Source organism: Corynebacterium sp. J010B-136 (assembly GCF_002967075.1).
Classification (GTDB): Bacteria; Actinomycetota; Actinomycetes; order Mycobacteriales; family Mycobacteriaceae; genus Corynebacterium.
This window is the reverse complement of the sequence record NZ_PUGE01000001.1, coordinates 458,716-689,401: the sequence shown is the minus strand read 5'-3', so window position 1 is coordinate 689,401 and position 230,686 is coordinate 458,716. Positions and strand designations below refer to the sequence as shown.

At 54.8% G+C, this 230,686-nt stretch carries 202 protein-coding genes, 7 tRNA genes, 1 other RNA gene and 1 riboswitch (1 of these 211 cut by a window edge); of the genes, 127 read left to right on the top strand and 83 right to left on the bottom strand.

What is annotated here, in order from left to right; genetic code table 11:
• Positions 1 to 89: 89 nt before the first annotated feature.
• The gene (locus tag C5Y44_RS03115; protein WP_146108464.1) at positions 90 to 461 is read right to left on the bottom strand and encodes a hypothetical protein; all 372 of its coding nucleotides are present in this window, start codon (positions 459 to 461) and stop codon (positions 90 to 92) included.
• A 285-nt stretch (positions 462 to 746) separates the two neighbouring features.
• Between C5Y44_RS03115 and C5Y44_RS03110 the strand changes: the two genes are divergently transcribed.
• Positions 747 to 3,263, top strand: coding sequence for an MMPL family transporter (locus tag C5Y44_RS03110; protein ID WP_105323585.1), 2,517 nt, complete (start codon positions 747 to 749; stop codon positions 3,261 to 3,263).
• An 11-nt stretch (positions 3,264 to 3,274) separates the two neighbouring features.
• Positions 3,275 to 4,543 carry a tRNA guanosine(34) transglycosylase Tgt gene (gene tgt, locus C5Y44_RS03105; RefSeq protein WP_105323584.1) on the top strand — a complete coding sequence of 423 codons (1,269 nt, stop codon included), beginning with the start codon at positions 3,275 to 3,277 and terminating at the stop codon, positions 4,541 to 4,543.
• A 79-nt stretch (positions 4,544 to 4,622) separates the two neighbouring features.
• Here the strand turns inward: tgt and C5Y44_RS03100 are convergent, their stop codons facing one another.
• Positions 4,623 to 5,321, bottom strand: coding sequence for a queuosine precursor transporter (locus tag C5Y44_RS03100; RefSeq protein WP_105323677.1), 699 nt, complete (start codon positions 5,319 to 5,321; stop codon positions 4,623 to 4,625).
• A gap of 96 nt (positions 5,322 to 5,417) precedes the next feature.
• Here C5Y44_RS03100 and gluQRS point away from each other — a divergent pair, with 96 nt between their 5' ends.
• From gluQRS to C5Y44_RS03085, 3 genes are read left to right on the top strand one after another with little or no spacing between them, the layout of a single operon-like run.
• On the top strand, positions 5,418 to 6,392 hold the full coding sequence (gene gluQRS / locus C5Y44_RS03095; protein WP_105323583.1) for a tRNA glutamyl-Q(34) synthetase GluQRS: 975 nt from the start codon (positions 5,418 to 5,420) through the stop codon (positions 6,390 to 6,392).
• A gap of 13 nt (positions 6,393 to 6,405) precedes the next feature.
• Positions 6,406 to 7,968: a sodium:proton antiporter gene (locus C5Y44_RS03090; protein ID WP_105323582.1), complete on the top strand. Its 1,563-nt coding sequence runs from the start codon at positions 6,406 to 6,408 to the stop codon at positions 7,966 to 7,968.
• Between the two features lie 28 nt (positions 7,969 to 7,996).
• Positions 7,997 to 8,344 (top strand): hypothetical protein, encoded by a 348-nt coding sequence (locus C5Y44_RS03085; RefSeq protein ID WP_105323581.1) that lies wholly within the window; start codon positions 7,997 to 7,999, stop codon positions 8,342 to 8,344.
• Here C5Y44_RS03085 and ffs read toward each other — a convergent pair.
• Positions 8,339 to 8,436, bottom strand: an RNA gene (ffs, locus tag C5Y44_RS03080) — signal recognition particle sRNA small type. The genes C5Y44_RS03085 and ffs overlap by 6 nt on opposite strands.
• A gap of 205 nt (positions 8,437 to 8,641) precedes the next feature.
• Between ffs and C5Y44_RS03075 the strand changes: the two genes are divergently transcribed.
• The 6 genes from C5Y44_RS03075 (at position 8,642) to recR (ending at position 15,093) form a co-directional block, all read left to right on the top strand.
• Positions 8,642 to 8,730 (top strand) — tRNA-Ser (locus C5Y44_RS03075).
• A gap of 162 nt (positions 8,731 to 8,892) precedes the next feature.
• Complete coding sequence (locus C5Y44_RS03070; protein WP_105323580.1) at positions 8,893 to 10,164, top strand: aminotransferase class I/II-fold pyridoxal phosphate-dependent enzyme; 1,272 nt, start codon at positions 8,893 to 8,895, stop codon at positions 10,162 to 10,164.
• Positions 10,165 to 10,284: 120 nt separating this feature from the next.
• Positions 10,285 to 10,722: a suppressor of fused domain protein gene (locus C5Y44_RS03065; protein WP_105323579.1), complete on the top strand. Its 438-nt coding sequence runs from the start codon at positions 10,285 to 10,287 to the stop codon at positions 10,720 to 10,722.
• A gap of 30 nt (positions 10,723 to 10,752) precedes the next feature.
• Entirely contained in the window at positions 10,753 to 13,824 is a 3,072-nt protein-coding gene (locus tag C5Y44_RS03060) for a DNA polymerase III subunit gamma and tau (protein ID WP_105323578.1), read from the top strand.
• Positions 13,825 to 13,949: 125 nt separating this feature from the next.
• Positions 13,950 to 14,294 (top strand): YbaB/EbfC family nucleoid-associated protein, encoded by a 345-nt coding sequence (locus C5Y44_RS03055; protein ID WP_066792252.1) that lies wholly within the window; start codon positions 13,950 to 13,952, stop codon positions 14,292 to 14,294.
• A gap of 142 nt (positions 14,295 to 14,436) precedes the next feature.
• Entirely contained in the window at positions 14,437 to 15,093 is a 657-nt protein-coding gene (recR, locus tag C5Y44_RS03050) for a recombination mediator RecR (protein ID WP_066792253.1), read from the top strand.
• A 25-nt stretch (positions 15,094 to 15,118) separates the two neighbouring features.
• Here recR and C5Y44_RS03045 read toward each other — a convergent pair whose 3' ends face one another.
• From C5Y44_RS03045 to leuA, 5 genes are all read right to left on the bottom strand, one after another.
• Positions 15,119 to 17,002: an ABC transporter ATP-binding protein gene (locus C5Y44_RS03045; RefSeq protein ID WP_105323577.1), complete on the bottom strand. Its 1,884-nt coding sequence runs from the start codon at positions 17,000 to 17,002 to the stop codon at positions 15,119 to 15,121.
• Between the two features lie 44 nt (positions 17,003 to 17,046).
• Positions 17,047 to 17,805, bottom strand: coding sequence for a type 1 glutamine amidotransferase (locus C5Y44_RS03040; protein WP_105323576.1), 759 nt, complete (start codon positions 17,803 to 17,805; stop codon positions 17,047 to 17,049).
• Entirely contained in the window at positions 17,806 to 19,083 is a 1,278-nt protein-coding gene (locus tag C5Y44_RS03035) for a MurT ligase domain-containing protein (RefSeq protein WP_105323575.1), read from the bottom strand.
• Positions 19,084 to 19,141: 58 nt separating this feature from the next.
• Entirely contained in the window at positions 19,142 to 20,944 is a 1,803-nt protein-coding gene (locus tag C5Y44_RS03030; protein ID WP_199185963.1) for a DNA polymerase III subunit epsilon, read from the bottom strand.
• A 151-nt stretch (positions 20,945 to 21,095) separates the two neighbouring features.
• Positions 21,096 to 22,913: a 2-isopropylmalate synthase gene (leuA, locus tag C5Y44_RS03025; RefSeq protein ID WP_105323574.1), complete on the bottom strand. Its 1,818-nt coding sequence runs from the start codon at positions 22,911 to 22,913 to the stop codon at positions 21,096 to 21,098.
• A gap of 396 nt (positions 22,914 to 23,309) precedes the next feature.
• On the opposite strand from leuA, the gene C5Y44_RS03020 reads away from it, so the two are divergent.
• Positions 23,310 to 24,551 (top strand): hypothetical protein, encoded by a 1,242-nt coding sequence (locus C5Y44_RS03020; RefSeq protein ID WP_233189795.1) that lies wholly within the window; start codon positions 23,310 to 23,312, stop codon positions 24,549 to 24,551.
• Here the strand turns inward: C5Y44_RS03020 and C5Y44_RS03015 are convergent.
• On the bottom strand, positions 24,548 to 25,417 hold the full coding sequence (locus C5Y44_RS03015; RefSeq protein ID WP_105323573.1) for a DMT family transporter: 870 nt from the start codon (positions 25,415 to 25,417) through the stop codon (positions 24,548 to 24,550). The genes C5Y44_RS03020 and C5Y44_RS03015 overlap by 4 nt on opposite strands.
• A 347-nt stretch (positions 25,418 to 25,764) precedes the next feature.
• Here C5Y44_RS03015 and C5Y44_RS03010 point away from each other — a divergent pair, with 347 nt between their 5' ends.
• Both C5Y44_RS03010 and C5Y44_RS03005 read left to right on the top strand, forming a co-directional pair.
• Positions 25,765 to 27,030 carry an aspartate kinase gene (locus tag C5Y44_RS03010; protein WP_105323572.1) on the top strand — a complete coding sequence of 422 codons (1,266 nt, stop codon included), beginning with the start codon at positions 25,765 to 25,767 and terminating at the stop codon, positions 27,028 to 27,030.
• Between the two features lie 69 nt (positions 27,031 to 27,099).
• A complete protein-coding gene (locus tag C5Y44_RS03005; protein ID WP_105323571.1) occupies positions 27,100 to 28,131 on the top strand; it encodes an aspartate-semialdehyde dehydrogenase in 1,032 nt (343 codons plus the stop codon).
• A gap of 83 nt (positions 28,132 to 28,214) precedes the next feature.
• Here C5Y44_RS03005 and C5Y44_RS03000 read toward each other — a convergent pair whose 3' ends face one another.
• Together C5Y44_RS03000 and C5Y44_RS02995 are read right to left on the bottom strand one after the other, a co-directional pair.
• Positions 28,215 to 29,666, bottom strand: a complete 1,452-nt coding sequence (locus C5Y44_RS03000) for a hypothetical protein (protein WP_233189794.1) — start codon at positions 29,664 to 29,666, stop codon at positions 28,215 to 28,217.
• 313 nt (positions 29,667 to 29,979) lie between these two features.
• A complete protein-coding gene (locus C5Y44_RS02995; RefSeq protein WP_066840139.1) occupies positions 29,980 to 30,525 on the bottom strand; it encodes an RNA polymerase sigma factor in 546 nt (181 codons plus the stop codon).
• Positions 30,526 to 30,761: 236 nt separating this feature from the next.
• On the opposite strand from C5Y44_RS02995, the gene C5Y44_RS02990 reads away from it, so the two are divergent.
• Positions 30,762 to 32,297, top strand: coding sequence for a catalase (locus C5Y44_RS02990; RefSeq protein ID WP_066840138.1), 1,536 nt, complete (start codon positions 30,762 to 30,764; stop codon positions 32,295 to 32,297).
• 57 nt (positions 32,298 to 32,354) lie between these two features.
• Positions 32,355 to 33,833, top strand: coding sequence for a hypothetical protein (locus tag C5Y44_RS02985; RefSeq protein WP_105323674.1), 1,479 nt, complete (start codon positions 32,355 to 32,357; stop codon positions 33,831 to 33,833).
• On the opposite strand, the gene C5Y44_RS02980 is transcribed toward C5Y44_RS02985, so the two are convergent.
• Positions 33,834 to 34,112, bottom strand: coding sequence for a peptidase M23 (locus tag C5Y44_RS02980; protein WP_066840137.1), 279 nt, complete (start codon positions 34,110 to 34,112; stop codon positions 33,834 to 33,836).
• Between the two features lie 559 nt (positions 34,113 to 34,671).
• On the opposite strand from C5Y44_RS02980, the gene C5Y44_RS02975 reads away from it, so the two are divergent.
• Positions 34,672 to 36,036, top strand: coding sequence for a CitMHS family transporter (locus C5Y44_RS02975; RefSeq protein WP_105323570.1), 1,365 nt, complete (start codon positions 34,672 to 34,674; stop codon positions 36,034 to 36,036).
• On the opposite strand, the gene C5Y44_RS02970 is transcribed toward C5Y44_RS02975, so the two are convergent.
• Genes C5Y44_RS02970 through C5Y44_RS02950 form a run of 5 tightly spaced genes read right to left on the bottom strand, consistent with a single transcriptional unit; the run spans position 36,017 to position 40,288 of the window.
• Entirely contained in the window at positions 36,017 to 36,496 is a 480-nt protein-coding gene (locus C5Y44_RS02970; RefSeq protein ID WP_105323569.1) for a flavin reductase family protein, read from the bottom strand. The two genes, C5Y44_RS02975 and C5Y44_RS02970, sit on opposite strands and share 20 nt — an antisense overlap.
• A 16-nt stretch (positions 36,497 to 36,512) precedes the next feature.
• Positions 36,513 to 37,466, bottom strand: a complete 954-nt coding sequence (locus C5Y44_RS02965; protein ID WP_105323568.1) for an ABC transporter substrate-binding protein — start codon at positions 37,464 to 37,466, stop codon at positions 36,513 to 36,515.
• On the bottom strand, positions 37,463 to 38,227 hold the full coding sequence (locus C5Y44_RS02960; protein ID WP_105323567.1) for an ABC transporter ATP-binding protein: 765 nt from the start codon (positions 38,225 to 38,227) through the stop codon (positions 37,463 to 37,465). Before C5Y44_RS02960 ends, C5Y44_RS02965 begins: the two co-directional genes overlap by 4 nt.
• Before the next feature lie 39 nt (positions 38,228 to 38,266).
• Positions 38,267 to 39,076: an ABC transporter permease gene (locus C5Y44_RS02955; protein WP_105323566.1), complete on the bottom strand. Its 810-nt coding sequence runs from the start codon at positions 39,074 to 39,076 to the stop codon at positions 38,267 to 38,269.
• Between the two features lie 27 nt (positions 39,077 to 39,103).
• The gene (locus C5Y44_RS02950) at positions 39,104 to 40,288 is read right to left on the bottom strand and encodes an LLM class flavin-dependent oxidoreductase (protein ID WP_105323565.1); all 1,185 of its coding nucleotides are present in this window, start codon (positions 40,286 to 40,288) and stop codon (positions 39,104 to 39,106) included.
• Positions 40,289 to 40,503: 215 nt separating this feature from the next.
• On the opposite strand from C5Y44_RS02950, the gene C5Y44_RS02945 reads away from it, so the two are divergent.
• Positions 40,504 to 41,682, top strand: coding sequence for an ROK family transcriptional regulator (locus C5Y44_RS02945; protein ID WP_105323564.1), 1,179 nt, complete (start codon positions 40,504 to 40,506; stop codon positions 41,680 to 41,682).
• Positions 41,683 to 41,727: 45 nt separating this feature from the next.
• On the opposite strand, the gene C5Y44_RS02940 is transcribed toward C5Y44_RS02945, so the two are convergent.
• Both C5Y44_RS02940 and C5Y44_RS02935 read right to left on the bottom strand, forming a co-directional pair.
• Positions 41,728 to 41,804: transfer RNA gene (locus C5Y44_RS02940), tRNA-Pro, on the bottom strand.
• Between the two features lie 97 nt (positions 41,805 to 41,901).
• On the bottom strand, positions 41,902 to 42,798 hold the full coding sequence (locus C5Y44_RS02935; protein WP_105323563.1) for a metallophosphoesterase: 897 nt from the start codon (positions 42,796 to 42,798) through the stop codon (positions 41,902 to 41,904).
• Positions 42,799 to 42,830: 32 nt separating this feature from the next.
• Between C5Y44_RS02935 and C5Y44_RS02930 the strand changes: the two genes are divergently transcribed.
• Positions 42,831 to 43,283 (top strand): GatB/YqeY domain-containing protein, encoded by a 453-nt coding sequence (locus C5Y44_RS02930; RefSeq protein WP_105323562.1) that lies wholly within the window; start codon positions 42,831 to 42,833, stop codon positions 43,281 to 43,283.
• A gap of 74 nt (positions 43,284 to 43,357) precedes the next feature.
• Here C5Y44_RS02930 and C5Y44_RS02925 read toward each other — a convergent pair whose 3' ends face one another.
• Positions 43,358 to 45,793 (bottom strand): transglycosylase domain-containing protein, encoded by a 2,436-nt coding sequence (locus C5Y44_RS02925; RefSeq protein ID WP_369831062.1) that lies wholly within the window; start codon positions 45,791 to 45,793, stop codon positions 43,358 to 43,360.
• A 159-nt stretch (positions 45,794 to 45,952) separates the two neighbouring features.
• Here C5Y44_RS02925 and C5Y44_RS02920 point away from each other — a divergent pair, with 159 nt between their 5' ends.
• The 4 genes from C5Y44_RS02920 to C5Y44_RS02905 all read left to right on the top strand — a co-directional run bounded on the left by C5Y44_RS02920 (position 45,953) and on the right by C5Y44_RS02905 (position 47,900).
• A complete protein-coding gene (locus C5Y44_RS02920) occupies positions 45,953 to 46,282 on the top strand; it encodes a WhiB family transcriptional regulator (RefSeq protein ID WP_066792271.1) in 330 nt (109 codons plus the stop codon).
• Positions 46,283 to 46,436: 154 nt separating this feature from the next.
• A complete protein-coding gene (locus C5Y44_RS02915; RefSeq protein WP_003846100.1) occupies positions 46,437 to 46,592 on the top strand; it encodes a DUF4177 domain-containing protein in 156 nt (51 codons plus the stop codon).
• 3 nt (positions 46,593 to 46,595) lie between these two features.
• Positions 46,596 to 47,054 (top strand): RidA family protein, encoded by a 459-nt coding sequence (locus C5Y44_RS02910; RefSeq protein WP_066840128.1) that lies wholly within the window; start codon positions 46,596 to 46,598, stop codon positions 47,052 to 47,054.
• 18 nt (positions 47,055 to 47,072) lie between these two features.
• Positions 47,073 to 47,900 (top strand): MBL fold metallo-hydrolase, encoded by an 828-nt coding sequence (locus tag C5Y44_RS02905; protein ID WP_066792273.1) that lies wholly within the window; start codon positions 47,073 to 47,075, stop codon positions 47,898 to 47,900.
• A gap of 147 nt (positions 47,901 to 48,047) precedes the next feature.
• Here the strand turns inward: C5Y44_RS02905 and glxR are convergent, their stop codons facing one another.
• Entirely contained in the window at positions 48,048 to 48,731 is a 684-nt protein-coding gene (gene glxR, locus C5Y44_RS02900; protein ID WP_066792274.1) for a CRP-like cAMP-activated global transcriptional regulator GlxR, read from the bottom strand.
• 316 nt (positions 48,732 to 49,047) lie between these two features.
• Between glxR and nth the strand changes: the two genes are divergently transcribed.
• The 4 genes from nth to C5Y44_RS02880 are packed head-to-tail and all read left to right on the top strand — an operon-like array spanning position 49,048 to position 52,380.
• Positions 49,048 to 49,704, top strand: coding sequence for an endonuclease III (gene nth, locus C5Y44_RS02895; RefSeq protein WP_105323560.1), 657 nt, complete (start codon positions 49,048 to 49,050; stop codon positions 49,702 to 49,704).
• A gap of 44 nt (positions 49,705 to 49,748) precedes the next feature.
• Positions 49,749 to 50,402 (top strand): TlpA disulfide reductase family protein, encoded by a 654-nt coding sequence (locus C5Y44_RS02890; protein WP_105323559.1) that lies wholly within the window; start codon positions 49,749 to 49,751, stop codon positions 50,400 to 50,402.
• An 18-nt stretch (positions 50,403 to 50,420) separates the two neighbouring features.
• Positions 50,421 to 51,143 carry a CoA pyrophosphatase gene (locus C5Y44_RS02885; protein ID WP_105323558.1) on the top strand — a complete coding sequence of 241 codons (723 nt, stop codon included), beginning with the start codon at positions 50,421 to 50,423 and terminating at the stop codon, positions 51,141 to 51,143.
• A 43-nt stretch (positions 51,144 to 51,186) separates the two neighbouring features.
• Complete coding sequence (locus C5Y44_RS02880; protein ID WP_105323557.1) at positions 51,187 to 52,380, top strand: MarP family serine protease; 1,194 nt, start codon at positions 51,187 to 51,189, stop codon at positions 52,378 to 52,380.
• Between the two features lie 99 nt (positions 52,381 to 52,479).
• On the opposite strand, the gene C5Y44_RS02875 is transcribed toward C5Y44_RS02880, so the two are convergent.
• The 7 genes from C5Y44_RS02875 to C5Y44_RS02845 form a co-directional block, all read right to left on the bottom strand.
• Positions 52,480 to 54,183 carry an ABC transporter ATP-binding protein gene (locus C5Y44_RS02875; protein ID WP_105323556.1) on the bottom strand — a complete coding sequence of 568 codons (1,704 nt, stop codon included), beginning with the start codon at positions 54,181 to 54,183 and terminating at the stop codon, positions 52,480 to 52,482.
• 2 nt (positions 54,184 to 54,185) lie between these two features.
• Entirely contained in the window at positions 54,186 to 55,184 is a 999-nt protein-coding gene (locus tag C5Y44_RS02870) for an ABC transporter permease (protein ID WP_105323555.1), read from the bottom strand.
• A complete protein-coding gene (locus C5Y44_RS02865; protein ID WP_105323554.1) occupies positions 55,177 to 56,103 on the bottom strand; it encodes an ABC transporter permease in 927 nt (308 codons plus the stop codon). The genes C5Y44_RS02870 and C5Y44_RS02865 overlap by 8 nt, the downstream gene beginning before the upstream one ends.
• Positions 56,104 to 56,591: 488 nt before the next feature.
• Positions 56,592 to 58,202 carry an ABC transporter substrate-binding protein gene (locus C5Y44_RS02860; RefSeq protein WP_105323553.1) on the bottom strand — a complete coding sequence of 537 codons (1,611 nt, stop codon included), beginning with the start codon at positions 58,200 to 58,202 and terminating at the stop codon, positions 56,592 to 56,594.
• 206 nt (positions 58,203 to 58,408) lie between these two features.
• Positions 58,409 to 59,314, bottom strand: coding sequence for an alpha/beta fold hydrolase (locus C5Y44_RS02855; protein WP_105323552.1), 906 nt, complete (start codon positions 59,312 to 59,314; stop codon positions 58,409 to 58,411).
• Positions 59,315 to 59,420: 106 nt separating this feature from the next.
• Positions 59,421 to 59,927: a phage holin family protein gene (locus C5Y44_RS02850; protein WP_066792283.1), complete on the bottom strand. Its 507-nt coding sequence runs from the start codon at positions 59,925 to 59,927 to the stop codon at positions 59,421 to 59,423.
• Between the two features lie 261 nt (positions 59,928 to 60,188).
• Positions 60,189 to 61,064, bottom strand: coding sequence for an HAD family phosphatase (locus C5Y44_RS02845; protein WP_105323551.1), 876 nt, complete (start codon positions 61,062 to 61,064; stop codon positions 60,189 to 60,191).
• Positions 61,065 to 61,374: 310 nt separating this feature from the next.
• Here C5Y44_RS02845 and ssd point away from each other — a divergent pair, with 310 nt between their 5' ends.
• The 7 genes from ssd to C5Y44_RS02810 all read left to right on the top strand — a co-directional run bounded on the left by ssd (position 61,375) and on the right by C5Y44_RS02810 (position 66,118).
• The gene (gene ssd, locus C5Y44_RS02840; RefSeq protein ID WP_105323550.1) at positions 61,375 to 62,418 is read left to right on the top strand and encodes a septum site-determining protein Ssd; all 1,044 of its coding nucleotides are present in this window, start codon (positions 61,375 to 61,377) and stop codon (positions 62,416 to 62,418) included.
• Positions 62,418 to 63,707 (top strand): TadA family conjugal transfer-associated ATPase, encoded by a 1,290-nt coding sequence (locus tag C5Y44_RS02835; protein WP_233189793.1) that lies wholly within the window; start codon positions 62,418 to 62,420, stop codon positions 63,705 to 63,707. Before ssd ends, C5Y44_RS02835 begins: the two co-directional genes overlap by 1 nt.
• Positions 63,704 to 64,498 carry a type II secretion system F family protein gene (locus tag C5Y44_RS02830; protein ID WP_105323549.1) on the top strand — a complete coding sequence of 265 codons (795 nt, stop codon included), beginning with the start codon at positions 63,704 to 63,706 and terminating at the stop codon, positions 64,496 to 64,498. Before C5Y44_RS02835 ends, C5Y44_RS02830 begins: the two co-directional genes overlap by 4 nt.
• Before the next feature lie 29 nt (positions 64,499 to 64,527).
• Entirely contained in the window at positions 64,528 to 65,157 is a 630-nt protein-coding gene (locus C5Y44_RS02825; protein WP_105323548.1) for a type II secretion system F family protein, read from the top strand.
• Between the two features lie 64 nt (positions 65,158 to 65,221).
• Positions 65,222 to 65,443 (top strand): DUF4244 domain-containing protein, encoded by a 222-nt coding sequence (locus C5Y44_RS02820; protein ID WP_105323547.1) that lies wholly within the window; start codon positions 65,222 to 65,224, stop codon positions 65,441 to 65,443.
• Positions 65,444 to 65,474: 31 nt separating this feature from the next.
• Positions 65,475 to 65,789, top strand: a complete 315-nt coding sequence (locus C5Y44_RS02815) for a hypothetical protein (protein ID WP_105323546.1) — start codon at positions 65,475 to 65,477, stop codon at positions 65,787 to 65,789.
• 2 nt (positions 65,790 to 65,791) lie between these two features.
• Positions 65,792 to 66,118, top strand: coding sequence for an Rv3654c family TadE-like protein (locus C5Y44_RS02810; RefSeq protein WP_105323545.1), 327 nt, complete (start codon positions 65,792 to 65,794; stop codon positions 66,116 to 66,118).
• Here the strand turns inward: C5Y44_RS02810 and C5Y44_RS02805 are convergent.
• Complete coding sequence (locus C5Y44_RS02805; protein WP_105323544.1) at positions 66,115 to 68,457, bottom strand: DEAD/DEAH box helicase; 2,343 nt, start codon at positions 68,455 to 68,457, stop codon at positions 66,115 to 66,117. The genes C5Y44_RS02810 and C5Y44_RS02805 overlap by 4 nt on opposite strands.
• 252 nt (positions 68,458 to 68,709) lie before the next feature.
• On the opposite strand from C5Y44_RS02805, the gene C5Y44_RS02800 reads away from it, so the two are divergent.
• A complete protein-coding gene (locus C5Y44_RS02800; RefSeq protein ID WP_066792293.1) occupies positions 68,710 to 68,913 on the top strand; it encodes a cold-shock protein in 204 nt (67 codons plus the stop codon).
• 109 nt (positions 68,914 to 69,022) lie between these two features.
• Here C5Y44_RS02800 and C5Y44_RS02795 read toward each other — a convergent pair whose 3' ends face one another.
• The gene (locus C5Y44_RS02795; protein ID WP_105323543.1) at positions 69,023 to 69,463 is read right to left on the bottom strand and encodes a PACE efflux transporter; all 441 of its coding nucleotides are present in this window, start codon (positions 69,461 to 69,463) and stop codon (positions 69,023 to 69,025) included.
• Positions 69,464 to 69,574: 111 nt separating this feature from the next.
• Between C5Y44_RS02795 and C5Y44_RS02790 the strand changes: the two genes are divergently transcribed.
• On the top strand, positions 69,575 to 70,006 hold the full coding sequence (locus C5Y44_RS02790) for a MepB family protein (protein ID WP_105323542.1): 432 nt from the start codon (positions 69,575 to 69,577) through the stop codon (positions 70,004 to 70,006).
• A 39-nt stretch (positions 70,007 to 70,045) separates the two neighbouring features.
• On the opposite strand, the gene C5Y44_RS02785 is transcribed toward C5Y44_RS02790, so the two are convergent.
• Complete coding sequence (locus C5Y44_RS02785; protein ID WP_105323541.1) at positions 70,046 to 70,678, bottom strand: DedA family protein; 633 nt, start codon at positions 70,676 to 70,678, stop codon at positions 70,046 to 70,048.
• A gap of 432 nt (positions 70,679 to 71,110) precedes the next feature.
• On the opposite strand from C5Y44_RS02785, the gene topA reads away from it, so the two are divergent.
• Both topA and C5Y44_RS02775 read left to right on the top strand, forming a co-directional pair.
• Positions 71,111 to 74,095: a type I DNA topoisomerase gene (gene topA, locus C5Y44_RS02780; protein ID WP_105323540.1), complete on the top strand. Its 2,985-nt coding sequence runs from the start codon at positions 71,111 to 71,113 to the stop codon at positions 74,093 to 74,095.
• A 51-nt stretch (positions 74,096 to 74,146) separates the two neighbouring features.
• Complete coding sequence (locus C5Y44_RS02775) at positions 74,147 to 75,109, top strand: hypothetical protein (protein ID WP_105323539.1); 963 nt, start codon at positions 74,147 to 74,149, stop codon at positions 75,107 to 75,109.
• Between the two features lie 36 nt (positions 75,110 to 75,145).
• Here the strand turns inward: C5Y44_RS02775 and C5Y44_RS02770 are convergent, their stop codons facing one another.
• The 3 genes from C5Y44_RS02770 to C5Y44_RS02760 form a co-directional block, all read right to left on the bottom strand.
• Positions 75,146 to 76,417, bottom strand: coding sequence for a DUF418 domain-containing protein (locus tag C5Y44_RS02770; RefSeq protein ID WP_233189792.1), 1,272 nt, complete (start codon positions 76,415 to 76,417; stop codon positions 75,146 to 75,148).
• 45 nt (positions 76,418 to 76,462) lie between these two features.
• A complete protein-coding gene (locus tag C5Y44_RS02765; RefSeq protein WP_105323538.1) occupies positions 76,463 to 77,662 on the bottom strand; it encodes a DUF418 domain-containing protein in 1,200 nt (399 codons plus the stop codon).
• A gap of 79 nt (positions 77,663 to 77,741) precedes the next feature.
• A complete protein-coding gene (locus tag C5Y44_RS02760; protein ID WP_105323537.1) occupies positions 77,742 to 79,274 on the bottom strand; it encodes an adenylate/guanylate cyclase domain-containing protein in 1,533 nt (510 codons plus the stop codon).
• Positions 79,275 to 79,382: 108 nt separating this feature from the next.
• On the opposite strand from C5Y44_RS02760, the gene C5Y44_RS02755 reads away from it, so the two are divergent.
• Together C5Y44_RS02755 and C5Y44_RS02750 are read left to right on the top strand one after the other, a co-directional pair.
• Positions 79,383 to 80,630, top strand: a complete 1,248-nt coding sequence (locus C5Y44_RS02755) for a DNA polymerase III subunit delta' (RefSeq protein ID WP_105323536.1) — start codon at positions 79,383 to 79,385, stop codon at positions 80,628 to 80,630.
• 74 nt (positions 80,631 to 80,704) lie between these two features.
• Positions 80,705 to 80,780, top strand: a tRNA-Thr gene (locus C5Y44_RS02750).
• Between the two features lie 405 nt (positions 80,781 to 81,185).
• Here the strand turns inward: C5Y44_RS02750 and C5Y44_RS02745 are convergent.
• Positions 81,186 to 82,877: an AMP-binding protein gene (locus tag C5Y44_RS02745; RefSeq protein ID WP_199185962.1), complete on the bottom strand. Its 1,692-nt coding sequence runs from the start codon at positions 82,875 to 82,877 to the stop codon at positions 81,186 to 81,188.
• 245 nt (positions 82,878 to 83,122) lie between these two features.
• Between C5Y44_RS02745 and C5Y44_RS02740 the strand changes: the two genes are divergently transcribed.
• The 4 genes from C5Y44_RS02740 (at position 83,123) to C5Y44_RS02725 (ending at position 86,472) form a co-directional block, all read left to right on the top strand.
• Positions 83,123 to 83,890 carry a GDSL-type esterase/lipase family protein gene (locus tag C5Y44_RS02740; protein WP_105323534.1) on the top strand — a complete coding sequence of 256 codons (768 nt, stop codon included), beginning with the start codon at positions 83,123 to 83,125 and terminating at the stop codon, positions 83,888 to 83,890.
• Positions 83,891 to 83,992: 102 nt separating this feature from the next.
• Complete coding sequence (locus tag C5Y44_RS02735; protein WP_105323533.1) at positions 83,993 to 85,099, top strand: S-(hydroxymethyl)mycothiol dehydrogenase; 1,107 nt, start codon at positions 83,993 to 83,995, stop codon at positions 85,097 to 85,099.
• Between the two features lie 4 nt (positions 85,100 to 85,103).
• The gene (locus C5Y44_RS02730) at positions 85,104 to 85,775 is read left to right on the top strand and encodes an SDR family NAD(P)-dependent oxidoreductase (RefSeq protein ID WP_105323532.1); all 672 of its coding nucleotides are present in this window, start codon (positions 85,104 to 85,106) and stop codon (positions 85,773 to 85,775) included.
• Positions 85,776 to 85,851: 76 nt separating this feature from the next.
• Positions 85,852 to 86,472 carry an MBL fold metallo-hydrolase gene (locus C5Y44_RS02725; protein WP_105323531.1) on the top strand — a complete coding sequence of 207 codons (621 nt, stop codon included), beginning with the start codon at positions 85,852 to 85,854 and terminating at the stop codon, positions 86,470 to 86,472.
• A gap of 60 nt (positions 86,473 to 86,532) precedes the next feature.
• On the opposite strand, the gene rfbA is transcribed toward C5Y44_RS02725, so the two are convergent.
• From rfbA to C5Y44_RS02700, 5 genes are all read right to left on the bottom strand, one after another.
• The gene (gene rfbA, locus C5Y44_RS02720) at positions 86,533 to 87,399 is read right to left on the bottom strand and encodes a glucose-1-phosphate thymidylyltransferase RfbA (protein ID WP_105323530.1); all 867 of its coding nucleotides are present in this window, start codon (positions 87,397 to 87,399) and stop codon (positions 86,533 to 86,535) included.
• Positions 87,400 to 87,417: 18 nt separating this feature from the next.
• Positions 87,418 to 88,824, bottom strand: coding sequence for a bifunctional dTDP-4-dehydrorhamnose 3,5-epimerase family protein/NAD(P)-dependent oxidoreductase (locus C5Y44_RS02715; protein WP_105323529.1), 1,407 nt, complete (start codon positions 88,822 to 88,824; stop codon positions 87,418 to 87,420).
• Between the two features lie 45 nt (positions 88,825 to 88,869).
• Complete coding sequence (gene rfbB, locus C5Y44_RS02710) at positions 88,870 to 89,853, bottom strand: dTDP-glucose 4,6-dehydratase (RefSeq protein WP_105323671.1); 984 nt, start codon at positions 89,851 to 89,853, stop codon at positions 88,870 to 88,872.
• A gap of 117 nt (positions 89,854 to 89,970) precedes the next feature.
• Positions 89,971 to 91,323, bottom strand: coding sequence for a M1 family metallopeptidase (locus tag C5Y44_RS02705; RefSeq protein ID WP_105323528.1), 1,353 nt, complete (start codon positions 91,321 to 91,323; stop codon positions 89,971 to 89,973).
• A 54-nt stretch (positions 91,324 to 91,377) separates the two neighbouring features.
• Positions 91,378 to 92,454: an alpha/beta hydrolase family protein gene (locus tag C5Y44_RS02700; protein ID WP_105323527.1), complete on the bottom strand. Its 1,077-nt coding sequence runs from the start codon at positions 92,452 to 92,454 to the stop codon at positions 91,378 to 91,380.
• Between the two features lie 955 nt (positions 92,455 to 93,409).
• Between C5Y44_RS02700 and lpdA the strand changes: the two genes are divergently transcribed.
• The gene (gene lpdA, locus C5Y44_RS02695) at positions 93,410 to 94,822 is read left to right on the top strand and encodes a dihydrolipoyl dehydrogenase (RefSeq protein ID WP_105323526.1); all 1,413 of its coding nucleotides are present in this window, start codon (positions 93,410 to 93,412) and stop codon (positions 94,820 to 94,822) included.
• Positions 94,823 to 94,924: 102 nt separating this feature from the next.
• Here lpdA and ramB read toward each other — a convergent pair whose 3' ends face one another.
• Positions 94,925 to 96,334: an acetate metabolism transcriptional regulator RamB gene (gene ramB, locus C5Y44_RS02690; protein ID WP_105323525.1), complete on the bottom strand. Its 1,410-nt coding sequence runs from the start codon at positions 96,332 to 96,334 to the stop codon at positions 94,925 to 94,927.
• A 421-nt stretch (positions 96,335 to 96,755) separates the two neighbouring features.
• On the opposite strand from ramB, the gene C5Y44_RS02685 reads away from it, so the two are divergent.
• From C5Y44_RS02685 to C5Y44_RS02650, 8 genes are all read left to right on the top strand, one after another.
• A complete protein-coding gene (locus C5Y44_RS02685) occupies positions 96,756 to 97,511 on the top strand; it encodes a succinate dehydrogenase cytochrome b subunit (RefSeq protein ID WP_105323524.1) in 756 nt (251 codons plus the stop codon).
• Between the two features lie 34 nt (positions 97,512 to 97,545).
• Positions 97,546 to 99,561, top strand: coding sequence for a fumarate reductase/succinate dehydrogenase flavoprotein subunit (locus C5Y44_RS02680; protein WP_066792327.1), 2,016 nt, complete (start codon positions 97,546 to 97,548; stop codon positions 99,559 to 99,561).
• Positions 99,561 to 100,310 carry a succinate dehydrogenase/fumarate reductase iron-sulfur subunit gene (locus tag C5Y44_RS02675; protein ID WP_066792328.1) on the top strand — a complete coding sequence of 250 codons (750 nt, stop codon included), beginning with the start codon at positions 99,561 to 99,563 and terminating at the stop codon, positions 100,308 to 100,310. The genes C5Y44_RS02680 and C5Y44_RS02675 overlap by 1 nt, the downstream gene beginning before the upstream one ends.
• A gap of 60 nt (positions 100,311 to 100,370) precedes the next feature.
• On the top strand, positions 100,371 to 100,745 hold the full coding sequence (locus C5Y44_RS02670; protein ID WP_105323523.1) for a hypothetical protein: 375 nt from the start codon (positions 100,371 to 100,373) through the stop codon (positions 100,743 to 100,745).
• A gap of 121 nt (positions 100,746 to 100,866) precedes the next feature.
• Positions 100,867 to 102,264 carry a DUF445 domain-containing protein gene (locus tag C5Y44_RS02665; RefSeq protein WP_105323522.1) on the top strand — a complete coding sequence of 466 codons (1,398 nt, stop codon included), beginning with the start codon at positions 100,867 to 100,869 and terminating at the stop codon, positions 102,262 to 102,264.
• 86 nt (positions 102,265 to 102,350) lie between these two features.
• Positions 102,351 to 102,944: a CGLAU_01105 family protein gene (locus C5Y44_RS02660; RefSeq protein WP_105323521.1), complete on the top strand. Its 594-nt coding sequence runs from the start codon at positions 102,351 to 102,353 to the stop codon at positions 102,942 to 102,944.
• 141 nt (positions 102,945 to 103,085) lie between these two features.
• Complete coding sequence (locus C5Y44_RS02655; RefSeq protein WP_066792332.1) at positions 103,086 to 103,385, top strand: DUF2516 family protein; 300 nt, start codon at positions 103,086 to 103,088, stop codon at positions 103,383 to 103,385.
• 240 nt (positions 103,386 to 103,625) lie between these two features.
• Positions 103,626 to 104,003, top strand: a complete 378-nt coding sequence (locus tag C5Y44_RS02650) for a deoxyribose-phosphate aldolase (RefSeq protein ID WP_369831065.1) — start codon at positions 103,626 to 103,628, stop codon at positions 104,001 to 104,003.
• Here C5Y44_RS02650 and C5Y44_RS02645 read toward each other — a convergent pair.
• From C5Y44_RS02645 to C5Y44_RS02635, 3 genes are all read right to left on the bottom strand, one after another.
• Positions 104,000 to 104,809 (bottom strand): DUF2993 domain-containing protein, encoded by an 810-nt coding sequence (locus tag C5Y44_RS02645; RefSeq protein WP_105323519.1) that lies wholly within the window; start codon positions 104,807 to 104,809, stop codon positions 104,000 to 104,002. The genes C5Y44_RS02650 and C5Y44_RS02645 overlap by 4 nt on opposite strands.
• 69 nt (positions 104,810 to 104,878) lie before the next feature.
• Positions 104,879 to 105,691 (bottom strand): SAM-dependent methyltransferase, encoded by an 813-nt coding sequence (locus C5Y44_RS02640; RefSeq protein WP_075722280.1) that lies wholly within the window; start codon positions 105,689 to 105,691, stop codon positions 104,879 to 104,881.
• Positions 105,692 to 105,738: 47 nt separating this feature from the next.
• Positions 105,739 to 106,230 carry a DUF2505 domain-containing protein gene (locus tag C5Y44_RS02635; protein WP_105323518.1) on the bottom strand — a complete coding sequence of 164 codons (492 nt, stop codon included), beginning with the start codon at positions 106,228 to 106,230 and terminating at the stop codon, positions 105,739 to 105,741.
• A gap of 24 nt (positions 106,231 to 106,254) precedes the next feature.
• Between C5Y44_RS02635 and C5Y44_RS02630 the strand changes: the two genes are divergently transcribed.
• The 3 genes from C5Y44_RS02630 (at position 106,255) to C5Y44_RS02620 (ending at position 107,966) form a co-directional block, all read left to right on the top strand.
• Complete coding sequence (locus C5Y44_RS02630) at positions 106,255 to 107,367, top strand: UDP-N-acetylmuramate dehydrogenase (protein ID WP_369831061.1); 1,113 nt, start codon at positions 106,255 to 106,257, stop codon at positions 107,365 to 107,367.
• 69 nt (positions 107,368 to 107,436) lie between these two features.
• On the top strand, positions 107,437 to 107,688 hold the full coding sequence (locus C5Y44_RS02625; protein WP_105323516.1) for a type II toxin-antitoxin system prevent-host-death family antitoxin: 252 nt from the start codon (positions 107,437 to 107,439) through the stop codon (positions 107,686 to 107,688).
• An 11-nt stretch (positions 107,689 to 107,699) separates the two neighbouring features.
• The gene (locus C5Y44_RS02620; RefSeq protein ID WP_105323515.1) at positions 107,700 to 107,966 is read left to right on the top strand and encodes a type II toxin-antitoxin system RelE/ParE family toxin; all 267 of its coding nucleotides are present in this window, start codon (positions 107,700 to 107,702) and stop codon (positions 107,964 to 107,966) included.
• A gap of 54 nt (positions 107,967 to 108,020) precedes the next feature.
• Here the strand turns inward: C5Y44_RS02620 and C5Y44_RS02615 are convergent, their stop codons facing one another.
• The 8 genes from C5Y44_RS02615 to C5Y44_RS02580 all read right to left on the bottom strand — a co-directional run bounded on the left by C5Y44_RS02615 (position 108,021) and on the right by C5Y44_RS02580 (position 127,328).
• Positions 108,021 to 108,455, bottom strand: a complete 435-nt coding sequence (locus C5Y44_RS02615) for a hypothetical protein (protein ID WP_105323514.1) — start codon at positions 108,453 to 108,455, stop codon at positions 108,021 to 108,023.
• A 97-nt stretch (positions 108,456 to 108,552) separates the two neighbouring features.
• The gene (locus tag C5Y44_RS02610; protein WP_105323513.1) at positions 108,553 to 117,735 is read right to left on the bottom strand and encodes a type I polyketide synthase; all 9,183 of its coding nucleotides are present in this window, start codon (positions 117,733 to 117,735) and stop codon (positions 108,553 to 108,555) included.
• 493 nt (positions 117,736 to 118,228) lie between these two features.
• Positions 118,229 to 119,725: an amino acid permease gene (locus C5Y44_RS02605; protein WP_105323512.1), complete on the bottom strand. Its 1,497-nt coding sequence runs from the start codon at positions 119,723 to 119,725 to the stop codon at positions 118,229 to 118,231.
• A 53-nt stretch (positions 119,726 to 119,778) separates the two neighbouring features.
• Entirely contained in the window at positions 119,779 to 120,483 is a 705-nt protein-coding gene (locus C5Y44_RS02600; RefSeq protein WP_105323511.1) for a FadR/GntR family transcriptional regulator, read from the bottom strand.
• A 120-nt stretch (positions 120,484 to 120,603) separates the two neighbouring features.
• Positions 120,604 to 121,770 (bottom strand): ATP-binding protein, encoded by a 1,167-nt coding sequence (locus C5Y44_RS02595; protein WP_105323510.1) that lies wholly within the window; start codon positions 121,768 to 121,770, stop codon positions 120,604 to 120,606.
• Positions 121,771 to 121,788: 18 nt separating this feature from the next.
• Positions 121,789 to 123,492, bottom strand: coding sequence for a long-chain-fatty-acid--CoA ligase (locus tag C5Y44_RS02590; protein WP_105323509.1), 1,704 nt, complete (start codon positions 123,490 to 123,492; stop codon positions 121,789 to 121,791).
• A 169-nt stretch (positions 123,493 to 123,661) separates the two neighbouring features.
• Entirely contained in the window at positions 123,662 to 125,374 is a 1,713-nt protein-coding gene (locus tag C5Y44_RS02585; protein WP_105323508.1) for a long-chain-fatty-acid--CoA ligase, read from the bottom strand.
• Between the two features lie 238 nt (positions 125,375 to 125,612).
• Entirely contained in the window at positions 125,613 to 127,328 is a 1,716-nt protein-coding gene (locus C5Y44_RS02580; RefSeq protein ID WP_105323507.1) for a long-chain-fatty-acid--CoA ligase, read from the bottom strand.
• 321 nt (positions 127,329 to 127,649) lie between these two features.
• Between C5Y44_RS02580 and mshA the strand changes: the two genes are divergently transcribed.
• From mshA to C5Y44_RS02560, 4 genes are all read left to right on the top strand, one after another.
• Positions 127,650 to 128,918 (top strand): D-inositol-3-phosphate glycosyltransferase, encoded by a 1,269-nt coding sequence (gene mshA, locus C5Y44_RS02575; RefSeq protein WP_105323506.1) that lies wholly within the window; start codon positions 127,650 to 127,652, stop codon positions 128,916 to 128,918.
• An 89-nt stretch (positions 128,919 to 129,007) separates the two neighbouring features.
• Entirely contained in the window at positions 129,008 to 129,754 is a 747-nt protein-coding gene (locus C5Y44_RS02570) for a phosphoglyceromutase (RefSeq protein WP_105323670.1), read from the top strand.
• Positions 129,755 to 129,847: 93 nt separating this feature from the next.
• Positions 129,848 to 131,101 carry a cell wall metabolism sensor histidine kinase WalK gene (locus tag C5Y44_RS02565; RefSeq protein ID WP_105323505.1) on the top strand — a complete coding sequence of 418 codons (1,254 nt, stop codon included), beginning with the start codon at positions 129,848 to 129,850 and terminating at the stop codon, positions 131,099 to 131,101.
• Entirely contained in the window at positions 131,098 to 131,790 is a 693-nt protein-coding gene (locus C5Y44_RS02560) for a response regulator transcription factor (protein ID WP_105323504.1), read from the top strand. The genes C5Y44_RS02565 and C5Y44_RS02560 overlap by 4 nt, the downstream gene beginning before the upstream one ends.
• 41 nt (positions 131,791 to 131,831) lie before the next feature.
• Here C5Y44_RS02560 and C5Y44_RS02555 read toward each other — a convergent pair whose 3' ends face one another.
• Positions 131,832 to 132,764, bottom strand: coding sequence for a hypothetical protein (locus tag C5Y44_RS02555; protein WP_105323503.1), 933 nt, complete (start codon positions 132,762 to 132,764; stop codon positions 131,832 to 131,834).
• Positions 132,765 to 132,798: 34 nt separating this feature from the next.
• On the opposite strand from C5Y44_RS02555, the gene C5Y44_RS02550 reads away from it, so the two are divergent.
• The 5 genes from C5Y44_RS02550 to C5Y44_RS02530 all read left to right on the top strand — a co-directional run bounded on the left by C5Y44_RS02550 (position 132,799) and on the right by C5Y44_RS02530 (position 136,625).
• Positions 132,799 to 133,728: a Ppx/GppA phosphatase family protein gene (locus C5Y44_RS02550; protein WP_105323502.1), complete on the top strand. Its 930-nt coding sequence runs from the start codon at positions 132,799 to 132,801 to the stop codon at positions 133,726 to 133,728.
• Positions 133,729 to 133,732: 4 nt separating this feature from the next.
• Positions 133,733 to 134,923 (top strand): hypothetical protein, encoded by a 1,191-nt coding sequence (locus C5Y44_RS02545; RefSeq protein WP_105323501.1) that lies wholly within the window; start codon positions 133,733 to 133,735, stop codon positions 134,921 to 134,923.
• A gap of 84 nt (positions 134,924 to 135,007) precedes the next feature.
• Positions 135,008 to 135,805: a pyrroline-5-carboxylate reductase gene (gene proC / locus C5Y44_RS02540; protein ID WP_105323500.1), complete on the top strand. Its 798-nt coding sequence runs from the start codon at positions 135,008 to 135,010 to the stop codon at positions 135,803 to 135,805.
• A 263-nt stretch (positions 135,806 to 136,068) separates the two neighbouring features.
• Positions 136,069 to 136,260 carry a helix-turn-helix domain-containing protein gene (locus C5Y44_RS02535; RefSeq protein ID WP_006823560.1) on the top strand — a complete coding sequence of 64 codons (192 nt, stop codon included), beginning with the start codon at positions 136,069 to 136,071 and terminating at the stop codon, positions 136,258 to 136,260.
• A 263-nt stretch (positions 136,261 to 136,523) separates the two neighbouring features.
• Positions 136,524 to 136,625 carry a 30S ribosomal protein bS22 gene (locus tag C5Y44_RS02530; RefSeq protein WP_003855542.1) on the top strand — a complete coding sequence of 34 codons (102 nt, stop codon included), beginning with the start codon at positions 136,524 to 136,526 and terminating at the stop codon, positions 136,623 to 136,625.
• A gap of 119 nt (positions 136,626 to 136,744) precedes the next feature.
• Here the strand turns inward: C5Y44_RS02530 and C5Y44_RS02525 are convergent, their stop codons facing one another.
• The gene (locus tag C5Y44_RS02525; protein ID WP_105323499.1) at positions 136,745 to 137,806 is read right to left on the bottom strand and encodes an HAD-IB family hydrolase; all 1,062 of its coding nucleotides are present in this window, start codon (positions 137,804 to 137,806) and stop codon (positions 136,745 to 136,747) included.
• Positions 137,807 to 137,937: 131 nt separating this feature from the next.
• On the opposite strand from C5Y44_RS02525, the gene C5Y44_RS02520 reads away from it, so the two are divergent.
• The 9 genes from C5Y44_RS02520 to C5Y44_RS02480 all read left to right on the top strand — a co-directional run bounded on the left by C5Y44_RS02520 (position 137,938) and on the right by C5Y44_RS02480 (position 147,803).
• Entirely contained in the window at positions 137,938 to 138,153 is a 216-nt protein-coding gene (locus tag C5Y44_RS02520) for a glutaredoxin family protein (RefSeq protein ID WP_105323498.1), read from the top strand.
• Between the two features lie 226 nt (positions 138,154 to 138,379).
• Entirely contained in the window at positions 138,380 to 139,732 is a 1,353-nt protein-coding gene (locus tag C5Y44_RS02515; protein WP_105323497.1) for a glutamyl-tRNA reductase, read from the top strand.
• A 2-nt stretch (positions 139,733 to 139,734) separates the two neighbouring features.
• Positions 139,735 to 140,637 carry a hydroxymethylbilane synthase gene (hemC, locus tag C5Y44_RS02510; protein ID WP_369831060.1) on the top strand — a complete coding sequence of 301 codons (903 nt, stop codon included), beginning with the start codon at positions 139,735 to 139,737 and terminating at the stop codon, positions 140,635 to 140,637.
• Between the two features lie 297 nt (positions 140,638 to 140,934).
• Positions 140,935 to 142,659 carry a uroporphyrinogen-III synthase gene (locus tag C5Y44_RS02505; RefSeq protein ID WP_105323496.1) on the top strand — a complete coding sequence of 575 codons (1,725 nt, stop codon included), beginning with the start codon at positions 140,935 to 140,937 and terminating at the stop codon, positions 142,657 to 142,659.
• Between the two features lie 102 nt (positions 142,660 to 142,761).
• Positions 142,762 to 143,754 (top strand): porphobilinogen synthase, encoded by a 993-nt coding sequence (gene hemB / locus C5Y44_RS02500; protein ID WP_105323495.1) that lies wholly within the window; start codon positions 142,762 to 142,764, stop codon positions 143,752 to 143,754.
• 20 nt (positions 143,755 to 143,774) lie between these two features.
• Positions 143,775 to 144,704 carry a hypothetical protein gene (locus C5Y44_RS02495; protein WP_233189791.1) on the top strand — a complete coding sequence of 310 codons (930 nt, stop codon included), beginning with the start codon at positions 143,775 to 143,777 and terminating at the stop codon, positions 144,702 to 144,704.
• A gap of 73 nt (positions 144,705 to 144,777) precedes the next feature.
• Entirely contained in the window at positions 144,778 to 145,263 is a 486-nt protein-coding gene (locus tag C5Y44_RS02490; RefSeq protein WP_105323494.1) for a hypothetical protein, read from the top strand.
• Between the two features lie 59 nt (positions 145,264 to 145,322).
• Complete coding sequence (gene hemE, locus C5Y44_RS02485) at positions 145,323 to 146,381, top strand: uroporphyrinogen decarboxylase (RefSeq protein WP_105323493.1); 1,059 nt, start codon at positions 145,323 to 145,325, stop codon at positions 146,379 to 146,381.
• A complete protein-coding gene (locus tag C5Y44_RS02480; RefSeq protein WP_105323492.1) occupies positions 146,382 to 147,803 on the top strand; it encodes a protoporphyrinogen oxidase in 1,422 nt (473 codons plus the stop codon).
• 81 nt (positions 147,804 to 147,884) lie between these two features.
• Here C5Y44_RS02480 and C5Y44_RS02475 read toward each other — a convergent pair whose 3' ends face one another.
• The gene (locus tag C5Y44_RS02475) at positions 147,885 to 148,721 is read right to left on the bottom strand and encodes an NAD(P)-dependent oxidoreductase (RefSeq protein WP_105323491.1); all 837 of its coding nucleotides are present in this window, start codon (positions 148,719 to 148,721) and stop codon (positions 147,885 to 147,887) included.
• Positions 148,722 to 148,760: 39 nt separating this feature from the next.
• Here C5Y44_RS02475 and C5Y44_RS02470 point away from each other — a divergent pair, with 39 nt between their 5' ends.
• Positions 148,761 to 149,075, top strand: coding sequence for a multidrug efflux SMR transporter (locus C5Y44_RS02470; RefSeq protein ID WP_066792363.1), 315 nt, complete (start codon positions 148,761 to 148,763; stop codon positions 149,073 to 149,075).
• Here the strand turns inward: C5Y44_RS02470 and C5Y44_RS13435 are convergent.
• Complete coding sequence (locus tag C5Y44_RS13435) at positions 149,072 to 149,407, bottom strand: hypothetical protein (RefSeq protein ID WP_233189790.1); 336 nt, start codon at positions 149,405 to 149,407, stop codon at positions 149,072 to 149,074. The genes C5Y44_RS02470 and C5Y44_RS13435 overlap by 4 nt on opposite strands.
• Before the next feature lie 315 nt (positions 149,408 to 149,722).
• Here C5Y44_RS13435 and hemL point away from each other — a divergent pair, with 315 nt between their 5' ends.
• The 7 genes from hemL (at position 149,723) to C5Y44_RS02430 (ending at position 156,269) form a co-directional block, all read left to right on the top strand.
• Positions 149,723 to 151,057: a glutamate-1-semialdehyde 2,1-aminomutase gene (gene hemL / locus C5Y44_RS02460; RefSeq protein ID WP_369831059.1), complete on the top strand. Its 1,335-nt coding sequence runs from the start codon at positions 149,723 to 149,725 to the stop codon at positions 151,055 to 151,057.
• Positions 151,058 to 151,064: 7 nt separating this feature from the next.
• Entirely contained in the window at positions 151,065 to 151,673 is a 609-nt protein-coding gene (locus tag C5Y44_RS02455) for a histidine phosphatase family protein (RefSeq protein ID WP_105323668.1), read from the top strand.
• 36 nt (positions 151,674 to 151,709) lie between these two features.
• Entirely contained in the window at positions 151,710 to 152,324 is a 615-nt protein-coding gene (locus C5Y44_RS02450) for a TlpA disulfide reductase family protein (RefSeq protein ID WP_105323488.1), read from the top strand.
• A 39-nt stretch (positions 152,325 to 152,363) separates the two neighbouring features.
• Complete coding sequence (locus C5Y44_RS02445; protein ID WP_105323667.1) at positions 152,364 to 153,119, top strand: cytochrome c biogenesis CcdA family protein; 756 nt, start codon at positions 152,364 to 152,366, stop codon at positions 153,117 to 153,119.
• 28 nt (positions 153,120 to 153,147) lie between these two features.
• A complete protein-coding gene (locus C5Y44_RS02440) occupies positions 153,148 to 154,794 on the top strand; it encodes a cytochrome c biogenesis protein ResB (RefSeq protein ID WP_105323487.1) in 1,647 nt (548 codons plus the stop codon).
• Between the two features lie 132 nt (positions 154,795 to 154,926).
• Positions 154,927 to 156,003 carry a c-type cytochrome biogenesis protein CcsB gene (ccsB, locus tag C5Y44_RS02435; protein ID WP_105323486.1) on the top strand — a complete coding sequence of 359 codons (1,077 nt, stop codon included), beginning with the start codon at positions 154,927 to 154,929 and terminating at the stop codon, positions 156,001 to 156,003.
• Between the two features lie 5 nt (positions 156,004 to 156,008).
• Positions 156,009 to 156,269, top strand: a complete 261-nt coding sequence (locus tag C5Y44_RS02430; protein WP_105323485.1) for a helix-turn-helix domain-containing protein — start codon at positions 156,009 to 156,011, stop codon at positions 156,267 to 156,269.
• An 11-nt stretch (positions 156,270 to 156,280) separates the two neighbouring features.
• Here C5Y44_RS02430 and C5Y44_RS02425 read toward each other — a convergent pair whose 3' ends face one another.
• Positions 156,281 to 156,613 (bottom strand): hypothetical protein, encoded by a 333-nt coding sequence (locus C5Y44_RS02425; RefSeq protein WP_105323666.1) that lies wholly within the window; start codon positions 156,611 to 156,613, stop codon positions 156,281 to 156,283.
• 42 nt (positions 156,614 to 156,655) lie between these two features.
• Here C5Y44_RS02425 and C5Y44_RS02420 point away from each other — a divergent pair, with 42 nt between their 5' ends.
• Positions 156,656 to 156,988 (top strand): DUF4229 domain-containing protein, encoded by a 333-nt coding sequence (locus tag C5Y44_RS02420; protein WP_066792372.1) that lies wholly within the window; start codon positions 156,656 to 156,658, stop codon positions 156,986 to 156,988.
• Here C5Y44_RS02420 and C5Y44_RS02415 read toward each other — a convergent pair.
• From C5Y44_RS02415 to C5Y44_RS02405, 3 genes are read right to left on the bottom strand one after another with little or no spacing between them, the layout of a single operon-like run.
• A complete protein-coding gene (locus C5Y44_RS02415) occupies positions 156,985 to 158,376 on the bottom strand; it encodes an esterase family protein (RefSeq protein WP_105323484.1) in 1,392 nt (463 codons plus the stop codon). The two genes, C5Y44_RS02420 and C5Y44_RS02415, sit on opposite strands and share 4 nt — an antisense overlap.
• A 29-nt stretch (positions 158,377 to 158,405) precedes the next feature.
• Entirely contained in the window at positions 158,406 to 159,305 is a 900-nt protein-coding gene (locus C5Y44_RS02410) for an AEC family transporter (RefSeq protein ID WP_066840054.1), read from the bottom strand.
• A gap of 3 nt (positions 159,306 to 159,308) precedes the next feature.
• Positions 159,309 to 160,190, bottom strand: coding sequence for a 1,4-dihydroxy-2-naphthoate polyprenyltransferase (locus tag C5Y44_RS02405; protein WP_105323483.1), 882 nt, complete (start codon positions 160,188 to 160,190; stop codon positions 159,309 to 159,311).
• Between the two features lie 219 nt (positions 160,191 to 160,409).
• On the opposite strand from C5Y44_RS02405, the gene C5Y44_RS02400 reads away from it, so the two are divergent.
• Positions 160,410 to 161,591: an MFS transporter gene (locus C5Y44_RS02400; protein ID WP_105323482.1), complete on the top strand. Its 1,182-nt coding sequence runs from the start codon at positions 160,410 to 160,412 to the stop codon at positions 161,589 to 161,591.
• Between the two features lie 194 nt (positions 161,592 to 161,785).
• Positions 161,786 to 162,964, top strand: coding sequence for an NADP-dependent malic enzyme (locus C5Y44_RS02395; RefSeq protein ID WP_105323481.1), 1,179 nt, complete (start codon positions 161,786 to 161,788; stop codon positions 162,962 to 162,964).
• Positions 162,965 to 163,024: 60 nt separating this feature from the next.
• Here C5Y44_RS02395 and C5Y44_RS02390 read toward each other — a convergent pair whose 3' ends face one another.
• The gene (locus tag C5Y44_RS02390; RefSeq protein WP_105323480.1) at positions 163,025 to 163,981 is read right to left on the bottom strand and encodes a LysR family transcriptional regulator; all 957 of its coding nucleotides are present in this window, start codon (positions 163,979 to 163,981) and stop codon (positions 163,025 to 163,027) included.
• Between the two features lie 239 nt (positions 163,982 to 164,220).
• Here C5Y44_RS02390 and C5Y44_RS02385 point away from each other — a divergent pair, with 239 nt between their 5' ends.
• The 3 genes from C5Y44_RS02385 to C5Y44_RS02375 are packed head-to-tail and all read left to right on the top strand — an operon-like array spanning position 164,221 to position 168,410.
• A complete protein-coding gene (locus C5Y44_RS02385) occupies positions 164,221 to 165,315 on the top strand; it encodes a PrpF domain-containing protein (protein ID WP_105323479.1) in 1,095 nt (364 codons plus the stop codon).
• The gene (locus C5Y44_RS02380; protein ID WP_105323478.1) at positions 165,315 to 166,421 is read left to right on the top strand and encodes a hypothetical protein; all 1,107 of its coding nucleotides are present in this window, start codon (positions 165,315 to 165,317) and stop codon (positions 166,419 to 166,421) included. Before C5Y44_RS02385 ends, C5Y44_RS02380 begins: the two co-directional genes overlap by 1 nt.
• 12 nt (positions 166,422 to 166,433) lie before the next feature.
• Positions 166,434 to 168,410, top strand: coding sequence for a tripartite tricarboxylate transporter permease (locus C5Y44_RS02375; protein WP_105323477.1), 1,977 nt, complete (start codon positions 166,434 to 166,436; stop codon positions 168,408 to 168,410).
• A gap of 61 nt (positions 168,411 to 168,471) precedes the next feature.
• Here the strand turns inward: C5Y44_RS02375 and C5Y44_RS02370 are convergent, their stop codons facing one another.
• Genes C5Y44_RS02370 through C5Y44_RS02345 form a run of 6 tightly spaced genes read right to left on the bottom strand, consistent with a single transcriptional unit; the run spans position 168,472 to position 174,285 of the window.
• Positions 168,472 to 169,743, bottom strand: coding sequence for an alpha/beta fold hydrolase (locus tag C5Y44_RS02370; protein WP_233189789.1), 1,272 nt, complete (start codon positions 169,741 to 169,743; stop codon positions 168,472 to 168,474).
• A gap of 11 nt (positions 169,744 to 169,754) precedes the next feature.
• Positions 169,755 to 170,894 (bottom strand): o-succinylbenzoate--CoA ligase, encoded by a 1,140-nt coding sequence (gene menE / locus C5Y44_RS02365; RefSeq protein WP_105323475.1) that lies wholly within the window; start codon positions 170,892 to 170,894, stop codon positions 169,755 to 169,757.
• A 15-nt stretch (positions 170,895 to 170,909) separates the two neighbouring features.
• On the bottom strand, positions 170,910 to 171,752 hold the full coding sequence (locus C5Y44_RS02360; RefSeq protein WP_105323474.1) for a metal ABC transporter permease: 843 nt from the start codon (positions 171,750 to 171,752) through the stop codon (positions 170,910 to 170,912).
• On the bottom strand, positions 171,736 to 172,623 hold the full coding sequence (locus C5Y44_RS02355) for a metal ABC transporter permease (protein WP_105323473.1): 888 nt from the start codon (positions 172,621 to 172,623) through the stop codon (positions 171,736 to 171,738). The genes C5Y44_RS02360 and C5Y44_RS02355 overlap by 17 nt, the downstream gene beginning before the upstream one ends.
• Positions 172,624 to 172,633: 10 nt before the next feature.
• Positions 172,634 to 173,344, bottom strand: a complete 711-nt coding sequence (locus C5Y44_RS02350; RefSeq protein WP_105323472.1) for a metal ABC transporter ATP-binding protein — start codon at positions 173,342 to 173,344, stop codon at positions 172,634 to 172,636.
• A complete protein-coding gene (locus C5Y44_RS02345) occupies positions 173,341 to 174,285 on the bottom strand; it encodes a metal ABC transporter substrate-binding protein (RefSeq protein ID WP_369831058.1) in 945 nt (314 codons plus the stop codon). Before C5Y44_RS02345 ends, C5Y44_RS02350 begins: the two co-directional genes overlap by 4 nt.
• An 87-nt stretch (positions 174,286 to 174,372) precedes the next feature.
• Between C5Y44_RS02345 and C5Y44_RS02340 the strand changes: the two genes are divergently transcribed.
• Positions 174,373 to 175,047 (top strand): metal-dependent transcriptional regulator, encoded by a 675-nt coding sequence (locus C5Y44_RS02340; protein WP_105323470.1) that lies wholly within the window; start codon positions 174,373 to 174,375, stop codon positions 175,045 to 175,047.
• Between the two features lie 95 nt (positions 175,048 to 175,142).
• On the opposite strand, the gene C5Y44_RS02335 is transcribed toward C5Y44_RS02340, so the two are convergent.
• Both C5Y44_RS02335 and C5Y44_RS02330 read right to left on the bottom strand, forming a co-directional pair.
• Positions 175,143 to 175,604, bottom strand: coding sequence for a DoxX family protein (locus tag C5Y44_RS02335; protein ID WP_233189788.1), 462 nt, complete (start codon positions 175,602 to 175,604; stop codon positions 175,143 to 175,145).
• A gap of 187 nt (positions 175,605 to 175,791) precedes the next feature.
• Complete coding sequence (locus tag C5Y44_RS02330) at positions 175,792 to 176,739, bottom strand: 1,4-dihydroxy-2-naphthoyl-CoA synthase (protein ID WP_066792386.1); 948 nt, start codon at positions 176,737 to 176,739, stop codon at positions 175,792 to 175,794.
• A gap of 35 nt (positions 176,740 to 176,774) precedes the next feature.
• Between C5Y44_RS02330 and C5Y44_RS02325 the strand changes: the two genes are divergently transcribed.
• Positions 176,775 to 177,800, top strand: a complete 1,026-nt coding sequence (locus C5Y44_RS02325) for an o-succinylbenzoate synthase (protein WP_105323468.1) — start codon at positions 176,775 to 176,777, stop codon at positions 177,798 to 177,800.
• Positions 177,801 to 177,896: 96 nt separating this feature from the next.
• On the top strand, positions 177,897 to 179,813 hold the full coding sequence (locus C5Y44_RS02320) for a VWA domain-containing protein (RefSeq protein ID WP_105323467.1): 1,917 nt from the start codon (positions 177,897 to 177,899) through the stop codon (positions 179,811 to 179,813).
• 20 nt (positions 179,814 to 179,833) lie between these two features.
• Here the strand turns inward: C5Y44_RS02320 and C5Y44_RS02315 are convergent, their stop codons facing one another.
• Positions 179,834 to 180,490 carry a response regulator transcription factor gene (locus C5Y44_RS02315; protein WP_105323466.1) on the bottom strand — a complete coding sequence of 219 codons (657 nt, stop codon included), beginning with the start codon at positions 180,488 to 180,490 and terminating at the stop codon, positions 179,834 to 179,836.
• Positions 180,491 to 180,500: 10 nt separating this feature from the next.
• Positions 180,501 to 181,214 (bottom strand): sensor histidine kinase, encoded by a 714-nt coding sequence (locus C5Y44_RS02310; protein WP_105323465.1) that lies wholly within the window; start codon positions 181,212 to 181,214, stop codon positions 180,501 to 180,503.
• 85 nt (positions 181,215 to 181,299) lie between these two features.
• Here C5Y44_RS02310 and C5Y44_RS02305 point away from each other — a divergent pair, with 85 nt between their 5' ends.
• The 8 genes from C5Y44_RS02305 (at position 181,300) to C5Y44_RS02270 (ending at position 189,031) form a co-directional block, all read left to right on the top strand.
• On the top strand, positions 181,300 to 181,998 hold the full coding sequence (locus C5Y44_RS02305) for an ABC transporter ATP-binding protein (RefSeq protein ID WP_066840035.1): 699 nt from the start codon (positions 181,300 to 181,302) through the stop codon (positions 181,996 to 181,998).
• Complete coding sequence (locus tag C5Y44_RS02300; RefSeq protein ID WP_105323464.1) at positions 181,995 to 183,401, top strand: FtsX-like permease family protein; 1,407 nt, start codon at positions 181,995 to 181,997, stop codon at positions 183,399 to 183,401. Before C5Y44_RS02305 ends, C5Y44_RS02300 begins: the two co-directional genes overlap by 4 nt.
• A complete protein-coding gene (locus C5Y44_RS02295) occupies positions 183,394 to 184,362 on the top strand; it encodes a S41 family peptidase (RefSeq protein WP_105323463.1) in 969 nt (322 codons plus the stop codon). The genes C5Y44_RS02300 and C5Y44_RS02295 overlap by 8 nt, the downstream gene beginning before the upstream one ends.
• A gap of 11 nt (positions 184,363 to 184,373) precedes the next feature.
• A complete protein-coding gene (locus C5Y44_RS02290; RefSeq protein ID WP_105323462.1) occupies positions 184,374 to 184,832 on the top strand; it encodes a hypothetical protein in 459 nt (152 codons plus the stop codon).
• Between the two features lie 31 nt (positions 184,833 to 184,863).
• Positions 184,864 to 186,522 carry a 2-succinyl-5-enolpyruvyl-6-hydroxy-3-cyclohexene-1-carboxylic-acid synthase gene (gene menD, locus C5Y44_RS02285; RefSeq protein WP_105323461.1) on the top strand — a complete coding sequence of 553 codons (1,659 nt, stop codon included), beginning with the start codon at positions 184,864 to 184,866 and terminating at the stop codon, positions 186,520 to 186,522.
• 5 nt (positions 186,523 to 186,527) lie between these two features.
• Positions 186,528 to 186,977 carry a DUF3592 domain-containing protein gene (locus C5Y44_RS02280; RefSeq protein WP_105323460.1) on the top strand — a complete coding sequence of 150 codons (450 nt, stop codon included), beginning with the start codon at positions 186,528 to 186,530 and terminating at the stop codon, positions 186,975 to 186,977.
• 163 nt (positions 186,978 to 187,140) lie between these two features.
• Complete coding sequence (locus tag C5Y44_RS02275; protein ID WP_105323459.1) at positions 187,141 to 188,328, top strand: glycosyltransferase family 1 protein; 1,188 nt, start codon at positions 187,141 to 187,143, stop codon at positions 188,326 to 188,328.
• Between the two features lie 10 nt (positions 188,329 to 188,338).
• Positions 188,339 to 189,031: a demethylmenaquinone methyltransferase gene (locus C5Y44_RS02270; RefSeq protein WP_105323458.1), complete on the top strand. Its 693-nt coding sequence runs from the start codon at positions 188,339 to 188,341 to the stop codon at positions 189,029 to 189,031.
• Here C5Y44_RS02270 and C5Y44_RS02265 read toward each other — a convergent pair.
• Positions 189,028 to 190,242: a geranylgeranyl reductase family protein gene (locus C5Y44_RS02265; protein ID WP_105323457.1), complete on the bottom strand. Its 1,215-nt coding sequence runs from the start codon at positions 190,240 to 190,242 to the stop codon at positions 189,028 to 189,030. The two genes, C5Y44_RS02270 and C5Y44_RS02265, sit on opposite strands and share 4 nt — an antisense overlap.
• A 109-nt stretch (positions 190,243 to 190,351) precedes the next feature.
• Here C5Y44_RS02265 and C5Y44_RS02260 point away from each other — a divergent pair, with 109 nt between their 5' ends.
• The gene (locus C5Y44_RS02260) at positions 190,352 to 191,341 is read left to right on the top strand and encodes a polyprenyl synthetase family protein (protein WP_105323456.1); all 990 of its coding nucleotides are present in this window, start codon (positions 190,352 to 190,354) and stop codon (positions 191,339 to 191,341) included.
• An 84-nt stretch (positions 191,342 to 191,425) separates the two neighbouring features.
• Positions 191,426 to 191,511 (top strand) — tRNA-Tyr (locus tag C5Y44_RS02255).
• Between the two features lie 189 nt (positions 191,512 to 191,700).
• Here C5Y44_RS02255 and C5Y44_RS02250 read toward each other — a convergent pair.
• Both C5Y44_RS02250 and C5Y44_RS02245 read right to left on the bottom strand, forming a co-directional pair.
• Complete coding sequence (locus C5Y44_RS02250; protein WP_105323455.1) at positions 191,701 to 192,843, bottom strand: HNH endonuclease signature motif containing protein; 1,143 nt, start codon at positions 192,841 to 192,843, stop codon at positions 191,701 to 191,703.
• 189 nt (positions 192,844 to 193,032) lie between these two features.
• The gene (locus C5Y44_RS02245; RefSeq protein WP_199185960.1) at positions 193,033 to 194,607 is read right to left on the bottom strand and encodes a CitMHS family transporter; all 1,575 of its coding nucleotides are present in this window, start codon (positions 194,605 to 194,607) and stop codon (positions 193,033 to 193,035) included.
• Positions 194,608 to 194,835: 228 nt separating this feature from the next.
• Between C5Y44_RS02245 and C5Y44_RS02240 the strand changes: the two genes are divergently transcribed.
• The 13 genes from C5Y44_RS02240 to rplL all read left to right on the top strand — a co-directional run bounded on the left by C5Y44_RS02240 (position 194,836) and on the right by rplL (position 203,437).
• Entirely contained in the window at positions 194,836 to 196,503 is a 1,668-nt protein-coding gene (locus tag C5Y44_RS02240) for a sensor histidine kinase (protein ID WP_105323454.1), read from the top strand.
• Entirely contained in the window at positions 196,503 to 197,159 is a 657-nt protein-coding gene (locus tag C5Y44_RS02235) for a response regulator (protein WP_105323453.1), read from the top strand. The genes C5Y44_RS02240 and C5Y44_RS02235 overlap by 1 nt, the downstream gene beginning before the upstream one ends.
• A gap of 124 nt (positions 197,160 to 197,283) precedes the next feature.
• Positions 197,284 to 197,356, top strand: a tRNA-Thr gene (locus C5Y44_RS02230).
• A 48-nt stretch (positions 197,357 to 197,404) separates the two neighbouring features.
• Positions 197,405 to 197,476: transfer RNA gene (locus C5Y44_RS02225), tRNA-Met, on the top strand.
• Positions 197,477 to 197,576: 100 nt separating this feature from the next.
• Positions 197,577 to 197,652, top strand: a tRNA-Trp gene (locus C5Y44_RS02220).
• 149 nt (positions 197,653 to 197,801) lie between these two features.
• Positions 197,802 to 198,119 carry a preprotein translocase subunit SecE gene (secE, locus tag C5Y44_RS02215; RefSeq protein ID WP_105323452.1) on the top strand — a complete coding sequence of 106 codons (318 nt, stop codon included), beginning with the start codon at positions 197,802 to 197,804 and terminating at the stop codon, positions 198,117 to 198,119.
• Between the two features lie 109 nt (positions 198,120 to 198,228).
• Complete coding sequence (gene nusG, locus C5Y44_RS02210) at positions 198,229 to 199,107, top strand: transcription termination/antitermination protein NusG (protein WP_105323451.1); 879 nt, start codon at positions 198,229 to 198,231, stop codon at positions 199,105 to 199,107.
• Between the two features lie 163 nt (positions 199,108 to 199,270).
• Positions 199,271 to 199,717 (top strand): 50S ribosomal protein L11, encoded by a 447-nt coding sequence (gene rplK / locus C5Y44_RS02205; protein WP_066792407.1) that lies wholly within the window; start codon positions 199,271 to 199,273, stop codon positions 199,715 to 199,717.
• Between the two features lie 82 nt (positions 199,718 to 199,799).
• On the top strand, positions 199,800 to 200,504 hold the full coding sequence (gene rplA, locus C5Y44_RS02200; RefSeq protein WP_105323450.1) for a 50S ribosomal protein L1: 705 nt from the start codon (positions 199,800 to 199,802) through the stop codon (positions 200,502 to 200,504).
• A 131-nt stretch (positions 200,505 to 200,635) separates the two neighbouring features.
• Positions 200,636 to 201,586, top strand: coding sequence for an ABC transporter substrate-binding protein (locus tag C5Y44_RS02195; RefSeq protein WP_105323449.1), 951 nt, complete (start codon positions 200,636 to 200,638; stop codon positions 201,584 to 201,586).
• A 78-nt stretch (positions 201,587 to 201,664) separates the two neighbouring features.
• On the top strand, positions 201,665 to 202,231 hold the full coding sequence (locus C5Y44_RS02190) for a DUF1990 domain-containing protein (RefSeq protein ID WP_233189787.1): 567 nt from the start codon (positions 201,665 to 201,667) through the stop codon (positions 202,229 to 202,231).
• A gap of 227 nt (positions 202,232 to 202,458) precedes the next feature.
• Positions 202,459 to 202,974: a 50S ribosomal protein L10 gene (gene rplJ / locus C5Y44_RS02185; RefSeq protein WP_105323447.1), complete on the top strand. Its 516-nt coding sequence runs from the start codon at positions 202,459 to 202,461 to the stop codon at positions 202,972 to 202,974.
• A 76-nt stretch (positions 202,975 to 203,050) separates the two neighbouring features.
• Entirely contained in the window at positions 203,051 to 203,437 is a 387-nt protein-coding gene (rplL, locus tag C5Y44_RS02180) for a 50S ribosomal protein L7/L12 (protein ID WP_066840222.1), read from the top strand.
• A gap of 94 nt (positions 203,438 to 203,531) precedes the next feature.
• On the opposite strand, the gene C5Y44_RS02175 is transcribed toward rplL, so the two are convergent.
• Positions 203,532 to 204,107 carry a TetR/AcrR family transcriptional regulator gene (locus tag C5Y44_RS02175; RefSeq protein ID WP_105323446.1) on the bottom strand — a complete coding sequence of 192 codons (576 nt, stop codon included), beginning with the start codon at positions 204,105 to 204,107 and terminating at the stop codon, positions 203,532 to 203,534.
• A gap of 131 nt (positions 204,108 to 204,238) precedes the next feature.
• Between C5Y44_RS02175 and C5Y44_RS02170 the strand changes: the two genes are divergently transcribed.
• Complete coding sequence (locus tag C5Y44_RS02170; protein WP_105323445.1) at positions 204,239 to 204,625, top strand: DUF1304 domain-containing protein; 387 nt, start codon at positions 204,239 to 204,241, stop codon at positions 204,623 to 204,625.
• A 44-nt stretch (positions 204,626 to 204,669) separates the two neighbouring features.
• Complete coding sequence (locus C5Y44_RS02165; protein ID WP_105323444.1) at positions 204,670 to 205,680, top strand: NADP-dependent oxidoreductase; 1,011 nt, start codon at positions 204,670 to 204,672, stop codon at positions 205,678 to 205,680.
• Here the strand turns inward: C5Y44_RS02165 and C5Y44_RS02160 are convergent.
• Positions 205,677 to 206,633 carry a DUF3068 domain-containing protein gene (locus C5Y44_RS02160; RefSeq protein WP_105323443.1) on the bottom strand — a complete coding sequence of 319 codons (957 nt, stop codon included), beginning with the start codon at positions 206,631 to 206,633 and terminating at the stop codon, positions 205,677 to 205,679. The two genes, C5Y44_RS02165 and C5Y44_RS02160, sit on opposite strands and share 4 nt — an antisense overlap.
• 505 nt (positions 206,634 to 207,138) lie before the next feature.
• Between C5Y44_RS02160 and C5Y44_RS02155 the strand changes: the two genes are divergently transcribed.
• The 10 genes from C5Y44_RS02155 (at position 207,139) to tuf (ending at position 223,820) form a co-directional block, all read left to right on the top strand.
• The gene (locus tag C5Y44_RS02155) at positions 207,139 to 210,633 is read left to right on the top strand and encodes a DNA-directed RNA polymerase subunit beta (protein ID WP_105323442.1); all 3,495 of its coding nucleotides are present in this window, start codon (positions 207,139 to 207,141) and stop codon (positions 210,631 to 210,633) included.
• A 110-nt stretch (positions 210,634 to 210,743) separates the two neighbouring features.
• Positions 210,744 to 214,739, top strand: a complete 3,996-nt coding sequence (locus tag C5Y44_RS02150) for a DNA-directed RNA polymerase subunit beta' (protein ID WP_105323441.1) — start codon at positions 210,744 to 210,746, stop codon at positions 214,737 to 214,739.
• 134 nt (positions 214,740 to 214,873) lie between these two features.
• A riboswitch (TPP riboswitch) is annotated at positions 214,874 to 214,990 on the top strand.
• Positions 214,981 to 215,586 carry an ECF transporter S component gene (locus tag C5Y44_RS02145; protein WP_105323664.1) on the top strand — a complete coding sequence of 202 codons (606 nt, stop codon included), beginning with the start codon at positions 214,981 to 214,983 and terminating at the stop codon, positions 215,584 to 215,586. It overlaps the preceding riboswitch by 10 nt.
• Positions 215,586 to 216,959, top strand: coding sequence for an ABC transporter ATP-binding protein (locus tag C5Y44_RS02140; protein ID WP_105323440.1), 1,374 nt, complete (start codon positions 215,586 to 215,588; stop codon positions 216,957 to 216,959). The genes C5Y44_RS02145 and C5Y44_RS02140 overlap by 1 nt, the downstream gene beginning before the upstream one ends.
• Positions 216,952 to 217,719 (top strand): energy-coupling factor transporter transmembrane protein EcfT, encoded by a 768-nt coding sequence (locus tag C5Y44_RS02135; protein ID WP_105323439.1) that lies wholly within the window; start codon positions 216,952 to 216,954, stop codon positions 217,717 to 217,719. The genes C5Y44_RS02140 and C5Y44_RS02135 overlap by 8 nt, the downstream gene beginning before the upstream one ends.
• Positions 217,720 to 217,846: 127 nt before the next feature.
• Positions 217,847 to 218,593, top strand: coding sequence for an aminodeoxychorismate synthase (locus tag C5Y44_RS02130; RefSeq protein WP_233189786.1), 747 nt, complete (start codon positions 217,847 to 217,849; stop codon positions 218,591 to 218,593).
• 327 nt (positions 218,594 to 218,920) lie between these two features.
• Positions 218,921 to 219,292, top strand: a complete 372-nt coding sequence (gene rpsL / locus C5Y44_RS02125; protein WP_003848060.1) for a 30S ribosomal protein S12 — start codon at positions 218,921 to 218,923, stop codon at positions 219,290 to 219,292.
• 6 nt (positions 219,293 to 219,298) lie between these two features.
• Complete coding sequence (gene rpsG, locus C5Y44_RS02120) at positions 219,299 to 219,766, top strand: 30S ribosomal protein S7 (RefSeq protein ID WP_066792418.1); 468 nt, start codon at positions 219,299 to 219,301, stop codon at positions 219,764 to 219,766.
• Between the two features lie 348 nt (positions 219,767 to 220,114).
• Positions 220,115 to 222,244 (top strand): elongation factor G, encoded by a 2,130-nt coding sequence (gene fusA, locus C5Y44_RS02115; RefSeq protein ID WP_105323437.1) that lies wholly within the window; start codon positions 220,115 to 220,117, stop codon positions 222,242 to 222,244.
• 385 nt (positions 222,245 to 222,629) lie between these two features.
• Positions 222,630 to 223,820: an elongation factor Tu gene (tuf, locus tag C5Y44_RS02110; RefSeq protein WP_105323436.1), complete on the top strand. Its 1,191-nt coding sequence runs from the start codon at positions 222,630 to 222,632 to the stop codon at positions 223,818 to 223,820.
• Between the two features lie 217 nt (positions 223,821 to 224,037).
• Here the strand turns inward: tuf and ppc are convergent, their stop codons facing one another.
• Positions 224,038 to 226,800: a phosphoenolpyruvate carboxylase gene (gene ppc, locus C5Y44_RS02105; RefSeq protein ID WP_105323435.1), complete on the bottom strand. Its 2,763-nt coding sequence runs from the start codon at positions 226,798 to 226,800 to the stop codon at positions 224,038 to 224,040.
• A 151-nt stretch (positions 226,801 to 226,951) separates the two neighbouring features.
• Here ppc and C5Y44_RS02100 point away from each other — a divergent pair, with 151 nt between their 5' ends.
• Complete coding sequence (locus tag C5Y44_RS02100) at positions 226,952 to 227,632, top strand: hypothetical protein (protein WP_105323434.1); 681 nt, start codon at positions 226,952 to 226,954, stop codon at positions 227,630 to 227,632.
• On the opposite strand, the gene C5Y44_RS02095 is transcribed toward C5Y44_RS02100, so the two are convergent.
• The 6 genes in view from C5Y44_RS02095 to C5Y44_RS02070 are tightly spaced (at most 41 nt apart) and all read right to left on the bottom strand, a layout consistent with a single transcriptional unit that may run on beyond the window.
• A complete protein-coding gene (locus C5Y44_RS02095) occupies positions 227,625 to 228,182 on the bottom strand; it encodes a hypothetical protein (protein ID WP_066840234.1) in 558 nt (185 codons plus the stop codon). The genes C5Y44_RS02100 and C5Y44_RS02095 overlap by 8 nt on opposite strands.
• Positions 228,175 to 228,957 carry a DUF6286 domain-containing protein gene (locus tag C5Y44_RS02090; protein WP_105323433.1) on the bottom strand — a complete coding sequence of 261 codons (783 nt, stop codon included), beginning with the start codon at positions 228,955 to 228,957 and terminating at the stop codon, positions 228,175 to 228,177. The genes C5Y44_RS02095 and C5Y44_RS02090 overlap by 8 nt, the downstream gene beginning before the upstream one ends.
• Positions 228,954 to 229,838, bottom strand: coding sequence for an Asp23/Gls24 family envelope stress response protein (locus C5Y44_RS02085; protein ID WP_105323432.1), 885 nt, complete (start codon positions 229,836 to 229,838; stop codon positions 228,954 to 228,956). Before C5Y44_RS02085 ends, C5Y44_RS02090 begins: the two co-directional genes overlap by 4 nt.
• Positions 229,838 to 230,029 (bottom strand): hypothetical protein, encoded by a 192-nt coding sequence (locus C5Y44_RS02080; protein WP_066792426.1) that lies wholly within the window; start codon positions 230,027 to 230,029, stop codon positions 229,838 to 229,840. Before C5Y44_RS02080 ends, C5Y44_RS02085 begins: the two co-directional genes overlap by 1 nt.
• Before the next feature lie 39 nt (positions 230,030 to 230,068).
• Positions 230,069 to 230,419, bottom strand: coding sequence for a hypothetical protein (locus C5Y44_RS02075; RefSeq protein WP_199185959.1), 351 nt, complete (start codon positions 230,417 to 230,419; stop codon positions 230,069 to 230,071).
• A 41-nt stretch (positions 230,420 to 230,460) separates the two neighbouring features.
• Positions 230,461 to 230,686, bottom strand: partial view of an Asp23/Gls24 family envelope stress response protein gene (locus C5Y44_RS02070; protein WP_105323431.1) — the 3' portion only. The gene runs 332 nt beyond the window's last position; 226 of the gene's 558 nt are visible here — the last part of the coding sequence; its start codon lies beyond the right edge, outside the window; the stop codon is at positions 230,461 to 230,463.

Sequence of the window (230,686 nt, the reverse complement as noted above, 5' to 3'; positions counted from 1 at the left end):
ATGATTTACTGCAGCTATCTTGCTTTGTCAGTAAAGCGTAGCCCGCGAAATATCTCTTTGTATCACCAATGCAAAAAGTCATCTGAGTATTAACGGCCATCACTCAAGACAATTTGGGGAGTAATGAATTGAGCGTTGAAGCTCACCCGTTTATAAGTGGCTTTCGCTACAGCAGCATCCATGGCTTTGGCCGGCACTGCAGTGGCAACGGCAGATACGAAAACCACCGAAGCCACCTCTGAACCAGCACAGGAATCCTCCGAGCTATCTCCCGGTTCTTCGGAGTTGAGCAGTGAGCCTACGGAATCTGACTGAGATGATGACGCAGATGGAGAGAAGGGCGAAGAAAAGCCATCGGATGAATTTTCTGAGCTGAGTTCGCAGGCAATTGAAGATTCTGCGGGTCCTTTCGCACCGCTGCTGAAGTCGATCATGCGGATGTTTACCAACCTGTCGAGCATGTTGGAAAATATCTTCGGTGTTATCAGTGTGCTTGCGGGACCAGCACTGGCTGGCCACTACAGCATTGCAAAGTAATTCGAGGCCAGGTTTAAGATTGTTCAAGAATCTTTCGTGGTGAGAGATGGATATCGCGTAAGAATCGTTTGAGAATTCAAGCAACATATAGTTGTCGAAATTTCAATGAGAACAATCCCCGCCTAAACTAGGGGCACAAAGTCTATTTAAGGCCGACATGTGCCTTTGTGGGTTAAATTCTGTTGTCTGCTTGAAGGTAGTTTGTCACTGTGGCTAAGTTTCTTTTCCGCGTAGGTCGCTGGTCGTACCTCAACAAGTGGAAAGTCATCATTGCGTGGGTACTGTTGCTCGCCGGCGTCGGCGGTGCAGCAGCGGCGCTGATGAAGCCGATGACATCAGAGTTTTCAATTTCTGGGACCCCGGCGATTGAAGCAACCCAGCGCACCATGGAGCTATTTCCCGAAGGCGGAAACCCCGCGAATGCGGCCTCTGTGAACCTGGTGTTTAAAGTACCCGAGGGCGAAAAGCTCTCCGATCCGGCCAATGACGCCGCTATTGATGAAGTCATCTCCTATCTAGAAAACAACCTGGATATGGGCGATACCATGCGCTTTGGTAACCCGCTGGAAGTCTCACCCGCGCTGGAGCAAAGCGTCATTGATCAGTTCACGGAGATGGGCCTGCCGGAAGAGTCCGCACGTGAAGACGCTGCGAACCTCTCAATGGTTAATGATGATGAGACCATCGCGTACACCACCTTTGATTTTGATGCGGAAAGCCCTTATTCCGTCGAGCAATCCGATAAGGACATTGTCACCGATGCGATGAATATCGGCCGCGATCTGGGCCTACAGGTCGAAGCAGGTGGTGCGGGTTTCGGTGATGAAATCGCGGTGAATACCACCTCAGAAATCATCGGTATCGCCGTGGCTTTCTTGGTGTTGATTTTTACCTTCGGTTCCTTGGTCTCCGCCGGTATGCCGCTGATTTCCGCAGTGGTTGGTGTCGGCCTGGGCTCCTTGGGGCTATTTATTGCCACCCACTGGGTTGAACTCAACAACATTACTCCAGTCCTCGCGGTAATGATCGGCTTGGCGGTGGGCATTGACTACGCCTTGTTCATTCTGTCGCGCTACCGCTCAGAACGTGCCACAAAGGATGGCCCCGATGCCGCGGGTATGGCCGCAGGCACCGCCGGTTCATCGGTGGTCTTTGCTGGTGCCACGGTCTTTATTGCGCTATTCGCGCTCGTTGTAGCCAATATTGGCTTCCTCACCGCGATGGGTCTCGCTGCCGCCGCTACCGTGGCCATCGCAGTTATTGTGGCGCTCACCTTAATTCCAGCTTTGCTGGGTCTGTTGGGTGATAAAGCTTTCGCCGGACGCATCCCTGGCGTAGCTGGCAATCGCCGCCGCGCGAAGAAGCGCCAAGCCTCGAAGCATGCTGCCAAGTCGCAGCAGCTCGCCCAAGAGATGGGCGTCGGCGATGCTAACGGTGATTTTGATACATCGCGGGAGAGTGGAGCACCAGCGGATTCCTCCCGCGGCACTTTCCGTATGACACCGACGATGGGTAATCGCTGGGTGCGCCTAGTGCGCAAGATGCCCGGTGTCGTTATGGCCTTTGTGGTCTTGAGCCTCGGTGCACTATCTGCGCCGGTGCTGGATATGGAACTATCGCTGCCGGCGGATACCACCTCAAATCCAGATACCACGCAGCGCAAGGCAGCGGATCTGCTTTCTGATGGTTTCTACCCCGGCGTCAACGGCCCTTTCTTGGTCATCGTCGATGCGGAAAATATCAATGCCGATGCACCAGCTTTGCAGCCGTTGATGGATGCCCAAGGCGAGGATTCCACGCCGACTGAGCAAGCACAGCTGTCGTCGTACATGTACACCGCGGATGCACTCAAGCGCGTCGGTGGCGTGCGCCATGCACAGATTGTCGGTTTGAGTGAAGACGGCCAGGCAGCACAAATCATGGTCTCCCCGCAGACCTCACCTACCGACGCCGCCACTGTCGGCGTGGCTAGTGCCCTGCGCGATGCAACGGAGCGCATTGAAGATGCCACCGGCGCGGACTTGGGCATGACGGGGCTTACGGCAGTGCAGCTGGATATCACTGAACGACTCGAAGAAGCCATGCCGCTGTACCTGGCTATCGTTGTCGGCCTTGCGGTCTTGTTGCTGTTCTTGGTTTTCCGCTCACTTTTGGTGCCACTGGTTGCAGCGCTGGGCTTCTTGCTCTCCGTTGGCAGTGCCTTCGGTTTGACGGTGTTGGTGTGGCAGCAAGGCCTGTGGGATTTGGTGCCAGCACCAGGTCCGCTGATTTCCTTTATGCCGATCTTCCTTATTGGCGTGACCTTCGGTCTAGCCATGGACTATCAGGTCTTTTTGGTTACGCGCATGCGTGAGCACTACTCGCACACGGGCGGAAAACCATCGCCTGGTTCGCCGTATTCGGGCGTGGATGAATCCACGATCGTGGGCTTTACCCAAGGTGCGCGCGTGGTCACAGCCGCTGCGATCATTATGATTTCGGTGTTCGTGGCCTTTATCAACCAGCCACTGCCATTTATTCAGATCTTCGGTTTCGCGCTGGCGGTTTCAGTATTCTTCGATGCCTTCTTCATCCGCATGTCGCTGGTGCCAGCCACCATGTTCTTGATGGGCAAAGCTACCTGGTGGATGCCAAAGTGGCTGGATAAGATCATGCCGCCGCTGGATATTGAAGGCACGGCTTTGGAAAAAGAGTGGGAAGAGAAGGAACGCGCCCGCGCCGATTAGACTGGTTGGCTATGAGCCACGAGCACGCTGATGATCTTTCCTTTGATGTGACTACCCGCCTGGGCGATGGCAGCCCCGGCAAACACGGCCGCACCGGGGTTATTCATACCCCGCACGGCGATATTCAAACCCCTGCCTTCATTCCCGTTGCCACTAAGGCAACGGTGAAGACTTTGACTCCAGAGCAGATTAAAGCCACCGGCGCGCAGGCGATTTTGTCCAACGCTTATCACCTCTACCTGCAGCCAGGCCACGATATCGTGGATGAAGCAGGTGGCGTTGCAGCCTTTGAAAACTGGGATGGCCCGACTTATACCGATTCCGGCGGATTCCAGGTCATGAGCTTGGGCGTGGGTTTCAAGAAGGTCTTGGCCATGGACGTGGCAAAGCTGACTGAGGGCGATATTCGCGCGGCGAAGAAAGAGCGCCTTGCGCATGTCGATGAAGACGGCGTGGATTTCCGCTCTTTCATCGATGGTTCCAAGCACCGATTTACCCCAGAATTTTCCATGCAGATTCAGCACGGTCTGGGCGCTGACATCATGTTTGCTTTCGATGAATTAACCACGCTGGTTGATACCCGTCAGTACCAGGAAGAATCTGTAGAGCGCACCCATCGCTGGGCCAAGCGCTGTCTGGATGAACATGACCGGTTGACCAATGAGCGCACGCACCGCCCGAAGCAGTCCCTGTGGGGCGTAGTCCAAGGCGCGCAGTATGAAGACCTGCGCCGCCAGGCAACGCGCGGTCTGGTGCAGCTGTCAGAGCAGGCAGAAGCCGAAGGTAAGCGCGGTTTCGGCGGCTTCGGTCTGGGCGGTGCGCTAGAGAAAGAAAACCTCGGCACAATTGTGGGCTGGTGCTGCGATGAGCTGCCAGAAAACAAGCCTCGTCACCTACTCGGCATTTCTGAACCCGATGACATGTTCACCGCGATTGAGGCAGGTGCCGATACCTTTGATTGCGTCGCGCCAACTCGTCTGGGTCGCCGCGGCGGCGTGTATACGCTTGATGGTCGCATGAATTTGATGGGCGCTAAATTCAAGCGCGATTTCACCGGCATCGATGAAGAATTCGGTGGCTACGTCTCGGAGAACTACTCGCGTGCATATATTCACCACCTGCTCAAGGCGAAGGAATTCCTAGCGGGTACCTTGTGCACCATCCACAACCTGCAATTTATGATCACCCTGGTTGATAACATCCGTAAATCCATCGACGGCGGCTACTACGAGGCCTACCGCGATGAATTCATGGGACGGTACTACGCCAACAAGAAGTAGTCTGAGGCATGGAAAAGGCTTGGTGCGCAACTAAAATGTTGCTGCACCAAGCCTAATTCAATATCTAGCAGGTGTTATCTCATACTGGAACGTAATCTTCGCGCTTTTTCACCCAGGCGATAACGCGGGTGGTCACCGGCAAAAGCACAATTTCAATGAGCGTCTTCCAGAAGAAGCCTACGGCGACGTAGTTGATAAATCCGCTGAAGCTATCCACGCCTATAACGGATGCGGCGATGGCACAAAACAGCAGAGTGTCGCCAAATTCACCGACCACGGTCGAGGCAATCAAGCGGGTCTTCAAACCACCTTCGCCAGAACGCTTCTTCATCGCATTCATGATCCAGGCGTTGAGCAGCTGGCCCACCAGGTAGCCAGCCAATGAGGCCAGAACAATCTGCGGCACAAGCCCTAAGGTCGCAGCGAATGCTTCTTGGCCTTCATAGAAGCTAGCGGCAGGCAGCCAAATAGCGATGTAGAAGCACACCACGGCCAAGATCGCCATGCAAAAGCCGATGTAGATGGCGCGCCGGGTGGATTTAAAGCCGTAGCATTCGGCCAGCACGTCGCCGACGATATAAGCCAGAGGGAATAAGAAAAATGCGCCGTCTGTGATCAGAGGGCCAATCTCGACACCCTTGGTGGCGTTGATGTTGGAAATAAGGAAGACGACGACAAACACCGTGACCAACCACGGATACAGGGTGGACTGTACCGGGATGAATCGGATGCTCTCGCCGCCATTTTCTGCGGTTGCGGTTGCCGATTTACTTGTCATGAAATACATCTTCGCACCTGAAGTCGTAACCTGGAAATTATGCATTTTTCGCCACACAGCACGAACCCCGAAACAACGCAGGAAAAGCAAGCTAGCATGCAGCCAGGTCGCCATCGCAGCGAGCCGCACAGTAACACTCAGGGCGCAGGGCGTTATGCGCCGAGTCCGTCTGGGGATTTGCACTTTGGCAACCTGCGCACGGCCTTGTTGTCGTGGTTGTATGCGCGCAGCACCAACCGGCAATTTTTCATGCGGGTGGAAGATATTGACCAGCAGCGCTCGACGCCGGAGTCGGCACAGCGTCAGTTAGAAGATTTGGATCAGCTGGGGTTGGAATGGGACGGCGAGGTTATCTACCAGCAAGATCGTTACAGCAAATACGAGGAAGCTTTAGCGAAACTCCCACACTATGAGTGCTATTGTTCGCGCAAAGATATCCAGGAAGCCGCGCGAGCACCGCATGCCATTCCGGGGCAATATCCGGGTACATGCCGCGATTTAAGCGATGAGGAAAGAGAAGAAAAGAGAGCATTGCTTGCCGATGCCTCACGCCTCCCCGCCCTTCGTCTGCGCTCCGAGGTGGCCACGTTTACGGTCTTTGATGAATTAGCTGGCGAATACACCGGCGATGTTGATGACATGATTTTGCGCCGGGGCGGCAATGCCAATCAGATTGGTCCACTAGGCCCGGATTGGGCTTATAACCTAGCGGTCGTCGTCGACGATGCAGAGCAGGGTATTGACCAGGTGGTGCGCGGTGATGACTTGTTGTCATCAGCGCCCAGGCAGGCGTATCTCGCGCAACTTTTAGGCTATAACATCCCGCAGTATGTGCACGTTCCCTTGGTCTTAAATGACAAAGGCCAGCGCTTAGCCAAGCGCGATGGGGCAGTGACCTTGCGAGAGATGTTAAAAGCTACCGAGATTACATCCATTATTGAGCAGCTTGCGCAGTCTTTAGGTTATTTTGGAATTCATAGCGCTGATGAACTGCTGGAAGCATTCGATCCGCAAGAGTTTGCACAGCGAGACGCCGCACACCAGCCATTTACGTGGACTGCCAACACCTAAAGGACTCCAGCGCATGGATATTTTGATGGTCTTAACCGGGCTTTTAGCCGCGACGGTCTTTGCTGTCGCATTAGGTAATAAGACAGGTTTGCCCTGGCCAGCTTTGCTGACATTGTTGACCACCGCGGTGGTGTTCATCCCGGGGTTTTCAACCTTTACAGTGCCTTCGGAGTTGATTCTTCCTATCTTCTTGCCGCCGCTGTTGTGGGCGTTAGCCCGGCGGACTTCGTGGGGCGTGATTCGCGAACAATGGCGCACCATCTTGTTGTTGTCCGTGGTTTTGGTGGTCATTACTACCGCAGGCGTTGGTGCCGCAGCATATTTCTGGCTTCCCGGTATCGGGCTTGCCGGCGCGATTTTGATTGGCGCGGCAATCGCCCCACCGGATCCCGTTGCCGTGGAAGCCGTGGCTGAACCAGCAGGTATCCCACACCGCATCACGACTTCTTTGCAGACCGAGGGATTGTTTAATGACGCCGCATCGATTGTGCTTTTCCATCTAGCGCTGTTTGCGATTACCGAGGGCAATGACCTCTCAATTGCCAGCGGAGTATTGAACTTTGTGTACTCGTCAGTGGTCGCTGCCGTTTTGGGACTGGTTATTGGCCGGGCCGCGGCGTGGTTTATGAAGCATATCGATGATTCCACCGCGCGCAATGCACTGACCTGGGTGGTGCCATTTGGCACGTACATCACCGCAGAATATCTGGGAGCTTCCGGTGTCATCGCCGTTGTCATCGCCGCTATTGAATTAAGCTCCCGCGCACCGTTGATTGCACAAGACCGCTCATCGGGACAAAATTTCTGGGATTCCGCCGAGCTGCTTTTTACTGGCGTTGCCTTTGGCCTCATCGGTATGTCCGTGCGCGATGCCATTGATGAGGTCGGCTCTGACCTGTGGCATTCCGTCTTTGTAGGCATTGGACTATCGCTGGTTGCCATCGTCATTCGCGGCGTGTGGATGTATATCGTGTGCCTGATTAACCGCAAGACAGGGCAGCGGCGCAGCGCACCCACCCGCCTGCAAGAAGTTCTCTTGATGACTTGGTCGGGCATGCGCGGGCTGGTGACACTGGCACTGATTTTGTCTATTCCCACCGGCGCTTTGGCGTATCACCATGAACTCGCGGTTATTGCGCTCACGGTTTTGCTGATAACCATGGTGGTCCCGGGCATGTTGTTGCCGTGGCTGATGAACCAATTGTCTTTGCGCTCGCAAGCGGAATCCGCTGAAGACGCCATGCGCGCTGTTGTCTCTGAACGATCGCGACAAGCCGCGATGCGCAGCCTGCGCAACTATGCCGATACCCTCGACCCAGAAATCGCCGTCGCCGTGGATAACTGGTTTGAAGAAAACCTTGGTGCCGGCGACCTGTCTTCTGAAGAGCGCAGTGTACGTATGGAAAAGATTAAACGCGCCCGCACAGAGGCCGGCAAAGCCCGCGAAGTTGCGTTGCTTGCCTCGCAAGAAGAGCTACTGCACATGCGCAAGAACAGGGAATTTAACCCCGCCATCGTCGATGAAATCCTGGCGGAAGTCGACCGTGCACTGTTGACGGTCAACGACCGGAAGTAAGAAAAGATTTCTGGCTACACTGGCAGCTATGGATGGGCAGGGAATTTACGAATACGCCGAAGACGACACGAGCATGGACTACCTGTACGGGTTCTTTGACAAAGACCTGAAAGACCGCCTCGACACCGAACGTCAATTTATCCCCGAAGGTTTAGAAGACCTGATCGGGGACAATTCCCTGCTCGACTACGTCTGGCTGTGGATTAAAGATGCTGGCCCGCGCGGGTTCCGCCAGTATCTTTTCGATGGCGGCTTTGAAGAATCCGACGTTATCGAAGCTTTCTTGGCCAAGCGCCAAGAGTGGGGAATGAATACACCACCGCATCTGGAATGGCTCGAGCAAGACGAGTTCAATGCCGACACCCTAAAAACTTAAAGGGGACCCCGCGCACCCGACAGAGCCTGCTGACCCTTGCTGCATTCCTGCCCTGGGGGAGTTCACAGGATGACGCCACGCGGAATCCTGTCCTAGAGCCTAGCGCTTAAGCGACTGCATTACAAAATAAAGGGGTGCGTGTCGTCGCACGCACCGAGGCATATCCCGGGGGACGCCTTTGGGTACGCACACAGGAATTTGGATGACGCAGAAGTAAGTCTTTAATAATTTCTTTAGAAATGGGTTGTGACCTGCGGATTTTGTGTGGTGTTGTCCGTGCTGATAATGTTTCTTCTCGGAGGATTCGACTAGCGGCCTATGTCACACGCCTGGAACGCGTGCGGGGTTCACGCCCCTCGTGGGTTCAAATCCCACATCCTCCGCCAGTGAAAATCTCGGACTTCTGCACTAGATGCAGGGTCCGAGATTTTTTGTTTTGCCACTTGCCCGCAAATGCGGGGATGTGAAAACAGCGGCTGTATAAATTCGCTACTATTGGACTCCACATAGGGCCTTATACAGAACCGAAAGGTAGGCGAGCACGTCTCATGTCGCTGCTTGAACTTGACTCTGATCAGCTTAAAGAACTAGCTGACCGCACTCGTAAAAATTATGAAGAGCTCAAAGCAAAGGGCCTCAAGCTCGATCTGACGCGCGGCAAGCCTTCTGCCGAACAGCTGGACTTGGCAGATGATCTGCTGTCTTTGCCCGGTGTGGATAACTACACGGATAAAAACGGCACCGACCTGCGCAACTACGGCAACGGTGAAGGCATCGCTGATATCCGTGAACTCTGGGGTGAGCTGCTTGGCATTAACCCAGCGCAACTGTTGGCTGCGGATTCTTCCTCGCTGAATATCCAGTTCGATCTCATCTCTTGGTCCTGCGCATTCGGCAATAACGACTCCGAAAAACCATGGTTTGCAGACGAGCAGCGCAAGTGGATCTGCCCAGTGCCAGGCTACGACCGCCACCACACCATCTCTGAGCAGTTCGGTTTTGAAAATGTCACCGTGCCAATGCTCGAAGATGGCCCAGACGTAGATGCTATCGCTGAGCTGGCTAAAGATCCTTCGGTTAAGGGCATGTGGGCAGTACCGATGTTCTCTAACCCGACTGGGGTGACGTTTAGCAAGGAAAGCATCGAAAAGCTTGCGTCTATGGAAACGGCTTCCCCGGATTTCCGCATCATGTGGGATAACGCCTATGCCGTGCACACTTTGACTGATGAATTCCCTGAAATCATCGATGTGTTGGGTATTGCGGAAAAGGCCGGCAACCCGAACCGCTTCTGGGTTTTGTCCTCGACGTCGAAGATCACTTTCGCGGGCGCTGGCGTCGCGTTCTTCGGCTCTTCGCGCGAAAACCTGGACTGGTACATGTCCATCGCTAATTCGCGCGGCATTGGCCCCAATAAGCTCAACCAGCTGGCGCATGCGAACTACTTTGGCTCAGCTGAAGGAGTGCGTTCGGTAATGCGCAAGCATTCTGGCATCCTCGCGCCGAAGTTCACCGCTGTGCAGAGTATTTTGCAAGACCGTCTGGGTGAGTACGACGTTGCGCGATGGACCAAGCCTGAAGGTGGCTATTTCATCTCCGTCGACGTTATTGACGGCACCGCCACGCGCGTGTGGGAGCTGGCGAAGGAAGCCGGCATTGTGCTGACCAAGGCAGGCTCGGCGTTCCCAGGCAATGATGACCCGAATAACCGCAACATCCGCCTAGCGCCGTCGATGCCACCACAGGAAGAAGTAGAAGAAGCCATGGATGGCGTCGCAACGTGCATCCTGTTGGCTGCAATTGAGAAATTAGGTGCCTAAATTAACCGCGAGGAAACCGCTGTTTGGCTAGACGGAATCATCCCGGGCGACCTGGAGTTTAAAAAGGTCGACGGCTGGCATCTAGGTCTAGCCGCGCTTGACGATGCCCAAAGCCTTGCCGTGACCACCCAGTTCGCTGATGTGGATACTGGGTTGGTCAAACAAGGCACTGAGCTGCCCGTGCGCTGTGAGATCATCGCGGTGGCACGTGCACCGCAGGCTGCCGTTGCCGCAGCCGTGGTGGGCGTGGCGAAGAAGCTGCAAAAAGCCGGTGGTGAGATTGCCGCGCAGCCAGGTGTCTTAGTGCCCAATATTGAATCCGCCCTTGACGAAGCGTCCGATATTACGGTTTCCCACGGCATGTTGATTGCGCCTTATTTGTGGGGCGGGCCTTCACCGCAAGTGGAAGAGGAAGACCGCCTCACCCTCGGGCTGCAGCTGATCATGCTTACTCATGCCGAATATGCCTATGCTGTGGAAGAAGGCGTGGCCGCGATGCAGCAGGCAGTAGCGGAGTCCAACATTGACATCTTGGACTGGACACGCGCAGATTCTTAGCCCCATGTTGTAGAAGGTAGAATCACCACCGTGGCTTTATACCGGAAATATCGTCCAGCGACTTTTGCTGAAGTAGTTGGGCAGGAACAAGTAACCCAACCGCTCTCGGCAGCACTCGATGCAGGGCGCATTAACCACGCCTACCTATTTTCCGGTCCGCGCGGCTGTGGCAAAACCTCGTCTGCGCGCATTATGGCGCGTTCTTTAAACTGCGTGCAAGGCCCAACGTCTCAGCCCTGTGGCCAGTGCGCTAGCTGTATTTCATTGGCGCCTGGTGGGCCTGGCAACTTGGATGTCACGGAGCTGGATGCGGCCTCGCATAACTCCGTGGAAGATATGCGTGAGCTGCGTGAGCGCGCTTATTACGCACCAGCGGATTCCCGCTACCGCATCTTCATCATCGATGAGGCCCACATGGTTACTAACCAGGGCTTTAACGCGCTGTTGAAGATTGTGGAGGAGCCACCAGAGCACCTCATCTTCATTTTTGCGACCACGGAACCGGATAAGGTCATTGGCACCATCCGTTCGCGTACGCACCATTATCCTTTCCGCCTGCTTACTCCGCCGGCGATGAAAGGCCTGCTTGAGCGCACCGTGGCATCAGAGGGCGTCTTTGTGGAAGACTCCGTCTACCCAATGGTGATTTCCGCCGGTGGCGGTTCCCCGCGTGATACTTTGTCGATTTTGGATCAGCTCCTCGCTGGTGCAGGACCTAATGGTTTGACCTATGACATCGCGCGCCCGCTTCTGGGGGTTACCGATGAGACTTTGCTTGATGACACCATCGCAGCGCTGGCCCAGGGCGATAAGGCCGCGCTGTTTAAGCACGTCGATGCCATTATTGAAGCCGGTCACGAACCACGCCGCTTCGCCGTTGACCTTCTAGGTCGTCTGCGCGATTTGATGATCCTGCAGGCAGTTCCCGACGCCATTGCCGCCGGGCTTGTCGATGCCCCCGTTGACCGCGGCCAAATTCTCACCGAACAGGCTCAGCTATTTAACGGCGCGCAGCTGGCGCATTATGCTGCGACCGTCAATGACCAAATTGGCGCTCTGCGTGGTGCGACATCACCGCGCCTCCTGCTGGAGATTCTCTGCGCCCACTTAGTGATGGAACCGGCCTCAACGGATGTTTCTGTCGCGGGTTCTGCGCCTGCGCAGTCGGCTCCAGCTGGCTCCGGAGCGAGCGCCGGGACCAGCACGCCTACCGGTGGTGCGTCCACGGGCAATAGCCCTGCCGGCACTACACAAGGTGGCAGCGCTCAAGGCGGTAACGCTCCATCAGGAATGGCCGCTGCCCAACAGGCCGCCGCCGCGATTGCAGCCCGCCGCAACCAGCAGCGCGAACAAACTCAGCCACCGCAAAGCCAGCAACAGCCTCAAACGCAGAGGCCACCGCAGCAGGTTCAGCAAGCCCCGCAGCAACAGCCACAGCAGGAGCAGTGGACCCAGCAGCATACGCAGCCGGCACCCCCTCAGGAGACTCCTGCCGAGCAGGCACCTGCAGAGCAGACACCGGTTCAACAGCCAGCTGCTTCGCCTGCGTACGAAACCCGTCAGGCCGCAGAACAAGGCGCAGAGCCATCTGCACCGCAAGCACGACAAGAACCGCAGGCTCAGTGGGCTCCGCAGGAGTCTGCACAGCAGGATTCTGCGCCGCAGCAAGACATGCCGCAATCCCAGCCTGCTCCAGTGGAAACACCTGAGCCAGCTCCGTCACAGGAACCAGAGCAGTATCAACAGCCCGTTCATCAAGAAGCTGCTGAGTCTGAGCAGACCACCTCTGAGGTGACTGCACCTGAGGAGACTGCGTCTGAAGCAGGATCACCTGCTGCCGCAGCAAGCCCTGAGGATGTGGTGGAGCAACTGCGCAATAACTGGCAGCAACTGCGTGCGAGCGTATCCAAGCGCAATAAAATCGCGGGCATCATGCTCACCGAGGCACGTGTACTGGGCTTACGTGATAACACTTTGATCCTGGGGCACACCACGGGAGCATTGGCTGAACGGCTGAATGCACCAGCGAATAACAAAGATGTTGTCGCAGTCGTCGCTGAAGAAGCTGGATACCAGCTAGCTGTCCAGTGCATTGTGGGCACAGATCCTGCAGCTGCTGGATTTAGTGCGGCTCCACCGAAGCCGAAGACGTGGAACCCACGTTCTGCGAATAATGCAGCGCGCGAAACTGGTGATGACGATCAGGAGTCAGAGAGTCCTAGGGACTACAACACTCCCGCTTCTTCGCAGCCAGCGGATGAGTCTGTAGAAAACCAGGTACAACAGCCACGTCCAAATAATCCTCAGGAACCCGAGCCTTCCCAGCAAGAAACACCGCACTCCAATGGAGCTGAACAAGCTGCATCTGGGTGGGGAACCCCACGCGCGCTGGGCGGAAACATGGGTGGCGCACATGATTCTGCACAAGATGCTGCACAGACTTCGCAAGGAGCTTCGCAACCGGCGCAGCAATCCAACTTCGCGAAGCCAGCTCAACCTGAACAATCGCCACCAGTGATGAATCAGCCTCCCGCTGCCGCGCCTGCATTTACGCAGCCCGCTGCGAGCAAGCCTGTAGCACCAGCGCAGGAAGCATCGGGCCAGGTTGATTGGCGTGCACGCATTGCTCAAGCCAAGGCGCAGACGCAACAGCGTGAGCAGGAATTGAGAAATTCAGATACGTTCAGCGACGGTCGTCCTTTGCCACCTGATCCAGGGCCAGAGGCATACCCGGAGTATGAGTCGGTGCCGCCTGAAGATGCTTATCCACCAGCATCCAATGGTGCACCGCAGGGACAGACACCGCCGTATAACTCTGCTCGAAACCAGGGTGGATTTGGCGGTGGTGCGCCACAACAGCAGGCGAGCTCGCCGCAAAACGGAGCATCGCCAAGCAATGCACCGCAAGTACAGCCTCCAGCGCAACCACAAGGTGGGCAACAGCAGGCGCCAGCGGCTCAGCCGCAGGCTGCGTATTCTCGTGAAGCACAAGAAAACGAGATGATGGATGATGCTCGTGAGCAAGGCAATTTAGATAGGCGCAGTGCCACTGAAGTGGCCATGGAACTTCTCGAACGAGAACTCGGCGCTCGCAAGCTGTAGCAATGCCGGCAATCCGGCGTTGGCTGTTAGTGATCATGGCGGCTTTGCCGCGATGAAAAGGCGGGAAATCGGTACACTTAAATTCTAGAAATCCTTTAATTAAACGCACCGATGGAAGGTATGCAATGACTACTCCTGAAAACTCCACCCCAGACATGAACGACATCCTGGCGCAGGCTGCACGTGTGCAGGCTGAACTACAAAAGGCACAGGAAGAAATCCTTGCTACCAACGTTGAAGGCACCGCAGGCAACGGCATGGTTACCGTCACCATGACCGGTGGTGCAGAGCTAGTTGACTTGAAGATTGATAAGTCCGTCGTGGACCCAGAAGACGTAGAAACCCTGCAGGACCTCGTCTTCGGCGCATTTAAGGATGCTCACGAAAAGGCTGGACAGTTGGCACAAGAAAAGATTGGTCCGCTGTCCCAGGGCATGAACGATGGCGGAATGTCTGGCTTGTTCGGCTAAGCTGAACTAGTTTCCACTTATTTTAAGACCGCGTGCGTTTTACACCAGTGAAACGGGCGCGGTCTTTTAATGTTGCCGTAGCCGCCGCAGATGAAAGCGGCGAAAGTATACAGATGATCGTGATGAAAGGACGTAGTTAAGCGTGTTTGAAGGGCCGTTGCAAGACCTCATTGATGAGTTGTCGCGACTTCCTGGGGTAGGTCCAAAAAGCGCGCAGAGAATTGCGTTTCACGTTCTGACCATGGACCCAGAGGACATCGATAGGCTTACTAGTGCCTTGACATCCGTGCGGGATGGCGTGACCTTCTGCCGTATTTGCTGCAATATCTCGCGTGAATCAGTATGCCGCATCTGTGTGAATTCCCAGCGCGATAAAGGCACCATTTGCGTGGTCGAAGAACCTAAAGACATCCAGGTCATCGAGCGCACTGGCGAATATGAAGGCCGTTACCACGTACTTGGTGGCGCCTTAGATCCTTTGGCGAATGTGGGCCCGAAGGATTTGAATATCTCCCAGCTCCTGCAGCGTATCGGTGGGGTACTGCCGGACCGTGAGCTTGCGGATTCGACAAAAGAAAACCCGCAATACGATGAAACCCCGGAAATTACCGAGGTCATTTTAGCGACCGACCCGAATACTGAAGGTGAAGCTACCGCGGCGTATTTGGTGCGTTTGCTGCGTGATTTCCCGAACCTTAAAATCACCCGCTTGGCATCGGGTATGCCGTTGGGTGGGGACTTAGAGTTCGTGGACGAATTAACTCTCTCGCGCGCGTTGCAAGGGCGTTTAACCATCTAGCAGCAGGAAGCTTAAGCGATACGGCTTAGTCTTCCTGTTGGGAGTACAGGCGTGCGTAGGCGCCATCGAGAGCGAGTAGTTCCTCGTGCGTGCCGGACTCGATAATCCGACCGTGGTCGACGACAAAGATGCGGTCGGCGGCTTCGACGGTGGACAAGCGGTGTGCAATAGCAATCGTGGTGCGCCCTTCGGCGGCAGTATCAAGCGCATGTTGTACAGCGCGTTCGTTGACGGTATCGAGCGCACTGGTAGCCTCATCAAGAACTAAGACCCGCGGGTTTTTCAGCAGCACCCGTGCAATCGCGATACGTTGCTTTTCACCACCGGAAAGGCGGTAGCCGCGCTCGCCGACAATCGTTTCATAGCCGGTTTCAAAGCTCGTTATGGTCTCATGAATATTCGCCATGCGCGCGGCTTGTTCAATTTCTTCTTGACTCGCATCCGGTTTGCCATAGCGCAGATTATCCGCGATTGAGGCGTGGAATAGATACGGCTCTTGGGTGACCACACCAATCTGCGCCATGAGTTCTTCTTGCTTTAATGCGCGCACGTCATCGCCGCCATATAAGACCGTGCCTGAGCTCGCATCGTACAAACGCGGAATGAGATTACCGATGGTGGTCTTACCTGAGCCTGATGCACCCACGAAAGCCACGAACTGCCCCGGAGCGATATCAAAAGATACGCCATCAAGAGTGGGGCGGGACTCAGCGGATGAATCGTCATAGCGAAAGCCCACGTTGTCGAATTGGACGTGGCCAGCGCGACCTGGCAGATCCGAGGGTGACTTCGCATCGGGAGCATCCACAACAGCAGGCTGAAGATCCAAATATTCAAAAATGCGGGCAAAGAGTGCCGAGGAAGTCTGCAAGTCCAAGGCCACGCGCATCAGGCCCATCATGGGAAAGAGCAGGCGTGATTGCACGGTGGTAAAAGCCACGATGGTGCCGGCGGTGATGCCTGCTCCGCCAAAGGCAAAGCTACCGCTGCTACCAGCGGTCAACAGCCAGCCGGAGACCAGATAAACAATGGCCGGGACCGCCGACATAAATACCTGTATCACGGCGAAGAAGAGCTGGCCACTCATCGCTTGGCGCACTTGTAGCGAAATTTGGTGGCTGTTTTCTTGTGCGTAGCGTTCTACCTCCGCGCTTTGCCGCGAATAAGTCTTGGCCAACATGATGCCGGAGACCGATAGGGTCTCCTGGGTGATGGCTGACATTTCAGAGAGTGATTCTTGCGTTTGCCCCGCGATGCGTGCACGGATTTGACCGACGCGGCGTTGTCCCCAGACCAAAAACGGCAACACGATAAGCGCGATGATGGTCAGCTGCCAGCTCAACAACAGCATGGCGATAAAGGCGGAAATCACCGTGACGGTATTGCCAATGACACTGGAGACCGTATTCGAGAGCACCCCGGCGACGCCGCCGACGTCATTTTGCAGACGCGACTGGATGACACCGGTTTTGGTGCGGGTGAAAAACGCCAGTTCCATCGACTGCAGATGTGCAAAGAGGTTGATGCGCAAGTCACCCATCACGCGATTGCCCACACGTGCGGTGTAGTAGGTCTGTACCACTGAAATCAGCTGGATGACGACAAAAAGCGCCAGCATGGCGCCGACCAGTTTGAGCAAGACCGGCATATTAGGCCCACCAGTGTCAGGGAAAAGCCCGTCATCAAAGACCCGCTGAGTTAAAAGTGGTGGCAGAATGCTTAAACCAGCAGACAAAAACACCATGACAATGATGACGGAAATTTGCGCGCGATAAGGACAAAAGAGTCCAAAGATACGTGAGCCGAGATCCTTAATTTTTGGCGCTTGCCGGTTGATTTCCCGCTGGGCTTCATAATCAGCATTGGACACGCGCGCGCCCCGCGGTCCACCACCTCCACGCATACTCATTGCCAGCTAATATTACTCGCTTGGCAACTTGTGCGTGGACGAAATTAGCCGCGAAGGCGCTCCGCACGCAGCTTATCGATGGCCGGCAGATCCAACGGCTCCAGATCGCTGAGTTTTTGCCCAGTGGCTTTGGCTAAGAGCAGGTCGGCCAACTGCGGGTTGCGCGCTAGACAAGGCCCGTGCATGTAGGTAGCAATGACGCTGCCCTGTACGGCACCTTCGCCGTGGCGTTGGACTTGGCCATCACGAAGATCAAAGGTTGCAGCTTCATCCGAATTGCCGGTGCCGTGATCAATGGTGCCCAAAGGCTGCGCAGAAGAACCCAAAATGGTGGCACCCAAATGGTTTTCAAAACCGGTCAGCGGCTCGGTGAGCTCTTCAGTAAAACCAGCACCAGTAGGGGTGGTAGCTACTTCGCCGATGGCGCGCTCTGCCAGGGGAGTAGTGGTGGCATCGATAAGTCCTAAGCCATCGACGACCCGACCGGAGGCGCGGAAGGATTCGCCGAGCACCTGCAAACCTGCACAGACTGCGAAGATAGGGCGCTGCGCCTGGGCCGCGCGGCTAAGCCCCGGGTCGTTGAGCAAGTGCTCTGCCGCGAGAATCTGCGCGGTGTCTTCGCCGCCACCCACGGTGTATAAGTCCAAGGATTCAGGCACGGCATCGCCTAAGTTAATCCGGTGGATTTCTGCCTTCCAACCGCGCAGGCGAGCACGCTGGCGCAGCACGAGAGCATTGCCATCATCGCCGTAAGTGCCTAGGACATCAGGTAAAACGAGGCCAATATTGAGTTCGATAGACATTTAGGACTCCTTTTCTTGGCGCTCGAGGGCCTTTTTCAAATCGCGAAACGCGGTGTAATTCGCCAGAACTTCCACGCGTCCCGGTGGGCAGGCATCAATCGCTGCGACCGGATTCGGAATGAGTTCATGAGTGATGTCGGCATAGACCAAGCGCACTGCGAGGTCAGTGCCGCGTTCGCCGGCGGCTTTAACGGGGAGTTCTTCGAAGTCCTCGAATTTCACATCCCACAGCCAGGACATGTCCACGCCATCGGCCACTTGGCCATTCGTAGCGATAACGAGTCCATCGGCGGTGCGGTCAATCATTGATAAGGCTTCTTGCCAGCCGGCCGGGTTCTTCGCCAGCAGCAGGCGAATCTGGTGCTCGCCGCGCTGGATGGTGGAGTAGCGTCCGGCAACATCAACGACCTCTTCAGCAGCGCTAGTAGCGACCTCAAGGTCAACATCGAAAGCTTCCACTGCAGCGGCAATGGCTTGTGCGGCGTTGCCGCGGTTCGCCCGGCCCGGCAGCGCGAGGTTTAAATCAGTGTGGCCAGCTGGGGTGACCAGGCCACCTTCATCTACTGCCCAAGCTGGAGTGGGGCGGCGGAACTCGCGGCCATCGGCAAGCTTTTTCACCGCGTACCAATCATCGTCGGTGCGCACAATGTGTCCACCGGTGCGCGGGCAGCTGACAGAATCTCCCAGCCAACCAGCACCAGCGGAAACCCAAATGACATTCTTGGCGTCAAAAGCTACTGAGGTCATCAGCACGTCATCGCAGTTGGCGATAACCAGCATGTCCGGATTGGCCTCGACGGCGCCGCGCAATGCGCGTTCAATCTTGTTGATTTCACCCACGCGGTCGAGCTGATCGCGCGAGAGGTTCAACAACACCAGCGCCTGGGTGTTAAGCGCCTCGGCGACATGTGGGACGTGCAGCTCATCGACTTCCAACACGATATGCGAAGCGTCTTCAGCAGCCATGAGCGCGGAAACGATGCCTGCGTCCATATTGTCGCCGCCGTCATTGGTAGCGATGTCATATTTCTTACTCATCGCGGCAGCGAGCATGCGTGTGGTGGTGGATTTGCCGTTGGTACCGGTGACAATCACCGCGGGACGATCTCCTGCCAGTTGTTCCATGATGCCCGGATCGATGGCACGGGCTACTAGTCCGCCGATCATTCCTCCGGCGCCGCGGCCGGTTGCCCGGGAGGCAAAGGTGGCCAGGTGTGCTGCAGCCACAGCGGTTTTAGCGCGTAACTTCTTTATTTGTCGCGGCAGTTGAAAACTCATGGTTCTAGGCTAGTCGGATTCAGCGCCGCAACGTTATATTGCAGCGCTCGCGCCGGGGTTAAGACTGCTTTTTCTCCGCGCTTTTTGCGCCGGAGTCTGCTGCGCTGGTACCGGATCCGCGGTTGTCTTGGTTGCGTGACCGATTGCGGTTTCGCCCGCCACGTCCACCGCGACGCCGCCGACGGTTGGAGGACTTAGCGTTGCCTGACTGGTTGTTTCCACCATGGTTGTCACCGTCTTGGCTCTTGCCCGGCTGGGACTTTCCAGATTGGGCACCTTGCTCAGTCTGAGGCTGTGCCGAACCCTGCGTTGTGTCTTGGCCCTGGTTGTTATTGTGGCTATTGCCACCTTGGCTGTGGTTACCAGCGTGCGCTGCATTGGTGTTGCCGCTGCCGCTCCCGCTGCGACGGCGGCGACGTCGACGATTGCTGGACTTGCTACCGCCAGTATTCGACGAGCTAGCGCCAGTGGAGGCGTTGCTGCGGCGTGGAGCAGAGCTGGAATTTGGATTGCGGCGCTGCGGACGCGGAGCAGTGGCAGGTTTTTCTTCCACCTGCGGCTCTGGGCCGGCTTCTTCGATGCGCTTGAGCGCAGCCAAGAATGCCTCATCACCCATGAGCGGTATATCTTTGCGGTCGGCGTGCATTGCTTTGCCCACCAGGTCAGTGGTGATATTGCAGACGACGACGGAAGTTTCGCGCGAGAGCTTTTCGACGTAGTTAAGCTCTTCACGCACGCCGGCTTCAATGATGATGTCGGGATCCATCGCGATTTCAGGCGCAACGACAAATTCCATACCGCGCACCAACTCACGCCCAGGCACATAGGGGCCCGGATTGTGGTGCATGCGCGGGGCATCCATGGCATCGACGCGGATGTGCGAGCGTTGCAGGCCGAATTTATCGGCGCGCAACTCAGAAGGATCTAGACACACAACATCGCCGCGTTTTGCTTGCAGGCTGTGCAGTTGCCACAACAAATTCGTTTCCGCACGTGCGGTATCTTCCGCGGAGCGTTGGGCACGCTCGACAGTCGCGGTTGGTGGGGTAGTGGGAATGCCTGTGGCTAGAGCTACCGAGGCTAGGCGAAGATCCGTGAGCGGAAGCTCATGGCGGCGCGCGGTTGCCAAAGTATCAATGATGCCCTTGGGGCGGGGGATATGTCCGACCTTGATGCGTCGCGAGCGGCTGCGACCATTGCGGTTGCGCGAGCGGTTTTGACGCGCTGCTGCAGTCATGGCGCGGCGTGCTTCAGAGACCAAAAATCCCCAGGTCACCGTGGCATCGTGCACGATGATTGTACGGTCATCGATAATGCGATCGATGCGCTTTAAAGCCTTGCTGAAAGGAATACCCGCAGAGACTTCTTCATGGCTTAAACCATGCTGATGTTTGGGGCCGGGATCTGAGTCTGGGCAAAAGACCAGGAAAGTTGCTTCCCCGATTTCACCTTCAGCGTTATAGGTCACGGCGTCGAAAGAAATCAGTCGTGAGGTGGCAGGGTGAATCCCGGAGGCGCCTAAAGACACGGCGACATAGGGGAATTGTTGTACTGCCTCGCGCCGCGCTAATTCAGCTTCGCTGGGGCGACGTTCACCGTGTTGGCGAGCGCCGTGCTGGCGTTCGCCTTGCTGGCGCTCACTAGAGTTGTGCTCAGGGCTTTTGGCAGATGCTAAATCCTGCTCGGAGCTATCAGGTGCCGGAGTTGCAGGCGCAGGTGTTCCAGGTTGCGCAGCCGGCCATGAACCGGGCAGTGGGCGCGCTGATTCGGAAGATTCCGCAGCTTTGCGCGCGGAGGCAGCACGGCGCGACCTGGAGACCGTGTGGCGGCCGGTGCGCTGATTATCATTCGTGCTAGTCATCGCAATTAGTCTAGTTCACCCTTCTTAGTTGATGGAGTTCAGCCACCCTGTGGCGGAGGAATCTTCCACGTTTAAACCCCACCGCGAATAAAGCCCCAGAGTCCGAAGAAAGATTTCCGGAGACTCTGGGGCTATGAAATTTCTGAAGCGATTAGCTCAGCGCGCGGTTGACAGCAGAGGTCATAGCGCGCAGGGATGCACGAGTGGTGGAACCGGCAATGCCGACGCCCCACATCTTCATGCCGTTGACATCAGCGCCGATGTAACAAGCAGCTTCGGCGTCATCACCAGCGGTACGCGCGTGCTGGCTGTACTCCAGAACCTCGAAGTCGATGTCCAGCTTCTCCAGCGCATTGGCATAAGCGGCGATTGGGCCGTTACCGTGGCCCGAAATCTTAGATTCCTTGCCGTTGTAGATAACGGTGACATCAACCGTGGCGTCTTCACCTTCTGCCTCGGCGTTGTCGATATCGAAGGAAGTAACTTCCAGCGGAGTCGTGCGCTCCAGGTATTCCTGGTTGAAGATATCCCACATGTGCTTGGAGTTGACCTCGCCGCCCTCAGCATCAGTAATCGCCTGGACAACGTTGGAGAACTCTGGCTGCATCGCACGTGGCATCTTGATACCGTGGTCGGTCTTCATGATATAGGCAACGCCGCCCTTGCCGGACTGGGAGTTCACGCGAATAACGGCTTCGTAGTCGCGGCCAATATCCTTTGGATCGATAGGCAGGTAAGGAACCTCCCAGGTGGACTCACGCAGTTCCTCATAGGTGACATCGGTATTCGTTGCACCTGGACGAACAGCATCTGCCAGAGCATCCATGCCCTTGTTGATAGCGTCCTGGTGGGAACCGGAGAACGCGGTAAAGACCAAGTCGCCGCCGTATGGGTGGCGCTCTGGAACGCGCAGCTGGTTGCAGTACTCAACGGTGGAGCGGATGCTGGAGATATCCGTGAAGTCAATCTGCGGATCAACACCCTGGGTCATCATGTTCAGGCCCAAGGTCACCAGGTCGACGTTGCCGGTGCGCTCACCGTTGCCGAACAGGCAGCCCTCGATACGGTCAGCGCCTGCCATGTAGCCCAGCTCTGCTGCGGCAACGCCTTCACCGCGGTCATTGTGTGGGTGCAGGGACAAGATGATGGAATCACGCTTGGCAAAGTTGCGGTGCATCCACTCGATGGAGTCTGCGTAAACATTCGGAGTGATCATCTCTACTGTCGATGGCAGGTTGATGATCATTGGATTCTCAGGGGTAGCTTCCATGATGTCCACCACGGAGTTGCACACATCAACCGCGAAATCCAGCTCGGTACCGGTGAAGGATTCTGGGGAGTACTGCCAGCGCCAGTTGGTGTTGGGGTAATCCACAGCAATGGACTTGATCAGCTCTGCGGCATCAGTTGCCAGCTTCTTAATTGCTGCCTGATCCTTGCGGAAGACAACGCGGCGCTGCAGCTTGGAGGTGGAGTTGTAAAAGTGCACGATGACATTCTTTGCACCCTCACAAGCTTCAAAGGTGCGGCGAATCAGGTGTTCACGAGCCTGAACCAGAACCTGGATGGTGACATCTTCTGGAATCAGGTCTTGTTCAATAATTTCACGCACGAAGTTGAAGTCGGTCTGCGAAGCAGATGGGAAACCCACCTCAATTTCCTTGTAGCCCATCTTCACCAGCAGCTCGAACATGCGGTGCTTACGTGCAGGGGACATAGGGTCGATCAAAGCCTGGTTGCCATCACGCAGGTCAACGGCACACCACTGTGGAGCAACTTCAATCTTCTTATCCGGCCAGGTGCGATCCGGCAGGGTGATCTCTTCGACTTCCTCAGCGAAAGTCAGGTAACGGTCGACCGGCATAGCGGAGGCGCGCTGCTTATTCCATGCAGGCTGGCCTTCGCGGCGAGGACCAGATGGAGTAGTGATTTCGCGGGGAGCAGAAATGAATGAGTCTTTAGGAGACATGGGGATTAAATCCTTCTTTGTTTTAACCAGATGCGGACGACGGTGACGTAGTGAGAAACATGGTCAATGCCCATGATAGGAGGGCTTCATCTGTATTTTCCGTGTCGTACGACCGGCAGAACAAACTCCGCGACGGGGTGCCGGTCGTACTTGAAACGACTACTGGAACCCGCCGCGGCAAAGAAGGAGTTGCCGTGCCCGGAAAGTCATACGCGTTATCCTAGCGCATGATGTGACCTTCGGCATGTGAAATTTTCAGTGTTACCCCCTCCAGGTGTGCAGCAGCTTCTCACATCATGGGAAAACCATTTCGTGTCCTGGCTAAAGTTTTAGTGTTTCGGCGTCTTATAACGGGTGTGATTGCGTGATGGCGGGGGCAAGCTACGATCGAGTGCTATGAATGACCGGCCCACAGCTGCCCAGACCGCACACATTGATGCAGGCCCGGATACGAAGCCTGCATCAAAAGTGCTGCGAGTCTTAGCCCTGGACAAATGGCCGGGTGCGGCAGAGGGTGTATCGACAAGCTCTTTTGTGCGAAGTACTTCTGCCTGGGGCTGGCTCCTGGCCCTGATTATTGTCAGCGTGGGCACCATGGCGCGTTTGGCCGTGCTGGCGGTTTTAGCTGCGGTCAACGATGACAATGTGTGGGGACTATTAAATAAATGGGATGCGGCGCACTACGTTGATATTGCGCGCGCCGGGTATTTTTCCGGAACCATCGGAGGGGTTTCTGCCGAAGAAATTCGGCTGGCCTTCTTTCCGGCCTTTCCCATGATTATGCGGGTCATCTCCAACCTGACTGGTGTGGATTATGCCATTGCGGGGATGATCTTCAACTTCTTTGCCACGGTCTTTCTAGCGCGCGGCGTTATGGCTTTGACCGCGCGCTGGGGCTATGGAATTAAAGGGCAAAGTGCTGCGGCTGTGGTGGTGACCATGGCGCCGATGTCCATTGTTTTCAATATGCCTTATACCGAGGCGCTCTTTGGGGCGTTGGCCATCTGGGCGCTGGTGGCGTTGGTGGATAAACGCTGGTGGATGGCCGGGATGATTATCTGCGCGCTATCTTTCGTGCGCATTACTGCCATTGCCTTGGTGGCAGTATTTGCTCTCATGGTGCTGCTTCATGCCCGAAGCTCCTGGAAGGCTTGGCTGGCGCTGGTGATTTCTCCGCTACCGCTTATTGGCTATATCTGGTGGGCATCGCGGCAGCTGGAAGGGGTGGGCGGCTATTTTGGCACCCAAGAAAAACATTGGAATTCTGGCTTAGATTTTGGGCAGGCTACTGCGCGCTGGATTTTTGAAACCCTCACTTCCGCCGATAACACGGGCTATTTGCTCAGCACCATGGTTTTGCTTGGTGTGCCTTTTGCGCTGATCTTGGCATGGCGGCGCGTTGATATTGGCACCTGGTTATTTAGCCTGGCCCTGGCAGCGAATGTCATTTTATCTGATGGCGTGATGCATTCTCGCCCCCGCTTGTTGCTGCCTGCTGCCGTGCTTTTTATCCCGTGGGCACATGGTGCGCTCAAACACCTGCCGGGGTGGGTGGCCTGGACTTTGATCATTGGCTGGGCAGCATTTGGCACCTGGTTTTCGGCTTATATGCTGGCAGTATTTCCGTGGGCGATTTAGTTTGGCTGCGTAGACACTTTCACGCGTGGCAAGGTGCTCATCGGCTTTTGTGAGAGGACGATGGTGGCTATCACCATGGTCGCGACGGCCAGTGCCATAACCAGCCAGCCCAGTACGCTGCGAACCTGAAATTGCTCATGCAATACCGCATACCCTAAGGAAAATGCGATAAGCGGTTCGATGATTTTCATCGCTGGTAATGAGTGCTTGAGCGGTCCTGCGTGGAAAGAATATTGCTGCAGCACCGTGCCGGCACCGGCGGCAAAAATTAGAGCATATAAAGGCCAGGACTTCAGCAATTCACCTAACCCGGCTGCCGTGAAGGTATCCACCACGGCCTTCGATAACAGTGCGACGTAGCCATATAAAATCCCGCAGGCTACGCCTAGCAGCAGGGCACGCTGGGAACGGATGCGTGAAGCAGCCACGCCGAAAGCCGCCATCAGGGCAATGCCGAGGGCAAAAGCCGGTAACCAGCGCTCCAGCGGTGGGGAGGTAATTCCGCCAGTAGGCCGGCCAAAGACCAAAATTACCCCAACAGACAAGGTTAAAAGGCTGCACCAGAACAGCTCTTCCGAAGACATACGCCGGTTTTGATACCAGGCAGCCAGCGGCAGGGTAAACATCAAAGACAGCACCAAGATGGGCTGGACAATCAACAAGGTGCCAAAACCGAGCGCAATAAGTTGCAGGCCGTAGGCAATTACGGCGCTGGCAGTGCCGATCCACCACACTGGGTTGCGCATGGCAGTGCGCATAACACTGTGACGGGCGTTTTCAGCGATTCTTTGCCGGATGACGGTGCCCCAGGCAATAACTAGTGCAGATGCCAGGGCAAATGCGATTGCTACAAGGTTGGACAGCACGAGATATACCGTAGTGAAAAACTGGTGCATGCGGAAATGCACAGCCCAGTCGGAAGTAGCAGGTGTTGACGCAATGCTTGTCGATGCTCCCCTGGGATTTCCAAATACTGGAATTTTCATCCCAAAAACGCGGCTTGGGCTATGGCGAGGCAGTGAAAACCTGTACCATGAGAATTTGACTACTAAGTGATAGAAATTAAGCAGTAATTCGATGTCGCCGCTCATATTGCAGCTTCTGCATAGATTTTAGAAGTTGTGGAATGAAAAGAAATCCGTGGTGTATGGCGAACTACAGTAAAATATTCACTGGCAATTTATAAGGACTAGGCGAAAGGCGGCAATACGACGTGGCCCTCATCGTTCAAAAGTACGGAGGCTCCTCTTTGGAGTCCGCCGAACGTATTCGCGCAGTAGCAGAGCGAATTGTGGCAACGAAAAAAGCTGGCAACGACGTGGTTGTTGTCTGCTCCGCCATGGGTGATACGACCGATGAATTATTAGATCTAGCGGCGCAGGTAAACCCCGTGCCACCGCAACGTGAGATGGATATGCTGCTGACCGCTGGTGAGCGTATTTCTAATGCACTGGTGGCCATGGCGGTGGAATCCTTAGGCGCGACTGCACAATCTTTCACCGGTTCCCAAGCTGGTGTGCTGACCACGGAGCGTCACGGTAACGCACGCATCGTGGATGTTACCCCGGGGCGTTTGCAAGAAGCGCTGGATAAGGGCCGTATTTGTATTGTCGCTGGTTTCCAAGGTGTAAATAAAGACACCCGCGATGTCACTACCTTGGGTCGTGGTGGTTCTGATACCACGGCTGTCGCACTGGCTGCGGCGCTGAATGCCGATGTGTGTGAGATTTACTCCGACGTTGATGGTGTTTACACCGCGGATCCGCGAATTGTTCCTAATGCACGCAAGCTGGACAAGTTGTCTTTTGAAGAAATGTTGGAGCTGGCCGCAGTTGGTTCCAAGATTTTGGTTCTGCGCAGTGTGGAGTATGCGCGTGCGTTTAATGTTCCACTTCGAGTTCGTTCGTCTTATAGCAGTGATGCCGGCACGTTGATTGCCGGTTCAATGGAGGATATTCCCATGGAAGAAGCAGTATTAACTGGTGTAGCAACCGATAAGACCGAAGCTAAGGTCACCGTCTTGGGCATTCCGGATAAGCCGGGTGAGGCGGCAAAGGTCTTCCGCGCCGTAGCGGATGCAGAGATCAACATCGATATGGTCTTGCAGAACGTCTCTTCTTTGGAAGACGGCAAGACTGACATCACCTTTACCTGCCCACGCACCGATGGTCCACGTGCCATGGAGATTTTGTCCAAGATGAAAGAAGAATTCTCTTGGGGCAATGTGCTCTATGACGATCAGGTGGGCAAGGTCTCGCTGGTCGGCGCAGGTATGAAGTCGCACCCAGGCGTGACCGCTGATTTCACCGAAGCACTGCGTGATGTGAATGTGAATATAGAGCTGATTTCCACCTCTGAAATCCGCATTTCCGTTCTCGTACGTGAAGCTGATTTGGATCGTTCTGCACGCGCGTTGCACGAAACCTTCCAGCTGGGCGGCGAAGAAGAAGCGACAGTCTACGCAGGCACTGGCCGTTAAGGCCGGACGCTAGAAATCATTTAAACTTTCATTAAGTTTCACACTCATCAAGACAGGGTTGATTAAAAAATGACCACTTTGGCAGTTGTTGGAGCCACCGGACAGGTGGGCCAAGTTATGCGCGACCTCTTGGAAGAGCGTAACTTCCCAGCAGATAAGGTGCGCTTTTTCGCATCACCACGCTCGGCTGGTACTGAGCTGGAATTCCGCGGCGACAAGATTGTCGTAGAAGACCTCACTCAAATCACGGAAGAATCCGTCGCAGATGTTGATACCGCGCTGTTCTCCGCTGGTGGTTCTACCTCCAAGCAGTGGGCTCCGGTATTCGCTGCCGCTGGCGCAACCGTGGTGGATAACTCTTCGGCGTACCGCAAGGATCCTGAGGTTCCACTCGTAGTCGCGGAGGTAAACCCACACGCGGCGCAGAACCCTGCCAAGGGCATTATTGCTAACCCGAACTGCACCACCATGGCTGCGATGCCAGTGCTGAAGGTTCTGTCTAACCAAGCTGGTCTGAAGCGCCTGCACGTTTCTTCCTACCAAGCCGTCTCTGGCTCCGGCCTGGCCGGTGTGGAAGCACTGGCTAAGCAGGTTGACCAGATTGGTGAGCACAATGTGGATCTAGTGCGTACTGGCGCTGCGTTGGAAGTTGAAGATACCGCTCCTTATGTAGCTCCGATTGCGTACAACGCTCTGCCACTGGCTGGCAATATCGTTGACGATGGCTCCGGTGAAACCGATGAAGAGCAAAAGCTGCGCAATGAATCCCGCAAGATTCTTGAACTCCCAGAGCTCCGCGTTGCTGGTACTTGCGTGCGCGTGCCGGTATTTTCCGGTCACACCATGACCATCCACGCAGAATTCGAATCCAGCATCACCCCAGAACAAGCTACTGAGGCGCTGAGCACCGCTGCTGGTGTCAAGGTCGTTGACGTACCAACGCCACTCGATGCCACCGGTATCGACGACGTACTGGTTGGCCGTATCCGCCAGGACCAGTCCGCTGATGACAACAAGGGCCTAGTCCTGGTTGTCGCCGGCGATAACCTCCGTAAGGGCGCTGCACTTAACACCGTGCAGATTGCCGAACTGCTGGTTTAAGACAGCGCAGTAAAAAGCCACCTAGTTCTTTTTAAAGAAAGACTCTAGGTGGCTTTTTCGTACTTCAAACTCTTTAGAAGCGGTTAGCGTTGCGGGTTATCAGTGGTGCCGTCGAAATCGAGGTCCACATTGGCATCGTCAAGCGCTCCGGTATCAGCTGATGCCGGAACAGTTGCTGTTTGGGCCCCACCATTTGTGCCTTCGTCTGCAACAGCTCCAGCTGATTCAGGCTTGGTGTGCTGGACAAAGGTTACTGAGGGCGAGAAATCCTCGCGGTCGAATTCTTTGAGCTCTTTGTCGGCTTCGAGATCATCGAGTACATCGTTGGAAACAAACTTCACGAATTCGTGCATGCTCATATTGGATGAGCTAGCCAAGGCATTAAGCTCGCGGTCGTTTTTCAAAGTAAAACGCTTGCGTGGATCCAGCTTGCGGGCAACTAATTGACGCGCGCGCAGACGGCGATCCGTTTCAGATTTGACCGTGCTGCGGCTTCGCAGCCATGCAAAAGACATCACTGCTATCATGAAAATACCGATGTAGCCCAAGACTGGGTAGACATTGGCGATAAGGGCCTTGAAACCGACGAAAGACAAGAAGAAGCCAAGGACACACGCGACCACGTAGACGGTGTAGAACATATGCGGTTTATCACGGGTTAAGCGCTTGGCCATCGCGTAGAACATGCCAACCGCGGTGTTGAAAATCATGCCATAAATTGCCACGGTCATGACATAGCCCAGCGCAGGGTTGATGCTATTAATCAGCGCCAAGATTGGCATGTCGGTACCGTTTACTGCCGGTGCGACAAACAGCAGGGCTGTCACCAACATGGCTAGAAGCAGCAAAGTGATTAAACCACCGAGCACGCCGCCTAAACCTACGGCGCGATTATCCAGGAAGTTGCCGCCGATGACGATCGCCATGGATACCGCACACATCATGTTCATGCCGGTGTAGTTAATAGCTGAAAGCCACCAGAAAGGAAGGGGGCCGTCGACATTATTTAGGGCATAGTCATTCGCAGCGGCGAGATCTAAATCATTGATAAAGAGCGCGTAACTAGTAACGCCGAGGATCAATACGATGATGAAAGGGGTGATCGTACCAATAACGGTGGTGACCCTATCTACGTCTAATAAGCCCGTGGCGAGTACTAGAACCAACATGAGCAATGCGCCCACCCACAGCGGCAGACCTTCGAATTGCTGCGAGAGGTTAGAGCCGGCGCCGGCGAACATGACAAAACCAATACTGAACAGCGTAACCAGGGTGCCAATATCCAAAATCTTGGAAGTGATCGGCCCAGAAACGCTGCTATAGACGGCGGTGTGTTCGCGGGCGTGGAAATAGGAACCAAGCTGCAACACGGCGATGCCAGTAATTGTGGTCAGTGCTGCGGCGACAACAACGCCCCACAAGCCCATTTGACCGAAAGATACAAAATACTGCATCGCTTCCTGGCCGGAAGCAAAGCCAGCGCCCACAAGGACACCAACAAACGCCATGGAAATACCCACTGCGCGTTTAATCATAGGAAGACAACTCCAAATCGATTAACTTATCTCCCGCAAAACGCAGGAGCACGGCCCCAAGCGACCGCTGCGTTGAAATGCATGGCCGTTTGAAGCCGGAAATATGAAATAAAAAACGCGCTTCAGTAAACGAAGCGGTACAAGTCCTTAAATCTACCGCGTTTACGTGACGTGTGTCATGCTTGCCCGCGGCGGCTTTGGATATCTCACCCTGCTGTTGCAGGGATTGGTTGGCGAGCGCTGGGCAAACCCGTATGAGTTAAGTTTGTGTAACTTTTGCTGACCGGGGGCAAAAACTTATACGAATGGTGAATTAAGCCCCGTCGATGAGATCTTTGCGCGCGCGTGAAACACGCGAGCGAATCGTGCCAACGCGAACGCCAGCAATTTTGGCGGCTTCCTCGTAGGTATATCCCAACACTTGCGTCAGGATGAGCGCTTCGCGGCGGTCTTCCGGTAACGCGTCAATCAACGCGCGCGCATCGATCCATTCCGCCCAGGCAGTGGAATTTTCAGGCGAAGCCGCATCAGCGGTCGCATCTTCGTACTCGGTAGCTGATTTCCGAGGCCTGGCCATGTCATGGCGGATATTGTCTACCCACACACGCCGGGCTAAAGAAAGTAGCCACGTCCTAGCGGAAGACCGTGCTGCAAACCGGGGGAGGGCACCGATGACGCGCAGATAAGTTTCTTGGGTGAGGTCATCAGCGATTTCCGGCCCACCCAGGTGGGCTAAAAGACGCCACACGTCATCTTGGGTAGAGCGTATGAATTCAGTGAGCGCTTTGCGATCACCGCGACCGGCTTTTAAAGCCAGCTCGGTAACTCGCGCATCATCGCGCTCATGATTGGAATTCACCCATATCAATCTACCAGCCGCATTGGGGGTAATCCTTATGGTGGTGTGCCCGGCAAAAATGTGGCGAAAAATGCCACAGATTCTGGTTTATCTGCAGTGATACGGAGATCTTTTCAATCGTTAAGGTGAATATTGGGTAAAACGTATGAATCTCCAGTTATTGTTTGCCGAAGTTTATAAACGTGGGTAGAATCGAGGGCACCCAAGACAATCAACCCGACGATTTAGGAGCACATATGTCTGCTGCTGATGAAGTATTGAACAAGGGTGAGCGCGTAGCTGGCCAGGGCAATTCAACTAGCCCATCTGGACAGCCCGTTCCATCCGAGAACACCTCGATCACCGCTGGCCCACAGGGTCCAAACGTTCTCAATGATATTCACCTCATTGAGAAGCTGGCTCACTTCAACCGTGAGCGCGTCCCAGAGCGCACCCCTCACGCAAAGGGCCACGGCGCTTTCGGCGAACTGCACATCACCGAAGATGTTTCCGAGTTCACCAAGGCAAAGCTGTTCCAAAAGGGCACCGTCACCCCAATGATGGTTCGTTTCTCCACGGTTGCTGGTGAGCAGGGCTCCCCAGATACCTGGCGTGACGTTCACGGTTTCGCACTGCGCTTCTACACCGAAGACGGCAACTACGACATCGTGGGTAACAACACCCCAACCTTCTTCCTGCGCGACGGCATGAAGTTCCCAGATTTCATCCACTCCCAGAAGCGTCTCGGCCGCAACGGCCTGCGTGACGCAGACATGCAGTGGGATTTCTGGACTCGTACTCCTGAATCTGCACACCAGGTCACCTACTTGATGGGTGACCGCGGTACCCCTAAGACCTCCCGTCACCAGGACGGCTTCGGCTCCCACACCTTCCAGTGGGTAAACGAAGAGGGCAAGCCAGTTTGGATCAAGTACCACTTCAAGACCCGTCAGGGCTGGGAGACCTTCACCGATGCTGAGGCAGCGGAGATGGCTGGTAAGAACGCTGACTACCACCGTGAGGATCTGTACAACGCGATCGAGCAGGGCGACTACCCAATCTGGGACGTCAAGGTTCAGATCATGCCTTTCGAGGATGCAGAGAACTACCGCTGGAACCCATTCGATCTGACCAAGACCTGGTCCCAGAAGGATTACCCACTGCACGATGTGGGCTACTTCGTTCTGAACCGCAACCCACGCAACTTCTTCGCTCAAATCGAGCAGGTTGCTCTGGATCCATCCAACTTGGTTCCTGGCGTTGGCCTGTCCCCAGACCGCATGCTGCAGGCACGTGTCTTTGCTTACGCTGACCAGCAGCGTTACCGCATCGGTGCGAACTACAAGCAGCTGCCAGTTAACCAGCCACTGAACGCTGACAAGGTCAACACCTACGAGCACGAGGGCTCCATGGCCTTCCTGTTCAACAATGAGGATGACCCTGTTTACAGCCCGAACCGCTACGGCAAGGGTGCTGGCTACCTGGATGACGGCGAGACCTCTGCACAGCCTAACGGTCAAGCATCCGATCTCTATGTCAACCCAGACCCACACGGCACCGACTTGGTTCGTGCACCTTACGTCAAGCACCAAGACGATGATGACTTCATGCAGGCGGGCATCTTGTACCGCGAGGTCATGGATGACGGCGCTAAGGAGCGTTTGGCAGATAACATCACCAACGCAATGGCTGGTGTTTCTGAGCAGGTTGAGCAGCAGGTCTACGAGTATTGGACCAACGTTGATGAAAACCTCGGCGCTCGCGTTCGTGAGCTGTTTGCTTCCAAGAAGTAAGAGCACTTACGGTGCGCCTTGACCATTAAGGCGCTGGTGGTCGATAAGTTTTCATCTATGACTTCTCGTACCACCCGCGCATTATGGTCGTTGCTTTTGACCGTGCCCATTATTGTGGGCGCGGTTTTCGCGTTTTCTACGTCCTGGGAACCATCCCAGGCATGGTCAAGTGGGGATGACGCCACCGGCGCACCGGCGGACCAAGTAACGGCAGAAGATGTGGTCAATGCGCGCAGGGCAGCCGGGGAGGCACAGTCGCAGGCGGGATTTTTGGTCTCCGGAGCCGAGCAGCTTGCCGATGGCACCACGCAGCTTCGTGAAGGGGCCGATGAATTAGGGCCTGGCGTTGACCAGTTGGTTGAAGGTGCGCAGGCGCTCAGCAATGGCATGACCGAGCTTCAGGCCGGTACCGGACAGCTTGGCGATGGCGCATCGCAACTGGCGAACGCAGTTGATTCGGCCGTTAACCAAGTAATTGGTCTTGGAGCCGTACAAGGGCAGCTCCTAGAAGCTGTGGAGTCTGCTGAGCATGATCTCAAGGGCGTAGATTCTAAAGAGGCCAAAGAAGTGCGCGGGGCGATTGCTGACTTGAAGCGGCAATTGGAAGCCTTTGATGTTGAAGCAGAAGTCACTGATCCTCTAACGGAGCTGCAAAATGGCTCCCGTGAACTGGCTAATCAGCTTGATGTGCCAGGCTATGCCTATCACGATGGTATCTACTCGGCGACGCAAGGCAGCCAGGAACTACTGGCAGGATTACAAGAATTGCAGTCGGGTACCGGTGTTCTGACAGATGGTTCGCAAGAGCTTTCCGATGGCGCCGACCGCATCAAGTCCATGGCGGACTTAAATAAGAACAAGGCAGATGCCGTGCAGCGCGCGCTACCTGCCGTGCAGGCACCCGCGGCAGGCGAAGTCAGCGAAGAAATAGATCCGGAACTTGCTGCTGCGGAAGAAGACATCACTGGTGCTTTGAGTCCCGTTGTAGCGATGCTGCTTGCTGCCTTGGTCATGCTCGGTGGCGCGGCACTGGGCTGGGCATGGGCAAGCCGCATAGGACGACCAGTCGTCACCTTGATTATTGGCACGATTGGCCTGGTCGCGGCAGGCACAATGTTGTTGTGGATTCTGGCAAGCGTGATTACCCCAGTGGGTCTTATCCTGGGTGCCGGCTTGATAGCGCTGGCGTCTTTGACCTCAACGGTTATCACGCATGCGATCTTGGCGCGCATGAAAGTTACACCGGGACTCATCACGGCTGCGATTGCTGGCATCGTCCAGCTAGGGCTTGTCGGCTACGTTTGGAAGACCGCCACCACCGGTGAGATCGGCACCATCTGGCAAGTACTCGCCAACCTCACGCCGTTGAACTGGGCGACCACGGGTCTAATCTCTGCTGGAAATGAGGGCAGTGCGACCATGCTGTGGACCTCAGCCAGTGTGCTTGCTGCCGTGGTAATCCTCGGGTTTGTCGTTGTTGCAGTAACCCGCAAGCCAGCGCAGGTGTCGGAGGGAGGCGCAGCATCTGTTGCCTAATTAAGGCGCTTTGATGTGCTCGGGTTCTTCGTAGAACTCGGTCGGGATTGGCCGCGGAGTCGGCTCTTGCGCTCGGAATGCTTTTAGCACCGGGCGCCAATTTTTTGGATTAGTGTCATACTGCTCAATCTCGCCGGTCTCGCGGTTGACCAGAGTCGGCCCGATTGAGTTATCTGGACGGCTCGGGCTAAACAGCCAATGTGTGTCGGTCTCTGCTGCGCCTGCGAGTGGGCCGCGGTGCTGAAATACTTTTTCTACAGCTTCATCAAAGGTAATCATCGTTATCCACCTTAGTATGAGTTGGTGATGTGGCCTTGGCTAAATCTGTGGAAAGCATCGAAATAGCAGTAATTCAATAATAGGTTGCTGTGAACGGTGCTATAGGTTGGACTCGGCAAATTCACCAGTGCTAGTGTGGTCATTGCTCACGTAGTCCGCTTAGGGGGCGGACTGACGGTTTCTCCAATCCGTTGTGAGTGATAGGGAATAGGGCGGCGCCGCAGCTGTAGGGATGCGGCGCCGTTTCCTTGTTTTTCATCAGGATGGGCAGTGAAGCTTCGCTGTAAGGAAGCTAACAATCGGGGGCGAAAGGGCTAGGGCTTCCAGAACTGAATCGGTGCAGAAAATGTGCGCATGGCGGCCGCATGCTTATTTATGTACAGCAGTTTTGCTTTCTTACTCAAACGTTTAAAAGATAACCGAAACTGTCAAATCTCGGGGCGCGTGCTACACGCCCGCGTTATTTGTGACTCTATGCACGGGTTTAATATTTCATTTCTGCGCCCACAGTGCGTAAGTTAGCGCGGTGATAGTACCAGTAGTGTGAATGGAATTTTATATGCAAACGCCCTTGGGTCTGACCATCATGGGTCTTTTGATTATCGCTGTGACCGTCGGAATCTTAATCCGCGGAAAAGCCAACCCGATTATTCCTATGACGCTGGTCCCTGCGATCGGTGTCTTCCTTTTGGGTTATGGATTTGAGGACCTTGCAGACTTCTATGAAAGCGGTCTTGGGTCTGTGATGAGCGTCGTGGTGATGTTCATCTTTGCCATCATCTTCTTTGGGATATTGCAAGATATCGGGCTTTTCACTCCGGTGATTAAATCCCTCATCGTAGCCACGCGCGGCAATGTCATGCTGGTGACTTTAGGTACCGCTGCCATCGGTATCGTCGCACACCTCGATGGTTCTGGTTCCACCACGTTCCTGCTGACGATTCCAGCACTCTTGCCGCTGTACAAAGCCATGAATATGTCGCGCTACGTGCTGTTGACCATCGTGGCGATGGCCGCATCCGTGATGAATATGGTTCCGTGGGCAGGTCCTTTAGGGCGTGCCGGTACGGTTATTGCTCAAGACCCGAACGATATCTGGATGCACCTCATCCCTATTCAAGCTGTCGCAGCAGTGTTGGTCCTCGGCATCGCGGCGCTACTGGGCTGGTCAGAAAAGCGTCGCATCGCAAAGCTTCAAGCATCTGGTGAATTCCAAGGCACCACCGAAGTTGACGTCGCATCGTTGGCTGCTGATTTCCAAGCACGCCAGGAAAAGATGCAAGAGGAAGACGGCTACCACTTCCGCAAGGGCCGCGTTATCACCATTATCAACATCGTGGTGGCGCTTGCCGTGCTGGTGAGCTTGCTCTCCGGTCTGTTGCCACCAGCACCTGCCTTCCTCATCGCGACAACGATTGCCTTAGTCGTTAACTTCAAATCTGCCGGCGATCAGTCTGAAGCCCTCAAACGTCACGCGCCGAATGCATTGTCCATGGCTGGTGTTATCTTGGCGGCCGCAATGTTCTTGGGCGTGCTCAATGAATCGGGCATGCTGGAAGAAATCGCACTCATGTTGGTTTCCATTTTGCCGGCTGCCGTGGGACCTTACCTACACGTCATCGTTGGGCTGCTCGGTGTTCCACTAGACCTATTGACCTCAACTGACGCTTACTACTTCTCGGTGTTGCCGATTGTGCAAGAAACCGTGGCAGCTTATGATGTCACCGGCCTCGGTGCTGCTGCAGCACTGATTATCGGCAACGTCATCGGCACCTTCGTCTCGCCGTTCTCCCCAGCACTGTGGCTCGCGCTTGGACTGGCCGGCGCTCAGATGGGCAAATATCTCAAGCTCGCTTTCCCAATTGCGTGGGTACTGTCGGTAGCGATGGTGCTGGTGGCATTCTTTACCGGAATGCTGGTCTAAATTCGGAATTGTGAAAGACCAGTGGCGTTTGTTCGGCGTAGCTGGCAGCGTCGAGGACTTCGAGCACGGCGAGGGTGTGGTCGCCGGTGGTGATTTCCTCGACCAGGCGAGTGGTGAAGGTGGCGGTGGAGCCATCGATAAGCACGGCGGTGCCGTCCGCTGTCCACGAAACACCGTCGAAACGTTTATCAGCCGGGCCGGCGAGCTGACGGATAATGCCAGCATGCTCAGCCGCGAGAGCAGAAATCCCGATGGAACCAGCCTCGCGCAGGCGCGGCCACGTGGTGGAAGTGTCCTGAATGGACACGCCGACCAGCGGGGGATCGAGGCTAAGCCCGATGAAGGAGGCAACGATCATGGAGGTCGGTTGGGCATCGACAAGCCCTGCAACCGCGGTGATGGGGGTTGGAGCCTGCGCTAGAACTGGGCGAAGTGCGATGGGTGAAAAAGTGGTAGACATGATACTTCCTTAGGTGTTATTCGAAGCGGGCATCAATCTGGTCTGCGAAATTGAAGCTTTCGGGGAGGACTTCAGCGCGCTCAAATGCGCCGATGAGGTCATTTTGAGAGTCGATTACTGTTTGGTCGAGCGGGATTTGCAGGCGTGTGCTGCGGGTATTAATCTTCGCGGCTTCTGCATCCGTGCCGGTTTCCTGCGCGAAAATCTTCTCCCATTCCTCCGGGTTGTCTTTTGTCCACTGATAAGCACGCTCGATGCGCTCAAGTAGGTCATCGATGGCTTCGGCGCGGGGGTCATCGGCAAGCGCGGCGTCACTTGCGATACCAAAGCCGTAACCATTGGACACCCCTTCGGCGGTAACCAGCGGCACAGCCCCGCCGACTTCTGCGATGGCGGTGTACGGATCCCACACCGCCCAGGCATCCACCTGGCCGGACTCGAAAGCACTCTTCGAATCCGCGGGCTGCAGGAAGTTGATATCAACGTCTGAGACATCCACCCCGGCTTTCTCTAGCTGCAAGACCAAGTGGCCATGCGCACTGGAGCCACGCGCGACCGCAACACTTTTGCCCTTCAAATCCTGCACGGAAGAAATATCTGAATCTTGAGGGATAAGGATGGCATCGCCTTTAGCCTCATTGGAATAGGCCGAAACCACCTTGGTTTTGGTCAGCCCGCCAACAATCGGCGGCGTATTACCCGTGACTGCGAAATCAATCTGGCCAGCGTTCAGTGCTTCAATCTGCGGTGGGCCAGAGGTGAATGTAGACCACGTGATGTCATAAGGCAGGTCATCCAATTCGCCTGCGGCGGAAAGAATTTTCTCCGTGCCGGCGATTTGGTCGCCGACCTGCAGCGTGATGTTTTCTGCGTCAGAGGTAGAACCCCCGGCAGGTGAGCACGCAACCAACGACGTTGCGATAAGCCCTGCGATAGCGGTTACGGATAGTGGTTTATAAATCTTGTTCATGAGGTGACCTTCAAAAGACGGAGGAGTTCAGCGGTGTAGTGGGCAAATTGTGGATTGTTGCGTTCGCGTGGGGTGGGCAGCTCGATGTTGATTTCAGCGGAGATACGTCCGTCTTCGAGCAAAATCACGCGGTCGGCCAGAGCAACGGCTTCGGCGACATCGTGGGTGACAAGTAAGACACCGAAATTGCGCGATGCTGCGGTGTTGAGTAGCAGTTGCTGGGCAGTGATGCGAGTGAGAGCATCGAGCGCACCAAAGGGCTCATCCAGCAACAGCAATTCCGGGTTGCTAATTAATGCCCGTGCTAAAGACACCCGTTGCGATTGCCCGCCGCTTAGCGTCTCTGGCCAGGCGGACTCGAAGTCTTCCAGCCCAACTTCTTTGAGCAGGGCTGCGGCCTCATCGCGTGCTTGCTGTTTGGAAATTGCTGTCCGGTTGAGTCCTGCCGTGACATTGTCTATGACAGAAAGCCAGGGGAACAGGCGGGGTTCTTGGAACGCTACGGCTGGATAGCCTGCGACCTCCACCGAGCCGGAGTGCTCGGGGATAAGGCCCGCGAGAATCTTCAATATCGTGGACTTACCGGAACCAGAGCGGCCAATAAGTGCTACGACCTCGCCCTTATCGATGGAGAGATTGATATCTGTCAGGACCTCGCGGCTTCCGAAGGACTTGCTCAATCCGTGCACTGTGGCAGCTCGCGGTGTTTCTTCGAGTGCAGTGGTTGCAGTTTTGATGGGTTGTTGTAACTGAGTGGTCATGATGTTCTCCTTTTCTGGATGGAGTTGCTTTGTGGGTATTTAGTGGATTCGGTAGCGGAAGACGTGCTTTTCCCAACGGCGGATAAGAGCGTCCGTGAGAAGACCTAGGGTGGCGTAGATGATGAGCCCGAAGATGACGACGTCGGTGCGGTAGAAATCGCGGGCGTTGTTGATCATGAAACCCAAGCCCTGGTTGGCATTGACTTGTTCAGCGACAATCAAGGTCAGCCATGCGGAAGCTGATGCCTGGCGAAGTCCAACGAAAAGTGCTGGTGCAGCACTTGGCAGAATGACTGTGCGGAGACGTTGACTGAAGCTAAAGCCCAAGACGCGGGCAGTTTCTAGTAGTTTCGAGTCGGCCTGGCGGAAACCCGATGCGGTGTTGAGATACAGCGGGAAGAGCACGCCGAGTGCGATGAGAAGGACCTTGGGCAGCTCACCGATGCCGAACCAGATGATAAAGAGCGGAACCAGGCCTAAGTGGGGAAGCGCGCGGACTGCTTGGAGCAGGGGATCTAGAGCAGCGTCGAAGAAAGAAGAGACGCCGACGAGTAGGCCAAGCCCAATTCCGGCGATGGCGCCGATGAGAAAGCCAGTGATCACACGTTGAGTAGAAGTGGCCAGGGCGATGGCGAGCGTGCCATCAGTTAAGACTTCCCAGCCGGCGGCAAGAATTGTGGTGGGAGCAGGAAGGATTCTTTCTGGAATAAGTCCCAGTACGCTCAGCAGCTGCCATGCTAACACAGCGATGAGCGGGGAGAGAACCCGGATCGAAGCCTTTGGGATTGTGGGCACTTGCGGAAATCTAGGAACTCGAGTGCGGGTGACGGAGTCAGTTGAAGTTGTCATTGGTTATCCATTCGATCGTGAAGTTTGCTAGCGGACGGCGAGGGTCTGCGGGATAAACGGAGTGGCGTCAGTAGTGGACGTTGTTTCTGGACGGGAGTGATTTTTAACGTCAATCCCGCGGGCTAGCAGGTGAGGAACAACGCCTTCCCCGAAGTGGAAAGCTTCTTCCAAATCTGGGTAGCCAGAGAAAATGAAGTGCGAGAGGCCAAGGTTGGAGTATTCGATGATGCGGTCAGCAACTTCGGAGTAGGAGCCGACTAAGGCAGTGCCCGCACCACCGCGGATAAGGCCGACACCAGCCCAAAGGTTGGGGTAGATTTCCAAGTCACGTGCGGTGGTGTCTTTGGTAAAGTCTGTGCCGCGACCGTGGAGAGCAGACATCCGGCGCTGCCCCTCGGATTGAGATGAGGCGAGACCGGCTTGGGCAGCGTCGACTTTTGCGGGCGTGATGCCATCGAGAAGCTTTTCTGCTACTGCCCAAGCTTCAGCAGAGGTATCGCGTGCGATGACGTGGAAACGGATGCCATGCTCGGGGCGGCGGTCGTGCTCGCTGGCCAGTGTATTTATCCAATCCAGCTTTTCTTCCACCGCTGTGGGTGGTTCACCCCAGGTCAAATAGGTATCGGAGTAGCGTGCGGCAACATCGCCCGCCGGTTGGGAAGAACCACCGAAGTAGATGGGCGGGATAACCTCCGGCGGATTATTCAGAACCGCGTTATCAACCTGCAGGTGCTTGCCATGATGGGTGACGGTCTCACCGCGCCATAGTCTGCCCACGATATCGAGGAACTCTCCACAGCGTTCGTAGCGCTCGGCTTTGTCCAATGAATCCCCGTATGCGCGCTGCTCGCGGTCCTCACCACCGGTGACCACGTTGATAAGCAGGCGACCTTCGGAGTGACGCTGGAAAGTAGCGGCCATCTGTGCGGACAAGGTGGGAGAGACAAGCCCTGGGCGCAAGGCGACGAGGAATTTCAGGCGTTCGGTGGCATCGATGAGCGCGGCATCGGTAAGCCAAGCGTCCTCGCACCACGCGCCGGTGGGAGTGAGGACCGATTCGAAGCCATTGGTTTCAGCAGCTAAGGCCAGCTGCTTGAGGTAGCGAAGATCAAGCGTGCGGGATCCGGCGTGAATGGCTGAACCGTGGCCGCCGCCAACGATGCCTCGTGAGTCTCCGGATGTGGGAAGGAACCAGTGAAATGTCAATGTCATGGCAAGAACATAAACAGACCATGCAGTCTGCCCGCTAGGATTTAATCCGTCCTGAATCAAACTCGTCCGGGAGAGGCTCCTGGAGTTTTGTGGGGATTTATTCACCGCCACTAGACCGATCTGTATATCTATCTAGCTGGTAATATTATATGTAGTGGAAACTTTCTTTGGGCTTGGTGGGAAAATGATAGACAACTGGGTCTATTGTTTGAGCCATGACCGTTGTCCAGGAAAGAGTAGCGAAGAAGCCGCCGAGCGCTTTGGGGGCACTGCATTTTCAGTTGCCCACCAATGTGCACGCTCGCGTGTTGCATCAGGTGCGCACGTTGGAGCTGCCTACCCGCGGAATGCTGCGGGAGACCTTAGGCATGTCGCAGCCGAGCGTGACGCGGCATGTCCGCGCGCTGATTGATGCTGGCCTGGTGGAAGAGCGTGAAGTCTCCCACGATGAGCAACGCGTGGGACGGCCGGAGACAACCTTGGGCTTAGATGGCCGGCACATCGTGACGTGGGGGATTCATATTGGTGTCCACACCTCGGTGTTAACTATCGCCGATGGTGCTGGACGTTTGATTCGACAGCAAGACATTCCTTTGGCTACCGCGGATATCTCGCACACTCAGGCGCTGGACTATATTGCGCACCACGTGCGGGAATTGGGCTCCGATTTGCCGTCGCCAACGTGTGTTGGGGTGGCAGTATCAGCGAATATTGATCACGCGGGAACGGTGACTTCCCGTGAGTATGGCTGGGAAGGGGTCGATATCGCCAAAGAGTTGAGCCTGCGGTTGGGCTATGACATTCACGTGGGATCCGGTGCGGCAGCGATGGCTGCGCAAGAACTTCTCAGCGCGCCTTTAAGTGATAAGGACCCTGGTTCCACGCTGTATTTTTATGCGCGTGAGGTGGTCAACCATGCGTGGATTGTCAACGGGGCGGTGCATCGCCCGCATTCTGGTGCGACGACGACTGCCTTTCATGACTTAGCGCGCGGCAGCGGATTAGAGCACGATGGGCTGCACCCGCTGAGCGGGCAAGCTGCGGTCGCTGCTGCTCAAAAGGCCGGAATAAAAGTACCTTCCTATCGCGACTTAGTGCAGATATCCAGCACCAATGCCACCGCAAGGCAGCTTGTCGATGCCCGTAATAAGCTCTTAGTCGATGCCATCACCTTGGTCTTAGACATTGTTGATCCAGCATCCTTGGTTCTCGCTGGTGAGGCGTTTGTCATCGATAGAGAAGGTTTACGTGAAGCCGTATCGACGATCCGTGCGCGCCGGGCGACAGGGAAATTAAATATTAGTTTGGCTTCACCAGCGGTAACTCGCGATGCTGCGCGATTGACCGGAGTGTATCCGCTGTGGGCTAATCCGGCGCTAAAGGCAACGGATTAGCGAGAAAAGAGGAGAAGGTTAGCGAGAAAGCGCTAGAAAAGAATTTGGTCGGGATAACAGGATTTGAACCTGCGACCTCGTCGTCCCGAACGACGCGCGCTACCAACCTGCGCCATATCCCGAATATCGCAATCTTGTGCGGTACGAAGAAATTATAACGCCGGGGTGGGGTGCGCCCCCAAATCAGGAATCACGAATTTGGGGGTGAACTATTCTTAGCTACTGGGCTTTTTCGGTGATGCGCAGCAGTGTTGCCGAAGGGCGGCAGAAAATGCGCACCGGCGCAAACTTAGAGGTGCCTAGGCCATTGGAGACGTGCATCTTCATCGGGCCAAAGTCGTGCAGGCCTTGGACGCGCTTGCGGTCGATGCCTGAGTTGGTCACCAGCGCGCGGGAGCCAGGCAGGCAGATTTGGCCGCCGTGGGTATGGCCAGAAAGTGAGAGCTTGTAACCATCAGCAGCAAACTTTTCTAGCACGCGGGGCTCGGGGCTGTGCAGCAATGCGAGAGCAAGGTCAGCGTCCTGGTTCGGTGCACCGGCGATATCGGCGTAGTCATCCAAATCATGATGCGGGTCATCCACGCCAGCGACAGCTAGCCGCACATTGCCGACCTGGAATTCATGGCGGGCTTGGGTGGCATCGTGCCAGCCATGCTCCATGAAAGCCGCGCGCATGCCGCGCCAGGGCAAATCGACATAAGACGGTTCGCGCTTGGCGCCCCACAAGTATTTGAACGGGTTGACCGGCCGCGGAGCCCAATAATCATTGGTGCCAAAGACAAAAAGGCCCGGGTATTTCATTAAGGGGCCAACAGCTCGCAGGACATCGGGAACACCGGCTACATCGGAGAGATTATCGCCGGTATTGACCACCAAATCCGGTTCAAGTTCAGAAAGTGCGGAAACCCACTCAATTTTTTCCTCTTGCCCTGGAATCATGTGCAGGTCGGAGATGTGCAGAATCTTAAATTCCTTGTCACCGCGCAAAGTGCCTGGTTTTAGCAGCGGCACGGTTACTTCCTTGAGCTCGAATTTGGTCAATTCAGAGTAGCCCCACGCGGCCGTTGCAAGGCCTGCGAGAGCTGGAGTTAGGAGTAATGGCACTATTTTCTTCACGTAACCAGCCTACAGGGGTAAATTAGGAAACTATGAGTCAGTTAAAAGAAACCATTCGCGCAGACCTTAAGACCTCCATGAAGGCAAAAGAAAAAGAACGCACCGGCGCAATCCGTGCGCTTCTTGCCGCTATCCAGGCAGAAGAAACCACTGGTGCTCGTCACGAAATCACCGATGAAGACGTTTTGAAAGTCATCGCGCGTGAGATCAAAAAGCGCCGTGAATCCGCACAGATGTATGCGGATAACGGCCGCCCTGAACTGGCTGAGGCAGAGCTGGCTGAGGTGCCTTATTTCGAGGCATACCAGCCAGCGCAGCTCGATGATGCTGAGCTAGAAAAGCTTGTCGATGACGCGATCGCCGAAGTAGGCGCCGACTCCATGGCACAGATGGGCCAGGTCATGAAGATTGCTACCGAAAAGGCTGCTGGAGCTGTAGACGGCAAACGCCTCTCCGACGCAGTTAAGGCCAAGCTGAGCAGCTAGCGGGTTGAGATAAAGGCGGGCGCCAGAGGGAAAATCTGGTGCCCGCCTTTTAGCGTGCTTGAGGTGGCTAAGCGTTAGTTGAAACCAAAGGTGCGACGCAGCTCATTGGTGAAATCATCAATGTCGTCTTGTGAAATCAGCGGCTGCGGATTGCGGTTGCCGCGGCCATTGCTTCGTCCATTGTTGCGGCTATTGCTTTGGCCGTTATTGCCGCTGTCGGAGTCTTGGTCATTGGAATCGCTGGAATCAGGGGCTGTGTAACCAGAACCGTCAGAGATCTGCAGGGTGATCTCGGCGCCATCGGCAAGCCCATCGCTGCCCGTGAGCGCGCGAACCACGGTGCCCGAAGGCTGCGCATCTGGAACTGAGATAACACGCACGCGGTAGCCTTCGCCCTCGAGCGTTTGACGAGCAGAGCTTTCGCTGCGGCCACGCACGGATTCTAAAAGACCGGTGGACTTACCGCTGTCATAGGCACGGTCATAGTCGGAGATGGTGCCGCTAGTAGCGGACTGGAGCTGCGTGGCCATGCCGAAGAAGGTGCGAGCTGGTTCGGTACCGCCGAAGAGCGTCCCGTTGCCGCACTGGCGCACGGGGCTGGTGCACAACGAGGAAGTGTTGGTGCCGTCATTGTAGATATAAGGCGCTGCTGACAGTCCCGAGTTAAAGCCCAAGAAAGCAGCAGACTGGTTGGACTCGGTGGTACCGGTCTTTGCAGCAATCTGGCCATTCCAGCCCATCTGATTAGCAGCTGCCTCAGCAGTGCCAATGTGGGCATCGGCAGTCATCGCATTGGCGAGGGCATCGGCAGCACCGCTATCCATTACGCGTTCACAAGGCGTTGATTCGACATATACTTCATTGCCATTGCGGTCAGTGATCTGATTAATCGGATCCGGCTCGCACCAAGTGCCATGTGAGGCCAAGGTTGCGCCCACATTAGATAGCTCCAAAGGATTAACTGCCGTTGGACCCAAAGTGAAAGAACCCATTGGCGCTTCCTTGGCGTAATCCGCCAGGGAGTAGTCCTCGTTGAAGCTGCCTTCCTTGGTGTAGCTGCGCAGGCCCAGCTTGACCGCCATATCGACGGTGGCCTCAATACCGACCTGCTCTTCGAGCTGAATGAAGGTGGTATTTGGCGAATGTGCCAATGCTTCTTCAAAAGTCATGCGCGGTTTATACGTACCAGCGTTTTCTACACAGTAGCGGTTTGCCGGGCAGTTATCGGCGCCGCCGAAACCTAGCCCTTCAGCGTCATAGCGGGTGGGCACATCCAGCATGTTTTTAATGCCATAGCCGGCTTCCACGGCGGCGGCTGCAGTAAAGACCTTAAAAACAGAGCCCGCGCCGTTGCCCACCATGGAATAAGGCTGTGGCAACAAGGTCTCATTTTGGTCCAGATCCAATCCGTAGGTCCGGGAAGAAACCATTGCGAGTACATCGCGGTCGGTTTCCGAAGGGCGAACTACGTTCATCACCGATGCCACACCAGCAGCATCCGAGGAGGTCTGGGCGTTAACCGATTCCTTCGCACGGTCTTGCACCACTGGATTCAACGTGGTGTCAATGGTGTAGCCGCCACGGGCTAATTCCTCAGTAGTGATTCCGCGTTCGTCCAAGTATTCAAGAACATAATCGCAGAAGAAACCGCGGTCACCGGCGCCAATGCAGCCATTAGGTAAGGTACTTGGGCGATCTAGCACGCCCAAAGAGTCGGTATTGGCCTCATCGGCTTCAGCCTGAGAGATATAACCGTTGCCCACCATCGATTGCAGCACTGTCGCACGACGCTTGAGCACCTCTTCCGTATTGGTATACGGATTCAAGTATTCAGAAGACTGCACCATGCCGGCCAACATTGCAGATTGTGGCAAAGTTAGCTCATTAGCACTGACGCCAAAGTAGGTGCGTGCAGCAGCCTCGATGCCATAGGCATGGTTGCCGAAGGGGACAAGGTTGAGGTAGTTCGCCAGAATCTCATCTTTGCTCAAAGCCCGGTCAATCTCCGCAGCCATGCGAATCTCACGCAGCTTACGGGGAATGGACTGTTCAGTGGCAGCCTGGCGTTCTTCGTCCGTGGTGGCATCGACAAGCAAAAGGTAGTTCTTTACGTACTGCTGGTTCAGCGTTGATGCGCCCTGGGATACACCACCTGCCAGAACGTTAGTTGCTAGCGCGCGGAAATTACCCTGGATGTCTACGCCTTCATGCTCGTAAAAGCGATGATCCTCAATGGAGACGATCGCATCTTTCATATTTTGCGAGATCTGATCGGGCTCGACAGGGTGGCGGCGCTGGTTAAACAGGTAGGCCATGTTGTTGCCCTCGGAATCACGGATGGTGGTTACCCCCGGGATATTGCCCGCTTCCAGCGCTTCGATGTCCGATTCCATGGCATCGGATGCCGTGGCGACCGCCACGCCGGACAAGCTCGCCGCGGGCGCTAAGGCGACAGCAACGAGCAGGCCAATGATAACGGTGACCAAAGAGATTCTTCCTAGAGCTTTCACCCCCAATACCCTACAAGGTCTGCGCGCGGGAGGAAACAAATTAACTCCCCCCTAAAGTGTGACCTGTTAGACACGTTGCGAATGCTGTGAATACACTTACTACCAGAGCGTGAATACGCCTACGTGAGATTATGTGTGGACAAGCAGAAGGAGCGCCAGATGACTGTGAGCTTGAAGATGTCAACTCAGGCGGACACCTACAATGCGACAACCCCAGAACGCGGGGAGTGGGTGACGCAAGCTAAGTGTCGAAATGGTGACCCTGATGCACTTTTTGTGCGTGGTGCGGAGCAGCGCAAGGCTGCCGTTATTTGCCGTCACTGTCCTGTCCTTAATGAATGTCGAGCAGATGCTCTAGATAACCGCGTGGAATTCGGCGTCTGGGGCGGACTGACTGAGCGCCAGCGCCGTGCGCTGTTGCGCAAAAACCCACACATCACTAACTGGGCTGATTATCTCGCCCAAGGCGGAGAACTAGAAGGAATCTAAGGGTGTACGGGGGCACAGCCTGTACACCTGAAATAAACGTATGAACTAGTCATATGAACTAACCGCATGAATTAACTGCAACCGGAATATGCGCTGCACCCCACTTTGTGCCTAACTGGCACGGGGCGCAGCGCTTTTGTTTATGATGGGGCGCATGAAGAAATGGGAATATGCAACCGCTCCGGTCCTAACTCACGCCACCAAGCAAATCCTTGACTCGTGGGGAGAAGACGGCTGGGAGTTGGTCACGATTACACCAGGTATGAATCCAGAAAACGTAGTTGCTTACTTCAAGCGAGAGGTTCAATAAAATATGTCTTTCAAAGCACGTCTCGAAGAACTCGGATACACCCTACCGCCAGTTGCTAAGCCTCTAGCTTCCTATGTTCCAGCTACCGTAGTTGGCAACCAGGTCTGGACCTCTGGCCAGCTTCCTTTGATTGATGGCGCACTGCCAGCTACCGGCAAAGTCGGTGCAGAGGTCAGCCCTGAGAAAGCACAAGAACTAGCGCGCATCAGCGTCCTCAACGGCCTCGCAGCTATCGATGCTGAGGTCGGCCTGGATAACGTCACCCGTGTCATTAAGGTTGTGGGCTTTGTGTCCTCGGCGCCAGATTTCACCGGTCAGCCAGCAGTCATCAACGGTGCTTCCGATTTCATCGGGGAACTTTTCCAAGAAGCTGGCGCGCACGCTCGCTCTGCAGTCGGCGTTGCCGTACTGCCGAATGATGCGCCAGTGGAGCTAGAACTCATCGTGGAATTTGCCAAGTAATAGGTTAGGCTGACACATATGGAGCATCCTGCATATAGTCAACTGCGTCCTGTTACGCAGCACGCCGGTGTAGTGTTGTGTGACAACCCCAGCTACACAGCGCTTGAAGGTACAAATACGTGGATTATTAAAGGCGATGAAGATGGTGCCGCCATCGTGGTCGATCCAGGACCTGATGATGAAGGGCACCTCAACGTCGTCACCGCCCAGTCTGGCGGGGAAGTAGCCCTCATTGTGCTCACGCACCGGCATGATGACCATGCAGCGGGAGCTCTTCGCTTGCGTCAGTTAACGGGCGCGCCAATTCGCGCCTTCGACCCGAGTTACTGCAGCAAGGACGCCGAGCCGCTTGTCGATGGCGAAATTATCTCCCTCGACGGCATCAGCCCAACCCTCGAGGTAGCTCATACCCCAGGGCACACTAGTGACTCGGTGAGCTTTTTTGTGTGGGCAAGCCAGCCGCAGGAATCTGAGCTTGAAGGCATCGTCAGCGGTGATACCATCGCTGGCCGCCACACCACCTTGCTGTCTGAAACCGATGGGGATCTTGAGGCTTATTTGAAGTCTTTGGACATGTTGGAAGAGCGCGGCAAGAATGTGCCGCTGCTGCCAGGCCATGGCCCAGATCTGCCGGATGTTTCAGAAGTAGCGCGCAAGTATATTGACCGCCGCCACTACCGCCTAGACCAAATCCGTCAGCTGTGGGCGGAACATGGCAAGGATATTGAACTCAAAGTCATGATCGATGAGATGTATGACGATGTGGATCCAGTGCTGCGTCACGCCGCAGAACAGTCAACTCGCGCAGCGTTGAAGTATTTAGACGCTCATCCTGAGAAGGTTTAACTGGCTACACAGTTAAACCTTTGAGCACCTGCTAAAAGGAGTGGCCCCAGTGAAAATCACTGGGGCCACTCCTTTTGCTCTATTTGTGAAAGTGAAGCGTTTGCGACACCTTCACTAGACGTTATGAAGTTTCAGGCTGGTGTTTATTTAACGGGCACGCTTGGCGAGGTGCTCGGTGTTAACGATGACAACCGACTTGCCTTCGAGGCGAATCCATCCGCGGTGAGCGAAGGTAGCCAAAGCCTTGTTAACGGTCTCACGTGAAGCGCCAACCAGCTGTGCAATTTCTTCCTGAGTCAGGTCGTGGTTCACGCGCAGTGAGCCACCTTCTTGCACACCGAAGCGGTTTGCCAGCTGCAGCAAGGTCTTTGCCACACGGCCCGGGACGTCGGTGAAGATGAGGTCAGCCAAGGAAGCATTGGTGCGACGCAGGCGACGAGCCAGCACGCGCAACAGTTGCTGTGCAATAGCAGGGTGGTCAGAGACCCACTGCTTGAGCATTTCCGAGTTCATGGTGGCTGCCTGAACCTCAGTCACACACACTGCGGAAGAGGTACGTGGGCCTGGGTCGAAGATGGACAACTCACCGAACATGTCCGATGGGCCCATGATGGTCAGCAGGTTCTCACGACCATCGGGAGCGTGGCGAGCCAGCTTAATCTTGCCGGCGGTGATGATGTACAGGCGGTCGCCTGGCTCACCTTCCTCAAAGATGGTGGTGCCGCGTGGGAAACGAACAGTTTCCATTTGCTCAATCAAATTATTGACAGCTACCGGGTCGACACCCTGGAAAATGCCAGCGCGCGATAAAATTTCCTGTACGCCTTCCACGTGCGTCTCCTTTACTTTTAACGCCTAAAATCTTCAACACTCCACATCCTACAGTGGAATTAGTCACTTTAGTGCAATTCCCCCCAAATAATCACGGAAGTCCCGTATAGGGAATCGCTTGGGGCAGAGGATGAAATGCTTAACTATCGAGCACTTGTGTTTCGAGTTTTTCCATCAAGATGGCAAAGAGCGCCAACCCGACGGGGACTAGTACTACTAAAACGATCATGTCTTAGAGTTTAACTAATGAGGAATCGATAAAGTTCCCAAACCTCGATTTTTCTCATTATAGTTCACTGGCACAAGGAGATTGACCATGGGCAGCGGCATACGTGACGAGACCAAACGCGCGGAATATATCAATGAAGTCTTAGCTGAGACTTATCCAGATGCGCATTGCGAATTGGATTTTACCAACGCGCTGGAATTAACCGTGGCCACCTTACTGTCAGCGCAAACAACCGATGTGCGCGTTAATCAAGTAACTCCGAAACTCTTCGCGGCCTATCCCACCGCCGGAGATTATGCCCAAGCCGATGAAAAAGACATCGAAGACATCATCCGACCCCTGGGGCTCGCGCCTTCAAAATCCAAGCGCTTGGTGGGAATGGGACAAAAGATCGTCGGTGACTTTGAGGGTGAAATACCCACGAGCATTAAAGATCTAAGCTCTTTGCCCGGAGTAGGGCGCAAGACCGCTTTGGTTGTTCGCGGCAATGCTTTCGGCATACCGGGACTTGCCGTAGATACCCACGTCAAACGGGTTACCTCCCGCCTGGACATGGTGGAAGATGCGACCGAGCTAAAAGTTGAAAAGCAATTATGCGCGGTGGTGCCGGAAGAAGAATGGACGATGTTCTCACATCGAGTAATCTTCCACGGGCGTCGTTGCTGCACTGCTAAAAGTCCTGCATGCGGACGATGCCCCCTGCGCGATGTCTGCCCATTTCCTGCGTCCAGACAAGATAGTTAGACTCAGAAGGAGATTAAGGGCAATAAGCTGAGAAAAAGAGGTACGTGGTGAAAAAGAGCGTGGTCTTTTCCATCGTGATCGCAGCGGTGCTGACCATCGGGGTGATTGCGCTAGCGCTCTCCACCCTTACCACCGACAGTGCTGACAGTTCCGATGTCAGCTCCGATGACAGTGCTGAATCGGCAACCACTACTCAAGGGGACAGTCTGACAGATGAGACTGTCCCGGACGAGGTAGTTTCGGACGAAGATGCATCGACAAGCGAAGTAGCGACGCGACCTGACTGCCCAGCGGGACCTGTCGCCGGAGTCGAACTGCCGTGCTTAGGCGGGGAAACTAGCCCGGATAATGCCACCGATTCCGGTATTTCCATCGTCAATATTTGGGCCTGGTGGTGCGAACCCTGCCGCGAAGAACTGCCCTATTTGGAAGAAATCGCACAAGCCCACTCCGAATGGAACGTGGTGGGCGTGCACGCAGACCGCAACGCCGGCAATGGCGCGGCTTTCTTAAACGACCTCGGTGTTGATCTGCCCAGCTACCAAGATGACTCCAATCTGTTTGCCGGAACCTTAAGCCTGCCTGGGGTCATTCCTATTACTTTGCTCGTGGTTGATGGGGAAGTAAAGGAACGTTTTATCCAGCCGTTTAAGTCCACAGAAGAAATAGAGACAACCATCACAAAGGCACTAGCTTAAGTGGCTAGGATGGGGGACATGGCAGAAAAGTTCCCCATTGCTGACTCACCGGGCGTTAATACCACGCTGTCTCCGGAGAAAGCGCCACACTGGTTGCGCTCGGCTTTAGACGTCACTGGAGAGGATGTCGTTGAGATCATCGGCAAGCGGGCGAAGCAAGACGTGTTGCCGTCACCGAAGTCTGCTGCGGTGCTCATGCTTTTAGGCGGAACAAGCGTCGATGATGCAACGGTGCTGTTGACGCACAGGTCCCCGCACCTGCGTTCACATTCTGGCCAAATTGCTTTTCCAGGTGGAAAAATTGATTCCACCGATGTCAATCTTATCGATGCAGCGCTGCGCGAAGCCTGGGAAGAAACCGGTTTAGACCGCACGTCGATAACTCCGCTGGCGCACTGGGGTGAAACCTTTGTGCCGGTACGCGGTAACCGAATTAATGCGGTCTTGGCACATTGGCACGCACCAAGCCCTGTTGGTGTGGTCAATCCTGAAGAAGCTGATGATGTTTTTGTGCTGCCAGTAGAGGAACTGCTGGCGCCAGAAAACCGCATGATGCTGGCCTGGGATCACTGGACGACGCCCGCGTTTCGCGTCAATGGCTATGTTATCTGGGGTTTTACCGCTGCGGCATTAACAACATTATTTTTAAAGACCGGCTGGGAGCAGGAGTGGGATCAAACTCCCCACTTGGATTTGCACGCGGCGATTGCGGCCTCCCGTAATAATGAGCGGAGGGTCTAGTAAAGTTCTGTAAGTTACGCAGTAAACGCTCAAGGGAGAATTTGTGGATCCAGCCTGGATAGTTGATGGCTTCATCGTGGTAGCTGTCCTTGCAGCGATGGCAACCGGCTGGCGCCAAGGCGGATTTGCGTCGTTGCTCTCAGCCGTAGGAATTCTCGCAGGCCTCATCGTCGGCCTCGGCGTGGCACCCATGGTGCTGCAGATAACCGACCAAGTTGGTATCCGCTTCCTGCTGGCCTTAGGAATGCTGATCTTACTGATCGGGCTGGGTCAGCTCTTAGGCTCTGCCTTGGGACATGCGATTCGCGACCGCATGAAAACCAAATCCGGACAGCGCGTGGATTCTTCATTCGGCGCAATCTTGATGTCCGTATTCTCCCTCGTGCTGATTTGGCTCATTGCCACTCCGATGGCGACGAGCCTGAGCAATAGCGTGGGTAAGGGACTGCGGGAATCTGCGATTTTGCGCGAAGTCAATAAGGTGATGCCAGATGAGCTGACCCAATTACCGCGCAGTATTTCGGGAATGCTCAATGACTCGGGCCTGCCACCGGTCATGATGCCGTGGGAAGACGGCACTTCTGTTGATGTTGAAGCGCCAAATATTGAAGTGGCTGACCAAGCCATGGTTCAAGACGTACGCCCTTCGGTAGTGCACGTTATCGCTGATGCCGATGGCTGCCGACGGCGCATGATGGGCTCTGGCTTTGTCACCGCCGATAATTATGTGGTGACCAACGCGCACGTGGTGGCCGGAACACAAACGGCTTATGTTGATACCGTGCTCGGAATCAAAGAAGCACGCGTGGTCTACTACAACCCTGAAGTTGATATCGCTGTGCTGCGCGCAGAAAATCTGGGGCTCGAGCCGCTAGCGTGGGCGGATGCTCCTGCCTATACCGGTGATGATGCCGTGGTGATGGGCTTTCCACACTCTGGACCCTTTACCGCGAATGCCGCGCGTATTCGCGAACGCGTCAATATTGCCGGGCCAGATATTTACTCCAATAGCCGCGTTGAACGCGAGTCCTATATCCTGCGCGGAACCGTGGTGCAGGGCAACTCTGGTGGCCCGCTGATTTCTCCCGACGGCACGGTTCTAGGTCTTATCTTTGGCGCTTCCGTCGATGACACCGATACCGGATATGCAATCACCGCCGAAGAAGTACGCTCCCATATCGGTGATGTGACCCAGTTTGAAAATTCCGTCGATACGCAAGAATGCGTCGCGCAATAATGTTGCATCAAATAATTGCAGGTTGAAGGCATAAGTAAAGCTCGCACCTTAAGGTTTATCTAACCTTTTTTAGGTGCGAGCTTTAGCTATTTACCAGCGCTACTCGTGCAGACCGAGGTTCTCGCCGGTGCCGAGCTCAATGTGCATACCCGGAACCGAGTTGATGAGATTTCGCGTGTATTCCTGTGATGGATTATCGAAGATTTCATCGGTAGTGCCTTGCTCGACCACAGCGCCCTTTTGCATAACGACGACATCGTCAGCAGTCTGGCGCACAACCGCCAAGTCGTGGGTAATAAACAGGTACGACAGGTTGAGGTCGCGCTGAAGTTCTGCCATCAGCTGAATGATCTGGTTTTGCACCAGGACGTCCAGTGCTGACACCGCCTCATCCAAGACAATGACTTCTGGATTCAGCGCGAGCGCACGCGCGATGGCGATGCGCTGGCGTTGGCCACCAGATAGTTCATCGGGGTAGCGGCGCATGGCCGAACGTGGCATCGCAACCATATCGAGTAGCTCGGCGACGCGCGCTTCGCGCGCCTTGCGGTCACCAATCTTGTGTAGACGCAGTGGTTCTTCGATGCACTTGAAAATCGAATACAACGGATCCAAAGAACCATACGGGTTCTGGAATACAACCTGCATCTGGCGGCGCAGCTGGAAGAGCTGCTTGCTGCTTAACGTGGAAGTATCCGTGCCTTCATAAAAGATGCTGCCGGAAGTTGGCTCCAAAAGATTCAGCACCATATTTGCGACCGTGGACTTGCCCGAGCCGGACTCACCCACCAGCGCTAAAGTAGAGCCGCGGCGCAGGTCAAAGGAGACATTATCGACTGCCTTGAACTGCTGCTTCTTGCCGCGCGTGTCACGAACGGTGAATTCCTTGGTCAGATTACGCACCGAAATGACAGCTTCATCAGAGTGCTCTTCCGCTGCACCAGCAATCAGCTCAGAAGTTACAATGCCGGCTTCACGAGCAGCTCGAATACGTGATGACGCAAGGGACGGAGCAGCAGTGACCAAACGCTTGGTGTAAGGGTGCTGCGGGTTCTGCAAAATCTTGCGCGACGGACCTGATTCCACGATGCGCCCGCGGTGCATAACAATGAGGTGCTCCGCGCGCTCTGCCGCAAGACCTAAGTCGTGAGTAATAAAGAGCACCGCGTTGCCGAGTTCTTTGGTCAGGGAATCAAGGTGATCCAGAATCTGCTTCTGCACGGTGACATCGAGAGCCGAGGTAGGCTCATCGGCAATCAGTAGCTTCGGGCGAGCAGCCAAACCAATACCGATGAGTGCACGCTGGCGCATACCGCCGGAGAACTCGTGAGGATATTGTTTAGCGCGTGCTCCTGCATCGGGAAGCCCTGCTTCTTCTAGAACCTGGACGACGCGCTCTTTACGCTTTGAACCTTCGACGACATGATTGGCTTTGAGCGATTCTTCAATCTGGGTACCAATGCGCCACACCGGGTTCAGGTTCGACATCGGGTCCTGGGGGACCAGACCGATGTGGGAGCCGCGAATGCGCTCATAATCTTTGTTGTTGAATTTGGTGATGTCCTCACCATCAAAGATGATCTGACCTTCGGTGACCTTGCCGTTGCCAGGCAATAGACCCAAAATGGACATGGCTGTGGTGGATTTGCCCGAGCCAGACTCGCCCACGATAGCGACGGACTGGCCAGGGTAGATGGTCATGTCGACGCCACGAACTGCCTCGACGATTCCGGTAGAAGAAGAAAAGGCAATCTTGACGCCTTTCATCTCCAACAATGGCTTTTCAGCGTTATGTTCAGTCATGGTTATCGCTTCCTTGCCTTTGGATCGAGCGCGTCACGAACAACATCGCCCATCATGATAAAGCTCAATACGGTCAAAGCCAGCGCACCAGCAGGGTAGAACAAGACCATAGGTTCTTGACGCAGTGATGCCTGAGCTTGGGAAATATCTCCACCCCACGAAACAATGGTGGGCGGAAGGCCAATACCTAAGAAGGACAGCGTTGCTTCGGCGACGATGAACGTACCCAAAGCCACGGTGGCATAGGAGATAATCGGCGCTGCGGCGTTAGGCAGCACGTGGCTAAAGAGGATGCGCCACTTGGATGCGCCGATCGAAAGCGCGGCCTGGACGAACTCTTCATTCTTGATAGACATCACGGCACCGCGGGTAATACGCGCGATACTGACCCAGCCAAAGAGACCAAGCACCAAGACGACGGTGATAATCGTGCGGTATTCCTTAAACATCTGCATGACCACGATGGCTGCCAGAACCAGTGGAATAGCAAAGAAGATGTCAGTGATACGCGACAAGATGGTATCGACCCAGCCGCCAAAGAAGCCCGCAATAGAACCGATTAGCGCGCCAACGATGGTGACCAAAGCAGTGGTGAGAACACCTACGAGTACCGAAGCGCGTGCGCCGTAGATAACGCGTGCGTAGATATCGCAGCCTTGGCGGTCAAAGCCAAAGATGTGGCCTGATTCTGCAGGGTTCAAGGAATTTGCCAGACTGCAGGAACGTGGGTCAACCGAGGTAAAAATGGACGGAAAAAGCGCGAGCAGCAAGGCGATCAAGATCATGACTGAGGCAACCCAGAACAATGGGCGCTTACGCAGGTAGCGCCAGGCTTCCGCCCACTGCGATGAAGGAGCAGATTCATCCTTGACAGCGTCTACGGCACCAAGACCAGTCTCATCAGTTTCAGCGATGTAGTGGTCTTGACCAGGGCGGCCGTGGGATGCCAAGAATTCTTCGGCGAGATCATGTGGGTCTGTATTGCGATCGATATTAGGCATAGCGAATCCTTGGGTCGAGTACCGCGTAGAGAAGGTCAACCAACAGGTTGGCGATGATGTAGATGACTACGAGGACAGTGGTAAAGGACACGATGGTGGTAGGCTCGCCGCGCAGAATTGCTTGGTAGAGCGTGCCACCGACGCCGTTGATACCGAAGATGCCCTCAGTAACAATGGCGCCAGTCATCAGTGAACCGAGGTCAGCGCCGATGAAGGTAGCCACTGGAATCAGCGAGTTACGCAGCACGTGGCGGGTCATGACGTTGCCGCCTGACAAACCTTTAGCTCGGGCAGTACGCACATAGTCGGCGCGCATATTTTCACTAACGGATTGGCGTGTAAGGCGAATGATGTAAGCGCACGAGAGTGCACCCAGCACAATTGCTGGCATGAGCAGGGATTCGAAGGATTCGTCTCTACCAACGGTCACGGGGAGTAGGTCCCAGCGAATACCGACAATGTACTGGAATACGAAACCGGTAACGAAGGAAGGAACTGCAATAACCAGCAAGGAGACAACCAGCACGGTGGAGTCAAAGAAACCACCGCGGCGGATACCAGAAAATACACCGAAGGCAATACCGAAGATGGTTTCAAAGATGATCGCCATAAATGCCAGCTTGAGCGTTACTGGGAAGACATTGCTCATGACCTCGGTAACGGGCACTCCAGAGAAAGTAGTACCAAAGTCCAAGGTGAGAATCCCTTTGACGTACAACAGGTACTGAACGATAAATGGCTTGTCTAGGTTGTATTCTGCCTCGATGCGGGCCCGCGCAGCTTCCGTAAGGCCGCGGTCACCGCCTAGTGCCTCTACCGGGTCACCCGGCATGAGGAAGACAAGTGCGTAGATGAGCAGGGTGGCTCCGAAGAACACCGGAATCATCTGGAGCACTCGTCGCCCGATATAGCGCAACATAAATGTGTCCTTTACAAAATTGTGGGTCTACCTACCGAATCCGCAACCAATCTAAGTCACCACGTTGACCGGCTGTGACCTATCTTAAATCGACGGCTGTACTAGTGATAATCAACATAGTCCCGGGTAAGTGGCGATTTTCTGCCCAAAACTAGTTTGTTGGGTGTCACGTCCTACAGTGTGGTCAACGAGAATTAATAAGCTGGGCTAATTCACACGGATGCGAAAATGTATTCCACAGGATGGGAAGTGGCTTTGTTCCCAGCTAGCGTTTGCGGCTACCCCATATAGAGGGCGATCCTTTCACCCGCATTGGGATAACTTAGGAAACCCCGTAGTGCTGGTGGTTAAGTCCCGATAGACGTGACTAGGCCCTCGCTATCCAAGAAAGCGGGAGCGAGGGCCTAGTTTTTAAGAACTTGCATGCTCAGTCTGGTTGAACAGCCGGTGGGCAAGACCCAAATAGACCGCAGGTCTATGAAGGGGAATTAGTTCTTGGTGATGTCGGTGAAGACTGGAACGGAATCCCAGCCAAAGACCACGTTGTCAACGTTCTCGGAGTAACCAGCGGTCACGTTGGAGTACCACAGTGGGATAGCTGGAAGGTCTTCGAACAGGATGGTCTGAGCTTCCTTGAAGAGCTCAGCTGCTTCCTCTGGGGAGCCAGCTGCGTCAGCTTCGCGGATCTTGGCGTCAAAATCAGGGTTAGAGTAGTCACCGTCATTGGAGCCAGCGCCGGTACCGTAGAGTGCGGCTAGGAAGTTGCCCATGCCTGGGTAGTCAGCCTGCCAGCCGGTGCGGAATGCGGTTTCGATGGTGCGGTTGGTCACTTCATCACGCAGGGACTTGAAGTCTGGGTATGGAGCGCCAACAGCTTCAATCTCCAAGGTGTTCTTGATGGAGTTGGCTGCTGCATCAACCCATGCCTGGTGTCCACCGTCAGAGTTGTAGGCGATGGCGAACTCAGGCGAGGACCATTCATTGATCTCATCTGCCTGTGCCCACAGCTCCTTGGCCTTTTCTGGGTCGTATTCCAAGACCTCATTGCCAGGAACGTCTTCGGAGAAGCCCGCTACAACTGGGGAAGTGAAGTCATGCGCTGGGGTACGGGTGCCTTGGAAGATGGTGTCAGTGATCTCTTCGCGGTTGATGGCGTGAGACAGTGCCTGGCGTCGCAGGACGCCTTCTTCGCCACCGAAGTGCTCCAGGGATTCACCGATGGTAAACGACTGGAAGACTGCGGAAGGCTGGTTGACGGCGCGGTCACCCAGGTCAGACTCGTACACGGAGAACGCGGAGTCTGGAATCTGGTCCAGAACATCTAGGTTGCCGGAGAGTAGGTCAGCGTATGCTGCGTCCTGGGATGGGTAGAAGACGATGTCGAGGCCATCATTTTGTGCCGCGTGATCGCCTGGGTAATCAGGGTTTGGTACCAACAATGCGTTGGAGTTGTGGTTCCACTCTTCCAGCATGTACGGGCCGTTGCCCACTGGATTTTCGCCGAATGCATCCATGTCATCGAATGCGGACTCTGGCAGTGGAGCGAAAGCAGAGTAGCCGAGGCGCTGTGGGAAGTCAGCGGTTGGCGCATTCATGGTGACCTTAAAGGTCTTGTCATCGATGACCTCGAGGCCTTCGAGCTCCTCGACGCCTTCTTCTGCGTAACCCTTGATTGGCTCGAAGAAGTACGCACCCAGCTGTGCATTGGCAACGGCATAGTTCCACGCATCCACGAAGGAGTTCGCGGTGACGTCTGTGCCGTCAGTGAACTGCCAGTCCTTCAAGGTGATGGTGAATTCAGTGTTGTCGTCGTTAGCCTCAATGGACTCTGCGACTTCGTTGTAGGTCTCACCATCAGCGTCATAGCCCACGAGACCGGAGAAGATCGAGTCGATGATCTTGCCGCCGCCTGTTTCGTTGGTGTTGGCAGGAACCAGTGGGTTCTGAGGTTCGGTGCCGTTGGCGAGAATGTAGTTGTCGCCTCCTGATGAGCCGCCGTCGGAGGACGCGCCATCATCAGATGAGGAGTCGGAGCACGCCACGAGGGCGAGCGTGGTTGAGGCTGCAGCAAGCAGCGTGATCGTCTTCTTGATCGTCATGAGGGGTGACCTCCACGTTGAGATGAAAAAACCATTAGCCAAACCTGTGATTGGGCTTGGAGCAAATCTACCTTGTGAACGAGGACACAAACAAGAATTGCAAAATCTGCGCTGGTTAAAGCGCGTTGGTCTCATGTGGTGAAACTGGAGGCTACCTGCGAAGATTGTGAATTGTTTTGCAAAAAATGTATTTTTCCTCACCCCGTTTAAGGGGTGAGACGTAGCCAACTCCCAATCGCCTCAACGAACCCAGTTGGGTTTTCCAAATGCGGCATATTCTTTGCCTGAGCTACCGAGCTTTCTGTGAATTTCGATGCCACCCGCGCACGTGCACGGCGGATGACCGGTAGCCACAGGCGTTGCCCAGAGTGTAAAAACAGCACGGGGGATTCCACGCGGCGTTCGAGCCAACGCAGTGGTACGCCGGAGGTAAGCAACCTATGGTTGTGCACCGCTCCGCGCTGGACATTGCCAATCTGCGAGGCTTGCAGGCGTAGCCGCAAAAATTCTTCATATCTTGAGGCGTTGTTTTTTCGGAATTTCGAAGACGTATTGTTGTCCAGTTCGCCTTTGTAGAATTTCTGCGGCACCGTGTGCCCTGGAAGCCGGCACCAAAATGAGCTGGCCAGTAGGTACAGGAAGTCCCAGGGGCGCGCGGCGATGCTCCGGCGCAAATCAACCGGGTAAGCACCGGAGATACTCACGACGCCAGAAACACGCTCTGGCTTATCGATGGCCACGGTCCACGCCAATGACGCGCCCGTATCATTTCCCGCGACTATTGCCTTGTCGTAGCCTAAGGCCTGGATGACGCCAGAGATATCTCCTGTAAGCGTGCGAATATCTTGCCCGCCACCTGCAGGGGGTTTATCCGACATGCCAAAGCCGCGCAGGTCTACTGCGGCGACGCGAAAACCCTTGCTGGCCAATGGGGCAATGACGTCCCGGAATTCGAACCAGCCACCGAAAGAACCGTGAATTAAAACGATTAATGGATCGCCTTTTTCTCCAGCGGTGACCACGTGTAGACGAATTCCGTGGGTGTGGACAAACTCATGTTCAAAGTCTCCTTTGAGCTCCACGACGGACGGAGAAAGAGGCTTAGCGGTCAAGTGAATTCCTTACAGAAGTACGTTGGCGGCTCATATAAAAATCCGCCCGCAGCAAAATCTTATGCGACGGGCGGATGGGAAAATGGGAGAGGGAAAGGAAGAGGCTTTAGGTGTAAAGGCCTTTATTGCGCTTTTCTACAGCATCCTTTGCCTTACCTGGCTTGAGGTGCTTGAGCTCTCCGACTGATTCAATAGTCTTTTCTGGCTTTTTCACCTTCTTGATCTGGCTAAAGCCAATGGCTGCCAGGACGCCTGCGATAACGAGCATGAGTAGGAAGACGATGAGGTACGCAGCCCAGCGGTCGAACCACAGGTGGGTAAGCAGCTCCGCGAGGAAGAAGAAAAAGAAGAAAGAGCTGTACAGAGCAATAGTGCCAGCTGCGCCGAAGAGACCGGCACCAATGCCGCCCTTCTTAGCAGAGGCCGCTAGCTCAGTCTTTGCTAATTCAACTTCAGAGCGAACCAGCGTAGAAATCTGCTCAGTCGCATTAGAAACTAGTGTTCCGATAGAAGTCTCACCCGGCTTGCTGGTGTCAACATCCGATAGCGGAATGGAGTTAACCTTTGGGCCGAAGCTCTCGGTGCCATCGGTGTAGAGTCCGTCTTTGCTCACGGTAGAAAACCTTCCTCAAAGGGTGCGCAGAATCATTTCATTAATCTTTAACAACCACAGTAGATCAAAAAAGCCACCGTGACATACGTTCCCATCCTAATAGATTTAAATTGTCGCGCTTTGTTCGGCGTGGCAATTGCTGTAATTAGGGAAAACACTGGGGATCTGGCGAGCGCCAAATCCTCAGCCGAGTGGCCGAGGGGCATCGATAAGCACCTGCGACCCTCACGTCGGTAGGTACAGAAACTTTAGTGAGTTGCTTTACCCCGCGAGTGGCGTGTGTGGCCAAGTGAAAAATTCAGTCACTTTGGGTTCTTTGCGTGGTTCCAGTGCAGGGCGCTGAAACAACCAGACGCCGGCTACCACCAAGGCCGCGACGCCTGCGACAACGGAAGCACCAATGCCGACTTCCTTTGCTCCAGGCATAGTAAAGAGAGGAACTGGGTCGCGGAAAGTGCGGATGTCCCACTGGTTTTCTAATGCGGCCTTTTTCATGGCGCGGTCTGGATTAACGGCAACTGGGTTACCTACTAATTCCAGCATTGGAATATCCGTGGCCGAATCTGAGTAGGCAAAGCTTTGGCTCAAATCGATATTCTCGGACGCGCCGATTTTCGCTACCGCATCCGCTTTGGCATGGCCTTTCAGGTAGTGGACAATTCCGCCGGTAAAGCGGCCGTCCACCGTCTCTAATTCGGTAGCGACAACGTGTTCAACACCAAGTTCCTCGGCGATGAGTCTCACGAGTGTTTTCTCGGAAGCGGAAATGATCACAACTTCGTGGCCAGCGGCTTGGTGGAACTTAATAAGCTCACGAGCCTCGTGATAAATCGCTGGCGTAACCACGGTATGCATGGTCTCGCGCGCGATATTTTCTACTTCTTCCACAGACCAACCAGTTACCATCGCTGCCAATTGGTCACGGGTGGCGTCCATTTGCTCAGAAGTCTGCCCGGCCATCATGTAGCTGGCCTTGGCCAATGTCATCTGAAGTGCATCGCTTGGGCTAATAAGCCCGTTGTGCATGAACTCTTTGCCGAAGGCGAAAGCAGACGAGGTGGCAATGATCGTCTTATCCAGGTCAAAGAATGCCGCGATGCGGCCGTTCTTTGCTGGTAGAGGATCGTGTGTGCTCATGTTCTGCTTTCTTAAAATCCGTGCCGACGATTATCTAACTGTTATCCGCTAGCCAATCGAGCAAGTGGTAATGCCAAAATACTACCGATTAATTGTAACGATTGGGAAACGTGTTAACTACTGTGACTATTGTGGCACCGTTCCGGGTCATTGTCTATAGGAAGAATCGGTGAGAATCTTTGAATCGTTACTGAGTTATCCACAGGAAATCTATGACATGTCACTCTTTGGGTAGAAAAGTGGCGAGTTATCCACAGGCACTCTAAGTAGGTCTAGTGCTGACTATGTCCCCAAAGCCATAGTTGAAGACATGAAGCACCACACCGATTTTATTCTGATTGCCTGCACAGACCCCGTAGTTACACCAGAGGCAGCACATGCCGCTGCAGCCACCCGGCGCGAGGTTATTCACGTTACCGATCCGCGCGACCTTAGCCGCTACGCCCTTGATGCTGCGGCGGTGATTGTTGACGCCTCGACTGCCGCACACGTTGCAGCCACCGGGCGGCGCTCCCGCATTTACTTTGTGGCACCAGAGCCCGGGCCTATTGATTATGAAATGGCGCTGCGCTCGCACGCCGAACAAGCTTTCATCCTGCCCGCGGAATCAACACAATTGCTGCAAGCCTTGGCGGCAGATTCCACTCAACAGCACCATGCTGCTGCGCTGCGTATCACGGTGGTTGGCGCCAGCGGGGGAGTAGGCGCATCCACTTTGGCTGCAGCGATTGCGCGTATGGCCTGTGCCGAGCAAGGTACGGCGTTATTAATTGATGCCATTCCGCTCTCCGGTGGTCTTGATTTATTGATGGGCTTAGAAGCCGCACCTGGTGCCCGGTGGCCCGATATTTCTTTAGGCACCGGCGCAATTGATGCAACAGATATCGCAGCGGCTTTACCAAGTACACCCGATGGCATCACGGTGTTATCTGCGGCGAGAGCAAAAGTGGAGACCCCTTTTACTTTGGAGTCAGAAGCCGTCGGTCGTTTGATTTCCGCAACTTCAGGCGGATTCGATGTTTTAGTTATAGACGCCCCGCCGACACATATTCCGCAAGCATCAGATTTGGTGGTTGTGGTGTGCGCAGCAGAGGTGAGGTCCTCAGCTGCTGCCGCTGAAATCTGCGCGGATCTGAAAGCACGGGGAAGCAATTTCGTAGTTGCTCTTCGTCACCGTGGATGGTCGGGTTTAAGCGCTCGCGATATTGAGCGCATTACTCAAGGCGATGTGTCAGTGGAGATTTCCCACATCAAAAACCTCACTAAGACAACTGAGGTTGCAGGTCTTCCCACCGCATTGCCCAAGAAACTCGCAGCCCCGGCATTAGAGCTGCTAGCTGTGGCGGGGTGGTGATGATGGTGGATAACGCTGCAACTCTAGTTGCGTCCTTACAAAGTGCTTTGGCAGAGGAGCCCGACTTAGCGCACAACCCCGCGGCGCTGGCTCGACGAATTCGGGAAGAGGCAGGAGTCATTAGTGACGTCGAGGTTTTAGAAATCCTCCGGCGTTTGCGCAATGACACCTCAGGTTTAGGCCTTTTAGAGCAGGTATTAGCGCGTCCGGGGATTACGGATGTGGTGGTCAACGGTCCCGAAGATGTATTTGTGGACCAAGGAAATGGCCTGCAGCGTGCAGCAATATCTTTTAATTCTGATGCGGAGGTGCGCAGACTAGCCACACGCTTAGCAATTAGCTGCGGTCAACGCCTTGATGATGCGCAGCCTTTTGCCGATGGGCGAATCAATCGCGACGATGGAACTAGTTTGCGCATTCACGCTCTACTTGCCCCGCCGAGTGAATCAGGCACCTGTTTAAGTATTCGCGTATTGCGCCAAACCAACACTTCGCTCGATGACTTGGTTGATAACCGCACCCTGACTAGAGAAAGTGCCGAGCTCCTCCGCACCATGATTGCAGCACGGACTTCTTTCCTGGTTATTGGTGGTACGGGTTCTGGAAAAACCACGCTACTATCGGCGCTGCTGTCTGAGATCTCTGTTGATGAACGCCTCCTTATTATTGAGGACACTGCAGAACTGCGCCCTAATCATCCGCATGCAGTTACTTTGGTTGCGCGCCGGGCAAATGCTGAAGGCTCTGGTGAGATAACCATGGCGCAGCTTTTGCGTCAATCATTGCGCATGCGCCCTGACCGCATCGTGGTCGGAGAAATTCGCGGTGCCGAAGTTGTGGACCTACTTGCAGCGTTAAACACCGGTCACGATGGTGGTGCTGGAACTCTACATGCCAACTCCTTGCACGAAGTTCCTGCACGTATGGAAGCGCTTGCGGCTTTGGGAGGGCTCGACCGCACTGGCCTGCACTCGCAGTTGGCGGCAGCTGTCGATGTCGTCTTGACCATGGCACGGCAACCCGACGGCAGACGCCTTCGGGAGATCGGCATCCTCACCGGAAACCCTGTCACCACCGAAGTCATCTGGACAACGGAGGCGGGCCCGCGCCCTGGATATCAGAACTTTCGGGACGCTCTTGCTCCGCGCACGCATGCTCCGCCCGCATTTGAACCGCTGGCTGTTGAGGAAGATACAAAGCCGGATGCTGTAACGGGGAACTCGAACCTGCATATTCCTGCTGGCTTTGATGGCTCATTGGATAACTTCCGAACAGGAGAAATCTCATGAATACGGACGTTTATGCACTGCTTCTTCTTGCCTTAAGCACATTAGTGTCAGAGACAAAGAATTCGGAACGGGTAGTTAATAACAAGAAGCTGGCCACCGCTGCGCCCGCCTGGATGATTCTGGCAACGGTATTTCTCGCCGTCTTTCTTTTTATGCTCCTTGGTCGGCTCACTGTGATTGTGGCAGCCATCATCGTTGCTGCCACAGTGGCGTATAGCTTGAACCATGCACGGAAGAAGAAAATGAACGTGCAGGCAGAAGATGCCATCGCCAGGCTTTTAGGAAATATGACAGCCGACCTGCGCGCGGGTGCCTCGTTTCCAGCAGCACTAAAACGCGGAGCCGAAGATTTAGCAGCTAGCGCTACAACGTCGATGGAGATGAAGACAGCAATTGCAACCGCAGCGGTCATAGCTCATCGCGGTGGCAGCGTCTCCACCGTGCTGGCCACTTCGCACCCGCAGCTAAAAACCCTAGGAGCGTTGTGCACGCTGAGTGAAAGGCATGGCATTCCGCTTTCCGATGTCTTCGAACAAGCCCACAACCACATCGAAGCCAGAAAACGCCACCGTGCGGCAACGAAAGCAAGCCTGCAGGGACCGCAATCCACCGCGATTGTTCTCACGTTGTTGCCGCTGGCAGGGATTTTCATGGGCACCATCATGGGCGCTAACCCCGTGGGGTTTCTCCTCGGCGGTGGCATCGGCGGAGTGCTCTTAGTTGTTGGCGTGACATTGGCGTGCGCCGGATTTAGTTGGTCACGCACCCTCATTGCCAACGCAGCGAGTTAAAAGAAGCTATTGAAAAGGAAAGAAAAGACATGAATTACAGCGTTATCGCCCTTATCCTCATCGCAGCAACCTTATGGATCCCCAGTGCTAGCGGAGACATCGCCAAGCGATATGTGCACAGACAAGAACCCAAGACCCCGCGCGCTGGGCCGAAAGAAACGCTTAAGGATGACGGCAAGCTGCAAATTTTGCTGAGCAAAGTTCTGCCCCAGAGCTCATCTGAAGTTGATCCTTTGGTCATTGCTGGCGATATTGAGCTTTTCATCGCCTGCGTGCGCGCTGGGTTATCTGTTCAACAAGCCACGAGCGCAGTATCGATTGTGGCTGATGAACCTACCGCAACCTATTGGGCACAGGTCAACTCCTTGCTTGCGCTTGGTTTGGAACCACACCGGGCCTGGGTGCATATGGCGCACCTACCTGGATTGGACGAACTTGCCCGGCTAGTTGTCATGTCGGAGCATTCCGGCGCAGCTATTGCTTCTGGTTGCCAACGGCTGGTGGACACACTTCGGGCGGATGCCACCAGCAATGCCATTGCCAAAGCCGAAAGAGCAGGGGTTTTTATTTCCCTGCCCCTGGCGATGTGCTTTTTACCCGCCTTCATCGTGCTCGGGCTAGTTCCGGTAGTAATCAGCCTGGGTGCACAACTTCTCTAACTACCAACCCATTAACCAATTCGAAAATAACAAACACTCTGAACGCTTAAGAAAAGGAAAAATCATGAACACTCACAACAATCTGGCAAACAAAGCTCTCGCGGTAGTCGTTCGCAAAGCGAGCGTAGTAAACAACGAGAATGGTATGAGCACCATCGAATATGCGATGGGCAGCCTCGCGGCAGCGGCCCTTGCGGCGGTGCTATATCTCGTCATCAATGGCGGCGCGGTAGTTGATGCCATTGAAGGAATTATTACCGATGCGCTTTCGAACACTCCAGGTTAATCTAGCGCATTTAAGATAAGGAGGAAAGCACGTGAAGAAGCTGGTATTTAATGACCGAGGCTCGGTCACCATTGAAGCGGCGCTGTCATTATCAGTGCTGATTATCGTGGCCGCGGCAATAGTCGGCGCGATTGCGACCATGGCGGCATATATTTCCGCCGTTGATATTGCGGGTGCTGCCGCGCGGGCGCATGCCATCGGCGTTGAATACCAGCCTCCTCGTGAAGATATCTCCGTGTCTGTTGCAGAATCTTCCGGACTCATCACGGTGACGGCACAGGTTCCTGGTGTTATCGGCACTATGAGCGCCAAAGCAGCCTTTCCCGCCGAGGTAGGTGGGCTGTGATTATGGTGCGCAAAAAGCTTATCAATGACTCCGGGTACGCCACCATCGCTTCCTCCGGAATCATTATTGCCGTTGTAGTCTTGCTCGCTGCAGTGGCGGTGATTATTTCCCGCGTTGTAGCTTTCCATCAAGCCCAGGTTGCCGCCGATATGGCAGCGATTTCTGGCGCATATTCGCTAGCGCGTGGGGAAGACGGCTGCGTCGAGGCCGCGCGCATCGCACTTGCGAATGCCGCAGACCTCGAGCAATGCACGATCCAAGGAGCTGATATTCAGGTCGCAATTACCGTGCGCGGGCAAACCACGCAGGCGAAAGCGGGTCCTATTTAGCTAGCAGTTAACGTCACCAACGCGCCCAGTAGTTTGAGCGCGCCTGCCTTGTCCAGCGGCTGGTTGCCGTTGCCGCACTTGGGTGATTGCACACACGATGGGCAGCCGGATTCACACGGGCAAGAGCGTACTGCTTCGAAGGTGGCTGCAATCCATTCGGGAAAACGCTTGAAACCTTCTTCGGCAAAACCCGCGCCGCCGGAGTGGCCGTCGTAGACAAAGACCGTGGGCATCTGCGTGTCCTGGTGCAGAGCAGTGGATACGCCGCCGATATCCCAACGGTCACAGGTAGCAATCAATGGCAACAGACCAATGGCGGCATGTTCAGCAGCGTGCAGCGCGCCGGGAATATCGGCCGCGCGAATACCCATAGCTTCCAGCGCCAATGGGTCGACGGTATACGCCACCGCGCGGGTGCGCAGGCGTTGCTCTGGAAGATCCAGTGGGAAAAGATCCGAGGTGGTGCCATCGGCAAGCTTGCGGAAATAGCCGACGACTTGGTCGGTGACTTCGACATCGACAAGCGCTGCCCATACGCCGCCACCGTAATCTTTCAGCTCATCCTCATTTGCCGCGCCCATAATTGCGATATCCGTCGTGGAATTGGGCTGCGTGGAATACTCCGGATCGCCCGGGGTGGCAAAGGCGATGCCCTCATTAATGTCGAGGTCGTCGATGATAAAGCTTTCGCCCTGGTGCAAATAGACCGCACCGGGGTGCACCTGCGAATTCGCACGTGCACCATCGACGGTGCCTAACAGCCGACCATCGCTGGTGTCCATAATGAGCACGTCATTGCCCGCGCCGCCGCGCAGGCTGACCTGTGAGTGTGCGGTCTCCGGCCGCAGGTCACTATCTAACTGCGGCACGGCGAACCAGCCTTGTGGGCGGCGACGGACAAGTCCTTGGCGGGCAAGTTCTTGTATCACTTGCTCGGCGCGGTAGAAACGCACCTCCGCATCGGTCAACGGTTGCTCGATACACGCGCAGTAGATATGTCCGTAGAGGATATATGGGTTTTCGGGGTTAAAAACGCTCGCCTCGACTGGCCTGCCTAGCAGCGCGTCGGGGTTGTGCACGAGATAGGTATCCATCGGTTCATCGCGTGCGACAAAGACCACCAGGGAGCCCTGCCCGCGGCGACCGGCGCGGCCAGCCTGCTGCCAAAAACTGGCTACCGTGCCCGGGAAACCCGCGGTGACCACGACATCTAAACCGCCGACATCGATGCCTAATTCCAGCGCCGAGGTGGTAGCCACGCCCAGTAACTCGCCATTATCGAGTGCTTTTTCCAGCTTGCGGCGGTCCTCAGCCAAGTAGCCCGCGCGATAAGAGGCAATCCGCTGCGCAAAATCAGGCCTTGCCAGCGCGCCGGAAAGCTCAGCCTGGCAGCGTAATGCGACCTGTTCCGCGGAGCGGCGGGAGCGTACAAAAGCTAAGGTGCGAGCACCTTCGGCAACGGTTGCCGCCATGATTTCGGCAGCTTCCGTGGTTGCGGCACGGCGCACTGGTGCGCCATTATCGCCTTCCGCGCCCTCGATAAAGCCCGGTTCCCACAGCGCAATGGTGCGCTCACCAGTCGGTGCGCCGTCATCGGTGACCTCGGTAAAACCTACCCGGGAGGTCAACCGCTGCATATGTGCTCCGGGCTCATTCATCGTGGCAGAAGCCCCAATAATGGTTGGATGCGCGCCATAACGTGCACAAATGCGCAATAGTCGCCGCAGAACTAACGCGACATGTGCGCCGAATACCCCGCGGTAGGAGTGGCATTCGTCAATGACAATAAATTCCAGGTGCCGCAAGAACCTGGTCCAGCGTTCATGCGCGGCCAAAATCGACATGTGCACCATGTCGGGATTGGAAAACACAAAGCGCGCATGGTCGCGAATCCCGGCCCGTGCTTCGGTCGGGGTATCGCCGTCATAAGGGGAGGGGATGACAGAGCTTAGCTTGTCGATGCCCTTGGTCAGCTCCATTATCGCCAACAACTGATCTGAGCCCAGTGCCTTCGTTGGGGTTAAATATAACGCGCACGCGGTGGAGTCTTCTGCCATTCGGGTCAAGATAGGAAGTTGATAACCCAAAGACTTTCCCGAAGAAGTGCCCGTGGACACCACTACGTCGCGTCCGGCGAAGGCTGCATCGGCGACTTCGCGTTGGTGTGAATAGGGCGCGTGGATATCCCGGTTTTTAAAAACCTCAACTAGCTCGGGCAACGCCCAGTGAGGCCACTCGGTATAGTGCACCTTCTTTGCAGGCTGAGTAACAGAATGGGTCAGCGCGGAGGTAGAAAACCGTGGCTTTAGAGCGGAGAGTAGTTCTTCACCAAAACTCAAAATCTACCCCCTTTTTAGGTAGTCGAGAAAAAGAATTCCTTTAAAGACTACCGCCAGGGTAAGCAAACGTGTCACACTGGCTGTGGTCGCAGTTTCTTGGCGCAAGATTTAACACCACTTTGGTGCTCGCAAAAAGAGTTATAGCAAGATTTTATCGCGTGCACCCGGGGGACCGGGAGTTCGAAAAAGTTTGTTTGACCCGGCGTTGATAATTCTTCAACGACGAACCCCCTATTTTTAAGGATATTTATCATGGCACAGGGAACCGTAAAATGGTTTAACGCTGAAAAGGGCTTCGGCTTCATCGCTCCAGAGGATGGCTCCGCAGACGTTTTCGTTCACTACTCCGAGATCCAGGGCAACGGCTTCCGTACCCTCGAAGAGAACCAGCAGGTTTCCTTCGAAATCGGTGAGGGCCAGAAGGGCCCACAGGCAACCAACGTTAACGCTATCTAAGCATTAACCAACTGCCTTTATCCTCCACATCCACTTCGGATGTGATGGCTGGATAAAAAATTAAGGACTCCTTCGGGAGTCCTTTTTCAGTTTTGTCTGTTTGAATTTCTTACTTATTTACCGGGGTAGTGGATTCAACCACGTTTGTGTAGGGCGGCCAGATCTTGTCGAAGACCCACATGAACCCGAAAGTGTAGATGAGGAAGAAGACCAAGATGCTGGCTTGTAGGAAGAAGGCTTCCAGCAAAGAGACTTTAAGAACCCAGGCAACAACTGGGATGAGAAAGCACGTTAACCCGCCTTCAAAACCAATAGCGTGGACAATGCGGCGCTTGACCGTGCGGGTGTGAGATTCCTGGCGGCGCTCCCACGCTTCAAACATCGACGTCCAGATGAAGTTCCACGTCACTGCCACCGTAGATGAAGCAATGGCAACAGCACCTGATTGCCCACCGCCAAATCCCAGTGCGGATAATCCAAAGGTGACAGCGAGGATTCCCACTAGCTCATAGGCGATGACATAGACGATGCGGCGCGTGGTTGCTGACAAGAATCCTCCAAAAATGATGCAGTTAAAAGTGCGGAAATTGAGCTTAGTCTGTTTAAGCGCGAACGCACATTATCAAGGACTCCCCATGCCTGGCTGGTAGCATCGACGCCCATGAAGTTTCGCAGGTTCGAAGACTACGCACATGAACATGGCATAGACGCCGAGGTGCTCCCCGAAGAGCAAAACAGTGACTATGAATCCGGTGTTGCGACAATTGAAGGCGCGAAATGGCACATTCGTACCGCGCGGAATACCTCGACCAAACCGGGAGCGTTCGTTGCTTTCTGGAGCCGAGATAAAGACGGCACAACGGCACCCTTCAAAGCTGATGGAGTTATCAGCGGTCTGCTTGTATTTGTGGAGCAGAACGGGCAGCGGGGAGTATTCCGATTTACCGCTGAGCATTTGGAAGCGCTTGGTATTACAACAGGGAAGCACTCCGGGAAGCGCGGGTTTCGGGTATATCCAAGCTGGGAAACGAACTTAAATAAGCAGGCCACAGCAACGCAGCGTGCCCAGAGTCCAGCGTTCCAAGAATACTAAGCGTTCAGAGCTCTTCATTAAGCGTTCAGCAATGAACGCTTAATTATGGGCTTCGGCGTAACCGCGGCGCACGTCCAAAGCGTCCATGATCTTATTTTGCGTGCGTTGAACCAAAAAGCCTAAGACGGTAGCGAGAACGACTGACAAGAGCATCGCAAATAGCGGGCTGCCGGAGAAAATGACGCCGCCAAGATAACCAATGGCCAGTGCTTGCGCAGCCCACAGGATTACGCCGAGGGTGTCGAAGATGAAAAACATCGGCCACGGAAAACGCACGGAGCCCAGCAAAATAGTCAGCAGCAGGCGGGCAGACGGGATAAAGCGGGCAATGATAATGGCCGCACCGGCGTTTCTGCGCATATTGCGCTTGACCCATACCAAGGCACCATAGGTCTTGGAACCGCGACGAATACGGTTGAGATAAGGCATCAAACGCGTGCCTAATAGGAAACAGAGGTTGTCACCAACCACGGCGCACATCACCGCGACGATAAACATCAAACCAATATTTGGTTCCCCGCGTGCACCGGACCAAGCACCGACTAGGTTCAGCGGAATTTCTGAAGGCAAAACGGGGATAAAGCTATCGCCGAAGATTAAAGCGCCGATGACGGGATAAACCCAAGCAGTGGACATGAGAGATTCAATCCACATCGTGAGGGTGTCAACCACTGGTGAATGCTCCCTTTCTGACGGGGAATTTCCGTCGGATACTTACGCGCCGTGGAAGTTGCAATGCAGGCAGATAATTGATGGAAAGCCTGTTGCACTATGGGCCTTAAGAAGATTCTAGTGGCAAAAGCGCAAAGTGATAACAAGTAGTAATGCGTTCAACATTTAATCGAAATATTGACGGATCAACAGCGCATATCTGCAGTTAATAACGGTAGCGAAGGACAATAATTTATTTATTGCGTTAGTGAGGCGCAATTTGTTGACTTTTGTATGGTGTGGTGAAGTAGTGGTAGAAACATCTGAGACAGCCCTATTAAATACAGTATCTCTAGTAAAACTTGCCCCACGTGCATGTGGTTGGTGATGTCGCTGTGTACTGTAGGGGCAATTAGACATTAGGTTCGAATCATCGAAGGAGATGAGGTCGACGTGGCAGAGCCATCAGGCAAGACATTAGTCATCGTAGAGTCAGGTACGAAGGCGAAGAAGATTCAGCCATACCTAGGTGACAACTACATCGTTGAGGCCTCAGTGGGCCATATTCGCGACTTGCCTCGTGGTGCTGCTGACGTTCCTGCGAAGTTTAAGAAGGAAGCCTGGGCGCGCTTAGGCGTCAACCCTGAAGACGACTTTACTCCGCTCTATGTCATTAGCCCGGATAAGAAAAAGAAGGTCGCTGACCTTAAAGCCAAGCTCAAAGAGTGCGACCAGCTTTATCTGGCAACAGACCCGGACCGCGAAGGTGAAGCCATCGCATGGCACTTGCTGGAGGTTTTAAAACCTAAGGTTCCGGTACGCCGCATGGTCTTTAATGAGATCACCAAGTCGGCGATTTTGGAAGCTGCGGAAAATACTCGTGAGCTGGATGAGGACTTGATTGATGCGCAGGAAACTCGCCGCATCCTCGACCGTTTGTACGGCTATGAAGTCTCGCCCGTGCTGTGGAAGAAAGTCATGCCACGTCTATCCGCTGGTCGTGTGCAGTCGGTGGCAACCCGTGTCATCGTTGAGCGCGAGCGCGAACGCATGGCTTTTGTGTCCGCAGAATACTGGGATTTGTCTGCGGATTTAGCAGCGAAGAATTCTGATGCATCGAATCCTACGCAGTTTAAGGCACGCCTGAGCAGTGTGGATGGCCAGCGCGTAGCCCAGGGCCGTGATTTTGGTGATGACGGCAAGCTGACCACTAATGAAGTAGTCGTGCTGGATCAAAAGCGCGCACAGGCGCTTGCCGATGGCCTCGATAACGCTGCCATGCACGTTGCTTCTGTCGAGCACAAGCCTTATACCCGTAAGCCTTATGCACCGTTTATGACATCGACTCTGCAGCAGGAAGCCGGGCGGCGTCTGCACTTTACCTCTGAGCGCACCATGCGTATTGCGCAGCGACTGTACGAAAACGGTCACATTACCTATATGCGTACTGACTCGACCTCGCTGTCGCAGCAGGGTCTGACCGCGGCGCGTGATGCAGCGGTGTCGAACTTCGGCAAGGAATACGCAGCATCGAGCGCGCGTCGTTATGACCGCAAGGTGAAAAACTCGCAGGAAGCGCACGAAGCGATTCGTCCAGCGGGTGAAACCTTTGCAACGCCAGGCCAGCTTTCTGGTCAGCTGGATGCTGAGGAATTTAAGCTTTATGAGCTGATTTGGAAGCGCACCGTGGCATCGCAGATGGAAGATGCCAAGGGCCAGTCGATGAAGTTGACCGTTGCAGGTGAAGCATCGACAGGCGAGAGCGTGGAGTTTTCTGCAACTGGTCGAACCATCACCTTCCCAGGTTTTTTGAAGGCCTATGAGGATCAAGCCTCGGCGAAAAACGAAGACGAAAATCGCTTGCCGCAGCTTGAGCAAGGCGATGACCTCGACGTTGCCGAAGTTACTGTTGACGGGCACTCGACCAATCCACCGGCGCGCTATACCGAAGCCAGCTTGGTCAAGAAGATGGAAGACCTAGGCATTGGCCGTCCTTCTACTTATGCTTCGATCATCAAGACCATCCAAGACCGCGGCTATGTGGTCTCGCGTGGCAATGCCCTGGTGCCAAGCTGGGTTGCATTCGCCGTGGTGGGGCTTTTGGAGTCGCACTTTACGGAATTGGTGGACTTTGATTTCACCTCCTCGATGGAAGATGAGCTGGATGCGATTGCCTCCGGTAATGAGGACCGCACTCGCTGGCTCAACGGCTTCTACTTCGGCGACGCTGAGAAGGGCGCCGAAGACGCAGACATCAAGGCAGCGTCAATTGCACGTCACGGTGGGCTGAAATCGCTTGTCGATGTCAACCTGGAAAACATCGATGCCCGCAAGGTCAACTCGATCCGTCTGTACACCGATGCCGAAGGCCGCGATGTATTTGTGCGCGTCGGCCGCTACGGTCCTTATATCGAGCGTCAGGTTGGCGTGAACGCAGAAGGCGAGCCAGAATACCAGCGCGCGAACCTGTCTGAGACCACGACGCCGGATGAGCTTAACGAGCAGCTTGCAGAAAAGCTCTTTGCGACCCCACAAGGTGGCCGTGAGCTGGGCGAAAACCCAGCTAATGGTCGCACCATCGTGGCGAAAGAAGGCCGCTTTGGTCCCTACGTGACCGAAATCGTGCGCGACGATGAGCGCGCGAAGGCTGAAGCTGAAGCTGAGAAGGTCGTTGCCGAAGAACGAGCTGCGGAAGACAAGCAGCGTAAAGAAGACGGCATGCGGGCGAAGAATTGGGAGACCAAGACAGCTGCCAAGCAAAAAGAAAAGCGCATCAACGAATACGTAGATGAAAAGCTCAAGCCTGGTACTGCCTCGTTGTTTAGCTCCATGGAGCCTTCGCAAGTGACCTTAGAAGATGCTTTGCAGCTGTTGTCCTTGCCGCGTGAAGTTGGCGTGGATCCTGCAGATAATGAGGTCATCACGGCACAAAATGGTCGCTATGGCCCGTACCTCAAGAAGGGTACGGACTCGCGTTCATTGGCGAATGAAGAGCAGATCTTCACCATCACCTTGGATGAAGCGCGCCGTATTTATGCTGAGCCGAAGCGTCGCGGACGCCAGGCTGCGCAGCCACCGCTGAAGCAGCTCGGTGACAATGACGTCTCGGGTAAGCCGATGTCGGTCAAAGATGGTCGCTTTGGTCCTTATGTCACCGATGGCACCACCAATGCCTCGCTGCGCAAGGGCGATTCGCCAGAGACTTTGACGGATCAGCGCGCCAATGAGTTGTTGTCTGAACGTCGTGCGAAGCAAGCTGCCGATGGCGGTGGTGCAACTAAGAAGACCACCAAGAAGACGGCCGCGAAAAAGACCACGGCTAAAAAGACGACTGCGAAGAAGACCACAGCTAAGAAGTCCACGGCGAAGAAAACTGCTGCTAAGAAGCCTTCTCCGGGAACGAAGAATGTGGTCAAGGCGGGTTCGCGCCGGAAGTAGTCATCAGCGGTAGGCTGGGCGGGGTTAGCACACGCACGAAAGGACTAACCCATGCCACAGTTGCCGCTGACCGCTTCCTTGGAAGAGGGGCTCGATGAGCTGCTTTCCGATGTCTCCCAGGTAGAAGTCGAAGGCGAGTTCCTTACCCGTTCGCTTGAAGGGGTTCACGCTGTTTTGGCCGCGCTAGCGCCGATGCCGAAAGAACAGGAGCGCTTGGCCGTTGCGCTTTTGAATGATGTGAGCTTCTTCAGCCGTATTTTTCCGCTCGTGCCAAAGGTCCACGTGCTGGCGGAACCTGCGATTTTGCTCCTGCTGGCTGGCAATGCAATTGCGCGCGCCGGTGAAATTACGCCGGGACACTATGTGTCTTTAGAAGATTATGTCCAAACCAAACGTCATACCGGTTCGGTCGATGCGCCAACGGCGACTCCGCAAACTCTCGAATCAGATTCTTTGTGGCAAACTACCGGTGCACTGGTCGCGGGAGCAGTAGCGCGCATCGCCAAGAACTCGGCGGAAAAGGCGCAGGACCTTCGTACGCCATCGCGCTGGGGCGTGAAGGCTGTTGTTTTATCCAACCTGGGATATTCCGCCGCGGCACTGGGTGCGGGCGCGCGGCCCCAGGGCAAGACCATCGGCCTTTATGCCGGGGTATGGGCAGCTGGAGTTGGTGCGGCTGTACTTGCAGCGCGTAACAATAAAGTCTTTCAAGACATGGTGCCCGCGGTTGTCTTAGGGGGTGCAGCATCAGCGACCACGGCTGCTTTTGTATCGGATGAGTCAGTATTTCGTTCAGGCTCCATTGCAGCGCGCGGGGCGAGCCACGGCGCGAACCTACTGTTTGCGGCAGAAGCCATGACCTTTGCCCGCGCCGTAGTGGAGGGAAGCATCGCAGGCAAGGGGAACAAGCGAAACTTCTTCAAGCGCAATCTGAATGCAGTCCTCGGTGCGGTGGAAAGCTCAACCAGCTTCATTGGCCACTTCCTGCTTGCCGATGGCCTCAACCGCCGCTAGGAATATTGCTTGTTGAAATATTCCTAGCGCAAGCAATTACTCTGAGGCTTCCAATTCGCGGCGCTGTTTCGCGCTGTAGAGCTCTGGTTGCATCGTGGGGCCATAAGATAAGCGGCGGTGCACGGCTTCAAATGGCCCGCGTTTGTTGGCCTTTTCCAGTACCCACGCCAGCAACAAGGACACAGCCCAGACGCCAAAGGCCAACGCTGTCTGGGCGGTGACGCTATCCGGTGCATAAGCAAAAGCAAACGGGTAGCAGATGATGATAAAGGCGATGGACTGGAAGACATAACCACTCATGGAACGCTTACCCAGGGCGATAGGGACCTGCAGCCATACCGGTGGGGTGTGACCTTGGTTGACGCGGTCCTGAATGGGTTGAAGGGCTAGCGCAAACATCGCTAGCAGCGCAGGGCCTGTTAGCGTACCCAGCATTGAGTTCGCAATGACGAAGTTCCCGGCGAGTGCTTCGGGCAATACGCCAATGACTGAAAGACCCCATGGTAAACCGATACCGAGGATAATAAGCCCGCCGACAATCGCCCAAGCCCACAGTTCTTTGCGGTGCGTACGGACATCGGCAAGCACTCCGCGCCGCGCCCACGTAAACCCGATGAGCATAATCGGCACATACATAATCACGTAGCCTGGGTAGCTTGCCAGGTTCATCAGGAAGTAAAGCCCGTTAAAGGCCAAGAACTCTCCGATGCTGTGAAGCTCCGTATTACCGACTCCGCCACCGAGCGCGTTGGCCATATCTGGCATGGCGATTAGCGCCCATATCAAATAGCTAAGACCCGCCACCAGCACGATTCCTAAAAGACTATAGGAAATAATCGCGAGAATTTTATCGCGCATGGTCAATAGTGCCGCGATGAGCATGCCGGAGAGCCCGTAGTAAAACATGATGTCGCCGTAAAAGAGCAAAAGCAGGTGAACGGCACCAAATACGGCGAGGAAGAAATAGCGCCGCAGCAATACCGCGCGAGCGCGACTGGCAGGAAAGTGTTTGCGCCACAAACTCATGGCAATCAACCCGACACCAAAGCCCAGCATTGTTGTAAACAGCGGCAAACCGCGGTTGTGGGCGAAAAGGGTAGTCAATACCGCCAAGATTTGGTCCCAGACCGTGTTGACTGAGCCTAAGAACTCCGAATGCGGCGCGCTAGGTGTCAACCATGCCGTAGGAAGATTGGCCACGGCGATGCCCAGCAGCGCTAGGCCACGGGCAACATCGGGCACCACCATGCGGGCGGTGCCTGCGTTAGTTGCTTGCGGTCTTGGGGGTTGGTTGTCATCTTGAGCCATGAGGCCAAGATTAACAGCTATTATTCCGTGCAGATAAGTGAGAGATTATTTCTTGTTGCTGCCTTTCTTATGCAATTCAGGCTGCAGCGTTGAACCGTAGGAAAGACGACGGTGCATCATTTCAAATGGACCTTGCATATTCACAGCTTCCATCAGCCACGCGAGGATTAGCGAAACCATCCACACACCGAAGGCTAATCCAACTTGCGCGCTGACACTTTCTGGCGTGATACCCAAAGCTACGGCGTAGCAAAGAACGAAGAATGCAAGTGATTGGAATAAATAGCCACTCATGGAACGCTTGCCCAAAGCCATTGGGATTTGCAGCCAAACAGATGGCTTTTGACCACGGTCCGCACGCGCCTGGAAAGGCTGCAATACCAACGCGAATATCGCCAGCAAAGCTGGGCCAGCGATCCCGCCTGTAAACAAATTGGTGGTCAAAAATGTCGGGGCAAGTTCACGAGGTAGCACACCAATTTCTGCCAATCCCCAAGGAAGTCCAATACCTAGGATATATACGACGCCAATGACTGCCCAGAACGATAGTTCTTTGCGGTGTGCGGGGACATCCGCAAGCACCCCGCGGCGTGCCCAAGTAAAACCAATGAGCATGATAGGGGCATATCCAAGGATGTACACAGGATAACTGAGAAAATTCAGCACAAAGGTCACTGCATTGAATCCCAGGAGACCGAGATAAGAACTGGTGTCAAAGTCCTCAATCCTTCCGCCCTCGGTCACCGCACTCATGTCAGTCCCCGACAACAGGCCCCACACCAGGAGTAAAAGACCTCCGGTAGTGATTATTCCCAACACCACATAGGAAGTAACAGCAAGGACTTTGTCACGCACTGTCAGCAACAACCCGATGATGATTCCGGTTAGCCCGTAGTAAAACATGATGTCGCCGTAAAAGATGAAAATGAGGTGGACAGCACCAAATATAGCTAGGAAAAAATAGCGGCGGATGATGATTTGACGAGCGCGTTTGGCTGGAAATTGCTTACGCCACAGGCTCATCGCGATAAGCCCGACCCCAAAGCCGAGCATTGTAGAAAACAGTGGCAGCCCGCGATTATGCGCGAACATTGCAGATGCAACGACCAAAATCTGGTCAAAGACATTGTTAATCGAACCAAAGAAAGCGGCCTCAGGCGCGCCTGGAGTTAGCCACGCAGTGGGCAAGTTCGCGATAGCGATTCCAAGTAGTGCCAGACCGCGTGCGACATCTGGCACAACCATTCGTGTTTTGTAGGTGCGCCGGTTAGAGGTTGTTGAGATGGACTGGTGTCATCTTCCGCCATGCGGCTAAGACTAACAGCTATAATTCTGCGCGGTCGGCCAAAGTTGCGCGGATTGGGCGCGCGAGTTGCGTCATGCGGCGGCGTCCGCGCAGCTCAATAGACTTCATGAACGTCCAGCGGGCCTGTTCAGTCTCATTCGCATTTTTTAACGTGGAAGCATTAGTCAGCACGCGTCCAGGTGTATCTTTTGCGAGCTCGGTCAGACGTGCGGCTTCGTTGACGGCGTCGCCGATGACGGTGTACTCAAAGCGATCTAGCCCGCCGATGTGGCCGGCAACGACGTGCCCTGCTGCCACGCCGATACCGGCTTGGAGTTCCATATCGCGCAATTCGTGGCGCAGTTCGCGCGCAGCTTGCAAAGCTAGCGACGTGGAATCGTAGACATTCAAAGGAGCACCAAAAATGGCCAGCGCAGCATCGCCCTGGAATTTATTGATGATGCCCTTGTTGCGGTGAACTACTTCTACAACGTGCTCAAAGAAGTTATTGAGCTCTTCGACAACGCGTTCTGGGGTGTTGTTGACCGCAAACGTGGTGGAGCCAATGACGTCAATAAAAAGCACGGCTACCTTGCGGTCTTCGCCGCCGAGCTCGGGGCGCTCATCCATTGCGCGCTGCGCAACTTCATCACCGACGTAGCGGCCAAAAAGATCCCGTAGGCGCTGGCGCTCATGCAAACCGCGCATCATTTCATTGAAGCCGGCCTGCAATACACCCAGCTCGGAGCCGTCGTAGATATCAACTTCTACGTGGCGTTCACCGCGACGCACACGGTTGATGGCATCTTGGAGCTCATAAATCGGATCCACCACGCTCATGGTGGAATAGGCCGTGGCCATAGCGCCGGTGCCAAGTGCAGTGAGCGTCAACGCGACGACCGCCGGCAAGATGGCATTGGCGTCGTCGGTAAAGATGCCGCCAACTTGCGCCAAAAATACTAAGACGATGCCCAGCAGCGGCACACCGGTGGACATAATCCACGAAAGATACAGACGCTGCTTAATCGGTGGTTCTAGGGTGGAGTCCTCAAAGCGGCGAGCCAAAGCAGTGGCGGCAACAGGGCGAACCATGCGCTCTGCCTGCAAATAGGTGATGAGGACGACGACCATTCCAGCCAGGATCGAGGCAACAGCTACTACTAATCCAAGTGTGGCATCGGAAGCAGAAGTAATCGCTACGGTGATACCGATTCCAATGAGCCACACCAGTGCGGCAACTGCTGATTGGTAGATAGGAATGCGCATCACCAGGTTGCGCACCATATTCGGGTCATGGTTATCCGGATTGCGCTGCCAATCCCACACCGGGCGGAAGAGCAATATGGTGGCTGCCATGCCGACGATGACCGCGAAGATAACGAAGGCAAAACCTAGCCCCAAGAGATTGTCGAAGTTCGTGGTGAATTCACGAATTTCAGGCATGGGTAGGAAATAAACCACAAAGGTCATAATTGCAACGGCGCCAACAATATTGGTGCCCAACACGATCGCGGCATAGATGGGCCACGAAGTGCTCATCAACCAAAAAAGACCGCGCATGACTCTGCTCATAGCTTCCCACTCTATCGTTAGTGACTAGGGCTTCGCCTAAAAAAGTCTAAGCTCACCAAAAATCACACTTGTGCAGGGGGTCAAGGCGCATGGACATAAGAAAGTAATATGGGTGAGGTGACTGAGATTTCTTTAACACGCGGTTCTGTTGCGCAGCGTTTAGCAGATCGCCCGGCAGTGCAAGAGGCCATTTTGCAGGCCGCGCGCGCTGCCCGAGGGATGCCGGGTGCAGATCCGCGCGCAATGAGCCACTCCTGGCTGTTTACCGGCCCACCGGGCTCAGGGCGTTCCAATGCGGCGCTGGCTTTTGCCGCAGCATTAATGTGCACCAATGTGGACACCAACGGTCCCGAGGCGGAGCTAGGGTGCGGGCAATGTGATGGGTGCCGCTCAGTTTTAGAGACTCAATCTCATCCGGATCTGAAATTTTGGACCCCGCAGGGGCTGACCATCAAGGTTGAAGAAGTCCGTGGGGTTATCAAAGACGCGATTGCGCTGCCTACCCACGCGAAGTTTCGCGTGATTATCTTCGATAACGCGGATCGCTTAACCGCTGGTGCATCGAATGCTTTGCTAAAGACAGTGGAGGAGCCTTCGGCGCAGACCGTCATCATTATGTGTGCACCGTCGGCAGATCCGCAGGATTTCTCCCAAACCCTGCGCTCACGCTGCCGGCATTTATACATTCCTTCGCCGTCGGTCGAATACATCGTGGAGCAATTAGTGTCGGAGGGGGCATCGCCTAACGATGCCCACCTCGCCGCGCTTACCTCTCTTCGCCACGTGGGACGCGCACGCCGATTAGTGACCAACCCAGATGCGCAAAAACGCCGCGCGATGGCGATTAATCTAGCCGAGGATGTCTTTCACGGCTCCCAAGCTTTCCAATCTGCTCAGGCGCTCATCAAGCTGGTTAATGACGAAGCTAAGTCAGATGGTGCTGAGCGAGAAGAAAAGGAAGTTTCCAACTTAGAAGTCGCCTATGGTGCCGGCGGAAAGGGCAAAGGCACCGGGCGTGAAAACCGCGACCTAAAATCTGCGGTTAAACGATTGCAAGACCAACACAAACTGCAGCAAACCCGCCGCCAGCGTGACTATCTGGACTTAGTGCTTATTGACCTTGCTGGCATTTACCGCGACGCCCTCATGCGCAAAGTCGGAGCCGACGTGGAGCTCACGCACCCAGATTTCGAGGGTCTAGCTGATGAGCTTGCCGCCCGCGTGAGCGAAGAAGGACTGTTAGCTTGCCAGAACGCGATTTCGAAGTGTCGCGAGCAAATGAGCCACAACGTCACCCAGCAAATCGCCTTCGATGGACTCATCGGAAGACTGCGTCTAGCTTGTAAAACGCGCTGATAGCCCGGCTGATTTCACGCCTGCAATGTAGCTAAGCTATTCTTTATAGGCGCCGATTTCTGCAATTGGCGCAGGCCGCTTTAGCTCAGTCGGTAGAGCGTCTCACTCGTAATGAGAAGGTCAGGAGTTCGATTCTCCTAAGCGGCTCCACCTAAACCCCAGTTCAGAACAAAACGTTTCTGGACTGGGGTTCTCTTTTAGTTTTACCAGTCGGAAAAGTTGGGGCAGAGAAGTCCCAGGTTGACCAGGGCGGATATACATGCAGGACGAAGAGGCTTCATGAAATTGCTACTTTTCCAGTCGGCTCAAGCCCAATAACATATCAGCCAGCGACACCAACCCTAGAAAGATTAAGCTGGGTTCCAGATTGGGAGTAAGGCTACAGGCCGAGAATTCCTTTGCTCCGGGGTTGGTGTCCATTCGCCGTTACTTCGGGTGTCTTTTAGCGCGAGGTCGTCTACGCCAATTGGTGATTGCTTGACGATGCAAGAAGGGACAACTCCTAGGAGTTGTCCCTTCTTAAGCTGCCGTCGTTAGGGATTCGCGAACGCGGGGTTAGAGCATGCGCGGTACGACTTTGCCGGTGGGGTTGCGTGGAAGTTCATCGCGGAAGTGCACATCGCGGGGAACCGAGTGATCGGCAAGGTTGTCACGGACGAAATCGCGAATGGATTCATCGGTAAGCGACTGGCCAGTTTCATCCTCGTTGCGTACTACCCATACGGCAACGCGGGCAAAGGTATCTTCATCTTCCACACCCTGGGCGTGAACATCTTTGATGCCCGGCATTTCTTCTAAGACTTCAATGACCGACTGTGGGTGAACATTTTCGCCACCCACGATGATCATGTCATCGGCGCGGCCCACCACGTGCAGGTGGTTATCTTCATCGATGAATCCCAAGTCACCGATGGATACCAATCCCTCGTTTTTCTTTACCTGCTTATTCGGGTTGGTGTACCCAATCAAAGCGGTTTCATTAAAGAGGAAAATCTCACCGATTTCACCGCGTGGCTTTTCCTTGCCGTCTTTGCCTAAGATGCGCAGCTTGGTACCGGAGGCAATCTTGCCGGCGGTAGTGGGATCTTGGGCGACCTGCTCAGCGGTCGCAGCAGATGCCAATGCAAGTTCGGTAGAACCATAGGCATTGCACAGGATCGGGCCGAAGCGCTCGTGCACATCCTTGACCAGCTGCGGGGACACGGCGTTGCCGGCAGAAGCGATGAAGCCCAAAGTAGAAGTGTCGTACTTCTTCTCCGGATCTGCTTGGATCATCTCCTTGTAGAACACAGGAGAGGAAACCATGCCTTCGAGTTCGTAACGCTCAATATCATCGAGCACGGTTACTGGGTTAAACAGGCGATGGGTGACAATAGTATTACGCGCACCGAGACCAAGGTTTACAGCGGCCCAACCCCAAGTGTGGAACATCGAGGCGGTGATTTGAACCTTTTGGTCTGCGCGCCACGGGATGGTGCCCATAAGGGTTGCCACCACGACGGGGAAGACTGGCTCATTGCGCATGATGCCCTTAGGAATTCCAGTGGTGCCCGAGGACATCAACACGATCATTCCGTGACGTGGGAAAAGCGGTAGCTTAATATCGCGAAGTAGTTCAGGGTGCGCCACGATATCCTTCATCAAAGGATAGTTGTGCTCAATAACCTCGTAAGGCTCATTCCCGGTGCCTTGGGTAGCGGTATCGAAACCAATGATGACGGGAATGTCATCCAAAATCTCGGTCGGCATGCGTCCAGCAAACTCATCATCGATGACAAGAACGTTGATGCCGCATTCCTTAATAGATCCAGCGAGCTGTTCCTTCGAGGAGCTGACATTAAGTAGATAAATAGAGGCACCGGCGTAGCCTTTAGCCGCCATTGGGGTGACAATTCCGCGGCCGTTACGCGCCATGACGCCCATGCGAATCTCATCAAGACCCAGCGTTAGAAGGTATTTAGCTAAAGTTTGGGAATCATTGCGAAGCTGACGGTATGAAATAGCCCCGGTGTCATCGATAAGAGCAATGCGTTCGGGGCAAGTAGCGTAGCCCTGTTCGAGCTCACGTGCGGTGGTCAGGCGGTAGCGCGCCAGGTTTGCGGGCAGCACGGCCGTTGCTTTAAGGCCGTGCGCACCAATGATGCCGGAATTCACCAATGCTGGGACGAGCTCAGCAACCCCTTTGGCCTGGAACATTAACTCCTGGATTCCCTTAGGGGTAAATAGTGCTGAAACGTTTAGTGCCATAGCTACGATGAAGTCCTTGTAATAGAAAATAAAAAAGAAAGAGTTTAATCCCTCGAGGGGTTAATCGCTCGGGGCTTCCCGGACGTTTCTTTTGTTGCTAGTGTGACAAATGTTTAAGATGTTACGACGGTTGCGAAACCTACGCTAGCGAATATAGTGTACTTTTGTCAGGGAATACAAACATATCTGAGGAATCGAAGGCCAAAGAATTGAAGAAACTTCGTACATTACTCGTCGCGGCGCTCATGGCGCTGACTGTTGTAGCAGCCCCGACCGCCTCGGCTGCTGAAAGAAATTTAGTAGCCTTCGGTGACTCGCTGCTGGCGGATCCCAGCGCCGACATTTATCTGTCTACGCGCGTAACTTCCTCGACAGCAAATGGTGCGAACTGCCCGTCAGGCAATAACTACGCCAAGCGTACAGGCGCCAAGCTGGGCCTTCGTGTGCGGGATCATTCCTGCTCTGGTGCCGTATCTATGTCGCCAGGACCGCAGATTTCCACCCAGGTTTCCAACGCAATTCGTACTGGCTCATTGAACCCATCGACGCAGCGCGTTATTTTTACCTCAGGTTTCAATGACACCTATAACAACCGCAATCTTTCACGTCAGCAGCTGCGGGATCGTTTTGTGCGCACCACCGCGCCGCAGATCGAGCGCATCAAGCGCGCAGCTCCTAATGCCCGGATTCAAATCGTTGGCTACCCAACCATTGGCTCTGGAAATTACTACTGCTTAGTTCATGTTTCCTCGCGTCCATCGGATACGACCTTGTTGCCAGAGGTTCGCAGCTGGGAAGATTCTGCGCAGTGGATGCAGGTTGACCTTGCGCGCGCGACCGGCACTGAATTTGTAGACCTTAAGGGCGCTACCCGTAATAACGGCATGTGCGCCAATGCTAGCCAGCGCTACTTTGCCGGATTGATTGACTTCACGGCCGGCAACGGTAACCTGCCTATTCACGTCAACGCCCGCGGACATGAGGCGCTTGCGCGTATCTTGGCGCGTACCTAAATAACTCCAATGCGTAGTCGTTCCCACCCGTCGGTTTTCCCAACGGGTGGGAACGATTTTTATTTTTCCGCCAGAAGCTAAATTTTTAGATAGTCTGGCCACATGAGCGAAAACGTAACCGGAGTAATTGCCCGCGAAAAGGGCGCAGAAGTAGAAACTGTCACCATTGTTATCCCTGAACCAGGCCCTAATGACGTCATCGTCAAAATCCAGGCCTGCGGCGTGTGCCATACCGACTTGGCATACCGTGACGGCGATATCCAAGATGCATTCCCTTTCCTGCTCGGCCATGAAGCCGCAGGCATTGTAGAAACTGTCGGTGAAGACGTCACACACGTACAAGAGGGCGACTTTGTCATCATGAACTGGCGCGCGGTGTGCGGCGAATGCCGCGCATGTAAGAAGGGCGATCCAAAGTACTGCTTTAACACCCACAATGCTTCCAAGAAGATGACCTTGGAAGACGGCACGGAACTGACCCCAGCGCTCGGCATCGGTGCATTCGCAGAAAAGACCCTGGTCCATGAGGGCCAGTGCACCAAGGTCAATCCAGAAGAAGACCCAGCAGCAGCAGGATTGCTCGGCTGCGGCATCATGGCAGGCCTGGGTGCTGCAGTTAATACCGCTGATATCCAGCGCGGTGAATCCGTTGCAGTATTCGGCCTCGGCGGCGTAGGCATGGCGGCTATCGCAGGTGCCAAGCTCGCTGGCGCTTCGAAGATTATTGCAGTGGATATCGATGAAAAGAAGCTGGAGTGGGCGAAGGAATTCGGCGCTACCGACGTTATTGATTCCTCGAAGCTTTCCGGCCAGGGTGAAGACTCTGAGGTAGTAGCCAAGATTCGTGAGCTCACCGGCGGCTTCGGCACCGACGTCTCCATTGACGCCGTGGGCATCATGCCGACCTGGGAGCAGGCGTTTTACTCCCGCGACCACGCTGGCCGCATGGTGATGGTGGGCGTGCCAAACCTCACCTCCCGCATTGATATCCCAGCTATTGATTTCTATGGCCGCGGCGGCTCCTTGCGCCCAGCATGGTACGGCGACTGCCTGCCAGAGCGCGACTTCCCAACTTATGTGGATCTGCACCTGCAGGGCCGCTTCCCACTGGGCAAGTTCGTTTCGGAGCGTATCGGCATCAACGATGTTGAAGAAGCCTTTGGCACGATGAAGGCTGGCGACGTCCTGCGCAGCGTCGTGGAGATTTAAAAGTATGGATTTACAGCTACAAGATCAAGTAATCCTCGTCCTCGGCGGCAATGGCACTATCGGTGCAGATGTGGTGAACGTGCTGAAATCCGAAGGAGCCATTCCGCTGGTGGCTTCGCGCAGTAGCGAGCTATCCATCGATGCCTCCGATGAGGCTTCAGTGCGGGCAGGCATTGAGAAAGTCGTCACTGAATACGGGCGTTTGGATGGGTTGGTGGTTTCCTCCGCACCAGCGGCGCAAACCCTTGATCCAGCCAAGGCGGATGATCCAGAACAGGTTCTTACCGCTATCGATGGCAAAGCGATGACCTTCCTGCGTACAGCAAATGTTGCGCTGGAAGTGATGAAGAAACAAGGCTATGGGCGCATCATTGCGCTATCCGGCAAGAATTCTTATGTCACCGACAGCACCACGGCCTCGGCGCGCAATGCGACCCTTAATGTCATCGTCAAGAACTTGGCGGATCAAAATGCCGGCAGTGGCATTACGGTCAACGCTATTAGCCCGGGCTTTGTCATCGAAGATCCCAATGCTGGAATCGACCGTGCGGATGGTCAGACTTCGCTGCGGGAAGTCGCAGACACCATCGTGTTTTTACTGTCTCCAAAGATGGCGTCAATCTCCGGAGAAATTATCTCCGTGGGCCATAAAGCGAAGGGAGTAATTCTTCCGTAGATAGTAGATAACTGTTGAGAAATTTTCGTTCCTAGGCATTGAGAATCCTCTTCAACCTCCAGCGAAAGGCAGATTCATGAAGATTGAAAAGTTTGTTACCTCCGGAAAATTCCGTCTCGACGGCGGCGAATGGGATGTGGACAATAATGTCTACATTCTTGGTGGCAAGGGTGGTGTTTACATCATTGACCCATCTCATAATGCTGAGCAAGTCATTGATGAGGTAGGAGACCGCCCAGTGCGTGGCATTATTTTGACCCACGCGCACAATGACCACTGTGAGCTCGCACCTGAGTTGGGCGAGCACTACGGCGTTGAGGTGCACCTGCACCCAGACGATGATCAGCTGTGGAAGGAAAGCAATGGGGATGCACCTTATGTCCCATTGACTGATAACCAGCAGTTTGAACTTGACGGTGAGAAGATTACGGTCTTCCACACCCCAGGGCATTCACCAGGTTGCGTGGTACTCCACCTGCCGCAGGATAATGTGCTGCTATCAGGAGATACCTTGTTCAACGGTGGCCCAGGTGCCACTGGCCGTAAGTACTCCGACTTCGATGTCATCATCGAGTCATTGCGCAATGTAGTCTTCAACCTGCCGGGCAATACTAAGGTCTACCCAGGCCACGGCGATGAGACGACAGTTGGTGCGGAAGCAGCGCGTATCGATGAATACGTAGCGCGCGGCTACTAGTTTCTTGACTGGTTAACCGGAACGAAGCGTAACCCTAACCGGGTTACCAACATTTAGGGTTTAACCCTCTCGGGCTGCGGTGCGTAAATATGCGCCGTAGCCCGATTTTTCTAATGGTTCAGCTAGCTTTTCTAGTGCTGCGGCGTCGATGAATCCTTCGCGGTAGGCAGCTACTTCGGGGGAGCCAATGACAGCGCCGGTGCGCTTTTGGAGCACTTCTACATAAGAAGATGCCTCAGACATGGAATCCACGGTGCCGGTATCGAGCCACACATCGCCGCGCAGCAGCTTTTTCACGTGCAGCTGTCCTTGCTGCAAGTAAGCGTCATTGATAGCGGTGATTTCTAATTCCCCGCGGGCAGAGGGCTTGATCGTCTTGGCGATATCGACGACGGAATTATCGTAGAAATATAAGCCCACGACAGCATGGTTGGACTTAGGTTGAGTGGGTTTTTCTTCAATCGATAATGCGTGCCCGGCGTCGTCAAACTCCACAACGCCGTAGCGCTGGGGATCAGAGACCTCGAATGCAAAGATGATGCCGCCTTCAGGATTGCGGCACTGGGAGAGCGCAGTGGAAAAGCCATGGCCGTCAAAGATATTGTCACCTAAGACTAAGGCGACGTCGTCCTCGCCGATGAAATCCTCTGCGATGATAAAGGCCTGCGCTAAGCCCTCAGGGCGCGGCTGGACCGCGTAGCTGAGCATGAGGCCGAGCTGGGAGCCATCGCCAAGCAAGCGCTCAAACGCCGCTGAATCCTCCGGCGTGGTGATGATGAGGATTTCCCGAATCCCCGCCTGAATCAGCGTGGAAAGCGGGTAGTACACCATCGGCTTGTCATAGATGGGCATTAATTGCTTCGAGATGCCCTTGGTAATGGGGTACAAGCGCGTACCGGAGCCGCCAGCGAGGATGATACCTTTCATAGCTATAAACCCTAGCGCCTAGCTTTCCAAAAGCGCGAGGTACAAGGCCAAAGAAGCCCGCCAATTGGACGGCTTAAAGCCAGTGGCTTCAATCTTTGATAAATCAAAGGTGGATTCTGCCGGGCGAAGTGCTTCCGCTTCGGGCGCAGGCTGACCCTTTTTTGCAGCTTGCTGGGCACGGTGCGTGTTGTATTGCGCAGTCGTTGCGGAGTGTACTTCAGCGGGGTCGTGGCCAACACCAATGAACACAGCCATGGCGATTTCATCGCGTCCCACGGCATCACCTGCAGAGGAGAGGTTATAAACGCCGTATTCAGCTTGGGTTTCCAGCAGGTGTTTAATGCCTTTGGCCAGATCTTCAGCGTAGGTTGGCCTGCCCTTTTGGTCGTTGATGACTACCGGTTCAATATTGCGCTTAGCTAACGATGCCATCGTGGACATGAAATTATTGCCATCGCCAAAGACCCACGAGGTGCGGATGACATAATGCCGGGGCGCCGTTTGTGCAGCAGTATCGCCAGCAGCTTTCGATGCCCCATAGGCTGATAGGGGCGAAGGAGTTTCCTCTTCCTCGTGGACTTTCTGGGTGCCATCGAAGATGTAGTCCGAAGAGACATGCACGAGGGTGAGATTATTCTCCGCAGCGATTTTTGCGAGCCGTGCTGGGGCAGTGGCATTGGCTTCCCAGGCGCTTTGGCGATCTGTTTCGGCGCCATTGACATCGTTATAGGCCGCGCAATTGATAATCGCGTCGTACTGGCGCCACGGACGCGCGGTGGCGATATGGGGGGCTGTGATATCGAATTCTTGCCGGGTAGCAAATTCCACGTGCGCAGCATTCTTATAAACTTCGCGCAGAGCACGGCCAAGCTGGCCATTCGCACCGGTGACGAGGATCTTTCGCGGTGGCATCGGGGTGACATCGACAAGCTGCGGGTGGTTGCGGTCCTTGTCAGAAATCTCCGTTGGGGTCAGCGGCCAAGAAATCATGTCGAGGTTTACTGCCGTGTAGTCAGCGTCAGGGGACCAGTGATCGGAGACTAGGTAAGAATAAGCCGTGTTGTCTTCTAAGGCCTGGAAACCATTAGCCACCCCGCGGGGGACAAAGACTGCCTTGTCAGGGCCAATTTCTTGCTCCACCACCGTGCCATAAGTATCTGATCCTTCGCGCAAATCGCACCACGCGCCAAAGACCTTGCCGTGTGCAACGGAAACCAACTTATCCCACGGCTCAGCGTGCAGACCGCGGGTAACGCCTGCCTCGGCGTTGAAAGAAAGGTTGTGCTGCACAGGGGAAAAATCCGGCAAACCAGCCTCGCCCATGGTCAACCGCTGCCAATTTTCTTTGAACCAGCCTCGATTATCCCCATGGACATCGAGGTGGATGATCTTCAAACCAGCAATCGCAGTGGATTCAATGTGCACGAAAAATAGCCTTTCTTTCTCTCTGGTTAAAAACTTCTGGACAGACTACTGGCCTTGTGCAGCATAAGTAGATTCCACTTTTTCCTTAGCATCTTGCCACCACGCGGTATTCTCGCGGTACCACGCGATGGTATCGATTAACCCCGCGCGCAGATCGGTATAGCGCGGACACCACCCTAATTCCTCGCGCAGCTTGGACGCATCCATGGCGTAGCGCTGGTCATGTCCAGGGCGGTCTGCCACATGCTCATATTGCCCCGGAATATCCATGAGCTCACAAATCAGCTCAATGACCTCGCGGTTATTGATGTCTTTTTGATCAGCGCCAATATTGTAGGTCTCGCCGAATCTCCCGTGGGTAAGGATATCCAGCACCGCCAAGTTGTGGTCTTCAACGTGAATCCAGTCGCGGACTTGCTCACCCGTGCCATAAAGCTTGGGTGTGCGACCAGATAAAATATTGGTGATTTGCCGCGGTATGAACTTTTCGATGTGCTGGTAGGGGCCGTAATTATTTGAGCAATTCGACACGGTTACTTGCAGCCCAAAAGACCGCGCCCAGGCGCGCACCAGGTGGTCCGAGCTAGCCTTCGAAGCTGAATACGGCGAGGAGGGAGCATAGGCAGTGGATTCAGTAAATTTTGTGGGTGCGCCGATTTCTAAATCCCCAAAAACCTCATCGGTGGACACGTGATGCAGATACACCGAATGTTTGCGGGCAGCCTCGAGCAGCACAAAAGTGCCCATGATATTGGTGGTGATAAACGGCGATGGGTCATGCAAAGAATTGTCATTGTGTGACTCTGCTGCAAAATGCACGATGACATCGGCGTCTTTGGCTAAAGAATCCACCAGCGCGGCATCAGTGATATCGCCTTCGACAAAGTTTGCGCGGCAACCAGCCAAATTTGCGCGGTTGCCGGCATAAGTTAGCTTGTCGATGACAGTGACCTCACATTCTGGCCACTGCTTTTCCACTAGGTGCACGAAATTGGCACCGATGAACCCCGCTCCGCCAGTAACCAGCATGCGAGAAAAAGAACGCGGCTCAGTACTGGCGTGAACATCTGTGATGTGAACGTCGTGCGGAGTGGAATCGAAAGTGCGCATGAGAAATAAGTCTAGCCGTTGAGAGTTCTTTAAGCCTTAGGCAGGAAACTTCGGTAGCTGCTTGTGGTTGAGCCAAACATCGAGAAGCTCGGCGACCTCGTCCAAACTAACCCCGGCCTTAAGCGCTGCATCATCGATGTGACCAAAGAAATCTTTGGGCATCACGGTGCTGTTGCGGCCTGCGTGCAAATAGTTGCGGACAGCATCAAAGAAAGCCTCATCACCTAATAAACGGCGCAGCGCATGAATGGTGATAGCCCCGCGTTTGTACACGCGGTCATCAAACATGTCGTGCGCACCAGGGTCCGCTAGGTGAAGATTTTGGGCCTTACGGCTCAACACCAGATAGTGACTGCGTGCTACCTCATGCGCGGAATCCGTTCCTTTCTGCTCTACCCACAGCCATTCGCAGTAGCAGGCGAAACCTTCATTGAGCCAGATATCTTTCCATTCGGAAATACCGACAGAATTACCAAACCATTGGTGCGCTAATTCATGAGCGATAAGACGCTCAAAGCGGTGATTGCCCGCGATGTGGTTGGAGCCAAAGATGGATAAACCTTGTGCTTCCAGCGGGATCTCTAGCTCGTCCTCGGTAATCACTACCTGATAATCCGGGAAAGGATATTCCCCAAATAAAGACTCATAGAAATCAAGCATCTCTTGCTGTTGCTTGAACTCTTCCAGTACTCGTGCGCGCAAATGTCCTGGCGCCCAGGCGGTGGTATTGCGACCGAGCTTGAACTGGGTAAATTCGCCAATCTGCATGGTCGCAAGGTACGTCGCCATGGGGCTTTTGACCTTATAGTGCCATTCGGTGGCGCTATTGCGACGCTTCTTTGACATCAAGGTGCCGTTGGAGATCACAGTGAAAGGATCATCGGCGGTCACACGGATGTCATAGGTAGCTTTTTCACTGGGGGTGTCATCGCACGGGAACCAGCTAGGTGCGCCATTAGGCTGTGATGCAACAAGTGCACCAGACTCGGTTTCTTCCCAGCCAATTTCACCCCACGTCGTACGGATTGGCCGTGGGTTACCGCCGTAGCGCACGGTGAGGACAAACTCTGTTCCTGCTTCAATGACCTCATCAAAAGTGATGCGGATCTTGCCGCCAGATTGGCGAAAGCGCGTAATTTTAATGTGCTTATTAGCCGAGATACGGCGTGTGGCCATCGCTCCGCCCAAATCTAGGGTGAGGTTGTCCAGGTCTTCTGTCACGCTAATGTGCAGATGGGCAACACCGGAGAGCAAATTCGGCTCGACACGGTAGACCAATTCCAGATCATAATGGTCGATGGAAAAGCCGACGTTGAAATCAACACCGGTGTAGGGGTCTGTAAATTCCCCGGACAAACGCCGAAGGGCGGTAGAAAGCAGCGATTTCATGATGCTGCAATTCTACCGCCCTTTAGGTTTCTACCTAATCTGGCTCAACTGGACTTAGGAGAGAGCCTTAGCGAAGGTTGGCCAGGACTTTTCCAAGTCTTCGCGCCAGCCTGGCCAGGAGTGGGTGCCAGTGTCGCGGAAGTTGTAGGTAGCTGGAATGTTCTTGCTCTTGAGCTTAGCTTCCAGGTTGTGGGTGCAGTGGTTTACGACAGCTTCGATAACGCCGCCTTCAATCTGCAAGGTAGCTGCGCCAACGGAAGCTGCAGTTGGGTCTACACCCTGCTTGACGTAGTAAGAAGGCATATCGGTCTTGCCTGCAAGGCCATTGCCCGAAGAGATGTACAACGCAGTACCGCGCAGTTTCTCCGCGTTCATCAACGCGTCGTTGTAACGGTTGGTGCGAGAACCACGCGTGCCCCACATCTGCTCTGGCTCGCCACCGCCACGGTTGACGGTCAAGCGCAGAGATTCGTATCCCACGAAGCTGGAGGTATCAGCACAGCCGGCGTAGGAGCCAACTGCATCGTAGAAGCCAGGGTTGTGCTGAGCGAACAACAGGGAAGAAGTAGCTGACATGGACATGCCAGCAACTGCACGCTTGTTATTAGCCTGCAGACGGTCTTCCAATGGGCCAGGAAGTTCCTTGGTCAAGAAGGTCTCCCACTTCTGTGGGCCCGTCAGGTAGCTCTTATTAGGGCTAGTGTTCCAGTCAGTGAAGTAAGAAAACGCGCCAGCCTGGGGAATAACAACGTTGACGTCCTTGTCAGCGTAGAAGTCAACCACCTCTGACTGGTTTAACCAGTCAGTATCCTGCTCTGCGCTCCCTGCACCGTTGAGTAGGTAGATGGTTGGGCGATCAGGGTTTTGTGCAGGAATGACTGCAAGTGGAACCACGCGACCGTCCATTGCTGGGGAGGTTGCTTCAAGCTTGAGTACACGCTCATCATCGCTGTACTTTTGGTACCACTTCTGATCTTCAACATCAGCGGTAACTTCCAAATCCCGAACCTCAGACAGGGCGGTGTCTCCAGCTACATCAGCAGGGGTCAAATCTGCTGCTGTTGCCGCAGGTGCGGCCAGCATGGCCCCAGCGACGGTGAGCGCCGCAGCCAGCGATTTCATGCGTTTCATGGTTTTAATAATTCCGTTCTGTATGAGTTAAGGGAATGGAAGCTTTCCGGTTAATTCTCTGCTAGTTCTTCACAACGCGCAAACGAAGCAGAGATCCTTAAGAAAATAAGACGTCGCTTCTTTTCTATCAGATACCTGAAAAATTACTAGGTGCGAGATACTATTCCGCTGCTTAATTATCGCCGCGTGATCAGGATTCGTTAGCAATGCTTAGAAAATTCCCAGTCAACCCAGTCAACGAGATTATGTTGTCCGCGAATATGGAAATTTAAAAGGCCTGTTACAGAAACCTGTATAGCGGCTAGCAATCATGGAACACGCACAGCTTAACAGCAATACGGTGTGACTGCTGGTACCAGTGTGACAAATATGTCATAATCTTCTCAAGCTCTTTGCGGTGCGCAGGCTGATTCCAGAAGGCTAAAAGACATCTGGCTTGGGCTTGGGGCGCTGGCAGTGAGAGCTTGCCTAAAGTCGGGGTAACAACCCTTCCATCTCAATCGTTAGTACCTATTGTCAACGCGAAACCTTGAAATGCGGTGTGAAACTGGGCATAAGCTGGATGCTAATGTCGATCACATTCGCCTGTGATAGGTCGCCGCAGGTATGCCCACCCAACACGAAAGAACAACCAGATGAACTTCCTTGACACCATGATCGTTGCCTTCAACACTGCTATTGGCCCATTCCTGCACATGGGTTCTGCTGCATCCTCGAATCTGCTGCTAACGCTCGGCCTGATTTAATCCATTTCAGAACCATTTGCGGAACAGTCGTTTATGACTGTTTACCTCATTTTGGGGTTATAGATTTTTAGAAACCACCCAGCCTGGCTGGGTGGTTTTGTTGTTTTATCCCCAGTGCTTGCGCGTAGTGGCCTAGAAATGGCTTACAGAAAGCGAATAAGTCATCCCGATGCAGACATTTCAATAACGATTTAAGTACCCTAGTAGGCGTGACTAATGAACATTATGACGTAGTAGTAATCGGTGCGGGCCCTGGTGGCTACGTATCCGCCATCCGTGCAGCACAGCTGGGCAAGAAGGTTGCAGTTGTAGAAAAGCAGTACTGGGGCGGTGTGTGCTTGAACGTGGGTTGTATCCCATCCAAGGCACTGCTTAAGAATGCTGAAGTAGCGCACACCTTCAACCATGAGGCTAAGACCTTTGGTATCTCCGGTGACGTGAGCTTCGACTTCGGAGTCGCACACCAGCGTTCCCGTAAGGTTTCTGCGGGTATCGTCAAGGGTGTCCACTACCTGATGAAGAAGAACAAGATTACCGAAATCGACGGCCTTGGCTCATTCAAGGACGCTAAGACCCTTGAGATTACCGAAGGTAATGACAAGGGTAAGACCATTACCTTTGATAACGCCATCATTGCTACCGGCTCTGTTGTTCGCTCCCTGCCAGGTGTAGAAATCGGCGGCAACATTGTTTCCTTCGAAGAGCAGATCCTCGAAGAGGAAAAGCCAGATTCCATGGTTATCGTCGGTGCAGGCGCCATCGGTATGGAGTTTGCTTATGTTCTTGCAAACTACGGCGTGGACGTCACCATCGTTGAGTTCATGGACCGCGTTCTTCCAAATGAGGACAAGGACGTCTCCAAGGAGATTGCTAAGCAGTACAAGAAGCTTGGCGTTAAGCTCCTGACCGGTTACAAGACCACTTCTATCAAGGACAATGGCGACGACGTCACCGTTGAAATTGAGTCCAAGGATGGTTCCAAGAAGGACACCTTGACCGTGGACCGCTGCATGGTTTCCATCGGCTTTGCTCCTCGCACCGAGGGCTACGGCCTGGAAAACACCGGCGTAAAGTTGACCGAGCGTGGCGCTATCGACATTGATGACCGCATGCGCACCAACGTTGACGGCATCTACGCTATCGGTGACGTCACCGCTAAGCTGCAGCTCGCACACGTTGCTGAGGCGCAGGGCATTGTTGCCGCAGAAACCATCGCTGGTGCAGAAACCCAGGAACTGGGTGACTACATGATGATGCCACGCGCAACCTTCTGTAACCCACAGGTTGCATCCTTCGGTTACACCGAAGAGCAGGCTAAGGAAAAGTTCGCTGATCGCGAGATCAAGGTTGCGACTTTCCCATTCTCTGCAAACGGTAAGGCAGCAGGCCTGGCTGAAACCGCTGGCTTCGTAAAGCTAGTTGCGGACGCTGAGTTCGGTGAACTGCTCGGTGGACACATGGTTGGCGCCAACGTTTCTGAGCTTTTGCCAGAGCTGACCATGGCGCAGCGCTTCGACCTAACGGCTGAGGAAATTGGACGCAACGTCCACACCCACCCAACCTTGTCTGAGGCAATGAAGGAAGCTGCCCACGGCATCGCTGGCCACATGATTAACCTCTAAACGGCCTTCGGCTTTTAGCAGAGGACAACTAAAAAGAGGGCTAAAACCTTCAAGGCGGGGCACCTACAAACTGTAGGTGCCCCGCCTTTTTGGGTGCATCTTCTAATAGGGCGCTACCGAACTGCGGTGAGCATCAATCTCAAGTGGTTCATTGATTGCTGGAAAAGCACGTTGTGCACAATTCTCTCGTGGGCACATGCGGCAGCCAATACCGATCGGAGTGGCAACAGACATATCACTAAGGTCGAGTCCTTCGGCATAAATGGTTCGATCGGCATGGCGCGCTTCGCAGCCCAGCCCTACCGAGAACATTTTGCTGGTGTCTTTGAATTGCCCCTGCGGATGCCGGATTGCTCGCGCAACCCATAAGTAATTGCGACCATCAGGCATTTGCGCAAGCTGGCGCGAGATAACACCGGGTTGCGCAAAGGTTTCATACACATTCCACAGTGGGCAGGTTCCACCTGAATTGGAAAAATGGACTCCGGTTGCGGACTGGCGCTTCGACATATTTCCAGCACGATCCACGCGAACGAAGGTAAACGGGATACCGCGCTGGTTAGGGCGTTGCAAGGTTGACAACCGCGAAGCCACGGTTTCGTATCCGACGCCGAATACCTGGCATAGGTACTCGATATCGTATCCACATTGTTCAGCTTCAGTATGGAAAGTGTCATAGGGCATCAAAGTCGCCGCAGCAAAGTAGCTTGCGATGCCACGACGCGCCAAGTTCAAGGACGCTTGGGAAGTAAAAGGCTCGGAATCGGTGAGCTCATTGAGCATGTCGCCAACTTCCATAAAGGACAATTCCGAGGCCATGCGGAAAGCGCGCTGTCCTTCAGTAAGCCGGCTAGCTAATGCGAGAACTCCAGTATCGGCATCGAAACTATGCTGTGTGCCATCAAGCGGAGAGGTGGTAATGACCTCGACGTTGTGTTTATCCTTCAGTCGGGCAACAAGTGCTTGTTCCGTATCGCGGATTCTAAACTTAGATACGCCCAGATCGAGGGAAAGCGCTTCGGCAGCATTATCCAAACCATCAAGATAATTCTGGCGGGCATAAAAGAAATCGCGGACTTCATCGTGTGGCATCGATAAAGCCTGAGAACCATCCCGAGTGCGGCGTGTATCGGTAGCTAAAGAAAGCTTGTCCCGTGCATTGCGGTAGCGCCGATGAATATCCACCATGATGCGGGCGACCGAGGGATGGTTGTAAACCAATTCACTTAGTTCTTGGAACTCGACCGGGGTGGGGCAGAGCTCTTTGTCCTGAACGACGTCCTGGATTTCGGCGAGCAACCGGGAGTCATCGTCACGCGAGAAAAATGTGGCGTCCACGCCAAAGACTTCAGTAATCCGCAACAAAACCGGAACGGTTAACGGGCGAACATCATGTTCGATTTGGTTGACATAACTTGCTGACAGCCCCAAGGTTGCTGCCAGCGAAGCTTGGCTCAAGTCTCTTTCGCGGCGCAGTTGTCGCAGCCGGGATCCCACGTAGGTCTTACTCATGCAGGCAACGTTACCCAATGCAAATAGCAATTATCAGGAAATTAGCTAAGTTTGTGTACTTCGGCTTCACGAATTTGCAAATGTGGGCGTGATTAGGTGTTTGTTGAAAGTCGCTGGGGTTCAGAGGGGGAAGGATGGGGGAGTACTTACTAAAGTATGACACCGATCGGGGTGAATACCTCACCCTTGAGATTGCCTGTGCCAAACCTCACAATTCTTTAAGTATTTACGCAACGCCAATGTTTCCTAAAGGGATGATCCCAAGCGTGCGGCGGTATTTATCCGGAAGAAAGAAGGTAACCCTAACCTTATATTTGAGCAGGTGTCAACAAGGGGGTGCCTGAAAACCTTCAAAAAGCTACATATCAACTGGTAAACGCCGGTTATTCCTGCGTAAGGTATTAGCGACAATGGAGGTGTCATGACTGTTAAGAATCCGGACCGTGAAGCCATAGATCACGGCCACATTACTAATGAGCCACTTCGCGCTAAGCCGTCAATTCCGTCTTGGGCGCTGAAGCTGACCATGGCTGTAACAGGCCTACTTTTTGCTTTGTTCGTTGTTGGCCACATGGCCGGTAACTTGAAGCTTTACGCACCAGCGCATGGCGGTGAAGAAGCGCTTGACGTTTACGGTGAATTCCTGCGTAGCATGGGCGAGCCAATATTGCCGCACGGTACTTTGCTCTGGATTATCCGCATCGTATTGCTTGCTGCACTGTTCGGCCACATTTATGGCGCGATTGCATTGCACAGCCGTTCCAAGAATTCCCGCGGTAAGTTCAAGCGCACCAACCTGATGGGCGGCCTGAGCTCTTTTGCTACCCGCACCATGCTGGTAACTGGCGTTGTGCTGTTGCTCTTCATCATCTTCCACATTCTGGACCTCACCATGGGTGTAGCTCCAGCTGCGCCAGATGCTTTCGTAGCTGGTGCTGTTAAGGCGAACATGGTGGCAACCTTTAGCCGCTGGCCAGTCACCATTTTCTACGTACTGACTATGGTGTGCCTCTTCTTCCACCTGACCCACGGCATCAAGCTTGCAGCTAATGACCTGGGCCTGACCGGTTACAAGACTCGCCAGACCTTCTTGTTCCTGTCTTATGTCATTCCCGCCGTCGTTTGCTTGGGCAACATTGTTATGCCACTGTCCATTGCTTTTGGCTGGGTCAGCTAGGAACCAGGACTGATAGGAAAGTTTGAATAACCCCATGACTAATACTGAACTCTTGCGCGAGCACCCAGATTTCTCGCACCCGAAGTCTATCGTTGACGGTGTTTCTGCCGGTCGCATCCTGGAATCCCACGAGCCACACGGCGTTCCTATGAAGGACATGTGGAACTACCACAAGGACCACATGGAACTTGTGTCTCCACTGAACCGTCGTAAGTTCACCGTCTTGGTTGTCGGCACCGGCTTGTCCGCAGGTGCAGCAGCGGCAGCACTTGGCGAGCTGGGCTACAACGTTAAGGTCTTCACCTACCATGACTCCCCACGTCGTGCGCACTCCATTGCTGCGCAGGGTGGTGTGAACTCTTCACGCTCGAAGAAGGTTGACAACGACTCCGCTTACCGTCACGCAAAGGACACCGTTAAGGGCGGCGACTACCGTTGCCGTGAGTCTGACTGCTGGCGCTTGGCGATGGAATCCCCACGCGTTATTGACCACATGAATGCAATCGGTGCGCCGTTCGCCCGTGAATACGGCGGCACCTTGGCTACCCGTTCCTTCGGTGGTGTGCAGGTCTCCCGTACCTACTACACCCGTGGACAAACAGGTCAGCAGCTGCAGCTGTCGACGACCTCTGCGCTTTACCGCCAGTTGGGACTCGGCAACGTGGAGCTTTTTGCTCACCACGATATGCAGGACGTTATTACCTTTGAGGACAACGGTAAGAAGCGCGCCGGCGGCATCGTTACCCGTAACTTGATCACCGGTGAGCTCAAGGCTCACACCGGTCACGCAGTTATCTTGGGTACCGGTGGCTACGGCAACGTCTACCACATGTCCACTTTGGCTAAGAACTCGAATGCAGGCGCCTTGATGCGTGCATACGAGCAGGGTGCGTTCTTTGCTTCCCCAGCATTTATTCAGTTCCACCCAACTGGTCTGCCTGTAAACTCTTCTTGGCAATCCAAGACCATTTTGATGTCGGAGTCGCTGCGCAATGACGGCCGCATCTGGTCACCAAAGAAGGAAGGCGACGACCGCGATCCGAACTCCATTCCGGATGAAGAGCGCGACTACTTCCTAGAACGCCGCTACCCGGCGTTCGGCAACCTCGTTCCCCGTGACGTTGCATCCCGTGCTATTTCTCAACAGATCAACGCCGGCTACGGCATTGGCCCATTGAAGAACTCTGTTTACCTTGACTTCCGCGACGCCATCCAGCGTCTGGGTAAAGACACCATCCGTGAGCGTTACTCCAACCTCATTGAGATGTATGAGGAAGCAATTGGTGAGTCTGCATACGAAACCCCAATGCGTATTGCACCTACTTGCCACTTCACCATGGGTGGTCTGTGGACCGACTTCAATGAGATGACTTCAATTGACGGTCTGTTCGCAGCAGGTGAGGCATCGTGGACCTACCACGGTGCTAACCGCCTGGGTGCTAACTCCCTGCTGTCGGCATCTGTTGATGGCTGGTTCACCCTGCCATTCACCATCCCTCACTACCTGGCTAACCACCTCGGTGAGGAAAAGCTGCCAGAAGATTCTGCAGAGGCACAGGCAGCAGTTGAGCGTTCACAGGCTCGCATCGACAAGCTGATGAACATCCGTGGTGAAAACCCACACGGTCCTGCGTATTACCACCGCCAGCTCGGTGAGATCCTGTACTGGGGCTGTGGCGTTTCTCGTAACGTCGAAGACCTCAAGACTTCGATTGAAAAGATTCGCGAACTGCGCAAGGACTTCTGGGAGAACGTACGTATCCCAGGCGCTGCTGATGACATGAACCAGGTACTCGAGTACGGTGCTCGCGTTGCGGACTACATCGACCTCGGTGAGCTCATGTGTATTGACGCTCTCGACCGCGATGAGTCCTGTGGTGCTCACTTCCGTGATGACCACTTGTCCGAGGACGGCGAAGCTGAGCGCGATGATGAGAACTGGTGCTTCGTGTCCGCTTGGGAGCCAGGCGCGGCCGAAGGCGAATTCATCCGCCACGCTGAACCACTGTACTTTGATTCGATCCCGTTGATGACTAGGAACTACAAGTAATGAAGCTGACTTTAAAGATCTGGCGTCAGGCTGGACCAACCCACGACGGTAACTTTGAGACCGTTCAGGTCGATGACGCCGAAGAACAAATGTCAATCCTCGAACTTCTGGACCACGTCAACGACCAGATTATTGAGCGTGGCGAAGAGCCATTCGCTTTTGCATCTGACTGCCGTGAAGGCATCTGTGGTACCTGTGGTTTGACCGTAAATGGCCGCCCACACGGTCCTGGACAAAACACTCCTGCTTGTCAGCAGCGTCTATTCCAGTTCACTGATGGCGACACCGTTACCCTGGAGCCTTTCCGTTCCGCGGCTTACCCTGTCATCAAGGACATGGTTGTTGACCGCCGCGCTCTTGACCATGTCATGGAGCAGGGTGGCTACGTCTCCATGGATGCAGGTACTGCACCAGATGCAGACACCTTGCACCAGAACCACGAGACCGCAGAGCTTGCTCTGGACCACGCGGCCTGCATTGGCTGTGGCGCGTGTGTCGCAGCTTGCCCAAACGGTGCAGCGCACCTGTTCACCGGTGCCAAGCTGGTTCACCTGTCCCTGATGCCTTTGGGTCAGGACGAGCGTGGCCGGCGTGCTCGCAACATGGTCGACGATCTGGAGACCAACTTCGGTCACTGCTCCCTCTACGGTGAGTGTGCCGACGTTTGCCCTGCGGGTATTCCGTTGACTGCTGTGGCAGCTGTTACTCGTGAGCGTGCTCGCGCAGCTTTCCGCGGCAAGGATGACTAAGCTATAGTTATCTATAGAAAATAGAAATATACAAGGTACGAGAAAGAGATATGAGCCGCCATGAGTGCACATAATCCGGCAGTAGCTGACTTCCGCAGCGAGACCTACCCTGAGTTCTCTGGAAAGATTCAGGATACTTACATTGAGGGCTATGTCCCCAACTCCTTGTCGGCACCTCACTCCTCACTCCAGCGCACCTCTACTTGGTTGGGCATGGGTTTGCTGATGGGTACCGTGCCACCGGCAGGTATCTTAATTTGGGCTCTTGGAGTGATGACGGAGCCAGCTGGTCTTCAAAGTGCTGAGCAGCACCAGACTCTGCTGTGGATTGGCATTATCGCCACCGTCATTGTTGGTGTGGTTGCTTCTTTCTTGATCTGGTACGGCCGCCGCTACTACCGTCAGTACCGCGCGGAGACTGGTCGTAGAGACTAAGTCTTAGGTCTTCCACCTCCTTGCAAAACCCGCTGGTTTTTACCAGCGGGTTTTGTGATCGCATAGACTAAATGGGATTGAAAGTTTTAGGTTTCAACAAGGATTTCGGAGAGACATCACCATGGGGAAACACCGCGCCTTAGACCCGGAAACAACCGGTCAGGATATCGCGTTGCAGCGAGAGCAGGTGGCTACTAAGCCATCCAAGTCCCAGCCGCCGGCACGGCGTGATGACTTCCGGAAAGTTCCGGGCCCCTCACCGGAGGTAGAGGCGCAACGCCGTCGTACTTTAAGAAATCACAAGATTTTCGTTACGGCGCTACTTATTGTTGCCGCGATTATTTTCCTCGCGTGTTCCTGGTGGCAAAACCAGGAAGGCGGCGCGCCGACCTGGGTAGGTTATGTCCGCGCTGCTGCCGAAGCCGGCATGATTGGTGGTCTGGCGGACTGGTTTGCCGTAACCGCACTGTTTCGTCATCCTTTGGGCATTCCTATCCCGCACACAGCCCTGATTCGGGAGAAGAAGGACTCCGTCGGAGAGGCGCTTTCGGATTTTGTGGGCGAGAACTTCCTCAACGCCGAATTGATTACCGATAAGGTGTCCCAGGCTAATCTGCCTGAAAAGCTCGGCACTTGGTTGTCGCAGCAAGCCAACGCGGAAAAGGTTGCACGGGAGGCGGGGCGTTTAACTGCGAATGCAGTTCGTGCCTTAGACCCAAAAGATGCCGAACTGCTTATCCAATCGCAGTTGATTGACAAACTTGCGGAGCCACAGTGGGGTCCGCCATTGGGCAAATTGCTCGCAGGGCTTATCGAAGACGGCAAGGTTGAACCCGTTGTTAATGAGATTATTGACTGGAGCCACAAAAAGGTTCTGACCATGGAAGATTCTGTGGTCACCTTAATTGATGAACGCATGCCCAACTGGGCGCCGCGTTTTACCCGCTCTTTAGTCGGAGAGCGCGTTTATAAAGAACTGGTTTCATGGGTTACTGACGTCAAAAACGATGACGAGCACGAAGCACGCCAGGCAATTCGTCGCGGGTTAAAGAATTTCGCCGCGGACTTGCAGTCCGATCCAGAGCTCATCGCGCGCGTGGAGTCTTTGAAATCAGACATTATGGGTTCCACTCCAGTTCAAGGCGCAGCGGAAGCTATCTGGGCTAAGGCCGCCGAAGCGATCATCGACCAGGCTGAAACGACCGATTCAATGTTGCGGCAAAAGATTGTGGAGCTGTGCTTGAAGTGGGGTACCAACATCGTGGAAGACCCACAGCTGCGTGAGTCTTTGGATAAACGCATCCAAGGTGCTGCAAGATTCTTGGCTGATAACTATGCGTCCGAGGTCACCAGCATCATCTCGGAGACCATTGAGCGCTGGGATGCAGACGAAGCCTCAGACAAAATCGAGCTCATGGTGGGTAAAGACTTACAGTTCATTCGCCTCAACGGCACGATTGTCGGTGCGATTGCTGGTTTGGCTATCTATACGGTCAACCACCTGCTTTTTGGCCTCTAAAGTTTTCGGATTGAAGAATATCGGGAGCGTTAAGTGACCTGTGCCGCTAATATGGAAAGCACACTAACGCGAACGAGGAGAAAATCATGGCAGACCCAACATCCCCGTATGATTCCTACGATGACGCAGTCAACGCAGACCGCGATGCTGAGGGGGCAAAGCACCGCAAGGACGAAGACACCGATGCAGGTGCGAATGAGACCTTAGAGTCCCTCAAAGCAGCAGGTACGTCCGCGCTTGGGGTGGCTAAGGAATTTACCAACCGTTTCCGCGAAGACCGTGCAGCAAACGCGGATGGTAACGAAACGCCAGAAAGTGTTGAATCTCCAGGTGAGGAGAAGAAGGGTTCTTTCTTCGACCGCGCTACCGATTTTGCGAAGGATATTGGTGGATCTGTTCGCCGAGCAGCAGAAGGTACCCGTGATACTGAGGCTTTTAGTGAAGCTAAAGAAAAAGCTGGCAGTGCCTTTGGGGTGGTGCGCGAAGAAGCAAGCGATGCCGTTAACAACGTCAAGTCGCGCATCAATGAGCGCCGAGACGCAAAGTCTGTTGACGACGCCCAAGACACGAAGCCACAAAAGGGCGATGACGTAGCTGATCCGACTGCAGAAGTTGTCGAAGGTGAAGTTATCTCTTCAGATAATGACACTGACAATCAGACTGGAAATCCTACTTCTTAGTCAGAGCACCAATCTTTCTGCGCCCTCTACCGCCTACTAGGTGCATTGGGTATTAGGCTGCTAGGATCACTAAGAGTATTGTGCGCCTAGTAAATTCTGGGCGCGAACCACCTTTAATGATTGAGACTTGACTGACGCATCATGGCTTTTGCAACTAATTTTATTTTTTTCGTGAGTGTCTTCCAGAATAATCTGTTTCGCGCGCTCGCTATTGCAGCGATCGTTGGTCTCATCATGGTTGTGATGACCCGGGAGGATGCTTTTCCTGCTGGTGACCGTCAGCCGAAGATGATCTGGGCAGCAATCTTGGGCGGCTCTGCTTTTGCAATGATTTTGCCGCTGCCGATTTTGTCTTGGGTAGGAGCGGTAGCCACCGGTGTTTATTGGTTTGATGTGCGCCCGCAGTTGCGCTCCATCATCAACGGTGAATACAACTACTAGTCAGTAGAACTGATCTGAGAAAAGGAACCATAGAAGGACAGGGCGCAGAGTACTCTGCGCCCTGTCCTTTTATACGAGTAAGCAGGGAATACTGTGTCTGATTTTCATGCTCTATCGCTGCTGGGGGCATCTGCACAGCAGGTAGAAAAGGTAGTAAAAGAGCTAGGTTCTTTGCCGCATATTGGCAACCAGCGCGTTCGCCTCGTTGTAGATCCTCCGCAGGTAACGCTAGTTGTCCAGTTGCTTAAAGAAAGCCAGCTGCCGGTCATCGTCGTTAGTGTTGCGGGTTATCCCACGGGCCGGCATCACACCCTGATTAAAGCCTCAGAAGCACGCTTAGCGGTGCAATCAGGAGCAGAGGAAATCTGGGTCAGTGTTGATGACACGATCACGGATTCAAATACGCATTTAAGTGAATTCATCACTATCCGGGAAGCCTGCCCAGACCCTATTGAGCTGGGGCTTATTGCGCCTGCCGATGCCAATGCTCAGCCAAGTGCTCAATCTGCCATACAGGCAGCGAGCTTGGCAGCATTTCAGCGCATCATCTCCACCCCCGGTGCGCAGGCTTTCGAAGAAGCCGGACGTCCCTTGGAGATAGTCGAGGTAGACCTTTAGCTTGCCGGTGCTGGTTCTTCCACTGCATCGACAGTTTGAGACATCTGGCTATTCATTTCTTTGAAATTGACGTTGTCGCCAGAGACACGAATAGACACTGCACCGTCAATGATGGTGACATCTTCGATTGTTAAATCACCGGTGAACTGTTCCTGCATTCCCTTGCTTAGTCCCTCGGAGATGGACTTCGTTGCTTGTTCCGGCAAGGACATGCCAAAGAGCGTGGAATCAGTAGCTTCTAGCTGAATCTGACCATTGGCAGCTGAAGGTCGCAAAGAGATAGTGGCTAGCCCGCTGCCTAATTCGAAGTCCAGCACGCCAGATTCACCATTGGCGGTGATATCAGTGACGACAACGTTGCGCAGCATATCTACCCCAGACTCATTGGCGATGGAGTCTTGGAACGTTACTAGCAGGTAGTCCTCTGGAATAACCGTGGTGGCGATCATATGTCGCGCAACGGGATCGTCAGAGACGGTCATGCCTTCCATTTCAATGGTGGATTCCGGCTGACCGGTAATGACATCACCGTTAATCTGCAAGGTCGATGGCGTGTGCAAATTCAGCTGGGAGATTTCGCCTTTAGCTAAGCCGAAAATCAGCGGAGAAGAACCGAATGAAACCTCGGGTTCTTCCGATACCTCAATGCCATCTGCTTGCGCGGAGGCATGAAATTGTTCTTTAACCTGTTTTGCGGTGAACCAACGCATGCCGAACTCAGCCAGCAATACGATGATGAGCAGCACCACCAGTATGCCGACGATGATTTTCCACGCGGTTGAGCCCGCTGATTTAGTCTTTGCCATAGCTACCAGTGTGACGCATGTGCACTACTTTGGGCAACGCGAGGCACATATCAGGGGGCTAACTCACAGCTAACCTGCAGGGGCTACAACGTCCCAGTCCACGGTGAGTACACAATCGCGGATTCGACGTCGGATAGGGTGGAGTGCAACCCCCTGAGCAATCATCAATTTACGAGCCTCGCGCCAGCGAATCCGCGGACCATGCGGGGCCCAACCAGCAGCTTGCGCCCAGGCGGCGTCGGCAGCCTGCAGAAGCTCATAAATTGGCTCGCCCGGTACGTTGCGGTGAATAAGTACCTTGGGCAAACGCTCGGCCAATTGCGAGGGAGTTTCCACATCAAATGGGTCCCATGCCAAAGTTAAAGTCTTAGGACCATTGGCGTCTAATAAAATCCAGGTGCTGCGTCGCCCGAGTTCATCGCAGGTGCCTTCGACGAAGAAACCTCCCGGTGCCAGGCGCGAAGTTACAGACTCCCAGGCCGCAGGAACCTGGTCCACGTCATACTGGCGCAAGACATTAAAGGCACGCACGAGCTGCGGGCGGTAGTTGCGCAATTCGAATCCGCCCAGTTCAAAGTTCACGCCATCGCGCGGAGGTAAAACTCGCTCGGGATTGATCTCCAATCCGGTAACGCGCACGTTCGGATTCACGGTGCGCAGCCAGCGGGCCCACTCCACGGTGGTGGTGAAAGACGCGCCATAGCCCACATCTAAAGCCAATGGTGCATCTGTCATGCGCAGCAGGGAGGAAATTTCAGGGTGATAAGCCATCCACCGGTCACAGCGCCTTAGCCGGTTGTGGTTGGTGGTGCCGCGGGTAATAACGCCAAAAGGCCGACCAGCAACCGCGTCAGCGCGCAGGTTATGTGCATGGTCGGCCATGGAAAATTAAAGCCCGTGTACTTAGAAAAGTCGAAGTGGAGAAAACCTTAGAGGTTCTCAGAAATCCACTGATCAGCGAGTTTAGCTTCGTTGCCGAAGAGCTCTTCTAGAGCTTCAGCAACCTTAGGTTCAATAGCAGCACCCATCAATGGGATGTTGATGGAGACGTCAGTGGTGTAGTTCAGGTCGGTCTTCTCGCCTGCACCAACCAGGTTGATATCGCCCTTGAAATCTACTGGGGTGCCCTTGACATCAGCGTTGAAAGCGGTGGTGAACTTCTGCGCATCCAAGCCGCCGATGTTGAGCACGCGCTTGACCTTCAGAGACTGAGAGACCATGGCGCGAACAGCTTCTGGCAGAAGGGTGGTTGGCAAAACCTCGAACAGGGTTACTTCTTCAGTGGTGAACTCGTTGACCTCACCTGGTTCAGGGGAGAGGTTGGCGGTAATGAACTCCCAAAATTCCTTGGTGGAGTACGCCTTGTGCACCTTTTCAATGGGGTGATTGATAGTTACGGTGTTTTCGCTACGGGTTGACATGCTTAACAGACTACCTTGGTAAGGGTGAACGATGAATTAATGACCCAGCACCTGAAAGAATTCGTCGGCGTGGAAATAGATACCACTTCTACTTTCGCCGACATGACCACGTTGCGCGTGGGCGGAAAACCCCGCTACACCGTGCGTTGTGACAACGCGGATGCCGCAAGCTTTGTCGTCCGCGTGCTTGATTCAGAAAATATCCCCTTGGTCATTGTCGGGGATGGCTCTAATCTTTTGGTGGCGGATGCGTCCATGGGCCAGGCGGATTTAGATTATGTCGTGGTCTCACTGGATTTTCCACACATTCAGGTCAACCAGGATTCCGGCATTGTGCGCGCGGGGGCTGGCGCCAATTGGGACAAAGTGGTGGCAGAAGCTGTCGATGCAGGCCTTGGCGGCATCGAGTGCCTCTCCGGCATCCCGGGGCGCGCTGGTGCCGTGCCGGTACAAAACGTGGGCGCCTATGGCACCGAAGTATCAGATGTTTTGACCTGGGTGCGCTTGTATGACCGCAAGACACAGGTAGATGAGTGGGTTGAAGCGTCCACATTGGATCTGCGCTACCGCTACTCAAATATTAAATTTACCCAGCGTGCCGTCGTCTTGGCTATTGAGATGCAGCTGACTACCGATGGTTTATCCGCACCGCTAAACTTCCGCCAGCTGACCGAGAACCCCGGCGAGCGCCGCCCGGTCAAGGAAATACGCGACACCGTATTAGAGCTTCGTCGCGGCAAGGGCATGGTGTTAAACCCCAACGATAGGGATACCTGGTCAGCGGGCTCCTTCTTTACCAACCCGATTGTGCCGGCAGAAAAGGCCGACGAGGTCGCGCAGCGTGTTGCCGCCAAGCTTGGCGATGAAGTCGCCGAGACCATGCCACGCTTCGATGCTGAGGGCGGCAAGAAGCTTTCAGCTGCGTGGCTCATTGAGCGCGCCGGGTTTAAGCGTGGTTACCCCGGTATCGAGGCGCAAGCTCGCTTGTCGACGCTTCATACCCTCGCGCTCACTAACCGCGGCGAGGCAACGTCCAAGGACATCGTGGACTTGGCACGTACCATTCGCGATGGCGTCTTCGACGAATTCGGCGTCAAGCTTGTTCCTGAACCAGTTTGGCTCGGCACCGAAATCTAGTGCGAAAATTTAAAGATAATCAGGAGGGACTATTGTGGTACATCTTGTACAAGATGTACGATTCGGGGTATGAGTACTGAAGTAACTACCAGTGAGTTTCGCAACGAACAGAGCCGCTACCTCGACGCTGCTCAGCGTGAGCCCGTTTCAATCCTCAGCCGGGGTGCTCGCCGTCGTGCAGTCGTCGTCTCTCCTGATTTCTTCGATCGCGCAATCGAAGCTCTTGAGGATATGGAAGATATTCGCGCTGCTGCGGCTGCCCGTCGAGAGGGCGGCGAAATGACTCTTGAAGAACTCAAAGCTGAGTTCGGTCTGGATTAATCTCTAAACAAATGTCCGAATCTAAATACTCGGTGTCGTTTAGAACTGCAGCAATTAAGTCCTTACGTAAGCTGGAGAATTCTCAGAGAGTAAAACTCATCGACGCTATTGAAGGTCTTGCAGACGATCCTAGGCCCGTCGGAGTTAAGAAACTGCAGGGAGGAAGCGGCGAGTACCGCATTCGGGTCGGCTCTTATCGCGTGATTTATGAAATCCAAGATAAACAGCTAATAATTCTCGTTCTTAATGTGGGGCATCGCAGAGAGATCTATCGATAGGAATACTGCCCATACGTTTGCAATGAATGAGGTTCAAATGCGTGGGCAGTGCTTTTATTTATCAGCCTGATGCTTGTCGAATTCGGCGAAGGCAGCCAAGAGATCCAGGTTCGCGTCCCGTTCACCTTCGTGGTGGACGAGCTCTTCAACCTGCGCCAAAAGAGGGGTGAAGGAACGGTTGGTAGTGTCCTCAAGTCCGATGCCAACGCGCTCGGCATAGGGGTCTTCCCCAATAGGGCCAATCGCCCAGCGTGCCCCGGTGGTCGCGATCATCCACGTGCCGGCGATGACGAGTATGTCGTGAACCTTTCGTTGTTCTTCGATAACGGAGGAAAGCACAGCGCTCACGATGTCTCGAGGAAAGTCGCCTTTCCCAGCAACGATGGTTTCTCGATCGGCATCACCTAGGGTGCCAAGTGCTCTTGGAACCTCGACGTCGATGAATTTAGCAAGCCGATTCCCGAACTGTTCTTTATAGCTTTCGAGCATGAAAAAGCTCCCTCCCGGGTTGGGTGTGGTTTCCCACAGTACCAATTCCGGAAGGGAGCTAATTTCTCTCGCGTGGGGTTAGCCTGTTAACTGCACCTTACTTAGCCGGAGGGAAAGTGCCTTCGGCGGTGAGACGGATGTCGTCGTCAAGCAAGAGCGCGATTTCTGCGGCCTTGTCGGCGGCGACTGGGCCGTAGTTCTCAATCTCTACGGTGCCAGCTGCCTCAGGCAGGCGGCGGCCGTCGATGACCTCGAACAGGGTCTCCTTGCCAATCATGCCGGCTTCGAAGCGAGCAGCACCGCTGGCAAGACGAGCATTTGCCTTCTCACGCCACTCGGCAGCTGCCTCAGCAGATACCTGCTGAGCAACGGCAGCCTCGAAGACACCTGGGTGAGCGTAGACCAGCAGGGCGCCGACGTGGCCGAAGCCCAGGGAGGTCAGTGCCGCAGCCTTCACCGGACGGTTAGCTGCTTCCACATCAAGTGGGGAACGCAGCCAGACCAGGTTCTTCGCCTTAGCCTCAATCAGCGGGTCAACACAGTCCAAAGACTGGTTGGCTGGGATGCGGCCAGTACGGAAGACGTCAATCAAACCACCGGTCTGGAACAGTGCTGCACCAGCCTTGGAGTGACCAGTCAAGGTCTTCTGCGAGATGACGAACAGTGGCTGGTCCACGTCGCGGCCAATAGCTGGCCACAGGATGGAGTGCAGCTCCGACTCGTTCGGGTCATTGGCGTTGGTGGAGGTGTCGTGCTTGGACAGAACCGAAACATCGTTCGGGGTCAGACCAAGACCTGCCAGGCCCTTGGCCAGACGGGAGTTCTTACGTCCACGGCCAGCACCCAAAGCGCCCAGACCTGGAGCAGGAATGGAGGTGTGTGCACCGTCGCCGTAGGAAGCCGCGTGAGCAACTACAGCGTAGACAGGCAGACCCATCTCACGAGCCAAGGAACCACGAACCAGAAGTACGGTACCGCCGCCTTCTGCCTCGAGGAAGCCGCCACGACGACGGTCATTCGCACGGGAGATGAAGCGGTCATCGATGCCCTGGTCGGTCATCTTCTTGGTCTCAGCGGTTGCATTCATGTCGCCGAAGCCGGTCAAAGACTCAACCTGAACGTCATCAATACCACCGGCAACAACCAGGTCAGCCTTGCCCAGAGCAATCTTGTCAACGCCCTCTTCGATGGATACCGCAGCGGTTGCACAAGCACCGATTGGGTGAATCATCGAACCGTAGCCGCCAACCAAGGACTGCATGGTGTGCGCTGCAATAACGTTTGGTAGAGCTTCCTGCAAGATGTCGGATGGACGGTCCTCGCCGAGCAGACGGGTAACGAATACCTTGTGCAGGGATTCCATGCCGCCGATACCGGTACCTTGCGTGGTTGCAACCTGACCTGGGTGGATTACCTGCAGCAACTCAGCTGGGCTGAAACCTGCTTGGGTAAACGCATCGACTGCGGTGACCAGGTTCCATACGGCCATGCGGTCGAGTGCATCCAGCATGTGATCTGGGATGCCCCACTTGGCAGCATCGAAGTGGTCAGGCATCTGGCCAGCGACAGTGCGGGACAGGGTTGCCTTGCGTGGAACACGCGCGGTTGCGCCCTTGAGGCGGGTGACTTCCCACTCGCCGTCAACTTCACGCAGCTTGGTGAAGCTTGGGTCTGCTTCTTCAATGTCGCGTGCTTCTTGCTCAGATGCAACGGTGAAGACAATATCGCGGTCCAAGAATACGGAGGTCAGGTCAATGGAGCCCTGGTCAACCATGTTGTACTTGTCGGTCAGGGTACGGATACCGGAGCGAGCAACAACCTCATCGCGGAAGCGGTTGTAGATATCCGCTTCGTCGACTTCGTTGCCATCTTCGTCGTACCAGGCTGGACGTGGGTCATTTGCCCACTGCACCAGACCGGTCATCCATGCCAACTCCAAAACGCCAGCTGCAGTCAGGTCAACAGCACCGTCGCGCTGCAGGCCGTATTCTGCCTCGAAGCGGGTACGGCCGGAGCCCCAAGAGGAAACCTCGCCGACACCAGCGATGACTACCATGTCATCCAAGTCAGTGGTGACTTCGCCAACCTCTCCTTCTGGTAACGCGGCAGGTAGTTCTACCTGGCGCGTGTTTGGCAGGGCAGCGATAGTCGCTGGTGCTTCGAGAGTGCCGTTCGATTCGTTAGCAATGGACGCATTCTCGGCGTCCTCGCGAACCTGCGCTGCAAGCTCAGAGATGGAGATCTTGGAAGAACCAAGACCACCGGTCAGATCCAGCTCCAGTGGAGCTTCCGCTGCCTGCGCGCGGGATTCAGCGGATGCCAAGGACATCAGCTGGGAAGAAATCTCTTCTGGGTCCCAGACGTGGATGCCAGCAGCTTCAGCAGCTGGAATCAGGATGTCGTTGCCACCCATCAGGGAAGTACCAGATACCCAGCCAATCTTTGCCTGTGCCAGGGTAACGCCTTCTGGCCAGCCTGCTTCAGCAGACCACTTAGCCAAGATAGCGTCCAGGGCTGCCTTGACTTCGCCGTAAGCGCCGTCGCCGCCGAACATGCCGCGGTTCGGGGAACCAGGCAGAACAATGTGGCAACGGGTATCAACTGCTTGCTGCGCAAGGTTGGACAGACCAGCAATGGTGCGCTCAACCGACCACAGCAGCAGACGGGTCTGGTTTTCAGCCTGTGGGCCGGCATCGGCAACAGAGCCAGACACGGAAGGTGCCGCGAATGGGAATGCCAAGGTTGGGGTCAGTGCTGGCTTGGTGATCTTGACTTCGTTGCCAACAGACTCACGCTGCTCAGTACCAATCCAGTCGATGAGAGCATCGACATCGCGGTAAGAGCTCAAGTTCGCAGGAACAACCCACAGAGCAGCACCTGGAATTGCGTGTGCAGCATAGAGCTTGCGGGCAAATTCCTTACGGGACTGGCTCACGCGGGATGCGGTCATGATGACGGTCGCGCCGCCTTCAAGCAGACGCTCAACCAATGCGGTTGCAATCGAGCCAGGAGCAGCACCGGTAACGAGAGCAACATCGCCAGCGAATTCGCCGTCGAGTTCCTCGCGTGCGGCAGCAGCAATAGCCTGCAAGGTAGCAGCCGGGGTGGCCTTCGCGTGTGCACCGGTGGCAGCAGCAGGGTTATTAGCCCACCACTCCGCCTGCTTGGCGATGGTCTCTCCGGTTCCACGGAAACGCTCCGCTGGAAGATCCAGCTCACCGAGTGCTACGCGCGCAAGGTCTTCACGTGCGGATGCCCAGCGGTCATCGAAAAGCACTGCGCGCTTCGCGTCGAAGGATGGGGTGACGGTCTTTGCCCAACCGGAACCAAGTTCAGCTTCAACGGTCTCGAACAAGGTGTTGTCGGTCTCTGGGGTCTCTGGTGCTTCTTCAACCAGACCCAGCTGCGCCAGAACCTGGCGAGCTGCAGTTGCCAGAACACCGTTTTCGCCGGTGACGGTATCTGCATAAGCATCCAAAGCAGCGGAGTCAACAACTCCACCGCCGCCACCAGCACCAGCCGAGCCCATGGACACGGAAGTGCCGTGAGCTGCTGCGACAGCCTGAACTGCGGCATCGACAAGAGCGTCAACGTCAGACTTGGAAGAAGCCGTGGTCGGAACGGTAGACAGGGAGCCACCGCGCACGGAGTCCTCATCGCGGGAGCCGAGCAAGATTTCAGCCTCAACGTGAGCTGCCCACGACAGTGGCAAGCCCCAGGTGCCGGTTACGCGCTCAGAGATGTATGCAGGCTTTACACCTGCTGCACCGGTGAGCTGGCGCAGACGTGCGGTCACGGCCTCGGAAAGGACAACGCCGAACGGGGAGTAGCCCGGAGCTGCAGTCTTGACGCGCTCACGCAGGGTAGCCACGTCAGCATCAGCAGCACCATCAATAGCTGGTACGCCGATTTCTGCGGACATATCCATGAGCAACTGGTTACGGCGGGAAGAGACACCATTGGTGAGCTCTTCAACCGTATCGGTGTCATTGATCTGGTCCTGGCGGATCTTGTTCTGGAATGCGAACAGAACCATAATCGCCTCAGCTGCGCTAAATGGCAGGTCCGGAGCGTCAGCCGCAGCAGTACCGCCAGCTGGAGCAGCGGAAGGTGCCGGTGCAGCAGCAACGGTCTGTGCCTCAGCGGAAGGAATAGCCTGAGTGTTGTCCGAGGCCGCAGCAGCGGATTCGCCTGGCTTTTCAGAAGCCGCGGTGGACGAGGTTGCTTCGCCTTCTTCAACATCGAAGGTTTGAGCTGGTGCTTCCTTCACGTCTTGCAGCATGACCTGATCCTGGTCGCGCTCAACGTTGAATACTGGCAGGTCAACGCCCGCGATGTCCATGGAACGCTTAGCTAGGTTGGTCAAGGTAGGCGATGCCGCGAGACCAACTTCAATGATCTGGTCCACTTCACCAAAGAGCAGTTCCTGGGTTTCAATCCAGCGAACTGGGGAGGCGAACTGCCAGGACAACAGCTCAATCATGAGCAGACGAGCAAGGGACTGCTCATCGAGGTCTTCGACCTTGAGGTTGTCCAGCTTGCCGGAAGGAGCCAGTGGTTTAACCTTGTCGATGAATTCCTGGGTGAGCTCGAATGGGGAAGCCACCAGGTTTGGCACATAACGGCCAACCAGTGCGTCCAAGTCGAGGGTTTCTGGCAGCAGCTCATCGAGTTTTTCAGCGAACGCTGGAACGCCGCCGCGCAGAACCTGGGAGTGGAAAGGCACGTCAATGCCAGGAACCGTGACATATGCGCGGTCCTTGACGGAGTTAGCCTTCTTCTTCAACGCCGCAAGACCTGCCTTGGTACCCGCGATGGAGTACTGCTGGCCAGCGATGTTGTAGTTGACGATTTCTAAGAACTCGCCGGTTTCTTCAGCGGTCTGAGCAATGTATGCCTCAACCTCATCAGCTGGAACACCAATCATGTTTGGACGCAGTGCGCCCATGCCGTAGTTGGAGTTACCGTTTGCATCGCGCTCAACCAAGGTGCCCATTGCGGAACCACGGGAGTAAACGATGTCGATGACTGCTTCGAGGTCGAAGATATTCGCCAACGATGCCAGCGCGGTGTACTCACCAAGGGAGTGACCGGCGTACATGGAGTTGGTGCCCAAAGCGCCAGCTTCGCGCAGACGCTCAGTCTGAGCGTAGGCAACAACAGCGAGAGCAACCTGGGTGAACTGGGTCAGGTGCAGGACACCGTTCGGGTGGATGAACTTGGTGCCGCGAACAACCAGCTCGGTTGGGTTGTCGTCGATGATCTGGCGGATGGAGAATCCCAGTGCGGTGCGGGTGTGGCGGTCAGCACGACGCCATACTTCGCGTGCAGCTGCCGATGCATCACGGTCACCACGGCCCATGCCCTCAGCCTGGATGCCCTGGCCTGGGTAAACATAAGCGGTGCGTGGCTGCGCCATCAAAGCCTGGCCGCGAGAGACTACCTCGCCGTCGATACGGCAGGTGACCTCGAATGCAGCGTGGATGCCCTTGCGGCCAACGCGCTCGACGGTGATCTCAACTTCATCGTTAAGCTGCACCATGCCGAACATGGAGTAGGTCCAGCCCACAACGGTGCCGTGGTTGCCAGCGAGGTGCTGTGCAGTAGCCGAAAGCCACATGCCGTGTACCAGTGGTGCCTCAAGGTTGACCAGGCGAGCTGCGTTGGTGGAGGTGTGAATTGGGTTGTAGTCACCGGAGACCAGCGCGAATGGAGTCATATCCGCAGGTGCGGTGACATATGCGCGGTCCACGAAGGAACGAGGAGTGACCTCTACCTTGTCCTGGGACTTGCCGCCGCCCCAGGCTGGAGCAGGAACCGGGACAGAAGTGCCGGTTGCGCGGCCGCGGATAGCGAAGCGCTGCATCTGGGTAGCCACGACTTCCTGGGTCTGCGCGTCGCGCAGTTCCAGCTCAACCGTGACAATACGACCAGCGTTGGACTCAGCGATGGATGCACAACGGGAAGTTACGTCAATGCGACGGCCTTCGCCCTTTGCGCCCTGTGCCAGTTCATCGAGAGGAACGCGCACGTCCACGACGTGGTCAAGGTGAACAGCGTTGAGCAGGCCTTCAATGACTGGGAAGTCGGTGCCAGCTGGCTCGCCGTGTTCTTCGGTCAAACGCCCGGTGCCCAGCGCGGTGTAGATTGCTGGCCAGCAAGGACCAACCAAAGCATCTGGGGCGCCCGCATTGACGGTGCCCAGTGCAGCGCCGGTAACCGCGGTGTGTGCGGTCAGCAAGGTAGAAGGCAAGGTGAAGGAGTATTCGACCAAGCCGTAAGGGTTTTCTTCAGAAACAGAACCTTCGATGACCTTTGGCAAAGCGGTGATTTCATCGCCGGTCTCGGAGATAGAACCAACACCTGCAACGCCTGCGAGCAGGTCAAAGACTGCCTTTGGCAGACGTGCATCATCTACAACTGGGGATGCACCGGTTGCTACTGCCTCAGACAGTGCAACTGGGATATCTACGTGCTTGACGTAGAAAGGACGCTGCTCTTCAGGCAGGTTATCCCAGTAAGAGTCAGAATTGATGCGAATTGCAAAGCCTTCACCATCATCAACGATGTCGAATGCTTCTTCTGGCAACTCATATGCAGGGTTAGCAATGAGGTGGCCGTGCCACATAATGGTTGGCGCATTGCGCAGGAACTCTTCTGCGTTCTTGGCAGAAGCCAAGCGGGAGTAGAGCTCAACTGCTTCCACGCCGGCATCGTTAAGCGCTGCGGTGGTGGCATCTTCGAAGCGGCCCAGCAGCTCAGCTACTGGCTCATTCTTCTTGGTAATACCTGCAACCGCGACCGGACCAGGAATGATACGAACGCCATCAGCGTCGTAGCGTGGGTCCTGTGCCTGCCACAAGGTGTCCTTCGCGAACCATTCCTTAAGGTCACCGTCAATAGCGGTGGTCCATGGCATTGGCTTAACGTGCTTGCGGATAAGGGTTGGGAACCACGCCTCATCACGAGTGTTGACCTTGGTGGTCTTCGCGTTCGGGTAAGCAGCAATAAGCTTTGCTACTGCCTCTGGTGCGTTCTCGGAATCTTCGAGTGATGGGAATAGGGTAGGGATTTCACCGTGGTCTGCTTCGTTGAGACGAGCCTCAACGCGCTGCAGGAGATCGTGGAAACGGTCGTGCCAGGTTGGATCAACCCATGGGTAGGCGCGTTCTGCGAAGCGGGAAACCCACTGCTCGTAGGTCATTTCGGAGACGTCGCCGAAGTAAGGCTTCGAGGTCTTTGCCAAAGCCGCGATGATTTCATCACGACGGGAGTCGTATTCCTCGATTGGGATCGAGGTGATCAGGCGAGATGCCTTCGCGAACGAGTTATCAATCTCGTGCAGGTCAGCCAACAGGTGAGACTGGGAGGAGGAAACGCCGCCGTCAGCCTTCAAACGGCCAACCCAGCCGCCGTTGGTATCTGGGGTGATACCTGGGGTGTCAACGAGCAGCTGCTTAACGTCATCGTTAGCAGTTGCTTCCTTGGTTGCCATGGCTACGGTGCCCAAGAAGACACCATCAACCGGCATGATTGGCAGGCCGTACTTGGTGGACCAGGAACCAGTCAGGTACTCGGATGCGCGGTCCGGGGAGTAGATGCCGCCACCGACGGTGATGGCAAGGTTGTCATGCTGGCGTGCTGCTGCGTAGGTAGCAAGCAGCATCTCATCCAGGTCAACCCAGGAGTGGTGGCCACCAGCGTGGCCGTCTTCGATCTGGACGATGACGCGGTGCTCAGGGTTATCTGCAGCAATTGCGATGCAGTCCTGAATCTGCTTGGTAGTACCTGGCTTGAAAGAGATATAAGGGAAGCCATCAGCGGTGAGCTGATCAAGTAGTTCCTTAGCCTCATCGAGCTCAGGGATACCAGCGGAGATGGTCACACCGGTAAATGCAGCGCCATTAGCACGAGCCTTAGGCACGATACGTGCCTGACCGAACTGCAGGTTCCACAGGTAGCGGTCGAAGAACATGGTGTTAAACGCTGCGGTGCGGCCTGGCTCTAGAAGCTCCATCATGCCATCTTTGTTGATGGTGAAAGCTTCGTCAGAGTACTGTCCGCCACCGGCCATCTCAGACCAGTAGCCACCGTTTGCAGCTGCAGCAACGATGCCTGGATCCATGGTCGTTGGGGTCATGCCGCCCAAGATGATCGGGGACATACCGGTCCACTCAGAGAAACGGGTCTGAGTGTAGGACTTGCCGTTAGGCAGGGAGATGAGCTTTGGTGAAAACTCTTCGTAGTTCACAGCGGTTGGTAACTCGGTGCCTGGGGTTGCCAGGTTATCGCGCTCAGCGGCGGTAGCAGCTGGAATAACAACCTTGCCGGTGCCAGTGATCAGTGGTGCGGTCAAAGAAGACAGGCCACGATCCAGGGAAATCAGATAGTTACTGTTGAGAGCGTTCACGCTCTCAACCCAGTTGTGTGGCTGAACCAAGATGGAATCAGCGAGCTCACGCGCAAGATCTGCATCCAGGCCACACTGGGTGGCGTATTCGACGGTCAGATCCGCGGCTGCCTGCAAGGAAGCGTGGTGGAAAGGAAGGGCAACGCGCAATACGTCAAAGACTGGGTTGATCTCAGAACCACCAATGAGACGCTCTTCGAGCGCCTCATTGTAAGACTCAGCTGCCTGCGCAATGTTGGACTCGGTCTTTGCCAAGTCTTCTGGGGTACCGGACAGTGCGAAGTGTACGCGGCCGTTAACTACAGCAATAGCTGCGTCACCAGCGAGGTACTCTTCGATCATCTCGCGTGGCACGCCTCGTACAGACAGCATGTGGGAGCGGGAGTCATTCGCGCCCTGGGTAACAGCAGCTGCAGTACCCATCAAAACTGCCAAGGCCAGGGCCTGGCGTGCATCCTTCACGGCTGCAACGCCCAAAGAGCCCTGGGAGTGACCAGCAAGCTGCGCGGAATCTACATCCACGCCCAGCTCGCGCAGGTGCTCGATGGCACCGATTTGTCCCAAAACAATGCCTGGGATGGAGTATGCCGGGTATGCGTCATATTCCTTAGCCACTGGGCTTTCATCAGCCGGGGTGTTAGCTAGTTCTTCTAAACGCTCATAAACCCCTGGGCAAGAAGACGCGATGATGCGTGCTACCGGGCCGGTGGTCGTGCGTACTTCTTTTAAGATGTCGCGCAGCTGTGCTGCCTGGTGTGGGCTGGCTGCGGCATCGGCGATGGCCTTTTGCCATGCAGAACCCTGACCTGCAAACAGCACTGCCGGGGCAGTGCTGTCATTAGACAAGGTATGCAAGGGGGTCAACGACATATTAAATAGTCCTCTTTAAACGTATCGGTGAAAGGTTTATGGCTTTTCCCTAAGCCAGAAAATATGACGCGATAGGCGTCCGGGGTTTGCTACACGAAAACAAACTATCGCGATTACGCTACCGTAGCCTACTTAGGCGTAAGTAGGCAGCCTCACACACCCAAATGTGAGGTTTTTCTCATATTTATAAAATGTGTAACCGATCGTTGCCTGACCACGTCAATCACCATAAAAGCGCCCGCCAAATTTCCCCGAAATAGACGTAAAATCAGCCTGTAGTACGCCTGAAATTTTGCTGAAAATGCCTGTACTTTCGGCCTGTAAATGCGATGTGAACAACAGGGCTAGAAACGGATTTATGGGATGCCGGTTCCGTAAACCCTTCTCGTTAGGGCACATGCTTAAACCCCCATTTGAGTAGTGAGAAGGACAAGAAATCCAACTCAACACTCAAACGGGGGCTTTGTTTTCTTAAGCTTTAAATTTCAGCTTTTTAGAAGGTGGCTGCTTCTTGGCCAGCTGCAGCACGTTCCGCGGCAATGGCATTGATGCGGCCGCGGCAGGCATACCATCCGGCGATGAGGATTGGGATGATGACAAGAAGCCCTGCAACCGTCCAGGTTCCCACTGGGTTATCGAATGCCATCAGTACCACGATGAGCACGAGTGCTACTAGTACGAACCAGCTGGAGTATGGTGCGAAAGGCATGCGGAAGCTCGGGCGTTGGAGCTGGCCACGGTCTGACTTCTTTACCAATGCGATGTGGCAGAGCATGATCATTCCCCAAGAAGCGATAATGCCGATAGCTGCGAAGTTCAGAACAATTTCAAAAGCTTGAGCCGGCACGATTGCGTTGAGAACAACACCGACGGCTGCCACGACGGTGGTGATGATAATTCCGCCATAAGGAACACCATTGGCACTGATGCGTCCGGCAAACTTAGGCGCGGAACCGTTCAACGACATCGAGCGCAAGATGCGTCCGGTGGAGTAGAGGCCCGCGTTCAGGGAGGACATAGCTGCGGTAAGAACCACGAGGTTCATAATCACGTCCATGCCGGGAACGCCGATGGCGCCGAAGAAGGTAACGAATGGGCTTTCGCCTGCTTTGTACTCAACATAAGGCAGCAGCAGCGACAGCAAGATCAAAGAGCCAACGTAGAAGACGGCGATGCGGAAGATAACAGTATTGATTGCCTTCGGCATGACCTTCTCAGGGTTTTCTACCTCACCTGCGGCGGTGCCCAACAGCTCAATGGATGCGTATGCGAAGACCACTCCCTGCATGAGAACCAGAACTGGCAGGATGCCGTTAGGCAAAATACCGCCGTTGTCTTGAATGAGGGACCAGCCGGTGGTGTGGCCTTCAATAGGGGTTCCGAAGATGACAAAGTAGCAACCTGCGACGAGGAAAGCAGAAAGTGCGAGGACCTTGATGAGTGCGAACCAGAATTCCAGCTCGCCGAAGACCTTCACGGAAATAAGGTTCATGCCCAACACGAGCAACAATGCGGCTAGTGCCCAAGTCCATTGTGGTACGGCTGAAATCCAGGAAACGTAGCGTCCGAAGAAGTTCATGTACAAAGCTGCGGCTGTAATATCCACGATCGCTGTCATGGACCAGTTCAGCCAGTACAGCCAGCCGGAAGCAAAAGCGGCCTTTTCGCCGTAGAACTCACGTGCATAAGAAACAAAGGAGCCGGAGCTCGGGCGGTACATGACCAGCTCGCCGAGCGCACGAAGAATAAGGAAAGCAAGCGCGCCACAGATGGCGTAGCTGATGACAATTCCGGGACCAGCTTGGGCAAGGCGTCCGCCGGCACCCATGAACAGTCCGGTACCAATGGCGCCGCCGATGGCTATCATGTTGACCTGACGGGTGCTTAGCCCCTTGTGGTAGTCGCCATCGCCAGCAGTGATTGCAGATTCAGTTGCGGAATTCGCCGGCTTTATCGTGGCTGCAGAGCCTGAGACTTGAGTCGTTGACATAGTGTGCCTTTTCTTTAAAGGAATGAAACGGTTGGGGTGTCTATTAACAGGGCTTAGGGCTGCTTTTTGACGATCCCATCAACAGCAACGCGTACTGCGGAAAGGTGGAAGGCCATCGCTTCTTCAGCGGCGTCTGTGTCTTGAGCGGCAATCGCTTCGACGATGATGCGGTGTTCCTTGTCGGAAGGTTCTCTGCGCCCGGAGACCACGTTGACGGTCTCGGACTGACGCGCCAGGGATTCGCGAATGTCGCCGACAATCTTGGTAAAGACCGAGTTTTTGCTAGCGCTGGCGATGGTTGCGTGGAATTCGGTATCCAATTCAACCCACGCGACGTGGTCATCCTCAGATTCCATTTGTTCCATGATGTCTTGCAATTTCTTCAAATCATCAGTGGTTCGGCGCAGTGCAGCGAGGCCAGCGGCAGGGACTTCAATGTGGGGACGAGCCTCGTGGATATCCGTAGAGGAGTAGTTGCCGAGCACTAAGTCGTTCGCAGGCGTTGCAGAAATGACAAAAGTGCCACGGCCAGTTTCGGTTTTAGTTAGTCCCAGCGTTGCCGAGGAACGCAGCGCTTCGCGGATGACCGAGCGGCTAACGCCAAAAGATGCCGCAAGTGAAGCTTCCGAGCCCAGCTTTGAGCCGATGGGAATTTCGCCGGATTCGATTCCTTGGCGAATGGAGTTGAAGACTTCCTCGGCAGCGCTGGTGCGCGAAAGCACCGGCTGTCGGGGTGTCCAGCTGTCAGACAGGTTCATACCGGAAGATTATGCACTGTGATGCGCCTTACGTCAACAGGCAAATGTTGTATGCGCTGATATTCTGCTCAATTTAGCCTGCATAACAGCTACGTTTGAAAATTTCACGCAGCTGGATTCCTATTGCACATAGCGCGTGCGCGGCTCGGCCAGGAGATGCTCTGCCATATACGGCTGGGTGAAGCGCACATACCCGTGTGAGGAAGGCTCAATGAGCTCTTGCTTAATCAGCGCCGCACGGATTCTGCTGATGCCGGTGGTGGTCTTCTTCAACAGCCCGGCGATTTCACTAATGGACTGTTCCTCACCGCCCAAACGCGCCATTGATCGCAAAAATTCGCGCTGTAAGTCGGTGACATGCCGCAGCGCTGGTCGATGCACCTGCGAGCCGAAAGTATCAATTGCCTCTTTGAGGAGGGCATCGATAGTTGCTTCCGTGACTTCATCTTCTGCCTGGTCTTTAGTTACTCGCCATGCAAGGGCGCCGATGAGCTGAACCAAGTAGGGAAACCCGAATGATGCGGTGGCCGCGCGCCGGGCAGCAGCATCGCGAAAGTGGATGCCGGAGCCATCGGCGGTAGCGGCGAGAAGATTCACGGTGTCATCGGCAGTCAATGGGCCTAGCTCATAGGCGCTTGCACGGCGTAAGAAGGTGGTGCCCGGCAAATCCAAGAGGTCCCGGGTGCCAACCGTGAGGCCTGCGAAGGCAAGAGCGACGGGAAGTTCGTCCTTGATGAGATTCTGGAAGGCTTGCGCTACCGCAGCGAGATCCTCACTCGGGGCGTCTTGGACCTCATCAATGGCAATGAAGACGCCGCTGCCGCTGGTGTATTCCAGAAGCTGCCGGATACGAGTTTCTACCGTGGGTACAGGTTGCAGCTGCCCGTAACGGGGATCGAGTTCGGTTTCTACACGGCCTAGACCTGCAATGCCAAGTGCTTTAAACCTAGTCTCCGCCTGCGGGTTGAGCTTGGCAATCTGCGCTGGAATAGCCGTATTAATAAGGTGCTCGGCCATGCTCGTGCTGCCGATAGCCCGCACTGAAATCCACCCGCGAGCTTCGGCAATATCTTCGAGCTCCGTCAACAGAACTGTCTTGCCAATCCCGCGGGTACCGCTGATTAACATCGCGCGATCAGGATGACCCACGGGGCTGTCGAGAGCTTCCGCGAATCCTTCTAAAATTACCGTTCGTCCTGCCCAAAAGCGTGGCGAGGCACCAAAAGTAGGACGAAACGGATTCGGGGTTTCTGCTGGAAGCTCAGGACTTTTAGAACGCGGGGACATATGTACAAGTTACATAAATTATTTCCCGAGCAGCTTGAGCAAGTCCGCCTGAACTTCACGGCGGCGAATCTTGCCCAGCTGGTCTTTGGCGAGCTCTTCGAAGTGGTAGAAGGTGCGTGGGACTTTGTAACGGGTAAGGCGTTCACGGGAGAAGTCCTTGAGGCCCTCTGGATCCAAAGCTGCACCATCGCGCAGGGTTACACACGCAACGACGTCTTCGGAGCCATCGTGACGCGGACGGCCGACCACGGCGACATCGGTGATATCGGGGTGGGTAAGCAGAATCTCTTCGACTTCCGCCGGGTAGACATTGAATCCACCAGTGATGATGATTTCTTTGATACGGGCTACCAGGCGCACAAAGCCATCTTCTTCCATAACACCGACGTCGCCGGTGCGGAACCAATCGCCGTGGAAGGCTTCTTTAGTAGCTTCAGGCTTGTTGAGATAGCCCTTAAAGACCTGTGGTCCGCGAACCAGCAGCTCGCCCTCTTCACCATCAGGCATCGTTTCATCCAGGTTCTCTGGGTTAGCAATGCGTACTTCGGTATCAGGGAAAGGAAGACCAACATAGCCCGGACGGGTCTTGCCGTTCATGGGATTACCACAAATAACGGGGGAGGTTTCAGTCAGACCGTAGCCTTCCACCAACTTGCCGCCGGTAAGCTTTTCCCAGTCCTCAACGGTTGATACCGGCAAGGTGGAAGCGCCAGAGAAAGCATTGTCGATGCCCGTGATCTCGATATTTTTCTCATTCGCCGCAGCAATGATCTTCTCGTACAGCGTTGGCACACCCGGTGCAAAAGTTGGAGTGTGCTTCTTCAAAACATCGATGATGAGTGGGATCTGTGGTGCTGGGAGTAAAACCATCTCAGCCCCAACATAAGGGCCAAGGGTTGCCACCATGGTGAGGCCATAGACATGGAACATCGGCAAGGTTGCGAGGAAGCGCTGTTGCTTATCGCGCAGTCCCGGGACCCAGGCATCACCCATGACAACCATGGAAGCCATGTTGCCGTGGCTGAGCATCGCGCCTTTGGGCTCACCAGTAGTACCGGAGGTGTACAGAATCAGCGCAGTGTCTTCACGCGTGACAACTGGGTATTCAATGTCCTTGCCGGAACCGCCAATTGCGTGTGAGCACAAGGTGGACCAAGGGACAGTGTTCGGAGCATCGCCGGTGAGCGCATCGCGCTTGGACGTAATCGGTGGAACCGGAATGCGCAGCAAAAGCTGCATGCGCCGCGGCATGGCTTCCGTCATGTTGACGGAGATGATGGTCTCCAGCGGGGTTTTCCCACGCAGCTTTTCTAAGGTTGGTGCGGCCTTGTCCCAGGCAATGGCAACACGCGCACCGTGGTCATTGAACAGGCCTTCTAATTCATGTGCGGTGTAGAGCGGGTTATGCTCCACTACCGTTGCACCCAGCTTTAATACGGCATAAAAGGCTGCGATGTGCTGCGGGCAGTTCGGTAGAACCAAAGCCACGCGGTCGCCTGGGCGAATGCCAAAAGCTTTCAGGCCTGCGGCGGCAGCGTTTACCTGGTGGTCTAAATCGCTATAAGTTTGAGTGCGGCCGAAGAAGTAAGTAGCAGACTTATTGCCGTTCTTTTCTAGGTTGTTGTCGTAGAAATCAACCAGCGTGTCATCGCCGTAGTCCAAGTGTGGCTCGGTCCACGCTGCGTAATTGTGGATCCAGGCTTTGGTTTGAAATGCCGACATAAGACGTCCTCCCAGGGATAATTTATCGATGGTGCATCTGCAACGGTCAGCGCGAAAAGCTTAAAAGGCTAACCCGCCGTAAGGCGAAGAAGAGTGTGCTTCTTTTTAAGTTTAATGCACCACGGTCATATCGCCGGGGAGGACGACTTAATTACTTGGTAACAGGTAATTACTTATTTCCGAGCATTTTCAGAAGAGCTTGCTGGACTTCGCGGCGGCGAATCTTGCCCAGCTGGTCTTTCGCTAGTTCGTCGAAGTGGTAGAACGTGCGCGGCACCTTGTAACGGGTAAGGCGCTCCCGAGCGAATTCTTTCAGGCCTTCGGGATCGAGAGCAGAGCCATCGCGCAGCGTGACACACGCGACGACATCTTCAGAGCCGTCTTCACGCGGGCGACCAACAACGGCAATGCTTTCGATATCGCGGTGGTCGGACATGGCCTCTTCAACTTCGGCCGGGTAGACGTTGAAGCCACCTGTGATGATGATTTCTTTGATGCGGGCAACAAGACGCACAAAGCCATCTTCTTCCATCACGCCGGCATCGCCAGTACGGAACCAGTCACCGTGGAAAGTAGCGGCGGTTGCTTCAGGGTTGTTGAGGTAGCCCTTAAAGACCTGCGGGCCGCGAACTAGCAGCTCACCTTCTTGCCCATCCGGCATGAGTTCATCGAGGTTGTCTGGATTAACAATGCGTACCTCGGTATCGGGGAATGGGATACCGACATAGCCCGGACGGTGATTGCCATCCATCGGGTTAGCGCAGATAACAGGTGCGGTTTCCGTGAGACCATAACCTTCTACCAACAGCCCACCAGAGAAAGCCTCCCACCGTGCAACAGTGCGAACCGGCAGGGTAGCTGCGCCGGAAAACGAGTTAGCAATAGGGTGTTGGGTCTTGTCCATGCCCTTTTCCTCCGCCGCTGCCAAAATCTTGTCATAAAGCGTCGGCACACCTGGAGCCCATGTCGGAGTGTGCTTTTTAATGACATCCATGATTAAAGGAATCTGCGGGGCAGGCAGCAAAATGATCTCTGCGCCGACATAGACGCCTAGTGCGACCACGGTGGTCATGCCATAGACGTGGAAGAAGGGCAATGCTGCGAGGAAGCGTTCAGGCTTTTCACCAAGACCTGGAACCCAGGCTTTGCCCATGACGCAGTTAGCCAAAATATTGGCGTGCGAAATCATTGCGCCTTTCGGCGCACCGGTTGTACCCGAGGTGTAGAGAATCAGTGCGGTGTCATCGGCAGTTACTTCATTGTTTTCAAAGTCTTTGCCGTTTCCGCCAATGGCTGGGGAAATAAGGGTTGACCAGGGGACGGTATTGGGAGCATCGCCCGTAAGCGCATCACGCTTAGCAGTAATTGGTGGAATCGGGATGCTCAGAAGCAGCTGCATGCGCCGTGGCATAGCTTCAGTCATGTTGACGGAAATAATGGTTTCTAAGTCCGTGGTTGCGCGAATCTTTTCCAAGGTTGGGGCCGCTTTGTCCCAAGCAATAACCACGCGTGCACCGTGATCCTTGAACAGTCCTTCGAGCTCATGCGCGGTGTATAGCGGGTTGTGCTCAACCACGGTCGCGCCAAGCTTTTGAATAGCGAAGAAAGCCGCAAGGTGCTGTGGACAGTTAGGGAGCACGATGGCGACACGGTCGCCAGGGCGAATTCCGAAGGCCTTAAGTCCTGCGGCTGCTGCACGAACCTGTTGGTCAAGCTCTTTGTAGCTTTGGCCGCGCCCGAAAAAGTAGGTTGCAGGTTTATCTGCGTTGAGCTCCAAGTTGCGGTCATAGATGGACGCTAAAGTGTCATCGCCATATTCAAGTTCGTGGTCAGTCCAAGGGGCATAGAGTTTGGTCCAGGCCTTGGTTTCAGATGCTGACATGCGGGTCCTTCCAAATGTTCGGGCTCGCGGTGATGCGATTGTGTCCGGTCTTCGTTGTTTATCGACGCCGAAACAACAGTTGCATTTAGACGCCTAAATATTTTGCGCTCTATAATACAGTGCAAACATGACGGAAACCTCATATTTGGACGGTTTGTCGCAGGAAAGTTTCTATTTCTACCCCCAGGTACAGAAAAAATCCCACAGGGATTGCCCTGTGGGAAAATTGAAACAACTATTACTTGCTTTGCTTGTTTAGCCGGTCAATGAGGTCCTGTTGGACTTCGCGGCGGCGAATTTTACCCAGTTGGTCTTTGGCTAGTGCTTCGAAGTGGTAGAAGGTGCGTGGCACCTTGTAGCGGGTAAGAAGCTCCCGTGAAAATTCTTTGAGGCCTTCGGGGTCAAGTGCGGCGCCATCACGAAGCGTTACGCAAGCAACGACATCTTCGGAGCCATCTTCACGCGGGCGGCCGACTACGGCGGCTTCTTCCACGTCAGGGTGGGAGAGCAGGGCTTCTTCAACTTCAGCTGGGTAGACGTTGAAGCCGCCGGTGATGATGACTTCTTTCAAGCGCGCGACCAGGCGGATGAAACCGTCTTCTTCCATGACTCCTAGATCCCCGGTGCGGAACCATCCATTGTGGAAGGCTTGCTCGGTGGCCTCAGGGTTGTTGAGGTAGCCCTTGAAAACCTGGGGGCCGCGAGCGATGATTTCGCCTTCTTCGCCGTCAGGCATAACCTCATCAGGATTTTCTGGATTCACAATGCGAATTTCAGTGTCCGGGAAAGGAATGCCGACGTAGCCGGGGCGGCGGCTATCGGTCATCGGATTGCCAATAAGGATGGGGGAAGTTTCCGTAAGGCCAAAGCCTTCCACCAGGCGGCCTTGGGTGAGCTCTTCCCAATCTTCCACGGTAGATACAGGAAGGGATGCCGCGCCGGAGAAAGCGCTGCGAATGCCCTTAATGGCAATGCCTTTATCCTTGGCTGCTTCCACGATTCGGCTGTAGAGCGTGGGCACGCCTGGAACCCAGGTGGGCGTGCGCTTTTTCATGATGTCCATGATCAGCGGAATCTGCGGTGTTGGCAGAAGGACTAATTCGCCGCCGATGAACTGCGCAAGGGTCAGGTTCATGGTCAGGCCATAAGCGTGGAAGAACGGCAGGGCGGCGAGCATGCGCTCGTCCTGATCGCCGAGTCCTGGAACCCAGGCTTTGCCTTGTGCGATATTGGCGAAAAGTGAACCGTGGGTAAGCTCAGCGCCTTTGGGATTGCCGGTGGTACCGGAGGTGTACATCACCACGGCAGTGGTATCTGGCGTAACTGATGGTTCGGATTCAATATCGCTGCCGTCGCCACCAATAGCATTGCCAATAAGGGTGTCCCACGGAACGGAGTTGCGAGCTTCGCCGGTGAGCTGGTCGCGCTTTGCTTTCAGAGGCGGGATTGGAATACGCAGGGCGATCTGCTGCAAGGTAGGCATCGCGTCAATCATGTTGACGGAAATAACCGTTTCCAAATCAGTGGTGCCGCGCAGTTTTTCCAGCGTAGGAGCTGCCTTATCCCAGGAGATCGCGATGCGCGCGCCGTGGTCCTGGAACAGCCCCTCTAATTCGTGCGCGGTATACAAAGGGTTGTGCTCAACTACCGATGCTCCCAGCTTCAGCACCGCATAAAATGCCGCTACGTGCTGCGGGCAGTTCGGCAATACCATCGCGACGCGGTCGCCGGGACGCACGCCGAAAGCTTTAAGTCCGGCGGCCGCGCGGCGAACTTGGCGGTCAAGATCGATATAAGACTGGCTGCGGCCAAAGAAGCTTAAGGCGGACTTGTGGCCGTTGATAGCCAGGTTATTGTCATAGACGTCCAGCAGGGTGGTGTCGCCATAGTCTAGGGAATGGGGAGTCCATTCGGGGTAGTGCGAAAGCCAGGTCTTATTTTCTGAAGCAGACATTTCATCCTTCTAATCTCATTGAGAAATCAAAGTATTGAGCAGCGCAGCATGGACAGGGAGGCACTATCTGTCTCTCACCATACCGTTGGTTACGTAAGTGTTTATTTGCTCCAGTGTAGCTATATAAACCTGAGGATTTACTCAGCAACGAAGGTAAAATAGATCACGGATAAAACTATTTCTCGATTAAATCAAGTTTAGATTCATAGATACATAGCGCAGGCTGGCAGTGATTCAGGCATCAAGGCAGGTGTGGTTTAGCGGTTGTGGTTTCTGTTATTCAATGTGTGCCCAACCGGGTGAAAGTCTAGGATATTCGGTATGAGAGTCGCCATGATTTCAATGCATACCTCGCCCATTGCGCAGCCGGGTTCGGGCGATGCCGGCGGGATGAACGTCTACGTGCTGTCGATTGCGACGCAGCTCGCACGCAAGGGCGTAGACGTGGATATTTTTACGCGTGCGACCCGCCCGAGTCAGGGGGAGATTGTAGAAATTGAGCCGCACCTACGTGTGATTAATATTGTGGCTGGTCCATATGAGGGCTTAAGCAAAGAGGAATTGCCAACGCAGCTCGCCGCATTTTCTGGCGGCATGGTGCAGTTTATTAAGTGCAATAACTTGTACTACGACCTTATTCACTCGCACTATTGGCTTTCAGGCCAAGTGGGCTGGTTGCTGCGGGATTTGTGGGGCATTCCTTTGATTCATACCGCGCACACTTTGGCGGCGGTGAAAAATGCCTACCGCGCGGCTGATGATTCGCCTGAATCAGAGGCCCGCCGTATTTGTGAACAGCAATTATCGGATAACGCGGACGTCTTGGTGGTCAATACTGAGGATGAGAAAAATGAGCTCATCGCGCATTATGATGCCAATGATTGTCATATCTCCGTGATTACTCCGGGTGCTGATACTGAGCTCTTTACCCCAGGAACAGATCGCAACACTGAGCGCAGTCGCCGTGAGCTGGGTATTCCATTGCACACCAAAGTGGTGGCTTTCGTTGGACGCTTGCAGAAGTTCAAGGGCCCTGAGGTTTTGATCCGCGCGACCGCCGAGTTATTTAAGCGAGATCCACAGAGGAATTTGCGTGTGGTTATCTGCGGCGGAGCATCGGGTGAGACTTCGAATGTGCAAAATTATCACGATTTAGCGCGTGAGCTGGGTGTTGCACACCGCATTCGTTTCTTGGATGCGCGTCCCCCACAGGAGCTAGTCGCGGTGTACCAGGCAGCCGATATCGTGGCGGTTCCTAGTTATAACGAGTCTTTTGGGCTGGTGGCAATGGAGGCGCAGGCAACCGGCACCCCAGTGGTCGCAGCGCGCGTTGGTGGGTTGCCGATTGCAGTGGAACACGATGTCACGGGCTTGCTTATCGATGGACACGAGCCCGCGCAGTGGGCAGATGCCTTGGCGCAATTGATTGACGATGATGAGCGGCGCATCCACATGGGTGAGCAGGCCGTGGAACATGCTGCGAAATTTAGCTGGGCTGCTTCCGCACAAGAGCTTTTAAAGGTGTACGAAGAAGCAACCAAAATAGACATGTCCGAATGTCACGGACCGCGCCAGGCCGCAGGTATTTAAGCCCAAGTGGTCTCTTGGTCGAAAATTCGCTACCCAGATCACAGAAATAATTAGCCCCTTAAGGCCTATTTCGTGGCATGCTTGATGGCATGACTAACGGAAAGCTAATTCTTTTACGCCATGGCCAGTCCACCTGGAATGAATCCAACCAGTTCACTGGCTGGGTAGATGTAGATCTGACCGAAAAGGGCGAGGCTGAGGCAAAGCGTGGCGGTGAGATGTTGGTAGAGCACAACATCTTGCCTTCTGTTGTGTACACATCCTTGTTGCGTCGTGCGATCCGCACGGCGAATATTGCGCTTAACAAAGCAGATCGCCACTGGATTCCAGTCATTCGTGACTGGCGCTTAAACGAGCGTCACTACGGTGCGCTGCAGGGCTTGAACAAGGCTGAGACCAAGGATAAGTACGGCGATGAGCAGTTCATGGAGTGGCGTCGTTCCTACGGCACCCCACCACCAGAGCTTGCGGATGACGCTGAGTACTCCCAGTCCGAAGATGCCCGTTACGCAAACCTGGACACCGTTCCTCGTACGGAGTGCTTGAAGGATGTCGTGGAGCGTTTCATTCCGTACTTCAAGGAAGAAATCCTGCCACGCGCACAGCGCGGTGAGACTGTTTTGATTGCAGCGCACGGTAACTCCCTGCGCGCATTGGTGAAGTACTTGGACGATATCTCTGATGAGGATATTGCAGGTCTGAATATTCCAACCGGTATTCCACTGGTCTACGAAATCACCGAATCGGGCGAGGTTGTAAACCCAGGTGGTACCTACCTTGATCCAGAAGCGGCAGCAGCTGGTGCGGCAGCAGTAGCAGCCCAAGGCGGCAAGTAAGAAAAGAGTCAGCTGGCACAAAGACCCCAGGGAGAGCATAATTTCCCTGGGGTGCTTTCACGTTAGACCCAAGTTTAAAACACAAGGAGATCAGTGGCCGTAGTCATTGCATTTATCGCAGGCGTTATCGTCTGCCTTGCCGCAATGCCAGTTTCGCGTTTTATCCAGCGTCGGATTTTAAGCTCACGGCAAACCAGTTCGATTGAGGCCAACCAGGTCACAACCGTCAGCCAGGTTTTGCATCTAGCTATCCAAGGCGCACCCACTGGGGTAACGGTGGTGGATCAAAGCGGCGATGTCATTTTGTCTAATACCGCTGCGCATGAAATGACGATTGTGCACGACCGCAGCATCAATCCGGAACTGTGGCGCGTGGCCGAAAAAGTCTTTGATGATAAAGAAGAGCGCACCATCGATCACTCCGTGTCGAAGCGTCGCACGGGCAACCGCGTGCTGCAGATCCGTGCGCTGGTGAAGCCTTTAACGCTTATCGATGACCGCTTTGTCATCATCTTTGCCACCGATGAATCCGAATCCACCCGCATGGAATCAGCGCGCCGGGACTTTGTTGCCAATGTTTCCCATGAGCTAAAAACGCCCGTTGGCGGTATCGCGCTGCTGGCTGAGGCGCTGTTGGATTCCCCAGATGATCCAGAGCATGTGGAGTATTTCGGTTCCCGGGTACAAAAAGAGGCCTACCGCATGGCCGATATGGTCAATGAGTTGATCGCGCTGTCGAAATTGCAGGGTGCGGAGGCTCTACCTGAGCTGGAACCAGTGTCTGTGGATGCGGTGATTAATGAAGCCATCGTGCGTAATCAGCTCACGGCCGAAGCACATGAAATCCAAATCACGCGCGGAGTCAGCGTAGGCGCTTTTGTTAAAGGCGATAAGGCTTTGTTGGTGACAGCGGTATCCAACCTAATTTCTAACGCCGTGCATTATTCGCCTGAGGCCATGCCGGTGTCGATCTCGCAAAAGCGCGTCAATGATGATGTCGTGGCAATTCGCGTCACGGACCGCGGAATCGGTATTGACACTGAAGACCAAGCGCGCGTTTTTGAGCGCTTTTTCCGTGTTGATAAAGCCCGATCGCGGCAAACCGGAGGTACTGGCCTAGGATTAGCAATTGTAAAACATGTTGTGGCCAATCACGGAGGAAACATCAAGTTGTGGTCTCGTCTTGGCACCGGCTCAACCTTTACAATTGAACTTCCTATTTATCACGAGCCCGAACCGGAAAAGATTCCAGCGGTGACCGATAATGAACATGAGAAGACTCCGAAGGCTGACCTGCATTCCGCAGTTGCCCGGGCAGCTTCTCGTCGAAAGGATAAAACCTCATGACGACCATTCTCATCGTTGAAGACGAGGAATCGTTGGCGGATCCGCTGGCATTCCTGCTTCGAAAAGAGGGGTTTGAACCAATCGTTGCGCACGACGGGAAAACCGCATTAGCGGAATTTGAACGCCACGATGTGGACATCGTATTACTTGATTTGATGCTGCCTGGTATGTCTGGCACGGATGTGTGTAAGCAATTGCGCGCGACATCTTCCGTACCAGTCATCATGGTCACTGCACGTGATTCAGAAATCGACAAAGTTGTTGGCCTGGAACTTGGTGCCGATGACTATGTCACCAAGCCTTATTCTTCTCGTGAACTTATTGCACGTATCCGCGCTGTTCTGCGCCGCGGCGGAGACGTTGTGGAAGTAGAAGAAGAATTTGAAGAGCAGGTTCTCGAAGGCGGCCGGGTGCGTATGGACGTGGAGCGCCACATCGTTTCCGTCGACGGTGAACCTATTTCGATGCCTCTAAAAGAATTCGACCTGCTTGAATACTTGCTGCGCAACGCTGGACGCGTGCTGACTCGCGGTCAGCTCATTGACCGTATTTGGGGCGCTGACTATGTCGGAGATACCAAGACTCTCGACGTACACGTCAAGCGCCTGCGCTCCAAGATTGAGCAAGAGCCATCTCGCCCTCAGCACCTGGTGACGGTACGAGGCTTGGGATACAAGTACGAGGCTTAAATCGTCACCTATCTTGGCAGCAGGGCCGGCTTGGTAGTTTTCTACCAGCCGGCCTTTGTGCTTGCTGGGTGCAAGGGAAGTTTAATGTTTGCGGCCTTGGCTGCATCGCGAAGTTGTGCGCGCTGCTGGCAATGTGCAGCTAGAAGTTCATAAGCCTTTTTGCCCATTAGCGCGGTCAGCTCAGAGACGTGGGAGCGCCACATGGGTTCGGGGGAGTTGTGGCAGGCGGAATCTGTGGTGCAGTACCAGTCAAAATCTTCGCCGCCATTGCCCCAGCCGCGGCGGTCGTATTCGCCCAAAGTGGTGCGCAGGATTTCTTGGCCATCGGTACGCTCTTCCCATTCCTCATGCCGGCGGATAGGAAGTTGCCAACAAACCTCAGGCTTTACAACCGTAAGTTCTTGGTCTTCTGCCATTGCCCACTGGTGCAGTGCGCAGCCGGCGCCGGTGGCCCAGCCCGCGCGGTTGGCAAAGATGCAGGCGCCATCTAAAACTTTAGTTTTCAATGCTGGCTCGGGTTCGACGTCATCGCCATCGAGTTCATCCCATACGAGCCATGGCTCAATTTGGAGGGGATCTTCGGCCGATAGGAAGGCGTCTGTGTCAGCTGGGCGATTTTGCCAATATTTGGTAGGCATCTGCGCCACAGCATCGTAGAGCTGATCCCGGTCGGTTTCATCGGCCATGAAAGCGCCGTGCCCACAGCAACCCACATCGGGGTTTTCGGAGTCGATACCGAAGCATCGCTCAGTACCGAACTGGCACGTGTAATGAGACTCTAACCAGGTTAAATCCACGCTAAAGACGTGGAACTCATCTTCCGGGTCGGTGAACTCAAACCATTCCCGTGGAAAGTCCGGCGCTAACTCGCGGCCTGCGCGGATGGATGCGGCCGCCGGAGAAAATTCGGGGAAACCTAGGTGAACGGTTTTCGACGATGGTTGATACTGCTGTAAAAAATCCGGGCGATTCACACTTACCAACGGTAGACCTACTACGCTTAGGGGTGTGCGATTAGGTGTATTAGATGTCGGAAGCAATACTGTCCATCTCGTGGCAGTCAACGCCACCGTTGGCGGTCGCCCGACCCCGATGAGTGACTGGAAGACTCCGTTGCGCCTTGTGGAGCAATTGGACGAAGACGGGAACATTCACGCCAAGGGCGTCAAAAGGCTTATCTCCGCGGTCAAAGAAGCGTCTGAGCTGGGCAAAAAGCTGGACTGTGATGAGTTCATTGCCTTTGCTACCTCCGCTGTGCGTTCTGCGCCGAATTCCGATGAGGTGTTGGCCTTAGTTGAGAAAGAAACAGGCGTCCATCTAGAGATTTTGTCCGGTGAGGAAGAAGCGCGCCTGACTTTCTTGGCGGTGCGTCGTTGGTATGGCTGGTCAGCCGGTCGTATTACCAACATCGATATCGGCGGTGGCTCGCTTGAGCTATCTACAGGTTCAGACGAAGAGCCAGAGATGGCATTTTCCTTGGACCTGGGTGCCGGGCGTTTGACACATAACTGGTTCGATACTGACCCACCTGCCAAAAAAGATGTGCAGGCGCTGCGTGATTACATCGATGCTGAGCTCGAGGATGCAGCAAAGCACATGAAGACTCTAGGTCCAGCCCGTTTGGCGGTTGGTACCTCGAAGACTTTGCGCTCCTTGTCACGCTTGACGGGTTCGGCGCCTTCTTCAGCTGGTCCGTTCGTCCAGAGAACGTTGACGGCTGCCGGTTTGCGTCAGCTGATAAACTTTATTTCTCGTATGACTGCGGCAGACCGTGCCGATCTGGAGGGCGTAAGTTCCGACAGGTCGCACCAAATCGTTGCTGGTGCCCTGGTGGCTGAAGCATCGATGCGTGCATTGGGCCTAGAAAAGTTAGAAATCTGCCCGTGGGCACTGCGAGAAGGCGTAATTTTGCGCCGGACTGACAAGGGACTGGATTAAGAACATGGCTGAGGATAAGCAATTAACAGTTGCCGAACTGCTTGCTCGAAGCTCGAAAGAGCGGGAGCGCCGCGGCAGTACGGGTGCCTCTGAACAGGGAACTGACGGCAAGGAAGCGCCTCGCCGTCGACGTCGCCGCAGCTTAGATGAGGGCGGTATCTCAGTTGCGGAGCTCACCGGATCAATCAAGCGCGTGCAGTCGGAGCCAGCACGTTCCCGTCACTCTGAAACAGACACCTCCGCTGCCGCCGCAGCTTCAGCAGCTCAAGCAGCGAAAAAACCCACGCAACCATCGACATCGAACGCCCCAGCGGATTCTGACACTTCCAAGTCTGCAGATGCCAAGCCTGCAGGTGCCAAGTCGGCTGACTCTAAATCTGCTGATGTCCCGGCAGCTTCCGCAAAGGCTGCTCCTGCTGAGCCAGCTTCTGCAGCTAAGTCCACCACCGCTAAAACCGAAGCCGCTCGACCTGAGAGCGCTAAGCCTGAGGACGCTAAGCCTGAGTCAAAGACTCCTGCTGCCAATGCGGCGAAGCCTAGTGACAAAGCAGATGCGAAGGCAGCAGATACTTCTGTGGCCAAGGAAGCTCCTGCAGCAGCTAAGCCACAGGCTGCGAGTGAGGTTGAAACTGAAAAGAAGGCTGATACTCCGAGCAATGATGACACCACCGTCATCAGCAAGGTAGAAGCAGATTCTTCGAAGGCTGAGACCCAAAAGCCTGAGGCGCAAAAGACCGCAGCAAAGCAGGCAGTAGCGAAGGCCGACGAGACCACCGTGATGCCAGTGCAAACTGCAGCGGCTAAGCCGGTTGCTTCTGCAGATGCGCCACAAGTGGAAGATGCTGCAACTGGTGAAATCCCAGTGGTGCCTGCAGACTCACACGGTGATGCTGCAGTGGCACAGCGTGAAGACGAAGATTTTGAGGATGAAGAAGACGGCAAGCTAAGCGCAGTAGCCATCGTGGTGCTCGCGTTGATCGGGATTATCCTCGGCGCAATCGTCTTCAAGGGATTTGAAGTCCTGTGGGGACGCTTTGACCGCATTATCGTTTCCATTCTCGCGCTCGTTGTTACCGGTGCAATGGTCGGTATCGTCCACGCACTGCGCACCGCGCGCGATTCTGTCTCCATGACCTTGGCCGCTGTTGTCGGCTTGGTTCTTACCTTTGGCCCGCTGCTGATTATTATTCTCTAAAGACTTATCTCGGGCAGTTTTAAAAAGCCGGTTACTACCAAATGGTGGTGGCCGGCTTTGTCAATATCTGGCACGCTAGATCGCATGACAAAAATTGCAGTAATCGGCGGTGGCCAAATCGGTGAAGCTTTAACCGGTGGGCTCATCGCATCAGGATTTGATGGACAAGACATTGTAGTAACCAACCGTCGCGCGGAACGCCGGGAAGAGTTTGAAGAAACCTACAAGGTAAAAACCACGGACGATAACCATGAAGCGGTGAAAGGCGCTGATGTTGTCTTCGTGTGCGTAAAGCCTTATGCGATCGTGGAGATGTTCGCTGAAATCAACGACAGCCTCGCAGAGAACGCGGTGGTTGTTTCCATGGCTGCAGCAATTACCCTCGATAAGCTTGAGGGTGCAGTGGGGCCAAAGGTTCCAGTGGTGCGTTCGATGCCAAATACGCCGATGCTGGTGCGAAATGGCATGAATATCGTCGTGCCCGGACAAAACGTCACCAGCGAGCAGCTAGACACCGTTAAAGAGCTCCTATCGACGGTGGGCAAGGTCTTGGAAGTTACTGAAGACAAAATGGACGTGGCTGCCGCGTTGGCTGGCTCGGGCCCGGCCTACTACTTCCTCGTGACCGAAGCGCTTATCGATGCCGGCGTGAACCTGGGTCTGACTCGTCAACAGGCATCAGAATTGGCTAATTCGACCGCAGCTGGTGCTGGTCAACTGTTGGTGGAGTCAGAGCAAAACGCCAGCAGTCTGCGCTACGGAGTCTCTTCTCCTGGCGGCACGACAGTCGCGGCATTGCGTGAACTTGAAGAATCAGGCATCCGCGGTGCCTTCTACCGCGCTATCGACAAGTGCGTTGAACGTACCCGCTCGATGAACTAGAAGACTTGCCGGACGGGCGTTTTGTAAACAATGTGACAAATCTGACTCAAGTGTTCTGAGAGCTTCATGGTTCCCCAGTTATGCGCAGGGTAAATAACCTACGTGTGATACCCACGGGGGTAAAATAAATAGTTGTGACAGGAAATTTTTGCACTTGAGTCGCATTAGTCACATGTTTCACGTTAGGCTGGTTCCAGCACGAGCGTGATCATCCTGTGGGAGGGGAAGCCTACAGCGCGTTTCGGGCTGAAAGGTATTGAATTATGGCTAATGAAGATAAAGGAACCTTTCTCACTGTCGCAGAGGTCGCGGATATCATGCGCGTCTCGAAGATGACTGTGTACCGATTGGTTCACGCAGGTGACCTGCCAGCTGTTCGCGTGGGACGTTCTTTCCGCGTTAACGACAAGGCAGTTCAGGATTACTTGAATAACTCCGTCTACGACGTTGGATAATCCTTCCTGCACAAGCTCTCGCAGCGCCCTCCTCTTTGTGTCTCACTTGTTGTGGACAGAAGGTGGAGGGCGCTGTTGTATGCCCATGGAAGTGTCTAAACAAGGGGCGTTTTGGTTAGCTGGTACTTCGATCAGTAGAATGGTTGGCATTCGTGTCAGCGCCCGCGCGCCGATTCTGGCTGCGGCCTGCTAAAGAGTGCACCTTGAGCGGGCAAGGAGCTGACAGGTTTAGTACGTACTAAAAGTTCGAAAGGAAACCTCCTATGGGTTCAGTTATTAAGAAGCGTCGTAAGCGCATGTCCAAGAAGAAGCACCGCAAGATGCTTCGTCGCACCCGCGTGCAGCGTCGTAAGTTGGGCAAGTAAATCTTGCTAGCAAAAGGCTCTGAGTCTCCACTTCGGTGGGAACTCAGAGCCTTTTTCGTGAAATGCCGCGTATTAATTGATACCGGCTGCAGGTGGTGGGTGTACGCGCCCCACTAGGGTTATTGCCCCTTACTACCGCGCTTGAGTAAGAAGCGCCAGCTACCAAAAGAGAAAGCCGCGGTGATAAGAGCTGGGAGGCCATAGGCGCGAATAGCGCGGCGCACCGAACGGTAATCGCGGATGAGCCAATCTCTATCTTCGGCAATATCGCGTAATTTCCGGTCGGGGTTAATAGCAACGGCGGTGCCGACCATGGATAGCATCGGCACGTCATTGGCGGAATCAGAATAGGCAGTACAACGGGAAAGATCGAGCTTTTCGATGGTTGCCAGTGCCGCCACCGCATGACGTTTACCAGGCCCGTGCAAAATATCGCCCACTAACTTGCCGGTGAATTTGCCGTCTTTGACCTCAGCTACGGTGCCGAGCGCGCCGGTAAAACCAAAGCGATGCGCGAGAATCTGTGCCAGCTGCACCGGCGTTGCGGTCACCAGCCAGACCTGCTGGCCAGCATCGAGATGCATCTGCGCTAATTCGCGGGTGCCAGGGTATGCACGCCTAGCCATCGAGTCATCGACGATTTCTTCACACAAGGCCACCATGTCTTCTACCGAGCGGCCTTTGAAAAAATCCAGGGCCAATTCGCGGCCTTTATCCACATCTTGGGCATTTTCTTTGCCGGAGATACGGAATTTCAGCTGCTTCCACGCAATAGTTCTGATTTGTTTGAAGGTTAAAAACCTTTTGCGCGCAAGCCCAAGACCAAAAGAAATCAGCGAGGAACCCTGAATCAGAGTGTTATCAACATCGAAAAAGGCTGCGGTGCCGCTATCGATAGGAATATCGGGATCTGCGGCGGTGATGTGTTTGGCACCAGCGGCATCAAAAGAGCCGGAAACAGAGTCAACACCTTTGGCATAAGAATCTAAATCGAGGTCATAGACCTCATTAATAGCAGCGGCAGCGGCTGCTTCACCAGCTTCACGCTGCGCTTCATCATCAATCGGCGGCAGGTAGGTATTTTCTAGGAAATTACGCAGGTTGCCGCGGCTAGCGGTCCAGTTGGCTAAGAAATCGCGAGGAGAATCTGGAAAGCCGGGAGGGGTAGGGTGAGATGTCATCGCGTTCCTGGGGAAGAAGTTAAAACTTAATTTCAGTAATGTTTCTATAGTAATGGTTTTCAGCCCACCCGTCTTGTTGAAGGTAGCAAGCGGAGAATTTAAGGAGGAGCGTTATCCATACCGTCGAATTGATGGTTCGCACCACCTGCGGATCGTGCAAGCGTGTTCATGAGCAAATCACACCAGTTGTTGCTGTAGCAGGTGCTGAATTAGTGGTGCGTAATGTTGACCACGATCCGGAGCTCGCGGCGGAATACGGTGACCGTGTACCGGTTGTAGTAGTTGATGGTGAAGAATTTAGCGCCTGGGAAGTCGACAACGAAGAATTAGCTGCTGAGCTTTCTTAAAACACGTGCGCATAGGCTGCAGTTCGGGATCCGTCGCCTAAAAGGGTATCCTTTGGTTTGATGTAAGTTATCGTACTTTTTATTGATATACGTAGTGCTGCGTGTGACACGCTGAAATCCCCTAATGACGCTGCCTTTGGCGCCAGCTTTAAAGCCCGGATGAAGCCTTGAAAGTCATCGCTGTCGTTGCTGTTGTCGCTGCACTCGTACACGTGGAGGAATGTTCATGAGCATGCTCGTTGTGGGAATGTCCCACCAGTCAGCCCCAGTGGCACTGCTTGAACGGCTCAGTATGGATGACACGGTTCGCAATGATACGTGTGAAGTTTTAGTTTCAAAGCCTTCGTTGTCTGAGGCAATGATTGTGTCAACGTGCAACCGCTTAGAGGTCTACACCGTGACCAATTCTTTCCACACCGGCGTGCAAGATGTGGTGAAGGTACTAGCCGGCAATTCTGGCGTAGATGAAGATGAGCTACGCGGATATTTATACGTGCGTTATGCCGATGCCGCAGCAGAGCACTTGCTCACGGTTACCGCCGGGCTGGACTCGATGGTGGTCGGAGAGCAACAAATTATCGGTCAGGTGCGTACGGCTTACCAGCTAGCAGCTGAGCAGGGCGCGGTCGGGCCACGTATTCATGCGCTTGCGCAGTCGGCACTGCACACCGGTAAGCGCGTGCACTCTGAAACCGATATTGATGAAGCTGGCTCCTCTATGGTTTCTTTCGCCTTCGACCAAGCCATGATGGCTATGGGGGCAGTGGATCTCAAGGGCAAGACCGCTTTGGTTTTGGGTGCGGGCGCGATGTCTTCTTTGGCTGCGACGCAGGCGGGCCGGTTGGGCATCGACAAGCTCATTATTGCCAACCGTACTTTCGATCGTGCAGAACGTCTTGCAGGCCATGCCCACGAGGCCGGGGTGCACGCTGAGGCCATCGAATTTCACCGCCGTACCGCAGTGCTTGACGATGTCGACGTGGTCATCTCCGCCACCGGCGCCCAGGATTTCACGCTGACCAAGCAAGATATTCCAGCGGGGCATAACTTAATGATCATTGACCTGTCATTGCCGCGCGATATTGATAATTCCGTGGCAGAGCTAGACAACGTTACCTTGATCAATATCGAGCGCCTGAGCCATTCGCTCGATGCGGCCGATACTGAAGTCGCAGGCGGCGCCGACCCCCAGGTGGCAGCGCGCGCTATTGTGCGCGAAGAACTCGAGGCATATAGCTCTGCGCAGCGTGTGCGCGAGATTGTTCCAGCGGTTGCAGCTTTGCGTCGACGTGCCGCTGAAGTCGTGGAATGCGAATTGGGTCGCCTGCATCAAAAATCTCCCGATTTAACGGATGAACAAATTGGTGATGTCTCCCAAGCCTTAAAGCGCGTAGTAGACAAACTTCTCCATGAGCCGACCGTGCGTGCGAAGAAACTCGCCGCAAATTCTGGTACCGTGAGCCATGAAACTGCACTTCAAGAACTATTTGGACTGCAGCTTGAAGGCTCCGGTGTATCCGTAGATGTCAAAGAGCTCCCCGAAAATCTTGATGCTTCCGTTTCCGGAAAGGATGTTTAACCATGGCTGAATTGAAAAAGATTGGCACCCGTGGATCCAAACTTGCCACCACCCAGGCAGGGCATGTGCGTGACTGGATTACAGATAATGGCACGCCTAGTGAATTACACATCGTGACCACCGAAGGCGATATCAATATGGCGCCGGTTGAGCGCATCGGTGTTGGGGTATTTACCCACGCTTTGCGTGAAGCACTGCATGCGCAAGAATGCGATATCGCCGTGCACTCTTTCAAGGATTTGCCGACCGCGCCCGATGAGCGCTTTCACCTCATCGTGCCCAAGCGCGAGGACAACCGTGAAGCACTGATCGCACGCGATGGTCTGACCTTGGATGAGCTTCCTGAAGGCGCCAAGGTTGGTACCTCAGCGCCACGTCGTATTTCGCAGCTCAAGGCACTGCGTCCAGATCTAGATATTCGCCCGCTGCGCGGCAATATTGAAACGCGTATGTCTTATGTCACCGATGGCGAACTCGACGCAGTCATGCTCGCTTATGCCGGATTAGTGCGCGCCGGGTATGCCGACCGCGCAACCCAGGTATTTTCCCCTGATGTGCTGATGCCAGCACCAGCGCAAGGCGCGCTGGCTGTGGAGACCAACGCTGAAGATGCAGAGTTGGTCAACGCGATTAATTCCATTGCAGATGCCAAGGCCGGTCTGCAGGCAGCAGGCGAGCGCGCCATCTTGCGCCGCCTGGAAGCAGGATGCACCGCACCGGTGGCTGCAACCTCTGTGATTGATGAGGATATTATTACCGTCCACGGCGGCGTCTTTGCCCTCGACGGCTCCCGTCAGGCAGTCGCCTCTGAAACCGGACCGTTGGAAAATGCTTATGAAATCGGCGTGAAGGTCGCGGAAGCACTTATTGAACAGGGCGCTTTTGAAATCATTGAAGCCAGCTAGGAGCCATTAAATAGGTGTGAGATGGCACCTGATATAGGCGCGGGTTTTGATTGCTGCCTATTCAACTTATATGGTGTAAATATCACAAGGTCTATTGCGGATGTTTTATCGGCTCCCTTTAAGGGCCCCCAGGGTTGGAAAACCCTGGGCTTTTGGCAGTAATGACCAGTTCATATTTTCCGTTTTCCACATTGGCTCAACGGTCTTTAGCGCACAGCGCAGTCATCGGCACGTTGTAGATGGTGGCGTGTGATAAAGACCGTCCTGATTGCCGTTGATATTAGAAAAGAACCTTTAATGAGCAATGCCGTGCCCCAGCTTGGCAAAGTTATCTTCGTTGGCGCAGGCCCAGGAAATCCTGAGTTACTGACCGTTCGCGCCCGTGAAGTGCTAGCCCACAATGCGATAGCGATCGTAGACCCTGAGGTATTAAACGGCGTAAGAGACATAGTCGGCACCGCGCTTCCTGTCCCTGAAGACAAGCTTGCGGCCCATGAAGCTGAATATGAGCAGATGGTGGCGGACGCGAAGGCGCAAGGCGCACGCCGCAAGCCACCTCGTCCAGCAGCACCGACTGCGGCGGAATTGCGCGAAGCAACTCCTACCAACGGTGAATCCGGGGTAGAGGCCAACGTTGCTGCAGTCCAGCAGGGCTTAGAAGATGCTCAGGCTTTTGCTGTGGAGCACTCGCACCCGGAATCTTTAGACGTTATTCGTCTGGTATCCGGCAACCCTTTAAACCGCGCATCCATTAAGGCGGAAATCTCCGCTGTGGCTGCTGCGGGCTTAGAGTTCCAGGTCGTGCCAGGTATGTCTTTGCCTTCGACCGTGCCCTCTTTTGCTGGTCTGGCATTGGGCTCGACGTACACGGAAGCGGATGTCACCGACGGGGATGTGGACTGGGATCTTTTGGCCCAGGCGGCGCAACCTTTGGTTTTACAAGCAACAGCTGAGCATCTGCCCTTGATTTCCCAGGAGCTTTTGTCTCGCGGATTGCCGTCAGAGATGGAAGCGTTTGTAACTGTGCACGGCACCACCCGTTTGCAGCGCACCTATGAAACGAACCTGGGGACCATCGGCAAGCTTAATGCTGAGTTAGTAGGGCATTTAGTGATTACTTTGGGACGTAGTTTTGACGACCGCACGAAGTACTCGTGGTGGGAAAACCGCTCCTTGTATGGCTGGCGCGTCTTAGTGCCACGCACCAAGGCGCAGGCCGCAGCGATGTCTGCGCGCTTGGCCTCCTATGGTGCAATTCCGCAGTCGGTACCAACGATTTCTGTGGAGCCACCCCGTAACCCTGCGCAGATGGATCGCGCAATCAAGGGCATTGTGGAAGGCCGCTACAAGTGGATCGTGTTTACATCGGTTAACGCCGTGACCGCGGTGTGGGACAAGATTGCTGAACTTGGCCTAGATGCGCGTGATTTCGCCGGTGTCAACCTCGCTGCCGTGGGGGAGAAGACCGCCGATGCCATCCGCGAAAAGGGCATGAGCCCTGAGGTCTTGCCAAAGCCAAACCGTCAAAATGCTGAAGGTCTGGTGGATGTATTCCCGAACTTCGTCGAGGATATCGACGCTGTCGGTCGCGTACTTTTGCCACGCGCTGATATCGCAGGCGAATCTTTGGTCACCGGCCTAGAAGCTTTGGGCTGGGAAGTTGATGACGTCGTGGCTTATCGCACCGTGCGCGCGGCACCGCCTTCAGCTGAAGTTCGCGACATGATTAAATCCGGTGGCTTTGATGCCGTGGCCTTTACTTCGGGCTCCACCGTGCGCAACCTTGTCGGCATTGCTGGCAAGCCGCACCAGCGCACCATCATTGCGTGCATCGGCCCATCCACGAAGGCCGCGGCAGAAGAGATGGGGCTGCGCGTTGACGTTGTCCCAGAAGTCGCCGACGTGCCAGCGCTTGTCGATGCTTTGGCAGACCACGTCGCCGCCCTTCGCGCCGCAGGCAACCTGCCTGCACCGCGCAAGAAACGCCGCGCGCGTAAGAAGACGGTTAAAGTCGAGGGTTAAAGAACTAAAGTTCTTTAACCTCAAGAGTGCAAGGATCTCTACAGCCTTAAGCCCGTAAGGATTCTTGGCCGCACATCGCAAGATAAAGGAGCCTGATTAAAGGTGAGCTATTTTCCACAACGTCGTCCCCGTCGTCTCCGCCAAAACCCTGCCATGCGGGATTTGGTTGCGGAAACACAGCTTTCACCACGCGATCTCATCTTGCCGATGTTTGTGGCCGATGGAATTGAACAACCCAAAGAGATCTCTTCCATGCCGGGCGTTTACCAGCACACTGAAGAGTCTTTGATCCAAGCTATCCGCGAGGCCCAGGAAGCCGGCGTGCGCTGCGTTGACCTCTTCGGTGTTCCACGAGAAGAAGACAAAGATGCTCAAGGCTCCCCAGCGTGGGATCCAGAAGGCGTACTAAACCGTGCTCTGACCCGGGTGCGCAAGGAATTCGGCAATGACATTTTGATCATGGCTGATACCTGCCTGGATGAGTTCACCGACCACGGCCACTGCGGGGTGCTTGATAGTCAAGGCCGCGTTGATAACGATGCCACACTTGAGCTGTACGTCGCTATGTCCATTGCGCAGGCGCGCGCTGGTGCACACATCGTGAGCCCTTCGGGCATGATGGATGGCCAAATCGGCGCTATCCGCGAAGGCCTCGACGCCGCAGGCTTTGAAGATGTTGCAATCATGGCCTATTCCGCCAAGTATGCCTCGGCCTTCTTTGGACCTTTCCGCGAAGCAGTCGGTTCTTCTTTGGAAGGCGACCGCCGCACCTACCAACAAGACCCTGCGAATTATCGCGAGTCGATGTTGGAAGTTGACCTCGATATCGAAGAGGGCGCGGACTTTGTCATGGTCAAACCAGCTCTTCCTTACCTCGACGTACTCGCGGGTACGGCTGAACGCTCGCCAGTGCCAGTTGCGGCTTACCAGGTCTCTGGTGAGTACGCGATGATTAAGGCCGCTGGTGCAAATGGCTGGGTTGATGAGCAAGCCGTTATGATGGAGTCTTTAATCTCGATCAAGCGCGCTGGCGCTGACCAGATTTTCACCTACTTCGCTACTGAAGCAGCACGAATCTTAAACCAGCAGGTTTAAAACAAGGAGGCCTCCCCACAGTGATTTCCGTGCCATCGACTGCCCAGCAGCGCTTTGCTGCTTCGCAGGACTTAACCCCCGGCTCTCCGGAAACTTCTTCGGAAACGGGCGGGAATCCCGGGGAGGGTGACGCCCACGGTAGCGGGAATCAGCCTGCGCCGACTCCTCCTGCCAAAGACGGCAAGCCGGCAGATGCTAAAAGGCCGGAATCAGCCCAGTTGCTTATCAACGTTATGGGCGGCGCGCTGATTCTGGAGTTTATCCACCAGGTATTTTCTTTCATCCTGGCGGTGTTGAACTTTGATGTTCTCAAAGCCACCGCAAAACGCACCGTGGGAGAAGAATCAGCTTTTTCTGACACCCTGATTAACCTCACCGCATGGGGTTCGCTGGCGATGACCACGCTTATTTCCCTGGTTATCATCGCGGTGCTGGCGTCCATGGTGTGGCTTTTTAATAAACAGTCCAAGCACGCCGGTACAGCGCGGCGCATGCTGTTTATCTTTTCTTTGTATTTTACTTTCCGTCTCTTCCTAGTCTTTATGACCAGGCCCGCCACGGGCACGGATTCTCCCGATTGGCTCTATGTCATCGATGGGTCTTTGCAGATTCTCGTGGGCGTTGCCGCAGTTCTAGTGATCGTCTTTGCTAATCGTTCTGAGACTTTGGAATACACCGGCGAGATGGAAAAGCTTCGCCAGCTCGAGCAAGAACAAAAGAAGCTGCAAGAACAGCGGGCTCGGGAAGCCAGAGAAAAGCTCAACAATGCCGATAAATCAGGCAAGTCCGGCAAGTCGGGTAAGGCTGGCAAGAATTCGCCGAAGGTGCACGACGAAGCAGACTATGGCACCTTCAAAGGCATGATTGGTCGCTGGTTTAAACGCGGCAAAAATGACAAGAACGACAAGAACGATAAACGCGACAACAAAAGCCGCGACGACAAAAACTAGGTCGCCTAATGAACTTGGCCGTGGGTAAAATTGTGGCCAACTAGCGGATCAAAAGCCTTAAAGGAAGCACGCGATGGATGATTACGATCGACGGCAAGGCCCGGTTGACTACAACCGCGCATACACTCCGCCACGCGTGCCGCAGGAAGCCTCCCCTGCGTCTTTGCGCTGGGCTTATTGGGCGCTGGTAGCAGCCGCCGTAGTAATGCTTTGTGCGGGACTTTTCGGCATTTTTGAAAACGGTCCCGAAGCTGGAATGGATGAACCAGGCGCGGTGAAATTCAACCGTTATTTGATTGCCGGGGTCAATATTGTCGGCGCCATTATCTTCTCCGTCATTTCTCCGCAATTGGCGCAGGGCTCCAAATTGGGTCGCCGCATCATCACCGTCACCGCAGCCATTGTGCTATTTATCATCGTCGCAGGTTTCCTGATCGGCGTCTCGGGCTTCTTCTTAGTTATCATCCCGGTGCTCATCGCCATCGCGCTATTACTGATGTTTAGACCAGCCGCGAATGACTTCATCGCGAAGAAAGCTGGCAGCCCAACCTGGGATTAATAGCCGCGCCACCCTGCATGACTCATACTTTTGGACGATAGTGGGGCATAATGTCATGTATGTCGAAACGTAACCTCACCAATGCTCCCTTGCTTGATGCTGCAGCGGGTAAGACCCCATCACGCCCGGCCGTATGGTTTATGCGCCAGGCGGGTCGTTCACTTCCTGAATACCGCACAGCACGCGAAGGCATCTCGATGTTGGATTCGTGCTTCATGCCAGAACTCCTCGCCGAAATCACCCTCCAGCCAGTCCGCCGTCATGATGTCGACGCGGCGATCTTGTTCTCCGATATTGTTGTTCCACTCCGCGCCGCAGGAATCGGCGTAGACATTGTTGCCGGCCGTGGCCCGGTCATGGATAAGGCGGTACGCACCCGCTCCGATATCCACAATCTTCCAATCTTGGACCACCACGTCGACGAAGTCGCCGATGGCATCAAGATCATTTTGGATGAACTCACCGATACCCAAGCTCTCATCGGCTTTGTGGGCGCGCCATTTACCTTGGCTTCCTACCTGATTGAAGGTGGTCCATCTAAGAACCATGAAATCACCAAGGCACTCATGCACTCCGATCCGGAGACCTGGCATGCCTTGATGAAGCGTTTGGTGCCAACGATTATCAACTTCCTAGACGTTCAAATCGAGGCAGGCATTGATGCCATGCAGCTCTTTGACTCTTGGGCAGGCTATCTCAACCGCGATGACTACCGCGAGTACGTGCTGCCATATTCCACGGAAATCCTCGAGCACGTCGCGGGCGTAGTCCCACGCATCCACTTCGGTGTGGGCACTGGCGAGTTGTTGCCAGCGATGGCTGAAGCTGGCTCGGAAGTCATGGGTGTGGATTACCGCGTGCGCATGGATGAAGCAGCTGAGCGTATCCACGCGGCGCACGGCGCACACGCATTGCAGGGTAACTTGGATCCTGCACTGCTTTTCGCTGGCGATGATGCCGTCCGCGGCGCTGTACGTTCAATTCGTGACCAGGTGGCCACTGCGCAGGCCGCAGGCCATGCCACCGGACATATCTGGAACTTAGGACACGGCGTACTGCCCACCACGGATGCTGAAGCGATTACGCGTGCGGTAGCAATTATCCACGAGGAGGGTTAAATGAGAATTGCCATTGTTGGCGCAGGTCTAGCGGGATTAACCACCGCATATGAGCTTCGAGGCGGAGACTTAGACGCAGATGCGCATATCGATGTCTTTGAAGCCTCGGATCGCATTGGCGGCAAGCTGTTTACGGTGCCGTTTAATGATGGACCCGTCGACCTTGGCGCTGAGGCATTTTTAGCACGTCGCGAAGATGCCTTGGAATTTTTCAAGGATCTTGGACTGGAAGGTTCCCTGGTGGAACCTTCCGGCAAGTCCTCGTTGGTGTACTCCCAAAGCAGCCTGCAGGATCTCCCACGCGGAGGAGTCATGGGCATTCCATCAACCTCCGCGCCGGTTGCGCACCTGGTCAGCGAAGAAACCGCACGTCGCATCGACGCGGAAAACGATGCTGAGCCAATCGATTGGACCGTGGGCGAAGACCGTAGCATCGGCCAGCTCGTGCGCGAGCGCTACGGCGATGAAGTAGTCGACCGCGTTGTTTCGTCACTTCTGGGCGGAGTGTATTCCTGTCTCGCGGATGACTTAGGTATTCGCGCAACCGTGCCGCAGCTAGCAGAAGCACTTGATTCCTTAGCACAGGCCGGGGAAAAGGTCACCCTGTCGGCTGCTGTGGCGCAGATTGAGAAGTCACGGCCCGCGCCTGGCGAAGGCCCAGTAAAGCCAGTCTTTAATGCCTTTGCTGGTGGCTATGCCGAACTCTATGAAACCTTGGCGGAAAAGTCAGAAGCAGATATCCACCTGGATACGTTTGTTTCTGGCATTACGTTTGATGCCAAGACCTCGAAGTACACCATCACGGGCCAGGGTGTCCCCGGTGATACGGAGGCTTATGACCGCGTTGTCGTGGCAACGCCAGCGCCAACGACTGCGCGTTTGTTGAGCAAGGTTGCTCCCGAGGCAGCCGCTGCGCTCAAACCCGTAAAGCTAGCCAGCTCTGCGGTCGTGGGATTGAAATTCGATTCTGATGCTGGGTTGCCAGAGTCTTCCGGGGTGCTTATCGCCGCTGATCAACCTGGCGTGCACGCTAAGGCTTTTACCTTTAGCTCGAAGAAGTGGCCACATCTGAAAGAGCGCATCGGTGATGGTGCACTGATTCGGGCCAGCTTCGGACGCTTTGGCGATGACGCCCTCGCGCGTGAAGCAGAAGATACATTAGTCGATTATGCCCTGGATGATCTGCTGACAATTACCGGCTTTGATGCGCGTGCTGCGGGCGTGAGCGAAATCTACACCCAGCGCTGGTTCGGCGGGCTGCCACGGTTTGATGACAACCACCTAGCGACCGTAGCGACCGTGCGTGAAAAGATCGCTGCGCAGCCAGGCCTGGAAGTTACCGGTGCTTGGGCTGGGGGAGTGGGCGTGCCAGCGGTTATCGCTGATGCCCGCGCTGCTGCGCAGCGGATCCTGGGTAGCTAAGCTTTAACTTCAAACCTGGCAAAATAAACCCCAGCCTGCTTCTTTCTCTTGGGAAAGTGCAGCGCTGGGGTTTACTGATTTTTAATCCTTGCGGTAGACGAAAATAGAGGAGAAGTCCTCATCGCCGTGGCCGAGTTCTTGTTGGTGTTCAAAGTTCTTGATGGCAGCTTGAACTGCAGGCAGTTCTTGCTGGGCGGTATCCACCATCAACTTAGAGTCTTTGCACAGCGCATCCACGGTGAAATCACCTGGAGCAGTCTCACGTTCGCCCAGGATAAACGGTGCCTTCATATTCTTCATGAAAGCAAGGCCCGTGATATCAAGCATCTTCAAAGTCTCTTCTTCACCCAAGCCTTCTGCCTCACCAAGGCTCAAAGCTTCAAGCACACCCTGCGCGGTTACCGACAGCGCGAGGTTTGCCAAGAGCTTGCCGGTCGCAGCTTTCGCAGCGGAATCCACGCCGATGAGCTTGTTCTCACCAGCCCATGGACGAGCAATCTCTAATGCCACCTCGCGGCGGGCATCATCCGGGGTGCCTACATAGACACCCAATTCGCTATTGCGCGCAGGAATCAAAGATCCAACGACTGGCGCATGGACATAAGAATCAACCGCGTCTGCGAATTCGCGTGCTGCCTCTGGAGAGACGGTGGTGGTATCAATCCACGTCACGCCCTGCGGAATGAGGTCCTGTGAGATAACAACTTCACGAATATCATCTGGGCCGAAGAGGGAGGTAATAATGACCTCGGCACCATCAACGGCAGCTGCTGGAGATTCCGCGAGTTGTGCTCCTTCATCAACCAATGGTTGCGCGCGCTCGGGTGTGCGGTTCCATACGGTTACTTCGTGGGATTTCATAACATGGCGGGCTAATTCTGTGCCCATGCGTCCAGTACCTAAAAATGCAATCTTCATAGTTGCCCATTGTGCCAAAGATTGCCAAAGTAGGAGCTTATGGCATGGATCATTTTAGTTCTCTCGGGTGCATTTGAATCAGTATGGGCAATCGCGCTTTCCAAATCTGATGGATTTACCCGCCTGTGGCCGGTGGTGACTTTCTTTATCGCTGCAGCTATTTCCATGGGTGGGCTGGCATGGGCGATGAAGTACCTGCCGGTCGGCACGGCCTACGCCGTCTGGGTAGGCATCGGCGCATCCATTACCGTTATTTACTCTTTTGCTACCGGTCAAGAAGCCGTGACTGTCCTCAAGATTGTTTTTCTGCTGATGATTGTTGCAGGGATCATCGGCTTGCGCGTGGTTAATTAAGGTATGACCAGGCGGAAATCAGGCAGGTTGGTGCCAGGGAGTTTCAACACGGGTCCCTTCTTCGCCGGTTCCTGTGGTGCTGGAGCTGGCGCAGGTCGGGCAGGAGCAGGACGTGCGGGTGCAGGCGCAGGTTGCGGTGCTGGTTGTGGCGGCGGCTGCGGGGCCGGTTGCTCCATTACGGGAGCCGCCGGAGCAATTGGGGCGACCGGAGCAACGGGTTCTGCTGGGGCAGCAGGCTGCGGATCTGCCGCTTCGTCTGGTTCCGCAGCGGACGAAGTCCGCGAGGAACCAGACGTTTGCTGTGATGTCGGTGACTGTTCGAGACGCTTCACAAACTCCGGGTTGCGCGATATAGGCTGCGGTAAATGCGCCGGTTGCCACGATTGCACGTCATGTGAAGCGGTACGTGTGACCGGTTCTTCCTGTGCGCATGCGGTTAAAGCCAGACCTATAGATCCCACCAATAGCCCAATGAGCAGCGGATATCCCCGCCGATGGGTGGGTGAGGAAGGGATGGATAAAACATCGACAAGCATTGCGAAACCCCCGAAATATTTTCTGCAACTTAACTGTGAGTCTAACCTGAGAAAATCAAAGCCGCATCACAGCAATTACTCAAACTTTTGTATGGCGGCAAAATACGTACAATGAGGGCTATGGCTTCTTCCCCGGACTCCTTGAATTCTTCTCAAACTTCTACTTCTGCGCAGTGGTTTTCCCGCGCCACTAAGGTCACCCCAGGCGGTGTGAATTCCCCTGTTCGTGCCTTTGGCTCCGTCGGTGGGCAAGCGCGCGTGATTGCCTCGGCACAGGGTTCGCAGCTCACCGATGTCGACGGCAACACCTTTGTTGACCTGGTCGGCTCTTATGGACCGATGATCCACGGCAATGCACACCCTGACATCGTTAAGGCTGTGCAGGAAGTAGCTCAAGATGGCTTGAGCTTCGGTGCTCCTACCATCGGGGAGACCTTGCTGGCGGAAGAAATTATTTCCCGTACCGCTGCGGAAAAGGTTCGCCTGGTCAACTCCGGTACGGAGGCCACCATGTCCGCTGTGCGTTTGGCACGTGGCTTTACTGGCCGCGCGAAGGTCCTGAAGTTTGATGGCTGCTACCACGGTCACGTGGATGCGCTCTTGGCTGCTGCTGGCTCTGGCGTTGCTACCTTGGCTTTGCCGGATTCACCTGGTGTTACCGGCGCGGCTGCGGCAGATACCATCGTTGTACCTTATAACGATTTGGATGCGGTCAAGCAGGCTTTTGCCGATAACCCAGGTGAGATTGCCTGCATTATTACTGAAGCTGCCGCCGGCAATATGGGCACGGTAGCGCCCGCGGAAGGCTTCAACCAGGCGCTCAAAGACATCGCGCATGCCGATGGCGCCTTGCTGATTATCGATGAGGTCATGACCGGTTTCCGCACCTCCCACCAGGGTTGGTTCGGTGTGGACCATGTCGCCGGTGACTTGGTGACCTTCGGCAAGGTTGTCTCTGGTGGCCTGCCCGCTGCTGCTTTTGGTGGCCGCGCAGACATCATGGATTACCTGGCGCCAGTTGGTCCGGTCTATCAAGCGGGTACCTTGTCCGGTAACCCAGTGGCCATGGCATCGGGTCTGGCATCGCTCAAGCTTGCCGATGAATCCCTGTACCCACGCCTTGCCGCACATGCAGACCGTCTGTCGGATCTGATTTCTTCGGCGCTTTCCGCTGAAGGCGTAGCGCACCACATGCAGCGTGCGTCTTCGATGCTTTCTATTCGCTTTGCCGAAGGTGAAGGCCGTAACTTTGATGATATGAAGGCGGCGGATACCTTCCGCTTTACCCCGTTCTTCCATGAGCTTTTGAATGCTGGCGTCATGGTTCCACCAAGCCCATTTGAGACCTGGTTTGTATCTGATGCCTTAACGGACGATGATTTTGAGGTAATCGAAAAGGCTCTCAAGCCTGCAGCGCGTGCTGCAGCTGCTCAAGCGGAAGGATAATCCAGCTGTGACGAAGACTCTCGTCCACCTCGTGCGCCACGGCGAGGTCCACAATCCCGACAAAATTTTATACGGCCGTATTCCCGGATATCACCTGTCGGCTCGTGGACATTCCATGGCGGCACGCACGGCAAAGGCCTTTGAAGGCCACGATGTCGCATATTTGGCGGCGTCGCCTTTGCAGCGCACCCAGGAAACGGCGCAGCCTTTTGCCAAAGTCACGGGCCTTGATGTGGAAGTTGATAAGACCCTGATTGAATCGGGCAACCGCTTTGAGGGTCTGCACGTCAAGGGGCTGCGCTCGGCATTGTGGAATCCGCAGCGTTGGCCGCTTCTGCGCAACCCGTTGCAACCGAGCTGGGGTGAGCCTTTTTCGGAGATTGCCTCGCGCATGATGGATGCCGTGGAACGCGCACGAGTTGAAGCTGAAGGCCGTGAAGCTATTTTGATCAGCCACCAGCTGCCAATCGTCATGGTGCAGCGTACTGTCTTAGGTTTGCGCCTCGCGCATGCGCCGTGGAACCGTGAGTGTGATTTGGCATCCGTGAGCACGTTGGTGTTTGACGGTGAGCAGATTATTGACATTTTCTACTCTTCACCTGCCCAAAGCATCTAAATATCCCGCACCATTTACTTCTAGAAAGTCTTCTTCATGTTTGCTTCTAAGCGCCTAGCGTCAGCAGTTTTGATTGCTGCCGCCAGCGTGGTCTTAGCCTCGTGTGCCCAAGATTCCGAGAATGCCCAAAATGCCGTTGCTACTGGCGCGACCTTTGAATTCATCACCCCTGGCGGCCAGCAGGAGATTTTCTATGACGAAGTAGACCGCAAGCCTTTGCAGTCTTTCTCAGGCGAATCCCTGATGGATGAATCCGAGACTATCTCCTTGGATGATTATGAAGGCCAGATTGTGGTCTTAAACTCTTGGGGACAATGGTGCGCACCGTGTCGCGCAGAAGTCGATGACTTACAGCGCATCCAGGAGGATTTGGAAGAGCGCGATCTGGGCACCGTGTTGGGCATCAATGTCCGCGACTACAACCCGCAGATTGCCCGCGATTTCAAAGAAGACAATGGCGTAACCTTCCCGTCTATCTATGACCCACCATTTAGAACTGCGGCTGCACTCGGTGGTGTTCCTACCTCCGTGGTGCCGACGACTATTGTCTTGGACTCTCAGCACCGCCCAGCGGCAGTGTTCTTGCGAGGTATTACGGACAAGGAAATCACAGAGGTCGTTGATAGTCTCGAGCAGGAACAGGCGAGTTAACCCGTGACTGAAATTGGAAGCACGTTCGCAGAAGTCGCCATGTCCGGCCCACTCTTGTTGGGTCTTTTGGCGGCTGCTGCCGCTGGCTTGGTGTCTTTTGCATCGCCGTGTGTGGTGCCGCTGGTTCCGGGATACATGTCCTATCTGGCTAGCATCGTCGGCGGCCAAGTGGAATTTAAAGGCAATAATCCGGTGGTGACCAAACAACGCCAGTGGGCTGTGGTTGGCGCATCGCTGCTGTTTATCCTCGGCTTCACGGTCGTCTTTGTACTCGCCACCGTGTCAGTGTTCGGCGCTATTTCGATGCTTACCCTCAATGCTGATGTGCTCATGCGCGTTGGTGGCATAGTCACCATCTTGATGGGCATTGTCTTTATGGGTGGCATTGGCTTTATGCAAAATGACACCCGTATGGCGCCGAAGCGTTGGACCAATTGGCTGGGCGCACCGCTTTTGGGCGGCGTTTTCGCTCTTGGATGGACCCCGTGTCTGGGGCCAACGCTGGCGGCGATTATCTCGGTCTCCGCTGGTACTGAAGGCATGACCGCGATGCGCGGCACTTTGCTAATCATTGGCTATTGCCTGGGGCTGGGTTTGCCTTTCTTGCTCGTCGCCTTGGGTTCAGCACGCGCGATGCGCAGTATCGAATGGATGCGCAAGCATTCCCGCATCATTCAGAACGTCGGTGGCATCACCATGATCGTCGTTGGTATTTTTCTCGTCTCGGGTGCATGGGCATATTTCATCAACTGGGTTCGTCAATGGACCGTCGAATACGGCACGACGCTGATTTAAGCGTAAGGAATAGGAGACCGTCCACATTATGAAGAAAATCAGTACCGCCCTCCGCAAGACTTGGCACTGGCTGACCAGCATGCGCACCGCGCTGGCATTGCTGTTTTTGCTAGCACTTGCCGCGATTCCCGGATCTCTTTTGCCACAGCGTGACTTGAATGAGTCCAACGTTAATGACTTCATTGCGTCTAATGGACGCGTGGCAGCAATCTACGACAAGCTTCAGCTTTTCGATGTTTTCTCCTCCACCTGGTTTAGTGCGATCTTCGTATTGCTCACCATTTCTTTGGTGGGCTGCATCATCCCGCGTTCGTGGGATCACTACAAGGCGTGGAAGACTCCGCCAACGCGTGCGCCGAAGAACTTAAACCGCATGCAAATGCATGCGAAGGGAGAGACGGAGCGCAGCTTTGAGGAGATGCGCACACAGGTGAAATCCAGGCTGAAGAAGTGGCGCGTATCGGAATTCACTGCTGAAGAAGACCGCGCTGATGCGTACACGATTTCCGCAGAACGTGGTTATGGCCGTGAGATGGCGAACCTGATTTTCCACATCTCTTTGGTCGCGGTCTTGCTCACGGTAGCTTTCGGTCGCTTGGTCTACTACGAAGGCCAGGTTATCGTGATTACCAATACTGGTTCTACGGATCTGGAACAATCGACCGAATTTTGTAATACCTCGTTGTCGAATTATGACAGCTTCCGCGCAGGCCCGCTTTTTGATGGCACCGGCTTGCACGAATTCTGCCTTCAAGCTCATGACTTTGTAGCGGATTACCTGCCGAATGGCCAAGCAGAGATGTTTACCTCGAATGTTTCTTACGCCAAGGGTGAGGACATCTTTAATGACCCAGAGACCTGGGAAGACTACCAGCTAAAGGTCAACCACCCGTTGCGTACGGATAATAACCGTATCTACCTGCAGGGCCACGGCTTTGCCCCAACCATCACGGTGGAATGGCCAAATGGCGAAAAGCGCACCCAAACGGTGCAGTTCCGCCCCGATGACCCAACCTTCTTCCTCTCTTCTGGTGTGATGCGTTTCGATCCACCAGCGGGCATGTATCCGGACCTTTATGATCGCCGCCAAAACCAGCTGGCAATTCAAGGCCTGTTTGCTCCTACTGCGAGCTGGGATGGCGACAACGGTGAGCTGTTGACCTCGAGCTACCCATCCATGACTGACCCAGCCATGGCCGTGGATATCTACCGAGGTGATGCTGGGCTGGACACGGGTACCGCGCAGTCCATCTTCGACTTGGATTCCACTTTGGTGCACTCCGGTCAGCTACAGCGCATCGACCGCGTGAACCTGACCATGGATGAGTCAGTAACCTTAGACGATGGCACCACGGTGACTTTTAATGGCGCTAATGAATTCGCGAACTTCCAGGTCTCTTATGACCCAACCCAAAAGTGGGTTTTGGTCTCCGCGATAACCATGTTGGTGTCTTTGGTCTTCTCCCTGGTGATTAAGCGCCGCCGCATATGGATTCGCCTCCGCCCATTGGATGTCGCATCCAATGGAAGCGCCGGAACAGGGATCGAGATGGCAGGCCTGGCTCGTACCGACCGCGCAGGCTGGTCCGAGGAATTCGACGAACTCTACCGCGAGCTTCTCGAGTTGCCCGACCCGGACGAAGTCGAAGAAGACGAATTATTCTCTGAGGACTAAAACCTTTATTCATAGTGCTCAACGCCCTACACCTCATCCATCTAAAGTTGGTTAAGGTTAGACAAAAGTAGTAGGGTGATGAACATATAAGCCGCTTTGTGGTGGTCTAACTCCGATAGGTAAGAAAAATTGATGCCGGTTAATCAGAATCTGTCCAGCTTTTCAGACATTGCATTTCAGACAGCATTTGTTGTTTATGCAGTCGCGTTGATTTTGTCTCTCATTTATTATGGGCGTCTTAATGGCGTAATTGATGCACGTCGTCAGCGCTCCGAAGCAACAGCTAATGCCAAGAAGCTCAAGGCGTCCGTAGCCGCCAACGGCGCTGCTGGTGCTGACAGCGTCAGCACCGTTGATAGCGCGGATATCGTTGAAGATGACGCTCCTGGAGTAGATTCCTCCGGCAAAGCTGTTGCCAGTGAATCCGAGTCTGATATTGCGACGCAGGAATCCAAGGTGGACCGCTTAGGCGGCATGACGCAGTCCCTGTTGTGGGTTGCTATTGCGTTGCATCTGGCATCGATTGTGCTGCGTGGTCTTGCGGTCAACCGCTTCCCGCTGGGCAATCTTTATGAATACATGTTGACGATTACCTTCGGCGCGCTGCTTGCGATGATGATTGCTATGCAACGCAAGGAATGGCGAACCCTGTGGCCATGGGTTCTCACCCCACTGCTCGCGTTGATGTTCTACGGCTCCACCGAGCTTTATGCAGAATCCGCACCAGTAGTACCGGCATTGCAGTCCTACTGGCTGCCAGTACATGTCACCATTGTTTCCCTCGGTGGTTCCCTAGGTATCGTTTCTGGTATTGGTTCTGTCTTGCACCTGCTGCGTCGTTGGCAGCCAAAGGGTAAAGAGCATGGTTTCTTTGGTGCGGTTGCAAAGCCATTGCCTTCAGCGAAGAAGCTCGACCAGCTGGCATACCGCGTCGCGGTGGTTACCCTTCCAACTCTGGGTCTGGGCATCGTTCTGGGTGCTATCTGGGCAGAAGCTGCCTGGGGTCGTTTCTGGGGTTGGGACCCGAAGGAAACCGTGTCTTTCGCATCCTGGATTCTGTATGCTGCCTACCTGCACGCGCGTGCAACCCCATCCTGGGCGAAATTCGCGCCATGGATTAACGTTGTTGCGCTATCCACGATGATTTTCAACCTCTTCTTCATCAACTTGGTCGTATCCGGACTCCACTCCTACGCTGGGCTAAACTAGTTGTTATGACGAACCCAACCCGCAAAAAGCAGGGCAAGCCCGCTAGCGATAATCACACGCTAGTTGAGCTTGGTCAGCGCCTCGCACAAAGGCGGCGTGATTTTGGGATCGTACAACAAGATTTAGCTAAGACTGTTGGAGTCTCACGCTCCACGCTGCACACCATTGAACACGGCGGCGAAGGCGTGCGCTGGGAAAAGGTTATCGCTGTAGCCCAGGCTCTCGATTTTGATATTGAGCTGGTGCCTCAAAACCCACAGGCTTAGCGGCTTAAGCACTAAGCCTGGGGTTTATCTTCGCCGGGATCGGATTGCTCCCCAGGACTCGGAGTATCGGGAGAATTAGAAGTATCCGGAGTATCTGCAGCGTTATTTTGATTCTTGGGCTTGGGCGGACGCTTTTCTTCTGCAGCACGCTCGCGTTGGCGGCGCTGTTTGAAGGCTTCCTTTTCTAGCTGCCACAAGAAATCTTCATCGTCGTCGGGTCCCTTAATTTCGCGTGGCGGCGCGACCGTCGGGGTTTTCTTCTGGTTCCAGGAGCTAGGTCCAAAGGCTTTCCAGACCAAAACCACGGCTGCGATAATCAAGAGCAATAATATAATCCGACCCATGTAGGCCATTCTACGTGGCGAAAATCTCAGGAGGTAAACTAAGTGCCTGTGGATGATCAAGCACCAATTCCGGACCCCGAACTTCGCAAGAAGTCGCGCCGCGCAGTAGTAAAATACGGGCTCGCGCGCCTTGCCCTGTTCATTATTCTCACTGTCGTTATTCAAGTAGTGGCAGTTGTCATTGATGCGCCGATCCCGCTGGTATTTACCGCGCTGCTCGCACTCTTTGTGGCATTGCCGCTCTCGATGCTGGTCTTTTCCCAGTGGCGCCTAGAAGCCACCCAGTCCATTGCCGAATACTCCCGCCAGCGCCAAGAGCATAAGGCTTGGGTACAGCGCGAGCTCTCCGGACGCGGCAACGAGGAAAACGACTAAACCCCGAACTCTGCCCCAAAATCCGCCCAGCGGTCTTTTACAGGCTGGGCACCAAGGTGCTTCAGCAAGGCTGCGCGCCACCATCCCCAGTCATGTCCGCCGTCATAAACGTGTAATTCATGCGGGATTTTGCGCGCCTTCAACGCCATGCCCAGCAGGTGCGCTTGATTGACCATCGCGCCCTCACGCACCCCAACATGGATGTTGAAGTTGGTGTCGTGCGGAAGTGCCTTGGGCTTGGTTTTATAAAACTGGTCTATTAACCACCCATGGGAAGGGCGCTTTAAGTCACGCGGGGTGCTGCCTTTTGCGGGGCTCCACCACAAGGATGGGGACTGCGCGATGACCGTGGAGTATTTCTCTGGATTTAACAGCGCGGCATAGAGCGCGGATAGCCCGCCGAGAGATTGCCCGGCGATGGTGTTGTCGTCGGGATTGAGCTCCATCCCACGCTGATTTGCTTCATGGTGAAGCCAGGTTTCAGCAATATCGCCGACCTTTTCTAGAAATTCCGGATTGGCTTGAAGCTGCTCAACCCGGTGCGCATTGTCGTGATTGGCAATTCCTAAAACAGCAACTGGTTCCATGCCATTGGCGACAGCCCTTTCGAGCACGTAGGGCAGGTCGAACTTGAAGAACCAAGTTTCGGCATCGAAAAGCGTGAGCACCCGGCATGGCTTCTTCGCAGCAGCGCCAGAGAATTCATGGGTGGGAAGATACGCAAAAATCTTCAGGTCTGCGTCTTCGAGGTAAGTGGTAATAACTTGCCCGTGCAGCCGATGATTGTCACGATTCCAATGGTCTTGGTTCGGGGCCAGCGGACCTGAAACAAGCATGGTGCCGCGGCCTTCTTCATCAACATCAAGCGTACTGTGCATTGAAATATCTGAAACGCTGGCATGATCCGGATAAGCCGTGCGAACTTGCTGGCGGACACGGGTGTGCGGTGGTTGCTCAATGACTTCGTCATCGTCTGTAATCAACCGGAAGCTATAAGCGCCCAGGTAGGTCGGGGTAATCGGGATGGTGCGAACCCAGATATAGGTGCCGGGCACATGCCGCATCAGGCCGTATTCGTAATTTTCCTTGTCCGTAATCCGGTTGAGGTTGACATGCACAGCGGTAACTTTTTGAGATTCCAGCTCTAACTGCCGATGCCGGGAGGCAAGTTGGCGCACATCAACGGCGAAGGTGACGGTGTTGGTCTTGTCATCGATCTCGCCGGATTGCCATTGCGTGAGCAGGAATGCGCGTTGGAGCTCGTCTGGTTCCAAACCCGTGAGTTCGCGGACGAGCCTGTTCTCAATGGTTTTAGCAAGCTGTTCTGGGCTCCTGCGGGATTTCGCAGTGGGCTTTTTCGCGTGTGCTGTGTGCTTCGGTGTGGACACGAGACATCCCCGTCAGTTGGTATGAAGAATTAACGTCCAAACAATAGCGCGATAATCAGCATCACCGGAAGGGATGCAAAGGTGGTGATGAACACGGTATCGCGCGAGATAGTTTGGCCGCGTTCGAAAGTAGCGGCGTAGTTGTAGACATTTTGGGCTGTAGGCAGCGCACACAAGATGGTGCAGGCATAGACCAGGTCGGTTTCAAGCCCCAGCAGGGTAGCGGTGATAAAACCCGCCAGCGGCATGCCGACAAGCTTCAAGGTGGTCGCAGTTAGCACAGCGGGGCGGGATTTCACATCAGAAAGTACGCCCGCACCGCTAATCGATGCACCAAAGCTCATCAAGACCATCGGAATGGCCGCACCGCCCAACAGTGCGATTGGCTCAGCCACAGGATCGGGGACTTCCCAGCCCATTACTGCGACGATAAAACCGGCGAAAGAAGCCAGCACAACCGGGCTTAAAAGCCCCGTCTTGACGGCACCGAAGAAGGAGCCGCCGCCCAACATTCCCAGGATGACCGGGGTATAAATCATCATCTGCAGCAACATGATGGGGACGACATGGGTGGCATCACCAATGACATAAATACTGACCGGCAGGCCGATGTTGACAGAGTTGAAATAGCTTGACGATGCCGCACCAATTCCAATTCCCGCGATTCCTTGCCGGAAGAAAATCACCCCATAGATAACCGAAACCAGTACTGTGGCAATTGAAATGACCAAGGTGACTGGGGTGAGGAAGTTTTCTGGGTCGGCCTTGGAGACGGCATCGAAAAGCAGCGCGGGCGTTGCGGCATAAAAAGCCACCCGGTTGAACATCAACCGCTCTGAACTAGAGCGGATGATTTTTGTGCGCGCTAGAATCCAGCCGGTAAAAATCACGGCCAGGATGATGGCAAAGCCAGTTATAACCCCCAGCATTGTCTAAACCACCGCCACAGCAAGGGCAGAAAGTACTGCCCAGATGAGCATGGCACGTCCAGTTAGACCAAGCACCGGAATGAGTTCTTTGCCTTTCGCGCCGCGGTTGACGGTGCGGACGGATGTCAGGCCAAAGGGGATGTAGACCAAGGCAATCAATGCCAGCCACGAGCTAAAGGCCAGAAGGATGGTGTAGATAACCGGCAGGGTCAGCAGCACGGTAAACAGCAGGCGGGAGCGGCTATCACCCAGGCGTACAGCGAGGGTGATTTTGCCAGTTTCGGTATCGGAGGGAATATCGCGAATATTATTGGCCAAGTTCACGGCAGCGCTCATGCCACCAACACCCAGAGCCAGCAGCACGCCGACAAAGGAGATGCTGCCAGCCTGGGTAAATTGGGTGCCCAAAACGGCAACGAGTCCGAAGAATACGAACACCGCGACTTCACCTAGCCCGCGGTAGCCATAAGGGTTCTTGCCGCCGGTATAAAACCAAGCACCGGCGATGCACAGTGCGCCGATCAAGATAAACCACCACGCGCCGGCCGCAAGTGAGAGCCAAATACCAGCGATTCCGGCGACCGCGAAGCAGCCGAAAGCCGCATATTTCACGTGTTGCGGTTTGGCTAAACCGCCGCCGGTAAGCCGCTGCGGGCCAGTGCGGTCATCATCGGTGCCGCGAATGCCGTCGGAATAATCATTGGCGAAGTTCACACCAATAATCAGCGCCCACGCGACAATGAGCGCTAAAAGCGCTCGGCCAAAGTGGAACCCACCAATCGCGGCGGCAGCACCAGTACCTGCCAAAACAGGGGCAAAAGCATTTGCCCAGGTGTGTGGGCGCGCGCCCTCAAGCCAATTTTTCGCACTAGACATAGCGTCCATTGTCTCACGGTGCGCTGTTGTGCGTTTTACAGGCGTATTAACTTGCGCTTTTCGATGCCGACCTTCGTCGCAGCCAGATAAGAAAGTTAGGTTGCTAACGTCGCGGCCTAAAAACCTTGCCCCAGCTAGTAGTGCGCTAGTTAGAGGTCTACTGTTTATGGAGATTTACACCCCTGTCTTACCCCCTTGATGCCTTCGTGAAAAGGAAGGAGCTTTCGCATGTCTAATGCTGCTACTGAATCTCGTGAATCCCGGTTCCCGGTCGTTCCTTTGACCGCCATGAGCTTTGCGGCTTTTGTGTATGTCACTTTTGAGATGTTCGCGGTCGGGTTGATTAGCCCCATGGCGCGTGACTTAGATGTTTCTGAATCGCGCATTGGTTTGCTGATGACGATTTACGCTGGCGTCGTCGCGGTGGTTACCATTCCTGCGATGATCTGGTTGGGGCGTTTTAATAAGCGCACCATTTTCCTTGCGACCTTAGGCTTTCTCATTACCGGCATCGTGGTCCAAGCTCTGACCGTTAACTATTCGATGCTGGCGGTTGGCCGCATCACCGCCGCGTTGACTCACGGCGTGTTTTGGGCTCTCGTGGGCCCCATGGCCGCGCGCATGTCTCCAGGGCATACCGGTAAGGCAGTGGGCATTGTATCGGTGGGCTCCACCATGGCGCTGGTGGTGGGCTCACCATTGGCTACCTGGCTCGGCGGGCTTATCGGCTGGCGCCCAACCACCTGGGTATTAGGCGCGCTTACTGTAGCCGCGCTGATGGTCTTGCTGCCCACGGTGCCGTCGCTGCCACCATTGCCTAGGGATTTAGCGATTCAGGAAAAGCGTTCAATGCCGTGGGGACTTATTTCCCTGGTGCTCTTTTTGATGTTGGCGGTCACGGGTGTGTTTGCCGCCTATACCTACCTGGGGTTGATTCTTTCGGAAACCGCCGGCGCGGGCTTCGTCTCCATCGGTCTTTTCGTCTTCGGCGCGCTGGGGCTACTTGGCGTTACCGTGGCAACGCGTACCGTCGATCGCCGCATGCTGCGCGGCAGCGTGCACACCACGACGCTATTTCTCATCGCCGCGATTTTGGGCCAATTGGCATTCGGGCTTACTGGGGCCATCTCTACAGCCCTGATCTTCTTGGCGATCATCGTCTTCGGTGGGGCATACGGTGCGCTACCGACTTTGGGCACCACCATCTTCTTGCACGCGGGCCGTCATAACCCGGATGCGGCGTCTTCTTTGTACGTCGTGACCTATCAGGTCGGCATTGCCTCTGGCGCCGCCTTGGGCGCCGTGGCTGTCGATGCTTCTTGGACTGCCGGCACCTTATGGATTATGGCCGGATTGTCTTTGGCTTCCACGCTGGTTCTCGCCCTATGGTCGCGGCCACTGTTGCGCTAATTAGGTGACATTCATCGCGGGTAGTTTGATTTATATTCACTGTTAAGCGATTCGTTGCAAAGCTAGCAACAAAGGTCAGTGCGATATTCACAAATGTTCGCAATCCGTATTTCCTATAAGGCGATAGATTTGACTAGTGTTTTCCGGTTAGAAACTACTCCCGACAATCTCATTCGAGATAGCTAGGCAAAACGATGACTGCAGCATTGAAACGCAATACTCAGAATCTCACCGAAGAAGAAATCTTTGACGCACACGCTGGCGGCAAGCTCTCGATTGCTTCGACCCGCCCCCTACGCGATATGCGTGACCTTTCTTTGGCATACACCCCAGGTGTAGCCAAGGTATGCGAGGCCATTGCTGCCGACCCAGAAGTTGCCCGCACGCACACCGGCGTTGGCAACACCGTTGCTGTTATCTCCGATGGCTCCGCAGTTTTGGGTCTGGGCGATATCGGACCACAGGCCTCCCTGCCTGTCATGGAAGGTAAAGCGCAACTGTTTAGCGCATTTGCCGGTTTGAAGTCAGTTCCCATCGTTCTGGATACCCAGGATGTTGATGAGCTGGTGGAGACTATCGCGCGCTTGGCACCTTCTTTTGGTGCCATCAACTTGGAAGATATCTCTGCGCCGCGTTGCTTTGAGATCGAGCGTCGCCTCATTGAGCGTCTCGACATCCCAGTCATGCACGATGATCAGCACGGTACCGCCGTGGTTATCCTCGCCGCACTGCGCAACTCTTTGAAGCTGCTCGGCCGTGAGCTTGCTGGTTTGAAGATCGTCATCTCCGGTGCCGGTGCTGCCGGTGTTGCAACCGTCGACATGCTCACCAATGCAGGCGCGACCGATATCATCGTGCTGGATTCCCGCGGGGTTATCCAAAAAGACCGCACCGATCTTTCCCCAACTAAGCAGGCTCTGGCTGCCAAGACCAACCCACGCAATGTGACTGGTGGCGTCAACGAAGCCTTTGAGGGCGCAGAGCTGTTCATCGGCGTGTCCGGCGGCAGCATCGGTGAGGAAGCCGTGAAGTTGATGGCTCCACAGCCCATCATTTTCACCCTGGCAAACCCAACCCCAGAAATCGATCCAGAGATCTCAGGGAAGTACGCCGCGATTGTTGCTACCGGCCGCTCTGATCTGCCGAACCAGATCAACAATGTCCTGGCTTTCCCAGGTATCTTCGCTGGTGCACTCGCTGCGAAGGCCACGAAGATCACCCCCGAGATGAAGCTGGCTGCTGCCGATGCCATCGCGTCCATCGTCGCAGATGAGCTCGAGCCAGGCCGCATCGTGCCAGAGGCTATCGATGACCGCGTTGCTCCAGCAGTTAAGGCCGCAGTCCAGGCTGCTGCTGAAGCGCAGGGCGCTTAAAGCCAAAAGCGGCTTAAGCGCGATAAACAAGGACTCGATAGCCCGTAAATAGTGGCGGATTTACGGGCTATCGAGTCTTTTGTCTACCTCAGGTCTTGAGCTACCGGATTGTTGGCTGGCAAAGAGTGCTCCTTGCTCGAGGATGACGGATTTAAACGCCATCTCAAGCGGGGAGAGGGCTCGCTCTTCCCGCTGTCCGAGGAGGGTTCGCCGCTGAGGCGGAGTTCCTTCGATTTCAAGCACTCTTACATTCGGGTGCTGCACGGACAAGGCGCTGCGGGGTGCGATAGCAATTCCAATACCGACGCTGACCATTGCCTGGGTTTCTTGGTAATCGTTGGCGTACATGCTGATTTTAGGGCGGAAACCTGCCCTGGATCCAGAACGCTCGATAACTTCGACAACCGGGTGGTCGTCACCTCGCGCCACCCACTTTTCAGGGGCTAACTCGGAGATCTTTACTGAAGCTCGGTCAGCTAATTTATGGGATTGCGGAACGAGAATTACGAAGGGCTCGGTGAATACTTCGACGAGTTCTATCCCCTCGGTGGTGAGGGGATTCCACGGATAGTCCCAAAGCAATGCCAACTGCACTTCTCCTTCCTCCAAACTGCTGATCAATTTGTTTAGACGAGCGCTTTTAATGGAGAGATCAATGTTGGGGTAGCGTCTATTGAATTCGTTGATCGCTAACGGGAGAAAAGACGCTGCCGTAGTAGGAAAGGCGCCCACGGAAAGGCTGCCCACGCGACCAGCGGCTAGGTCTGAAATATCGGCCCTAGCGGCTGCGAGCTGACGAAGGATTCTCCTGGTGTGTTCGGCTAGGACTAGTCCAGCTTCTGTTGGAACCAATCCATTCTGGGTCCTCCAGACCAATTGGAGTCCAACTTCAGCTTCCAACTTTTTTAGCTGTTGTGAGACGGCCGATGGGGTGAAGGAGAGCTCATCCGCAGCATCGCTCACGGAGCCGAGTTCAATCACCTTCGCGAAGGTTTGTAAGCGGCGAACATCGTACAATTTTGAAGTTTCCCTTCAGTACTACCTAAACAGAACTTGAAACATATTAAGTCTTACTTAAATAGCTTGGTCATTGAGTATACCGGTTAACCAATTAACTAAATAAAGGTTACATGCTGGGGCTTTAACGGCAACGAGCTTTAAGTATTACTTAAAAGACTTGAAAAAACTTTACATTGACTTAAACATCGTGTGGGTTGAAACTTGCTGTAGCTCAAAAGTGAGAGGAGTTACACAAGATGGAAATTCAAGCACGTTGGATGCGTGGTGGAACAAGTAAATGTTGGGTATTTGAATCTGAGGAACTGGAGTCTCAGAGTTCGACTGTTGATGAAGTCTTGCTGCGGGCGTTTGGAAGCCCTGACGTTCGTCAGCTTGATGGTGTCGGTGGAGGAACCTCAACCACGAGTAAGGCGGTTATCATTTCTCCGAGTGATGACCCCGACATCGATATCAAGTTTTCCTTTGCGCAGATTGGGATCGAAGAAGCCAAAGTCGACTGGGGCAGCAATTGTGGGAACTGCTCGGCGACAGTCGGCCTATACGGAATTGAAACTGGTCTGGTTAAGCCCGATGCAGATGTGACGCGCATTCGTGTTTTGAACGAAAACACCAACCAGGTCATCGTTCAGTCTTTGGAGACACCAGATGGAAAACTCCTGGAGTCCTTGACGGAGACAATGCCAGGCACCAAGTTTGCTGGGCATAAGGTCGTCCTCGGTTTTACCAACCCTGAAGGAAAGACAACTGGGGCACTTTTCCCAACTGGCAACAAGACTGATCAAATCGAAATCGACAATCGCGTGTTTAGCGTGACATTGATTGATGCAGGCGCACCCGTTGCCCTTGTCGCGGCAAAGGACTTCGGTTTGGCCGCAGACAACTATGAAGATTGGGCCTCAACGATTTCTATGCAGCTTGAGGTACTTGACGGCATTCGACGTCGCGCTTCAGTGCTGATGGGATTATCAGATTCCCCGGCAGCTGCAGCTCGAGCAATTCCAAAGATTGGCGTGGTTGATCCGTCAACTGATGATGATTCAGACCTAAAAATCTTGATGCTGTCTATGGGCAAGCTTCATCCTGCAATCCCAGTTACCGGCAGCGTGGCTATTTCAAAAGCAATCCTCGAGGAAGGAACCGTAGCTTTTTCTGACTCTGCGCGCCCAGAATCTTTGAGGATTTTGACCCCTGTCGGAGTAATTGAAACTAAAGTTTCTAAAGATGATTTTGCTACCGAAATCGGTGTTGTTCGTACCTCGAGGACTATCGCGGATGCGAAGCTCTTTCTGCCTGAGGACGATTCGGTCAGCAATCGAATTGAGGTGGGGTAATGTCTCGCATATTTAATGATGGAAAGAAAGCGGTTATTGGCGCTGCTCTTGCCGCAGCAACTTTCCTGGTGGGCTGTGCGCCAGCGCAGACTTCTTATAACCCTTCTGGCAATGGCATCATCGATGTTGTTGTTCCTTATGGAACTGGTGGTGGTACTGACACCTGGGCACGCTTTATCACTCCTTACTTTGCAGAAAAGCAGGATGAAGTTAACCGTTACCAGGTGGAAAACATTCCTGGTGGTGAGTCCATTACAGGCATGAATGCTTATGTGGATGCTGGGGTTCAGACAGGTAACCAAGTGCTGGTTGCTTCGGCGACAACATACTTCCAGAGCATGCTTGGGCATCCAGCGGCTGAGTTCAAGTTCTCTGAGATGGAGCCGTTGGCTTTCAACGGCACAGGTGCAGTGCTGTGGACCAGCGATCAAAGCGGAATCACCGACATCGATAGCCTTATCAATCATGATGACGACGTTCTTTATGGAGGAATGTCAGCTACAGGTCTGGATCTAGTTCCGTTGCTCGCACTCGAAGCCTTGGGAGCTCCAGTTAGGGGAGTATTCGGAATGGAAGGACGTGGACCGAGTCGCCTTGCAGTCCAGCGTGGTGAAACCGACTTGGACTTCCAAACGACAGCTTCCTACTTGTCACAAGTTGGCCCTTACGTAGAAACTGGGGAAGCCGTTCCTCTGTTCAGTATCGGAATTTTAGAGGATGGCGAAGTTGTCCGTGATCCAAACTTGCCAGACATTCCAACTTTTGAAGAGGTTTATCAGAAGTACGGCGGCAAAACAGAGGAACAGCGGAAAGCTTACGAAGCCTACCGGGCATTCGTAGTACCAGGGTTCTTTTATCAGAAGGGCCTGTGGGCAAATGAAGGAACCGATCCTGAGGTAGTAGATACCTACGACCAGATGATTGGTGAACTCAACTCGGACCCTACCTTCAAAGAAGAAGCTAACTCGGCTTTGGGCGGATATGACCTACTTTCGGGCAAGCAAAACCGTGAGGACTTCCGTGAAGCGCTTCAGATTGATCCAGAGATCATGAGCTACACGAACGAGATTCTTGCCGATAAATACGACGCTCCGGTTCACGGATAGGGGGTTGGAACAATGTTTGATGCAGCGTTACAAGCGCTTTCACAATTCGCTGACCCATCGATGTGGCTGTACCTAGGTGCAGGTGTCATCGTAGGCATCGTTATCGGTGTTATCCCTGGTTTGGGCGGCACAGGCGCCGTCGCAGTTCTACTGCCATTCGTCTTTATTCTGGAACCGAACCAAGCGATCGCCATGATTATTGGTGCAGTGGCGGTGGTGCACACATCAGATGTGATTACCTCCGTCGTCCTGGGTATCCCCGGCTCGGCAGCAGCATCCGTGTTCCTGCTTGATGGACATGAAATGGCAAAGAAGGGGCAAGGCGGTCGTGCGCTATCTGCGAGCTTCATTGCTTCCATGATTGGCGGAATCATCGGCATTATCGCCCTAACCGTCATCGTTCCAATCGCACGTCCAGTGGTTACTGCTTTCGGTTCTCCGGAAATCTTTGTCCTCATCGTCATGGGTATTTTCCTGACAGCAATGCTGTCAAAGGGCAATGTCATTAAAGGACTCTTGATTTCAACGTTCGGCCTGGTTCTTGGCATGGTTGGTGTCTCACCAATTTCGGCAGAGTACCGGTTCACCTTTGGATCCGAATACCTCACTGATGGTATCGGCCTCGTGGCCGCAGCTCTGGGTATTTTCGGCTTGGCTGAAATCATTGACCTCACTGCGCGGAAGACCAAGGTCGCCAAAGGCGGTATGGATCTCGGCGGTGGATGGAGCCAAGGTATTCGAGATATTGCAAAGCATTGGACGGATGTCATTCGTGGTTCCGCAGTCGGCGTAGGCGTCGGTTTCTTACCAGGTGTCGGTGCGACGGCAGGCTCCTGGTTGGCGTACGGACAAGCACAAGCTTTTGCTTCTAGGAAGCCTGCCACGAACAACTTTGGTAAAGGCGACCCACGTGGTGTTATCGCTCCATCCGCAGCAAGTAACGGTATCGAATCAGGTTCTTTGATTCCTACCTTGCTCTTCGGTGTTCCTGGTGCAGCGCCTTTCGCATTGCTGTTGGGTGTTCTCCTAATCTTTGGTATTCAGCCTGGTCCTGGTCTGATTACGAATGAACTAGATCTTGTTTACTTCATCGTCTGGGCTTTTGCTATCGCCAGTGTCCTAGGTGCTGCCGTAGCTTTCGTTGCTGCGAAGCCGTTGGCTCGTTTGAGCTACGTGGCCTTCCCGATTCTTGCTGCAGCTCTTATTCCGTTGTTGTTCTTCAGTGGATTCCAGGAGCCTCTGAATCTCAACGTCTTCTACATGATGCTTTTGCTTGGTGTTGTGGGTTGGATTTGCAAGATGACAAATATCCCGCGAGCACCATTCCTAATCGCATACGTGTTGGCAGAACCTTTTGAGCGGTACTACTTCCTGACAGTTAACGTGTTCTCCCCTGCAGAATGGATGACGCGGCCGTTCGTGATGGTTGTAATCTTGATTCTCGCGGGTGCAGTAATCATTCCATTCGTCCGGAAGTTCTTCCGCAAGACAGAAGAAGGCGTTGAAAAGGTTCAGGTCTCGGAAAAGTCGGACTTGCCTGTTCCAATGAAGCTGGATATTGCGGTTTCGCTAGTCATGTTAGTATTCTTCGCTGCTACCATCGTTATTTCGTTCCAGTTCTCAAATAGCGGTCGACTCTTCCCTCTGGCTGTCGGCATATTGGGGGTTGTCTTAGGCGTGCTAAGTATTTTCCGTGACATTGGAGTCGGCAAGGACGTCAAACTAACCCCTGGTGAAAGAGACAATTGGCGAGCCAGAGTCATTATTGTCTTGGCTTCCATTGCATGGATTGTCGGTTACATTTGGTTAATCTTCTTGTTTGGAATGCTCATCGGAACTGTAGCTTTCTCTCTTGTATTCTTACTGGTAGTTGCTCGGATGAGATTAATACCTGCAATTATCTACACACTTTGCATTGGTGCAGCTATTTGGGTACTCGCAGAATACGCACAGCTGGTGTTGCCTGTTGGATATCTCCTACCTGTCTAACCTGTATGGCAAAAGAGCTCGTGCACCGAGAGTGTACGAGTTCTTTTCTTTACGTCTGTGTTCATCGGTCCTCGACGAGACCGCGCAGGCGGGCAAAGATGCCTGCTCCATCATGGCCAATGCCGTCGTGTTGGAACACATTGGTGACTTCGAATCTCAGGTCGCCGTAGGTCTGCGCGGTCTTTAGTGATTCTTCGAAAGGCACGTAGATGTCATCGAGGTATATTTCAGCAGCGGAGATGGGGGCATCACCAAGCACTGCGGCATCATAGGGCGAGGATTGCCACTCGTGCGCTGCTACTGCCATCGCTGCTTCTTTATCGGGAATAAGCGCTGGGTCCTCGTCGAATTGCCACGGGAAGATGTGCTCGCCGGTGAGATAGAACTTCTTAGCCGTACGCGGATCGAGGTCCTCTTCAAAGCCGGGGATTTCTTCGCGCATGCGGTGTGCCGACCAATTGGTGGCCTGTTGCCCACCGACGCCGCCATAAATGCTTTCGTGGATTGAGGCATACAGCGGATTGCCAGCGAAAGAGACCTGCGCGCCGATGGTGCTGAGGAAATCCGTGCGCAAGCGCTTTTCGCCGCCGTGGGCGTGGAAAGGATTTTCCAGCAGATACGCCAGCGAGTGGAATCCGACTCCGCGGCCTAGATTGATGCCGATGGTGCGAAAGCGTCGTGCCGACAGCCGCTCGCCGGTCGGCAGAATTTCCGCTGAGTCTTCCAAGTGTGCGCAGATTTCGCGAATGCGATCTTCCGCCCACGGATACTCGCGGTAGAAACGATCGTGGCGTACCTGTAGCTTGGCAAAGGTGGCGCGATATAAATCATCGACGCTTTTCTCCAGCGTCGGCAAACCACCAGTAAGGTAGGCATGCTCAACGGATTCGGGGTGGCGGGAAAGATACGCCGTAATGCAGAAGCCGCCGAAAGACTGGCCAAAGAGCGACCACTTATCGATGTTCAAATGCTTGCGCAGCGCTTCTGCATCCTCGACGATGTACTCCTGGCGCAGTAAGTTTAGACGCTTCGCATCCGCTGGGTTTGCCGAATCGATGCGGTGCGAATTCCCTGTTCCGCGCTGGTCAAGCAAAATAACGCGAAACTCTTTGAGCATTTCCCCAACCACGCCCGTCGCATTTAGTGGTCGAGGAGCGGGCGAGCCCGGTCCACCTTGCAGGTACACAATCGCAGGTGCGTCATGTTTATCGGGGGCTACAATCTCACGTGCGAAAAGCTCGAAAGTCTCACCATCCGGGGCATTAAAAGGATCCCAGGGAACCTGGATGGTGTGGGTGAAAAAGTCATAGCCGAAATGTCGATTAGTGCGCATAACACCTAACATTACGGCGAAAACAGTTTCACTACCGCCTGTCGGTCAATCTTGCCGGGGCCAGTGACTGGCATCTCCGCTAGCTGCTTAAGTTCTTTCGGCAGCTGCCAGCGAGGAGTGTGCGCTTCTTCGAGTGCCTCTAAAATATCGGTCATAGACGCATCACCGGTATAAGCCGCGACAATTGCCTGCCCCAAGCGCGGGTGGGGGATACCGACAACACATGCCTGGTCAACACCAGTAACTTTTAGCATCGCAGTCTCCAGCACCTCTGGATGTAGCTTGAGCCCGCCAGAATCGATGATGTTATCCAAGCGCCCCGTCACGGTGAGCACGCCATTGTCGAGAACACCGCCATCAGAGGTTTGAAACCACCCGGGCTTTGCGAAAGCTTCATGACCGGGCGCATTACGATAACCATGCGCGATGGTTGGCCCGCCCAGATAAATGCGACCCTCCTCCACGCGCACCTGCGCGCCGGGCAAGGCTACTCCGTCATAGACACAACCACCGGCAGTTTCAGAAGAGCCGTAGGTGGTCACGACATTGATCTGCATTTTCGCTGCCGATTCCAACAACTGCGGATTAGTGGCAGCACCGCCGACCAAAATTGCATCATAGGCCTGCAAAGCTTCGATACCCATCTGGGTATCCATTGCCTTGGCCAGCTGCATCGGAGCGAGCGAGGTATAAGTGCGCTCACCCGTCTCTTTTAACTCCCGGGTAGCACGCGCGAACTCTGCGATGTGAAATCCTGCGGAGACATCGATAGCTAGCGGCTCCACCCCTGCGACCATGGAGCGAATAAGAACCTGCAGCCCAGCGATATGGTGCGCTGGCATCGCGAGCAACCAGTGCCCCGGCCCGCCCAAATATTGGTAAGTCGCATCTGCACTAGAGATCAGATTATGCGCGGTGAGCTGCGCGCCCTTCGGAGTTCCAGTCGAGCCTGAGGTGGGCACCACCAATGCGATATCCGCGTCGATTTCTTCGCCCGCGCGCTGTGAATTTTTCAACAGCGTGGACTTAGTCTTATCCGCAGCGGGCAAAGGCAGCAGCGAATAGCGACCCGTAATGGATAATTCCAGGTCAGGCAGGATAGCAAGCGGATAGGCAGGTGAGATAGGCAAAGGACGAAGAACATGTGGCACGACTTAAAACCTTAGTCAGTTAATGCCAACTTTCGCGGTGCGACGTGGAACGATAATGAAACGAAGAATAAGAATTATGACAAAGATTCCCGCGTAGGTCACGGCCATAAACGCCGAGGTTGACGCGTTCGCGTGATAAGCCAGCCAGAAACCAACCGGTGCGGTGCAAATCGCAATGATGCAGGCGATAAGAAATAGCATCGGCACGCGATTGGTGAGAAGCCGCGCGCAGATGGCGGGAAAAACCATAAGCGCGATGACCAGCATGGCACCAGCTGCGTGGAAAGCAACGGTAGCAGTGGCAGCAACCAATGCCATGAAGATGGTGTGCAGGCCCCGTGTGCGGATGCCTGCGACACGGGAGTAACTGGGATCGAAGGTCGCAGTAGTCAGCCGCGGCATGGTGGCCAAGATGAAAGCAGCATTGACGGCTGCTACGGCCAGCATGATGAGGCTATAGCCGGGATTGGTAAAAGCAACCAGGTTCAAGTCACCGATGAGCACTACGTGAACATCTAAGTGCACATTAGACATGCGAGTAGAAATCAGAATGATGCCGGCGGAAAAAAGTGCAGGAAAGATCAGACCGAGTGCTGCATCATTAGTGATGATTCCGCTTCGTCCCAACCAATCGGTGCCCAGGGCGACGGCGAGACCACCGAGTGCAGCAGTCAATAGCAGCCAGGGGGAATCGATATCGGAGGTAAAGAGATATCCGACAGCGATGCCGGGTAATACAGCGTGGCCGATTCCATCGATAAGCATGCTGTCGCGCTTTAAAACTACAAAAACTCCTGGAATCGCGCAGGCCAGCGCCGTGGTAATAGCTAATATGCAGGCACTAAGAGCTAAAGACATGAGTGGAGCGCACCTTCTTTGCTGTGAGGGAAGCGGCTGCGATGAGTCCTTGAACCAAGACAATCGCGGGGCCGGTGGGGATGGATCCAACCGCAGTTTCGCCCGCGGCAATAGAGAAATACGTGCCAAGCACAGCCGAAAGCCCGCCGATTGCCCCGGAGCAGGCGATGAAAGGGATCAGCCGGTTAGTCCATTGCCGTGCGGCGACGGCGGGTGCAATGACGACTGCGACCATCAGTACGACCCCAACCACTTTGACGCCGATGACGGTGATTGCCACCAGGGCGATAAAGCCCAAGGATCTGACGATATTTAATATGATGCCCGCTGGCTGGGCGAAAGGGGCGTCAAAGACGACAGCGGATTGCTTAAGGTGTACCAACGAAAGAATAAGCAATACGCCGCCGCCAATGACAAGTGCGGATTTCACATCGGCGCGGGTGAGCGTTGAGGCATTGCCCAAAAGGTAGTCCTGGATTCCGGCTTTGCCGGGTATGGGATTACGGGAAATGTACTGCAGCAATAACATGCCGAGTGAAAAGAAAGTCGTTAATGTCGCCGCCATCGCAGCATCCCGATGAATCACGGTGCGGTCAGTGATAACGGAGATAATGGCAACGGCTATTAGGCCCGTGAGGATAGAGCCTGCGATGAGCAGCAGGGGATTGCGGCCATCGAAGCCAAAGGTGGCGACAATAAGGAATACACCGAGGAGACCAAGCAAACTGGAGTGCGCGATGGCATCGGCGATCAACGCTTGGCGCTGGACCAACACTAAAGGTCCTAAGGCGCCGGCGCAGACACCGATGATGACCGTGCCCAACAGCGCTTGGGTATACGTGTAGTCCGTGAGGAGATCAAAAGGATTCATAATGGCGGGACTAACGTGGGAGGGAGAAGAGTTGGGAGATGGCGGTATCCGTTAAGGTTTGCTGAGTTGGACCGGAGGAAATGATGCCGCCGGTACCAAGCAAGATAACGTCATCGCAATAGTCAGCGACTTCAGCCAGGTTGTGATGAACCAGCAATACCGTGACGCCACTATCGCGTAAATCGCGCAACACACTGACGATGGCGTCTTGACTTGCGGCATCCACGCCGGCAAAAGGCTCATCGAGGATGAGCAAGTCTGGGTCAGTAGCAAGCGTGCGCGCTAGCAGTACCCTTTGCCGTTGCCCGCCTGACAAAGCGGCGATTGGTCGTTTGGCTAAGTCTGCAGCGCCGGTGCGCTCTAATGCCCGATGCGCTGCGGCTTTTTCTTCTTTGCCAGGCCAGCGATACCACGGCAGCCGGGCGCTAAGTCCCATGATGGCAAGATCTTCCACAACAGCGGGAAAAGACCAATCCAGTGCAGCTTGCTGCGGCATATATCCGAGCCGGTCACGAAATTCTTCCAGTGGCTCGGCATCGAAAGCGATGCGCGCGCCGGGCTCAGCGCGCACGAGGCCAACGGCTGCTTTGACGAGGGTGGATTTACCGGCGCCATTCGCGCCGACAAGACCGGTTATACGGCCGCGTTCGACATGCGCGCTAATTGAGTCCAGTACTTTATTGGCGCCATAGCTAACAGAAAGATTCTCAATATCGATCATTTACTTAAGCCTTCTGCCACTGCTTGAGCATTATGGGCAAAAGCCCCCAGATAGGTATCAGTTGGCTCAGTCGCACCGAGGGTATCTGCGAAGAGTTCTTCATCAGAGACCTCTACTGCCCAGCCGCGGGATTCTACTGCTTCGCGCAGCGCGGTAATGGCCTGCGGATTGGCCTGGTTGTCTTGGAAGATCACTGGTATTTCTTCCTGTGTAATCAAATCCGCGAGTTCTGAAATCTCCTGGGGTGACTTTTCAGCATCGGTACTGACGAAGTCCGTGGCGTGAACTTCAAAGTCAAAAGTGTCGCCAAAGTAGTTGAACGCATCGTGACCGGTAATCAGGGTACGAGAAGAGACATCGGCAAGCATTGCTTCCGCTGCTTGGGCCGCGGCGTCGATTTCTTCCGAGTAGGCCTTGGCATGGGCATGGTAGGAATCCGCGTTAGCGGCATCGATTTCGGCGAGCTTGTCACCAATGTGGCCTACAACCTCGGTCCACAGCTCCGGTGAGTTCCAAATATGAGGGTCATAAAGCTGCTCACCACCTGCTCCTTCTTCGTCCCATGAAAGCAGCTTGGAGGGATCCAATTGCTCACCGACCGCCAACTGCCGCTCACCGAGCGACTCCAACTGCTCAATCATCTGCGCTTCTAGGTGCAATCCATTCCACAGCACAAGGTCTGCAGCCTGCATTTGCTCGATGTCTTTGGTGGAGGGCTGGTACGTGTGTGGGTCACCGCCCGGTCCGACCATGGTGATGACATCAGCATCTGGGGCGAGGTTTAACGCCGCATCCGCCAAGTAGCCCGTGGTGGCATAGATCGTCAACGATTCAGAGCCGTCAGCTCCAGTCGCGTTTTGCGCAGTGGTTGCAGAACAGGCTGTGAGCGCACATGCAGCACCAATAGCGCTAAGTCCTAAAAATATTCGTTTCATTTCCATCCTTGAATATTTGAGTTCAATAGATTGAACAATTGAAAGCATACGGATGAAGGTTTGTTTTTAAAACGGTTTGTTTAGGATGGGGGTATGCACGTGACAGATTTGCCGGAGCGCACGCAGGACTACCTCAAGGAACTGTTTGACCACGAAGAGCGCAACGGGGTAGACCTTCCGCTCGCGCTAGGCGATCTTGCAGCCGCATTGAATCAAAAGCTGCCTACGGCTTCTGAGGCCGTCAAGCGTCTTGCGGCGAAGGAATTAGTGGTGCACGAGCGCTACCGCGGGGTGATGCTGACTGAGCTGGGGCGGGATTTGTCCCGTCAGGTCGCGCGCCGCCATCGCCTGTTGGAGACCTTTCTGGTGGAAACGCTGGGCTATACCTGGGATGAAGTCCACGATGAGGCGGACGTGCTGGAGCATGCCTGCACCGACCGCTTTATCGCGCGTCTCGATGCCCACCTGAATTACCCCACCCGCGACCCGCACGGGGATCCGATTCCGCGTGCCGATGGCTCCACCGACCCGCTTTCTGCCTGCACTCTTGCGGGGATTCCGGTGGGTCAAAAAGTCATCATGGAGCAGGTCAATGATGACGATCCCGAGCTACTGCGCTTCCTTGCAGTACAAAACATGCGCCCTGGCGCCGAGGTCGAACTAGTGCACCCACCGCTTGCTGGGCTGCTGCACATTAGCGTTGATGGCGGTGAACCCTTCGCGCTTGCTGAGGTGGCTGCACATGAAATTACGGTGCGTGAAAAATAAACGTTTAAGGCGCACTGGGAAAACAAAAGCAAAACGTAAAAAGCCGACACCTCCGAAGGTGTCGGCTACGTGTTGCCAATTGATTGGCTAGGAATTTAGGCAGCTACTGGAGTCTTGGCTGCAGCGTCTTTGCTCTTGAAGATGAATTTGTCGGCTGCGTACTGGCCAGGGCCTGCGGCGAACAGGATGACGGCAACAGCAGCGATGACCATGACTAGCTCCCAGCCATTGCCATTAATCATGACGCCGGAGCCGAAGTGGCCACCCCAAATGCCAGCGCCAACCATCTGCAGTGCGACTAGCGCGGCAGCAATGCGAGTGATCAGGCCGATGAGAATCAAGATGCCACCGATAAGCTCAACAACAGCTGCGATAGGTGCAGCGATGCTAGCGGCAGGAACGCCCATACCGGTGAAGGCTTCAGTGGTGCCAGCGATGGTCCACTCGTTGAACTTCTGCCAGCCGTGGGCAATGAGAACTACGCCGAGGATGATACGTGCGATGAGAAGCCCAGCGGACTCAGTTGGAGACTTAAAGGTTGAAGTGAAATTCAGCATGGCGAAAGTGTAAACCATCGATGTTGTCGCGTCAACTTAAAGCTTTAACTAATTTTGCAACATCTTCTAACTTAGCTTGGAACTAAGAGCGTGTAGTGGTACTTTTGCGGTAGATGGCGTCGACGTAGGTTGGCGCAAAATACCCCACAGCCCCGAGTGAGTGATTCGCTCGGGGCTGTTGTATTTCCTAGTAGTAGTAAGGGAATTCTTCCCAATTTGGGTCGCGCTTTTGAAGGAAGGAGTCGCGGCCCTCGACGGCTTCGTCGGTCATATATGCCAGGCGGGTGGCTTCGCCGGCGAAGACTTGCTGGCCCATGAGGCCGTCGTCGGTGAGATTGAAGGCGAACTTCAGCATGCGCTGCGCGGTGGGGGACTTGGTGTTGATTTCGCGAGCGGCCTCGATGGCTTCTTGTTCGATGTCTTTGTGGTCAGCCACGATGTTGACCGCACCCATTTGCTGCATGCGTTCAGCGGAGTAGGTGCGGCCCAGGAAGAAGATTTCGCGGGCGTATTTTTGACCGACCATCTTCGCAAGGTAGGCGGAGCCATAGCCGGCGTCGAAGGATCCGACATCGGCATCGGTCTGCTTGAACGCAGCTTCCTGGCGCGATGCGATAGTGAGGTCGCAAACTACGTGCAGGGAATGCCCGCCGCCAGCAGCCCAGCCGTTGACTACGGCAATAACAACCTTCGGCATGGTGCGAATCAAACGTTGTACTTCCAAGATGTGCAGGCGGCCACCCTCAACTTTTTCACGCGCGGTGTCGACGGTGTCAGCAGTTTCGCCATCGGCGTAGCGGTAGCCGGAACGGCCGCGGATGCGCTGGTCACCACCGGAGCAAAACGCCCAGCCACCATCTTTTTCACTCGGGCCATTACCGGTCAACAGCACCGTTCCGACATCCGGGGTACGGCGCGCGTGGTCAAGAACGCGGTAGAGCTCATCGACGGTGTGCGGGCGAAAAGCATTGCGGACCTCAGGGCGGTCAAAAGCAATACGGACGATGCCATTGGCGCGGCCTTCGCCAACATGGCGGTGGTAGGTGATGTCGGTGAGGTCGGAAAAACCTTCTACCGCGCGCCACTGGGAAGCGTCAAAAGGATTATCAGTGCTATAAGTTCGGGTTGCAGTCATGCACTCTAATCTAGTCGCCGCCTAAAGTAGGCAGCATGCAGATCGACGATATCTTAGACCGCGCGCACGTTGTCGCACTTCCAATGGCTGTAAAGTTCCGCGGAATCACTACCCGCGAAGCATTGCTTATCGATGGCCCCGCCGGCTGGGGCGAATTTTCCCCCTTTGTAGAATACGGCGCGGAAGAATCCGCACATTGGCTCGCCGCAGGTTTAGAGGCAGCTTATGAAGGCTTTCCGGAACCTGTGCGTGACACCGTTGAGGTCAACGGCACCATCCCGGCTGTCGCAGCCGAGCAGGTGCCAGAAGTCATGTCGCGTTATCCCGGCGTGCGCACGTGGAAAGTTAAAGTCGCAGAACCCGGGCAAAGTCTTGAAGAAGACATCGCGCGCGTAAAAGCCGTGCGCGAATACGCCGCGGTGCACACGCCGAACTTGGTGGCCAATATCCGCGTTGATGCCAATGGTGGCTGGAGCGTCGAGGAGGCGATCACCGCAGCAAAAGAAATGATGCCGCTGGATTACATGGAACAGCCCTGCCGCACCACCGAAGAGCTCGCGCAGGTACGCCAGCAGCTGATGCGCAATGGGCTTTTTGTGCGCGTTGCCGCTGATGAATCTATCCGCAAGGCCAGTGACCCCTACCGGGTGGCGGAATTGCAGGCGGCGGATGTGGCCATCGTTAAGCCTGCTCCGTTGGGTGGGGTGCGCAAGACCTTGGAGATTGCGCAGAACCTGCGCGCACGCCACATGGATGTCACGGTGGCTTCTGCCTTGGATACGGCCGTCGGAATTTCCATGGGACTGGCAACGGTCGCTGCGTTGCCGAAGATCTATGATGATGAAGATATCGATGTCGTACCTGCCGCTGCCGGGTTGGCCACGGGCTCGCTGTTTGTCGAAGATGTTGCCGCACCGCGCACGCTTGTCGATGGCTCCCTTCCCGCCGCGTCCGTTGCCGCCGACCCGGATCGCGTGGCCGCCCTGGCCGCGAGCCCGGAGCGCCGCGACTGGTGGTTCGAGCGGGTGCGCGCGAGTTATGAATTTTTGAAAGCGAAATAAATTTCGACCTTTTAACCTGCACTTATGGCGTGAAACCATCGAAGTTTCACGCCATAAGTGTTGAGGGCAACCTAACCTGCCACTAGTCTGTGGCTCATGACTCACGGCAAAGTTTGGGCAAGCGTGGTCATGGCGGTGGGGTTAGGTTTAACGAGCGCTCCTATTGCCATGGCTCAAGGCAGCCAAGAAAATACCGTTCCTCCAACCATGGTCATCCTGGATGCATCGGGCTCTATGGAGCAAGCTGATGCCGGCGGGAAAAGCCGCATGGATGCAGCTAAAGAAGCAACGCATACTTTCTTAGATGGCGTTTCCGATGATTCCGAGCTGGGGTTTATTACCTATGGCACGGGGACCTCCAATGCACCGGAAGAACGCGAAGCCGGCTGTAAAGATGTCACCACCTTAGCGCCGCTGGCCAGCGGACAGGTAGACGATATCCGCGGGGAAGTCGATGATATTGAGGCCTCCGGCTATACCCCGATGGGTCCTGCGCTGCGCCAAGCTGCCGATGCGCTCCCTGATGAGGGCGCGCGCAATGTTGTGTTGGTCTCTGACGGCCTGGATACCTGCGCGCCACCACCGGTGTGCGATGTAGCCAAAGAATTACATGAACAAGGCATTGACTTAATCATCAACACCGTGGGTTTCTTGGTTGATGATGAAGCGCGCACCGAGTTGGAGTGCATCGCGGAAGCCGGCGGCGGACGATACCTGGATGCTAATGACGCCGATAGCTTGGCCGAATCCATGCGCGTTCTGCACACGCGCTCCATTAATGCTTATGAGACTGACTTAGAAGAATACGAAGGCTCCGATAGCGAGACCACGCCGACGGAGATTCCTGCGGACGTCGACACCTTTTCTTCGCCGTTGCACTACTCGGGTGCCGCGCTAAATAACATCAACGGTGATGCCCAGTACTGGCGCGTGCCGGTGGAAGAAGGCGAACGCCTGGCTATTTCCGCCTTGACGGTGCAGCCACCAAGCTTTGGTGGGCTTACTGATAACCGCTACGGAATGAGCCTGAAATTCGAAGATACATCCTGCTGGGCAGATACGTGGAGCCAGGTTGACTCCAACTCTGCGCAGGGCACGCAAACAGCTGCTGGCATTACTAAGGTCACCGGCGAAGACTGCGGTGCAGATGGCTACGTGGACTTTTCTATCTCGCGCCGGGGCAATTTCTTGGAAGGCCAAGACATTCCGCTGGAGCTAAAAATCACTCGCTTTGCGGGCGAGGACACAAGCGACGTGCCGGACCCTGAAGAGGAGTCGGAGGTACCGGAAATAGAAATCCCAGACGATACCGTAACCGCCCAGCCAGGCACCTGGTTTGATGATGCTGCTGAATTACCCGATGGCAATGAGCAAGGCATAAGCGCTGATATTGTTCCTGGCGAGACCCACTTTTACAAGGTTCCCGTCGAATATGGGCAGCGTCTTGCTGCAGCGATTGCCACCGAAGGAACTGATGTTGAAGGCGGCCGTGGCATTTCAGTAGATCGCTTGGACATCAAGGTCTACAACGAGGCACGCCAGCCGGCGATGAATTCTGAAGGCATTACTTTAGAAACTGAATCCTCAACTACCTTCGGGCACGCAGCACCACTGAATTACCGCAACATCGAAGACGGTACTGTCGCAACCAGGATGCTCTTCCAAGATGGCGCGCAGTACATTTCCGTGAACTACAACAGGCTGTCCAACAGTGACAATGAAGAAGTCGGTGATGGTGAGCAGCACACCGCGCGCTACTCGCTCGCCGCTGTCGCCGAAGGTGAGCCGCAACCCGGCCCGACCTTTAGAGAAAAATCATCAGATTCTCCCGATGCCGCAGGCGCGAAAGAACCATCAGATTCTTCCGACCCAGCTACTGAATCGGTAGATGCAGCTGCAAGCAGCGAAGGAATGGGCGTAACTACATGGGCGCTGATTACCCTAGCCGTTCTGGTCATCGCGGGCATTGTCGGAGGATTCATGGCCAAGACCCGAAAGACTGGCACGAAATAGTGCAGCTGCGAAGCAGCAAACTATTTCAAGTTCTGAGTAGATAGGTACTCCAAAATGGCCTTGACACGGCGGTTATCCTCCGAAGCGTCAAGGCCTAATTTCATGAAGATATTAGACACGTGCTTAGCCACCGCAGCGGAAGACAGCACCAGCTTGGCAGCGATGTCTTTATTAGATAGCCCCTGTGACATCAGCTCGAGTACTTCTTGCTCGCGCGGGGTCAGCGTGGCAAGCCCGGAGCGCGAGGTGGACATCAACGCACTCGCTACGGTCGGATCAATGACGGTGCCGCCGCTGGCGACAATGGCCAGGGAGTCTAAGAATGAGGCGACCTCACTAATGCGGTCTTTGAGCAGATAGCCGGTACCGCCGGTGGCATCGGCGAAAAGCTCGGAGGCATATACCGGCGCAACATATTGGCTCACCACCATCACGGCTAAGTCCGGGTAGGTCTCCCGCAGGGTGACTGCGGCTTGCAGGCCATCATCGGACATTGATGGCGGCATGCGCACATCGGTGATGACGACATCCGGGACTTGGGCCTTGACCACTTCGATAAGTTCCGGCGCGCTAGCGGCCTGGCCGATAATTTTGTGTCCGCGGCGCTCTAATAACCCGGCGATACCTTCACGCAAAAGCGCGGAGTCATCTGCCACCACGATGGAAAGTTCTGCCATTGCTTTCTCCTTATTTGCTGATATGAAAAGTGGGTTGCCCGCGGTCCAGAAGTAGCGGAATCCGCGCCGCTAAACTTGTCGGCCCGCCTTCGGGCGAGGTGATTTCTAACCAGCCGCCAAAGGCGTCGAGTCTATCGCGCATCCCGGCAAGCCCCGCGCCGGGCTTGAGCCGCACACCGCCGGGGCCTTGGTCAACCACCGTGATGTGAAGGTGCTCATCGGCAATGAGTAAGACTGAGACGTCCGCGCCTGGTGCGTGCTTGGCGGCATTGGTTAATGCTTCGGCGCAGAAGAAATACCCGGCAGCCAGCACACTCGGGGAAAGCTGGGGGAGTGAATGCGGGGCGGAGACTAACACGTGCGGGCCGTAACCCGCGGCCATATCTTTAACAGCCGCGACCAAACCACGCTCGGCTAAGACCTGCGGGTGGATCCCATGCACGGTTTTGCGTAGCGCCTCAAGTCCTTTGTTCAAATCCTGCTGGGCAGCATTAATCAACTCCGCGACGTCAGCCGGTGCGTCCAAGAGCGCTTCGCCCAATTTGATAGACGCCGCTACCAGGTATTGCTGCGTGCCATCGTGTAAGTCGCGCTCAATGCGTGAGCGCTCCACTTCGTAGGCATCGGCGATAGCGCGCCGGGATTTGGTCAGCTCAGCAATCTTTTCGGCCTGAGCTTGCTCGCTCGATTTGCCAGATTTATCGCGGTTGCGCTTTCTCCACATGCATCCCAGGGTAGTGCCAGCACTACCTGAAAGTGCAACGCTGGCACCATGGTTTCTATCTACCCCAGCGAGTGAAATAGAGACCATGGAAAACAACACCGCAGCCGTTCTGCATTTAAACGATGTCACCAAAGACTTTGGTGGCGCGCCCGTACTGTCTGGAATCACACTCGATATAAACGCCGGCGAGACCGTCGCCATCATGGGCCCTTCGGGCTCCGGTAAGTCCACGCTCTTGCACTGCATGTCCGGGGTGCTGACCCCAACCTCGGGACAGGTGCTGTTTAAAGACGCAGTGCTTTCCGATGCCTCCGACGCCGCCCGGTCCCGTACCCGCCTGGCCGATTTTGGCTTCGTCTTCCAAGACCACCAGCTGCTGCCAGAGCTCAGCGCGCTCGATAATGTAGCGCTGCCAGCGATGCTCAATGGCACCTCGCGCTCCAAAGCACGCGCGAAAGCACAAGAATTACTCAACCAGTTGGGCCTTGGCTCCATGGTGGACCGTCGCCCAGGGCAAGTCTCTGGCGGCCAGGCGCAACGCATCGCGATTGCGCGTGCGCTGGTGACCTCCCCAGCGGTCATCTTCGCCGATGAACCTACCGGTGCACTCGACCAGGCCACCGGCCATGAAGTCATGCAGTTGCTGACTGCCGTGGTGCAGCGCACCGGCGCGGCACTGGTCATGGTCACCCATGATTCCCGCGTGGCCGATTGGATGGAGCGCCGCATCGAAATCCGCGATGGCATCATCCACGACGATCGTTTGGTAGGAGGCCGACGATGAAAACCAGCACTTTAGTCCTTGACTTACACAAAGCGGCGCTTCGCACCCGTACCGGCACTGGCCTGGTCACCCTAGTTGCAATTATCAGCCTGACTGTCAGCTCCACCATTGCTTATCTGGTCGCGGGTGGCACCTGGATGTTTTACCAGCGCTCTTTGCGCCCTGAAGATTTCCACGTCGTCCAAGAAACCTTGGCCAATGGTCCCGACGATCCAGTCATGTCCACGTGGGTCATCATGGCGTTATTTGCCTGTGCATTCCTGGTACCCACGATTGTCTCGCTGACTGCCCAAGCAGCCGTGCTGGGGGCATCGGGACGCGAAAAGCGCCTAGCTACCCTGCGCCTGATTGGCCTGTCCTCAGGTGATATCACCCGCATGACCATGCTAGAAACCGCAGCCCAAGCTGCCATTGGCATAGTGCTCGGCGGATTTATCAGCGTGCTGCTCGTACCGATTTTCAGCAACATGAAATTCCAAGATGTCTACATCCAAACATCAGAGCTCATCTTGCCCTGGTGGGGGTATCTCACCGTTGCTGTCTTAGTCTTTGTCCTTGCAGTTACCGCATCCGTAGTGGGCATGCAGCGCGTGCGCGTGGAACCTTTGGGCGTCTCGCGTAAAGAAATGCCACCGGCATTGAAATACCGCAGCGCCATCCTCTTCGTGGTCTTTACCGTGTTCACGCTCATCATGGTTGACCGCACCTCCATGAGCTCCGGCATCGCAGCGATGGCGATTGTCGCAGCAGTGGTCTCCATCAACGTCATATTAATTAACTGGGTGGCACCATTTTTGTTGCAAGTCTTCTACCGCATGGTCTCGATTATGCCAGGCACCTCGCACTTCGTGGCCAGTCAACGCATTGCTGCCGATGCCAAAACCACCTGGCGCCGCAGCGCCTCCATGGCCTTCTTCGGTGTGATCGCTGGCTACTTGGTGATTTCGCCCGTGGGAGCTGATGGTTTGACCGCGATGATGAGTGAGGAACCTGGAATCTTCATGATGTTCCGTGATTTAGCCTTCGGCGGCGTTCTTACCCTGGTCTTCGGCTTCATCCTGTCCGCCATGTCGGTATTTCTGGGCCTAGCCTCGCAAATCTTTGAACAAGCTCACCTGACGCGCTCTTTGCACCTGATGGGAGTGCAACGCAGTTTCTACTTCCGTACGCAAGTTTTTGAAACCCTTGGTCCCATCATCATTGTCTCCCTCATCGGTTTTACCTTCGGCGTCATGTTAGGCAGCGTCATGCTCAGCGGTGCAGCAGGCGATGTGAACATTCCGATGCGCTTGGCGACGGCCGGATCCATTCTGGGCATTGGTTGGCTCTTCCCGCTCGCTGCAATTGCCGCGGTGGAACCACTGCGAACTCACACGTTAAATGTGGGGCGAAACAATGATTAAAAAGATTCTGCTTTCTGTCTTCGTTGTCATTATTGCTGCCGTGGTTGCCACTGTGTATTTCCTCGGCCCCACGATGGGCGCGATGCTAGTGGGTCGGCCTATTTTCTTAGGGCACGACAGTCCTAAGCGCTACGGCGACGCGATACTTACCCTGGCCGAAACCCAAGGTATCCATGCGGACTCTCAAGATTTCGCTCGCGCCAAAGTCGAAGTCCAGGCAGCGATAAAAACCGCCGAAACTCGGGAGGAGCTATACGCTCCTTTGCGAAAGGCGGTGCAAGCTGCCGGCGGCAAGCACTCGAATCTCCTTACACCTCAGGACAACGCCGAGGCGGAGGAGGCGATTGCTGGGGATGAGCAGCCGAGCATCGACAGCCAAGGCGATATCGTCACCGTAAAAGTGCCAGCCGTGAGCCGTAAAGCAGATGTGCAAAGCTACGCCGATACCCTAGCGGCAGGCGTTGAAGATGCTGCTTGTGTGGTCGTGGATCTGCGCGGCAATGGCGGCGGCGATATGGGGCCGATGCTCGCTGGGCTTTCCCCGCTTCTACCGGATGGCGATGCGCTATTCTTCCACTCGGCGATGGGTGATAGTCCCGTGACCGTCGACGGCACCTTAACCTCAGGTGGCGGGACCAGTCTGAGCGTCGATGCGCAGAAAAATACTGATATTCCGATCGCCGTGCTTGTCGATGCCCACACCGCCTCCTCGGGTGAAGCTACCATGCTGGCCTTTAAAGGCTTGGAAAATGCTGTGTCTTTTGGCCAGCCCACAGCAGGCTATGCCACGGCCAATGCTGTCTATGACTTCCCGGATTCTAGCTCCCTGATGCTGACAATCGCGCAGGATATGGACCGAAATGGCGAAGTTTACGGCGATGAACCGGTTGAACCTGACCGCGTAGTTGATGATGCGGCTGCGGCCGCGCAGGCTTGGCTTTTGCAACAAGGTTGCCGGTAGCGTGTGAAGACATGAATGATCGACCACGGCAATATTTCCCCGGCGAAGACGACCCAAACCCCGCGCAGCAGAACGCTCAGCAGCCGCAGCAGTCTGAGGGATACTATGACTTCCCCGACGAACAACCGGCCTACGCGGCTGGTGGAGGTCACGACACCGGTTCCGGCGGCAACGGGCTTACCGTGACCTTGGGCATTATCGCCGCGCTCGCGTTGCTGGCTGCTGGTGCCCTGCTGTTTCTGTGGCGCTCTTCAGCCGCGGAAGCAGATAAAGAGCCACCGCCGCCGGTCACAGAAACCGTGACGGAGACTGAGACGGAAATGCAGACCGAAACTGAAACCGAGACGGAAACAGAAACCACCACGGTGACTGAGAATCCGCTCCCAAATGTTTCCGATCTGCCCGAGGTACCGGAGGACCCCGATGAGGTTGAAGACTGGATCAACGACCTTTTTGGACAGCGGCAATAAGCAATTTGGTTAAGCACAGTAGATTAGAGGCATGAATTCAACGTCTTTGAATCTTGCACAGGCCATCGCCGCGCAACTGTCCCGGCACATCACCGATGTCGTGATCTGCCCGGGCTCGCGGAATTCTCCATTGTCTTTGGCGCTTTTGGCGCGTGAAGACTTACGCGTGCATACCCGCATCGATGAGCGCACTGCGGCTTTCTTTGCCCTTGGTTTAGCGCGGGTATCTGGCCGCCATGTCGCAGTAGTGATGACATCTGGCACGGCCGTGGCCAATACTTTGCCGGCAATGGTTGAGGCACACTACGCGCACGTGCCGCTGGCGATTGTTAGTGCTGACCGCCCAGCGCGTTTAGTGGGCACGGGTGCTTCGCAGACTATTGAGCAGCAAGGAATCTTCGGCGTTTACGCTGATACCGTGCAGGTCACTGAACCTGCGGATATCCCGCAGATCGCTGAAGCTTTTACCTCACAGCGCCAAGTGCATATCAACGTGGCTTTTGACGCGCCATTGTTGGGCGAGACCGCGCTGGATACGCCGACGGATATCACTCACAAGCGCGCGCCGGTTCCTGGCTGGGTCAACCACGGCGAAGTAGAAGTAGATCTCTCGCGCAACACTTTAGTAATCGCTGGTGATGAAGCGTGGGCTGTGGAGGGACTAGAAGACGTTCCCACCATTGCAGAACCTACCGCGCCGGCGCCGTACCACCCAGTGCACCCGGCGGCTGCCCGCGTCTTTAGGCAAGACCAGGTCTCAGCTAATGATTACGTGGTCAATACCCGCGTTGAACAAGTAATTGTGGTCGGTCACCCCACGTTGCACCGCGATGTCATGGCGTTGATTTCAGATCCTGATGTGGACTTGATTTCGCTCTCACGCACGACTGATATCACCAACCCTCGCCGTGTGCAGTCGGGCGATGCACACGCCACTGACACCAAGACGCGCATTGGCACCACCGTGAAAGTTTCAGGCCAGCCGACCTCGGATTGGATGAAGATCTGCGAGGGTGCTGCGGTTGCCGGCTCTGATGCCGTGCGCGAAGCACTAGAAAATACCGACCACGGCTTTACCGGCTTGCATGCGGCCGCCGCGGTTACAGATACCCTGGCCGTTGGTGATGCACTCTTCGTCGGCGCATCCAACCCAATTCGCGATGTCTCCTTGGCGGGACTGCCTTTTGATGGCGTAGAGGTATATTCGCCGCGCGGTGCCGCAGGAATTGATGGCTCGATATCGCAAGCACTTGGTGTTGCCATTGCTACCCAAACCCGCGAGCGTGATCTCGCGCGTGCACCGCGTACCGTCGCGCTGCTAGGCGATATCACTTTCTTGCATGATCTGACCGGCATGATTTTAGGACCGGAAGAAATCCGTCCGGAAAACCTCACCATCGTTATCGCGAATGACAACGGCGGAGGCATTTTTGAATCGCTTGAAACCGGGCAGTTGTCATTGCGTGGAGACTTTGAAAAAGCCTTCGGCACCCCACACAACGTGGATATTGAGCCGTTGATTGAAGGCTTTGGCGTAGATTATCGCCGTGCTGATTCCGCGCAAGAGCTCCTAGATACGCTGGCGGAACTAGCAGAATTTGCCGTGGGTATCACCGTGGTCGAAGCTCGCGTGGCACGCGATACGCGCCGGGGATTGCACGCTGAAATCTCCTCGAAGAACGCGTTTTAATCCTCATGCGGTTTCGATTCCGGCGCAGGCTCAACCAGCTCATCGTGGCGCTTTATGCCGTCGCCATTTTGGCAGCAGTCGCGATGGCAGCTGGTCCGTTTCTCAATGACTTAAAGATTGCGGCGAACCCGCAGCGGGCATTGGGCACGGTTACTGGCGTGGACTGGATGCGCACCGCCGTGGAATACCAGGACAGTGATGGCATCTACCACCAGCCATCTTCCGGGCTGCTGTATCCCACGGGGCTAGCCACAGGTCAGCAAGTGTGGGTGACTTTCTCCGGCGACGATCCGGAGCTGGTCAAAGTTGAAGGTCGCGAATGGACATTGTCCATCATCCCGGCGATATCGGTTGCTGTGGTGAGCTCGATTGTGGCTGGCGGGGCATGGTGGCTGGTCAACTATCGGCGCTCACGCTATCGGCGCTCACGCGACGTCGCTGAGCAAGATGAATAGTGCGCACTGGACAGTAACCAACATCACTGCTAAAAGCGGCGTGGGTGACTACGATGGGTCGGGTGTGCGCCAAGCTGCGCAAATGCTGGATAGCTAAGAAATTATCCACAATTTCGTGCAGATTTTACGCAAATATAACCTTATTCGCCGAAGATGAGAGATTATGCGTGTAGCGATTGTTGCGGAGTCCTTCTTGCCCAATGTCAATGGAGTAACTAACTCCGTGCTGCGAGTATTAGAGCACTTACACGCGCAAGGACACGAAGCATTAGTCATCGCCCCCGGTGCGCGCGATGGGCAAGAAGAAATTGCTGATTACCTAGGATTTCCCATCCGGCGGGTGCCCACGGTTAAAGTGCCGCTGATTGATTCTTTGCCGGTGGGTGTGCCTACCTCCGTCGTTGATAGTGAGCTGCGCGCTTTTCGCCCCGATATCATTCACCTGGCTAGCCCCTTTGTACTCGGCGCGGCGGGAGCATTCTCGGCTCGGCAGGCGCGTATCCCGGCCATCGCGGTGTATCAAACTGATGTCGCAGGCTTTGCGACGAAATATCAGCTCTCCGCATTAGCCTTCGGGGTGTGGGAGTGGCTGCGCACCATCCACAACGCCTCTCAGATGACCTTGGCGCCGAGCTCTTTGACGATTGCTGCGCTAGAAAAGCACAACATTAAAAATGTGCGCCACTGGGGCAGGGGAGTCGACGCGAAACGTTTCCATCCCTCGAACCGCTCTGACTCCTTGCGCGCTGCGTGGGACCCGACGGGCAAGAAACGCATCGTTGGCTTTGTTGGACGCCTGGCCGCAGAAAAAGGCGTGCACCGGCTGTCCGCGCTCAATGACCGCGAGGATATCCAGCTCGTCATCGTTGGTGATGGGCCAGAACGCCCGTTGCTGGAAGCGCAGTTGCCCACTGCAGTCTTTACTGGAGCGCTCGGTGGCAAAGAACTTGCGCAAGCTTATGCATCGCTGGATATTTTCGTCCACGCTGGCGAGTTTGAAACCTTCTGCCAGGCGATTCAAGAAGCACAAGCCTCTGGTGTTCCTACCATCGGCCCGAATGCCGGAGGGCCGGTAGATCTTATCGATGCAGGCTATAACGGCTACCTCTTAGAAGTAGATACCTTCATTGAAGATTTGCCCGCGGCTGTCGATGCCATCGATAGCCCCGAATTCGGGATTCGTGCTCGGGCCTCTATTGAGAATAAAACCTGGGAGGCACTGTGTGCTCAACTCGAGGGCTATTACGAGGAAGTATTAGAGTCCACGCGCAAGGTCCCGTTGACGATTTTGGGGCAGCGCCCAGAGCTGCCGCGGTGGGCTGCGCGAGCTCTCGGTGCGCGCGTAGCTTAAACTTAACCGCGTGGGTAAAAAGGCAGATTTAAACAAGAAGCCCTTTGACGTTGCATCCATGTTTGATGCCGTCGGGGAAAAGTACGACATCACCAATACGGTGTTGTCTTTCGGGCAAGACCGCCGGTGGCGCAAACTGACGCGCAAGCGTTTGAACCTGCAGCCAGGGGAAAAGGTGCTTGATCTAGCTGCTGGCACCGCCGTGTCAACGGTGGAGCTATCCAAGTCTGGGGCATGGTGCGTCGCGTGCGATTTCTCACGCGGAATGCTGGCTGCGGGTACCGATCGCGATGTGCCCAAAGTTGCCGGGGACGGTATGAAGTTGCCTTTTGCTGATAACACTTTTGATGCCGTGACCATCTCTTATGGCCTGCGCAATATCCACGACTTCGAGCTGGGCCTGCGGGAGATGGCGCGCGTGACCAAACCCGGCGGACGCCTGACCGTGGCGGAGTTTTCCAAGCCGGTCATCCCTGTCTTCGGCACTTTCTACAAAGAATATTTGATGCGGCTTTTGCCACCTATTGCGCGCTTCGTTTCCTCAAACCCGGATGCATATGTCTACCTGGCAGAATCCATCCGCGCGTGGCCAGAGCAGGAAGAACTAGCAGCGATCATCAACCGCAATGGGTGGAGTGATGCCGGCTGGCAAAACCTCACCGGCGGAATCGTGGCCCTGCACTCCGCGGTAAAGCCTGGCTAGAAGGTTGAATCCCAGAGGGGAGAGCCTGCCCGCGCGGTAGAAACCGCTGTGCCTGCGGTGCGCCACAAGCGCGCGGTGAAATCCCGGTCTTCTTCGGTGATGAGATTGCCCATCAACCGTGCCGCTACGTGCATAGGCCCGCGCAGACCAATCGGGCCGGCAAGTGGCAAAAACTGCGGGTAGGTAAGAACTCGCGCCAACGTGCGCGCGAGCATGAAGGCCTCACCATAGTGCTGGCGCAGAAGATCTGGCCAGACCAAGGTGAGGTCTTTATTTGTGCCCAAAATTTCCGTAGCAAGGGCCGCGGTTTCGAGCCCATAATCAATGCCTTCGCCATTGAGCGGATTTACGCACGCGGCAGCATCGCCGATAATCATCCAGTTGGCGCCAGCCACATTGGACACCGCGCCACCCATGGGGAGGGCAGCGGATGTGATAAGTTTCTCATCGCCAAGCTGCCACTCATCTCGCTGCTGGCTCGCATACTGCGACAACAGCTTTTTGGTGTTGACCTTCGCCGGACGCTTATTCGTCGAAAGCGCACCGCAGCCTAAGTTGACCGAGCCATCACCAATCGGGAAAATCCAGCCATAACCAGGCTGCACCACCCCTTCTTCATCGCGCAGCTCCACATGTGAGTGCATCCAGGGCTCGTCCGAAAACGGTGACTCACAATAGGAGCGCGCAGCGATGCCAAAGACTTCGCCCTTGTGCCAAATACGGCCCAGCTTTTGCCCAAAGGTCGAGCGCACACCATCAGCAACGATGACTTCTTTCGCGCGTATCTTTTTCTCACCGACGCTAAATTCCACTAGGCGATTGCCCTCCAGCTGTGGATCTGTAGCGGGCGCTCCGGTTAAAAGGTGGGCGCCGGCGGCAACGGAGGCATCGACAAGCAATGCGTCTAAACGGTGCCGCTGCAAAGCAGTCCCCTCAACACAGGGGTAGGTCGAAGGCCACGGCGCAGTCGCCGAGGTGCCAAAGCCATGCAGCTTCAAACCCTTGTTGCGATAGGAAGAATTAACCTCCACGCCCAACTGGTTAAGCTGATGCAGACCACGCGGAGTAAGGCCATCACCACACGTTTTATCGCGCGGAAATTCCGCAGAATCAATCAAAACCGTTTCAAAACCACGGCGCACGGAATGCAGCGCAGCCGCTGCTCCACTGGGGCCCGCGCCGATGACCGCAACATCATAATGCTCAACCATGCAAACTATTGTCGCACGCGGGTACCCTGAAGTGCGTTATGCGTCTAGTTTGGACTACGGTTATTGTTTGTCTAAATATAGTTTCATCGAGCACAAGGACCTGTAAACAATGAGCAATCACGCCGTGGATCTGGGGGATGACCAGCTCAATGATCGCGTTGCTGCCGGCGTTGCCGCCGTTGAACGCTTGCTGCACGATGAAACCAACCGTGGGGCGTCTTTTGTATCCGATAAAGCACAGCATCTGTCTGAAGCTGGTGGGAAGCGTTTTCGCCCCATCATGTCGCTGCTAGCGTCTGAATTCGGACCGGAGCCTGGCAACCCCCGCGTTGTCAAAGCTGCCACCGTGGTGGAAATGGTGCACGTGGCAACGCTGTACCACGACGATGTCATGGATGAAGCCGACCGTCGCCGTGGAGTGCAATCCGCAAATTCGCGCTGGAATAACGCGGTTGCGATTTTGGCCGGCGACGCACTGCTGGCACATGCCTCACGCCTGATGAGCCAACTCGATACCCATACCGTTGAGCATTTTGCCGAGACTTTCGAAGAGCTCGTTACCGGGCAAATGCGCGAAACTATCGGTGCGGGTGAAGCGAATCCGATTGACCACTACATGAAAGTCATTCAGGAAAAGACCGCCGTGTTGATTGCTTCGGCAGGCTACTTCGGTGCCTACCACGCTGGGGCCTCGAAAGAACACGCTAAGGCGCTGCGCACCATTGGTGGCGCCATCGGAATGGTTTTCCAGATCGTTGATGACATCATCGACATTTTCTCGGAATCCCATGAATCCGGAAAGACTCCTGGCACAGACTTGCGTGAGGGCGTCTTTACCTTGCCAGTGCTTTATGCCCTCGAGGAAGATTCTGAGGCCGGTGCGGCGCTGCGTGAGCTGTTGACGGGGCCTTTGGAGGCCGATAAGGACGTCAACCGTGCATTGGAGCTGCTGCGCGCGAGCAACGGCCGTCAGCGTGCCTTAGAGGTAGTGAAGCACTACATCGATGTTGTGACGACTGAGTGCGAGGCGTTGCCAGATATTCCTGCGACCCGCGCACTGCGTAGCCTAGCGTCTTATACTGTCGCCCGCGTCGGCTAGTTGCGATTTAGCTGCTATGACCAGCCGATTTGCCATATAGCTAGGGGGACATAGTAGAGTAATGAACCGCACCGAATAGTGCCTGCCAGGTTGTCCGAGCGGCCAAAGGAAGCGGACTGTAAATCCGCCGGCGTACGCCTTCAGAAGTTCGAATCTTCTACCTGGCACCAAAATTTAAGTTCAGCCCCGATTGAGATTTCAGTCGGGGCTGAACTTTTTCTTTTTCACGGTGGTTTTCTTTTTCACGGTGGTTGAGGCTCGGCGCTCAGGGCTTTTGGAAAAGGGATCGCCGAATCGCCCGACTAGCCCGCATATCTAGTCGGGGTGTGCGTAATTGCCGCTTTGCGGTGTGGAGTCTGTTAGATGAGGTTCATCGCTCCCATGCTGCTCACGTGGTGGTTGTTGCCTACAAGCTTTCCGCCTGGGGTGTGCAGGCGGACTTTGCCGCGGTGTCGGCGCATCCTTCCGCGATTGGGCTTGCCTTTTCCTCGCTTATTTTTTCTTTTCTGTGACCCGGGATTACCCGGGTCACCGTCGTCGTTGACGCCATTGTGGTATTTGCACAACATGGTCAGGTTCGATGGTTTCGTGTGCCCGCCGTTCTTGTGGGCATCGATGTGGTGGACCTGGCATCTATCGGCCGGCACATTGCAGTCCGGCCATGGGCACACGAGATTTTCTGCCATGGCTAAGGTACGTAGCTTGTCCGACGCGAACCGTGCCTCATAAAGGTTGACCGGTCCGGCGGTGGGGTGGAAGAGACCGACGTAGAGTTTGTCGCCGAGTGCTCCTTCCATCGCAGCGTTGATGAACTCGGCGCCAGTCATCGTGGTGCCGTCGGATAAAGCAACAACGACGTCCTCGGCTTTGCCGCAGGAGACTTTGGCGAAATCGTCGAGGCCGATAGCGATGACGGTGCGGTATTCAGGTTTGATGAGGCCGGTTCCATCGCCGTCGACTAAATCCCAGAAAGGCTCGAGCAATGCTCCGGAGCGGGGCTGGTCGTCGGTGGTAATAGCGGCGTCGAGAGTTTTCTCGAGGTCGGTAATACGTCGTTGGGTATCGGTGATGCTGATAGTTCGTAAGCCGTCTACAACGCGACCTAGGCGTACACCGCGTTGTTTGGGGGTGTCGCCGCCTTCTTCGGTGACGCGCTTTTTGGCGTAGGCTTCGACTTCTTCTAAAGAGCCTTCAAGGGCTATGAGTTCTGCGCGTAGTTTCCAGGCCGCGCCGCGGGCTTTGAGCTTCCTCGCGTGCTTATTGACCATCAGCAAGTGGTTGGCGCTGAGCTGTCGCTCTTCGGCGAGGGCGATAGTTTCTTGCTGCGCACGTGGGGAGTCGCAGGGGCTAAAAAGTTCGGTGGCGAGGCGGGCGTAGTTTTGGGCGAGGGTAATTTCTATGCCTTCGTCGGATAAGTCGTGGGGTGAGAGCTCATCGAAAAGCCGCAAAAAGCCTATGCCGTGGCTGGTGAGGAGCTTGAATGCTTGCCATATGTCGTTCATAACTTTGACACTAAAACGCCTTTGCAAGTGTGCGCTAGTGCAAGCTTGAAAATCTGTGGATAACTACGTTGACGCGTCACACAACTGGCAAAGTTATCCACAGGCGAGTTGCTTTGCGTAACTTGAGTACACAAAGAAACCGCCCTTAACCAAAAGATTTTGGCTAAGGGCGGCGCTAATTGTGTGGCTTTAGGCAGACAGTGGAATGACTCCAATGCCGATTGCCGTTGCGAGCATGACGACGGAGACTACTACCGCGCGCCACAGCACCTTCTTGTGGTGGTCGCCGAGGTTGACCTTGGCCAAAGACACCAGCAGCAAGATAGCTGGAACCAGAGGAGACTGCATGTGTACAGGCTGACCAGTAATGGATGCCTGGGCCATCTCTACAGGCTCAATGCCGAAGTGAGACGCGCTTTCTGCCAGGACAGGCAGGATGCCGAAGTAGAAGGCATCGTTAGACATGAAGAAAGTCATCGGGATGGACAGCAGACCGGTAATTGGTGCGAGGTAAGAGCCCATGGACTCCGGAATGATGGAAGTAATCCAAGATGCCATTGCTTCGACCATGCCGGTGCCGGAGAAGACACCCACGAGTACGCCAGCAGCAAGGACCATCGAGACCACGCCGACGATGGAAGAAGAGTGAGCCAGCATCTCGGTGGCTTGGTCTTTCACCTTCGGGAAGTTGACGGCTAAAGCCAGGCCAGAGCCGACCATGAAGACGAATGCCAGCGGCAAGATATCAGCGACCAAAGCCACCATGACAACGACCGTGAGGGCCAGGTTGAACCAAATCAGTTTCGGACGCAGTGTGGAGCGGTGTGGATCCAACATGGTGTCGGTCAAGCCATCGTGCTCATCTTCGTCGATAGCGCTGAGCGATACGTGTTCTTCGTCCTCTTCGCGGACATCGACTGCGACGCCACCGCCGCTACCGTCAGGCTGGACGCAGTCAGGTTGGACATCGTAAGGCTGGCCGTCGCCAGAGCGGCCAGTAGAAGCACCGCCAGAGGCGCTAACGCCGCCGGTTTCGGAGCCGCCACGCAAGTCGTCGCCGTTGAAGCGAGACGCATCCACAGAGCCGCCTAGACGCTTGCGCTCAGCGATGCCGAGGAACCATGCGAAGGCAAAGACAACGATGACGCCAACGACGAGCGAGGGAACCATCGGAACAAAAACCTCAGCAGGGTCGAGACCCAAAGCTGCAGCCGCGCGAACTGTCGGCCCACCCCACGGCAAGATATTCATGGTGCCGTTGATAAGACCTGCGACCACGGTAAGAACCACAGGGCTCATGCCCAAGCGCAGGTACAGCGGCAGCATCGCAGAAGTGGTGATGATGAAGGTGGTGGAGCCATCGCCATCGAGTGAGACCACGCCGGCCAGCAGCGCGGTACCCATCACGATTTTCGCGGGGTCGTTGCCCAGGGCGCGCGTGATAATCCGGATGAGGGGATCGAAGAGTCCGACATCGATCATGATGCCGAAGTACATGATGGCAAACATCAGAAGCGCAGCGGTGGGCGCCATGTCCTTGATGGCTTCGATGACCATGTCGCCGATGCCAAGGCCTGCGCCGGCAATCAGGCCGAAGATGGTGGGCACCAAAATCAGCGCGACCATCGGGGTGGAACGGCCAATCATGATGAGCGTCATGAACGTGAGGATCATGGCGAACCCTAAGCCGACGAGGATCCCGTCGGATAGAGTATGCGTTGGCACGTAATCAGCTGCCAACGTAACAATGGTGGGGGAGAACATTCTGGCTCCTTGCACGGGGAAAAATTGCGGTAGCTTCAGTAGCACTGCAGTGCCCTGGAGAACGTCACTTAGCCTAAAGTGGTCTTAGTCACTGTCCAAGTGTTTGGCGCGTTAGGTAACTAATTGTGCAATTTCATCTTTGAGTGCATTTAGTTCACGCGTTTTGTAGCTCGTGGTTTCCCGTGCTCAAATGGGACTTTGCTTGATAAAACATGAAGGATTTCAGTTATGCGCTTTGCCACCCGCGTACTGCTTTTGCAACTGTTGACCGTGGTCGCGGTTGTCAGCACTAGCACCATCGTGTTCATCTTTTTGAGCATGGAGCAGCTTCGCGATGAAGCAGAGACTTCCGCGTTGATGATTGCGCGCACTATTGGCGCGGATCCGCAGGTGCGCGAACTGGTGGCGGAAGAGTCGGCGGATCCGGAAAATCCATCGTCAAGCGTGCTCGCGGAAGGCGAACTGCAGCGCTATGCCACTGCTGCCGCGGATTCCACTGATGCATTGTTTGTAGTCATCACCGACGATAACGGCATGCGGCTTGCGCATCCCGATGACCACCAGCTGGGTCAGCAGGTCAGCACGAGCTTTGCTGACGCGCTAGCGGGCCGCGAGGTGGTGGCCTGGGAACAAGGCACCTTGGGCGAGTCGGCGCGTGCGAAAGTGCCGGTCTTTGCGCCCGGTACGAAGAATCCAGTCGGCGAGATTAGCGTCGGCTTTGAACGCGCGGGTGTCTTTGATGACCTGCCGCGCAAGTTGCTATTTATCGGGGCGGCGGCACTGCTGGCACTGCTTATCGGAATCATCGCCATGTTCGTGCTGCGTAAGCGGTGGGAGCAACTGACATTGGGGGTGCAGCCGGAAGAGCTCGTCGTGATGGTGCAAAACCAGGCCGCGGTGCTCGACGGTGTTGGCGACGGCGTCATCGCGCTTGATACCGCAGGAGTGATTCGCTTGAGCAATGGCTCTGCCAAACAGATCTTTGGCCTACAGGATGCCGAAGGTCATGAGCTTTCAGATTTGGGCCTGCCGGGCGATGTTATCGATGACCTGCTGGCAGGAAAGGCGCGCGACGGGATCGTTGTTAACGGCCGGGTGCTCTTCTTGGAGGCGCGCGCGGTAGACCGCGGTGGGCAATCCCTTGGCGCGGTCATAATCATTAGAGATCGCACTGACGTCATGGCTTTATCGGAACGTTTGGATACCGTGCGCACCATGACCTCAGCGTTGCGGGTGCAGCGCCACGAATTTGCCAACCGCATGCACGTAGCAGCGGGGCTGATTGAGTCGGGCCGCGACGCGGAAGCCACGCAGTTTCTGCGCGCTATGTATGCCCGGGGGCCTGTGGAATATCCACTCTTGGGCATGGATCTTCTCTCCGAGCCCTTCTTGCAGGCTTTCTTGGGTGCTAAATCACTCGAGGCTTCCGAGCGCGGGGTGACCGTGCAAATCCGTGAAGAGACTTTAGTGCTCGGCAAGGTAGTGGAGGTCGAAGATATTGCGACGGTGCTTGGCAACCTCGTCGATAACGCCATCACCGCGGCTTTGGGTAACGAAGATTTGCGCCTAGTGGAGGTGACGTTGATGGATGAAGCATCGGAATTGGTCATTGTCGTCGCCGATTCCGGATACGGAATCCCTGAAGGTGCTGACCCATTTGCGCCTAAGGCACAGGCAGCTGATGGGGAGCAGATCCCAGCGGACCAAATTCATGGCCGCGGCATTGGGCTGACGCTTTCGCAAGAAATCGCGCAGCGACGCGGCGGGGAGATTTGGGTGATCGAAAGAGGTGGTGAGCCTTCCGGACGTGGTGCTGTATTTGGCGCAAAGTTGCCCGGGGTGATGGACCAAACCGGCAGTGTGAATTACGTTGAAGTGCGAGAGGAAGAAAACTAATGACAGATCGCACATGGTCAGTACTCGTAGTCGATGACGATTTCCGCGTCGCAGGCGTGCACGCAGACATCGTGGAGGCCGCACCAGGCTTTAGCGTGAGCAACACAGCGCGCTCGCTCGCGGAAGCGACGGACGCGATTAAGGCCTCGCCGCCAGATTTGATGCTTGTCGATGTCTACTTGCCCGACGGGGACGGCATCGAGCTAGTCCACCACAGCGGGATAGATGCATTCATCCTCAGTGCTGCGGACGAAGCAACAACGGTACGCCGGGCCATGCGTGCGGGTGCCTTGGGCTATCTGGTCAAGCCTTTTCAGCGCGCAACGCTGCTGGAGCGGTTGGACCGCTATGCGCGCTATCGCCATGTGCTACAAGGCAAGCGCGGCATGCGCCAGGACAAAATCGACCAAGCGCTATCGATTTTGCTGGGGGCGGCACCAGTGATGCCTGCGTCGAGTTCCTCAACGGAGCAATTGCTTCTCGATGCCCTCGGCGCCGGCGAACTGTCTGCCGCCGAAGCCGCGGAAATTGCTGGGGTCTCGCGGCCTACCGCGCAACGTCGACTAGCAACCATGGCGAATCAGGGAATAGTCCAAATTCGTCTTCGTTATGGCGCGGCTGGGCGCCCGGAGCACTTGTACTCCAAGATGGACTAAAATAAGCGTTATTGAATGCGTTAAAAAGACGGAATGAACTGCGGATTTGTGTTTGTATGCCGTTTCGGGTTAATCTTTTCAAGGCTTCAAAGAGAGCGCGAAAGCGAATAATCAAAGAAGCTAAGCCCCCTTAGCTCAGTCGGCAGAGCGTTTCCATGGTAAGGAAAAGGTCGACAGTTCGATTCTGTCAGGGGGCTCTGTTCATTTATGACGAGGATTTGTATCCTGGTTTATAAATGGCCTCTGGCGGTGTAGCTCAGTGGTAGAGCAAGCGACTCATAATCGCTGTGTCGCGAGTTCAATTCTCGCCATCGCTACCGGGTAAAGGCTCCCGCATCTTCGGTTTGAAACTTGAAGAAGTAGGAACCCTTTTTCTATCCCAGATGATGACTCTGGTAAGGTGTACATCGTCTTCCAAGGGGCGTGGCGCAATTGGTAGCGCAACGGTCTCCAAAACCGTAGGTTGCAGGTTCGAGTCCTGTCGCCCCTGCCAAGTAAGTAACTTAAGGCCCGGCCAGCAATGGTCGGGCCTTAAGTCTATCTTTCGATTGGCCGCTATAGTGGGCTTTGGTAGACTCGTTCGGGTTCAACAAGATCTGGATAGGATCTTGGTACGTATTTTTCTTGAGGAGCATTCTCGCTGTGACTGACAATTCTGGGGCACAACGCCCAACAGGCAAGCGTCAACGTACTGGTGCTGCTGAGACGTCCACGGATGCTTATCAGAATAAGCGCGTAGTACGCGTCGAAGCCGGCGAAGGCGACAGCAAGCCAGGCGGCGGTGTAGCAACATTTGTGCCCGAGGTTGTCACCGAAATGAAAAAGGTGGTGTGGCCGACCGCGAAGGAAATGCTGCAGTACACCTTGGTGGTCTTTGGCTTCCTCATCATCTTGACCGCCCTTGTCTGGGGCGTCGATGCGCTTACCGGTATGGGCGTAGAGTGGCTGCTAGTTCGCTAGAGCTATACAAATTGGCTTTTTTACCGTAGAATATCGCTTAAGTTAACTATCATCCCGCTTGTTCCTTCCCGTGGAACGGCGGGATAATTTATTGAAGATGGAGCACATTATGACCGAAAATAACGAGGAAACCGGCAACAACATCGGTGACGCTGTTATCGAATCTGTCCAAGAGCAGGCAGCAGAAGCTGCCGAGGCCACAGAATCTATCGATGCCACCGAGGCTATGGACACCGTTGAGGCACCTCCGGCAGAGGTAGAGGCTGTGGACGCAGACCCTGCTGAAGCTGAGTCTACTGAAGCTCCGTCCGCTGAGGAAGAGGCTGAAGTAGACGCGGATGCTGACTACCGTCGCCGTTTGCGCAAGTACACCAAGGAACTGAAAGAGCTGCCTGGTCAGTGGTACATCATTCAGTGCTACTCGGGTTATGAAAACAAGGTAAAGACCAACCTGGACATGCGTGCGCAGACGCTGGAAGTTGAAGACTCTATCTTTGATGTGGTCGTTCCAGTTGAGCAGGTTATTGAAAACAAGGACGGCAAGAAGAAGCTCGTCAAGCGCAAGCTGCTGCCTGGCTACGTTCTTGTGCGCATGGAGCTCAACGACGCCGCATGGTCGGTTGTGCGTGACACCCCAGGTGTTACCAGCTTCGTGGGTAACGAAGGTAATGCCACCCCAGTCAAGCACCGCGACGTAGCGAAGTTCTTGCTGCCTAAGGAAGGCGCGGCATCGGCAGGCGAAGCAGCGGCAAACGCAGCTGAAGGCGAGCAGGTCATCTCCATGCCTGAGCAGGAAGCAGCGAAGAAGTACGCACACGACTACGTTGTGGGCGAAGCGGTAACGATCTTGTCTGGCCCATTCGCATCGGTTTCCGCGACCATTTCTGAAATTGATGAAGAGACCGGCAAGATGGTTGGCCTGGTTTCCATCTTCGGCCGTGAGACCCCAGTGGAGCTTTCTCCAACGGAGATTGAGCGCATTAACTAATTTGGGTAATGCTTAGGGTCTAGATTAGGCTTGGTCGACGTGTGTAAATTTTTACGCACGTCGATTTTTCATTTATCCCCGGTGGCCGCACAAGGTGGCATCCGGACGGGTCCTACTATTCATCGTGGTGGGGTAGCCCGGTATCACGGAAAGAGGTAATTCGATGGCTCCGAAGAAAAAGAAGAAGGCCTCAGGCTTTATCAAGCTGCAGATCGAAGCAGGCGCTGCTAACCCAGCTCCTCCAGTTGGTCCTGCACTGGGTGCACACGGCGTCAACATCATGGAATTCTGCAAGGCTTACAACGCTGCAACCGAATCCATGCGCGGCAACGTCATCCCAGTTGAGATCACCGTCTACGAAGACCGTTCATTCGACTTCATCCTGAAGTCCCCACCAGCAGCTAAGCTGCTGCTGAAGGCTGCAGGCATCAAGAAGGGCTCCGGCGTTCCACACACCGACAAGGTCGGCTCCGTGACTTGGGATCAGTGCAAGGAAATTGCAGAGACCAAGAAGAACGACCTCAACGCACGTGACATCGAAGCTGGCGCAGCGATCATCGCTGGTACCGCTCGCTCCATGGGCATCACCGTTGACGGCGCTCCAGAATAAACAACTTCATGTGGCAGGGCCAGCTTCGGCCCGCTAAACACCACACCAATCCACCAACTTATTTTTTAAGGATTTGATTTAAATGAGCAAGAACTCCAAGGCATACAAGGCCGCTGCAGAGCTCGTTGACAAGGACCGTCTCTACCGTCCAATTGAGGCTGCAAAGCTGGCTAAGGAAACCTCCTCCAAGAACTACGACGCAACCGTTGACGTTGCTTTCCGCTTGGGCGTTGACCCACGTAAGGCAGACCAGCTGGTTCGCGGCACCGTATCTTTGCCACACGGCACTGGTAAGGACGTTCGCGTTGCTGTCTTCGCTGAAGGCGAGAAGGCAACCGAGGCAGAAGCAGCAGGCGCAGACATCGTCGGCACCGAAGCTCTTCTTGAGGCAATCAACGCTGGCAACCTGGACTTCGACGTTGCTATTGCAACCCCAGACCAGATGGCTAAGGTTGGCCGCGTAGCTCGCGTTCTGGGCCCACGTGGTCTGATGCCTAACCCTAAGACCGGTACCGTTACCGCTGATGTTGCCAAGGCAATTGCAGACGTTAAGGGCGGCAAGATCTCCTTCCGCGTTGACAAGGCAGCTAACCTGCACGCAATGATCGGTAAGGCTTCCTTCGATGCTGAGAAGCTGGCTGAGAACTACGGCGCACTGCTCGACGAGCTGCTGCGTATCAAGCCTGCTTCTTCCAAGGGTATCTACCTGAAGAAGGTTACCTTGTCCACCACCAATGGCCCTGGTATTCCAGTTGACTCTCACGTTCAGAAGAACTACGCTGAGTAATTCCCTTTAGTTATTTTGAACTGCATTAAGCGTCCCAGCTACTTCGGTAGCAGGGGCGTTTTATTGTTGCCAACACCAAAATATTTAGGCAAGGCTTGCCTTCATAGCTTTGGTTCATGTAATTTTAGACAATGACAATTTCTCACCTGCACAAACGCAGGTCTGCCACAGTTGCAGCGTTTCTAGTTGGCGCAGCAGTTTTGATTAGCTCATGTTCTTCGGCCGCAAGCGATGAACCTGCTCCATCCACTGACGTAGCCTCGGCCGGATATACGGTGGAGCACGCGATGGGAAGTACAGAAATTCCTGGGGCTCCCCAACGCGTTGTGGTGATTGATTCGCCGCACCTTGATGCATTGCTGGCGTTAGGGATTATCCCGGTCGGCGCTACGGAATCGGGAGCAGAAGCGGGTTTCCCAGGTTATCTGCAAGAAGAACTGGCTGATGCCGAATCTGTCGGACAAACTGCAGAACCGAACATAGAAAAGATTGCGGCTTTGGAACCTGATCTAATCATTGGGGCGAAGGTCCGCCACGAAGCAATCTATGAGCAGTTATCTGGGATTGCACCAACTGTGATGTCGGAAGGTTCAGGAACCAACTGGCATGAGCAAGCAGAAATCACTGCTGCCGCTGTGAATAAGTCGCAAGAGATGGAACAGCTTATTGCTGAGTTGGATGCTCGTGCACAAGAACTTGGTGAAGATATTGATGCTGATGGTCAAACTGCGTCGATGGTGCGGTTCCGTCCTGAAAACTTCCGTCTGTATGGTCCGGAAACCTTCTCCGGTTCCGTTCTGGAACAAGTTGGTTTTGATTTGGGGGAGAGGGATTGGAATGAGTACTCCATGATGGAGCTTTCACCCGAAAACTTTGCCGAGATTGATGGAGATGTCATTTTCTATACAATCCCTGGCTCGGCAGATGCAACTACTTATCCGGCTGTTTCCGAGTTATGGTCAGAGTCAGAAGCGGTCGAGCAGGGCAAGGTTTACGAGTTTGAAGATGAAACCTGGATGATAGGTATTGGCGTGCTGGGCGCTAATGAAATCCTAGATGACCTTGAGGAGGCCTTGGGATAGCTGCTTTGTTGTGAATTTGGAGGACTAATGCAGGGCAATGGGAATTCAATCCATCAGGGTTTGTCGTATCCACGGGACATGGTGGGAAAGAGCTTATTGCTTGCCGATGCCACCTGGTTGCCCGATTCTTCTTGGCACGTCGTGGACTACGCGGAGACAATTGGTCACGGGGAAGCTGACTTCTTAAAGGCGGTAGACAATCTCTTGACTTGGCGAGCACACCGTGCTGCTTTCGTCCGAGTAGAAGAAGCTTTTCGGCTAGGCAAGCCTGCATCGGGTGAGCCGGAGCGGGGCGAGACAGTTCAGCTGTATTTTGGTCCGACCGTATCGCCATGCAGAATCATCGCGGTCGAGCGCAGCCCACGGCGCGTGGCATTGGTTTATGGAACCATGCATGGGCACATCGAGTGCGGTGAGGAAGCGTTCATTATTGAGCGTGACGCGAATGACGCGGTCATTGGCCGCTGTGTTGCTTTCTCGCAACATTCCTGGTGGTTGGCCAGGCTATTTAGTAGGCCAGCACGGGTTGTTCAACGTTGGGCGACGAAACGCTACGTGCGGGGTATGAGCCGCGATTTGGAGAATGTGGTACGGGGAGCTAGAGTGATACCCGAAGTTTGGACGAACCCACTTGGTTTCAAGTGAAGGTTCGTGCTCAAGTTTCACCGAAGACCGTAGGTTATCTGAACTATTCGGATCGAAGGACCCCGCACTCAATGGGGCAGCCCACGCAGGAGACGCTTGTTGCACTCTAGTCATTAGTTTGGCTTGATTGTGTGCCTCGTGCTCTTGCACGGGGCTTTTTTGATGCCTGTCATCAAATTTGCTCCGGCGGAACAAAAGAGATGTTTTGAAAGGAGGCGAGTAAGAAAATGGCAAACCCAAAGAACACTGCGGAATTGGCTGAGCTGAAGGAGAAGATCGCTGCATCTTCCTCCATCGTCATCACCGAGTACCGCGGCCTGACCGTTGCACAGCTTCAGGAGCTGCGCACCAACCTGGGCTTTGATGTTGATTACTCCGTCGCCAAGAACACCCTCTTCAAGATCGCTGCCAACGAAGCTGGCATCGAAGGCCTTGACGCACACCTCTCCGGCCCATCCGCATTTGCCTTCATTAAGGGCGAAGCAGTTGATGCCGCAAAGGTTATGAAGAAGTTCGCTGATGATAACGACGCACTCGTTCTCAAGGGCGGCTACATGGACGGCAGCGCTTTGTCTGCTGACCAAGTCAAGGCTATCGCCGACCTGGACAACCGCGAGACCACTCTCGCAAAGCTGGCTGGCGCAATGAAGGGCAACTTGGCAAAGGCCGCTGGCCTGTTCAATGCCCCTGCTTCTCAGGTTGCACGCCTCTCGGCTGCACTGCAGGAGAAGAAGGAAGCTTAAGTCGCACACCACGTGCGCAACACAATCTACAACTTGTTGGATTTAGAAAAATCCGACTGAAGAAAGGATGCCTACCATGGCTAAGCTCACCAAGGACGAGCTCATTGAAGCGTTCAAGGAAATGACCCTCATCGAGCTCTCTGAGTTCGTTAAGGAATTCGAAGAGGTCTTCGACGTAACCGCTGCTGCTCCTGTAGCTGCTGTTGCTGCTGCTGCACCAGGTGCAGACGCTGCTGCTGCCGAAGAGAAGGACGAGTTCGACGTTGTCCTGACCGACGCTGGCGCAAAGAAGATCGGCGTTATTAAGGCTGTTCGCGAAATCGTTTCCGGCCTGGGCCTGAAGGAAGCTAAGGAGCTCGTTGAGGGCGCACCTAAGGCTATCCTCGAGGCTGCAAGCAAGGACGACGCTGAAGCTGCTAAGGCTAAGCTGGAAGAAGCTGGCGCTTCCGTCGAGCTCAAGTAATTTAGAGCTTAATTGCAAATTCCCCCTCGGTGACTGTTGGTTTATTCCAGCAGTACCCAGGGGGAATTTCCCGTTTTAGGGGTTAGGTTCACATCTAACCGTGGCCTGTGAGGAGATCGTGGGCTGTGCCAAGCGTGTCGATTGCGAGCGTGGTATCAACCCGCACGAGTGTAAACGCGCTAATAATAAGGCCAGTGATGGCATCAACTAAACGGGTTTGTCCAGCGCTGCCTAGTTCGGGGCGGGCAGCGCCGACGCCACGGGCAATAGCACCGCGTAATTCGTCGAGATAGTCGGTGATGACGCGGCAGACTTGTTCATCTTGCGCCAATCCAGAGCCCGAAGCATTCACTAATAAACAGCCCGGGGCGTGCTCGAGAGCTTCGAAGGCATGGCTCAAGCCTGTTATGTAGTCGGTTAAAGCAGTGGGGGAGACTACATCGACAAGCAAAGGCCGAAGACGGGGCCGAACAACTTCCTCGAGGTAGTTATCCACGGCGGCATCGAAAAGCCCGCGTTTGGAGCCGAAAGTGTTGTAGATGCTGGACCGGTTAAGCCCCGTTGCCTTTTCCAAAGCTGGAAGCGCGGTCTCGGCGTAGCCATCGCGCCAAAACACATCACGTGCGGCCTTGATAGCTGCTTGTTTATCGAATGCTGCAGTGCGTGACATGCATGCTCCCTTGCGCTTTACTTGATGGTACTGACCAGCAGACTAGCTGAACTGACCGTTTCAGTATATATTTGAACCGTTCAGTTCAAAAAGCGACGTCTCGATTGCCACACTCACAGAAAGTCACCGCCATGCTTATTGCCGGCCTAGTACTCACCGGGGTTGCGGCCCTTATTCACGTCTATATCTTCTATCTTGAGTCAATTGCTTGGACAAGCGAACGCGCCCGTGCCACATTTGGAACCTCCGTTGAAGAAACCGAGAGCACGAAAGAACTGGCCTTCAATCAAGGCTTTTACAACCTCTTTCTAGCGACCTCGGTAGCTGCTGGTTTGTTCTTTTGGGGTTTTGGTAATCACACCGTCGGTTCGACACTGATTTTCGTCGGTGCTGGGTCCATGGTTGCCGCTTCTATTGTTCTGTTCATTTTTAGCGCTGACAAGCGTCCTGCCGCGTTGAAACAAGGAGTAGTTCCCGCGCTCGGCATCCTCTTTTTGGCGCTTGGCCTAGCCATTTAGCAGCACCACAACACTATTTTCTAAAGTTTAGGAAGTTTATCTTCATGTCCAATTCCACAAGCACTCAAATTCAGCTGGTTAACCGCCCAACCGGTTGGCCTAGCCACGATGATTTCCGCACTGCAACTATTGAATATGGCGACTTAGAACTTGGCCAGGTGCGCGTGCGCAATGAGTTTGTGTCGGTTGATCCGTATATGCGCGGGCGCATGAATGACACCCGCAGCTATGTTGTTCCCTTCGCTTTGGGAGAGACGATTACTGGCGGTGCTGTCGGCCGCGTGATTGAATCTGAATCTGATGCCTTGCCAGTGGGCACCCCTGTTTTGCACCAGCATGGCTGGAGCGATGTCATCCAGGCTGATGCGGAAACCTTCCGTCCCGTGCCAGATATTGAAGGCCTACCGCTTTCAGTGCATCTGCATATTTTGGGAATGACTGGTTTGACCGCTTATGTTGGCTTGACCGCGATTGCAGGCATGAAAGAAGGCGATACCGTCTTTGTCTCCGGTGCCGCTGGCGCCGTGGGTACAGCGGTTGGCCAAATTGCCAAGCAACTGGGAGCGAGCCGAGTTATCGGTTCTGCTGGTTCGGCCGAAAAAATCGCGCTGCTGACGCAGAAGTATGGCTATGACGAGGCCTTTAATTACAAGGAAGTCAATGTCCGCGAACAGCTTCCTGTCTCCGCACCCGACGGTGTCGATGCCTACTTCGATAATGTTGGCGGCGATCATTTAGAAGCTGCTTTAGATGCCATGAATGATGGCGGCCGTATCGCACTATGTGGAGCTATCTCAGGCTATAACACCACCGACCGCACGCCGGGGCCTGACAACATGGCAAATATCATCACCCGTGGCCTGAAGCTGGAAGGCTTTACATTGGCGAACTACTTACATCACGCTCCGGCATTCCGGGACAAGATGACCACGTGGTTCGCGCAAGGCAAGATTGCCTATGACGAGACCGTAGTCGACGGCATTGAAAATACCGTCGATGCATTCCTGGATATGATGCGTGGGGCAAATACCGGCAAAATGCTGGTGCGAATTTAGCTCTTACGCCGCGGCCAGAAGGTGCCGATAGCACCTAGGACAATGAGCACGCCGCCGCCAATCAACAGGCCAAGACGAACGTTGTGCGCGGTGGCTTCTCGCGGTACCTTCGCTGCCTGGGCGAGCATCGCCGAGCGGTCTTCCTCTGAGCTTGCTGCTTGAAGTACGAGCGCATCGTGGTCAGCGTTGCCTTCGCGATCAGCGTAATAGTCGTGGATGTCGACATCGAGGCCAACCAAGAGGCCGGTTTCCTGATCGACGTAGAGATCACGCGTGCCAGAGTGGAAGAGGTAACCTGCCTCGGTGCCGCCGTCTTCGGTTTCTAAAGTCGTAGTGTTGAAAGCGCCAGCGTAGAGCGTGGCTACATTTTCAGGTGCGATGTCCTGGTGGTAGCGGTATACCGTGCGGCCATCAATATCGAGTTCTTCTTCAAAGACTGCATCGCGGGCAGCCCGCAAAGTCGGGTCGAATGCTGGATAAGTGGTCTTTTCCGCATTTGACGGGAACTTAAACCAATAGCCTTCCACGGCAGACGTCGCCATAGGGGAGGCCAACTGATAGCTGATATCTGCCTCGCTAGTGGCCTCGCCGGTGACGCGATCAATGGAATAATTCCAAATCTGGGCTTGTACCAAATTGGAAATCGCGTCGTCATTGGCGTGACCACGCAAAATCGATTCACCAATGCTTACTGTCGCATTATCGGCATCCGCCGGTTCTTGAAGATCCACATGCATCTGATAGGTCACAGGACCTGTGTACTCATCGGTGCCGTCTTCACTAAATTCTAAAGCCGCGCCATCCTCGTCAGTCAGCGTGTACGTTGCGCCAGATAAATCGAGGGGTAAACGGGCGCTAGTGTGAAGAAACTGCGGAGCGATAATGCCCGCAACCAGCAGTGCAGCGCCGAGACCTAGCAGCACAATGGAGATAACTCGAGACTTTGGCAGCATGGGTATGTAGTCTACCTTCCGCGTGTGCGAAGCCGACGCGCGCGGGGCGCATTTTTAATAATCTCTACAATGCGTGGTAGATTGCCGCGGTAGGACACCGCATGCAATGTGGTACTAGTTCGCGCACGTTTGATTTATTCCTCCGTGAGCCCAAGCTGATTCTCCGCTGGGCACAAGACCGCAGGCTGAACAAGCCTTGTCTGTGGTTGGGAATCCGCGCAGCGCATGCACTACAATGATCCGGAGTAGCACATGCATTAGTCGGTGTTAAATAAAAAAGTCAAGTCTGACTTTACATGGGGGCAAAGTTGGACTAGGCTATTTCTTTGCGCTGGAATCCGGATCTTCAGTGCGCATTTAGCCTTGGCGAGCAGCGATGGTAAAGCTGATTTGACAGGGTGATTTTGTGCTATCTGAACCCGACTATTCCACAGCAGACCGAATGCTAAATCTACCAGCGGTTTTCGTTCCTCAAGGTGGTTCTTGAGAGGACGTTCCGCGTGAGGTGCTGGAAGGACCCATCTTGGCAGTCTCCCGCCAGACCAAGTCAGTGGCCAATATCCCTGGAGCCCCGAAGCGTTATTCGTTCGCTAAAATTAGCGAGCCAATTGCGGTTCCCGGCCTCCTTGATCTACAACTTGAATCCTTTGCATGGCTCATCGGCACGCCTGAATGGCGTGAGCGTCAGCAGGAAGAGCGTGGTCAAGACCATGTCTCCTCTGGCCTCGAAGATATCTTGGCAGAGTTGTCTCCAATTCAGGACTACTCCGGCAACATGTCTTTGTCGCTGTCTGAGCCACGCTTTGAGCCGGTGAAAAACACCGTCGATGAGTGCAAGGAAAAGGACATCAACTACTCTGCACCGCTGTATGTCACGGCAGAGTTCATCAACAACGACACCCAGGAAATTAAGTCCCAGACTGTTTTCATTGGTGACTTCCCAATGATGACCGATGAAGGCACCTTCATTGTCAACGGCACCGAGCGTGTTGTTGTTTCTCAGCTGGTGCGTTCCCCTGGTGTCTACTTTGACCAGACTATTGATAAGTCCACGGAGCGTCCTTTGCACGCCGTGAAGGTCATCCCATCCCGCGGTGCATGGCTCGAATTCGACGTGGACAAGCGCGACACCGTTGGTGTGCGTATTGACCGTAAGCGTCGTCAGCCAGTCACTGTCTTGCTGAAGGCATTGGGCTGGACCGAAGAACAGATCCGCGAGCGCTTCGGCTTCTCCGAGTTGATGATGTCGACTCTGGAGTCCGATGGTATTGCGAACACCGACGAAGCTTTGCTGGAAATCTACCGCAAGCAGCGTCCAGGTGAGCAGCCTACTCGCGATCTTGCACAGTCCTTGCTGGACAACTCCTTCTTCCGTGCAAAGCGCTACGATCTCGCACGCGTTGGCCGCTACAAGGTCAACCGTAAGCTGGGTCTTGGTGGCGATCATGAGGGTCTGATGACCCTGACCGAAGAAGACATTGCAGTCACCCTGGAGTACTTGGTTCGTCTGCACACCGGTGAGCGTGAGATGAAGGCACCTAACGGTGACATCATTCCAATTAACACCGATGACATCGACCACTTTGGTAACCGTCGTCTGCGCACCGTTGGCGAGCTGATCCAAAACCAGGTTCGCGTTGGTCTGTCCCGCATGGAGCGTGTTGTGCGTGAGCGCATGACCACGCAGGATGCTGAGTCGATCACTCCTACCTCGTTGATCAACGTTCGTCCGGTATCGGCAGCTATTCGTGAATTCTTCGGTACTTCACAGCTGTCGCAGTTTATGGATCAGAACAACTCGCTGTCGGGTCTGACCCACAAGCGTCGTTTGTCTGCGCTAGGCCCGGGTGGTCTGTCCCGTGAGCGCGCTGGCATTGAGGTTCGAGACGTTCACCCATCTCACTACGGCCGTATGTGCCCAATTGAGACTCCCGAAGGTCCGAACATTGGTCTGATCGGTTCTTTGGCTTCTTATGCTCGCGTGAATGCTTTCGGCTTCATCGAAACTCCTTACCGCAAGGTAGAAAACGGTCGCGTCACCGATGAGGTTCACTACCTCACCGCTGATGAGGAAGACCGTTACGCTATCGGCCAGGCAGAAGTTGAGCAGGACGCTGACGGCAACATCATTGATGACCGTATTGAGGTTCGCCTCAAGGACGGCGATATCGGCGTGACCGATGCCAATGGTGTTGACTTTGTTGACGTTTCACCTCGTCAGATGGTCTCTGTTGGTACCGCCATGATTCCTTTCTTGGAGCACGACGATGCTAACCGTGCACTGATGGGTGCGAACATGCAGAAGCAGGCTGTTCCACTGGTTCGTGCTGAGGCACCTTATGTTGGTACCGGTATGGAGCTGCGCGCTGCATACGATGCTGGCGATATGGTCATCACTCCAAAGGCGGGCGTTGTAGAAAACGTGAACGCTGATCTCATCACCATCATGGATGATGAGGGCATTCGCGATACCTACATGCTGCGCAAGTTTGAGCGCACCAACCAGGGCACCAACTACAACCAGACGCCTTTGGTCAACATGGGCGACCGCGTTGAGGCTGGCCAAGTTTTGGCTGATGGTCCTGGTACCCACAATGGCGAAATGTCCTTGGGACGTAACCTGCTCGTGGCATTTATGCCATGGGAAGGCCACAACTACGAGGACGCAATCATCTTGAGCCAGCGCATTGTGGAAGAGGACATCTTGACCTCTATCCACATCGAAGAGCACGAGATTGACGCTCGCGATACCAAGCTGGGTGCAGAAGAGATCACCCGTGAGATTCCAAACGTGTCCGAAGATGTTCTTCGTGACTTGGATGACCGCGGCATCATCCGAGTCGGTGCCGATGTTCGCCCAGGCGACATCCTCGTCGGTAAGGTCACCCCGAAGGGCGAAACCGAGCTGACCCCAGAAGAGCGTCTTTTGCGCGCAATCTTCGGTGAGAAGGCTCGTGAAGTTCGCGATACTTCCATGAAGGTTCCACACGGTGAAACCGGCAAGGTCATTGGCGTTGCTCGTTTCTCCCGCGATGAAGATGATGATTTGGCACCTGGTGTCAATGAAATGATCCGCGTCTACGTGGCTCAGAAGCGTAAGATTCAGGACGGCGATAAGCTCGCTGGACGCCACGGCAACAAGGGTGTTGTCGGTAAGGTTCTGCCACCAGAGGACATGCCATTTATGGCAGACGGTACTCCTGTTGACGTCATCTTGAACACCCATGGTGTTCCACGTCGTATGAACATTGGTCAGGTTCTGGAGCTGCACTTGGGCTGGCTGGCACACACCGGCTGGAAGGTTGACACCGAGGATCCAAAGAACGCTGAGTTGCTTAAGACTTTGCCGCAGGAGCTTTACGATGTTCCAGCGGATTCCTTGACCGCAACGCCTGTGTTCGACGGTGCTACCAACGAAGAGATTTCTCGACTGCTGGCGTCTTCGAAGCCAAACCGTGATGGCGACGTCATGATCGACGAAGACGGCAAGACTGTACTCTTTGATGGTCGTTCAGGTGAGCCGTACCAGTACCCAATTTCGGTTGGTTACATGTACATGCTGAAGCTGCACCACCTCATTGATGAGAAGATTCACGCCCGTTCCACCGGTCCTTACTCCATGATTACCCAGCAGCCTTTGGGTGGTAAGGCACAGTTCGGTGGCCAGCGCTTTGGTGAGATGGAGGTGTGGGCAATGCAGGCATACGGCGCTGCCTACACCCTGCAGGAACTGCTGACCATCAAGTCCGATGACGTTGTGGGCCGCGTGAAGGTCTACGAGGCAATTGTTAAGGGCGACAACATTCCGGATCCAGGTATTCCTGAGTCCTTCAAGGTGTTGCTCAAGGAGCTGCAGTCCCTGTGTCTGAACGTGGAAGTTCTTTCCGCAGACGGCACCCCAATGGAACTTTCTGGCTCTGATGATGACGATATGGAATCTGGTTCTTCCATGGGCATTAACTTGTCCCGTGATGAGGGCTCTTCCGCAGATATCGCTTAACGAGTGCTATGCGTTCCCGGTGTGAAAGCACCGGGAACGGACGAAACGTTATTTAGAACTAAAAGCCAATCAACTTCCTCCGCTTTAGGAGGATGAAAGGGAGACGTTACGTGTTCGACGTAAATCTCTTCGACGAGCTTCGTATTGGACTGGCCACCGCCGACGACATTCGCCGTTGGTCTAAGGGCGAGGTTAAGAAGCCTGAGACCATTAACTACCGCACCTTGAAGCCAGAAAAGGACGGCCTTTTCTGTGAGCGTATCTTCGGCCCTACCCGTGACTGGGAGTGCCAGTGTGGTAAGTACAAGCGTGTCCGCTACAAGGGCATCATTTGTGAGCGCTGTGGCGTTGAGGTCACCAAGTCCAAGGTTCGTCGTGAACGCATGGGCCACATTGAGCTCGCTGCTCCAGTGACCCACATCTGGTACTTCAAGGGTGTCCCATCCCGTTTGGGCTACCTGTTGGACCTGGCTCCTAAGGATCTGGAGCGCATCATTTACTTCGCAGCTAACATCATCACCTCTGTTGATGACGAGGCTCGCCACAACGACCTGTCAACTCTTGAGGGCGAAATGCTCTTGGAGAAGAAGGACGTAGAAGATGACGTCAATGCAGAAATTGCAGAGCGCGCATCCAAGCTGGAAGACGACCTGGCTGCTCTAGAAGCAGAAGGCGCTAAGGCTGATGCTCGCCGCAAGGTTCAGAATGCTGCTGATAAGGAAATGCAGCACATTCGTGAACGCGGTGAGCGCGAAATTGCACGCCTTGACGAAATCTGGAACACCTTCAACAAGCTGGCTCCAAAGCAGATGATCATTGATGAGACCATCTACGAAGAGCTGGTTGACCGCTACGAAGATTACTTCACCGGCGGCATGGGTGCAGAAGCTATTCAGACCCTAATCCGCAACTTCGACCTCGATGCAGAGGCAGAAGAACTGCGCGATGTCATCAACAATGGCAAGGGCCAGAAGAAGATGCGCGCGCTGAAGCGTTTGAAGGTTGTCGCAGCATTCCAGCGTTCGGGCAACGACCCAGCTGGCATGGTTTTGGATGCGATCCCAGTGATTCCACCAGAGCTGCGCCCAATGGTTCAGCTTGACGGTGGCCGTTTCGCGACCTCCGACTTGAATGACCTGTACCGTCGCGTAATCAACCGCAACAACCGTCTCAAGCGCATGATCGATCTCGGCGCACCTGAGATCATCGTGAACAACGAGAAGCGCATGCTGCAGGAATCTGTTGACGCGCTCTTCGACAACGGTCGTCGTGGCCGCCCAGTTTCTGGCCCAGGTAGCCGCCCACTGAAGTCCTTGAGCGACCTGCTCAAGGGTAAGCAGGGTCGTTTCCGTCAGAACCTGCTGGGTAAGCGTGTTGACTACTCCGGTCGTTCGGTAATTATTGTTGGTCCTCAGCTGAAGCTGCACGAGTGTGGTCTTCCAAAGCTGATGGCACTGGAGCTGTTCAAGCCATTCGTTATGAAGCGTCTGGTTGAAAACGACTACGCGCAGAACATTAAGTCTGCAAAGCGCATGGTTGAGCGTCAGCGCCCAGAGGTATGGGACGTTCTGGAAGAAGCTATTTCCGAGCACCCAGTACTTCTGAACCGTGCACCAACCCTGCACCGTCTTGGTATCCAGGCATTCGAGCCAAAGCTGGTTGAAGGTAAGGCTATTCAGCTGCACCCACTGGCTTGTGAAGCTTTCAACGCCGACTTCGACGGCGACCAGATGGCAGTCCACCTGCCACTGTCCGCAGAAGCACAGGCTGAAGCTCGCGTGCTGATGTTGTCCTCGAACAACATTTTGTCCCCAGCATCCGGTAAGCCACTGGCTATGCCGCGTCTGGACATGGTTACCGGTTTGTACTTCCTCACCATGAACAAGGGCGAGGATGAAATCGGTGGCAATGGCCGCTACGCACCAGCTGATGACAATGGCCCAGCACAGGGTGTGTACTCCTCCTACGCTGAAGCGATCATGGCTTATGACCGTGGCGTACTTGGTCTGCAGGCACCGATCAAGGTTCGTATTGATCACCTGCGTCCAACCGAAGCAATTGAGGCAGCGCAGTTCCCAGATGGCTGGACCAAGGGCGAATCCTGGATGGCTGAGACCACCCTGGGACGCATCATGTTCAATGAGCTTCTGCCATGGAACTACCCATACCTTGAAGGTGTCATGGTCCGTAAGGGCGGCTCCAAGGACATTGTCCTGCTTGGTGACGTCATCAACGACCTGGCTATCAAGTACCCAATGATTACCGTTGCACAGGTACTGGACAAGATGAAGGATGCCGGTTTCTACTGGGCAACCCGTTCTTGTGTCACCATTACCATGCACGACGTTCTGGTTCTTCCAAATAAGACCGACATGCTTGAGTCTTACGAGAAGGAAGCAGAACGCATCGAGCGCAAGTACTGGGATCAGGGTGCGCTGACTGAGCGTGAGCGCTACGACCGTCTGGTTGAGCTCTGGAAGAATGCAACCGACTCCGTGGGTAACGCGGTTGAGGCACTGTACCCAGATGACAACCCAATTCCGATGATCGTTAAGTCTGGTGCAGCAGGTAACATGCGTCAGATTTGGACCCTGGCCGGCATGAAGGGCATGGTTGTGAACTCCAAGGGTGACTACATCACCCGTCCGATCAAGACCTCCTTCCGTGAAGGTCTGTCGGTTCTGGAGTACTTCAACAACTCCCACGGTTCCCGTAAGGGTCTGGCGGATACCGCTCTGCGTACCGCTGACTCCGGCTACCTGACCCGTCGTCTGGTTGACGTTGCGCAGGATGTCATCGTTCGCGAAGACGACTGTGGCACCCGTCAGGGCGTTCGCGTCCCAATCGGTGAGGAAATCGCCGAAGGGACCTACGCTGTTCACGAGCTGTGGGAAACCTCAGCATCTGGCCGCGTTGTTGCAACCGACGTCAAGGATGCTGAAGGCAACGTTGTTGCTGAAGCTGGCTCGGACCTGACTGAGGAACTGACGGAGAAGCTGGTTAACGCTGGCATCACCGAAGTTAAGGTACGTTCCGTACTGACTTGTCAGACTCCAGCCGGTGTTTGTGCGAAGTGCTACGGCAAGTCCATGGCTTCCGGCAACTTGGTTGATATCGGCGAAGCCGTCGGTATTGTTGCTGCTCAGTCCATTGGTGAGCCTGGTACCCAGCTGACCATGCGTACCTTCCACCAGGGTGGTGTCGGTGGCGATATTACCGGTGGTCTGCCACGTGTTCAGGAACTGTTTGAGGCACGTAACCCGAAGAACCGTGCACCAATTGCATCCGTCGACGGCACGATCTCACTGTCTGATGAAGGCAACTTCTGGACTTTGACGATTACCCCAGATGACGGCTCGGATAACGTGGTCTACGAGAAGCTGTCGAAGCGTCAGGGCCTGGCTCAGGTTCGTCGTCCGATGGAATCCAACCCGAACGCAATGATCGAGCGCTCCCTGCGCGACGGTGACCACGTCACCACCGGTCTGCGTCTGATGCGCGGTGCTGCTGACCCACACGACGTGCTTGAGGTTCTCGGCCGCCGTGGTGTGGAAAAGCACCTCATCGACGAGGTTCAAGCTGTTTACCGCACCCAGGGTGTAGCCATCCACGACAAGCACATCGAGATCATCATCCGTCAGATGCTGCGTCGCGGTACCGTTATCGATGCTGGTAACACCGATCTGCTGCCAGGTACTCTGGTTGACCTTTCTGAGGCTCGCCAGATCAACGCTGGTATGCAGGCAGAGGGCAAGGAACCAGCACAGCTGCGTTCTGAGATTATGGGTATTACCAAGGCTTCCTTGGCTACCGAGTCTTGGCTGTCTGCGGCGTCCTTCCAGGAGACCACCCGCGTGCTTACCGATGCCGCTATCAACAAGCGCTCCGATAAGCTCATCGGTCTGAAGGAGAACGTCATCATCGGTAAGCTGATCCCAGCTGGTACTGGTATCTCGCGTTACCGCAACATCTCCGTCAAGCCAACCGAGGCAGCTCGCAATGCGGCTTACTCGATTCCGACTTACGGCGATTCCATCTACGGTGACGACGGCTTCGGTGAATTCACCGGCGCTTCCGTCCCACTGGATGAGGACTTCACCTTCTAGTCCAACTCCCGTGTTCAACGGCTTCGGCTGTTTAACACCGCAGCGCCCGTGCTATTGATTGATTTTCGGTAGCGCGGGCGCTGCTTTGTTATTTGCGCAGGTTATGCGGGCTCTGGTAGGTATTGAAGGGCATCATATTCATTTACGGGTGCTCGCAAGCAAAGTGCGGGCTGAGACCTTGGCGCAGGCGCTGGGAAACCGTCGAACTTGAACCGGATAATGCCGGCGAAAGGATAAAGAAGTGGTTACTCAAGTTAACCCTGCTCGCTCTTTAAATTGGCGAGTCGTAGATATCATCGTTGCCTCCATCCTCGCAGTTGCCTGCGGGTTGGTCTTCGTCTTTTGGAATTCGGTGGGATACGCCTGGTTCATGGCAATGGATGCGCTCACTCCGGGCCTCGGTGGCATTGCCACAGGTATTTGGCTTGCAGGTGGTGTTATCGGCGCGTTGGTTATCCGTAAACCAGGCGCAGCGATTTATGTAGAAACTCTAGCGGCGACTGTCTCCGCGGTATTTGGTTCCCAGTGGGGCCCAGAAACTCTTTACTCCGGTCTTGCCCAAGGCTTAGGCGTAGAGATTGTCTTCGCAATCTTCCTCTACCGCCGCTTTAGCTTGATGGTCGCCATGCTCGGCGGCATTGGTGCCGCGCTCGGTGCATTTGTGCTGGAGCTTTTCACCTCGGCAAATATCGCCAAGTCGCTGGAGTTTAACCTGATCTACCTGGCTTGTCTCATCGTTTCGGGTGCTATCTTGGCCGGTGCCTTGAGCTACTTTACGGTTAAAGCTTTAGCGAAAACCGGCGCCTTGGACCGCTTTGCTGTGGGACGGGAACAGCGCGCGCTGTAATGTCACAAATCTTATTGCGCGGTGCCACGTGGCAGCATGCTGGTCGCCGCACCCCAGCTATTTCCGATATTGATATCCGCGTCGAACGCGGTGAGCGAATCCTGCTCGCTGGTGATTCCGGCTCGGGGAAATCGACGCTGCTTTCAGCACTCGCTGGAGTACTTGGCGGAGATGATGAAGGTACCCTGCGTGGTGAGCTCACCATTAACGCCGCCGCAGTGGGTTTGGTTCTGCAAGATCCGGACTCTCAAGTCATTGCCTCACGCGTTGGCGATGACGTGGCTTTCGGCTGCGAAAACCTCGGCCTTCCACGCGAGGAAATCTGGCGGCGAGTGCATCAAGCACTTGAAATGGTGGGCTTAAATCTAAGCCTTGACCATCCCACCGCACGGTTGTCCGGCGGACAAAAACAGCGCCTTGCGCTGGCAGGTGTAATCGCCATGGGAGCCAAGATTATCTTGCTCGATGAACCCACAGCGAACCTCGACCCGCACGGTGCAGCCGATGTTGTCGCAGCCGTTGACCACGTGGTTAAAGAAACCGGCGCAACTCTCATTGTCATTGAGCACAACTATGCGCAGTGGGAACACGTATTAAACCGGGCTATTGTTTTAGAACACGGAAACCTTATCTACGACGGGGAAGCGGCACCAGCTATTGCCGAACGGCGCATTACCGGGTTGCCCACGGCATCGCCGGTGCCTGTCGATGCTCCGGCAGCGCTGTGGTCGCATAACCTTGTGACCCGCTTTGGTCCGGCACGCACACTGTCCATTCCGCAGGGTGCATCGACGGTGATTACTGGTGCCAACGGCTCTGGCAAAACTACCTGGTTGATGACGATGGCAGGGTTGATTTCTCCCGTGGCAGGGGAGTTGGGCTACTCGGAAGAGATTCGCCGCGGCTTGGCAAAATCCCCACACACGTGGAGCTCTGCTCAGCTGGCGCAGCGCATTGGTTTTGTGTTTCAAAACCCCGAGCACCAATTCGTCGCCCGCAGTGTGATCGAAGAAATGCGGGTGGGACCCAAAGTGGTCGGTCCCTTAGTGAGGGGATCTAACCAGGGAGTAGAAGAGCGCATCGACAAGCTCTTGCAACGCCTGCGGCTGGAGTCTTTGGTTGAAGCCAACCCCTTTACCTTGTCTGGTGGCGAAAAGCGCCGACTATCTGTGGCCACTGCTTTGGTCACAGCACCGAGTGCTGTCCTTTTAGATGAGCCCACTTTTGGCCAAGACCCGCAAACTTTTAAAGAACTGGTCTTTATGATTCGCGAACTGGTTGATGAGGGCATTACTGTCGCATCAATTACCCACGATGAACTATTTATCAATGCTTTGGCCGATGCCCACCTGGTGGTGAGCGCGCATGCCTAATGTTTTGACCGGTGTGAACCCGTTGACGCGGTTGGCGGTCATTATCTTGGTGACGACACCGCTGCTGTTGTCTGTGGACTGGGTGAGCGCAGCTGTTTCCCTCGTGATTACCTTATTGTGCGCACCGTTGTGCGGTGTGAGCTGGTGGCGTCTACTCAAAATGTCTTGGCCGCTATTTATCATCGCGCCGATATCGGGGATATCGATGCTGCTCTATGCTCAAGAAGGTGGGAGGGAGTATTTCTCCTTCTTCCTCGCGACGGTAACGGATAATTCCATCGAACTAGCGGTGGCGATGATGCTGCGTGTGCTTTCTGTCGCCCTGCCGGTGATTGTGCTGGCGCGCGATATCGACCCGACGGAATTAGGCGACGCCCTGGCGCAAATCTTGAAACTTCCTGCCCGCTTTGTCATCGGTGCGGTAGCCGGCGTACGCATGCTGACCCTGTTTAAAGATGATTGGCAAGCAATGGGGCAAGCTCGTCGTGCACGCGGACTTGCTGACCGCGGGCGCATCAGCCATCTGGTGAGCATGACTTTTGGCCTGCTGGTTCTCGCGCTGCGCCGCGGTGGGAAACTAGCCACGGCCATGGAAGCCCGCGGATTTGGCAGGCCCATCACTACTTCGCCGCGTACCTGGGCACGGGAATCGAAGCTCGTGCGTACGGACTGGATAATCATGGCTTTCGGAGTGCTGCTGGCAAGCTTGCCGGTGATAATTTCTGTCGTGTCAGGCTCCTGGCGCTTTTTGGGCTTGTAAATACGCTTGTAAGATAGACAGCGTAAAGTCGGACAAAAGCACTCAATCCGCCTAACATGGATTAGATAAAGTTCTAGCTTAAATCGTGTGGCAAAAGCATTTGAAAGGTGTGGCTAGGAAAGTCTTTGTGGCTCATCCCAACTCCATGACTCTGATTATTAACACCACCATTGACCCAGCGACGCAGTCTGAAGGCGTGCCCAGTGGGTTTCCGCCAGCCGAAGCTAGCCAAGCAGAGCCGGCAACACGTGTTCCCGGGCAAGACGTCCAGGATGAAGACCCGCCGGAAGTTATTGAAACCACGTCTTTTGTGCAGGCACAAGACCTGTTAGAAGAAAATATTGAACGCCTTGCACAAGCGCGCAATAAGCCAATGAAGCCGGTTACCGTGCTTATCGATGGCCCCTCGGGCGCCGGCAAAACCTGGTTCGCCGCGCGCTTGGCGGAACATATGGGTTGGCAGACAGTCCACCTGGACGAGTTTTACCCCGGTTGGCACGGGCTGCAAAAAGGCAGCGAGATGGTTAACAGCCAAGTTCTGCGAAAAATGAATCCCGGCTTTTGGCGCTGGGATTGGAATGCGCATGCTCCTGCCGAGTGGTTTAGCCTCGACGGCCGTGACAATTTGATTGTCGAAGGCGTAGGTGCGATAAGCGCTGACAATATTGCCGCTGCGTATAAGCGTGGTTCGGTAGTAACCGTCATGGTCACGGGCCCGCGCGAAGCCCGCAGAACCCGCGCCTTGGATAGGGATGAGGGCTACGAAGAATGGTTTGAAACGTGGGAAAGCCAAGAAGCAGAGCACTTCGCGAACTTATTGGAGACTGACCTCAAGCCAGACCTGCTGTGGCAGTGGCAATACGCTGCGTCGTAGTGGCGTCTTCGGCCCCGCACTACGCCGCTATCGGTTATGGATCAGCGCAGATCAGCGTGGTCAAAGACTGTTTGTAAAACCCCACTGGCTTTGGTAGTGTCGGTAAAGGTTCGTTGCATTATGTGACGAAGAGTCTGATCCTTTTCTCAGCAAAGCACACCAGTCAGTTGTGACTCGGTGGGGAATAGGTATCTGGACACGCGGAAGGACCCCGGAAAAGAGTCCTCATTTTTGCGTGTTTAGGCACCTGTTTCTCACCGGAGAGCACCTACAAGTGAGTTATTAAAAGCTGAGGCAAGTAATTTCTACCGATAAGAAAGACTGATAATGCCAACTATTCAGCAGCTGGTCCGCAAGGGCCGCAATACTCCGCGCACGAAGGTTGCTACCGCTGCGCTGAAGGGTTCCCCTCAGCGTCGTGGCGTTTGCACCCGCGTGTACACCACCACTCCTAAGAAGCCTAACTCCGCTCTGCGTAAGGTTGCCCGTGTGCGCCTGACCACCGGTATTGAGGTTTCCGCATACATCCCAGGTGAGGGCCACAACCTGCAGGAGCACTCCATGGTGCTTGTTCGCGGTGGTCGTGTGAAAGACCTTCCTGGTGTTCGCTACAAGATCGTCCGTGGTTCTTTGGATACCCAGGGTGTCAAGGACCGTAAGCAGGCCCGTTCCCGTTACGGCGCAAAGAAGGGACAGTAATAAAAAATGCGTAAGAATGCTGCTCCAAAGCGTCCCGTCGTCAAAGACCCAGTTTACAACTCTGAGCAGGTTACTCAGCTGGTAAACAAGGTTCTCATCGACGGCAAGAAGTCCACCGCAGAGCGTATCGTCTACGGCGCTCTCGAAATCTGCCGTGAGAAGACCGGCACCGAGCCAGTAGGTACCTTGGAAAAGGCTCTGGGCAACATCCGCCCTGACCTTGAGGTTCGTTCCCGCCGTGTTGGTGGCGCAACCTACCAGGTCCCAATCGAGGTTCGTCCAGACCGTGCTAACACCTTGGCGCTGCGCTGGATGGTCACCTACACCCGTCAGCGTCGTGAGAACTCCATGATCGAGCGTCTGGCAAATGAGATCTTGGATGCATCCAACGGTCTGGGCGCTTCTGTTAAGCGTCGCGAAGACACCCACAAGATGGCTGAGGCTAACCGCGCCTTCGCTCACTACCGCTGGTAGTTTGTGGCTGACCATGACCCGAGCACCACACCGGTTAAGTTCGTGTTGCATTGCTTGTCGATGCAACATCCCAAGCACGTTGAGTGACTGGGCCGGATAACTTAAAAAATGTGACTGCTCGGGTTATTGTTTTCAATGCACAGAGATCAATCTTGCATCCCGTTGACAACCTGAGTCTGTGGCGCGGGAATTATTAAGGTAAATTTCACCTGAAAATCCCTCCTTCGGGCTGCTAAAGGCCGCAATAAATGGCAAGATTGATCAAGAACTACTGTAAGTAACTGCGTTCGTGTTAAAGAAGCTTTCTTTCAACACTTACGTGACAACAAACGAGTTGGGGTATTAACCGTGGCACAAGAAGTGCTTAAGGACCTGAAGAAGGTCCGCAACATCGGCATCATGGCGCACATCGATGCTGGTAAGACCACCACGACCGAGCGTATCCTCTTCTACACCGGTATCAACCGCAAGGTAGGCGAGACCCACGACGGCGCATCCACCACTGACTGGATGGAGCAGGAGAAGGAGCGCGGTATCACCATTACCTCCGCTGCTGTTACCTGTTTCTGGGAAGGCAACCAGATCAACATCATTGACACCCCGGGTCACGTTGACTTCACCGTTGAGGTTGAGCGTTCCCTCCGTGTTCTTGATGGCGCTATCGCTGTCTTCGACGGCAAGGAAGGCGTTGAGCCACAGTCCGAGCAGGTGTGGCGTCAGGCTGCGAAGTACGACGTTCCACGTATTTGCTTCGTGAACAAGATGGACAAGATGGGTGCAGACTTCTACTACACCGTCGGCACCATCGTTGACCGCCTGGGTGCAAAGCCATTGGTTATGCAGCTGCCTATCGGCGCTGAAGATGACTTCGACGGCGTTGTTGACTTGCTCGAAATGAAGGCCCTCATGTGGCCAGGCAAGACGGAAATCGGTACTGAGGCTACTGTTCAGGAGATTCCAGCAGACATGCTGGAGAAGGCTGAAGAGTACCGCGAGAAGCTCGTTGAGACCGTTGCTGAGTCCGACGAAGAACTGATGGAGAAGTACTTCGGTGGCGAAGAACTGACCATCGATGAGCTCAAGGCTGCCATCCGCAAGATGGTTATCAACTCTGAGATCTACCCTGTTTACTGTGGTACTGCGTACCGCAACAAGGGTGTTCAGCCATTGCTCGACGCAGTTATTGACTTCCTGCCTAACCCACTGGACGTGGGCGAGGTTCACGGCCACGCTGTGGGCAATGAGGACGAGGAGCTTACCCGTAAGCCTTCCATCGATTCCCCATTCTCCGGTCTTGCGTTCAAGATTGCAGCTCACCCATTCTTCGGTCAGCTCATCTTCGTCCGCGTGTACTCCGGTAAGGTCCTGCCAGGTGATGAAGTTCAGAACACCACCAAGGGCAAGAAGGAACGTATTGGTAAGCTGTTCCAGATGCACGCCAACAAGGAAAACCCTGTTGATGAGGCAGTAGCTGGTAACATCTACGCTGTTATCGGCCTGAAGGACACCACCACCGGTGACACCCTGTCCGACCGCGCAAACCCAATCATTCTGGAGTCCATGGACTTCCCTGATCCAGTTATCAAGGTTTCCATCGAGCCTAAGACCAAGGCTGACCAGGAGAAGCTGGGTACCGCTATTCAGAAACTTGCTGCTGAGGACCCAACCTTTACCGTTGAACTTGATGAAGAGACCGGCCAGACCGTCATCGGCGGCATGGGCGAGCTTCACCTCGACGTTCTTGTTGACCGCATGAAGCGCGAATACAAGGTCGAGGCAAACATCGGTAACCCACAGGTTGCTTACCGTGAGACCATCCGCAAGGCTGTTCAGTCTCTGGATTACACTCACAAGAAGCAGACCGGTGGTTCGGGTCAGTTCGCAAAGGTTATCGTCTCCATCGAGCCTTACAACCCAGACCCATCCGAGCTGGAAGAGGGCGAGTCCGCAACCTACAAGTTCGAAAACGCCGTTACCGGTGGCCGTATTCCTCGTGAATACATCCCATCCGTTGACGCTGGTATCCAGGACGCAATGCAGTACGGATTCCTCGCAGGCTTCCCACTGGTTAACGTTAAGGCAACCCTGGAAGACGGCGCTTACCACGACGTCGACTCCTCGGAAATGGCCTTCAAGTTGGCTGGTTCCCAGGTTCTGAAGGAAGCTGTTGCAAAGGCAAAGCCAGTTCTGCTGGAGCCTTTGATGGCAGTGGAAATCACCACCCCAGAAGAGTTCATGGGCGACGTTATCGGTGACGTTAACTCCCGTCGTGGACAGGTCAATGCAATGGAAGACCGCGCTGGCGCCAAGCTTGTTAAGGCAAAGGTTCCAATGTCTGAGATGTTCGGCTATGTTGGCGACCTTCGTTCCCGCACCCAGGGCCGTGCTAACTACTCCATGGTCTTCGACTCCTACGCTGAGGTTCCTTCCTCCGTAGCTCAGGAGATCATCGAAGAGCGCACCGGCGGCTCCAAGTAAGCCACCACCCTTCGTTGCCGGGTAAAGGTTAAGCAAGCGTTTCCGCCAGTTTCGCTTGCCGATGTCGCCCGGTAGCCACTGGGAGGGTAGGGGTCACGCTGAATGAGCACATCGAAGTGTTGGTTGAGCTGGCCGTTACCCTCCTAGGATCCTAATGATTCCTGTCGAGGACTAACGTCCGCACAAATCTTCCGCGGCGTACTTTCAATCGGCCTTTAGCTGGTTTGAAAATTCCGTGGCATAAATCTAGGATCGTGTAACTGGCACGAAAAGAAAGAGTCATTTGTACTAAGAGGTATTGCTTGCGATATCCTTGGTGCAGTGACAATTGTCAACCACGTGGCTGCGAGAGTCGTAGTCACAATGAAGTCCAGGAGGACACACAGTGGCAAAGGCTAAGTTCGAGCGTACCAAGCCGCACGTAAACATCGGCACCATTGGTCACGTTGACCACGGTAAGACCACCACGACCGCAGCTATCACCAAGGTTCTGGCTGACCAGTACCCTGATGAGAACGAAGCGTTCGCTTACGACATGATCGATAAGGCTCCTGAGGAGAAGGAGCGTGGTATTACCATTAACATCTCCCACGTTGAGTACTCCACCCCTAAGCGCCACTACGCACACGTAGACGCTCCAGGCCACGCCGACTACATCAAGAACATGATTACCGGTGCTGCTCAGATGGACGGCGCTATCCTGGTTGTTGCTGCAACCGACGGCCCAATGCCACAGACCCGTGAGCACGTTCTACTTGCTCGCCAGGTTGGCGTTCCTTACATCCTCGTTGCACTGAACAAGTGCGACATGGTTGATGACGAGGAAATCATCGAGCTCGTTGAGATGGAAGTTCGTGAACTTCTGGCTGAGCAGGAGTTCGACGAGGAAGCTCCTATCGTTCACATTTCCGCTCTGGGCGCCCTGAACGGCGAAGAGAAGTGGGTACAGTCCATCGTTGACCTCATGCAGGCTTGCGATGACTCCATCCCAGACCCAGTTCGTGAAACCGATAAGCCATTCCTGATGCCTATCGAGGACATCTTCACCATTACCGGTCGTGGCACCGTTGTTACCGGTCGTGTTGAGCGTGGTCAGCTGAACGTCAACGAAGACATCGAGATCATCGGTATCCAGGAGAAGTCCCTCTCCACCACCGTTACCGGTATCGAGATGTTCCGTAAGATGATGGACTACACCGAGGCTGGCGACAACTGTGGTCTGCTTCTGCGTGGTACCAAGCGTGAAGAGGTTGAGCGCGGCCAGGTTGCTATTAAGCCAGGCGCTTACACCCCTCACCGCAAGTTCGAGGGCTCCGTCTACGTCCTGAAGAAGGAAGAGGGCGGCCGCCACACCCCATTCATGGACAACTACCGTCCACAGTTCTACTTCCGCACCACCGACGTTACCGGTGTTGTGAAGTTGCCTGAGGGTGTCGAGATGGTCATGCCTGGCGACAACGTCGACATGTCCGTTGAGCTCATCCAGCCAGTTGCTATGGACGAGGGCCTGCGCTTCGCTATTCGCGAAGGCTCCCGTACCGTCGGTGCTGGTCGTGTGACCAAGGTTGTTGAGTAAATCTTTACTCTCTAACTAACGCATAATCCGCTTTCTTCCTCTGGGAAGAAAGCGGATTTCGCTGTTTTACCTACTTGCTTAGCTTCAGGTCGTCGTCCCACCACGGTGCAGGTCGCACCACGTTGCATGTCGCACCACGAGGCAGCCGGGCTCAGCCTGATAGCCAAGCACGCTAGCCGCGCCAAGCCCGTCAGCGGCTAGCCGAGCTCCGACACTTCTAGCCTGAGGTGCGCAGACCTGTAGCAAGACCATTCATGGTCACCTGGATGGTCTTAGAGACCAAGAAGGTATCCTCGCCGGCACGGTAGCGGCGCAGCAACTCAATCTGGATGGCGTTGAGCGGCAGCAAGTACGGATAACGTCGTTGTACTGAACGCTCTAAACGCTCATTACCAGCCATGAGCGAGTCATGTCCAGTGATGCGGAAGAATACCTCGCTGGTTAGTTCGTATTCGTCCAAGATGGTGTTGAACACGCGCTGGGAGACCGTGGGGTCATCGACAAGGGTGGAGTAGATTTGCGCGAGATTCATCGACGCTTTCCCCATGACCTGCGCCATGTTGTCGAGCACGGAGCGGAAAAACGGCCATGCCTGATAAAGCTTGCGCAAATCTTGCCAGCGCGTCTCGTCATCGCCAGCCCAGCGCATGATGCCCGTGCCCACTCCGAACCAGCCCGGCAGGTTAACGCGCGATTGCGACCACGACAGGACCCATGGAATCGCGCGCAAGTCACCGATAGATTCAGTTTGCTTGCGGGCAGTTGGGCGTGAACCCATGTTGAGGTCGCCAATTTCGTGCAATGGCGTGGATTGCGTGAAGTAGTCGATAAACCCGGCGTCACCGCGCACCAATTGCGCATACTTCTCACCGGCCAGAGACGCGATATCCCGCATGATGTCGTAGGCACGTTCAGGCTCTTTTAGCCTTTCCGTGTCCAGTAGAGAGGCCTCTAATGTGCCCGCAACAAAAGCTTCCAGGTGGCGGCGCGCGGTACTCGCTGTTCCGTAGCGGGCAGAGATGACCTCGCCTTGCTCGGTAATACGCACGCTGCCGCGGACTGCACCTTCGGGCTGGGCCAAGATGGCATCGTAAGTCGGCCCGCCACCGCGACCCACAGCACCGCCGCGGCCATGTGAAAAGCGCAACCCGATGCCATGGGTATCGCAAGCCTTGACGATGGCTAGCTGCGCATCATATAAAGCCCAATTCGCAGACAAATACCCGCCATCCTTATTGGAGTCGGAATACCCCAACACGACTTCTTGGACGTCTTCGCGCCCGCGCAAGTATCCGCGGTAAAGGTCAACCTCCCACAGCTGCTGAAGGATCTCCGCGCCTGCTTTTAGGTCATCAATGGTTTCAAACAGCGGTGCGATGTCTACTGAACCAACGAGGCGTTGTTGGGCTGGGGTAAAGCTTAATATGCCTACCTCTTTGAGCAGTACCATCGGTTCCAAAATATCGCTGACGGTACCCGTCATTGAAACAATGCAGTGCGGGACGACACCTGGCCCCAGTAACTCGACGGCCTGGGCTGCTGCCCGGAAGATTCCTAGTTCGCGTTCGGTATCAGCACTGAAGTCTTGAGACCACGGGAAGACCAGTGGGCGAGCAGAGGTGAGCTCAGCTACTAGTAGTTCACGCTTGGCGCTCTCATCCAGGCTGGCGTAGCCGGCATCCGGTGCAGTAACGCCCGCTGCAGCGAAAAGCTCGTCCAAGACGGCCTCGAAAGACTCCGAGTTCTGACGCAGATCCAAAGCGTTGAGGTGGAATCCAAAAGTATCCACGGCGGAAAGAATGCGCAGCAGCCTATCGTCGGCGATGATTGCATCATTAAAATGCCGCAAAGACCGGTCAATAACCTGCAAATCCGCGCGGAACTGGCTCGGGGAGGCATAAGGTGTAAAGTCCCCAGAGTAAGTTGCAACATCTTCTCCTGCGACGGCTGCGCGGGTAGCCACCATGCGTCCGTGCACTCCGTGGATTGCCCTGCGGTAAGGCTCATCGACGCGGCTTGGAATATCGTTTTGTCCGCGCGTAGCAAGCTCTTGTAATTCCGCAGAACTCTCTGAATAGCGGTCCGATAAGCTCAGCTCCTTTTCCAGTGCTGCTAGCTCATCAACGTAGTATTCCAGGATGGTATCCGCGGCCTGTCGCGTCGCGTAGGTCAACGTATCGCCGGTGACATAAGGATTACCATCGTGGTCCCCACCGATCCATGACCCGGTGCGCACAACCTGCCGGTTAGGCACCGATGCACCGAAGACATCGCGAAGCCCGGCGATGGTGTCGCGGTTAATCGCCGGCACTTGCTCTAAGAGGCTGCGTTTGAAGTAGCGCAGACCTACGTTTACTTCATCTTCGATCTGTGGCCGTGCAATGCGAATTAACGCGGTTTGCCACAGGATGGTCATGCGTAGGTGAGCTTCGCGCTCAATTTCAGCAAGACGAGCTTCACGCCGTGCTGTCTGCGGCTGCGCCAAGATGCTGTGGCGCTCACGCAATAGCGCCACGATGCGCTCTTGGACATCAAAAACCGTACGACGCCGCGTTTCCGTGGGGTGTGCAGTAAAGACAGGGGAGACTTGCGCGGCATCCAGGATACGGGTGACATCACTCGTCGTGATATCTTTCGCAGCCTTGAGCTTGCCCAAAACCCCATGCAAGGATGCATCGGGAGCCTGTGCACCAGCATCCTCGCGGGCTGCAAGCGCCGTTTCATCGTCGAGGTCCTCTGCGATATTCGCCATCAGCGCAAAGTGGCTGAAAGAACGCGCGACGAGGTTGATGCGGTTTTCATCGATAGTCCGGAAGGTCGCCAGCAATGCCTCAGCTTTTTTCTCACCGCGCGCCACCCCGAAAGCCAAGCGGCGAGTGCTTTCCACCAACTCAAATACATCTTCGCCTTCTTGCTCGGCGATTACTCGGCCGAGGATGCGTCCTAGCAGTCGGATATCATCGCGCACCTGTTCACTCATTGCAGTGGGGTTCCTTTCCAGCGAAACGTCAATGCTATTGAACATAGTCGCTGCGTTGCGCTTGCGCGGCGGAATTTACAAAACGGGTGTAACAAAATTAGCAACGACTGTGCTTTCTGCAATCCGTGCATCGACGTTTAAGGTAAGTGGCATGAACGATCCCACCCGTTTAGATGAAGTCCTGCGCGCGGTCAAAGGCGCGTGGGCTGGCCAGCCGGATTTGAGTTTGCCAACGTTGATGGCAATGGCAGCCACGCAAGGTATTGGGTGGGGCAGTAGTGATGACGAGCTCGTTGATTATCTCGCGGAGCTTGCGCAGCAATATCCGGCGGAGCTTAAACCTGGGGACCTGGCTGATGGCTCGGGGTACATGCTGTCCTTAATGGATAATGCCATGAGCATTTCGCTTATCGATGCCCACGTTATCGTCCACACCCCACACCGTAAACAAACCGTGGTGTGGAAGTTTGATTCCTTCCGCACCATGTCGCCGGGATTTCCATTGGTCATTACTGATGGGGAAGGTATCGACCACCGCCTAGGAGTAATCGAGCGCATTAGCCGCATGGATATACAACAAAAGCGCGAGAGCCTGCAAGGGCTTACTCGCGCTGAAATTGGGGATGTCGTCTACGTTGTTACTACCGACGATGGCACAACTATTAGATTGTCGCGGCGTGTAGATATTGTTGCGGCTGCAAGGCGCAGCCTGGAGGTCGAATCACAGCAGTGGACGAGGATTGTTCAGCATTCACCGTTGATTATTGAACTAGCGGGAGGAACCACGATGAACCTTGGAACCCCCGCAAAGGTCTTGCTCGCTGCTACTTAGAGACCTTATCGAAGTGCAGGTTATAGACCGTGCGCACTGCGGCATCGGGGAATGCTGCGCGGAAGTCACGTTCGGTCTCTTCGACCAAGCGGCGTACATCAGTGAGTTCCGTGGTGGCCTGCGCCAATACGGTAAAGGTCAAAGTTTGCTGCTTTTCGATGACACTTACTTTGCTCTTGGCACTTTGAATACCAGGCTGTTGCGCCAATGATTGCGCAATGCCTTGACCCGCGCTATTGAAAAGCGTGGTGACAGAACCGGCGTCATCACTAACAGCAGACTCGACGGCGTTGAAGCGGTGGGAGCGCACGTTGGTGATGGTCAGCCACAGACCGAGAAAAAGCGCGATGATACCGGTGGCAATCAAAACATAGATATACCAGCTTTGTTCGGGGATGCCGGCCCACACATCGTGTTGTACCCACCTGGCCAGTTCAGTGGCAAAGGCGACGTTGAAGTACATCAGTATGGGCCAGATTCCCAATACGATGAGCACCAGCGCCAGCAGAATGAAGATTGTGCGGTCTAGTCCGCGTAATGCCTTAGACATTGTTTCCCAACTCCTGCTTCTTTTCTACTTCGACGCTGACTTCAACTTTGGTGCCCAGCTGCGAAAGTGAATGCTTAACGCTGTCGCTGACACGCTGAGCAAGCATCGGATCATCGACATCGCCAGCAATGGTGACTTCGACTTTGAGGCCCTTTTTGGTATTGCCCGTCGTGCGCGTTTGCGCGGTGCTTACACCCGGCAGACGGCGAGTTGTGCCACTGACCAAGCGCGCAATATCCACATTGCGAATCCACATCGTGGCCCCAGAACCTTCAGTACCTTCAGCAGAGGCGTTCACGGGAACATGCGTCATTCGCCCTGGGCGCACCGCGATGATAAAGAAGAGCAGACCGACTACGACAGACGCAACGCCTGCCCATACCATCCACATCGGCAGTGGTGGAGTGCCAATTAAGTCAAAGACCGGAGCGGTCCACAAAGAACGCGTGGAGTCGGAATAGCTGACCCACACATCACGCCATGCCAGGCACGCAAGGGCGATTAACGCAAGGCCTAGTAAGATAGCGAGCCAACGTACTGGCGGAGACATCCGAGGCTGCACGCGGGCAAATTCGGGCGTGGGGTTATCAAGCTCAGTGTGTGCGGCTGTGACATAGCCATCAGCTGACGTCCGCGCCGTGGTTTTATTCTGCGGCGCTGCGACTTCCAGTGTGGTTTCGGTATCTGCGACTGCTGCGTCAGCGGGGACACTGTGTGCGGACTTGAATTCCACGGTTTCAAACGAGGGCTGGTTACTCGACGTCTTATCACTCATGACCGAGCTCCTTTCTCATCGTTTGAACCTTCACTGTGCACTCCGGAGCCTGGTGTCCACGGCGTCACCTGAGGGCTAAAGACCTCCACGGGATGAACTTCAATGTGGCGAAGCTGCGGGGGAGTAGGGGCTGAGATGTGCGAGGGTTCAGGATTCGCGGATTCTACGTGAATCTCACGCAATGGTGTTTCTGGTGCAACCTCAATGTCCTTGAGCTGAATCTCGCGCGGAGTAAATTTCGGCACGGCAATCTCCTCCACATGCTTGGTGATTTCACCGCTGGGACGAATCTCCTTCGCACCAGGCGCTTCCACCGAACGCACTGACGTTGGACGAGGAGCCTCGACTGAGTGAACCTGCTGTTTGCCCACCCATTGGTCTGGATCGAATCCTCGTACGTTAGTAGAGGAAGACCGCGTGGTGGGATGAACAATGCGCGTGGGGCTGACCACCGGAATCGCCGCATGAAAATCCACCGGTCCGTTGGCGACAGAGGCGGCAACACGCGCACTTGGTTCCAAATGACCCACCGTGACATTGACGCGGGTGGTGGTGTAGCCGGTAAATTGTGCCAGCGCGGCGATAATGGCGGCGCGGGTTTGGACCGCAACTTCGGTGACTGGTGAAGGCCAGGCCACCGCAATAGTCGTATCAACCGCGGTCATTGATGCATCCGGGTCAGCTTGCACGATGCTGCGCGGATATCCACGACCAGCAATGCCCGCGAGCTTCGGATCAATAGCCACGGTTCCCGGAACGGACTTAATTGCTTGGGCAACAATGCGCTCTAAAGTGCGCACGCTAATCTCTGTGGTGCCCGGGGCGTTAGCAACGTGGACACCACCGGCGACCGCTTCTGGTGCTTGTGGTGTGGTTGTCATTAGCCTCTGCCTTTACCAACGACGTTGTTCCAGATTTCGCCCAAGTTAATACGGCCATCGAAGTGCGCGCCGATAACTCCGCCGACAGCACCCAAAATGACGGCCAAGAACAACAGGGACCAGGCATTGGTGATGATGGCGATCGCTAAAATAATGCCCAGCGCGACGCCAATATAGGTGTAGTTGTTCATAAGAACTCCTTCGCTACGTTAATGAGAAAATGGCACGGCTTAAACGTGCGTGCCCAAAGTGGCGTCGGCAAATATGACATCAACCCGCTTGAGCCGCGGGCACGCAGCCATCGCCGCGCGCCGAATCTCGGTGCCTAATTCCTGCAACACTTTCTCCGCAGCAACATCGACCACGACGTGAATCTCAATAGCCGTGTCTTGGCGTGGGGAGGGTTTGCGGATTCCGCCTACCCGAGCCCCGGCGAACAGCAAAGAGATTTCGCCGAAAGAACCAGCGGACAAACCTGCTACGCCCTCAAGGCTGGTCACGGCTTCTTTGATGCGCTGTGCAGCGTCGAGGCCTAGCTGGAAACGTTGCTCCGGTTGTGAAGAAGGACTAGGAGATGTCATATACCTTGACTTCCGTTCTACTACTTACGCCTGGACCTTAATTAGAAGTGATTGATCGCAGGAGTTTGCTGCGCTGCCACAGCGGCATTGTTGTTGTCAGAGTCGTCCTGGGAGTCTTCGACCTTTTCATTAGGAAGCTTCACGTCGTGGACAACTACGTCAACGCGTTCTACGTCCAAGCCAGTCATGCGCTCAATCGCGTTGATGATATTGCGGCGGATAGCCTCTGCGAGTTCGTGGATAGCAACGCCGTATTCGGCGATGATT

What these genes read in the sequence shown, in the direction of transcription:
- C5Y44_RS02100 (WP_105323434.1), top strand. Translation starts at nt 226,952, where the DNA reads ATGAACGATCCCACCCGTTTAGATGAAGTCCTGCGCGCGGTCAAAGGC.
- C5Y44_RS02640 (WP_075722280.1), bottom strand. Translation starts at nt 105,691, where the DNA reads ATGGCCGACCATGCACATAACCTGCGCGCTGACGCGGTTGCTGGTCGG.
- ppc (WP_105323435.1), bottom strand. Translation starts at nt 226,800, where the DNA reads ATGAGTGAACAGGTGCGCGATGATATCCGACTGCTAGGACGCATCCTC.
- C5Y44_RS02195 (WP_105323449.1), top strand. Translation starts at nt 200,636, where the DNA reads ATGACAATTTCTCACCTGCACAAACGCAGGTCTGCCACAGTTGCAGCG.
- C5Y44_RS02875 (WP_105323556.1), bottom strand. Translation starts at nt 54,183, where the DNA reads ATGACTGAACATAACGCTGAAAAGCCATTGTTGGAGATGAAAGGCGTC.
- C5Y44_RS02970 (WP_105323569.1), bottom strand. Translation starts at nt 36,496, where the DNA reads ATGTCTACCACTTTTTCACCCATCGCACTTCGCCCAGTTCTAGCGCAG.
- C5Y44_RS02475 (WP_105323491.1), bottom strand. Translation starts at nt 148,721, where the DNA reads ATGAAGATTGCATTTTTAGGTACTGGACGCATGGGCACAGAATTAGCC.
- C5Y44_RS02165 (WP_105323444.1), top strand. Translation starts at nt 204,670, where the DNA reads ATGTCCAATTCCACAAGCACTCAAATTCAGCTGGTTAACCGCCCAACC.
- C5Y44_RS02700 (WP_105323527.1), bottom strand. Translation starts at nt 92,454, where the DNA reads ATGAAACGCATGAAATCGCTGGCTGCGGCGCTCACCGTCGCTGGGGCC.
- C5Y44_RS02910 (WP_066840128.1), top strand. Translation starts at nt 46,596, where the DNA reads ATGTCTTTCAAAGCACGTCTCGAAGAACTCGGATACACCCTACCGCCA.
- C5Y44_RS02405 (WP_105323483.1), bottom strand. Translation starts at nt 160,190, where the DNA reads ATGGACGCTATGTCTAGTGCGAAAAATTGGCTTGAGGGCGCGCGCCCA.
- C5Y44_RS02350 (WP_105323472.1), bottom strand. Translation starts at nt 173,344, where the DNA reads ATGATCGATATTGAGAATCTTTCTGTTAGCTATGGCGCCAATAAAGTA.
- C5Y44_RS02430 (WP_105323485.1), top strand. Translation starts at nt 156,009, where the DNA reads ATGACGAACCCAACCCGCAAAAAGCAGGGCAAGCCCGCTAGCGATAAT.
- rfbA (WP_105323530.1), bottom strand. Translation starts at nt 87,399, where the DNA reads ATGAAAGGTATCATCCTCGCTGGCGGCTCCGGTACGCGCTTGTACCCC.
- C5Y44_RS02370 (WP_233189789.1), bottom strand. Translation starts at nt 169,743, where the DNA reads ATGCGCACTAATCGACATTTCGGCTATGACTTTTTCACCCACACCATC.
- C5Y44_RS02790 (WP_105323542.1), top strand. Translation starts at nt 69,575, where the DNA reads ATGAAGTTTCGCAGGTTCGAAGACTACGCACATGAACATGGCATAGAC.
- C5Y44_RS02385 (WP_105323479.1), top strand. Translation starts at nt 164,221, where the DNA reads ATGGAAATTCAAGCACGTTGGATGCGTGGTGGAACAAGTAAATGTTGG.
- C5Y44_RS02645 (WP_105323519.1), bottom strand. Translation starts at nt 104,809, where the DNA reads ATGGCAAAGACTAAATCAGCGGGCTCAACCGCGTGGAAAATCATCGTC.
- C5Y44_RS02520 (WP_105323498.1), top strand. Translation starts at nt 137,938, where the DNA reads ATGGTTCGCACCACCTGCGGATCGTGCAAGCGTGTTCATGAGCAAATC.
- C5Y44_RS02170 (WP_105323445.1), top strand. Translation starts at nt 204,239, where the DNA reads ATGCTTATTGCCGGCCTAGTACTCACCGGGGTTGCGGCCCTTATTCAC.
- C5Y44_RS02175 (WP_105323446.1), bottom strand. Translation starts at nt 204,107, where the DNA reads ATGTCACGCACTGCAGCATTCGATAAACAAGCAGCTATCAAGGCCGCA.
- C5Y44_RS02330 (WP_066792386.1), bottom strand. Translation starts at nt 176,739, where the DNA reads ATGACTGCAACCCGAACTTATAGCACTGATAATCCTTTTGACGCTTCC.
- C5Y44_RS02945 (WP_105323564.1), top strand. Translation starts at nt 40,504, where the DNA reads ATGACCGTTGTCCAGGAAAGAGTAGCGAAGAAGCCGCCGAGCGCTTTG.
- C5Y44_RS02290 (WP_105323462.1), top strand. Translation starts at nt 184,374, where the DNA reads ATGAATGATCGACCACGGCAATATTTCCCCGGCGAAGACGACCCAAAC.
- C5Y44_RS02190 (WP_233189787.1), top strand. Translation starts at nt 201,665, where the DNA reads ATGGTGGGAAAGAGCTTATTGCTTGCCGATGCCACCTGGTTGCCCGAT.
- C5Y44_RS02825 (WP_105323548.1), top strand. Translation starts at nt 64,528, where the DNA reads ATGAATTACAGCGTTATCGCCCTTATCCTCATCGCAGCAACCTTATGG.
- rpsL (WP_003848060.1), top strand. Translation starts at nt 218,921, where the DNA reads ATGCCAACTATTCAGCAGCTGGTCCGCAAGGGCCGCAATACTCCGCGC.
- C5Y44_RS02535 (WP_006823560.1), top strand. Translation starts at nt 136,069, where the DNA reads ATGGCTAATGAAGATAAAGGAACCTTTCTCACTGTCGCAGAGGTCGCG.
- C5Y44_RS02320 (WP_105323467.1), top strand. Translation starts at nt 177,897, where the DNA reads ATGACTCACGGCAAAGTTTGGGCAAGCGTGGTCATGGCGGTGGGGTTA.
- C5Y44_RS02335 (WP_233189788.1), bottom strand. Translation starts at nt 175,604, where the DNA reads ATGCTGAATTTCACTTCAACCTTTAAGTCTCCAACTGAGTCCGCTGGG.
- C5Y44_RS02095 (WP_066840234.1), bottom strand. Translation starts at nt 228,182, where the DNA reads ATGTCTAAGGCATTACGCGGACTAGACCGCACAATCTTCATTCTGCTG.
- C5Y44_RS02620 (WP_105323515.1), top strand. Translation starts at nt 107,700, where the DNA reads ATGTCCGAATCTAAATACTCGGTGTCGTTTAGAACTGCAGCAATTAAG.
- C5Y44_RS02395 (WP_105323481.1), top strand. Translation starts at nt 161,786, where the DNA reads ATGACTGCAGCATTGAAACGCAATACTCAGAATCTCACCGAAGAAGAA.
- C5Y44_RS02505 (WP_105323496.1), top strand. Translation starts at nt 140,935, where the DNA reads ATGAGCAATGCCGTGCCCCAGCTTGGCAAAGTTATCTTCGTTGGCGCA.
- C5Y44_RS02410 (WP_066840054.1), bottom strand. Translation starts at nt 159,305, where the DNA reads ATGCTGGGGGTTATAACTGGCTTTGCCATCATCCTGGCCGTGATTTTT.
- C5Y44_RS02340 (WP_105323470.1), top strand. Translation starts at nt 174,373, where the DNA reads ATGCACGTGACAGATTTGCCGGAGCGCACGCAGGACTACCTCAAGGAA.
- C5Y44_RS02990 (WP_066840138.1), top strand. Translation starts at nt 30,762, where the DNA reads ATGTCTGCTGCTGATGAAGTATTGAACAAGGGTGAGCGCGTAGCTGGC.
- gluQRS (WP_105323583.1), top strand. Translation starts at nt 5,418, where the DNA reads ATGCAGCCAGGTCGCCATCGCAGCGAGCCGCACAGTAACACTCAGGGC.
- C5Y44_RS02135 (WP_105323439.1), top strand. Translation starts at nt 216,952, where the DNA reads ATGCCTAATGTTTTGACCGGTGTGAACCCGTTGACGCGGTTGGCGGTC.
- C5Y44_RS03000 (WP_233189794.1), bottom strand. Translation starts at nt 29,666, where the DNA reads ATGATTAAACGCGCAGTGGGTATTTCCATGGCGTTTGTTGGTGTCCTT.
- C5Y44_RS02080 (WP_066792426.1), bottom strand. Translation starts at nt 230,029, where the DNA reads ATGAACAACTACACCTATATTGGCGTCGCGCTGGGCATTATTTTAGCG.
- C5Y44_RS02450 (WP_105323488.1), top strand. Translation starts at nt 151,710, where the DNA reads ATGTTTGCTTCTAAGCGCCTAGCGTCAGCAGTTTTGATTGCTGCCGCC.
- C5Y44_RS02615 (WP_105323514.1), bottom strand. Translation starts at nt 108,455, where the DNA reads ATGCTCGAAAGCTATAAAGAACAGTTCGGGAATCGGCTTGCTAAATTC.
- C5Y44_RS02765 (WP_105323538.1), bottom strand. Translation starts at nt 77,662, where the DNA reads ATGGTTGTGCCAGATGTCGCACGCGGTCTGGCACTACTTGGAATCGCT.
- C5Y44_RS03085 (WP_105323581.1), top strand. Translation starts at nt 7,997, where the DNA reads ATGGATGGGCAGGGAATTTACGAATACGCCGAAGACGACACGAGCATG.
- C5Y44_RS02675 (WP_066792328.1), top strand. Translation starts at nt 99,561, where the DNA reads ATGAAGCTGACTTTAAAGATCTGGCGTCAGGCTGGACCAACCCACGAC.
- nusG (WP_105323451.1), top strand. Translation starts at nt 198,229, where the DNA reads ATGACCGAAAATAACGAGGAAACCGGCAACAACATCGGTGACGCTGTT.
- rplL (WP_066840222.1), top strand. Translation starts at nt 203,051, where the DNA reads ATGGCTAAGCTCACCAAGGACGAGCTCATTGAAGCGTTCAAGGAAATG.
- C5Y44_RS02635 (WP_105323518.1), bottom strand. Translation starts at nt 106,230, where the DNA reads ATGTCAACCCGTAGCGAAAACACCGTAACTATCAATCACCCCATTGAA.
- C5Y44_RS02265 (WP_105323457.1), bottom strand. Translation starts at nt 190,242, where the DNA reads ATGGTTGAGCATTATGATGTTGCGGTCATCGGCGCGGGCCCCAGTGGA.
- C5Y44_RS02590 (WP_105323509.1), bottom strand. Translation starts at nt 123,492, where the DNA reads ATGTCGGCATTTCAAACCAAAGCCTGGATCCACAATTACGCAGCGTGG.
- C5Y44_RS03090 (WP_105323582.1), top strand. Translation starts at nt 6,406, where the DNA reads ATGGATATTTTGATGGTCTTAACCGGGCTTTTAGCCGCGACGGTCTTT.
- C5Y44_RS02670 (WP_105323523.1), top strand. Translation starts at nt 100,371, where the DNA reads ATGAGTGCACATAATCCGGCAGTAGCTGACTTCCGCAGCGAGACCTAC.
- C5Y44_RS02820 (WP_105323547.1), top strand. Translation starts at nt 65,222, where the DNA reads ATGAACACTCACAACAATCTGGCAAACAAAGCTCTCGCGGTAGTCGTT.
- C5Y44_RS02845 (WP_105323551.1), bottom strand. Translation starts at nt 61,064, where the DNA reads ATGAGCACACACGATCCTCTACCAGCAAAGAACGGCCGCATCGCGGCA.
- C5Y44_RS02525 (WP_105323499.1), bottom strand. Translation starts at nt 137,806, where the DNA reads ATGACATCTCACCCTACCCCTCCCGGCTTTCCAGATTCTCCTCGCGAT.
- C5Y44_RS03115 (WP_146108464.1), bottom strand. Translation starts at nt 461, where the DNA reads ATGCTCGACAGGTTGGTAAACATCCGCATGATCGACTTCAGCAGCGGT.
- C5Y44_RS03045 (WP_105323577.1), bottom strand. Translation starts at nt 17,002, where the DNA reads ATGAGTATGCGTGGAGGTGGTGGACCGCGGGGCGCGCGCGTGTCCAAT.
- C5Y44_RS02085 (WP_105323432.1), bottom strand. Translation starts at nt 229,838, where the DNA reads ATGACAACCACACCACAAGCACCAGAAGCGGTCGCCGGTGGTGTCCAC.
- C5Y44_RS02490 (WP_105323494.1), top strand. Translation starts at nt 144,778, where the DNA reads ATGGATGATTACGATCGACGGCAAGGCCCGGTTGACTACAACCGCGCA.
- C5Y44_RS02355 (WP_105323473.1), bottom strand. Translation starts at nt 172,623, where the DNA reads ATGAATCCTTTTGATCTCCTCACGGACTACACGTATACCCAAGCGCTG.
- C5Y44_RS02375 (WP_105323477.1), top strand. Translation starts at nt 166,434, where the DNA reads ATGTTTGATGCAGCGTTACAAGCGCTTTCACAATTCGCTGACCCATCG.
- C5Y44_RS03030 (WP_199185963.1), bottom strand. Translation starts at nt 20,944, where the DNA reads ATGACTAGCACGAATGATAATCAGCGCACCGGCCGCCACACGGTCTCC.
- C5Y44_RS02325 (WP_105323468.1), top strand. Translation starts at nt 176,775, where the DNA reads ATGCAGATCGACGATATCTTAGACCGCGCGCACGTTGTCGCACTTCCA.
- C5Y44_RS02300 (WP_105323464.1), top strand. Translation starts at nt 181,995, where the DNA reads ATGAAAACCAGCACTTTAGTCCTTGACTTACACAAAGCGGCGCTTCGC.
- C5Y44_RS02905 (WP_066792273.1), top strand. Translation starts at nt 47,073, where the DNA reads ATGGAGCATCCTGCATATAGTCAACTGCGTCCTGTTACGCAGCACGCC.
- C5Y44_RS02770 (WP_233189792.1), bottom strand. Translation starts at nt 76,417, where the DNA reads ATGGCTCAAGATGACAACCAACCCCCAAGACCGCAAGCAACTAACGCA.
- C5Y44_RS02570 (WP_105323670.1), top strand. Translation starts at nt 129,008, where the DNA reads ATGACTAACGGAAAGCTAATTCTTTTACGCCATGGCCAGTCCACCTGG.
- proC (WP_105323500.1), top strand. Translation starts at nt 135,008, where the DNA reads ATGACAAAAATTGCAGTAATCGGCGGTGGCCAAATCGGTGAAGCTTTA.
- C5Y44_RS02705 (WP_105323528.1), bottom strand. Translation starts at nt 91,323, where the DNA reads ATGAAATCGCTGCTTTCTACCGCCCTTCGGCGTTTGTCCGGGGAATTT.
- C5Y44_RS02380 (WP_105323478.1), top strand. Translation starts at nt 165,315, where the DNA reads ATGTCTCGCATATTTAATGATGGAAAGAAAGCGGTTATTGGCGCTGCT.
- C5Y44_RS02975 (WP_105323570.1), top strand. Translation starts at nt 34,672, where the DNA reads ATGCAAACGCCCTTGGGTCTGACCATCATGGGTCTTTTGATTATCGCT.
- C5Y44_RS02075 (WP_199185959.1), bottom strand. Translation starts at nt 230,419, where the DNA reads ATGACATCTCCTAGTCCTTCTTCACAACCGGAGCAACGTTTCCAGCTA.
- C5Y44_RS02440 (WP_105323487.1), top strand. Translation starts at nt 153,148, where the DNA reads ATGAAGAAAATCAGTACCGCCCTCCGCAAGACTTGGCACTGGCTGACC.
- C5Y44_RS02735 (WP_105323533.1), top strand. Translation starts at nt 83,993, where the DNA reads ATGAGCGAAAACGTAACCGGAGTAATTGCCCGCGAAAAGGGCGCAGAA.
- C5Y44_RS02260 (WP_105323456.1), top strand. Translation starts at nt 190,352, where the DNA reads ATGAGCAATCACGCCGTGGATCTGGGGGATGACCAGCTCAATGATCGC.
- C5Y44_RS02280 (WP_105323460.1), top strand. Translation starts at nt 186,528, where the DNA reads ATGCGGTTTCGATTCCGGCGCAGGCTCAACCAGCTCATCGTGGCGCTT.
- mshA (WP_105323506.1), top strand. Translation starts at nt 127,650, where the DNA reads ATGAGAGTCGCCATGATTTCAATGCATACCTCGCCCATTGCGCAGCCG.
- C5Y44_RS02480 (WP_105323492.1), top strand. Translation starts at nt 146,382, where the DNA reads ATGAGAATTGCCATTGTTGGCGCAGGTCTAGCGGGATTAACCACCGCA.
- C5Y44_RS02760 (WP_105323537.1), bottom strand. Translation starts at nt 79,274, where the DNA reads ATGAGCAGAGTCATGCGCGGTCTTTTTTGGTTGATGAGCACTTCGTGG.
- C5Y44_RS02235 (WP_105323453.1), top strand. Translation starts at nt 196,503, where the DNA reads ATGACAGATCGCACATGGTCAGTACTCGTAGTCGATGACGATTTCCGC.
- C5Y44_RS02140 (WP_105323440.1), top strand. Translation starts at nt 215,586, where the DNA reads ATGTCACAAATCTTATTGCGCGGTGCCACGTGGCAGCATGCTGGTCGC.
- hemL (WP_369831059.1), top strand. Translation starts at nt 149,723, where the DNA reads ATGAGGGCTATGGCTTCTTCCCCGGACTCCTTGAATTCTTCTCAAACT.
- hemC (WP_369831060.1), top strand. Translation starts at nt 139,735, where the DNA reads ATGGCTGAATTGAAAAAGATTGGCACCCGTGGATCCAAACTTGCCACC.
- C5Y44_RS02275 (WP_105323459.1), top strand. Translation starts at nt 187,141, where the DNA reads ATGCGTGTAGCGATTGTTGCGGAGTCCTTCTTGCCCAATGTCAATGGA.
- rfbB (WP_105323671.1), bottom strand. Translation starts at nt 89,853, where the DNA reads ATGCTGGTTACTGGCGGAGCGGGGTTCATCGGTGCCAATTTCGTGCAC.
- C5Y44_RS02745 (WP_199185962.1), bottom strand. Translation starts at nt 82,877, where the DNA reads ATGGCACTAAACGTTTCAGCACTATTTACCCCTAAGGGAATCCAGGAG.
- ramB (WP_105323525.1), bottom strand. Translation starts at nt 96,334, where the DNA reads ATGAGTAAGACCTACGTGGGATCCCGGCTGCGACAACTGCGCCGCGAA.
- C5Y44_RS02245 (WP_199185960.1), bottom strand. Translation starts at nt 194,607, where the DNA reads ATGTTCTCCCCCACCATTGTTACGTTGGCAGCTGATTACGTGCCAACG.
- C5Y44_RS02160 (WP_105323443.1), bottom strand. Translation starts at nt 206,633, where the DNA reads ATGCTGCCAAAGTCTCGAGTTATCTCCATTGTGCTGCTAGGTCTCGGC.
- C5Y44_RS03070 (WP_105323580.1), top strand. Translation starts at nt 8,893, where the DNA reads ATGTCGCTGCTTGAACTTGACTCTGATCAGCTTAAAGAACTAGCTGAC.
- C5Y44_RS02980 (WP_066840137.1), bottom strand. Translation starts at nt 34,112, where the DNA reads ATGATTACCTTTGATGAAGCTGTAGAAAAAGTATTTCAGCACCGCGGC.
- C5Y44_RS03035 (WP_105323575.1), bottom strand. Translation starts at nt 19,083, where the DNA reads ATGAGTTTTCAACTGCCGCGACAAATAAAGAAGTTACGCGCTAAAACC.
- ssd (WP_105323550.1), top strand. Translation starts at nt 61,375, where the DNA reads ATGAAGCACCACACCGATTTTATTCTGATTGCCTGCACAGACCCCGTA.
- C5Y44_RS02915 (WP_003846100.1), top strand. Translation starts at nt 46,437, where the DNA reads ATGAAGAAATGGGAATATGCAACCGCTCCGGTCCTAACTCACGCCACC.
- C5Y44_RS02985 (WP_105323674.1), top strand. Translation starts at nt 32,355, where the DNA reads ATGACTTCTCGTACCACCCGCGCATTATGGTCGTTGCTTTTGACCGTG.
- C5Y44_RS03005 (WP_105323571.1), top strand. Translation starts at nt 27,100, where the DNA reads ATGACCACTTTGGCAGTTGTTGGAGCCACCGGACAGGTGGGCCAAGTT.
- C5Y44_RS02250 (WP_105323455.1), bottom strand. Translation starts at nt 192,843, where the DNA reads ATGAACGACATATGGCAAGCATTCAAGCTCCTCACCAGCCACGGCATA.
- C5Y44_RS03100 (WP_105323677.1), bottom strand. Translation starts at nt 5,321, where the DNA reads ATGACAAGTAAATCGGCAACCGCAACCGCAGAAAATGGCGGCGAGAGC.
- C5Y44_RS02930 (WP_105323562.1), top strand. Translation starts at nt 42,831, where the DNA reads ATGAGTCAGTTAAAAGAAACCATTCGCGCAGACCTTAAGACCTCCATG.
- C5Y44_RS02660 (WP_105323521.1), top strand. Translation starts at nt 102,351, where the DNA reads ATGGCAGACCCAACATCCCCGTATGATTCCTACGATGACGCAGTCAAC.
- C5Y44_RS02345 (WP_369831058.1), bottom strand. Translation starts at nt 174,285, where the DNA reads ATGGAAATGAAACGAATATTTTTAGGACTTAGCGCTATTGGTGCTGCA.
- rplK (WP_066792407.1), top strand. Translation starts at nt 199,271, where the DNA reads ATGGCTCCGAAGAAAAAGAAGAAGGCCTCAGGCTTTATCAAGCTGCAG.
- C5Y44_RS02665 (WP_105323522.1), top strand. Translation starts at nt 100,867, where the DNA reads ATGGGGAAACACCGCGCCTTAGACCCGGAAACAACCGGTCAGGATATC.
- menD (WP_105323461.1), top strand. Translation starts at nt 184,864, where the DNA reads ATGAATTCAACGTCTTTGAATCTTGCACAGGCCATCGCCGCGCAACTG.
- C5Y44_RS02725 (WP_105323531.1), top strand. Translation starts at nt 85,852, where the DNA reads ATGAAGATTGAAAAGTTTGTTACCTCCGGAAAATTCCGTCTCGACGGC.
- C5Y44_RS02950 (WP_105323565.1), bottom strand. Translation starts at nt 40,288, where the DNA reads ATGACATTGACATTTCACTGGTTCCTTCCCACATCCGGAGACTCACGA.
- C5Y44_RS03055 (WP_066792252.1), top strand. Translation starts at nt 13,950, where the DNA reads ATGACTACTCCTGAAAACTCCACCCCAGACATGAACGACATCCTGGCG.
- C5Y44_RS02605 (WP_105323512.1), bottom strand. Translation starts at nt 119,725, where the DNA reads ATGTCAACGACTCAAGTCTCAGGCTCTGCAGCCACGATAAAGCCGGCG.
- C5Y44_RS02425 (WP_105323666.1), bottom strand. Translation starts at nt 156,613, where the DNA reads ATGGGTCGGATTATATTATTGCTCTTGATTATCGCAGCCGTGGTTTTG.
- leuA (WP_105323574.1), bottom strand. Translation starts at nt 22,913, where the DNA reads ATGTCTCCTAAAGACTCATTCATTTCTGCTCCCCGCGAAATCACTACT.
- C5Y44_RS02610 (WP_105323513.1), bottom strand. Translation starts at nt 117,735, where the DNA reads ATGTCGTTGACCCCCTTGCATACCTTGTCTAATGACAGCACTGCCCCG.
- rplA (WP_105323450.1), top strand. Translation starts at nt 199,800, where the DNA reads ATGAGCAAGAACTCCAAGGCATACAAGGCCGCTGCAGAGCTCGTTGAC.
- C5Y44_RS02310 (WP_105323465.1), bottom strand. Translation starts at nt 181,214, where the DNA reads ATGTGGAGAAAGCGCAACCGCGATAAATCTGGCAAATCGAGCGAGCAA.
- C5Y44_RS02315 (WP_105323466.1), bottom strand. Translation starts at nt 180,490, where the DNA reads ATGGCAGAACTTTCCATCGTGGTGGCAGATGACTCCGCGCTTTTGCGT.
- nth (WP_105323560.1), top strand. Translation starts at nt 49,048, where the DNA reads ATGGGCAGCGGCATACGTGACGAGACCAAACGCGCGGAATATATCAAT.
- C5Y44_RS02655 (WP_066792332.1), top strand. Translation starts at nt 103,086, where the DNA reads ATGGCTTTTGCAACTAATTTTATTTTTTTCGTGAGTGTCTTCCAGAAT.
- C5Y44_RS03040 (WP_105323576.1), bottom strand. Translation starts at nt 17,805, where the DNA reads ATGTCTATCGAACTCAATATTGGCCTCGTTTTACCTGATGTCCTAGGC.
- C5Y44_RS02965 (WP_105323568.1), bottom strand. Translation starts at nt 37,466, where the DNA reads ATGAACAAGATTTATAAACCACTATCCGTAACCGCTATCGCAGGGCTT.
- C5Y44_RS02515 (WP_105323497.1), top strand. Translation starts at nt 138,380, where the DNA reads ATGAGCATGCTCGTTGTGGGAATGTCCCACCAGTCAGCCCCAGTGGCA.
- C5Y44_RS02830 (WP_105323549.1), top strand. Translation starts at nt 63,704, where the DNA reads ATGAATACGGACGTTTATGCACTGCTTCTTCTTGCCTTAAGCACATTA.
- C5Y44_RS02775 (WP_105323539.1), top strand. Translation starts at nt 74,147, where the DNA reads ATGCCACAGTTGCCGCTGACCGCTTCCTTGGAAGAGGGGCTCGATGAG.
- C5Y44_RS02295 (WP_105323463.1), top strand. Translation starts at nt 183,394, where the DNA reads ATGATTAAAAAGATTCTGCTTTCTGTCTTCGTTGTCATTATTGCTGCC.
- C5Y44_RS02885 (WP_105323558.1), top strand. Translation starts at nt 50,421, where the DNA reads ATGGCAGAAAAGTTCCCCATTGCTGACTCACCGGGCGTTAATACCACG.
- C5Y44_RS02755 (WP_105323536.1), top strand. Translation starts at nt 79,383, where the DNA reads ATGGGTGAGGTGACTGAGATTTCTTTAACACGCGGTTCTGTTGCGCAG.
- C5Y44_RS02680 (WP_066792327.1), top strand. Translation starts at nt 97,546, where the DNA reads ATGACTAATACTGAACTCTTGCGCGAGCACCCAGATTTCTCGCACCCG.
- C5Y44_RS02545 (WP_105323501.1), top strand. Translation starts at nt 133,733, where the DNA reads ATGGCTGAGGATAAGCAATTAACAGTTGCCGAACTGCTTGCTCGAAGC.
- C5Y44_RS02625 (WP_105323516.1), top strand. Translation starts at nt 107,437, where the DNA reads ATGAGTACTGAAGTAACTACCAGTGAGTTTCGCAACGAACAGAGCCGC.
- C5Y44_RS02730 (WP_105323532.1), top strand. Translation starts at nt 85,104, where the DNA reads ATGGATTTACAGCTACAAGATCAAGTAATCCTCGTCCTCGGCGGCAAT.
- C5Y44_RS02240 (WP_105323454.1), top strand. Translation starts at nt 194,836, where the DNA reads ATGCGCTTTGCCACCCGCGTACTGCTTTTGCAACTGTTGACCGTGGTC.
- rpsG (WP_066792418.1), top strand. Translation starts at nt 219,299, where the DNA reads ATGCGTAAGAATGCTGCTCCAAAGCGTCCCGTCGTCAAAGACCCAGTT.
- C5Y44_RS02810 (WP_105323545.1), top strand. Translation starts at nt 65,792, where the DNA reads ATGGTGCGCAAAAAGCTTATCAATGACTCCGGGTACGCCACCATCGCT.
- C5Y44_RS02400 (WP_105323482.1), top strand. Translation starts at nt 160,410, where the DNA reads ATGTCTAATGCTGCTACTGAATCTCGTGAATCCCGGTTCCCGGTCGTT.
- C5Y44_RS02585 (WP_105323508.1), bottom strand. Translation starts at nt 125,374, where the DNA reads ATGTCAGCATCTGAAACCAAGGCCTGGACCAAACTCTATGCCCCTTGG.
- C5Y44_RS02445 (WP_105323667.1), top strand. Translation starts at nt 152,364, where the DNA reads ATGTCCGGCCCACTCTTGTTGGGTCTTTTGGCGGCTGCTGCCGCTGGC.
- rplJ (WP_105323447.1), top strand. Translation starts at nt 202,459, where the DNA reads ATGGCAAACCCAAAGAACACTGCGGAATTGGCTGAGCTGAAGGAGAAG.
- C5Y44_RS02960 (WP_105323567.1), bottom strand. Translation starts at nt 38,227, where the DNA reads ATGACCACTCAGTTACAACAACCCATCAAAACTGCAACCACTGCACTC.
- C5Y44_RS02920 (WP_066792271.1), top strand. Translation starts at nt 45,953, where the DNA reads ATGACTGTGAGCTTGAAGATGTCAACTCAGGCGGACACCTACAATGCG.
- C5Y44_RS02360 (WP_105323474.1), bottom strand. Translation starts at nt 171,752, where the DNA reads ATGTCTTTAGCTCTTAGTGCCTGCATATTAGCTATTACCACGGCGCTG.
- C5Y44_RS02835 (WP_233189793.1), top strand. Translation starts at nt 62,418, where the DNA reads ATGATGGTGGATAACGCTGCAACTCTAGTTGCGTCCTTACAAAGTGCT.
- C5Y44_RS02470 (WP_066792363.1), top strand. Translation starts at nt 148,761, where the DNA reads ATGGCATGGATCATTTTAGTTCTCTCGGGTGCATTTGAATCAGTATGG.
- C5Y44_RS02600 (WP_105323511.1), bottom strand. Translation starts at nt 120,483, where the DNA reads ATGAACCTGTCTGACAGCTGGACACCCCGACAGCCGGTGCTTTCGCGC.
- C5Y44_RS02685 (WP_105323524.1), top strand. Translation starts at nt 96,756, where the DNA reads ATGACTGTTAAGAATCCGGACCGTGAAGCCATAGATCACGGCCACATT.
- C5Y44_RS02090 (WP_105323433.1), bottom strand. Translation starts at nt 228,957, where the DNA reads ATGAGTGATAAGACGTCGAGTAACCAGCCCTCGTTTGAAACCGTGGAA.
- C5Y44_RS03020 (WP_233189795.1), top strand. Translation starts at nt 23,310, where the DNA reads ATGAATGACCGGCCCACAGCTGCCCAGACCGCACACATTGATGCAGGC.
- C5Y44_RS02595 (WP_105323510.1), bottom strand. Translation starts at nt 121,770, where the DNA reads ATGTCCCCGCGTTCTAAAAGTCCTGAGCTTCCAGCAGAAACCCCGAAT.
- tgt (WP_105323584.1), top strand. Translation starts at nt 3,275, where the DNA reads ATGAGCCACGAGCACGCTGATGATCTTTCCTTTGATGTGACTACCCGC.
- C5Y44_RS02530 (WP_003855542.1), top strand. Translation starts at nt 136,524, where the DNA reads ATGGGTTCAGTTATTAAGAAGCGTCGTAAGCGCATGTCCAAGAAGAAG.
- C5Y44_RS02865 (WP_105323554.1), bottom strand. Translation starts at nt 56,103, where the DNA reads ATGTTGCGCTATATCGGGCGACGAGTGCTCCAGATGATTCCGGTGTTC.
- C5Y44_RS02860 (WP_105323553.1), bottom strand. Translation starts at nt 58,202, where the DNA reads ATGACGATCAAGAAGACGATCACGCTGCTTGCTGCAGCCTCAACCACG.
- ccsB (WP_105323486.1), top strand. Translation starts at nt 154,927, where the DNA reads ATGCCGGTTAATCAGAATCTGTCCAGCTTTTCAGACATTGCATTTCAG.
- C5Y44_RS02800 (WP_066792293.1), top strand. Translation starts at nt 68,710, where the DNA reads ATGGCACAGGGAACCGTAAAATGGTTTAACGCTGAAAAGGGCTTCGGC.
- hemE (WP_105323493.1), top strand. Translation starts at nt 145,323, where the DNA reads ATGTCGAAACGTAACCTCACCAATGCTCCCTTGCTTGATGCTGCAGCG.
- C5Y44_RS02560 (WP_105323504.1), top strand. Translation starts at nt 131,098, where the DNA reads ATGACGACCATTCTCATCGTTGAAGACGAGGAATCGTTGGCGGATCCG.
- C5Y44_RS02870 (WP_105323555.1), bottom strand. Translation starts at nt 55,184, where the DNA reads ATGCCTAATATCGATCGCAATACAGACCCACATGATCTCGCCGAAGAA.
- C5Y44_RS02955 (WP_105323566.1), bottom strand. Translation starts at nt 39,076, where the DNA reads ATGACAACTTCAACTGACTCCGTCACCCGCACTCGAGTTCCTAGATTT.
- C5Y44_RS02305 (WP_066840035.1), top strand. Translation starts at nt 181,300, where the DNA reads ATGGAAAACAACACCGCAGCCGTTCTGCATTTAAACGATGTCACCAAA.
- C5Y44_RS02580 (WP_105323507.1), bottom strand. Translation starts at nt 127,328, where the DNA reads ATGTCTGCTTCAGAAAATAAGACCTGGCTTTCGCACTACCCCGAATGG.
- C5Y44_RS02740 (WP_105323534.1), top strand. Translation starts at nt 83,123, where the DNA reads ATGGCGCTGACTGTTGTAGCAGCCCCGACCGCCTCGGCTGCTGAAAGA.